Origin of the sequence: Rhodococcus sp. IEGM 1307 (assembly GCF_030056915.1) — a bacterium.
GTDB classification, from domain to species: Bacteria; Actinomycetota; Actinomycetes; order Mycobacteriales; family Mycobacteriaceae; genus Rhodococcus_F; species Rhodococcus_F opacus_D.
Genome location: NZ_JASHKW010000008.1, coordinates 1 through 230,686 on the forward strand (window position 1 = coordinate 1; position 230,686 = coordinate 230,686).

A 230,686-nucleotide genomic window follows, 5' to 3' on the forward strand; every position below is an offset into this window, starting at 1 on the left:
GAGGAGACCATCTCCCGGATGGCGGGTTCGGAGCACGGATCCGAGAAGACCGTCGAGGAACTGCGGGCCATCGCCGAGGGAATCGGCCGCCCGGCACGCGAACGCACCACCACACACGCCCGACGCGAGGGAAGGACACCGGCGGCATGAGCGAGACGGATCGGCTGGGCGACGACACGGTCGTCGGCATCCTGGATCGCGCTGCCCGGGGCATCAACCCCGTGCTCGATCTGGCCCTCACGGATCCGTTCGGTATCAAGAGCCGGACGTTCACCCCGACAGCGGAGGACCGGGGCGCCGCGGAGGCGCTGCTCGACGGGATCGCCTGGGTTCTCGACACCGTGCAGTTCCCGGGGACGGCGTCGTGGGAGAAGGCGAGCGACGACGAGCGGGCACGGTGGTGGGTGACGCGGATCGGCGCGCTGAACACGATCGCGGTCGCATTCCCGGGCATGTTCGGGGTGCTTCTCAATCGGCTCCCGATCCAGGACGTGCTCGGGTTCGCGAATCAGGCGGTCGTTCTCGTCGCCGTCGCCCGGGAGCACGGCGTGACGAATCGGTCCGACCAGGTGGACCTGCTGGCGTCCGTGCTCTGCCGGCGTGAGACGGACGCGGTGCTCGCCGACACGACGAGATCCGATTCGGCGGACGGCGCGTCCGTGTGGCGCCCGTTCGGGCTGATCGGCGCGCTGTGGCGCACTGCCCGCACGGTGCGCGCGCTCAGTGACGAACTCGACAAGCGTCCCGGGCCGGGCTCGACCTACTCGCTGCTGGGCAACATCCCGGTGGTCGGTGTGGTGGCCGGGTATCTCGGCGAACGGGGCGCGCTGGTGAGAGCGGCGAAACAGGGCGAGCAGTGGATCGCGTCCCACGCGCCGCTGCCCGCGGCGGTACGCCGGGTCAGGTAACCCTCACCGCAGAGAGGTCCGCCGGGCAGGCGATAATAGTTTCTTCCGCGGGGTACAAGCAGCCCGTACCTCGTGCCTACTCGTGTCAGAAAGGCAGGGAGAGCGGCAGTGCCCTACACGATTGCTGAACCGTGCGTGGATGTGTTGGACAAGGCGTGTATCGAGGAATGCCCTGTCGACTGCATCTACGAGGGCGGGCGGATGCTCTACATCCATCCGGACGAATGCGTGGACTGCGGCGCCTGTGAACCCGTCTGCCCCGTCGAAGCCATCTTCTACGAAGACGACGTCCCGGACCAGTGGAACGGCTACATCGCCGCGAACGTCGACTTCTTCGACGACCTCGGTTCTCCCGGCGGCGCGGCGAAGCTGGGCAAGGTCGACTACGACCCGCCGTTCGTCAAGGCTCTGCCCCCCATGGGCGAGGACTAGGTGTGCCTCGTATCCCGGTAGCCACAGCACTTCCCGACTTTCCGTGGGACTCGCTCGAGTCGGCGAAGGCGAAAGCCTTCGCCCACCCGGGTGGCATCGTCAACCTGTCGGTGGGGACCCCCGTCGATGCGGTCGCCCCGATCATCCAGGACGCGCTGACCTCGGTCGCCGCGGTTCCGGGATATCCGACGACGCACGGCACCGAGGAGCTGCGTAACGCCGCGGTGGAGGCGCTGCGCCGCCGCTACGGAATCACCGGCATCGATCCGGCTGCGGTGCTGCCCGCGATCGGCACGAAGGAGCTCATCGCCTGGCTGCCACGCCTTCTCGGGCTCGGCGCCGACGACCTGGTGGTCATCCCGGAGCTGGCGTACCCGACCTATGAGGTCGGTGCGCTCCTCGCGGGTGCGCGGGTGATCCGGGCCGACGGTCTCAACCGGCTCGGTCCGGAGGGTGCGTCGCTGATCTTCGTGAACTCGCCGTCCAACCCCACCGGCAAGGTGCTCGGTCTCGAGCATCTGCGCAAGGTGGTCGACTGGGCGCGTCGCCGCGGCGCCATCGTGGCGTCCGACGAGTGCTACCTGGGGTTGACCTGGGAAGGTGAAGCCCTCTCGATCCTCGACGAGCGGGTGAACGACGGCGATCTCACCGGGCTCCTCGCGGTGCACTCGTTGTCGAAGACGTCCAACCTCGCGAGTTACCGCGCGGGGTTCGTCACCGGTGACCCGGCGTTGGTGGCCGAACTTCTCGAGGTCCGCAAGCACGCGGGCATGATGGTGCCGTTGCCGATCCAGTCGGCGATGACCGCCGCGCTCAGCGACGACGACCACGAGAACGAGCAGCGTGAGCGGTACCGCCGTCGCCGCGAGATCCTTCTCGCAGCGGTGCGCGGCGCCGGATTCACCGTCGACAACTCCGAAGCCGGGCTGTACCTGTGGGCGACGCGCGGCGAAGCCTGCCGGGACACCGTCGAGTGGTTCGCCGAGCGGGGCATTCTCGTGGCGCCGGGGGAGTTCTACGGTCCCGGCGGCGGCACCCACGTGCGCATCGCGCTCACGGCCAGCGACGAACGAATCGCGGCCGCGGCCGAACGACTGGTCTGACCCGAGTCGGCACGAACGGAGCGGTCACGGTGCAAGTATTGGGCCGTGACCCTCGACGACGTCGCCGACGAACTGTACGGCCTCGACCCCGGTGAGTTCGTCGAGGCGCGCACCGCGCAGGTGACTGCGGCGCGGGAGAACAAGGACCGCGCGCTGGCGACCGAGATCGGGAAGCTGCGGAAGCCGACGGTCGTCGGCTGGCTCGTCAATCTGCTCGCCCGCGAGCTCCCCGACGAGGTCGACGCGCTCCTCACTCTCGGTGAAGCCCTCCGCGACGCGCAGCGACACCTGTCCGGCCCGGACCTTCGGCGGCTGAACACGCAGCGGCAGCAGGTGGTGCGGGCGTTGGCGCGCAAGGCCGGTGAACTCGCCGCCGAGCGAGGCCGGACGGTCGGGGAGGACGCCCTGCGGGATGTCGGTCAGACGCTGCACGCGGCACTCGCCGACGCCGAGACCGCCGAACAGGTGCGGCGTGGCCGGGTCGTGACGGCGGCGAGCTACAGCGGTTTCGGTCCGGCCGGACTCTCCGTCGTCCAGGGAAAGACCGCGAAGAAGACCTCGACGTCCGAACCCGCCACCGCGCCCCCGGCCGACAAGCCGGGGAAGAAGTCGAAGAAGAAGCCGGTGGAGCGGGACCGCGACGCCGAACGCGCGGCGGCCGAGGCCGAACTGGCGGAAGTCACGTCCCGGGCCGATGAGGTCCGCGGTGAACTGACCGACGCGAGAACGGAACTGGAAAAGGCGCGGTCGACGCTGACGGAGATCGACCACCGGATCGAGGAACTGCGCGCCGAACTCGAACACGCCGAGCAGGAGCGGCAGTTCACGCGGAACGCGGAGAAGGCTTCGGCGGAGGCGGTGCACCGGGGGGAACGAGACCTCGACGCGGCGGAGCGGCGCGTCGAGGAAGCGCGGCGCGCAGTCGACGATCTCGGCTGAGGAACGTCCCGGATCCTTGACCTCGAGCCCCGTTCAGGTTCTAGCGTGAGTTCATGTCCTTCACCGGCACGGCGAGCTCTCCGCAGCGAGCGTTGGCCAGCAGCGGCACCGGTTCCGGTGTCTTCGCGACTGGGCCCCTCGACAAACTGCGCCGGCGGATGGTCCACGGTGGTCGGCGGCGAGCTGGACGGCGAACTCGAACATGCCCCGCTGGCGAGAACCACAGCAAAGCCAGGACTGTGAACTGATTCAAATTTCGCATTGCGCCACCGGCTTCCCCGGGGTGGATCGGCTATTTACTGCAGGTGTCGGTAGAGCCGTCCGTGGTTGCTGAACCAGGCGACATTCCCATCGGACCCCCGAACGAAGTTGGATCGGGTGCCGGTGGGTTTGAGGTCGGGGCCAAGGTCGAGCCCATAGTCGGTCTTGTAAAGCGCAAGACCGAAATTCGGGACTGTCTGCTCATCCGGCAGGTAGGTGCCATCCGGGGTGTCGCTCATGTTGCCGACGAGCTGGCCGTCTTTGCCGCGGAAGTTGATCACGACGGTCCCCAGGGTGCCCGATTGATCGATGTCGTCAGTGGCATACGCCCCCTCGTAGGGCGCCAACTCGGCCGTGCTCAACTTCTGGGGCGTCGCGGGCAGGTTACTGATTCCGGCGAAGCGGCGAAGCGACCAGTCCTCGGCGAACAGTTCGTTGAGCAGTTTCCCTCCACCCTCGGAATTGGTGAGCACGGTCATGGCGAAGTTACGGCTGGGCACCATGAAGAACCCGGATCGTTGACCCGCCCAGGTCCCGCCATGTTGGACGATCGTCTCGTTCTCCGCGGACGGCCGCAGCATCCATGACACTCCCATGCCGGTGAGTTCGACCTGAAGCGTGCCGCCGACGCCTGGATTGGAACGCATGGCGATGAGCGAGTCTTTGCTCATCAACCGATCTCCTGTGGGTGTAGTGCCGTCGCCGAGGTGGAAGCGCGCGTAGCGCACCTGATCTCGCACGCTGGAAATCAACGATCCGGTCGGGTTGCAACTGCGCGAGAAGAACCAGAAGCCCGGGTCCACAACGGCTTTTCCGTCGTCGACGTTGTGGGAGGCGGCGATATTCCGGCCGATTATCTGGTCCGAGAAGAAGTGGGTGTGACTTAACTCGAGCGGGTCCAGCAGCATCTTCTGGACGGCGTCCTCGTAGACCGATCCGGTCACGACCTCGACAATCCGCCCCGCCACGACCAGCCCCGCATTGTTGTAGGCGAAGACCGTGCCCGGCGGGGTCTTTTGTGGGAGCCGGGTCATCGACGCCACAAACTTGGTTATCGCGTCGTCGCCTCGACCGAAGTCCTGGAGATCGTCACCGAGCCAACCCGACGTGTGGTTGAGCAGTTGTCGCACCGTCGCCGTGGCGCTGGCTTCTGGATCGGCGACCGCGAAATCGGGCAGATACTGGCGTATCGGTGCCTCCAGATCGACCTTGCCCTCGTCGACGAGGCGCATCACGGTCGTTCCGGTGAACGTCTTCGTCGTGGAGCCGATCCGGAACAGGGTGTCGCCGTCCACCGGTATCGGGTGGTCGACATTGGTGACCCCATACCCCTTGATGTACTCCTCACCGTCGGCAATGACGCCAACCGCAACCCCGGGGATCGCGTAGTCCTTCATCGCCTTGTCAATCTTGGCGTCGAGCTCGTTGAACGCTTCCTTCGCGTTCGCCGGGACGCTCGTAGCTGTGGTGGTCGACTCCTTCGACGAACATGCCGGCAATACGAACACCGCCAACCCGGCGACCGCCCCGCCAAGCACCGCCCGGCGCGACAACTCAGGGCCACCGACGGCGAACACCTCGGTCGTCATCAGCGTGGCGGGAGAATGTCGTATGCCGGCAGTTGCGTCGTGTCCGCGCAGGATGTGTCCGGCTTCTCCGGATCGTCGAAAAACGACGCGATTATCTCTGCTCCGCACGGCGGCTCTGCATACACACCGTGTGCAGCTCCGGGCACTACCGCGACTATGGATTGCGAGAGATCCTTCGCGATGTAGTCGCCCCACACCGCTCCGGTCTGCCCGTCGTAGGTTCCCGACAGCACAAGCGAAGGGATGTCACTCACGGTGATGTCTCGGATCGAGTCAGGAGCCTTCGGCACGTCCCACACTTCGCAGGCGTCGCGCAGGAACGGCAACTGCGGTGCTTGGGCCCGAACGGACTCCGGCAGTTCAGGGAATTCCTTTTCCGCCTGTTGCATTGACTGCTCGACGGTCTCAAACGGGATCCATTCACGGCACCAAATGCTCAGGGTGAGGCCCCAATGGAGGACGCCCCTCTCCGGATGCCCCCACACCTCGGCCCAACGCGACGCAATGGGCTGCGCATTCCCGTGTGCGAGCTCATCGACCGTTGATGGGAACTCTTTCGGTAGATGGGTAGCCACGGGGACAAACCAGTTCAGCAGCATTCCGCCGTCGACGACAACCTTCGTCTCTCCTACACCCGCAACGTTGACCGTCGTGGTGATGGGCTTCGCCTCGAGCTCATTGACCAGCCGGATGAACGTTGCCCCCAGGTCGGGATAGCGCTCTTTGCATGCTGGCTGGTCCTCACACGCCTTGACCATGTTGTCGAATGCTTGGCGAGCGCTGGCCCAGGTCCACCCCAGGGCACCAACCGATGGAGGCGTCACTCCGTCGAACACGATCGACTCGATAGCGTCGGCGTCTTGACGCATGTAGATCAGCGCAAGGTCGGTACCGTACGAGTGGGAGAACACATTCCACTTCTCGAGGCCGAGTGCCTTGCGTAAATCAATCAGGTCATAGGTGCTCTCGGTCGAATTGAACGCCGAGAGGTCAACGGTGGGAGCCAGGCGGTCGTGGCAATCCTTCACCGCTTCTACGTACGCATCCCGTGTGGACTCAGCGTTCCACGCCATTCCGATCCTTTGGGCGAAGAACTCGAAAATCTTCGGGCAGGGCAACGGCGAGCTGGACGTCGCGTTGCCGCGCTGTCCCATCAGGATCAGATCGCGATCACGGTTCAGCGGGACGTCCGGGTTGATCGGGGGATCCGTGACCCCATCCTGACCGGGCCCGCCCATGAGAAAGACGATCGGAGCCTTGGTCGGCGGCTGCGTTTCCGACGGAACGATCGCTACTGCCAAGCGCAAGGTTCCGCTGTCTTCTTTGGTGCGGTTCACCGGTACCACCAAGTCCCCGCAGCGAGCATTCTCCAGCAGTGGGACCGGATTCGGCGTCTTCGCGCATGGACCCTCGACAAACTCCGCCGGCGGATGAGCCACAGTCGTCGGTGGCGAACTGGACGGATCGGAATTGTTGCTACACGCTGAGCTGACGAGAATCGAGACGAACGCAATCGCCGTTATCTGGTTCACAAACCGCATGTCGACCACCCTGAATGGCGACCGCCCGAACCTTGTGTTCGGCTCGGCCCGAGTATTTACCCAGATAAATCCTGGCACACCCCATATACCGGAAGTTTGAGAACCGATGAAATCCGGCGATCCTTATGTAGCCGTTCGGTGATGAATCGAATCGTGCGGTCGGCCAGCTCGGTTGAGAAGGCATTCCATAGGCGGCGCGAGATCACCGCCGCAAAACAAGATAGTCGGTGCGATAGATTCCCCGATTGGCGTCAGGGACGGCCAGTTGCCCGCTGTGGTCATGATGAAAGGCAGCCCGTCCAGTCGATTGTCCATACGCGCGCCCAGCGTCCCGCTCGCGCTCCTCTTACAGGACACTCAAAACGCTCCCTCACTCGAACGGCCACCAACGTGGAATCTGACGCGGCTCCCCGATCGGGCCGCATCCACGGGCGATAATGGTCCCTATGACCGCAGAACTTGTCCCGTGCGAGATGGACGAGTCCCAAGACGAGGCGACGCACACTATAAGGATCCAATGAGCTGATCAGCCCGAAGAGATCTGGTAGGTGTGCCGATCACGACCGCCAACGCAAGACCGCAGCCGGCCGAAGGCGCAGCCGCCAGTCGAGCAACCCCCTTCCTTCCGATGCAGGGACTGCTATCAGGTTCTGCAGGACAGCACTCCGCCCTGCCCGGTCTGCGGCTCGCCTAATCGAGCGATCAGCCCGCGCTCCGCAGCGATCGCCTTGGCTATGTTGTGCGCCAAATATGCTTGTACACAATCTTTTTCGAAGTACGGATAACTTATATTATGTAAACTGGCAGGTTGGCTATTCGCATGGCTTGCGAATACGACTGTCAATTAGGCGCCCAATTTCTCGTCGAGGTCGCGTCGGAGGAGATCCTTCGCATGGCTCGGGCGGCGCCGACGGGGTGACCGGGCGACGGCCTGTGCGGCGAAGGCTTCGTTCAGTTCGATGGTGTCGATGTCGCCGGGGGTACGAATCGCGCTCGCGTGCCGAGACCGATGTTGTAGGACCTTCGCCCCTACACACAGGGTGCTCGTTCTGGCATCCTCCGATCGAGGACACCAGTTGTTCGGCCCTCCGGCCATCCGGGGTGCGGGGACGGTCAGGGTGTCGAGATCGGCCCTCGGTGGGAGGCGCCGTCTCGTCGGCTGCAGGGAGTGAATGACCATGGCGCAGGGCACAGTGCACTGGTTCAACGGCGAGAAGGGCTTCGGATTCATCCGCCCCGACGACGGCAGCGCCTACCTCTTTGTCCAGTTCTCCGAGATTCAGGTCAGCGGGTACAAGTCGCTCGAGGAGAATCAGCGGGTGGAGTTCGAGGTCGGCCGGGAACCGAAAGGGGTTTACGCCCAGAATGTGCGCCCCGTCTGAGCCGATCGGCGCCGTGCAGCGGGCCGGCGTCCTCGAGCGGGACGGTCCGCGCGTCGCCGGGCCCACCATTGCCTGAGGTAGTGAGGATCGCCCCAGGCGGACCACCGTCTCTGGTGCGTGCCACGGGCGGGTACCCGTCCAAGGCATCCTCGCGGCGCTCGATGCTCTCGACGGCCCGCCCGATAACCCGAGGAGCGCACCGTGCCCGGACTTCTCCGCGGAATCGCCCGCACCGCCGTGATCGAGGGAACCGCGACCACCGTCTCCAACCGGGTCTCGCGGCGGCAAGGCCAACGCTGGGCCGCCCAACAGCCGCCACCGACGCAGCAGGCTGCACCACCACCGCCGCCGCCCGCCCCGCCGGCATCGCCTCCGCCCTCAGGTGATGCCGATCGTCTCACCGCGTTGAAACAACTCGGTGAACTGCGCACACAGGGGGTTCTCACCGACGACGAGTTCAACGCCGAGAAGGCCAGGATCCTGGCCTCCTGACCGGAATCACCGAGTGGACGGAGCACCGACAATGGACGGTTTCTGGGATTTCTTCTGGATCGTCATCGTCTCTTTCCTGTTCGTGTCCTACCTGATGGTGCTGTTTCAGATCATCACCGATCTGTTCCGCGACCACCGGATGTCCGGGTGGCTCAAGGCGCTGTGGTTGTTGTTCTTGTTCCTGATTCCGTTCCTGTCGGCGCTGATCTACCTGATCGTGCGTAACGAGGGCATGACCGAGCGGTCCGCGGCGGCCTTCCGGCAGGTCAAACAGGCCCAGGACAGCCACATCCGGGACATCGCGGGCAAATCCCCGGCGCAGCAGATCGCCGACGCCAAGGCACTGCTCGATTCGGGGGCGATCACCCCGCAAGAGTTCGAGACCCTCAAGAGCAAAGCGCTGACCTAGCACCGAAAGGCGCCGAGGCACACCCTTTCTCACAACCCGCACTGCCGCCATCGAAGGAGAGGCAACGGCCATGATCGATCGCACGGACACTCCCGTCAGGTTCCGTCGGCGCGGGCGGGGGCGGGGGTCATGAGCACGGTGGACGGGCCCGTCGACCAGCCTCCCGCCGAGGCCGCGGCACGCACCAGAGCCTGGCGCTCAGGTGATGGCATCTGTTCACCTGCTGCTCTATCCGGTCGACGGCGGGGTTGCTGCGGAGCGCACGGTGACCCTGTCGGCGGCGAAAGCGGACAACCCGACGGTTCCGTTCATTTCACAACGGTGGTGGCTTCCAGGTCGACACCGCCCAGATCGCCGCGACATCAAGTGCGATGATCACCATCGACCAGGACGGGTAGTACGGCAGCCACAGGAAGTTGGCGAGGATCGAAATGGCCGCAAGGACGATCGCCGCTACCCGCGCCCAACGCGCGCCGGCGGCCAACGCGAGACCGACCACGCAGAGCAGCACCCCGAAGGCGATGTGAAACCAGCCCCAGACGATGAGGTCGAACCGGTAGGTGTACTCGTAACCCACCGAGAACCCTTCGCTCTCGGCGACACCGGCGATGCCCTGGGCGAACTGGAGGAGACCGACGGTCAGCACCAGACTGGCCGCCCCGAGCGATGTGGCGGTCACCACGCGCTGTTCGGTCGACGACTCCTCGGTCATGATGTACCCCCTTCCGGCGGGGCTGCCCGCACGCCGTATCTGCTCATTGTCCGCCTCAGTCCATCGGGTCCGCCGCGGAATGTGGGCTGGACTATGAAGGACCTCCATCGGCGGCGGACCCGCCCGCCGGTCGATGACCACGATGCGCGTGGCCACAGGTGCGGGTGCGGGGATCACCGTCGAGTGTCCGGGGCGGGTCGGGTCTCCGGGTGGGGGTGGTCCCGGGACCAGGCGGCATAGCGGTCGGCGAGGGGGCTGGCGGTGAGCCCGTGCGCCAGGACGGAGAGCGCGATCGTGATCACCGCGGTGGTCAGTAGTAGTTCTTCGTGGGGTAGCTCGCCCGGTTCTTCGACGATGAGGATGGCGAAGACGATGGTGGCCAGGCCCCGGGGCCCGAACCAGCCGAGGAAGGCCACGGTCGGGGCGCGGGGGTGCGTGCCGACCAAGGACAGCGCAACGGGCAACATCCGGACGACGGTCAGGCTCACGACGGCGTACCCCAGCACAGCCCAGGAGAGACGACCGAGTGCGGGACCGAGCAGCACGGCCCCGAAAACGATGAAGGTCACGGCGCTGAACAGGTCACCGGCCTCGTCGATCATGTGCCCGGCGTTGCCGACATCGACGTCGGCGCGGCGCCAGAGTGCACCGAAGGTCAGTCCGCCGACAAACGCGGCAATGAATCCGGACCCGCCCAGCGGCACGGCGGCGGTGTAGGCGAGCAGGGCTGCGGTCACCGGCACGGTGTGCGCCCACAGCGGATCGAGGGCGCGGCGCCGACTGGAGGTCACCAGGACCGCGGCCGCGAGTACCCCTGCGCCCACCCCCGCGACGATTCCGTATCCGATCTGCTCGGTGACCAGACGGGCAGCCGCACCGCCGCCGATCGTGCCCGCCTCGGCATGCGCGATCGCGAGCACGATCAGGAACAACGGCACACAGATCCCGTCGTTGAGCCCGCTCTCGACGTTCAAGCCCTGCCGAATCCGCATCGGCAGCACGGGGAGGGTGACCACGGCCTGACCAAGCGCGGCGTCGGTGGGGGCGAGGATCACCGCGAGCAACAACGCCTCGGGCCAGGCAAGGTCGCCGAGCACGATCGCGGCGGCACCGAATCCGGCCGCGATGGTCAGCGGCAGACCGATACCGAGAAGTCGCGCAGGCAAGGAGATCTCGGTACGGAGTTCGGCCAGGTCGACGTGTGCAGCGTCGGAGAACAACACCAATGCCAGGGTCACCTCGGCGAGCAGTTTGACGATCTCGGCGGTGGCGTGCACATCGACCACGCCGACCGCCTCCCCGCCGAGCAGGAACCCGCTGACGGTGAAGACGATCGGGGCGGTGATCGGCGTGCCCGCAACGCGCCCCGAAATCGCCACGAAGCCGAGCAGGACCACCGCGATCGCCGGCAACGCCCACGTCATGCCGGCCACGCCTCACCGCCGGTCGACATCACCGCGGCACGAGGTCGTGTCGACGGCCGCCTGTGCTCCGTGCGTGCATGTCGCACTGTTCGTTGTCCCGTGTTCGCTTGGCTGTTTATCTCGCCGGTGGATTGGGCTGTGCGACTCGGTCCTTGTCGGGGTGCCATGTCGAGACGGCGCAGATCACCACGGCGTTGAGGGCGATGATCGTGATCGCCCACATGGGGTAGTAGGGCAACCAGAGGAAGTTGACGAGGATCGAGACCGCGCAGATCACCATGGCGGTCACTCGCGCCCAGGCGGCACCAGTGAACAGGGCGATTCCGGCGGCAGTGACGATCGCGCCGAGAACCAGGTGGGTCCATCCCCATGCGGTGAGGTCGAATTGGTAGGTGTAGTCGATTCCGGTGACGATTACCTCGTCCTTGGCGATCGCGGACAGGCCCTGGAGTACTTCGAGGATACCGACGGTGACGAGCAGAACCGCCCCACCCCTCGCGGACCCTTGCACCACATCGCGTTTGACCACAGATTCCTCGGACATGACCGTTCCCTTCCCGGGCAACGCATGAAGTGTTCCGGCAGGTTTGATTGTCCTCTTGTCGGGCCGTGCTGGCGGCACTTCGCGGCAGGTGTGGGCCCGCAGACTGGTCTCCAGGACCAGGACCGCACGTCGCCCCGCCCACTCAGAAGCGGCGAACCCCGTCCCGCAGCCGTCGGCCTGATATATCTGTGATGCCCGGCTGCGACAGCCCGACCGATGGGAGCCGAATCGGCGCCGTGCGGGAGACGGGGCCCGTGCCTCCGTGCCGTCGCCGACCGAGTCGTGCAGCGCCTTCCGCCCAGCCCCCGAGCTCGTCTGATACGGATGCCGGGACGGCGAACTGCCATGGACCGAGCACTTCCCACGCACGGGCCGGATAGCGGTAGCAGGTCACCGGTTCCGCGTTTCGCCTTCGATGCGGATCCACAACCAGGCATGCCGGCAACAGCAAGATCTCGATGAACGACACAAACCGGGCGCGCGAGAAAGGAGAGGGAAAGACTCGTTGCCGCACGCCCGGCCGGGGATCGTGCGCTTCAACCAGGTCGCCCCGCACCATGGGACACTCGGTGCAGCGGAATGGATGGTGCGATCGCCCCTTTCGGCATTCGCAGTGGTTGTGGGTGCACAACGGCGCACTGCACGGGTTTCACGAGATCACGATTACCCGCCGGGCCGGACGGGCAGTCTGAATCCATGAGCAAGGCGCAGCAGGAGCGGGAAGACAAGTACGACGTCGGCGCCGACTTCGCGGTACCGGACCTGGACGACCTGGTCCCGCCGGGCGGCCGGCTCGAGGAAGACACCGTTACCCTCGACAGCGAATACTTCGACACCGCGGACCGGGACCTGCTCCGCCAGCGCGTCACGTTGCGGCGCCGGACCGGCGACACCGACGCAGGGTGGCAGCTGAAGGTCCCCGACCGCAAGGCGCGCACCGAAATCCGGGTGCCGCTCACCGCGGACGACACGGTGCCCGGCGAGCTGGCCGCCCTGGTCTCGGGGGTGGCCCTGGGAAAACCGGTGCACCCGGTGGCGTCGATCTCGACGGTCCGGCTCCGGCTCCGGATGCTCGACCCGGACGGGAACCTGCTCACCGAGGTCGCCGACGACACGGTCCGCGCCACCGCGGCCGCCGCGGCGGCCGGGGACGGCGCGGTCGCCAGCGAGTGGCGCGAGGTGGAGGTCGAACTGGGCGAGAGAGGCGACGGGAAGCTGCTCGAGGCGATCGGTGAACGGTTGACCCGTGAGGGCGCCCGCCCGTCCCGGTATCCGTCGAAACTGTCCCGGGCCCTGAACCCGAACGGTCCCGGCCTTACCGATAACGACTCCGCCGCCGACGGTTCCGGGGCGGAGGTGGTTCGGGAGCTGTTGACCGCCTACCTCGACACCCAGGTGCAGGCGATCGTCGCCGGGGATGTGTGGCTGCGCCGCGGGTTGGACTCGGTCCATGCCACCCGGGTCGGGATCCGGCGGTTCCGCAGCACCCTGCGGGTGTTCAAGAAGGTGCTGGATCCCGCCGCCCGGACGCGGCTCGACGTGGAACTGTCCTGGTATGCGGGGGTGCTCGGTGAGGTGCGGGACCGGCAGGTCCAGCGCGCCCGGTTCGCCGCCGCGGTCACCGACCTGCCCGAGGAGCTGGTGCTGGGTCCGGTCGCCGCCCGGATCGAGAATGATCTGCTCGCCGAGCAACTCCGGTACCGGGCCGAGGTGATGGCGACCGTCGACGGTGACCGGTATCGGGCTCTGCTCGCCGCGCTGGCGCTGTGGCGCACCGCACCGCCGCTGACCGGGGACGCAGCCTCCGGTGAGCGGGTGCTGAAGAAGGCCGCGCGGAAGGCGCGCCGCAAGGCCGACAGAAGGTTGGCGGCCGCCCTCGACGACGGCGGCGACGTGGCGCTGCACCGCGCCCGGAAGGCCGCGAAGCGGGCCCGCTACGCCGGCGAACTCACCCGTGGACTGGTCGGGAAGAAGAAGGGCAAGAAGCGGGTCGCCGCATACAAGAAGGTCCAGAAGGTTCTCGGGGAGCACCAGGACAGCGTGGTCGCGCTCGGGACCCTCCGCGCCCTCGGGGCCCGCGCCGGGAGCACCGGCGGCGAGAACGGGTTCACCTTCGGGTTGCTCTACGGGCTCGAGCTGCAGGCCGCCCGGCGTGCCCGCGACGATGCCGCCCGGCTCACCACCTGACCCTTCGAGCACCGCGCGCACCGCCGACGGGCTCATGACACCCCGATCCACGGGTGGACACGGCATCGACGTGCCCGGCGTCTCCCGGCGGGCGGGCTGCTCGCACGTCTGCTCACCCACGTCCCGGCGGGAACTCGAGGAGCTCGACGACTACACCGCCGCCTGGGCGGTGACCAAGTCCTGGCGACCGGCAACGGAACCGACACCGCACCCCGCTGCGCCATTTCGAGTTCATTCACCTCCTAGGGACCCGACTCCAGAACCTCTGTCTGATCGAAATGCGCGCAATCGCGGATCAAACGCCTGGTGAGCGGTGCACACTGAGAACGGGCATACAACATCGGCGTCCCGAGAGGTGAATCGTCGTGACCGACAAGTCGACCGTCCGTCAAGAGATCGCCGCCGACACGATGATCGGTGCCGCGATCTTGCTGGTCACCAGCGGTGTGCTGCATATCCTGCAGGGGATCGCCGCGATCGGCAATGACCAGGTCTTCGTCGTCATCACCGACTACACCTACGAATTCGACCTGACCGTGTGGGGGTGGGTCCATCTCGTGCTCGGAATTGTGATCGCACTGGTCGGCGCCGCCCTGTTCCGCGGTGGCCTGTGGGCGCGAACGTTGGCAGTCACCCTCGCGGCAGCATCGATCGTCGTCAACTTCCTCTGGCTGCCCCACTACCCGGCGTGGGCGATCGCGATCATCGCGATCGACACGGCGATGATCTGGGCAGTCATGACTGCGATCCCTCGCTCGGCCCGGCACTGACACACGCGATCGACGCCGGTACTCTCGACGATCTTCGGTCGTGAACGCGGTGGGGGCAGGGTGAGATGCGCGCCCAGACCGCACGCGAAGATGTGGGGTACGGCGATCGGAAACCTCTTGTCCCCTGGCTGATCCACCACCGAGGAACGGTGCGTGGTGCGATGATGAGGGTATGCGCCGCCATCGTTGGCCGGCTCTCGTGCCACCGGCAGATCGGGGCCTTCGTGTGCACCCCCCGACGCCGATCGTTGCCGAGAAGGACCTGGACCTGGAACTGTCCGCGGTCACCGCGTACACGTCGGGGCTGCTGCTGCAACTGGCGATGCGGGTCACCGGGATCCGCGCCGACTTCGCCCGCTACGAAACCCGTCCCCTGACCGACCCGAACGACTGGTCGGCGCGGTGGTCCGATCTGAGCGTGCAGGTCCGCGCCGACGATCTCGACGGGCCTGCCGACGCCCTCCACCGAAGCGAACCGCCCACCGGGGAATCCGGGCCCTACCGGGCGACGCCGTCATACTGGATCGGCGCCTACCCTCGGACCGGGAAGCTGACCGTCACCACCAGCTGGACCGAGATCGGACTCCACCGGACCTCGATCATCGTCGCTCTCGGCCCCAGCCCCTTTTCTACCGCGTCCGAATCCGGTGCGGGACGGTAACAGCCACCGACGCACACCCTCCGCCGCCTCACCCGGCGCAACGATGGCCGCGGGTGTTTAGGCCCAACACCAGCCGCATTCGAGACACTGCCGGTGTTCGACAGGCGGTACCGGAACCAGGCCGCGACGCGGTCGCCAATATCAGACTTGCATCGAGGATCCGTTTCACCACGCCGAACCCAGTGAAAAGTGATATCGAAAAGTGTCCCCGCCCGAGCGTCCGGGCAGGACAATTCTTCTCATGGACGACAACGAAAAACACGCCCTCGATGTCGTCCGCGCCCGGCTGTTCCAGCGCTACCCCGATCTCGAACCCGAGATAGTCGAGGATCTGATCGCGGCAACGCTTGACCGGTTCGACGGCTGCCGCGTCCGGGACTTCGTTCCCCTGCTGATCGAGCGGGCCACCACCCGCACACTCGACGCCACGTACAGCCGGACACCGGCGCCCCCGGAACCGATCCGAACCTCGGAACTTCCCGCCACCGCACACGCCGAACCGGCGGCACCGGCAGTGATCAGCAGCGGGAGAGTGCGCGGTGTGCGGGGTGCCTTCGCCCGTCGCGCACCCCGCCTGTCCTAATCATGTTCCATGAGGGGGCGAGGCCCAGGAGCGGGAATGCGAAGCCCCGCGCGCCATCTGGGGTCGGACGCCGAGAAGCTCACCCCAGAGCTCACCGCCACCATCACGCAGCAGCGGTGATCTGTCGCCGGCGATTTCTCGCGCTCTACTGTGAAGCCACAGTGCCGGTGACCCGCACAAACACATCCCAGTCCGCACAAACAAACAAATACAAGACCGACCAACCGACCCAGCTGGCCGGATTCCCAGTCATCCGGCGAAGATGGTCACCCGGACCCTCCAGCCGGAATCCGGGTTCTCCCGCGAACGGAGCACGCGGCGGCGGACAATCGTCGTACCGACACATCGAAGCTTCGGGGAGGACCAGACATGTCCGATCGCAGCGTGGGGGTGGGCCCAGCGTCCGAGTACCCCTCGACCAAACAGAGTTTCGCGGCCGGCACGTCGATGTTCGCGGCCATCATCATGGTCACCGTTGGCTTCATCCAGTTCTGCCAGGGCATCGCCGCGGTCGCCGACGACGAAGTGTTCGTCCGCGGGATCGACTACGTCTACAAGTTCGACCTCACCACCTGGGGCTGGATCCACCTCGTCCTCGGCGCCCTCGTCGCGATCGTGGGACTCGCCCTGTTCACCGGCGCCGGGTGGGCGAGGGTGTCGGCTGTCATCGTCGCCGCGATCTCGATTCTGGCGAACTTCCTGTGGCTGCCCTACTACCCGGCGTGGTCACTGCTGATCATCGCCCTCGACGTCGTCGTCATCTGGGCCGTGTCGACGTGGAACCCGGACCAGGATCTGCGAGACGGGAGCTTCCGCAGTACCGGCACTCCCACACGGTAATTCCGGTCGGCATCATGGTCGGACCGGACCCGTCATCGACGAGCGATCTTCCGTGCGGATCGCCCAGCAGGTCGTTAGCCGCTGCGGATACCCCAGGATGATGCCGATGCGGTTGAAGTTTCACGAACAGCTCGACGACCTGACCAACCGGCTGGCGCTGATGTGCCACCTCGCCGGTGAGGCCATCGAGTCGGCCACCGACGCCCTGGTCCGGGCCGATCTTCCGCGGGCCGAGCGGGTCCTCGACCTCACCGAGCAGATCGAGCGGTTACACGGTCCGTGTGAGGAGCAGGCGATGGCGTTGCTGGCGTTGCAGGCCCCCGTCGCCCGGGACCTGCGCCAGGTCGTCACCGGGGTGCATTTGGTGTCGGATCTGAGCCGGATGGGCGGGCTGGCGCAGCATGTGGCCGAGAGTGTGCGCCGCCGGCACCCGAACCACGTCACCTCGGGGGAGACGGAAGAAATCCTGAACCGGATGGGGCGAGCGGCGACCGCGTTGGCGGGCCTGGCCGAACAGGTCCTGCGCACCCATGATCCCGAGCTGGCCGCCGAGCTCGGCAGACGCGACGACGAACTCGACGACCTGCACCGACGACTGCTCACGCTGCTCGAGGATCCGGCCTGGTCCGGCAGCATCCCGGCCGCGGTCGATGTCACCTTGTTGGGGCGTTTCTACGAACGTTTCGGTGACCACACCGTCGTGGTCGGGCGCCGGGTGATCTTCCTCGTCACCGGCGAACCCCTGAGCCCGTAGACCGGCGCACTCGGGTCGCCACCGTGGACCGCGACGGGCCTACTGCATGCTCGCGGCGCGGCGCTGCTGGCGAGCGTATCGGCGTCGCTCGGTCTCGCTCATCCCGCCCCGGGTGCCATACGGTTCGGGAGCGGACAGGGCGTAGTCGCGGCAGAGAGTGAGCGCCGGGCAGCTCGCGCAGAGCCGCTTCGCTTCGGCTTCCCGGCGGGCGCGGTCGAGTCCGCGTTCCTTGTCGGGAGAAAAGAAGATCGCCGCGTCGACGCCCTGGCACGCTGCCCGGGCACCCCACTCGGCGACGAGCGGACCAGGGGGGTCGGTGCGCCGCGGATCGCGACCATCGGGGTGCACGGGCGGTGGAACAGGGCACGGTAGCGATGCCATGGGAAGGGGGCCTCCGGACGGACATCCCGGGGAACCGTCGCAGGGTGACGTGTGGCGATCAAACCTGGACTCGTTCCGCCGGGGCGAAGAATTACCAGGGCACTACCCGACCTCGCCGTGCCCGCACTCCGTTCTGCCGTCTCCGGCGCGCGAAGGGCCAGTGAGTCGCCAGAGAGGGACAGTCATCGATGGCACATCGCCCCTGACAGCGCCAGATGAACTGAAAGTGGGGCGCCAAACGCGTCCGGAAAACGATCCATTGTCGACACCGCCTCTGACCGGCGGATTCGGCACGTCGGAGGCGCGAAAACCTGTGTCGAGAAACTGGGTCGAAAACCCTAGCCCACTGCACTTTTCGACAAGCTGATGGCTGTGACTCACGGCGATAGGTGGCATTGATTTCGCGGCTTTATATGGCGCTGCCTGCCGGACTCGCGGAGCCTCCGTTGGTCGTGTGAATTGGGATTGGGCTTGCAGGACGAATGGAGGGAATCGGGGCCACCTCCGTTCGCTGCGGCGGCGACAGAATGTGCGAGGGGCACCTTCCTGGTCGACGGCACACTGTCGGTGAGCGCCGGCGTCGTGGAAGGAGAGATGGTTCGGGCGGTGAACCTTCTTGGTTGGCGCGCCATTGGTCGTGAAGCAGATACGCACAGCTGAGAGTTCGGCGAATTCAGTTGATGCCCTTCGCCCACCATCCGGATGGCGGGGATGCCGCAAGCTCCCAGCGTGGCGCGTAGTGCTCGAGGAATATCTGCCCCACCAGTTCCCCGCGGCTGCGCACCCCGGTCTTGTCGAAGATCGACTTCATGTGGTCTTGAATTGTGTAGACGGATAACGACATTGCGTGCGCCATCTCCCTTGTCGATCGCCCTTGGATGCACAGCGCAGTGAGATGGCATTCGCGTTGGGACAGTCCGTAGGCCATGGCAATGACGGGCGCGATCTCATGCGGCGTCGCGGGTTGGATGATGACGGCGGTGCGTCCGTCTTCGACGCCGGAAAGCCTGGTCCCGTACAGCAACAGCCACGCGCCGGATCGCGTGCGTACCCGCGAGCGCGCGGCAAGTTCCAGCGGATCGGTGCCCGGTTCGATCGCCCGCGCCCGGGCCGCGATGGCCTGCACGACCTTCGATTCGAACGGCGTCGACGGCGCCGGGACCTCGACAATGTCGTCGATCCAGCGTTCCGCGGCGGGTGAGACCGATTCCGGGTTGCCCGCGGCGTCGAAGACCACCACGCCGGGGCCGTAGTCCACGGTCGTCACGGCGGCCTCGACCTCGTGGAGCATCGAACGTCGCAGACCGGTCGCGAGCGCGGGCGCCAGCGCGGCGATTGCGCGGACGTGCTCGGCGGTGTACCACGGCGCGCCCGCATCGCGCAGGAATGCCGCTGCACCCCAATAGACCCCGTCCGACACCAGGGAGACCCGCAGCTCGTCGCCGATTCCGTACGCCTCGTGCGAACGGTGCCGTGCACTGCGGGACAAGTCTCCGTGGGTATCCAGACTAAGTGCACCCGCCAGGCGGCCACTGTGCGCAAGAAACGCCCACTTGTCGACGTCCTCGACCTCGTATTCGTAGTGCGCCAACCAGGATCCGGAGCACCCAACGTTCCGGTTGACGCTGCCGGTGAACAGGATGGTGCCCGGGTCGACGGTGTGCCAGCAGCAGCGGTCATGTGGGATCACCGTGCGCAGGGCCTCGCTCATTCGCGCGCTGTACCCCACCCAGTCCAGCTGGTCGGCGGCGGCACGCGAGATTTGATCGCGGACGCGTGGCAGCGAGCTCTGCGCCATGCCCGAAGTGTATCGCAGCAGGTCAGGGCTGCCTACCCCAGAAATCTGGGTGAATTGCCCAGGATTCAGGGATATGACGCAGAACCGACAACGACGACGCTGGTTTCATGACGATGACAGCCCGTACCTCCGCCGAAACCGACCACGACCTGCCTGACCCGGAGCCGATCATGCAGCTGGCGTCCGGGTTCATGGCCGCCAAACACCTCTTCGCCGCCAGCGAACTCGGTTTGTTCGAGGCGTTGGGCGAGGGCCCCACCGACCTGCATGGCCTGGCCGCCCGCACCGGGCTTACTGCCCGAGCCACCCGGATCAGCGCCGACGCCATGGTCGCGCTGGGTATGCTCGAACGCCGAGACGAACAGTATGTCAATACCGAGACGGCGGCCGCGTTCCTCGCCGGCGGATCGCCCGCCGACCTGCGTCCGCTGCTGCGGTTCTGGGACAAGATCAGCTTCCCGGCGTGGGAAGACCTGGCCGACGCACTCGCCCGCGGGCCGAAACGCCAGATCTTCGACCTCGACGCCGCCGTGCAACCCATCGCCTCGATCGGTATCGAGGCGTTTTCGGCCGGCCCCTCGCTCGCCCTGCCGGACACGGTCGATCTGTTCGGTAGTCATCAACTCCTCGACATCGGCGGCGGCACCGGCTCCTGGTCCATCGCGGTGGCGCGCCACTGCCCGCAACTGAGCGCGACCGTGTTCGAGCTGCCGGCGGTTGCCCAGACCGCGCAGGACCGCATCACGTCGGTCGGGCTGGCGGGGCGAATCGACGTATGCGCCGGCGACGCGATGGCCGACCCGCTGCCCGCTGGATACGACGCCTTCCTGGTCGCGAACCTGGTGCATTACTGGTCGCCGGAGCAGAATTATGCTCTGCTACAACGCATTCGCGACGTCGCCGCACCCGGCGCCACGCTGCTGATTGCCGACTTCTGGACCGACCCCACCCACACCCAGCCGGTCGCGGCGGCCCTGATGGCGGGCGAATTCGCGGTCCACCTCGAACACGGCGACGTCTACAGCGTCGGAGAAGGCATCGCCTGGCTGCAGGACACTGGCTGGCGCTACCGCGACCACCGCTCGCTCACCGGCCCGATGAGCGTCATTGTCGCTGAAACCGCATGAAACAAGACAACACCCAAGGAGCACACGATGAGTGAGCATCCAGTCGCAATCGTCGGTGCCGGCACCTCCGGGGTCTCGGCGGCGGTGGCCCTCGCCGACCGTGGCATCAACCCGTTGCTGATCGACCGAGCCGACCAAGTCGGTTCGTCGTGGCACTCTCGTTATGACCGGCTGCGACTGAACACCGGCAGGCAGTTCTCCCACCTGCCGAACCGCCCCTACCCCAAGGGCACACCGACCTTTCCCACGCGGGAACAGGTGATCGAGCATCTCGAGCGGCACGCACGTGCGGACGGGATCGAGCTGCGCCTGGGCTGCCCGGTGGAACGGCTCGACCTAACGGACGGGCACTGGCGGTTGACCACCGCTGCCGGTTCGGTCGACGCTGCCGAGGTGGTGGTCGCGACCGGCTTCGATCATGAGCCCTTCGTCCCGGACTGGCCCGGACGCGGGGACTGGCGGGGTGCACTGGTTCATTCCTCGCAGTACCGGAATCCCTCGCAGTACAACGGGAAACGGGTCCTCGTGGTGGGAGCGGGCTGCTCGGGCATGGAAATTGCCTACGACCTCGCCACCGGAGGCGCGGCAAAGGTCTGGCTTTCGGCTCGCACGCCGCCGAACATCATGCTCCGCCAGGGACCTGGTGGCATGCCGGGAGACTTCATCGCGACGCCGCTCTACCATGCCCCGGTCCCTATCGCGGACGCAATCGCTCGGTTCGGCCGGGAGAGGAGCATCGGCGACCTGCGCGAGTTCGGATTGCCGATCCCCGACGAGGGGATCTTCGCCCGCAGCGCGCGCCTCGGCGTGGCACCGGCGATCGTCGACAAGGAGCTCGTCGCCGCGATCCGAGACAGGTCCATCGAGGTCGTTCGCGGAGTCGAGTCACTCGACGCGGACAGCGTGTGGCTGGTGGACGGTGTGCGAATCGACCCGGAGGCGATGGTCTGCGCGACGGGGTTCCGCCAGGAACTCGAAAAGCTGGTCGGGCACCTCGGCGTACTGGACGAGCGAGGTTGGCCGCACGCCACCGGTGAAAAGCCGGCCGCCGAGAGGTTGCGTTTCATCGGGTTCGTGCCCAGGCCGTCGCAGATCGGGTTCGCGGCGAAGCAGGCTCGCCGCGCGGCCCGAGCGATCGCGCGGGAACTGCGGTGAGCGTCGGCGGTAGGATTCTCCCGCCCTGCCCCGGCGCTGGCTACGCACGGGTCTCCAGCGCAGACCAGAACCCTGACCACCGCACCGAATACCACCTGCGGCGGCAAACCTCGCCAGCCTCCCCGGTGCTGTGCGACGTGCGGAGCCGTGTGGCGCTGGGGGGAACCGCGCAATCCTGAACGGCACCCTGGCCGCACTCGACCGGGGGTGCGGGAACTGGCTGGGCGAGCGGCGCGGGTGCCGTCCCGTCATGGCCCGGTTCGGTGGCCGAGGGCACTGGGACGGGTGCTGTCACCGGGGCCGGTATGGGCACCGCAGGAGCCGCCGCCGCGGGATCCGCCGGAGGATCGGGATCTCAGCAGGTAGATCACCGGGTGCAGAATTTGCGGGGCCGGGGCAGGGGCCTGAGCGGCGTTCTTAGCGTCTACAGTCCTACGCGACGTCCGGTCGGTAGCCGGCTGCGAGGGCGGCGACGGTGGACGGCGGTGTCAGGACGGTGGCGGTGCCGGTCGGCCGGTTCGCCGGAGTCCCGTATCCCTCGGCCGACCAGGGGACGACCGTGTCACCCAGCACGACCGCGGGTCCGCCGTCGAACAGCGCGAAGGCCCCGTCGGGCAACGACGACCACGCGGCCTCGTGCATGCGCTGGTGGGAACCGGCCAGCCGTTCTCCGTGCAGCCGGGCGTCCATCTGGTCCGCGCCCGGCAGCCCACCCCCGTGGGCCGACTGCCACGCGAGACGAAAGTCGTTGTACCGCTCGCGTCGGCAGAGGGCGCACGGCCGGTGCCCGGCCGCGAGGGCCACCGCCTCGTCGTGGAAGAAGAGGACGGTGTAGTGGCCGTCGCTCCACTGGGCGACGGTGCGGGCCGGGTAGTCGGTGACGCAGATGATCCACCGCTTGCCCGCATGGTTGCGCACGACGGTGTGCCCCCGGTGCAGGCAGCCCCGGTTTCCCATGAACCGGCCGCGGAGTGGAATCGCGACGATCTCGGATCGGGGTGACACGCGATTCCGTTCGGCCATGTGCCGATGGTAGCCAGCCGACCCGCGCGTCAAAACCGGATGAGTACCCCCGTCCGGCGCTAACCTGGGCTCAAGGGTTCCGCTCGGACGGGTGTCCCCGTCCGCCCGCGGTCCCGGTCACAGTTCCTCACGATCTGAGGGCAGGAGGCAGGCAGCATGGACGCCATCACCCAGGTTCCGGTGCCCACCAACGAGCCGGTCCACACGTACGCGCCGGGCAATCCCGAACGTTCCCGAGTGCAATCGGCACTCACCGACATCGCCACCAATCCCGTCGACATCCCGCACGTGATCGGTGGCAAACACCGGCACGGCAACGGCGAGCGCGTCGACGTCGTGCAACCCCACCGGCACGCCGCCGTGCTCGGCACGCTGCGCAGCGCCACCCACGACGACGCGTCGGCGGCGGTCGAGGCGGCCACGGCCGCGGCACCGGACTGGCGGGCGCTCTCGTTCGACGACCGGGCCGCGGTCATCCTGCGCGCCGCCGACCTGCTGTCCGGGCCGTGGCGCGAAACGCTCGCCGCGGCGACGATGCTCGGCCAGTCGAAGTCGGTCCAGCAGGCGGAGATCGACGCGCCGTGCGAACTGATCGACTTCTGGCGCTTCAACGTTCACTTCGCACGCCAGATCCTCGCCGACCAGCCGATCTCCTCACCCGGGGTGTGGAACCGGCTCGAATACCGTCCGCTCGAGGGGTTCGTCTACGCCATCACGCCGTTCAACTTCAGCGCGATCGCGGGGAACCTGCCGACCGCGCCCGCGTTGATGGGCAACACGGTGATCTGGAAGCCGTCGTCGACGCAGACCGTCGCCGCGTACTGGACCATCAAACTGCTCGAGGCGGCGGGAATGCCGCCGGGTGTGATCAATCTGCTCACCGGCAGCGGGCAGGCGGTCTCGGAAGTGCTGCTGAGCGACCCCCGCCTCGCGGGCATCCACTTCACCGGTTCGACCCGGACGTTCCAGCATCTGTGGAGCGAGGTGGGCGCGAACATCGGGAAGTACGCCGGCTACCCCCGACTGGTGGGGGAGACCGGCGGCAAGGACTTCGTGGTCGCGCACGCCTCGGCCGACGAGGACGTGCTGCGGACGGCGCTGATCCGCGGCGCGTTCGAATACCAGGGCCAGAAGTGTTCGGCCGCCTCCCGCGCCTACGTCCCGAAGTCGCTGTGGCGGCGGATGCGGGACACGTTCACCGCGGAAGTCGACGCCCTCACCTACGGTGACGTGACGGATCTGGAGAACTTCGGCGGGGCCCTCATCGACCGCCGCGCCTACGACAAGAACGTCGCGGCCATCGAACGCGCCCGCAGCGCCACCGGTCTCGAGATCGCCGTCGGCGGCAAGTACGACGACAGCGTCGGCTACTTCGTCCGCCCCACCGTGCTCCTCGCGGACGATCCCGCCGACGAGGCGATGACCACCGAGTACTTCGGTCCGATCCTGACGGTGCACGTGTACGACGACTCGGCGCCGAACGCGTTCGCCGACGTGCTCGGCAAGGTCGACTCGGCGGCCCCGTACGCGCTGACCGGCGCGGTGATCGCCGACGACCGCCAGGCCGTCGAGCAGGCAACGTCTGCTCTCCGGTTCACCGCCGGCAACTTCTACGTCAACGACAAGCCGACCGGTGCCGTCGTCGGGCAGCAGCCGTTCGGCGGGGCCCGCGCCTCGGGCACGAACGACAAGGCCGGGTCCAAGCTCAACCTGCTGCGGTGGGTGTCGGCCCGCACCATCAAGGAGACGTTCGTCCCGGCCACCGACTACCGATATCCGCACATGGGGTCGGAATGAAAGCGCCCACCGTTCTGGCGAATCCGCTGCGCCCGGCGATCCTCGCGGCCGCCCGGTCGTCCCGCGTCAAACGGGCGGTCACCGGCGCCCCCGTCACCCGGAAACTCGTCGACCGCTTCGTCGCCGGGGAGAACCGGGAGTCGGCGCTCGCAGCCGTCCGGGAGATCCTCGATTCGGGCCGGTCGGTGTCGATCGACTTCCTCGGTGAAGACACGCGTGACGCGGCGGGAGCCCAGGCGACGGTCGACGAATATCTGGCGCTCGTAGCCGATCTCGGTGCGCTACCGGAAGCAGCGGAAGGGACTTCGGGTGTTCGCCGCCTCGAGGTGTCGATGAAACTGTCGGCGCTCGGGCTGGCACTGGCCGGCGACGGTCGCAGGATCGCCACCGACAACGCCCGCACGATCTGCGCCGCCGCGGAGGCGGCGGGGGTGTGGGTGACCGTGGACGCCGAAGACCACACGACCACCGATTCGACGCTGGCGATCGTGCGCGAACTCCGCAACGACTACCCCTGGCTCGGTGCGGTGGTGCAGTCGTATCTGCGACGCACCGAGGACGACTGCCGCGCCCTCGCCGGCCCCGGGTCGAGGGTCCGGCTCTGCAAGGGGGCGTACCGGGAACCCGAGTCCGAGGCCTTCCAGGACCGCGCTGCCGTGGACGCGTCATATCTGCGTTGCCTGGGGATCCTCATGGACGGGTCCGGGTACCCAATGGTGGCCTCGCACGATCCGGCCGTCATCGACGCGGTCGCCCCGCTGGTCGGGCGCACCGGCCGCGCCGCGGACGCCTACGAGCACCAGATGCTGTTCGGGATCCGGGACGTCGAGCAGCGTCGGCTCGCGAACGAGGACAAGCAGGTTCGGGTGTACGTGCCGTACGGAAGTCAGTGGTACGCGTACTTCATGCGGCGACTGGCCGAGCGTCCCTCGAACCTGCGGTTCTTCCTGCGCTCGGTGGTCACCCGGGACTGACCGGCGCGGTCGCGGATCGGTTCCCGTGGGGGTGCGTCGTTGTAGAGTTTCGCGGTGACGACTTCAGGCGGGGGATGGGCCAGCGCGGTCCTCTTCGCCGTCGTTCTCGTCCTCGCGACGCTGCTCGGTTCGACGCGCATCGGCGAGGTCCGACTCACCCGTCCGCCGCGCACCGCGGTGGTGCTGTGGTTGCTGATCGCCGTGCCGTCGCTGCTGCAGATCGTCGTCCCCGCCATCCTCGACGCCCTCGAGCGTGACCCCACCCAGATCCGGGACCACCAGTGGTGGCGGATCGTCACGTCGGTTGCGGTGCAGGACGGGGGACTGGCCGGAACCGCGGTAAATCTGCTCGTTCTCGCGTGGGTGGCCCCGCTCGCGGTCCGGGTCTGGGGAGGAGTGCGGGCCGTCCTGCTGTTAGTGGCGAGCCAGATCATCTTCGGCCTGTTCACCGCGTTCCTGTTCCCGTCGCCCGGGGCGGGCAACTCGGGTGCCACACTCGCGCTGGCCGCGTCCCTCGCCGGTCTGGTGGTGATGCAGTCCAAGGAGTGGCGAGCACTCGCCGCGAGCGGCGGCATCGTCGTCGCCGGTGTCCTGCTGCTGGTCGTCGACGACGCCCACGGACTGGCTGTTCTCACCGGGGCGCTGCTGGGTGCGGCACTGGCCACCGTCAGTCCGCCACCGGGAGACCCACCGGACCACGTCCGGACCCTGTGAGAAGCTGTCGATGTGCTGCTGCGATCTCTGAATCCTCTGGCCGTCGCCCAGGGCGACGACATTCCCGACGCCATCCGGATCGGCGACGCCACCCTGTCGCGCGGCGACGTGCTCGGTGCGGCGACGTCCGTGGCCGAGCGTGTGGCACGCGCGGATCGGGTCGCGATCCTCGCCACCCCCACCGTCACCACCGTCCTCGCGGTCGTGGGCTGCCTCATCGCCGGTGTGACCGCGGTGCCGGTGCCGCCCGATTCCGGCCCCGCCGAACTCGAGCACATCCTGCGCGATTCCGGTGCGCAGGCGTGGCTCGGCGAGGCGCCCGCGGACACGGTGGGGCTGCCCGTCGTCCCGGTCCGCGTCCATGCCCGGTCGTGGCACAGCTACCCGGAACCGCCCGAGTCGGGCATCGCGTTCGTGCTCTACACGTCCGGCACCACGGGACCGCCCAAGGGAGTCCTGATCAGCAGGAAGGCCATCGCCGCCGGCCTCGACGCCCTCGCCGACGCCTGGCAGTGGACCGGCAACGACACACTGGTGCAGGGACTTCCGCTGTTCCACGTCCACGGTCTCATCCTGGGTGTGCTGGGACCGTTGCGTATCGGCAGCCGTCTCGTCCACACGGTCAAGCCCACCCCTGCGGCCTACGCCGCCGCACACGGAACGATGTATTTCGGTGTCCCCACGGTGTGGGGTCGCATCGCCGACGACCCGGAGTCGGCGCGCGCGCTGTCGGGTGCGCGACTGCTGGTGTCGGGCAGCGCCCCGCTGCCCGTGCCGGTGTTCGAGAAGTTGCACGAGCTGACCGGGCTCGCACCGATCGAGCGGTACGGCATGAGCGAGACGATGCTCACGCTCAGCACCAGGGCCGACGGCGAGCGTCGCCCGGGGTGGGTCGGTGTGCCGGTCCGCGGCGTCGAGACCCGGCTGCGCGACGAGCGCGGCGGCGACGTCCCCCACGACGGCGAATCCATCGGCGGACTGCAGGTGCGCGGCCCGATGCTCTTCGACGGCTATCTCGGTAAGCCCGACGCGACGGCCGAATCCTTCACGGACGACGGCTTCTTCAAGACCGGCGACGTCGCCGTCATCGACCCGGACGGGTTCCACCGCATCGTCGGCCGCGAATCCACAGACCTCATCAAGTCGGGCGGATTCCGGGTCGGGGCGGGGGAGGTGGAGACGTCTCTCCTCGGCCACCCGAGTGTGCGGGAAGCCGCGGTGGTCGGCCTTCCCGACCCGGACCTCGGGCAGCGGCTCGTGGCCTTCGTGGTGGGGGACGACGTCTCGGAAACCGAGCTGATCGAGCACGTGGCCACCGAACTGTCGGTGCACAAGCGGCCCCGCGAGATCCGTGTCGTCGAGTCGCTTCCGCGGAACGCGATGGGCAAGGTGCAGAAGAAGCAACTGTTCTGAAATCGGTAGGCTGGCGAACGATACCGGCCCGACACGGATTGGCAGGCGCACAGTGAGTGTGGAGAGCATCGTTCAGAGCACCCGAATCGTCCTCGCGTCACGGCCGGACGGTGCGCCGACCGCCGACAACTTCCGGCTCGAGGCGGTAAACCTGCCCGAACCCGCTGACGGTCAGGTGCTGGTCCGCGTCATCTACCTGTCCCTCGACCCGTACATGCGCGGCCGGATGAGTGCGGCGGAGTCCTACGCCGACCCGGTCGAGATCGACGAGGTCATGGTCGGTGGCACCGTCGGGCAGGTGGTCGATTCCCGGCACCCGGATTTCGCAACCGGTGACTACGTTCTCGGATACGCGGGCTGGCAGTCGCACGCCGTGGTCGACGGCAACCAACTCCGCGCACTCGACCGCGACGCTGCGCCGTTGTCGACCGCCGTCGGAGTTCTCGGCATGCCCGGCTTCACCGCGTACGCCGGTCTGTTGAAGATCGGGCAACCGGAGGCAGGCGAGACGGTGGTCGTCGCGGCGGCCAGCGGTCCGGTCGGCTCGGCGGTGGGGCAGATCGCGAAACTGAAGGGCGCCCGGGCCGTCGGGATCGCGGGCGGACCGGAAAAGTGTGCCTACCTGCTGGACGAACTCGGATTCGACGCCGCCGTCGACCACCGGTCCCCGAACTTCGCCGAGGAACTGCGCGCCGCGTGCCCCGACGGCATCGACGTCTACTTCGAGAACGTCGGCGGTGCGGTGGCCGCAGCCGTGCTGCCGCTGCTCAACCTGTATGCGCGAGTTCCCGTGTGCGGCCTGATCGCGCAGTACAACGACACCGAGACGCCCGAGGGGCCGGATCGGCTGCCCGGCTTCTTCACCCGGGTTCTGGTCAAGAGCCTCACGATCCGCGGATTCATCCAGCGCGAGTTCGTCTCCGAGATGTACGCGGACTTCCAGCGAGATGTGTCCGGGTGGATCCGGGAGGGGCGATTCGCCTACCGCGAGGACATCGTCGACGGCCTCGAGAATGCGCCCGCGGCGTTCATCGGTCTGCTCCGGGGCAGCAACTTCGGCAAGCTGGTGGTCCGGGTCGCCGAGGAGAATTGACCGACCGTATTCGCCCTGGACAGGGCGCTGTCGTGATACAACGGTGACAGAAGCGAACCCTCGTTATGTTTGCGTGATGTCGATGGTGCGGGAGTTCGGTGTCATCCACATAGGGGAGTGATCAGATCTATGACGAATCATAGTTCGGGGGCCGGTTCGCAAATCCTCGTCGATGGCAGGCCCGCCTCCGCCCCGCTGCGCGACACGCTGACGGTCGCGCAGAAGCTGGTCCGGCATTTCGCCGACAACGTGACCCCCTGCGGTTCGCTGCCCGGCGAACAACTGCAGAGCGACGTCATGGATTTCACGATCGTCTGCCTCGGTCTCGGTATCCAGATGCTCGACGAGGGCATCAGCCCGACGGACGAGGACCTCGCGGAGGTGCGCAACAGTTCCGCGCGCTGGGCCCGCGAGGGGTTCCCGTTGAAGCTCGTGCTCCGGATCCTCCACGAAGGCATCCAGGAGGCCGGCGACCTCGTCGCCTCGAACGCCCGCACGGAAGACCTGCCCGAACTCCTGGTCATCCAGAAGGTGATGTTCACGCTCCTCGAATGCGTGACCGTCGCCGCGACGACCAGCTACGTGGAAGAACTCGAAGCCGTCAACAGCGAACGCGACGGTGCCGCGGTCAACCTCGTCACGGCGCTGCTCAGCGGCCGAAAGGCGGCGACCGCCGCACGGCACGCGGGTGTGGAGCTGGCCGACGAGTACGTGGTGCTGGGGCTGTCGATTCCGTCGCATCCCACGGAGGCCGTGACCCACCGGCGCAAAGCCGTCGTCGCCCGGCAGAAACTCCGCCGGTTGCAGATCGAGCTGGCGGACGCTGCGGGTGGTGCCGCCCTCTGTTCGCTGAGCCCGGACGGCGGAACACTGTTGCTGCCGGGCTCGCCCGAGCGGGCCTGGATGGTGTCGCTGCTCGACCGCATCGGAGCCGCCGCCGGCGTTCCCCTCACCGCGACAGCGACGCGGGTCCGCACCGCCGGTATCCCCGCCGCCGCGGACCAGGTCCACGAACTCCTCGACCTCGCCCACCAGCTGGCGCTGGAACCGGGCCTCTACGAGATGGACGATCTGGCGCTCGAATACCAGCTCACCAGGCCCGGGCCCGGCCGGACCCACCTGGCGCGGCTTCTCGAACCGTTGCAGGGCTCACCCGAACTGATCGAGACGCTCGAGGTGCACATCGGCCACGATCTCAATCGGCAGCGCACCGCGAAACAGATGCACCTTCACACCAATACGGTGGACTACCGTCTCAAGCGGGTGGCGCAGCTGACGGGCTGCGATCCGACCCGCCCGTCCGGGCTGCGGCAGATCCAGGCCGCGCTCGTCGCCCGCCGGCTCGAGGTCGCGCAACCCGATCGCTGACGTCACCCTGTTTCGGCCGCCCGCCACTGGCGCAGCGTCGTACGCTGCACCGTTCGCTACGATGTGGGCCGGATCATATTCGGTCCGGGTGTGTCGGTGGTCGTCTCGTGACCGAAATGTTAGGGAGGCAGGCGATGGCCGGAGGGCGTCATTCGAGCGCGGGGCAGGAACGCGGTGGTCGCTCGCCCGGGTTCTACGCGGTGTGCGCCGCTGTCGTGCTCGGGCTCGTGGCCTCCGTGGTCGTCGTCGTTCACGCGGTGCGCTCCTGGGCCGACGACTGCGATCAGGTCACCGACTACACCCTCGCCGCCGACCCGAGCATCGTGCCCGCCCTGAGCAGCATTCTCGGCGAAGCGAAGGACACCGACCTGGGCTGCGCGAACGTCGCCGTCAGCGCCGCGACGTCCGGCGACGTCGCGGGACGACTCGGCAAGGGAACCGACGCCCCGGACCTCTGGATCCCCGACACCGGCGCCTGGGTGGGCAAGGCGGCGCTCACCGCGGCCGGTCCGGTCGAGGTGATGACGGGGTCGATCGCATCCTCGCCCGTTGTCCTGGCCTCCCGCGAGGAGGACGTCCCCACGTCGCCGACGTGGCTCGCCGCCCTCCAGATCAAGGACATCCAGCTGGGCAACCCCCTCGTGACCGGGGTCGCGCAGGCTCCGATCAACGCGGCACTCGCCGAGGGTCAGGCCGACCCCGTGTCCGCGGGGACGGTGCGGGCCGCGCTGGTCCCGCTCGCGCAGGAGGAGAGTGCACGTACCGCGGACGAGCCCATCGGCGAGGAGATGCTGCAGGGAGTCGTCGACAACGGCGGAGTCGCCGTGGCCACCGAACAGTCCGTGCTCGAATTCTCCGATGGCGACGGCGACGGCGCGCGCACGCTCACCGCGACGGTGCCCCCGACGGGCAGCAATTTCATGAACTTCCCGCTCGTGGTCACCTCGCCCGCCCCCGACCGGCACTACAGGGCCACCCAGGTCGCACGTGCCGTCGCCGCTGTTCTGGGCGGTGAGGATGCCCGTGCGGTACTCGCGGAGAACGGATTCCGCGGACCCGACGGAAGCCCGCCGGCCGACGGCCGCGGCGTCGGGAGGATCACCAAGCTCGGGCTCGAGGACGAGTCGGCGCTACAGGACGCCCTCGGCGGGTGGGCGTTGATGGCGTTGCCCATCCGCACACTCGTCGCGATCGACGTGTCGGGGTCGATGGAGACACCCGCAGGCAGCCGGTCGCGCATGGACCTCACAGTCGATGCGGCGCTCGCCGGCAATGCGATGTTCCCGGACAGCGTGTCCGCCGGCCTGTGGGCGTTCTCGCAGGGGCTCGGTGGGGGACCGCAGGACTACAAGGAGATGGTCCCGATCCGCCGCTACGACACGGTGGTCGACGGCCTCACACAGCGCCAGCTGATGGCGCAGCAGGCGGGGAAGGTCGACGGGCTGATCGGCGGCGGTACCGGCCTGTACGACACGACGCTCGCCGCGTTCCGGACGGTGCAGGAGACGTACGACCCGCGCGCCGTGAACAGTGTGATCATCCTGACCGACGGTGCCAACGAGGATCCGGACTCCATCACGAAGGAACAGCTTCTGAGCATCCTGCAGCGCGAGATGGATCCCGCCCGGCCCGTCATCATCGTGACGATCGGCATCACCGGCGACGCCGATGCGGCCACACTCGCCGAGATCTCGCGGGTCTCCGGAGGGTCGAGCTACGTCGCGAAGGATCCCGCCGACATCGCCAACGTGTTCGTCAACGCGCTGGCGGCGCGCGGTCGCAGCTAGCGGAATACTGTTCCGGCGCACTAGCCATCCATCGGTCGACAGTGCTTGGGTGAAAGGGGGGAGTCGGACCCATTCGAGGAGCTCGTCATGGCCAAGCCGTTCAGAGGTGTCGTCAATCTCGATATTCGGGACTCGATCCCGGATTGGGGTCCCTACGAGCAGCCGAAGGCGCCGCCCGGTTCGCCGAACATCCTCTACATCGTGCTCGACGACGTCGGTTTCGGAGCGATGGGCTGCTACGGCGGGCCGATCGAGACCCCGAACATCGACCGGATCGCCGCAAACGGTCTGCGGTACGGGCAGTGGCACACCACCGCCCTGTGTTCCCCGACGCGATCCTGCCTGCTGACGGGGCGTAACCACACCACCAACGGGATGGCCTGCATCAGTGAGTGTGCTGTCGGATTCCCCGGTGGGAACGGGCACATCCCTCCCGAGTGCGCCACCCTCGCCGAGATCCTGGTCGAGCAGGGCTTTTCCACCGCGATGGTCGGCAAGTGGCACCTGTGCGCCGAGGACGAGATGAACCTGGCGTCGACGAAACGGAACTGGCCGGTCGGCCGCGGCTTCGAACGGTTCTACGGCTTCCTCGGCGCGGAGACGAACCAGTGGTATCCGGATCTCGTGCACGACAACCATCCCGTCGAGCAGCCCGCCACCCCGGAGCAGGGCTACCACTTCAGCGTCGACATCACCGACCACGCGCTCGACTACCTCGGCGATGTCAAGGCGATTGCCCCGGACCGGCCGGTGTTCCTGTACTACGCACCCGGCTGCGCGCATGCCCCGCACCACGTGCCCCAGGAGTGGGCCGACCGCTACCGCGGCAGGTTCGACGACGGATACGAAGCGATGCGCGAGCGGACCCTGACCCGGCAGAAGGAGATGGGCCTCGTACCTCCGGACACCGAATTGCCGCCGCTCAACCCGATCGGCACCCCCGACACCCGCACCGGACCCGACGGCAAGCCGTTCCCACCGCTGGACTTCACCCGCCCCTGGGACACCCTGTCCGACGACGAAAAACGGCTTTTCGCGCGGATGGCGGAGGTGTACGCCGGTTTCCTCTCTCATTGCGATGACCAGATCGGCCGGCTGCTGGCCTACCTCGAGGAGATGGAGCAGCTCGACAACACCATCATCGTGGTGGTCTCGGACAACGGTGCCAGCGGCGAGGGCGGCCCGAACGGGTCGGTCAACGAGAACAAGATCGCCAACAGCGTGCCGGACGATCTCGCCGAGAATCTGGCCAAGCTGGACCAGCTCGGCGGCACCGAGACCTACAACCACTACCCGAACGGGTGGGCGATGGCCTTCAACACCCCGTTCAAGATGTGGAAACGCTACTCGTTCAACGGCGGCACCAGCGATCCGTGCATTTTGTCGTGGCCGGCCGGGATCGAGGCCCGCGGCGAGACCCGCGACCAGTACCACCACGCCATCGACATCGTGCCGACTCTGCTCGACTGCCTCGGTGTCGAACTCCCCGAGACGGTGAAGGGGTACACCCAGCACCCGATCCAGGGCGTGAGTATGCGCTACAGCTTCGACGCCGCGACCATCCCCACCGCCAAGCACACCCAGTTCTATTCGATGCTCGGCGGGCGGGGCATCTGGCACGACGGCTGGAAGGCCGTCACCACCCACCCGACACTGAGCGGGTGGAGCCGTTTCCCGGAGGACACCTGGGAGCTGTACCACACCCAGGTGGACCGCGCCGAACTCCACGACCTCGCCGCCGAGGAACCCGGCCAACTCGCCGAGCTCGTCGGGCTGTGGTTCCACGAGGCCGGCGCGAACCAGGCGTTGCCGCTCGACGACCGCTCGCCCGTCGAACTCCTCACCACCCCACGCCCGCAGCTCGCGCCCCCGCGCAACCGCTACGTCTACCGGCCCGGCGGCGCGGAGGTACCGGAGGCGGTGGCGGTCAACCTCCGTAACCGCTCCTACTCGATCGGGGCACTCGTCGACCTCCCCGAACCCGGTGCCTCGGGGGTGCTGTTCTCGCACGGCGGCCGGTTCGGTGGGCACGCGCTGTACGTCAAGGATAACCGGCTGCACTACGTGTACAACTTCCTCGGCAGCGATCAGCAGAAGATCGATGCGACGGAGGATTTGCCAACCGGGGAGAACCTCATCCTGGCCGCGTCGTTCGAGAAGGACGGTGAGGACCCGCCCGGGACCGCCCACGGGGTCCTGAGCCTGTACTACGGCGACCGCAAGGTCGGCGAGGGCCGAATCCGAACGCAGCCCGGCAAATTCAGCATCGGCGGTGGTGAGGGTCTCAATGCCGGCCGGGACAGCGGCGAACCCGTCACCGACGACTACCCGGGTTCGTCGCCGTGGGCCTTCACCGGTGGGACGTTGAACCGAATCGCGATCGACGTCAGCGGCGAACCGTTCGTCGACCTCGAACGCGAAGCCGCGGCCATGCTCTCTCGCGAGTGAGCGGAAGCGCCGTGACAGAACCTCTTCCGAGCTGGCGTGAGGGTGACGGCAAGACCGCGATCCTGGGATTCGTCGGGCGGGTGACGGCGCAGGACGTCCCGGTGGAGGATCGGATCGCGGTCTTCGACAACGACGGCACACTGTGGTGTGAGAAGCCGATGCCCATTCAGCTCGACTTCATCCTGCGCCGTCTCGTCGTCATGGCCGAGCACGATGAGGATCTTCGCACCCGCCAGCCCTGGCAGGCCGCCTACACGCAGGACTACGGCTGGTTGAACGACGTCATCACGCGGCACTACAACGGCGACGACAGCGGCGTGAGAGAACTCGCCGCCGGTGTGCTGACCGGTTTCGCCGACGTGACCGTGGAGGAGTTCGAGGCCGGGGCGGACCAGTTCCTGCGCACCGCCCGGCATCCGACCCTCGACCGGAACTACCTGGCGTGCAGTTACGCACCGATGGTGGAGTTGCTCGACTACCTGGCCGTCAACGGGTTCCGCAACTACATCGTGTCCGGCGGTGGCCGCGATTTCATGCGGCCGATCAGTCACGACGTGTACGGCATTCCGCGGCAGCGGGTCATCGGCAGCGGGGTGTCATTGGCCTGGCAGCACGACGGCAGCAGCGGCGCGATCGTCCGCAGAGCCGAGGCGGACGTCCTCGACGACGGCCCCGAGAAGCCGGTGCAGATCTGGAACCGGATCGGCAGGCGACCCCTGCTGGCGGCGGGAAACAGCAACGGCGACATCCCGATGCTGCAATTCGCGGAGGCACCGGACCGGCCGTCGCTGCGGTTACTGCTGCGCCACGACGACGCCGCCCGCGAGTTCGACTACGTCGCGGGCGCCGAGGAGGCGCTCGAACTGGCCGGCACCCACGACTGGACCGTCGTCAGTATCGAAAACGACTGGGCAACGGTGTTCCCGCCGCAACTCGAATAGTCCGAGGAATCCTCGTGGGTTCGCCGCGAATCGGGGAATCGACGCCTAGCGTGTTGCATGGAACGACCGGGCCTCGACTGCGAACACCCTCCCGAAGAGGAACACTCCCATGGACACTGTCAGGTTCTTCGAACTCGCAACGGAAGTGTTCGAAGTGCTCGGTGTCCTCGCGATGGTTGTCGGGTTCCTCTTCGCCTTCTTCCTCGCGGTCCGCGCGTGGAGGCGGACCGGGGACGGTGCTCAGGCGTTCAAGACCCTGCGGGAGTCGCTGGGAGGCGCGATCCTGCTCGGCCTGGAATTGCTCGTCGCGGCAGACATCGTCAAGACGGTCACCTCGACACCGTCGCTGACCGACGCCGCCGTCCTGGGAGTGATCGTGCTGATCCGCACCGTGCTGAGCCTGTCCATCGAGATCGAAATCGACGGTGTCGCACCGTGGCGGAAGGCGTTCGTGACCGGACCGCAGGTGCTCGCCCATGCGGCGCGCTCGTCCGCGGGACAGGAGCCGAGTTCGGGCCGGTGAGTCGCCGGCCCGAACCGGTCACACCGTCTGCGACCGCTTGCGCAGCCGGGTGTTGAGCACACCGAGCGCCGCGATGACGAGGAACAGGACGCACGTCGAGATCAGCTGGGTGCGGGCATCGGAGTCGAAGAGCATGAGCACGACGAAACCGCCGAGCATTGCGAGCGTGAGGTAGCTGAGCCACGGGAACAACCACATCCGCACGGTCAGCTTGCCCTCGCGTTCGAGCCGCGGGCGCAGCCGCAGATGCGAGACGACGATGAAGATCCAGATGACCAGGAGCGCCGAGCCGACGGCGTTCAGGAGAAGTCCCAGGAGGTCGTCGGGCAGCCACCAGTTGAGCAGGACGCTGACGAAACCGAAGAACACCGATAGCAGCACCGCGTTGAGGGGCACCCCGGAATTCGAGATCCGGGCCATGAACGCGGGACCGTCGCCGCGCCGGGACAGTGAGTACGCCATCCGCGACGTGCCGTAGATGTTGGCGTTGAACGCCGACAACAACGCGACCACGACCACCAGTTCCATGAACCCGGCCACGTACGGGATGTGCGCCTGGTTGAGGACGGCCACGAACGGTCCGCTCTTGAGGTCCGAGGAATCCCAGGGAAGGACGAGGACCATGATCGAGATCGAGCCGAGGTAGAAGACGCTGATACGCCAGACGACGCTGCGCACCGCCACGGCGATGGAGCGTTCGGGGTCCTCGGATTCGGCGGCGGCGATGGTCACGATCTCGATGCCGCCGAACGCGAACGCCACGACCAGCAGTCCCGCGGCGACCCCGGCGAAGCCCTCGGGCATGAAGCCGCCGTGGCCGAAGAGGTTGGTGGTGCCCACCGGTTCGGTGTCCGGCAGCAGGCCGAACACCAGCAGCACGCCGATCACCAGGAACGCGATGATGACGGTCACCTTGATGGCCGCGAACCAGAACTCGAACTCACCGAAGTTGCTGACCTTCGCGAGGTTGACCGCCGCGAAGAAGATCACGAACACGAGGGCGACGACCCACTGCGGAACACCCGGTAGCCAGCCGCTCACGATGCCGGAGGCGCCGGTGATCTCGGCGCCGAGCACCATGATCAGCATGAACCAGTAGAGCCAGCCCATCACGAATCCGGCCCATTCGCCGATGCCGATCCGCGCGTAGTGCGAGAAGGATCCGCTGGCGGGGATCGCCGCTCCCATCTCGCCGAGCATGCGCATCACGAAGACGACGATGATGCCGGCGAGCAGGTAGGAGACGAGGACGGCGGGACCGGCGGTCGCGATACCGACACCGGTGCCGAGGAACAGTCCGGCACCGATCGCGGAACCGAGGCCCATCATCGTGAGGTGACGGACCTTCAGGCCCCGGCCCAGGGTGCTGGTCGAGTCGGTCATGGTGTCGGGTGTTCGCGTACCGCTCACCGGGTCAGTCGTTTGCGTGCAGAGCGGCGTTCAATTCCACGCCGGTGCCCTTCCACGGCACGACCTCGACGGCTCCCGAGACGGAGTTGCGACGGAACAGCAGGTTGGACTGGCCGTTGAGTTCCTTGGCCTTCACGACGGTGCCGTCCGGCCCGGTGACCTTGGTGCCCGCGGTCACGTACAGGCCGGCCTCGAGGACGCAGTCGTCGCCGAGCGAGATGCCGAGACCGGCGTTGGCGCCGAGCAGGCAGCGCTTGCCGACGGAGATGGTCTCCTTGCCGCCACCGGACAGGGTGCCCATGATCGAGGCGCCGCCGCCCACGTCGGATCCGTCATCGACGATCACGCCCGCGGAGATACGGCCTTCGACCATGGAGTTGCCGAGCGTTCCGGCGTTGAAGTTGACGAAGCCCTCGTGCATCACGGTGGTGCCGCTGGCCAGGTGGGCGCCGAGGCGCACGCGGTCGGCGTCGGCGATGCGGACGCCGGACGGGACGCCGTAGTCGACCATGCGCGGGAACTTGTCGACACCGAACACGGTGACCACACCGCGGATGCGCAGGCGCGACCGCACCTTCTCGAAGCCCTCGACCGCGCAGGGGCCGAAGTTGGTCCACACCACGTTGGACAGCAAGCCGAACAGACCGTCGAGGTTGACGCCGTGCGGGGTCACGAGGCGATGCGAGAGGAGGTGAAGGCGCAGGTAGGCGTCGTGTGCGTCGGCCGGCGGCGCGGACAGGTCGGCGATGGTGGTGCGCACCACGACCTGGTCGACCTCACGCGCTTCGTCGGGTCCGGCGAGGAGTGCCAGATCGGAGGGGATGTCGCCACCCTCGATCCGCACGGTGCCCGCGCTGTCGAAGTTTCCCAGCTCGGGCGCCGGGAACCAGGTGTCGAGGACCGTGCCGCCGACGGTCACGTTGGCGATGCCTACTGCTGATGCTCCCTGTGTGCTCACGGCAGTAGAGGTTACTGCCTCATTACTCGGGCATTCCCAGCGGTCGTTATCGGGGCGTGATCGAATCGAAACCGAGCGGGTTGCGGGCGGGTGGGGGAGTATGCACGGGGCACGTGGGACACACCGGGAAAGGTCGTGGCAATGCGCATTTCGAGGTTGGGTCGATTCGTCGGAGGCGGCCTGCGGGCGGCGGCAGCGGGCGCACTGCTCGCGGGCATCGTGTCGGTGGTGGGGCCGCAGACCGCGTCCGCCGCCCCGGTGTGCCCGGGCGCCGGTCAGGCACCGGTTCTCGTGGGGCGGGTGCCGGGTGCGGCGCTCGAGGGAGTCGCCGTGGACGGCGGGGGTCGCCTCTACACGACGGACCTCGTGAGCGGGCGCGTGTTCCGCCTCGACGCCCCGGGAGCCCCCGCGGTCCCGGTCGCGACGGTGCCGGACGGCGGGGCCGGGGCGCTGGCCTGGGCGTCGGACGGCTCGCTGCTGGTGGGATACGGCGCGGACGCCCGCGTGTTCCTCGGCGACATCCTGCGTCCGGGCGCGATCGCGAAGCTGAACACCGCGACCAACGTGCTCACCCCGTTCGTATCGGGACTGAGCGCGGCCAACGGACTCGATGTCGCCGCCGACGGAACGGCATACGCCACCAACGACTTCGGAACCCAGATCGGGCGGGTGTTCCCCGACGGGCGGGTGGAACCCAACTGGGCGACGCTGCCCAGCGCCAACGGGGCGGTGCTCGGCGCGGACGATCGGTACCTCTACGTGTCGCGGACGTTCGTGAATCCGGGTGTGAGCCGGATCCCGCTGGCGAACCCGCGAGCACCCGAGAGCATCCTCGACCTGTCCGGTCTCGACACGTTCGCCGCGCCCGATGGCCTGGCCCTGGACTCGCGAGGCCGTCCGGTGGTCCCGGCCAACGTGCGCGGCGAGATCTGGCGCCTCGACTCGCCAGGGCAGTACTGCGTGCTGGCGTCTGGTCTGCCGACGTCGAGCATGGTCGTCTACGGGCAGGGGTCCGGCGGCTTCTCGGCGGGACGGCTGTTCCGCATCGGTTTCGACGGTGCGATCTACGAGATCCCGGGCGGCGTCGAGGGGTAGCAACGCCCGAGCGGGCGGACGGGTCGGCTTAGGGTGGACGGGTGAGCCCACTCGACCTCCACGCCGATCCCATCGACCTCACCGCCGCCCTGGTGGACATCCCGAGCGTCTCGCACGACGAGTCGGCGATCGCCGCCGCCGTCGAGTCGGCGCTGCGGGAGCAGACCACCGGCTTCGAGATCATCCGCAACGGCAACGCCGTGCTCGCCCGGACCGATCGGGGACTGCCGAGCCGGGTGATGCTCGCCGGTCACCTGGACACGGTGCCGATCGCGGACAACGTGCCCTCGCGGCGTGAGGGCGATCTCCTGCACGGATGCGGAACGGTCGACATGAAGTCGGGCGACGCGGTGTTCCTGCACCTCGCTGCCACGATCGAGAATCTCGCGCACGATCTGACCCTGGTGTTCTACGACTGCGAGGAGATCGCAGCCGTGCACAACGGGCTCGGACGGATCGAACGCGAGATCCCCGACTGGCTGCGCGCGGACGTCGCGATCCTCGGCGAGCCGACCGGAGGTCTCATCGAGGCGGGGTGCCAGGGCACGTTGCGGGTGACGCTGACCACCCGCGGCACCCGCGCGCACTCCGCGAGATCGTGGCTGGGCGACAACGCGATCCACCGCTTCGCCCCGGTCCTGCAGCGGCTGTCGGACTACACCGCGCGGTCGGTGGACATCGACGGCTGCGTGTACCGGGAGGGGTTGTCCGCCGTGCGGATCGCAGGCGGCGTCGCAGGCAACGTGGTTCCCGACGCGGCGGAGATGGACGTCAACTTCCGCTTCGCCCCCGACCGCAGCGCCGAGCAGGCGATCGACCACGTGCGGGAGGTCTTCGACGGGATCGAGCTGGGTTTCGAGGTCACCGACCTGTCGCCGGGAGCCCTGCCCGGGTTGAGCGACCCGGCGGCTGCGGCCCTGATCGAGGCGGCGGGTGGCGAGTTCCGCGCCAAGTACGGGTGGACCGACGTCTCGCGGTTCTCCGCGCTCGGCATCCCGGCCGTGAACTACGGCCCCGGCGACCCGAACTTCGCCCACAAGCGGGACGAGCACGTGCCCGTGCAGCAGATCACCGACGTGACGACGGTGCTGCGCGCCTATCTGAGCGCCCCGTGACTGCCCGGTGCCCCGAACGGGCCACCCGCTAGCCTGGGGCGCATGGCACCCGAGAAGAACACTCACGGCCGGAAGTCCTCGTCCGTGAAGCACCGGGGTCCGGTGCAGTTGAGGCGCGCCCGCAAGGACGACACCACCACCACCGACGAGCGGTTGCTCGACGAGCGGGGATCGACCGACTGGGTGCACACCGACCCCTGGCGGGTACTGCGGATCCAGAGCGAGTTCATCGAGGGGTTCGGTGCCCTTGCCGAGGTGCCGCGCGCGGTCACCGTCTTCGGTTCCGCACGCACACCGGACGGCCACCCGGAGTACGAAGCGGCTCGGGCGCTGGGTGCGCGCCTGGCCGAGGCGGGTTACGCCGTCATGACCGGCGGCGGCCCCGGCGTCATGGAGGCGGCCAACCGCGGTGCCAGCGAATCGGGTGGTTACTCCATCGGCCTCGGTATCGAGCTACCGTTCGAGGAGGGCCTCAACGAGTGGGTCGACCTCGGCATCAACTTCCGCTACTTCTTCGCGCGCAAGACGATGTTCGTGAAGTACTCGCAGGCGTTCATCTGCCTGCCCGGCGGGTTCGGGACGCTCGACGAGCTGTTCGAGGCGCTGACTCTGGTGCAGACGCGCAAGGTCACGAGGTTCCCGATCGTCCTGTTCGGCACCGAGTACTGGTCCGGGCTCGTGGACTGGTTACGGGGAACTCTCCAGCGCAGCGGCAAGATCTCGGAAGGTGACGTCAATCTCTTGCACGTCACGGACAGTGTGGAGGAAGCGGTGCAGATCGTCATACGGTCGCAGCAGGGTGTCGACGAAGCCGCCCTGCTCGGAACGGAGGATCAGTGGTGATGCCGAAAACTGTTCCGACGCAACCGTTCTCGGTGTGCGTCTACTGCGCGTCGGGACCCGTCGACGACCATTTCCTGGAACTCGCCGCCCGGGTCGGCACTGAAATCGGCAAGCGCGGTTGGCAACTCGTGTCCGGCGGCGGCAACGTCTCGATGATGGGCGCGGTGGCCGAGGCCGCCCGCGCCGCCGGGGCCACGACCGTCGGTGTCATCCCGAAAGCTCTGGTGCACAGGGAAGTCGCCGACGTCGACGCCGACGAGCTGGTGGTCACCGACACCATGCGCCAGCGCAAGCAGATCATGGAGGACCGGGCCGACGCGTTCGTCACGCTGCCCGGCGGTATCGGCACGCTCGAGGAGCTGTTCGAAACGTGGACCGCGGGCTATCTCGGCATGCACGAGAAACCGGTGGTCCTGCTCGATCCGCACGGTCACTACACGGGGCTGCTCGACTGGCTCGACGGGCTGCGGGGCGGCGGTTTCGTGGCGCAGCGCGCCCTCGACAGGCTGCTCGTCCGGGCCGATGTCGGGGAGGCGCTGGACGCCTGCGTGTCCTGAGCTGCCGTCCGGTCCGCGTCGTGGCGCACGTTGTTACTGTGCAGTAAGGTGACCTGACTCATACTGCAGGCCTGAGGGGATGTCATGCGTTCTGAAGCTCGTTCGACGATCGGGGTGGTCGACCTCGCGAGGCGGCTGCCGGCCATGATTCCGGAGCTGCCGATCATGGCGAAGGGGGTCCTCGGCCTGATCCGGACCCCCGACGCGAGGGAATCGATCGGCCTCGTCTTCCAGCGTGCCGCCGCCGCGCACCCGCGCCGCACGTTCCTGCGGTTCGAGGGCGAATCGCTGAGCTACCGGAACGCCAACATCCGCGTGAACCGCTACGCCCACGTGCTCGCCGACCTCGGAGTGGCACGCGGGGACGTCGTCGGGATCCTGGGCAAGAACTCGCCCGAGACGCTGCTCATCGCACTCGCCGCGGTCAAGCTCGGCGCCGCCGCCGGGATGCTGAACCACAACCAGCGCGGAGATGTACTTGCCCACAGCATCTCGCTGCTCGACAGCCAGGTCCTGGTGGTGTCCGAGGCGTGCGGCGAGGCCATGGACTCGCTCGACGAACCGCCCGCCGTGCCCTCGGTGCTCTACTTCGACGACCTCGACCGGCTCGCCGAGAAGGCCGAAGACGACAACCCCGAGGTGTGCGAGCAGATCCAGGCCCGGGAGAAGGCCTTCTACATCTTCACCTCCGGCACCACGGGACTGCCGAAGGCCAGCCTGATGAGCCACTTCCGCTGGCTCAAGAGCATGTCCGGGCTCGGCAACATGGGCGTCCGGCTGCGCGGCAGCGACGTCCTGTACTGCTGCCTGCCGCTCTATCACAACAACGCGCTGACGGTGTCGCTGTCCTCGGTGCTCGGGTCGGGTGCGACGCTCGCACTGGGCAAGCAGTTCTCGGCGTCCAAGTTCTGGGCCGACGTCGAACTGAACCGGGCCACCGCGTTCACCTACATCGGTGAGCTGTGCCGGTACCTGCTGAACCAGCCCGAGAAGCCCGGCGACCGCGACAACTCCATCCGGCTGATGGTCGGGAACGGTCTCCGCCCGGAGATCTGGTCCGAGTTCACCACCCGGTTCGGGATCTCCCGGGTGGCCGAGTTCTACGGCGCCAGCGAGTGCAACATCGCGTTCGTCAACGCCCTCAACGTCGACCGGACGGCAGGCATCTGCCCCCTGCCGCACGCCGTCGTCGAGTACGACGAGGACAGCGGATCCCCCCGGCGGCACTCCGACGGCAGGCTGCGGAAGGTACGCACCGGCGACGTCGGACTGCTGCTGTCGAAGGTGACGGACCGGGCGCCGTTCGACGGATACACCGACGAGGAGGCCACCGACAAGAAGCTCGTCCGCGACGGCTTCGACGACGGCGACTGCTGGTTCGACACCGGCGACCTGGTGCGCCGGCAGGGCTGGTCGCACGTCGCGTTCGTCGACCGGCTCGGCGACACGTTCCGGTGGAAGGGGGAGAACGTCGCGACCACCGAGGTGGAAGGCGCGCTCCTCGCGCATCCCGCGGTCGAGCACGCCGTCGTCTACGGCGTCGAGATCCCTGGGACCGACGGTCGCGCCGGGATGGCCGCGGTGACGTTGCACGAGAACGAGAAGTTCGACGGTTCCGACGTCGCGGAGTTGCTGTTCCAGCGGCTGCCGTCGTACGCGGTGCCGCTGTTCGTCCGCGTCGTCGACTCGTTGGAACAGACGTCGACGTTCAAGAGCCGCAAGGTGGAACTCCGCAAGGAGGGCTACGACGTCGAGGACACCGACACGTTGCACGTGCTGTCCGGGCGCAGCGACGGGTACAAGCCCTCGTACGACGGGTACGTCGACGAAGTGGCGAAGGGTTCGCTCCCCAAGGGGTAATGCGGCTACGCCGCCCGTGAGTACTTCTTAACCGCCCGCCGTTAACAAGTACTCACGGGTGGTTTCGATTTCGCTGCGTGCAATATTGGTGACATGGCCGAGACAGACGTACCGCCCGCGCCCGACCACCCGTCGCCCACGCTGTGCGGGCGCCCCGTGGCGGTCGATCGTGCGCTCGTGATGGCCATCGTGAACCGGACACCCGATTCGTTCTACGACCGCGGTGCCACGTTCACCGATTCCGCCGCCATGTCGGCGGTCGACCGGGCTGTCGACGAGGGTGCCGACCTCGTCGACATCGGTGGTGTGAAGGCCGGACCGGGTGACGTCGTCGACGCGGCGGAGGAGACCCGGCGGGTGGTGCCGTTCGTGGCCGCGATCCGTGAGCGCTACCCGGAGTTGCTCATCAGCGTCGACACCTGGCGCAGCGACGTGGCCCGGCTGGCCGTCGCGGAGGGCGCCGATCTCATCAACGACACGTGGGCAGGCGCCGACCCTGCACTCGTCGAGGTGGCCGCGGAGACGGGCGCGGGCATCGTCTGTTCGCACACCGGGGGAGCGGTTCCGCGGACGCGGCCGTTCCGCGTCCGCTACGCCGACGTCGTCGCCGACGTCCTCCGGGAAGTGGTGTCGGCCGCCGAGAACGCGGCCCGGCTGGGTGTGCCCGCCGACTCGATCCTCATCGATCCGACCCACGATTTCGGGAAAAACACCTATCACGGGCTCGAGTTGTTGCGGCGAGTGGAAGATCTTGTAAATACGGGATGGCCAGTGCTCATGGCGCTGAGCAACAAGGACTTCGTCGGGGAGACTCTAGGTGTAGATCTCGTCGAGCGGTTGGAGGGAACATTGGCAGCGACAGCGATGGCCGCCGCAGGAGGCGCCCGTGTCTTCCGTGTCCACGAAGTTGCCCCCACGCGTCGAGTGGTGGACATGGTGGCCGCGATTCAAGGCCGGCGCGCACCGTCCCGCACCGTGCGGGGGCTGGCATGAGTGCCGTGGGGGCCCGGGCGGCCCGCACGATGGTGGCGGAGGAGCGAACCCCTCGCAGCTGGGCCGAGGCGAACAGCTGGGACCAGCCGTCGTGGAGCATCGCCGAACTCGAACGGGCCAAGGCTGGGCGCACCGTCTCGGTGGTCCTGCCGGCGCTCAACGAGGAGGAGACCGTCGCCGCGGTGGTGGACACGATCCACCCGCTGCTCGGTGGTCTGGTGGACGAGTTGATCGTGCTCGATTCCGGATCGACGGACCTGACGGCGGAACGTGCACGCGCGGCGGGCGCCACCGTCATCAGCCGGGAGGAGGCGGTGCCCGCGTTCCCGCCCGTGGCGGGAAAGGGCGAGGTGCTGTGGCGTTCCGTCGCCGCGAGCACCGGTGACCTCATCGCCTTCGTCGACTCGGATCTCATCAACCCGGATCCGGCCTTCGTCCCGAAGCTGCTGGGACCGCTGCTGACGGCCGACGGCATCCATCTCGTGAAGGGCTACTACCGCCGGCCGCTCCGCCTGAGCGGTACGGAGGACGCCAACGGAGGGGGCCGGGTGACCGAGCTCGTGGCGCGCCCCATGCTGGCCTCGCTCCGGCCGGAGCTGACGTGCGTGCTGCAGCCACTGGGCGGCGAGTACGCGGGCACCCGGGAGTTGCTGTCGGCGGTCCCGTTCGCCCCCGGCTACGGCGTCGAGATCGGCCTGCTGCTCGACACGTACGACCGTCTCGGACTCGGGGCGATCGGCCAGGTCAATCTGGGGGTGCGCAAGCACCGTAACCGCCCGCTGTCCGAACTCGGGGTTATGAGCAGGCAGATCATCGGCACGATGATGCGGCGCTGCGGGGTGCCCGACTCCGGGGCGGGTCTGACCCAGTTCCTGGTGGACGGCGACTCCTTCGTCCCGACGACGACGGACGTCGCGCTGGCCGATCGCCCGCCGATGAACACGGTGTGCCCCTGACCGCGCGCCCTGAGGAAGGTTGCTGTCGGACGTCCGTGACAGGATCGGGGCATGGTGACAGCCCTGCTCTATCTGCTCGTCATGGCGTTCGTCGGCGCGATGCTGTTCCTCGCCGCCAGTGCGGTGTTCGGCCGTTCCGAGGAACTCGCGCCCCTGCCGCCCGGCACCACACTCACGGCCCTGCCCGCCGAGGGTGTGACGGGTGCCGACGTGGAGGCGTTGCGTTTCCAGCAGACGCTGCGGGGGTACAAGGCCAGCGAGGTCGACTGGGCGCTGTCCCGGCTGGGCCGTGAAATCGATTCGCTGCGTGAGCAGTTGGCGGCGGTCGAAGCCGGGTCCGAACGGCCGGGTGATGCCTCGTGACAGCCCCCGACGACCGGGTGCGGTGCGCGTGGGCGGTCGACACGGACGGGTCCCGGCTGTACCGCGACTACCACGACCTCGAGTGGGGTCGTCCGCTGCACGGCCGCGACGAGTTGTACGAGAGGCTGTGCCTCGAAGCGTTCCAGTCGGGATTGTCGTGGATCACGATTCTCCGTAAACGCGAGGCCTTCCGGGCCGCGTTCGCCGGGTTCGATCCGGAGGCGGTGGCCCGCTACACCGAACGGGACGTGGCACGCCTGCTCGAGGACGCGTCGATCGTGCGGAACCGGGCCAAGATCGAGGCGTCGGTGAGCAATGCGCGGGCCCTCCTGGAGTTGTCGGACACCGACCTCGACACCCTGCTGTGGTCGTTCGCCCCGCCGCCGCGCCCGAGCCGCCTGGCCACCGTGAACGACGTCCCGGCGGTCACTCCGGAGTCCACCGCGATGGCGAAGGAATTGAAGCGCCGCGGGTTCAAATTTGTGGGCCCTACCACTGCTTATGCACTCATGCAGGCCACCGGGATGGTGGACGACCACGTCGCCGCCTGCTGGGTCCCGATCACCGCCTGAACTGCCGGTGGACCTGCCTATTCGTGACTCAGGTTCCCGGTACTCGTGTCCATAGGGAAGAATGGATGTCACAAGCCTCGCCGAGTGTTGGCGGGGTGCCAAAATTTGTCGAGGCGCAAGCAGGCAGCGCAGATCTGGAGGGAGCAGAGGATGGCGGCCATGAAGCCCCGGACCGGGGACGGTCCCCTCGAAGCAACCAAAGAGGGACGAGGAATCGTCATGCGGGTTCCGCTCGAGGGTGGTGGACGTCTGGTTGTCGAGCTCACCCCGGAGGAAGCTGCCGCACTCGGTGAAGAGCTCAAGGGCGTCACCAGTTAGTCGAGTGCGGAGAGAACCTCACAGGGCAGGCCCCGTCGCCGTTCTCGGTGCGGGGCCTGTTCCGTGTCCGGAACCGGGAGGCGAACGTTCGTGCTGGCCGATGTGACCGACCTGCTGGCGTGCCCGCAGTGCCGGTCTCGCGTGGAACTCGACGAAGGTACGATCCTGTGCGACCAGGGGCACGCCTTCGATGTGGCGCGGCAGGGCTACGTGAGCCTGATGACCGGGGCCGGCGGCAAGTTCGACGGCGACAGCCCCGAAATGATCGCCGCACGTGCCGACTTCCTCGGCGGCGGCAGCTTCGACCCGCTGATGGATGCCGTCGCCGACGCCGTGGTGGCGGGCACCGGACCCGGCGACGATCCCCGGATCCTCGAGATCGGCGCGGGCACAGGCCACTACCTGGCGCGCGTCCTCGACGCCGTCCCGACCGGCCGGGGAATCGGCCTCGACGTATCCAAGTACGCGGCCCGGCGCATCGCCAAGGCGCACCCACGCGCCGGAGCAGTGGTTGCCGACGTGTGGCAACACCTTCCGGTGCGGGACCACGTGCTCAGCCACGTCCTGTGCGTATTCGCGCCGCGCAACGCCGACGAGGCGCACCGGGTGCTCGCCGAGCGCGGGTCTCTGGTGGTCCTCACCCCCACGGAGCGGCACCTGGGGGAGCTCGTGGACCTGCTCGGCATGGTCCGGGTGGACGACCGGAAGGTCGAACGTCTCGGGGCAGCGATGTCCGGGCGATTCGAGCGCACCGACCACGTGGCCGTGGAGTACCCGATGTCTCTGTCGCACCTCGACGTGGCCCGGCTCGTCGGGATGGGGCCGTCGGCACGGCACCTCACCGCCGACCGGCTGGCGTCCTCGATCGCGGCGCTGCCGCAGGACTATCCGGTGACGGCGTCGGTGACGGTGTCCACCTACACCCGGCTCTGAGCTCGTCGCTCAGCGCCGGGACAGCGCGTCCTGGTAGACGTCGAGGGTCTGCTGCGCGATGGCAGCCCAGGAGAACTCGGCGATCGCCCGCGCCCGTCCCGCCTTGCCCATCGCCTGGGCGGTGCCGACGTCGGCCGCGATTGTGTTGACCGCCTCGGCCAGCGCCTGTTCGAACGCCTCGGGCTCGTACGAGTTGTAGTGCACCAGACGGCCGGTGACCCCGTCCTCCACCACCTCGGGGATACCGCCGACATCGGACGCGACGACCGCGGTCTCGCAGGCCATGGCCTCGAGGTTCACGATCCCCAGCGGCTCGTACACGGACGGGCACACGAAGACGGTTGCGGCCGACAGGATCTCCCGCACCTGGTCGGTGGGGAGCATTTCCCGCACCCAGAACACGTTGCCCCGGTGTGCCGCGAGCGCGGCGACGGCCTGCTCGGTCTCGGCGGCGATCTCCGGGGTGTCGGGGGCTCCCGCGCACAGCACCAACTGGATTTCGGGCGCGAAGTGGTGTGCCGCGGCGATCAGGTGACCGACGCCCTTCTGCCGGGTGATGCGGCCGACGAACGCCACCATCGGCTGGTCCGGGTCGACGCCGATCTTCGCGAGGGCGGAGTCTCTCGGACCTGCGGGCCCCGCGTGCCAGACGGACGTGTCGATCCCGTTGCGCACCACGTGGACCCGGTGCGGGTCGACGAACGGATACGCGTCGAGGACGTCGAGTCGCATCCCGGCGCTCACGGCGATCACCGCGTCGGCGTGCTCCACGGCGTTGCGCTCGGACCACGAGGAGATGCGGTAGCCGCCGCCCAGCTGCTCCGCCTTCCACGGCCTCCGCGGCTCGAGGGAATGGGCGGTGAGGATGTGGGGCACGTCGTACAACGCGGACGCCAGATGGCCCGCCAGGCCGGTGTACCAGGTGTGGGAATGCACGACGTCGGCACCGGTCGCGGCGTCCGCCATACGCAGTTCGGCGGATAGCGTCGCGAGTGCCGGATTGGCCCCGGCCAGGGCGGGATCGGGGGTATGTACGACCGCTCCGATGCGCGGAGCGCCCATACAGTGCACGTCCACCTCACACAGCTGCTTCAACTGAGCAACCAGTTCGGTGACGTGTACACCCGCACCGCCATAGATCTCCGGTGGGTATTCCTTGGTCATCATCGCCACCCGCACCGGCCTAACGTAACCGTCCGGGCCGCTTCGGGCCACCGCTCTCGGACACATTCAGGTATCGGAGAAACCGTGACTCGGCGCTTCGCTGGCGGGGGGAGTGGCCGCCCGATAGGTTGACAGGGTGAGGAGCCAGCCACATGTGCTTGGAATCGTGCTCGCCGGCGGCGAGGGCAAACGTCTCTATCCGCTCACCGCGGATCGGGCGAAGCCCGCTGTGCCTTTCGGAGGCGCCTACCGGTTGATCGATTTCGTGCTCAGCAATTTGGTCAATGCGGGATACCTCCGCCTGTGTGTTCTGACGCAGTACAAGTCGCACTCGTTGGACCGCCACATCTCTCAGACGTGGCGACTGTCCGGGTTCGCGGGTGAATACATCACTCCCGTTCCCGCGCAGCAACGTCTGGGCCCGCGCTGGTACACCGGTAGTGCGGACGCGATCTTGCAGTCGCTGAACCTCGTCTACGACGAGGATCCCGAGTACATCGTGGTGTTCGGTGCCGACCACGTGTACCGGATGGACCCGGAGCAGATGGTGCAGCACCACATCGAGTCGGGTGCGGGAGTGACGGTGGCCGGAATCCGGGTGCCGCGCAGCGAGGCGTTCGCGTTCGGCTGTATCGACAGCGACGAGTCGGGCCGCATCGTCCAGTTCCTCGAGAAGCCGGCGCATCCGCCGGGAACCCCGGACGACCCCAACATGACGTTCGCGTCGATGGGTAACTACGTGTTCACCACCAAGGTGCTCGTCGACGCCATCCGGGCCGACTCCGAGAACTCCGACTCCGACCACGACATGGGCGGCGACATCATCCCCGCGCTGGTCGAGGCGGGCGAGGCGTCCGTGTACGACTTCAAGGACAACATCGTTCCCGGCGCCACCGACCGCGACCGGGGTTACTGGCGCGACGTGGGAACGCTCGACGCGTTCTACGACGCCCACATGGATCTCGTGTCGGTCCACCCGATCTTCAACCTCTACAACCGTCGGTGGCCGATCCGCGGTGAGACGGAGAACCTGGCGCCGGCCAAGTTCGTGCAGGGCGGTCTCGCGCAGGAGTCCGTGGTCGGGGCCGGGTGCATCCTGTCCGCGGCCACCGTGCGCAACTCCGTGCTCAGCTCCAACGTGATGATCGACAGCGGCGCGACGGTCGAGGGCAGCGTCCTCATGCCCGGTGTGCGCATCGGCAAGGGGGCCGTCGTGCGCCGCGCGATCCTCGACAAGAACGTGGTCGTCGGCGACGGCGAGATCATCGGCGTCGACCTCGAGCGCGACAAGCAACGCTTCGCCGTCAGCAACGGCGGCGTCGTCGCCATCGGCAAGGGCGTCTGGATCTAGCGGGAGGGCCTCGGAACGAACCGGGCTCTCAGAGCTTGGACGCGCAGAGCAGACCGTCGCCGATCGGCAGGAACACGCGGATCAGCTGGTCGTCCTCCGCGAGCGCCTTCGCGGCCTCGCGGACGGCGACGGTCGCCGCGTCACGCTGGCTCGGGTCGACGACCCGCCCGCCGTGCAGGGCGTTGTGCAGCACGATCGCGCCGCCCGGACGCAGCAGGCGAACCCCTTCACGGACGTAATGCGGGTGATCGACCGGTGCGCTGTCGACGAACACCAGGTCATACGCCCCGTCGGCGAGCCGCGGCAGAACGTCCAGCGCCCGGCCGTTGATGAGCCGCGTCCGGGCGGGTGCGATGTCGTTGGTGCGGAACGACAGCTTGGCGGCCCGCTGGTGCTCGGGTTCACTGTCGATCGTGGTGAGGACGCCGTCCTCGCGCATGCCCCGGAGCAGCCACAAACTGCTCACACCCGCGCCGGTTCCGACCTCGACGACCGTCTTGGCGTCCAGCATGCGGGCAAACAGGGCTAGAGCAGCACCGACCGCGGGAGGTACCGGACCGGCACCGAGGTCGTCCGCCCGCTCCCTGGCCGCACCGAGGGCCTCGTCTTCACGGACAGCCCCTTCTGCGTGGGTGAGTATCCGTTCGGCGTTTGTCTGCACGCACATGAGGCTATCGGGGTCTCGTCATCGCCGCTGCGAGGCGCGCTCGACAACAATGCCGCGACCTGCCCGGCCGCGATTCTCAGGAATACCTCAGCTTGCTCACACCGCACACATATCGCGGTGGGAAAGAGTATGTCCAACGCCAGATCCGAAGACCGCCCGGCGGGGAGATCACGACGACGGAGGAAAGTCCGAGAATCGGGGAACAAATCCCGGCCCTCGGGAGTTGACGCCTATACCACGTCCAGTGATCTGCGGTCCTGAGTAGGAGGATCCACTTAACTCGATGAGCAACCACACGATGGCTCCTGACGAGAGAAACACCGACGAGCAGCTGTCGGACGCCGAGCTGACGGGCACTGCTGTGTTCGATGCCACAGGCGAGAAGTCCGCCATGCCGTCCTGGGACGAACTCGTCCGCGAGCACGGCGACCGAGTCTACCGACTGGCCTACCGGCTGTCGGGCGACGCACAGGACGCCGAGGACCTCACTCAGGACACGTTCATCCGCGTGTTCCGTTCCCTGTCCGACTACCAGCCCGGCACGTTCGAGGGCTGGCTGCACCGCATCACCACCAACCTCTTCCTCGATATGGTCCGCCGTCGTAACCGCATCCGCATGGAAGCGCTCCCGGAGGACTACGATCGTGTCCCGGCCGACGGGCCGAACCCCGAGGAGATCTACCACGACGCCCGCCTGGACGCGGATCTGCAGGCAGCGCTCGATTCGTTGGCCCCGGAGTTTCGCGCCGCGGTCGTGCTGTGTGACATCGAAGGACTGTCCTACGAGGAGATCGGTGCCACACTGGGTGTCAAGCTCGGAACCGTGCGCAGCCGCATCCACCGCGGCAGGCAGGCTCTGCGCGAGCATCTGGCTGTGAACGGAAAGGTTGACTCCGATCAGATCGGCGTCGGGTAGTTACCAGGAGGGACGAATGACGCAGGGGCGTGTACCTCGCCAGTTTGGCTCCACCGAACACCTGGCGAGTGAGGCGATCGCCGCCTTCGTCGACGGTGAACTCCGCATGTCCGCCTATCTGCGCGCCGCCCACCACCTGTCGATCTGCGCCGAGTGTGCGTTCGAGGTGGACTCCCAGCAACAGGCCAGGCGTGCCCTGCGCCGCAGCGGCGACGTCGCCATGCCGTCCGGCCTCCTCGGTCTGCTGAGCCAGATCCCCAGTTGCAACCAGGGCGATCCCGCCGACAAAACCCCGTTCGACTCCCACACCCCGGATTCGCCGCTCACGAGCGCGTACTCGATCACGAGCCGGATCTGGTCCCGGCGTCGGCGCCGTTGAGCGCATCCGGACCGACGACGGCGGTGTCCGCGCTCAGCGAGGCATCGGTGATACTGGGGCGCGTGACTGACGCACACGAGGGGGACACGACAGCGTGACGGCGGATTACAAGACTCCGGGTTCCGATACGACGGCACCCGACGGTCCCGTGGCGGACGAGTCGGGCACGCTCCGCCCGGCGGACGCCCCACGGCTCGATCCGAGGCCCGTCTACCGGCCGCAGATCGACGCCGCGTCCAGCCGCGCATTCGGCCGGCCCGGTGGCGTCACCGGTTCCTTCGCCCCGTCGGACGCCCGGGGTGAGAGCGAACCCTCGGTGAAGGTCGGTGCCCCCGACCCCGTGCTGGCGGAGGCGTTCGGCCGGCCGGACGGCGAGGTCGACACCATTCAGCGTGATCCCAACGAGAAGCCCGCGACCCCGGCAGCCGAGGCGCCGCCCGCCGACCCCTGGCGTGATCCCGACGCGGGCGTCGAGCTGGGCTCCCCGGCGTTGCACGCCGAAGAACGTTCCCGCCCGCCCGCCCCCGCGCTCAGCGCCCGCGAAGTCCTGTTCGGCGGCAAGGTGGCGCCGAAGGCGCTCGTCGCGCTCGGCGGAATCGCACTCGCAATCGGTCTGGTCGGCGGCCTCCTGGCCGCCGTGATCACCGCCGATCGCAGCTCGCTCACCAGCCAGAGCGTCACCCTCGTCCAGGGCGGCGGCGAGGACGACCTCGGCCAGTCGCCCGTCGCGCAGGTCGCGGACGCCGTGCTGCCCGCCGTCGTGTCCATCCAGGTGGCGGTCGGCGACCAGGGCAGTACCGGTTCGGGTGTCGTCATCGACGGCGCCGGCTACATCGTCACCAACAATCACGTCATCTCCGCCGCGGCCACCGCCCCCGACGGCGGCAAGATCCAGGTGATCTTCTCGGACGGAACCAAGGCCGACGCCCAGATCGTCGGTCGCGACATCAAGACCGACCTGGCCGTGCTCAAGGTGTCCGCCGACAACCTGACGGTCGCGGAACTCGGCAAGTCCGGCGACGTGCAGGTCGGTGAGGACGTCGTCGCCGTCGGATCGCCCCTCGGGCTCAGCAAGACCGTCACCCGCGGAATCGTCAGCGCCCTGCATCGTCCGATGCGACTGTCCGGCGAGGGCTCCGACACGAACGCCGTCATCGACGCCGTCCAGACCGACGCCGCCATCAACCACGGCAACTCGGGTGGCGCGCTCGTCGACGACACCGGCCGGGTCATCGGCATCAACACCGCCATGCTCAGCGAGTCCGGCGGTTCGGTGGGTCTCGGCTTCGCAATTCCCATCGACGACGTCACGACGGTCGCTCAGACCCTCATCCGGGACGGCAAGATGCACCACCCGGACATCGGCGTCAATGCCCGCACCGTCGTCAACGACAACACCAGCGGCGCCCAGGTGGCCAATGTCCGTTCGGACAGCCCGGCCGCGCGCGCAGGGGTCGTCGAGAACGATGTGATCGTCAAGGTCGGTGACCGCACGGTCACCAGCGCCGACGAACTGGTCGTGGCCGTCAACCTGCAGAAGATCGGCGAACCCGTCCGGGTTCAGCTGATTCGCGAGGGCCGACTCGTCGATGTCGACGTGACCCCGGCCTCCGACTGACTCGAGAGGTTGCTGTGAGATCGCTCCGTCACCTGGGCACACACCCTCACCGCACAGTAGGCTGACCACGTGTTCGGCAACATTGGTTGGGGCGAGTTCATGGTCCTCCTCGTCGCAGCTCTGGTCATTTTGGGACCCGAGCGGCTTCCGGGTGCGGTCAGCTGGGTAACGAAATCACTGAGGCAGGTCCGTGAGTATGCGAGCGGCGCCAGCCAGCAGCTCAAGGACGAGCTCGGTCCGGAATTCGAGGATCTGCGCAAGCCGCTGTCGGACCTCAATCAGCTGCGCGGCATGACACCGCGCGCGGTCATCACCAAGCATCTGCTCGACGGTGACGATTCGATTCTCACCGGCAACTTCGACAAGCCGAGTTCGGTGTCGTTCGACAAGTCCGGGACGAAGGCCGTGAGCGCCGATCCGTCGACGCCCACTCCGCCGCAGAACAAGCCCCTCGCGGCAGGCGAGCGCCCCCCGATCGACCTCGACGCAACATAGGCCCTCCGGGCTCGTGCGCCTTTCCGGTTGCTCCGGCAACCGGAAAGGCGCACAGGCGCGTAGCGCCTAGAGGTGGCGGGTGGTGTCGATCCCCAGCGACATTCCGGCGAGTCCCCGCTTGCGGACGGCCAGCTTGTCCGCGATGTCGCGGAGTGCCGTCGCGGCCGGCGAATCCGGGTGGCCGAGGACGATGGGAACGCCGCCGTCGCCGCCTTCACGGACCGCCTGCTCGAGCGGGATCTGTCCCAGCAGCGGCACCTTCGCGCCCACAGCCTTCGTGAGACGGTCGGCGACCGCCTGTCCGCCGCCGGACCCGAAGATGTCCATCCGGCTGCCGTCGGGCATGTCCATCCAGGACATGTTCTCGACGACTCCGACGATGCGCTGACGGGTCTGCAATGCGATGGCGCCCGCGCGCTCGGCCACCTCGGCGGCAGCCTGCTGCGGAGTGGTGACGACGAGGATCTCCGCACCGGGGATCAGCTGCGCGACGGAGATGGCGACGTCGCCGGTGCCGGGCGGCAGATCGAGCAGCAGTACGTCCAGGTCGCCCCAGAAGACGTCGGCGAGGAACTGCTGCAGCGCGCGGTGCAGCATCGGTCCACGCCAGACGACCGGGGTGTTGCCCTGGGTGAACTGGGCGATGGAGATCATCTTCACGTCGTGCGCGACGGGCGGCATGATCATGCGCTCCACCTGCGTGGGCTTGGCGTCGGTGCCGAGCATGCGGGGAACGGAGTGTCCGTAGATGTCGGCGTCGAGAACGCCCACCGACAGTCCGCGGGCGGCGAGTGCGGCGGCCAGGTTGACGGTGACACTGGACTTGCCGACGCCGCCCTTACCGGACGCGACCGCGTAGACGCGGGTCAGGGAACCCGGCTGGGCGAACGGGATGACGGGCTCGGCCGAGTCTCCGCGCAGTGACTTGCGGAGTTCGGTGCGCTGCTCGTCGCTCATCACGTCGAGTTCGACGCGGATCGCACCGACACCGGGGACGTCCGACACGGCCTTGGTGACACGGTCGCTGATCTCGGTCCGCATCGGGCAGCCCGCGGTGGTCAGGTAGATCGCGATGTCGACGCTGTCGTCGGACGCGATGTCGATGCTCTTGACCATCCCGAGTTCGGTGATCGGTTTCCGGATCTCGGGATCCTGGACGCGCGCCAGGGCGCTACGTACAGCGGACTCGCTCAGGACTGGCATGACTCAATGGTAAGGATGTGCGCTCAGTGGATGCGCGGCAGGTCCGCGGCTGCCGGGATGATTCCGCTGGAGTAGCCGGCGGACCAGGCGAGCACGTTGGCTACGTAGGCGGCGGAGTTGTTGTAACGGTGCACGGCCTTGGCGGCCTGAATCGGATCCTTGACGTTCAATCCGCCGTCGCACAGGTACTTTCCGGTGGTCAGCGCGGAGTCGAAGAGGTTCTGCGGATCGGCGACGCCGTCGCCGTTGCCGTCGCCCGCGTAGCGGTTCCACGTCTCGGGGAGGAACTGGGTGGGGCCGACTGCGCGGTCGTAGTTGGCGTCGCCGTCCAGCTTGCCGCCGTCGGTGTCGCGGATCACCGCGTTGCCGCCAAGGGTGCCGTCGAGGACGGGGCCGAGGACGGGCTTGAGCATGTTGCCCTTGTCATCCGCCTTGCCGTCGTAGGCGTGGGTGGACTCGACGCGGCCGATTCCGGCGATGAGCGTCCAGTACATGCCGCACCCCGGCTGTTCGACGGCGAGCATGCGCTCGGCGTTCTGGTACGCCGTGACGCTGATGGCCGGGATGCCGAGCGCGCCCTGGGCGATGCTCGCCGGGAGGGGCGGGGTGGCCTGGACGGGTGCGAGTGCCGGCGCAGCGGGCGCCGCTTCGGCTGCCGGTGCGGCCTCGGCGGCGGTCTCGGCCACGGGGGTGACGGCTTCCGCGGCCTCGGGTGCGGTGTCGGTCGCCTCCTGGGCGACGTCGGCGACCTCCGACGAGGAGTTAGTGGAGAGGAAAGGGACCTTGGGTGCGGCGCCGGCCGTGTTGGCTGCGGTGATCAGTCCGATGGGGACGAGTCCGGTAAGCGCGATGACCGAATTGCGGCGGATATGGGAGTCCGTCTTCTTGTTGTGCCGACCCACTCGATTGCCTCCTGCGACCCCCGTCTTGGGGTGTTCCGTTCAACTGACCGGATCGAGGCTACCTGATTCGATACGTTTCCGTTATCCAACCGTGATCAAACGGACTTGTATCGCACGATTCCGTTACTCCAAAGGCATGTGAGCGAGGGTAACGAACACGGCAAGGTCACGCCAGGACGTGGAGGTGCCGGGGGTCCGGCACGGATCGGGCCGGTCGGTGCGTCACGATCCGGACACCGGAACACTCCGCCGCGCGCCCTGCAAGCAGAGCGCGCGGCGGAGGCGGAGGTGACTACCGGGGAACGACGTCGGCCGGAGGGGCGCCCGGGGCGGGCTCGACCGGGCCGGGCGTGACGGATGCCGGGACGCCGGGGTCGGCGGGCGGGCAGAAGATCAGACAGGGCAGTTGCGGCAGCGGCGGGAGTCCGGGAATCGGCGGGGCCGGAGCGGGCGTCGCGGGAGTGGCCGCGCCGTCCGTGGACGGCTGCGGGGTGGTCGCGAGATCGCGTGGAAGGTCCGATTCGGCCGCGGCGGCGTCGGCGAGACGTCCGGGCGACGGCGACGCCGACTCCGACAACTGGCTCGGCGTCGGAGTTCCCCCGTTCCGGTAGGCGTTCGACCAGGTGATGACGTTGGCGGCGTACGCGGCAGAGTTGTTGTACCGCAGGACCGCGCGGGTCTCCTGGAGCGGATCGCGGAGGTCGAGACCACCCGAGCAGAGGTACCGGGCGGCCGCCAGCGTCGCGTCGAACACGTTGTTCGGATCGGCCACACCGTCCGCGTTGCCGTCGGAGGCGTACTTGGCCCACGTGGAGGGAATGAACTGCATCGGTCCAACGGCGCGATCGTGCCCGGGGTCGCCGTCCGTGGCGCCGCGGTCGGTGTCTCGGATGACCTCGTTGCCGGCCAGTCTGCCGTCGAGAACGGGACCCAGGATCGGGGTGATCGTGGTGCCGACCGAGTCGGTCCGGCCGCCGCCGGCGTGACCCGATTCGATGCGGCCGATACCGGCCAGCAGATGCCACGGCAGACCGCACTTCGGGGACTCCGCCATCATCTCGAGTTCCGCGGATCGGTACGCGTTGAGCACGATCTCCGGGATGCCCAGAGCGCTCAGGATCACCGGTGCGGCGATGAGCCCGGTGCCGGACGGCGACGTCGGGGATGTGGGATTTGTCACGGCGGGCAGCGGTGCGGGCGCGGGCGGCGGGGGAGCGGCCCGCTGCGACCGGGCGACCCGCGGTGTCGGCGCCACGATTCCCGACGGCGGGAAGTACGCGGCCTGGGGCGTGGTTCCCGGCGTGATCGACGCCGCCGTGAGTGTCGTCGCTCCCGTCGTGGAACCGAACGCGGAAGTGCCCACGGACGCTCCACTCACAGCAGAACCGCCGGTCGAGGACCCGAGGGTGGCAACTGCGCCCACTGTCAGGGCAGTCACCGTCAACAGTCCACGTATCCGCACTCGATCACCCCCTGCGGTGCTCTTCGCTTTCGCACACCGCATACATCCGAGAAGATGTGACTGACGTTACATATACGTGATCGACCCTGCCGGAGTTTGCGGGGATTTGCCGACCCTCATTTGCGCCGGGTGCGGGTGTCTTCGTCGTCGCCCAGCAGCGACTTGATCTCGTCGAGCTCGCGCCGCAGGTAGTCGCGGGTGGCGACCTCGCCGATCGCGATGCGCAGCGCGGCCAGTTCCCGGGCGAGGAACTCGGTGTCCGCCTTCGTCTGCTCGGCGCGCGAGCGGTCCTCCTCGAGAGAGACGCGGTCGCGGTTCTCCTGGCGGTTCTGCGCCAGCAGGATCAGCGGAGCCGCGTACGCGGCCTGGGTGGAGAACGCCAGGTTGAGCAGGATGAACGGGTACGGGTCCCACTGCAAACGGACGGCGAAGACGTTGATGATGATCCAGACGATCACCACCACCGTCTGGATCATCAGGTAGCGGCCCGTGCCGAGGAACCGGGCGAAGTTCTCGCTGGCCCGGCCGACGGCCTCCACGTCGTACGTGACCCGGAAGCGGCGGGTACCCCGCGGGGTGTCGAGGCGCTGCCGGTCGGACAGGCTCCGGGCGGCCGCGCTGGCTGACTTCTCGCTCATCCGTCGATCTCCTCTTCACGCCAGTCCTCGGGGAGGAGGTGGTCCAGGACATCGTCGACGGTGACCGCCCCGATCAGGTGGTCCTCGGCGTCGACCACCGGCCCGCACACCAGGTTGTAAGTGGCGAAGTAGCGGGTCACAGACGTCAGGGAATCCTCGGGTGCCAGCCGCGGCATGTCGGTGTCGAGCAGTCCGCCGACCAGGCTCGCGGGCGGTTCCCGCAGCAGTTTCTGCAGGTGCACGCAACCGAGGTAGCGGCCCGTCGGCGTCGCGGTCGGTGGGCGGACGACGAACACCATGCTCGCGAGAGCGGGGGTGACGTCCGAGATCCGGGCACGGGCCAGCGCCTCGGCGACCGTCGTCGAGGCGGTGAGGACCACCGGCTCCGGAGTCATCAGACCACCCGCGGTGTCGGGGGAGTGCTCGAGCAGCCGGCGGACCGGCTCGGAGTCCTGGGGGTCCATCAGCTGCAGCAGCGATTCGGCCTCGGTCTCGGGAAGTTCACCGAGGAGGTCGGCGGCGTCGTCGGGGTCCATGGCCTCGAGGACGTCCGCGGCGCGCTCGACCTCGAGGTGCATGAGCAGGTCCGTCTGGTCGTCGGAGGGCAGTTCCTGGACGACGTCGGCGAGACGTTCGTCGTCGAGTGCGAGGGCGAGTTCGTGGCGGCGTTTCTCCGGCAGGAGCCGCATCGCGTTCGCGACGTCGGCCGCGCGCATGCCCTCGAACTGCGTGAGCAGTGCCGAGACGCCCTGGCCGGGCATCGCCAGGTCGGTCTGTGTGAGGCCCTGGACGTGCTGCCACTCGACGACGTGCATGGCGGCGCGGCGACCGAGTCGGCCGCGGTGCCCGCGCACCGCGACCTTCGACACCACCCAGTCCCGGGTGCGGGTCTGCTCGATGCCCAGATCGACGACGATGATGTCGGCGTCCCGCAGCTCCTCGAGTTCCGGGTCGTCCACGCGCACGTGGGAATCCGCCACCTGGGCGAGGGCGAGCACCTCGCCGGGCCGCTGCTGGAATCGGCGCAGACTGACGTTGCCGGTGGTGAGTGTCACCGAGCTCGGTTCGATGGCGGTGACGCGGAGCATCGGGACGAAGATGCGTTTGCGCGTGAACAATTCGATGACCAGTCCGAGGACGCGCGGCTGCTGCCGGCCGACGCGCGCGGTGATCACCACGTCCCGGACGCGGCCGATCGACTCCCCGTCGGGGCCGAGCACCACCAGGCCGGCCAGCCTGGCTGCAAAAACCTTGTTCGCAGCTGCCATGATTGCCAGGCTAGATCCTTGTACAGAAATACAGGGAATCGAACACCTGCGAAAGTGGAGGATCGTCCGTCATGAGTTCCGTCTACAGGCCACGGCGATCGGTGCTCGCCGTTCCGGGCAGCAGCCGCAAGATGATCGACAAGGCGAAGGGGCTGCCCGCGGACGAGATCTTCCTCGACCTCGAGGACGCGGTGGCGCCGCTCGCCAAGCAGGAAGCGCGCGGCACCATCGCCGAGGCGCTCGCCGAGGATGGGTGGGGCGACCAGATCAAGGTGGTGCGGGTCAACGACTGGACCACCGAGTGGACGTACGCCGACGTCGTCGAGGTCGTGGGACGCGCGGGCGCCCACCTCGACGCGATCCTGCTGCCGAAAGTGCCGGACGCCAGTCATGTTCAGGCCCTCGACCTGCTGCTGACCCAGATAGAGAAGGCCAACGGGCTCGAGGTGGGCCGGATCGGTATCGAGCCGCAGATCGAGAATGCGATCGGGCTCACCAACATCGACGCCATCGCGACGGCCAGCCCCCGCGTGCAGACCCTGGTGTTCGGTCCCGCCGACTTCATGGCGAGCATCAACATGCGCACGCTGGTCGTCGGGGAGCAACCGGACGGCTACGACCGTGGCGACGCCTACCACCACATCCTGATGACCATCCTGATGGCCGCCCGCGCGCACGGGGTGCAGGCCATCGACGGTCCCTATCTCCAGATCCGCGACGTGGAGGCGTTCCGCCGGTCGGCGCAGCGCACGGCCGCACTCGGCTTCGACGGCAAGTGGGTGCTGCATCCCACCCAGATCGAGGCGGCGAACGATGTGTTCAGCCCCCGTCAGGACGATTACGACCGCGCCGAACTGATCCTGGACGCCTACGAGTTCCACACCTCCGCGGCCGGCGGCGGTCGCGGTGCCGTCATGCTCGGCGACGAGATGATCGACGAGGCGAGTCGCAAGATGGCGCTCGTGATCTCCGCCAAGGGTCGCGCCGCGGGTATGAAACGGACCACCGAGTTCGTGCGACCCGACGCGAAATAGCCTCAGCAGGCAGAATGGTTCTCACAGGACCGATCCTGAGAGAACCACACGAGGAGACCAGCTGACGATGACGAATCCACTCGGACAGTCCAATGGGGCGCGGCGTGGGGCTCTGCCGGAACCCCCCACGGGCTGGCCCATCGGTTCGTATCCCACGTACGCGGAGGCGCAGCGCGCCGTCGACTACCTCTCCGATCAGGAATTCTCGGTGGAGGACGTCACCATCGTGGGTGTCAACCTCATGCAGGTCGAGCGGGTGCTGGGCCGTCTCACCTGGGCGAAAGTGATTGGCGGGGGCATTGTTTCGGGGGCCTGGCTCGGCGTGTTCTTCGGGTTGCTGCTGGGCATCGTCACGGGCGGTTTTCTGGCGCCGCTCGTCGTCGGCATCGTCGGCGGCATCATTTTCGGGCTGATCTCCACGACGATCCCGTACGCGGCGACGCGGGGAACCCGGGACTTCGCGTCGACCATGCAGCTGGTCGCCGGGCGGTACGACGTGCTGTGCGAGCCGAAGTCGGCGGAGAAGGCCCGGGACATGCTGGCCAAACTGGCGCTCTGATCGGCGCTCCCGCCTCGACCTGCGGGTTGCGGTCGGGTCACGGATTGCGTCCCATTCGCGACGTTCGCGGCGATTTCACCCAGTTCGCCGACGATGTCGGATAGGTTTACGGCGCAATGCGTGGGCCCAGGCCCGCGCCGAAACCGTGACCTGTCGGTGGAGTGCGCGTTCCGGCAGGAACAAATGTGCGGGCCCGCGTGCCCAGCCGTACAGCGACTGGATCCGTGAGGGGCCGCTCGAGGAGGCGGCTGTGCTGCATCGCACCAAGCCCGGACGCTCGCTGAAGTGGGGACTGATCGGTGCCGCCGCCGTCCTCACCGTTCCCCTGCTGGCTGCGTGCGGGTCGTCCGAAGAGGGCATCGTCCTCAGCTTCTACACGGCTGCCGACGGCGCCGAACAGTATGCGGAGGCCGCGGCCAACTGCACGGCGGCGGCCGGCGGCCGGTACACCGTGGAGCAGCGCACGCTGCCGAAGGGCGCGGACGATCAGCGGCTCCAGCTGGCCCGCCGGCTCACCGGAAACGACACGTCACTCGACATCATGACACTCGACGTGGTGTGGACCGCCGAGTTCGCCGAGGCCGGCTGGGCGGTGCCGCTCCCGCCCGGCATCGCGGCGGAGGTCAGCGAGGGCACGCTCGAAGGCCCCCTCGAATCCGCGAAGTGGCAGGACCAGCTGTACGCCGCGCCGCTGAACACCAACACCCAGTTGCTGTGGTACCGCAAGGACCTCATGCCGGACGGGCAGCCGCCGCAGACGTGGGATCAGATGATCGACATCGCGGAGGGCCTGGCCGCGGAGGGCCGGCCCAGTTGGATCGGGGTGCAGGGCAAGCAGTACGAGGGCCTGATGGTGTGGTTCAACACCCTGCTCGCGAGCGCGGGCGGGTCCGTCGTCGCCGAGGACGGGACCACCGTGACGGTCGCGGACGGTGACGCCGCGCTGAAGGCGCTCGAGGTCATGAAGCGGGTGGCCACCGCAGAGGGTGCCGACCCGTCGGTGTCCCAGGGCGACGAGGCGTCGTCCCGGCTGGGGATGGAGAGCGGAAAGGCTGCGTTCGAGGTCAATTGGCCGTTCGTGCTGCCGGGCATGATCGAGAACGCGGAGAAGGGGGACCTGCCGTTCATCGACGAGAAGGGCAACCCGACGTCCGTGGACACAGGTAACACGGTGCTCACCGTCGACGGTCAGCAGAACTTCCTCCCGGCGCCGTACCCGTCGGTGATCCCCGGGCGACCGGCCGAGGTGACGATCGGCGGATTCAACATCGCGGTCGCGAAGACCAGCCAGCATCCGGACCTGGCGTTCGAGGCGGTGTCATGCCTGCGGAACGAGGAGAACCAGCGCAACAACGCCGTCAACGGTGGTGTGCCGCCGACGTTGGCGAGCCTGTACGACGACCCGGCGTTCCAGGAGGCGTACCCGGCGTGGCGTGAGGTGCGGGAGAGCCTCGAGACAGCATCCGTCCGCCCGGTGTCACCGGCGTACCAGAGCATTTCGACCCTGATCACCGACACGCTGAATCCGGTCGGTGACATCGACCCGCCGCGCACCGTCGACGAACTCGCCGAACAGGTACGCAAGGCGGTCAACTCGGAAGGGCTGATCCCGTGACGACCGAAACCGTGCAGGCGGACCGGGCCGAAGAGCCGAAAGTCGCGTCGAAGAAGCAGATCTCGGAAGGGAAGAAGGCCGAACGCAGACTGGGGTTGTGGTTGGTGGCTCCCGCCGCGATCCTCATGGTCGCGGTGACGGCCTACCCCGTCGTCTACGCGGTGTGGCTGAGCCTGCAGCGCTACGACCTCCGCTTCCCCGACGACCGCAAATTCGTGGGCCTCGCGAACTACGTGTCGGTGCTGTCGGACGCGTACTGGTGGCAGGCCTTCGCGGTGACGGTGGGCATCACGGTCGTGTCGGTGGTGATCGAGTTCGTCCTGGGCCTGATCCTGGCGCTCGTGATGCACCGGACGCTGGTCGGGAAGGGCATCGTGCGGACGGTGGTGCTGATCCCGTACGGCATCGTCACCGTGGCCGCCGCGTACAGCTGGTACTACGCGTGGACGCCGGGCACCGGGTATCTCGCCAACCTGTTGCCCGACGGCAGCGCCCCGCTGACGCAGCAGATTCCGTCGCTTGCGATCATCGTGCTCGCCGAGGTGTGGAAGACGACGCCGTTCATGGCGCTGCTGCTGCTCGCCGGACTGGCCCTCGTCCCCGACGACCTCCTCAAGGCCGCTCAGGTCGACGGCGCCGGGGCGTGGACGCGGCTGGTGCGGATCATCCTGCCGCTGATGAAACCGGCAATCCTGGTGGCGCTGCTGTTCCGCACGCTCGACGCGTTCCGGATCTTCGACAACATCTACGTCCTCACCAAGGGCGCCAACGACACCGGATCACTGTCGATCCTCGGCTACGACAACCTGTTCAAGGCATTCAACCTCGGAATCGGCTCCGCGATCAGCGTCCTCATCTTCCTCTGCGTCGCGCTGCTCGCGTTCGTGTTCATCAAGCTGTTCGGCGCCTCGGCTCCCGGGTCCGACACGGAAGGAAACCGATAGCCATGGCCGTCGTCGACACACCTCGCCGCAAGATCAGCTGGTCCGTGGTCAACCTGCTCGTCCTGCTCTACGCACTGGTCCCGGTGCTGTGGATCGCCAGCCTGTCGTTCAAGCCCGCGGGAACGATCAAGGACGGCAAGTTCATTCCGCAGAAGTGGACACTCGACAACTACCGCGGGATCTTCCAGACCAACGCCTTCACCAGTGCGCTGATCAACTCCATCGGCATCGGGCTCATCTCCACGGTGATCGCCGTCGTCATCGGCACCATGGCCGCCTACGCCATTGCCCGGCTGGACTTCCCAGGCAAGAAGCTGCTGGTCGGCGTGGCCCTGCTGATCGCGATGTTCCCGCAGATCTCCCTCGTGAGCCCGCTGTTCGACATCGAGCGCAGGCTCGGGCTGTTCGACACCTGGGCGGGTCTGATCCTCCCGTACATCACGTTCGCGCTGCCGCTGGCCATCTACACGTTGTCCGCCTTCTTCAAGGAGATCCCCTGGGAGCTCGAGAAGGCGGCCAAGATGGACGGCGCCACACCGGCTCAGGCGTTCCGGAAGGTCGTGGCCCCGCTGGCGGCGCCGGGCATCGTCACCGCCGCGATCCTGGTCTTCATCTTCTGCTGGAACGACCTGCTGTTCGCGATCTCGCTGACCTCGACGGAACGGTCCATCACCGCGCCGGCCGCGATCGCGAACTTCACCGGCGCCTCCCAGTTCGAGGAGCCGACGGGCTCGATCGCCGCAGCCGCGATGGTGATCACGATCCCGATCATCATCTTCGTGCTGTTCTTCCAACGACGCATCGTGGCCGGTCTGACCTCCGGCGCGGTGAAGGGCTGAGACCTGCTTGCAGGGTCGAAACTATGAAGGAGTTTCTGTGGCCGAAATCGTGCTCGACAAGGTGACGAAGCTGTACCCGGACGGCGCCAAGGCGGTGAGCGACGTCGACATCACGATCGCCGACGGCGAATTCATCATTCTGGTCGGACCGTCCGGGTGCGGAAAGTCGACCACTCTCAACATGATCGCCGGCCTGGAGGACATCTCGTCCGGTGAACTGCGCATTGCGGGGGAGCGGGTCAACGAGAAGGCGCCGAAGGACCGCGACATCGCGATGGTGTTCCAGTCGTACGCGCTGTACCCGCACATGACGGTGCGGCAGAACATCGCGTTCCCGCTGACCCTGGCGAAGATGTCGAAGTCGGACATCGCGGCGAAGGTGGACAACGCCGCCAAGATCCTCGACCTCACCCAGCACCTCGATCGCAAACCGGCCAATCTGTCGGGCGGACAGCGGCAGCGGGTCGCGATGGGCCGGGCGATCGTCCGCAGCCCCAAGGCGTTCCTGATGGACGAGCCGCTGTCGAACCTCGACGCCAAACTCCGCGTCCAGATGCGCACCGAGATCGCCCGGCTGCAACAGCGACTCGGCACCACCACGGTGTACGTCACGCACGACCAGACCGAGGCGATGACCCTCGGCGATCGGGTGGTGGTGCTGCGGGGCGGTGTGGTTCAGCAGATCGGGGCGCCGCAGGATCTGTACGACCACCCGAACAACCTGTTCGTCGCCGGGTTCATCGGCTCGCCGTCGATGAACTTCTTCCCGGGGCAGCTCACCGCCGACGGGGTGTCGACGCCGCTCGGCGAGTTCACGTTGCCCCCGGAGACACGCGACAAGATCGGGTCGTCGAACACGGCGAAGGACGTCGTCGTCGGGATCCGTCCCGAGCACTTCGAGGACGTGGGGCTCGTCGACGAGGGGCAGAGAGCGGCCGGTGGCACCTTCACGGCCAACATCGAGGTGCTCGAGTCGATGGGTTCGGACAAGTACGCCTATTTCACGGCGGAGGGGCCGCAGGTGACCTCCCGGGAACTCGAGGAGCTCGCCGCAGACTCGGGTACCGCGGTCGCGGGCGGCGGGCAGCTGGTCGCCCGGTTGTCGACCGAATCGTCCGCGGCGCACGGCAGGCCGGTGGAACTGTGGTTCGACCGGGCGAAGATCGCCCTGTTCGATCAGGATTCGGGAGCGAACCTCACCCGTTGAGCGGGGCGCTCACCCGAACCGCGGGTGTTCGCTCCGCCGAGGCCACCGACGGTGCCCCACTCGGCCGCGAGGGCGGTCGCGTGGACCTCGTCCTCCTCCTCGTCGGAGGGGGTGCGGGTGGTGCGCGTGATCCCGAAGAACGGCAGCAGCCCGGCGAGGGCGGCGGCGGTCGCGCCGACGACGAACGCGATCACGTACGCCGATTCGGTCGGGACGTCCGTTCCGTCGATGGTGATGCCGGCGAGCAGGGTCGCGAGCAGCGCGCTGGCGACGGAACTGCCCACGGACCGGGCGATGGAATTGATGCTGTTCGCGACGCCGGTCTCGTCCTGCCGGACCTCGGCCACGAGCAGTGACGGCAGCGACGCGTACGCGAGGCTGATGTACGTGTTGACCAGCAGGATGGCCGCGATGACTTCCCACGTGCGGTCGTGGGCGAAGACGAACACGACGAAACCGCTGACGCCGACGACGCTCGCGGCGATGAGGACGGCGCGGGATCCGAAGCGGTGGATCAGTTTTCCGCTGAGGATCGAGGCGAGGACGCCGCTGATCGCGCCCGGCAGCAGGTATACGGTGCTGGCCTCGAGGACGGTGGCCCCGAAGCCGTATCCGGCCACCGCGCGCGGGGTCTGGACGAAGTACGAGCTGCCCAGGAACATCACGAACATCGACATGCCGACCACGAGCGCGGACAGGTGGGTGACGAGGACGGGCGGGTTGGTCAGCAGCCGGGGCGCGACGAGTGGGTCGGTGATCCTGCGTTCGAAGAGGAACCAGCCGATCAGGACCAGGATTCCGGCGATTCCGCTGACGATGGTGACGGGGGACGTCCAGCCCCAGGTGCCGCCCTCGGCGAGCGGCAGCAGGACGAGGACCAGGCCGGCGGCCAGAGCGGCCGCGCCGATCCAGTCGATGGATCCGGTTCCGGTGCGCGGGCGGCGGGGGATGGCGATCCAGGCGAGGACGAGTCCGGCGGCGGTGATGGCCGAGGACAGCCAGAAGATGCGGTGGAAGTCGGCGCCGTCGGAGACCAGCACACCGGTGAGGACGATGCCGAAGCATCCGCCGAATCCGAGGGTGCCGGAGAAGATCCCCATCGCCCCGGTCAGCTTCTCGGCGGGAAGTTCGTCACGCAGGACCGCGATGCCGATCGGGAACAGCGCGAACGACACGCCCTGGAGCACGCGGGCGAAGATCAGCACTCCTACCGACGTCGACAACGCACCGATGAGGGAACCGAGCAGCACGACCACGAGCACCCCGAGCAGGACGGGCCGTTTGCCGCGGAGATCGGCCAGGCGGCCGAGGACGGGCGTCGCGGTGGCGGCCGCGAGGAGGTTCGCGGTGAGGAGCCAGCCGACGGCGGTGGGGCCGACGTCGAGTTGCGAGCCGATGGTCCCGACGATCGGCACCACCAACGTTTGCAGAACGGCGACAATCATCACGACGAAGCACATGACGGGCAGGAGAGCCCTGGCTGCGGTTGTCGATCCGGCGGCCATGGGGTCCTCCTGTAGGGGTCGGTGAACGGCGTAATCAAATACGGTACTGGGGCTAACTAACGAAGGGGTTCACGGTGGGGTCTCAACGCATGTCGAATCGAGCGTTGGGCCGGGCCACACTGGCCCGGCAATCGCTGCTGAGCCGTTCGGACGCGTCCGCCCTCGACATGATCGAGCACCTCTGCGGACTGCAAGCCCAGGCTCCGGCCCCGCCGTATTTCGCACTGTGGACGCGGTTGACACGATTCCGCGCCGAGTCGCTGTCGGACCTCATCGAGAACCGCGCGGTGGTGCGGATTGTCGCGATGCGCGGCACGGTCTTCGCCCTGTCGGCCACGGACGCGCTCTCGTTCCGTCCGCTCACGCAACCGCTGCTCGACCGCGACCTACACACCAACACACAGCACCGGTCCGGTCTCGACGGGATCGACCTCGGCGCCCTCGCCGCCGCGGGACGTGAATTGGTGCGCGACGAACCCCGCACGCAGTCGCAGATGCGGCCCCTGCTCGAGGAGCGGTTCCCCGGCCGTGACGGGGCCGCGCTCGCCCACGGGGTGCGGGGACTGGTCCCGATGGTCCAGGTTCCACCGCGCGGGCTCTGGGGCAGGTCCGGGCAACCGGCGCTGTCGACGCTGGAGTCGTGGGTGGGTCGTCCACTGTCCGCCGCGCCGTCCATCGACACGATGCTGTTGCGCTACCTCGCCGCGTTCGGCCCGGCGAGCGCGCGGGACGCCCAGGCCTGGTCGGGGCTGACGCGGCTCGGGGAGGTCTTCGACCGGCTGCGGCCGGAACTCCGGGTGTTCCAGGGCGAAGCGGGTCCGGAACTCTTCGACCTTCCCGACGCACCCCGGCCGGACCCGGGCACCCCCGCCCCCGTCCGCATCCTCGCGCCGTTCGACAACGTGCTGCTCTCGCACGCGGACCGCGGACGCCTCCTCGACGACGACGTGCGGAAGAAGGTCTTCACCCAGAACGGCATCATCAAACCTGCCGTCCTGGTGAACGGCAGGGTCGCGGCGTTCACCACGACGGTGGTCGAGAAGTCCCGTGCGGTACTCGACGTGGAGCCGTTGGCGACCATCGCGAAGACGCATCGCACCGCGATCGAGGCGGAGGGCAGGCGACTGTTGAAGTTCGCGCACCCCGAGGCGCCCGAGCGTGTCGTGCGGTTCACGGGCTAGCCGGTTTGTGCCTGCGCGGTGCGAGGTGGCTGAGCTCGGCGATGATCTCGTCGTTCCAGACATGCTGGCGCACAAGGCGGTACCGCTCCCGCGCCACCCACAGGTAGGCCTCGGCGTCGGTGTGGTCGGGCAGCATCTCCGCGGCCCGCAGCATCCGGACCACCGGCAGGAACTCCTCACCGAACCAGCGCCGGGCCACGGTTTCACGGCTGAGGAATTCGCCCACCTCCTGCATGAGCCGGAAACCCCAGGCCTCGACGCTCTGGCTGATCTCGGCGTACTCCCAGGGATCGGTGACGACCACGGCCGCCCGCTGGGGCCCGCTGAGCGGCACCCGGGTGAGGAACAGGCGGCGGTGGTCCTTGATGACCAGGTCGCCGCGCTGCGCGATCCCGTCGGGGGAGATCTTGGTCTGGATCTCGGTGACGTAGGCGTCGATCGTGCTCCAGTGCATCGCGTACGCGATGGAGACGCGGTGGTGGCCGTCGCTGACGAAGTGCATGGACCCGATCCGATACACCTGGATCGGCGGCACCGACTCCCCCCGGCGCTGCGCGGCCGCCAGCCGTTGCCAGCGCTCGCGCACCCGGGTGGACGTGGGCCGGAAGAACCGGTCGAAGTCGCGGGTCCGGTCGACGCTCCCGACGATGGAGTTGACCGGGATCACCTGCAGGCCGAGCGACCGTTCCCCGACCCGGCCGACGGCAGCGACCACCTCGTCGAACGGCAGGATCTCGTTGACGTCGTCCGGTTCGCGGCGCAGCCAGCTGACCAGCCGCGACAACTCGGCGCGGCGGCGCTGGCGGGTGAAGTCGTTTTCCGCGTCGGCGGCGGGGAATCCGGTGTCACGTGCCATGCCGGCGCCTGACGATGGTGGGGTCGGCGCCCGGGGCCAACTCCATCAGGGTGAATCCCACGGTGTTGATCACCGTCGTCGCGCCGAGTGTGCGGTCCTCGGCCGCCCGGCCGTACGGGTGGACGTGCCCGTGGATCATGACGCGGGCCTGCAACCTGCCCGCCAGGGTCTCGAAGCACTCGAAACCCCGGTGCGGTGGATCCTCCTGGTCGCCCACTCCGCGCGGCGGGCTGTGCGTGAGCAGCACGTCGACGCCGGACACACCCGAGCGGCGCGCGTGCCACGCACTCGTCAGCGCCAGGTTGCGCGCCCGCCGCCGCTGCTGCCGCTCGGTCCACTGGTTGGGGCCGTCGTTGTAGCGGATCGATCCACCCAGACCGGCGATGCGCAGGCCCGCGATCCGCACGATCCGGCCGTCCGCGTTGACCGCGCCGCAGGGTCCCGGCCACGCCGAGGGCAGACCCGCCCGCATCCATCCGACACGTCCCGCGGAGTAGCCGGACAGGTCGGCGTCGTGGTTGCCCGGCACGAAGACGCACGGCGCGTCGAGCGCGTCGATCAGATATTCCAGGTAGTCGAACGGGAGATCGCCCGCACCGAGGATCAGGTCGACGTCCATGGCACGCACCTGCGAACTCCACAGCGACTCGATCGTCTCGTCGGACACTGCGAGTACCGAGACCATGGTCCGACGCTACCGGCTCGCGAGGCCGGAGGACGGGTGAGCGGCTTCGGTGGTTTGATTGCGGGGTGACTGACAGCGTTGTGGCCTCCGTTCGCGCGCACCTGCTGGGGCAGATCGGGGGACCGGAGCCGACTGCGGCATCGGTGACGTTCCTGGGCGTCGAGCCGCTGGACGTGCTGCGGTTCGCACCCGACGAAGAGGGGCTGGTGCGCTACGTGACCCTGGGGTGCTCCCGGCACCCGATGGGCGACCCCGGCGAACTGGTGGCCGACCCGCTCCGTGGCCCCCGCGCCGAACTGATCCTCACCCTGCGCGGTGGGGCCGGGGTGGCATCGGGAGTTGCGCGGACCCTCGCGGTCCTGGCGGCGGCGCCGTCGGTGGAAGGGGTGGTTCTCGTCGAGGACGCGCTGCTCGACCTGGGGGAGCCGCTGTGGAAGGACGCACCGTTCACCGCCGTGCTGCTCGGTGAATCGACCGTCCCGGACCTCCCGCTGCCCGAACCCGCGGAGGCCGTGCGGTTCCTCGCTGTCGTGCCGCTCACCGGCACCGAAGCGGCGTGGGTCCGGCTGCGCGGCGCCGGGGCACTGCGCGACGCCTGGACGGAGGCGGGCATCGACGTCCGCGATCCGTACCGCGGTGCCGCGTCCCTCTAGAGCCAGTGGTTCCGGCGGAACGTGACGAACAGGGCCACCGTCACCGATGCGATCACGAATACCACGCCGTGATAGCCGTACTGCCAATGCAATTCGGGCATGTTGTCGAAGTTCATGCCGTAGATGCCCGCGATCATCGTCGGCACGGCCGCGATGGCCACCCACGCCGAGATCTTGCGCATGTCGGTGTTCTGCTGCACGGCGATCTTGGCGAGGGCGGCGTCGACGAGTGAGCTGAGGACCTCGTCGTATTCGGCGATCCGCTCGGCGACGGTGGTGTGGTGGTCGAGGACGTCGCGGAAGTAGCGGCGGATCTCCTTCGGCACCGGATTGCCCGGTGCCCGCGTCAGCCGCAGCAGCGGGTTGGACAGCGGGTTCACCGATTTGCGGAGTTCGACGATCTCGCGCTTGAGGAGGTAGATGTGTTCGACCGCGACGCTGCTGCGCGGGCTGAACACCGCCTCCTCCATGCCGTCGACGTCCTCTTCGATGGCCTGGGTGACTTCGAGGTAGGTGTCCACCACGTGGTCCGCGACCGCGTGCAGCACCGCGTACGGGCCCAGGGCGAGGCGCTCCTGGTTCGCCTCCAGCGCGTGGCGGACGTTCGCGAGCGGGGAATGGTCGCCGTGCCGGACGGTGATGACGAAGTCGGCGCCCACGAACACCATGATCTCGCCGGTCTCCACGATCTCGCTGGCCGTCGCCACCGACTCGTGAGGCACGTAGTTGACCGTCCGCAACACCAGGAACAGCACGTCGTCGTAGCGTTCCAGCTTCGGCCGCTGGTGGGCGTGGACGGCGTCCTCGACCATCAACTCGTGCAGCCCGAACGTCTCGGCCACGCTTTCCATCTGCCCCTCGTCGGGGGCGAGCAACCCGACCCACACGAACCCTCGGCCCCGCTTGCGGACCTCGGCCATCGCGGCCTGGTGCGTGTATTTTCCGGGGAGCCTCGTGCCGTCGACGTACACACCGCAGTCGACGATGGCGCGCGCGGTCGGGATGCGGATCCTGGGGCCCGGGTCCTTGTCACCGCTGCGCTGATCCTTGTCGCTGCCACGCTTGGGGAGCGAGGGCACAGACGGCACGGGGCCCTCCCTTTCACCGGCGAGTCGGAAACGCTGCTGGTGAATCGTACGTCAGCACCCGCTCCGGACCGGCGGCGTCGCACGACACGCCAGGCTTCCGGGCCGCACGCTCGGACCCCGTGCCGCGACACCTGACAGACTGGTCTGGTGCTCATCGATCTCCACACCCATTCGACGGCCTCCGACGGAACCGACAGCCCGGCGGACCTGGTGCGCGCCGCGGGGGCAGCAGGACTCGACATCGTGGCGATCACCGATCACGACACGACCGCGGGGTGGGCCGAGGCGGTCGCGGCGTTGCCTGCGGGGCTCGCGCTGGTGCGGGGCATGGAGATGTCCTGCGAGGGCCGCGGTGAGGACGGACGCCCGGTTGCGGTGCATCTCCTCGCCTACCTGTTCGATCCCGCGCACGCGGCGTTCGCACGCGAGCGGGAACGGTTGCGGAACGAGCGGATCGTGCGAATCCGCGCGATGGCGGAGTTGATGATGGAGGACGGTCTGCCCATCGACGCCGACGAGGTGCTCGCGGAAGCGGGACCCGCGGCGGGACGCCCACACCTGGCCAGGGCTCTGATGCGCGCCGGTGTGGTCGGCAGCGTCGGTGAGGCGTTCGTGGATCTGCTGGCCCCGCGCGGCCGGTACTTCGTCGACAAGTCCGATACCCCCCTCGACGACGCCGTGCAACTGGTGGCGGAGGCCGGGGGAGTGAGCGTCCTCGCCCACGGACGGGCCCGCACGAGGGGACGGCTGCTGTCGCTCGATCACGTCCGCGACCTGGCGGGAGCCGGTTTGCACGGGCTCGAGGTGCACCACCCCGACCACTCGTCGGACGACACTCGGGTTCTGCAGGAACTGGCCGACGAGCTCGGTCTGGTCGTCACCGGCTCCTCCGACTATCACGGCACGAACAAGGCCATCCGGCTCGGCGAGTTCACGACGGACGCCGACGAATTCGACACCCTCGTCTCGAAAGCATCCGGCGTACAGGTGGTCTCGGCATGAACACGCACGAGTTCGAGCGGTACGACCCCTACGGTCCCACCCTTCCGAGGACGGTGACGGCCACCGAACCGCGACGCAGCCCTCTCGTCGTCCGCGCGCTGCGCGCCCTCAGCGGGGCCGTCGCCGCCGGCGTGGTGATCCTCTGCCTCGTCGTGATCGGCTCCGCCTACGTGGGCGGCGGCCGGGGCTTTCCCGGCCCGGGGACGATCTCCATCACCGCGCACGTGGTCGCGTCCGTGTTCGTGATCGTGGCGCAGCGGATTGCGGACCGCCGCGACGGTCTCGTCGCCATGGTCGCATCCGTCGCCGTCCTCGCGGCGGCGGCGCTTCTGCTGGCTACCCAGTGGTGGGGTTGACGGACGCTCGGCCCGTTATGTGAAACCGGCTCTCACAGTGACCCATCGGTAACTTGTTCTCACAGGTAGAGGCCAGAAAACGTGAGACATCTGACTGTCGTGGCAATTTGATTGTGCATCGATATTCGTGCCAGACTTAGCACCACTCCGACGTCGGCGCCACCGCCCTTCGGCGGGGGTTTATGGCAGTGTTGCCAGGGCTCACCCGCCCGTGCCATGACGCTTCGGACGTTCTGCGGCCATCGTGATCGCGCACCCCGGAAGCTTCACCCTCAGTTGTCGTTCGTGGAGCAACTGTGAGGATCAGCGCCGATCCTCACGGTTACTTCTCAGTAACCCGGCCCCGAGTGAGCCTGGACTTAGCAGGAGTGTCATCGTGTCCATCGTGTCCGAACCCACCACACCGCAGAAGGTCGAGCTGACCGACGAGGAGATCTTCGCCGGCCACATCGGGGGGAAGCTCTCGGTTGAGACCACGACCGCCCTCGATACGCAGCGCGCCCTGTCCATCGCCTACACGCCCGGCGTCGCGCAGGTCTCCCGCGCCATCGCCGCCGACGAAACCCTCGCCGACCGGTACACCTGGACCAGCCGCCTGGTGGTCGTCGTCTCCGACGGCTCCGCGGTACTCGGCCTCGGGGACATCGGCCCGCGGGCCTCGCTTCCCGTGATGGAGGGCAAGTCCGCCCTGTTCAAGAACTTCGCGGGCCTGAACTCGATCCCGCTGGTCCTCGACACCAAGGACCCCGACGAGATCGTCGAAACCCTGATCCGGCTGCGCCCGAGCTTCGGGGCCGTCAACCTGGAGGACATCTCCGCACCGCGCTGCTTCGAAATCGAAAAGCGCGTCATCGAGGCCCTGGACTGCCCGGTCATGCACGACGACCAGCACGGCACCGCCATCGTCGTCCTGGCCGCCCTCAAGGGTGCGGTCAAGGTCCAGGACCGCGACATCCACCAGCTGCGGGTCGTCATCTCCGGTGCCGGCGCCGCCGGTGTCGCCTGCGCGAACATCCTGCTCGCCGCCGGGATCGCCGATGTCACGGTGCTCGATTCGAAGGGCATCGTCTCCGCCGACCGCAAGGACCTGAACGAGGTCAAGGTCGATCTGGCCGCGCGCACCAACCCGGCCGGCCGCCGCGGCGGCACCGCCGAAGCCCTCGACGGCGCGGATGTGTTCCTCGGGGTGTCCGCGGGCACCGTGCCGGAGGAGCTGATCGCGACCATGGCGCAGGATTCGATCGTGTTCGCGTTGTCGAACCCGGACCCGGAGATCCACCCGGACATCGCCCGTAAGCATGCGGCGATCGTGGCCACCGGGCGCAGTGACTTCCCGAACCAGATCAACAATGTGCTGGCCTTCCCGGGGGTGTTCCGGGGTGCGCTCGATGCCGGTGCCCGCCGGATCACCGAAGGTATGAAGCTCGCCGCCGCCGAGGCAATCCTCTCGGTCGTCGGTGACGAGCTGGCTGTGGACAAGATCGTTCCCAGCCCGCTCGATCCTCGCGTCGCCCCCGCTGTCGCGGAGGCAGTCGCCGCCGCTGCCCGTGCAGAAGGCGTCACCGACTAGCGAGAATCCGTCGAGCACCCCGATCCGGAACCCGCACCCACGGTTCCGGTGTCGGGGTGTTTGCCGTTGGGTGACGTGTTCGCTATTACGCGCGTTCGGCGATCTGTTGGGCGCTCGGGTTGCGGCGCAGGCGGCCGGTCCCGGGAACGGACGCCCACACCGCCAGCGCGAGCAGGCCGTCCACGACCAGAGCGAGGATCGTCACGAGCAGCGCACCGACAAGCACCCGGTCGTACTGGCGCAGGGCCAATCCGTCGAAGATGTAGCGGCCCAGGCCGCCGAGATTGACATACGCAGCAACCGTAGCAGTCGCGATGATCTGCAGGGTGGCGTTGCGCAGCCCGCCGAGCATGAGCGGCAGCGCATTCGGGGCCTCGACACGCGTGAGGACCTGCCACTCGGTCATCCCCATCGCGCGGGCGGCGTCCACGACCGTCCGGTCGACGTTCGCAACACCCGCGTACGTGCCCGCGAGCACCGGCGGGATTCCGAGGATCACCAGGGCGAGGATCGGCGGGATCAGTCCCAGTCCGAGCAGCAGCACCAGAAACGTCAGCAGACCCAGTGTCGGCAGCGACCGGAGCGCGTTGACGAGACCGACCACGACCACGTCACCCTTGCGCAGATGCCCGATGATCAGACCGATCGGCACCGCGACCACCGCGGACAGTGCGACCGCCAGGAAGCTGTACCAGAGGTGCTCGAGGATGCGGGCGCCGATTCCGGTGCTGCCCGACCAGTTTCCCGGATCGACGATGTACTCCCATGCGCCGCCGAAGATGTTCACGAAGCCTCCCCTGCGGCCGGGGCCGCCGACTGTCCCGCGACCAGCGGCGTGCGCCGGACCTTCTGCTGCCGGGTCCACGGTGTCAGTGCCCGCCCGACCAGGAACAGCAGCAGGTCGAACGCGAGGGCCAGAACGACGATCGCGATGATCCCGGCGAGGATCTGGTCCGGATAGTCTCGCTGGTAGCCCTGGGTGAACAGCGTGCCGAGACCGCCGATCCCGATCAGCGAACCCACCGACACCAGAGAGATGTTGGTCACCGCCACCACTCGCACGTTCGCGACGAGAACGGGTAGCGCGAGGGGCAATTCGACGGTCAGGGCCCGGCGGAGCCGGGTGAAACCCATCGCGGTGGCGGAGTCGACGACGTCGGCGGGAACGGAGTCGAGGGCCTCGGGCACGGCACGGATGAGCAAAGCGGTGGAGTAGATCGTCAGCGCGATCACCACATTGAGCGGGTCCAGGATCTGCAGTCCGACGACGGAGGGGATCGTCACGAACAACGCCAGCGACGGGATCGTGAACGCGATGCCCGCGACGATCAGCGTGATCTTCCGCAGCCAGGACGCACCCCGGATCGCGGTCCCGACCGGGACCGCGATGAGTAACCCGATCAGCAGTGGAACCAGTGCGAGATAGAGATGGGTCTTCGTCAGGTCGACGACGACCGAGAAGTTGTCGATGAGCCATCGCATGGGATCACGGCCCGTCCGGGGTCGCCGGTGGGGCAGTGAAGTAGTGCTCACCCCGCGCGCGATCCTCGGCTGCCCGCTGCTCGGCCAGCTTCGCGATCACCTCGGAGCCGAGGATGCCGCCGGTGACCGTGCCGTCGGCGTCGACGGCCACTCCGATGCCCGACGGCGAGGAGATGGCCGCGTCCAGGGCCTGCCGCAGGTCGGCACCGGGGGAGAAGAGGGATCCGCCCGCCGCAGTGCATTCGGAGACGGGCCGTCCGGCCCGCGCCCCCTCGACGCCGGTGACGTCGATCCAGCCCCGCGGAACGCCCGCATCCGTGACGACCAGGACCCATTCACCTTGTTCGAGCCGGAGCCCGGGCAACTCCTTCTCGGTCGCCGTCCGGATGGTGTGCAGCGGAACCTGATCTGCCGTCCGGAACGACAGCCCGCGGTACCCGCGGTCGCGTCCGACGAACGAGGCGACGAAATCGGTGGCCGGCGCGGACAGCACCGTGTCGGGCGCGTCGTACTGCTGCAACCGGCCACCCGGCCCGAAGACGGCCACCCGGTCGCCGAGCTTGACGGCCTCGTCGATGTCGTGGGTGACGAACACGATCGTCTTGCGCATCTCGGCCTGCAGGCGCTGCATCTCGGCCTGCAGGTCTTCGCGGACAACGGGATCGACGGCGCTGAACGGCTCGTCCATCAGCAGGATCGGCGGGTCGGCGGCCAGCGCCCGCGCGACCCCGACGCGTTGCTGCTGCCCGCCGGACAGCTGCCCGGGATAGCGGGATGCCAGCGCCGGATCGAGTCCGACGCGTTCGAGCACCGCCAACGCGGCCTTGCGGGCGTTGCGTCGTGAGTCGCCGCGCAGCACCGGCACGGTCGCGACGTTGTCGACCACCGTGCGGTGCGGCAGCAGTCCCGCGCTCTGGATGACGTAGCCGATGCCGAGTCGGAGCTTCACCGCGTCGGTTTGGGCGATGTCGCGGCCGTCGACCGTGATCGTTCCCGCGGTCGGGGTGATCATCCGGTTGATCATCCGCATCGACGTGGTCTTGCCGCAGCCGGAGGGCCCGACGAAGACCGTGAACGATTCGGCGTCGATCTCGAGGTCGAGGTTGTCGACCGCCGTCGTGCCGTCCGGGTACTGCTTGGTGACTCCCGAGAATGTGATCACGGCAGGCTCCTCACGAGACCGGCTTGTCGAGCCCCTGGTCCGTCACCCACTGCTTCGCGGCCGCCGCCGGCTCGGTTTTCGCGTCACCCGACACGGAATCGTTGAGCGCGACAAGCTCTTCGGTGGTCAGCTTCGCCGACAGTGCGTCGAGCGCCCGGGTCAGCTTGTCCGAGGACTTGGTGGCGCGTACCACCGGCACGACGTTCTGCGCCGCGAAGTTGTTCTGCGGATCCGCGAGCACCACGAAACCGTTCTGCGCGATCGCCGGGGACGTCGTGAAGATGTCGGCGGCCGTGATCTGTCCCGCCGCGAGGGCGTCCACCGTGGCGGGACCGCCGCCGTCGGCGATCGGGACGAAGTTGTCTGCTGTGATGTCGAGGCCGTACTTGGCCTTCAGGCCGGGCAGGCCACCGGGACGTTCCTGGAATTCGGCGGGAGCACCGAACTTCACCTCGTTCGAGTGCGCCGCGAGATCCGCGATGGAGGTGAGGTTCCAGCGCTGCGCCGTCTCCTTCGTGACGACGACGGCGTCCTTGTCCTCGGCCGGGGCCGGTGTGGTGATCGTCAGTTCCGAACCCAGCGCGGCAGGCAGCGCGGCGTCCACGTCGGCGGCGCTCGTGGCCGTCGAATCGGGGTCGAGATACTGCAGCAGGTTGCCCGTGTAGTCGGGGATGACGTCGATCGACCCGTCCTCGAGCGCAGGGATGTAGGCCTCACGGCTGCCGATGTTGAACTTCGTCGTCACGTCGAACCCGTTGGCGCGGAGGACCTCGGTGTAGATGTTCGCGACCGTCTCCGATTCGGGGAAGTTCGCGGATCCCACGATGATCGTGTTGGGGTCGTCACCCGATCCGTCGCCGCCGGCGGACAGGGGGTCGGATCCGCCGCCACCGCACGCCGCGAGCGACACGACGGCGACCGTCGCGAGAGCGATACTGCCAACGGAGCGGCGGGCGAAGCCCGACAGAATTCGTGAGGTGCGCATGAGCGTCCTTCCCGTTGTCACCGGCGCCGGACCTGCCGACGGAAGCCGGTGGACGCGTGTCCGCGCCATCGGTTGGCCAGTGTAACGATAGGGGCGGACAGAGCACGGTTTTCGACCAGCTCGAGGTAAACGAAAGGCGCGACGTGGCACACACACGGACAGACGGATCGGCCGAGCGCCCGGCGGCATGGTCCCGGGCCCTGATCGCCGGGTTCGCACTGCTGCTGGTCGCGGGGGCGGCGTCGGGATGCGCAGGCGGTGACACGACCCTCGACGGTTCCGCGGGGCAAGGGCAGGGCGAGATCGTGGTGGGTGCGGGTGACGGCGCGGAGAGTCGGATCCTGGCCGAAATCTATGCCGGTGCCCTGCGTTCGACTGGGGCGTCGGTCATCACCGACGGGGGACTCGGCGACCGGACCACGTACCTCGGACAGCTCGATGCCGGAAACGTCAACCTGGTGCCGGAGTTCACGGGCCGGTTGCTGCGCTACTACGACCCCGAATCGACGGAGACGGAACAGGACGAGGTGTTCGAGGCGTTGAGCAAGGCTCTGCCACAGGGGCTTTCGATCTCCGACTTCGCGGCCGCCGAGGACAGGTCGGCGCTGGCCGTGACCTCGCAGACGTCCGGGCAGCTGGATCTCACCACCCTGGACGAACTCGTTCCCTCGTGCACCACCAGTACAGCCGTGCTGGCCCCGGCGTTCGAGGCCGACGCGCTTCCCGACCTCACCGGCTGCACGTTCGCGCAGATCCGGACAGTGGCCGACGACGCGGCCGCCGTCGGCGAACTCGCCGCTCCGGCACCGTCGGACGGAGCCGTGCGGGTGGCCGGGGTGACCACCGCGTCACCGGACGTCTCGGACGCCGATCTGGTGCTGCTGGCGGACGACGAGCACGTGTTCACCGCACAGAACGTGGTGCCGCTGTTCCGGATCGGAACTCTCACCGAAGCCCAGCTGAAGGCACTGAACGTCGTGGCGGGTGAGCTGACGACCGCGGACCTGGCCGACATGATCGGCCAGGTCCGCGGTGGTGCCGATTCAGCCGACGTGGCGCGGGTGTGGCTCGACGCTCATCTGTGAACCCAGGAACGCCCCGAGTTCGGCGACCGCATCCGCGGCCTCGCGGACCAGGGACGCCTGTAGGTGGGCGACGTGCCACAGCCGGGCGTACTCGGTGAGCGTGACGTCCACATCCGACTCGTTCAGCTTGTCGACGAATTCCATGATCTGCGGGTAGAGCACCTCGTCCACCCCGACATGGATCAGCGTCGGCGGCAGTCCCGCCAGATTTCCGTGCAGCGGTGCGTAACCCGGATCGTGTGCGTCCCCGTTGCCCAGGTACTTCTCGGCGGCGTCGAACGACCACGCCGTGTTGACCACGAGATCCCGGTCCCGGGACGTGTCACGCCTGCCGGGATCGACCCACGGAGCGATCAGCGCCAACGCGGCCGGAGTCACACCGTGCCGGTCGATCAGGCGGCGCGCCGTGGCGACCGTGAGGCCACCGCCCGCCGAATCGCCCGCGATGGCGAGTTGCTCTGTCTCGTAACCGTGTTCGGTGTTCAGCTCCATGTACGCCGCGACCGCGTCCTCGAGCCCGGCCGGGAACGGATGCTCCGGGGCCAGCCGGTAGTCGAGGGTGTAGACGACGCTGCCGGATTCCCTGGCGATGTGAGCGGCCAGCGAACGGTGCGTGGCGAGCGAACCGATCGTGTACGCCCCGCCGTGCAGGTAGAGCACCGCGGTCCGGCGTTCGGTGGGTCCCACCGTGATTCGCTCCGCCGGCCGCCCGGCCAGCGAGGTCGGGCGGACGACGGCACCTGCGGGCACCTGCTGCAACGGAGCGCCGAGGTCGAGGAGCGCCCGCTGCACGGTGTACGGAAGCCGGGCGTTGAGGCTGAGTCGGTAGAACGGCCGGAGGGCCGTCGCGACGACCGGCAGCGGCAGGTGGAAGCTCATCGGTACCTCAGTTCGACTTCGGGAGGACTCGTCCGGCGACGAGGGCAACCACACGCTGGTAACTCGGTCCGACGAGCCGCACCCAGGCGTCGAGGAACTTGGCGTCGGCGCCGATCAGGACGCGCGGCTTGCTCTTGCGAACTCCGTTCACGATGGTCTCGGCAGCCGCCTCCGGCGTGGTGCGGGCAAGCTTCTGGTCGAAGAACTTCGCGAACGTGTCGAGGTCCTCACCCGGTCCCGCGGTGGCGTTGCGGGCAATGGCCGTCTTGATGCCACCGGGGTGCACACACGTCACCTTCACGGGGTGCTTGGCGATCAGCATCTCCTGGCGCAGCGACTCGGTGAAACCGCGCACCGCGAACTTCGCCGAGTTGTACGCGCTCTGACCCGGCATGGACAGCAGACCGAAGAGGCTGGAGACGTTCACGACGTGGCCGTCGCCCGACGCGATGAGATGCGGCAGGAAGGCCTTGGTGCCGTTGACGACTCCCCAGAAGTCCACGTCCATGATCTTCTCGATGTCCTTGAACTCGGACTTCTCGAACTCACCGTGGTAGGCGATGCCGGCGTTGTTGTACACCTGGTTGATCTTGCCGAAGTGCGCCCGCACCTCGTCGGCGTACGCGAGCACCGCTTCGCGCTGGGTGACGTCCAGGTGATCGGCCTTGACCTCGGCGCCCAGCGCCTCGGCCTGGCGTGCCGTCTCGGCGAGCCCGACCGTGTCCATGTCCGAGATCGCCAACCTGGCACCCCGGCGTGCCAGGTTGAGGGCGAGCGCCCTGCCGATACCGGAACCGGCTCCGGTGATCACGACTACCTTGCCTGCGAACTCGCTCACTGTGCTGTCACCTTGTCGTCGTCGAGGTCGATCTGTGCCGGGATGGCGGAGGGGCCGGGGGTCTTGCCGTTCACGTGCACGGGTGCAGGCAGATCGGCGGTGGCCACGCTGTCGTACGCGGTGAGGTCGAAGCGCTTCGTCTCGTTCCGGAACTGGAACGTGAAGCCCGGCCACAGCGTGGTGTTGTTGCCGTGCTTGTCGAGGTACCAGCTCGCGCACCCACCGTTGTTCCAGACGCTGTGCGACAGCTTCTCCTGGAGTTCGGCGTTGTACCGGTCCTGGGCGTCCTGACGGACCTCGATCTTGCCGATGCCGTACTTGTCGAGCGTCTGAAGGGCGTCGACGAGGTAGTTGAGCTGCGACTCGATCATGAAGACCATCGAGGTGTGGCCCAGACCCGTGTTCGGGCCCACCAGGAAGAACATGTTGGGGAAGTTCGCGATCGCCGCGCCCTTGTAGCCCTGCTGGCCGCCCTCGTCGAAGACGTCGGCGAGCGAGCGGCCGTCCTTGCCGAAGATGCCCTCGAACGTGGGGGAGTCGGTGACGTGGAAGCCGGTGGCGACGACGATGGCATCGACCTCGCGGACGGTGCCGTCCTTCGAGACCACCGAGTCGGCCGTGACCTCGGCGATGCCGTCGGTCACCAGGTCGACGTTGTCCTGCGCGAGGGTGGGGTAGTAGTTGTTCGAGATCAGCATGCGCTTGCAGCCGATCTGGAAGTTCGGCGTGACCTTCTTGCGCAGATCCTTGTCCTTGATCTGGCGGCGCAGGTGGCGCTCGGCCGCGAGCTGCAGCGGCTTCATGAAGACCGGGGCCTTCGCGAGTCCGACGACCTGGCTCTCGCGCATCCAGTAGATACCGGTGCGGCACAGCTTCTGGAAGCCGGGAAGGTACTTGAACGCGGCGTGCTCGAGCTTCGTGTACTCGCGGTCCGCGCGGGGCAGGATCCACGGCGCCGTGCGCTGGTACACGTCGAGGTGCGACACCTTCTTGCCGATGGCGGGCACGATCTGGATCGCCGAGGCGCCGGTGCCGATGACGGCGACGCGCTTGCCCGTCAGGTCGGCGTCGTGGTTCCAGCGGGCGGAGTGGAAGATCTCGCCCTGGAAGCCTTCGATGCCCTTGATGTCGGGGAGGGACGGCTCGCACAGTGCGCCGACCGCGGAGACGAGGACCTTCGCGACGAAGTTCCCCTTCGTGGTGGTGACCTCCCAGCGGGTGGTCGACTCGTTCCAGTGGGCGGACTGCACGTCACAGCCGAAGAGGTGCTTGTCGCGCACCTTGTACTTGTCGGCCACCGACTGGATGTACTTCTGGATCTCCGGCTGCGTCGAGAACGACCGGGTCCACTCCGGGTTCAGTGCGAACGAGTAGGAGTACAGATGTGAGGGAACATCGCACGCCGCACCCGGGTACGTGTTGTCTCGCCAGGTACCACCGACGTCGGTGCCGCGTTCGAGCACGAGGAAGTCGGTCTTGCCTGCCTGGGTCAGCTTGATCGCCGCGCCGAGGCCGGCGAACCCGCTGCCGATGATCAGCGTGTCGATGTGCCGGACACCTGCGGTGGCGGCGGAAGTATCTGTGACGGGGAGACTCATGTAAGAAACCATAGGGCGCTATTGAGGGGCAGTCAATAGCCTATTGACCTTCATTCAGTAGTCTTGTCTCATGGACGTCGTGAAGCGGACCCGTCTCAGCCCCGAACAACGGCGCGCGCAACTGATCGATCTCGGTGCGAAGATGCTGGCGCAGCGCCCGCTCGAGCAGATCTCCGTCGAGGACATCGCCGATCAGGCGGGTGTCTCCCGCGGCCTCCTGTTTCACTACTTCGCGTCCAAGCACGACTTCCACCTCGAGATCGTCCGGCACACCAGCAGCGAGATGCTCGCCCGCACCGCCCCCGACCCGTACGTCGGGGAAGCGCGGGATCCGATGCAGATCCTGCGCTCGGTGCTCGCGTCGTACGTCGACTACGTCAGCGAGAACCGTGGCACGTACGTGTCGCTCCTGCGGGGAACGGCGAGTGGCGACCCGGACATGCGCGCCGTCTTCGAGGAGACCCGGGCCGTGATGTCCGCACGGACCCTCGAACAACTGCCCGCGATCGGTGTCGAGCCCACCCGGGCGGTCGAACTCGCCGTCCGCGGCTGGATCGCCTACGTCGAGGAAGTCACGATCACCTGGCTGCGCGACCCACACCTGACCCGCGACGAACTGATCGAACTCAACGTCCAGGCCCTCCCCGCGCTCGCCATCGCCGCCGCACCCGAGATCGCCGCCGCGCTGGTGTCGGCCACCACCACCTGACACCCCTAGTACTCGGGGTACACCCGTAATACCCGCGGGTGACACCGGTTTCATTCCCCGGCGTGACGTGGCGACGCATGCGACGTTCCTAGCGTTCTCGTCATGACCACCCTCGATCTCCGCTCCCGCATCGTCGAGTCCCGCCAGGTGCCGCTGGCGGTGATGGTCGGTGCGATGACCGCCCTCGCACTCGTGTGCGCCGTCGGACTCCTCGTCGACGACCGGACCGTGCTCGGGGTGTCCGTGTGGCTCAAACCGCTGAAGTTCGCGGTCTCCTTCGCGCTCTACGGGGCCACCCTGGCGTGGATGCTGACCCTCCCGCACCGAGGCAGCCGATGGACGCGGGCCATGGCGACGGTGTTCGCCGTGACCGGCATCATCGACGTCGGATTCATCGCGGTGCAGGCTGCGCGCGGAACGTTCAGCCACTTCAACACGTCCGACGACGCCGTCAACACTATCGGCCAGTACGTGTTCATGACCGGTGTCCCCGGACTGTTCGTCGCGAACCTCGTGATCGCCCTGATACTGCTGTTCCAGCGCGTGGGGGATCGTCCCCTGACCCGCGCCATCCATGCGGGCCTGTTCCTGGCGGTGGCCGGGATGGCACTCGGCTACCTCATGGGATTTCAGGGCCGGCAGACCACGACCGACGCGAACGGCCGCGTCGTCGAACTCGCCGCGCGGCACAGTGTCGGCGTCACCGACGAGAATCCGGGACTGCCGGTCACCAACTGGAGCACGTCCGGCGGCGACCTCCGCATCCCGCACTTCGTCGGACTGCACGGCCTGCAGGTGATGCTGATCGGCGCGCTCGTCCTGAGCGTCCTCGCGTCGCGGATACCCTGGCTCCGCAGCGAGGGAACCCGAGCCTCCCTGATGGCCGTGCTGGCGCTCGCCTACGCCGGGCTACTCGCCCTGCTCACGTGGCAGGCGTTCCGCGGCCAGCCGCTGATCCACCCCGACGCGCTCACCCTCGCCGCCCTCGGCGGACTCCTCGCCGCCACCGCCCTCGCCGTCCGGGCCGTGAGGTCGCGGGCGGAGGAGTCCGAACAGCAGGCGGGACCGGCCTAGAGATGCCGCAGGAAGCGGTCGGGTCCGTCGAGGAACGACCGCCAGTTGCGGACGAGGTCGAGCTGATTCCACTCGGGGTAGTCGATGCCCTCGTCGGTGAGTTCCCAGATCTCGGCGCCGGGCGCGGCGGAGAGGAGGGGAGAGTGCGTCGCCATGATCACCTGCGAGCCCTCCTCGGCGAGATCCGAGATGACCCCGAGCAGCGCCAGGCAGGACTGGAACGACAGCGCGGCCTCCGGCTCGTCCAGAATCCACAGGCCCACCCCGATCGGACGGTCGGCGACGTACCGCAGGAACGACTGGCCGTGCGAGAGCTGATTGAACGACAGATCGTCCTCGCGGGGACGTGACTCGTCGGCCGCACCGAACAGCGAATGCATCGACTCGGCACGCAGGAAACACCCGCCGTACGGCTGCGGCCGGGCGCCGACACACGTGAGGTGAGTGCCGAGATCCGCGTCCTCGGGGCTGGAACCCGCCGACCACAACCGGTCCTGCGCCCCGCGGAACCCACCCTGCCAGGCCGCGGCGATCGACTCGACCAGCGTCGACTTCCCGACACCGTTCTCACCCACGATCACCGTGACCGGCCGCTCGAATGCCAGCCCGTTGTCGCACAGTTCCGTCACCGAGGGCAGGTCCAGATACCACGAAGCCGGGTCGAATCCGCTCCGTGGAGTGAACTCGACCCGGCTCAGTGGCAGATCAGTCAAACGCTCAGCTGAACGCTTCGTCGATGATCTCCTGCTGTTCCACAGCGTGCACCTTGCTCGAACCCGAGGACGGTGCCGACATCGAACGACGCGAGATGCGCTTGATCCCGGACAGCTTGTCGGGCAGCAACTCGGGCAGAGCGAGACCGAAGAACGGCCACGCACCCTGGTTGGCCGGCTCCTCCTGAACCCACCGGAACTCGGTGGCGTTCGGGTAGCGGTCCAGCGTCTCGCGGAGACGACGACTCGGAACCGGGTACAGCTGCTCGATGCGGACGATCGCGATGTCCTCGCGGTTGTCCTTCTGCTTCTTCGCCAGCAGCTCCCAGTACAGCTTGCCGCTGACGAGGAGGACACGACGCACCTTGTCGCGTTCGGCGTCGCCCGTCTCGTACGTGGGCTCCTCGAACACCGAGCGGAACTTGCCGGTGGTGAAGTCCTCGACGTCGGAGACCGCGGCCTTGTTCCGCAGCATCGACTTCGGTGTGAAGACGACCAGCGGGCGGCGGATTCCGTCGAGCGAGTGACGACGCAGCAGGTGGAAGTAGCTGGCCGGGGTGGACGGCACCGCCACGGTCATCGAACCCTCGGCGCACAACTGCAGGAAGCGCTCGATACGACCGGACGTGTGGTCGGGACCCTGACCTTCGTGGCCGTGCGGCAGCAGCAGCACGACGTCGGACAGCTGACCCCACTTGGCCTCACCGGACGAGATGAACTCGTCGATGATGGACTGCGCGCCGTTGACGAAGTCACCGAACTGCGCCTCCCACAGCACCAGCGCGTCCGGGTTGCCCACGGAGTAGCCGTACTCGAAGCCGACGGCGGCGAACTCGCTGAGTGCGGAGTCGTAGACGAGGAACTTGCCGGGGTTCTCGCTGCCCAGGTTCTGCAGCGGGGTGTACTCGGCGCCCGTCTTGCGGTCGATGAGGACCGAGTGACGCTGCGTGAACGTGCCGCGCTTGGAATCCTGGCCGGACAGGCGAACCATCTTGCCCTGGTCGACCAGCGAACCGAATGCGAGCAGCTCGGCGAACGCCCAGTCGATCTTGCCCTCGCGGGACATTTCGCGGCGCTTCTCGATGACCGGCTTGACGCGCGGGTGCACGGTGAAGCCCTCGGGCACGTTGACGAACGCGTCGCCGATCCGCTCGAGCACCGACTCGTCGACGGACGTCTTCAACTTCGTGGGCAGCACCTGGTCGAGCTCGACCGACTCACTGGGCTCCGGCGTGTACTTCTCGAGTTCGCGAACCTCGTTGAACACCCGTTCCAGCTGGCCCTGGTAGTCGCGGAGTGCGTCTTCGGCTTCCTTCAGCGAGATGTCGCCGCGGCCGATCAGGGATTCGGTGTAGCTCTTACGCACGCTGCGCTTGGTGTCGATCACGTCGTACATCGCCGGCTGCGTCATCGACGGGTCGTCGCCCTCGTTGTGACCGCGACGGCGGTAGCAGATCATGTCGATGACGACGTCCTTCTGGAACTTCTCCCGGAAGTCGACAGCGAGCTGAGCGACCCAGACGCAGGCCTCGGGGTCGTCGCCGTTCACGTGGAAGATCGGCGCGCCGATCATCTTCGCGACATCGGTGCAGTACTCGGACGAACGCGAGTACTCCGGGGCGGTGGTGAAACCGACCTGGTTGTTGACCACGATGTGCACGGTGCCGCCGGTGCGGTACCCGCGCAGCAGTGCCAGGTTCAACGTCTCGGCCACGACACCCTGACCGGCGAACGCGGCGTCGCCGTGCAACATGAGCGGCAGGACGGTGAAGCCGTCCTCACCCTTGTCGAGGATGTCCTGCTTCGCGCGGACCAGGCCCTCGAGGACCGGGTCGACCGCCTCGAGGTGCGACGGGTTGGCCGTCAGCGACACCGTGATGTCGTTGTCGCCGAACATCTGGATGTACGTGCCCTCGGCGCCGAGGTGGTACTTCACGTCGCCGGAGCCGTGCGCGGCCGCCGGGTTCATGTTGCCCTCGAACTCCGTGAAGATCTTCGAGTACGGCTTGCCGACGATGTTCGCGAGAACGTTGAGGCGACCACGGTGCGGCATGCCGATGACGACCTCGTCGAGCTGGTGCTCGGCGGCCTGGTCGATGACGGCGTCCATCATGGGGATGACGGACTCGGCGCCCTCGAGGGAGAAGCGCTTCTGCCCGACGTACTTGGTCTGCAGGAACGTCTCGAACGCCTCGGCGGCGTTGAGCTTGCTCAGGATGTACTTCTGCTGAGCGACCGTGGGCTTGACGTGGTGCGCCTCGACCCGGTCCTGCAGCCACTGCTGCTGCTCCGGCTCCAGGATGTGCGTGTACTCGACACCGACGTGGCGGCAGTACGCGTCGCGCAGCACGCTGAGCACGTCGCGCAGCTTCATCTTCTCCTGGCCGTGGAAGCCGCCGACCTTGAACTCGCGGTCGAGATCCCACAGGGTCAGGTCGTGCGTGCGGACGTCCAGGTCCGGGTGGCTGCGGAACTTGTCCTTGACGAACTGCAGCGGATCCGTATCGGCCATCAGGTGGCCACGGTTGCGGTACGCGGCGATCAGCTCGAGAACACGGGTGTTCTTGTCGACGGCGCCTTCGGGCACGTCCTTGCGCCAGCGGACCGGCTCGTACGGGATGTGCAGCGCGTGGAAGATCTCGTCGTAGAACTCGTCGCTGATCAGCAGGTTGTGGATGGTCCGGAGGAAGTCGCCGGACTCGGCACCCTGGATGATGCGGTGGTCGTACGTCGAGGTCAGCGTCATGAGCTTGCCGACGCCGATCTCGGCCAGACGCTCGTCGCTCGCGCCCTGGAACTCGGCGGGGTATTCCATCGCGCCGGCACCGATGATGGCGCCCTGGCCGTTCATCAGACGCGGCACGGAGTGCACGGTGCCGATGCCGCCGGGGTTGGTCAGCGAGATCGTGACACCCGAGAAGTCCTCGGCGGTGAGCTTGCCGTCACGCGCGCGCCGGACGATGTCCTCGTAGGCGCTGTAGAACTGCGTGAAGTTGTGGGTGTCGGTGTTCTTGATCGCGGCGACGACGAGGGACCGGCTGCCGTCCTTGCCCGGCAGGTCGATGGCCAGACCGAGGTTGGTGTGTGCGGGGGTGACCGCGTTGGGCTTGCCGTCGATCTCGGCGAAGTGCCGGTTCATGTTCGGGAACGCCTTGACCGCCTGCACGATCGCGTAACCCAGCAGGTGCGTGAACGAGATCTTGCCGCCGCGGGTACGGGCGAGGTGGTTGTTGATGACGATCCGGTTGTCGAACATCAGCTTCGCAGGGATGGCGCGAACGCTGGTGGCGGTCGGAATGGCCAGCGAGGCCGACATGTTCTTGGCGACGGCAGCAGCTGCGCCGCGGAGAACCTTCGACTCTTCTACCGCAGGAGCGGGAGCGGACGCCTTCGCGTCCTTCGCCGCGGTCTCCTTCGCGGGTGCGGCCTTCTTGGGGGCCTCGGTCTTCGGGGCAGCAGCCTTCGGAGCTGCACCGTTGGGTGCAGTCTTGGGCGCGGCGCCGTTGGCCGTCTTGGTCTGAGGCTTGGGTGCGGTCTCGGACTCGGGAACCGGGGGAGTCGACGCCTTGGCGGAGGGAGCGGCAGCAGGTGCGGCGGTGGTGGTGCCGTTCGTGCCGTGTCCGTTGGCTGCGCCTGCCTTGGCGGCGGCGTCGGGAGAGTAATCCGTCAGGAATTCGTGCCAACTCGCGTCCACGGACGACGGATCGTCCTGGAAACGCTGGTACATCTCGTCAACCAACCACTGGTTCTGTCCGAACTGGGATGTAGAGCTGCTGCTCACGGCAGGTGTTCGCCTCGTTTCTATTTCGGTACCCGATCAGAGCGCCTATATACATGAGACTAGCCCTCGCGTGTGACGTGTAAATCGCCAGGCCCGCACGTGTGAGCTGTCTCACGGCCAACCGATGGGGTCACCATCGATGACGGTTCTCGCCCCGCGATTATTCCCCGACCCGGTCTCCGCCGCATCCCACAGTCCCGAATAGTGGCCACCGGCATAGCGCAGAGTGGCGTGCGATCCGGTCTCGACCACCCGTCCCTTGTCGATGACGAGGATCACATCTGCCCGGGCCGCGGTGGCCAGTCGGTGGGCCACCACCACCGACGTCCGGGTCCGGGTCACACGGCTGCTCGCCTCGAGAACTACCTGCTCGGTGGCCGGATCGAGCGTCGCGGTCGCTTCGTCGAGCAGCAGCAGATCGGGGTCGACCAGCTCGGCCCGGGCGAGCGCGATCAGCTGGCGCTGGCCCGCCGACAGTCCCTGCCCGCGCTCGCCGATGGGGTGATGCATCCCACCCCGCAATCCGGCGATCGTGCCCAGCGCTCCGACCGCGCGGGCAGCGTCCTCGATCTCCTCGCGGCTCGCATCCGGGCGGCCGTACGCGATGTTGGTGGCAACGGTCCCGGTGAACAGGTGCGCCTCCTGGGGGACGACGCCGAGGCGCCCGCGGTACGCGCCGAGCGGGTACCGGCGGAGGTCCACGTCGTCGACGAGCACCGCGCCGGACGTCGGGTCGTAGAAGCGGGCGAGCAGTTTCACGATGGTCGACTTGCCCGCACCGGTCCGGCCGACCAGGGCGACGGTGGTGCCGGCGGGGATGTGCAGGTCGATGCCGGTCAGGGCGTCGCTGTCGGCGCCCTGGTAACGGAACCCGACGTCGCGCAGGCACAGCTCGCCGCGCAGATGCCCGTCGATCGGCTGGAGGTTCTCCCGTGACGTCGCCCGCTCGATGGAACTGGGAGTGCGGAGCAGGTCCCCGATCCGGAGCAGACCGACACTGGCCTGCTGGTACCCGTCGAACACCTGTGACAGCTGCTGGATGGGCCCGAACAGCAGCCCGAGGTACAGCACGAAGGCGACGAGTGTTCCGGTCGTCGTGTCGCCTGCCGCGACCTGCCGCGCGCCGACGAACACCACGGCGGCCAGGGCGAGATCCGAGAGGAACGCGATGAACGGGAAGTACAGCGAGATCGCCCGCTGCGACCGCATCCGGCTGCGCCGGTAACTGTCGGCCCGCTCCGCGAACCGGCGGGCGGCGAACCCCTCGCGGCGGTACGCCTGGGCCGCGCGGAGCCCGGCGATGTTCTCCTGGAAGTCGGCGTTGACGAGCGAGATCCGCTCACGCGAGACCGTGTACGCCACCGAGGAGATCCGGCGGAAGATCAGCGTCGCGACGACGAGCGGCGGGATGACGGCGAGCGCCACCAGCGCGAGCGTGACGTCGGTGGCGACGAGGGCGACGGAGATGCCGAGGACGGTCAGGACGCTCACCACGGCGGTGGACATCCCGGTCTGGATGAACGACGACAGCGCGTCGACGTCGGTGGTCATCCGGGTCATGATGCGGCCGGACAGTTCGCGCTCGTAGTAGTCGAGCCCGAGCCGCTGCAGGTGGGCGTAGCTGCGCACCCGCAACCCGAACAGCACACGTTCCCCCGCTCGGGCGGTGAGGACCGTCATCAGTGCGACGACGAGCCAGCCGGCGACCACGAGAGCGACGCCGACCCCCGCCGCGGTCCACAGCGTCGCGGAGTCCTGCGGGACGACACCGCGGTCGATCGCGAACCGGACGATCGACGGGAACGCGATCCCCGCGAGCGAGTCGAGCGCGAGGCAGACGACGACGGCGACGAGGAGGGCACGGACCGGCCGCAGGATCCGCGACAGCCGGAAGTCGGGCTCGGGCAGGCGCAGGTTCCGGGTGTCGATGCCCGGGCTCTCGACGGCGGGCGGAAGCGCATCCACGGCCTGCCGAAGCTCCGGGGTCGCGGCTACGTTGCCCAGCGCTCCCGCCATCGGTCCGCCGGCGGTGCGGCCACCGCCGGGGCCCGCACCGGACGCCGGGGTGCGGCCGGACGAGGCGGACGAGCCGGGCACGTCCCACTCCTCGACGTCCTCCGGCCACAACTCGGACTCGGACGGCATGCGCTGATACGGCATCGGCTCGCTCGGCGCGGGGAGGCTGACGTCGATGGGGCCGGCGTTGTCGGGGGAGGCGAACAGTGCGCGGAAGAGCGGGCACCGTTCGTCGAGTTCGGCCACCGTGCCGGAATCGATGATCCGTCCGCCGTCGAGCACGGCGACGCGGTCGGCGAGCGACAGGGTCGAGCGGCGATGCGCCAGGATCAGCGCCGTCCGCCCGCGATTCGCCCGCAGCGCCGCGAAGATCGACGCCTCGGTGGTGGCGTCGACGGCGGAGGTCGCGTCGTCGAGGATCAGCACCCTCGGGTCGGTGAGGAGTGCGCGTGCCAGCGCGATCCGCTGCCGCTGCCCGCCGGAGAGGGTGAGACCGCGTTCGCCGACCACGGTGTCGTACCCGTCCGGCAACGCGGAGACGAACTCGTCGGCGGCGGCCATGTCGGCGGCGGCGCGGATCTCCTCGGCGCTGGCGTCGGGCCTGCCGAGGGCGATGTTGGCCGCGATGGTGTCGGAGAAGAGGAACGGCTCGTCGAACACGAGGCCGACGGCTTCGCGCAACTGCTCGGCGCTCAGCTGCGAGACGTCGAACGACTCGCCCGCCGACGTGAGGGACACGGAACCCGCGGATGGTGCGTAGAAGCGGGGGAGCAGCAGCGACAGGGCGGTTTTGCCGGAGCCGGCCATACCGACCACCGCGACCGTCTCGCCGGGCGCGATGCGCAGGTCGAGTCCGCGGAGGATGTGCCGGTCCGGTTCGAATCCGAACGTGACCGCCCGCAGGTCCACACCCAGCGGTCCGCCGGGCAGTGCGGTGGGGTGCGGCGGGTCCGCGACCTCCGGTTCGGCGTCGATCACCTCGTACACGCGCTCGACGGCGGCCCGGGACAGCTGGGCCATGATCACGACCGACGACAGCGTGCGGGTGACGGCGGTCATCGTGGCGACGTATGTGGCGAAGGCGAGGAACGTGCCGATCGTGATGGAACCGTGCAGGGCGAGGTAGCCGCCGACCGCGATGACGCCGACGAGACCGAGCTGGGGCAGTGCCGCCATGGTCGGAGCGAAGCGCGCATTGATCCGGGCGGCTCGCAGGCGTTCGGCGTACAGCGTCCGGCTGTGGTCTTCGAGCTGGTCGACGGCCCGGCGCTCCTGGCCGAACCCCTTGACGACGCGGACACCGGTGACGGTCTCCTCGACGTGCTGCGCGAGGTCGGCTGCCCGTTGCTGCGCCGACCAGGTGGCCGCGAACAGTTTCGGGCGCATTACGTAGACGACGAGGCACACGGCGGGGACGATCACCAGCGCGACGACGGTCAGCAGCGGTGACAGCCAGGCCATGATGCCGAGCGCGAGGACGAATTGGAGCAACGCGCCCGCCGACAACGGGACCATGGCGAGCAGGCCCTGCACCAGCTGGAGGTCGGTGATGGACCGCGAGACCACCTGTCCGGTGCGGATCTGATCCTGCCCCCGCCCGTCGAGGCGTTGCAGCGCGCCCAGCAGGCCCAGCCGCAGATCGTGCTGGACGTCGAGCGACAGCTTGCCTGCGAGCATCCGGCGGCCGTACTGGCAGCCGAAGCGGACGCACGCGAGCAGTGCGATGAGCAGGGCGGCGATGCCGATCACCTGAGTGGCGCTACCCGAGCCCGCGGCATCGACCGCGTACTTGGTGAGGAGGGGGAACGAGATGTCGATCCCGGCGGCGACGACCGTCACGGACAGGGCGCCGAGTGCGACACGGCGGTGCGCCCAGCACTCACCGCTCAGCCGTCGAATCCAACCCGGCCGTGCCTGATCCTGCTCCAGCGTCTGCTCCCGTTCGATCACCGAACCGGACGCACTCTCACTTGCCACTGGATCCACGTTAGCGCCGGGTACCGACAGGGGCGGCACCCGGCGCTGCGTCAGGTGATGTCGCGCTGCCGGGTGAGCGCCCAACCGCCGCCGACGAAGACCGCCGTCCACACGAGCAGGGCGAGGGGCGCGGTGGGCCAGAGCGTCAGCCAGTCGATCTCGTTGCCGGCGGCCGCGTTCGCGACCGTCCCGAGGGTGGCCGACACGGGGAGGACACTGCCGACGGATCCGATGCCGATCCCGCTGAGGATCGACCGGAGGATCATCTCGCCGAGGGTGTACCAGACCACGAGGGCGATGCAGCTGCCGACGGACGAGCCGGTGAGCATCGACACGCCGCCGCCGATGAGCGCCCACAACGCCCCGCAGATCAGGGCCGCCCCGAGCATGGCGAACAGGGATCCGCGCAGTTCGAAGGTGTCCCCGCCGAACGTCAGCAGCAGGGCGACGCTGACCACCTCCACCACGAGGCAGTAGAAGAAGCCGAAGGCCGCGGTGACGGCGAGCTTGGTGCCGATCACCCCGTCCCGGCCGCGGGCGGTGAGGAACGTGGTGGTGAGCGTCTTGTACCGGAATTCCGTGCCCACGTTCACCGCCCCGAAGACCGCGGCGAACAGGACGACGAGGGCGACGGCGACCGCCAGGCCGAACAGGGTGGCGGCGAGGTTGGCCTCGTTCGGATCGGCCTCGAACGCGTCGGTGAACGCGCGCATCACGGGCAGGGTGATCGCGCTCGAGAACATCCCGACGATCAGTGGCGCCAGACCGAGCATCCACCAGAACCGCAGTGTGGTGACCTTGCGGAATTCCGCGGTGAGCAGCGCTGTCATCGCGGACCTCCGGACATCGGACCGTGCTGGGGGTGTGCGGGTGGCGGACCGTAGCCCGGTTGCGGGCCGTACCCGGGTGGCGGACCGTAACCCGGTTGCGGGGCGTACCCGGGAGGTGCGTACCCGGGCTGGGGCGCGTACGTCGGCGGCTGGCCGTACCCCGAGGGCGCGGCGGCACTCGCTCCGGCCACGTACTGGCCTGCGGTCATCGACAGGAAGAGTTGCTCCAGGTCGATGTGATCGCCGACGGCGCCGAAGATCGTCACCCCGGCGTCCGCGGCGACGGACTCGACGAGTTCGAGGGACGCGCCGACGACGGCGAGGCGTCCGTCGGCGAGCGAGCGGGCATCGACGATGCCCCTGGCGGCGAGGGCGGTGGCCAGGGCGGGCGGGCTCGAGGACGCGACCAGCAGCCTGCTCTGCTGCGACTTGCGCAGCTCCTCCATGCGTCCCTGATAGACGAGGGCGCCGCGGCTGACGATCACCAGATTGTCGACGGTCTGTTCCACTTCGCGGAGGATGTGGCTCGAGATCAGCACGGTCCGGCCGGATGCGGCGAAGCCCTTGAGGAACTCGCGCAGCCAGGCGATGCCCTCGGGGTCGAGTCCGTTGGCCGGTTCGTCGAGGATCAGGATTCGCGGATCACCCAGCAGCGCCGTCGCCAGCGACAGCCGCTGGCGCATGCCGAGGGAGAAGCCGCCCGCCTTGCGCCCGGCGACGTCCTCCAGTCCGACGAGCGCGAGCACCTGCAGTGCGCGTCCGTCCGGTACCCCGATCGCGGACGCGTACACCTTCAGGTGGTCGAGCGCCGTGCGGTTGGGGTGCAGGCTCTGCGAGTCCAGGACGGCGCCGACCGTGCGCGCGGGGTCGACGAGCGATTTGATCGGCACACCGGCGACCGTGGAGGCGCCCGACGTCGGCTTCACGAGACCGAGGATCATCCTCAGTGTCGTGGTCTTGCCGGACCCGTTGGGCCCGAGGAATCCGGTGATCGATCCCTGCGGCACGGTGAAGCTGAGGTCCGTGACGGCGTCGACGTTCTTGAAGCGCTTCGACAGCCCCCGCACCTCGATCGGCGCCGCGAAACTTCCCGGGATTGCTGTGGTCAACCCGTCCTCCCCTGCCACAATCGAATGGAACTGTTTCGACCCTACTGGGCTGCCGTGCCGAGATTCACCAACTGACGTACAGGGCGTCTGCGACGGCGCATGCTGAAACCAATCGATTGGGGACGTACATGAGCAAGCACCACCATCACCATCGCGACGTCATTTCTCCCGCCTACACGGGGCGCCTCTCGATCGATCCGTTTCCGGCGCTGCGGCTGCCGGACGAGGAAACCGATCCCGAGGCCGCGTACCGGTTCATCCACGACGAGTTGATGCTCGACGGCAGTTCGCGGCTGAACCTGGCCACGTTCGTCACCACGTGGATGGATCCCGAGGCCGACAAGCTGATGGCCGAGACGTTCGACAAGAACATGATCGACAAGGACGAGTACCCCGCGACCGCGGCGATCGAGTCCCGGTGCGTGTCGATGGTGGCCGATCTGTTCCACGCTCCCGACCTGTCGACCACCGACCCGGCCAGCGCCACCGGCGTCTCGACGATCGGTTCGAGCGAGGCGGTCATGCTCGGTGGTCTCGCGCTCAAGTGGCTGTGGCGGGCGAAGCGGGAGGCGGCCGGGAAGGACACTGCGCGACCGAATCTGGTGCTCGGCAGCAACGTCCAGGTGGTGTGGGAGAAGTTCTGCCGGTACTTCGACGTCGAGCCGAAGTACCTGCCGATGGAGAAGGGCCGCTACGTCATCACGCCGGAGCAGGTTCGGGACGCGGTCGACGAGAACACGATCGGAGCGGTCGTGATCGTGGGCACCACCTATACGGGGGAGCTCGAGCCGGTGGCGGCGATCGCGGACGCTCTCGACGAACTTGCTGCGTCCGGCGGCCCGGACGTCCCGATCCACGTGGACGCGGCGAGCGGTGGCTTCGTCGTTCCCTTCCTGCAGCCGGAGTTGTTGTGGGACTTCCGGGTTCCGCGCGTGGCCTCGATCAACGTGAGTGGCCACAAGTACGGTCTGACGTATCCGGGGATCGGGTTCGTGGTGTGGCGCGACAAAGAACACCTTCCCGAGGGGCTGGTGTTCCGGGTCAACTACCTGGGCGGCGACATGCCGACGTTCACCCTGAACTTCTCGCGGCCCGGCAATCAGGTGGTGGGGCAGTACTACAACTTCCTGCGACTGGGCCGGGCCGGCTACCGGTCGATCATGCAGACGTTGCGCGACACCGCAGTTCGCGTGGGCAAACGCATCGCCGAGATCGACGGCTTCACCCTGATCACGGACGGCACCGACATTCCGGTGGTGGCGTTCGAACTCGTCGGTGACCCCGGGTTCACGGTCTTCGACGTGTCACACGAGTTGCGGGCGCGGGGGTGGCAGGTGCCCGCCTACACGATGCCCGCCGACGCGGAGGACGTGGCGGTCCTGCGCATCGTCGTGCGCGAGGGCTTCAGCGCCGATCTCGGATCCCTCGTCGCCGAGGCGATCGAGGAAGTGTGCGCCGAACTCCGCGAGAAGGGTGGCGGGCGTTCGACGGAACAGCACTTCGCCCACTAGGTCAGGCCTCGATCGCGCGAAGTTCGTCCGGCCAGCGGGCCGGGGCGGGCCCGAACGCTTCACGCGCGTTCTTGACGACACCCTTGCCGATGGCCCGGTTGCCCGCGCCGCCGATGGCCGCGCCGATGCCTGCGGGCACGAGCTTGCCGAGGACCAGCGCGCTGCGGCGGGCAGCGTACTTGGTGATGAACTTGCGCACCAGCCTGCTGTTCATCCCCTTCATGGTGGGGCCGGGTATGCGGCTGGTGATGGCGCTCGCCCAGTTCTTCGCCGTCACGCCCGTCGCCTTCTGGACGATTTCCATGCCCGATTCGCCGAGCGCCACCGACAGGACGAGTGCGCGCCGCTGCTGGTGGTCGGCGGCCGAGATGCCGTGCACCGATGCGACCGCGAGAGTGAGCAGCGCCGCCGCTTCGAGGAAGAACGCCGATTCGGCGCCCACCGCCGCGATGGACGCGACGGTGCCGACCCCGGGAATCGCGGCGGTGGCGCCGACTGCACTTCCGCTGCCCGTCACGGCCAGCAGGAACATCTTCTCCATCCGCTCGACGATCTGCGCGGGCGACTCACCGGGGTGCGAGCGCCGGACCCATTCGACGTACTTCGCCACCGCGGGAGCCTGGAGACGGCTTCCGTTGTCGAGGACCGAGACCAGTACCTTCTCCACCGGTCCACCATTGCCAGCCATCGGGGCTCCCGTCTCGCCTGTGCTTCGAGTGTGCTGGCACCGACTGTAGGTGAGTTGACGCTGTGGCCGGTGTCGGCACCGTTGCCTAGGCTGGTTTCGTGAGCGTCGTCGACAGCGATACCGCGGTGTCGTCCGGGGCCTTCCGGCGCCCGGCGGAACCGTTGCGCGCGCTGGTCACGGGGTACGACGGGTATCGGCTGGCCGGTTTCGAGCCCGGCATCCACCTCGGTCTGCCGTCGCCCTGCCTCACGGTGATCGTGACGATCGACGAGCCGCTCGACATCGCCGCCCAGGCGACGCCCGAGCAGGCGCCCGGTCGTTTCGACACTCTGGCCAGCGGCATCGCCACGGCACCGGTGACGATCCGGCACGACGGCAACCAGCACGGCGTCCAGTTGGCCCTCAGTCCTCTCGGCGCCCGGGCGCTGCTGGGGGTCCCCACGGCAGCGCTCGGCCCCTGGGTCGTCGGGCTCGAGGACCTGCTCGGTCCCGACGCGGGGGAACTGACCGAACGGCTGTCGCTCGAACCCGGCTGGGACGAGCGGTTCGCGATCCTCGACGAGGTCCTGACGCGCCGCGCGGCGCCGGCGGAGATCGACCCGCACCTCACCCGCGCCTGGCAGCTGCTCGTCGCCGGCGACGGCGCCCGGGTCGGTGACGTCGCGCACGACGTCGGCTGGAGCCGAAGACATCTGGTGAACAAGTTCGTCGCGGAATACGGCGTGACACCCAAGGACGTGGTGCGGTTGTCCCGTTTCCACCGCTCGCACCGGATGCTCAAGGGTGCCGCCGGGGCGACACTCGCCGACGTGTCCGCGTCGTGCGGGTATTACGACCAGGCGCACATGGCGCGGGACTGGCGCGACCTCGCGGGCGTCGCGCCGTCGCGGTGGCGCGAGATCGACCCGTTCTCATTCGTCCAAGACCCCTACCACGACGACGGCGCAGAGTGATGACATGACTACTTCGACGCACACCACATATGTGTGGCCCACCCTCGTCTACCGCGACGCGCGGGCCGCGATCCGCTTCCTCGTCGACGCCTTCGGGTTCGCCGAGAACGCGGTGTACGGCGAGGGCGACCGGGTCGATCACGCCGAACTCGGCTGGCCCAAGGGCGGCGGGATCATGCTCGGCTCGCCCAGTGAGGACTCGGTCATCAGCGACCTGCCGCCGGGGACGGGCTCGGTGTACCTCGTCGTCGACGACCCCGACGCGCTCCACGAGCGTGCCGTGGCCGCCGGCGCCACGATCGTCCGCGGACTGCGGGACGAGGACTACGGATCGCGCGGCTTCACCTGCCGCGACCCCGAGGGCGTGTTCTGGAGTTTCGGCACCTACACCGGCTCGTAGATCCGCCCGATCATGCCCGGTGCCCGGCCGGGACCTCCTCGCCGGGCTTCGGCGGAGGTGGCGGCGTGCCGTCCCCGAACGGCCTGCCGCCGAGTTGTTCACGCCCGTGTGGCTCGAGCCAGCCGGACAGGTCTGGCCCCTTCGGCACGATCCGGGTGGGATTGATGTCGGTGTGCACGATGTAGTAGTGCTGCTTGATCTGGGTGAAGTCGATGGTGTCGCCGAACCCGGGTGTCTGGAAGAGATCGCGGGCATAACTCCACAGCACGGGCATCTCGTCGAGTTTGTTCCGATTGCACTTGAAATGGCCGTGATAGACCGCGTCGAACCGGGCCAGGGTGGTGAACAGGCGCACGTCGGCCTCGGTGATCGTGTCGCCGACGAGGAACCTGCGGTCGGTCAGACGGTCCTCGAGCCAGTCGAGGCGGGCGAACAGGCGGTCGTACGCGGATTCGTACGCCTCCTGGGAGCCGGCGAAACCGCACCGGTACACCCCGTTGTTGACGTCGCGGAACACGAGATCGGCGACCTCGTCGATCTCGTCGCGCAGCGGCTCGGGGTACAGGTCGGGCGCGCCCTCGCGGTGGTACTGCGTCCATTCCGAGGACAGAGCCAGGGTGATCTGCGGGTAATCGTTGGTGACCACCTGCCCGGTGGGGACGTCGACGATCGCGGGCACGGTGATGCCGCGGGGGTAGTCCGGGAAACGTGCGAAGTACGCGTCCTGCAGGCGCGGGATCTTCAGCACGGGGTCGAGCCCGTCCGGATCGAGATCGAAAGTCCAGCTGCGCTTGTCGTGGGTGGGGCCGCACAGTCCCATGGACAACGCGTCCTCGAGTCCGAGAAGTCGCCGGACGATGATCGCGCGGTTGGCCCACGGGCACGCCCGAGCGGCGACGAGGCGGTAGCGGCCCGGTTCGACCGGATAGCCGTCGCGGCCGTCGGCCGTGATGCGGGTGGGGATGTAGTGGGTGTCGCGCGTGAACTCGGCGCCGGATTCGACGTAGGCGCCTTCCGTGCTGTGCGGTTCTGCCGTTCGTTCTGTCATGGTTGGCTCGTCCCCGTCCTTCGATGTCTCTCAGAGCGTACTTCGGGAGATCGTGACCGCGGCATACGTTCCCAGTTCCCGGTACCCGGCGCGAGCGGCGAGCGCGCGCGAGGCCAGATTGTCGCGGGGTGAACGACATTGGGCGATCAGGCCGCTGTCGAGCGCGTCGTCGGTGGCGATCCCGGCGACCGTGGCGCCCAGTCCCTGCCGCCGGAACGCCGGCGCCGTCAGCACACCGACATCGGCGAGGAAACCCTGGAACTCGGCGTACCCGGCGGAACTGACCGGTTGCTGCGCGTCGTCGAGAATCGTGAACCATCGGTCGCGGTCACCCAGGCGGGCCTCGGTGACGTCGTCCGGGGGACACGCCTCCTCGACCTGCCGGACGTGGTCGTGTTCGTGGGAGACGAGCGGTGGCCGCCCGGTCGCCGGGTCCTGGTAGTCGGTGCCGAACGCGAGCGCCACGGGACCGGCGCACCGTCCGGACCGATCCTGGGTGAGGGCGAGCAGGGTTGCGGATTCGGTCAGTTCCTCCGACGTGTGCCCGTCGGCGCGCTCGATCGCCCACCGCGGTCCGACGAGCGCGCACGTCTCGCCCAGGCGCAGGAAGCGGATCGTGTCCGTGTCGTCGTCGACCCGGACGGCGCGGTCGTCGGCGCCCGGCCGGGTGGACAGAGCGTCATCGGGTAATCCCAGTTCGCGTGACCAGGCGAGTCGAATGATGTCGAGGTGATGGGAGTCCACCGGACCCACGGTAACCGCTTGTTCCCCATCCGCCCGGACGGTATATTCCACGTGGAGTAATTCGACGTGGAGTAGTGGAGGTGGTGACAATGGCACTCACGCCGCTCGGTGTCACCATCCTCGGTCTGCTGTGTGAGCGGACGATGCATCCGTACGAGATGTACCAACTCGCCGCCGCCCGGCGTGGACGCGTCGTGAAGATCCGGCCGGGGTCGCTGTATCACACCGTGAGCAGGCTCGAAGGCGAAGGGCTGGTGCGCACCACCGGTACCGACCGGGCGGGAAACCGGCCCGAACGCACCATGTACGAGGTCACCGAGGCGGGCCGGGAAGCGCTCGTCCACCGGGTCAGCGACATGCTCGCCACCCCGGTGCACGAGTACCCGCAGTTCCCGCTCGCACTGGCGGAGGCGCACAACGTCGCCGCCCCCACCGTGGTGGAACTGCTCCGGGAACGGCTCGATCACCTCACCCGCGAAATCGACGAACTCGAGACCGCTGCCGCGCTCGCCTGTTCCACCGAGACTCCCAGGATCTTCCTCCTCGGCAACGAATTTCTCGTCACCGTTGCCCGCGCGGAGCACGAATGGCTCAGCGCCCTGGTGGCCGACATCGACTCCGGAGCCCTCCCGTGGCTTTCGCCGGAACTTCTCGAACGACTGACACACTCACGCCGGATCCCATCCGGTTCAGTAAAGGATTGATGATGGACACCGAGCGCACCGCACCACCCACGTCGCCACCCGAGCATCGAAATCCGTGGCCGGCCCTGTGGGCCCTCGTCATCGGCTTCTTCATGATCCTCGTCGACAGCACCATCGTCGCGGTGGCCAACCCGGCGATCATGAACGACCTGCACACCGACATCAACAAGGTCGTCTGGGTCACCAGCGCGTACCTGCTGGCGTATGCGGTGCCGCTGCTGGTCACCGGTCGACTCGGTGATCGGTTCGGTCCCAAGAACATCTACCTGATCGGGCTCGTCCTGTTCACCGGTGCGTCGCTGTGGTGCGGCCTCTCCGGCACCATCACCATGCTCATCGTCGCCCGGGTCTTCCAGGGACTGGGCGCCGCACTGATGACGCCGCAGACGATGGCCGTCATCACCCGCACGTTCCCGCCGGACCGCCGCGGCACCGCGATGGGTCTGTGGGGCGCCGTCGCGGGTGTCGCCACCCTGGTGGGACCGCTGGCGGGCGGCGTCCTCGTGGACAACCTCGGCTGGGAGTGGATCTTCATCGTCAACGTGCCCGTGGGCGTGATCGCGTTCGTGCTGGCCTGGCGACTGGTGCCGTCGCTCGAGACCCACGAGCACAAGTTCGACATCCCCGGTGTCGTGCTCAGCGCGCTCGGCATGTTCTTCCTCGTGTTCGGAATCCAGGAAGGCAGCTCCTACGACTGGTCGGCGACCGTGCTGGCGTCGATCGGCGCCGGCCTCGTCCTACTCGGCGTCTTCGTCTGGTACCAGTCCTGGAACAAGAACGAGCCGCTCCTGCCCCTGGGCCTGTTCAAGGACCGCAACTTCTCGCTCGCCAACGTGGCGATCACCTCGATGGGATTCGCGATCACCGCGATGGTCCTGCCGCTGATGTTCTACACGCAGGCGGTGCGGGGTCTGTCGCCCACACGGTCGGCCCTGCTGCTCGTGCCCATGGCCGTCCTCACCGGCGTGTTTGCCCCGTTCATCGGCAAGCTCGTGGACCGCACCCACCCGCGGTACATCGCGGGCGCCGGATTCTTGCTGTTCTCGATCGCACTCGCCTGGCTGTCCATGGTCATGTCACCCGACGTGGCGATCTGGGAACTGCTGCTGCCCATCGGACTGATCGGCCTCGCCAACGCGTGTATCTGGTCGCCGCTCGCGGCCACGGCCACGCACAACCTTCCGCCCCATCAGGCGGGCGCCGGAGCAGGCGTGTACAACACGACCCGCCAGGTCGGCGCCGTCCTCGGCAGCGCCGCGATCGGCGCACTCATCACGGCCCGCCTGTCCGCTCAGGGGCTGAACGCCGACAGCCAGGAGGCCGGCGTGGGGGAGATGCCGGAATTCGTGAAGGAACCGTTCGCGACGGCGATGTCGCAGTCGATCTGGTTGCCCGCGGCCGTCCTGCTGATCGGTTTCCTCGCCTCGGTGTGCTTCGCGCGACCGTTGCGCGAGAAGAAGCCCGGCGTCAGTGCGGGCGACGCAGCCAGTCGGGAAACATCACTGCAGGGTTGAGGTAGTCCGCGGGATCGAACGCCTGCTTGATCGTCCACATCGCGGTGATGTCCTCGCGGCTGAGGGAGAGGTCCAGGTAGTTGCGCTTGTGTGCGCCGACGCCGTGCTCGGACGCGATGTTGCCGCCGTGATCGCGGATCAGTTCCGTGACCGGCAGGTACAGCACGGACTCGTCGGGGCAGCGCAGCACGTTGAGGTGGACGTTGCCGTCGGCGACGTGCCCGAAGAGCACCGGGATCGCGTCAGGTGCCCGGCTCGTCACCATTGCGACCGCGTCGGCGACGAACGCGGCGAGGGTGTCCAGTGGGAGGGCGGCGTCGAACTTGAGCGGGGGCCCGAACAGTCCGACCACGTCCGCGAACGCATCCCGCGCCGCCCACACGCGGGCGCGGCCTGCGGGATCGATCCCGACAGCGGGTTCGTCGTCGGGAGCGCACTGCTCCAGGGCCTCGGCCAGTTCGTCGGTGAGGTCGCGGTCGCCGGCCAGTTCCACGAGGAGGTACCACGGCAGACCCGTGGGGACCGCGAAACCCAGCCGCGGGGAGGCCAATTCGAGCCCACGGCCGTCGAGCATCTCCACGGCGTCCACCCCCTCGAGCCGCCGGACGACGCGAGCGGCGTCGATCAAGCTGGATAGTTGCGCGAAGCCCGCGAGGGCGGTCACACGGAACTCGGGCACGGGGTGGAGTGCGAGATCGACGGTCGTGACCACACCGAGCGTGCCCTCGCTGCCGACCCACAGCGCGGGCAGGTCGTATCCGCAGTTCTCGGCGCCCACCCGCATGCTGCGCCGCACGATCGTCCCGTCGGGCAGCACCACTTCCAGGCCCAGCACCTGGGCCGACATATGGCCGTACCGCACGGTGTGCAGCCCACCGGCATTGGTCGACACCATGCCGCCGATGGTCGCGGTATCGCGGGACGCGATGTCGACGCCGAACAGCAGTCCGGCGTCGTCGGCGGCGTGCCGGAGCGTCGAGAGGGTGACCCCGGCGCCGACGGTGACACGCAGGTTCTCGCGGTCGACGGCGCCGACCGAGGTCAGCCGTTCCGTCGACAGCAGTACGTCATCGTGCTCGGGAACCGTTCCCGCTTCGAGGCCGGTGCGGCCACCCTGCACGGTGACCTTCACCCCGGCTCGGCGGCAGATGTCCAGCACGGCCGAGACTTCCGCGGCATCTGCGGGCCGGACGAGTGCGCTCGCCCGCCCGCTGTAGCGCCCCGTGTGGTCGGTGGCGCGGGCGGCGAGCACGTCCGCGTCCACGGTCACGAACCGTTCACCGACGGCGTCGGCCAGCGCCGCGCGCAGCGAGTCCACACCCCGATCGTAGGCGGAACACGTGTGGCAGTCTGGCGGCATGACTGAGCCTGCAGCCGCGCATCCCACCCGACTCGAGCGTGTCCGTACCGACGCCGGCGCCGAGATCGCGATCCTGACGTTCGCCCACGGCGCACTGAACCTCTTCGATCAGGCGATGTTCGACGCCGTGCAGGCCGACGTCGCGGCGCTCGCCGAGGATCCGCCGCGCGCGGTGCTGCTGCGCGCCGAGGGCAAGGTGGTCTCCGCAGGGGTGGACGTCCACGTGTTCGACGGGCTCACCGCGGAACAGGGCGCGGACCTGTGGCAGGAGTTGTTCGCCGAGATCTGCCATCCGCTCGAGGCGCTGCCGTGCCCCGTCGTGTATTCGGCGCACGGACTGACGCTGACCGCGGCCTTCGAGATCGCGCTCGCCTGCGACATCATCCTCGCCGCACCGAAGGCGAAGTTCGGACTGGTCGAGACGGTGGTGGGGCTGACTCCGTCGATGGGCGGTCCGCAGCGGCTGGCCGAGCGGGCGGGGTCCGGCCGCGCCCGGGAACTGGTGATGACCGGTGACCTGTACGACGCCGCGACACTGCGCGACTGGGGTGTGGTCAACGCCGTCCACGAGGACGTCGACGCGGAGGCCCGCGCCCTCGTCGCACGCCTGGCGGACGGGCCGACGCGCGCACACGACGCCACGAAGCAGATCATCTCCGCGTGGCGGTCGGGTGGAGTCGCGCACGCCGACTCGATCACACCCGACGTGTCGGGTGCCCTGTTCGAGACCGACGACCTCGAGGGTGCGGTACGCAGCTTCCTCGACGTCGGACCGGGCAAGGCGACGTACCGCGGACGGTAGGCGTCGGCGATCCGCTCCCCGCAACTGTGACGGGCGTCATATAGTCGTGGCAACGTCCCGGTCGCGCAGCAGTGTCGTCAGCGGAGGTGCAGATGCCGTCGTCCCTCGTCGAGTACCCGAGTAGTGGTCCCTTCTTCCACGACGACCGGGTGGTCCGTGGCCGCGACGGCCTGCTCCGGTACGGCGGGCTCAACCCGTCGCTCACCGAGCTGCTCGACATCTCCGTGCACCGCTACGCGGGCCGGGTCGCCGTCGAGGAGGACGGTGGCCGGTCTCTCACGTTCTCGCAACTGTGGACGTCCGCGGCGCGGGTGGCCGGCGGGCTGAAGTCGAAGGGCGTCGAGATCGGCGACCGCGTCGCCGTCCGGCAGCCCGTGGGGGTTCGCTGGGTCGAGGCGTTCCTCGGGGTGTTGCTCGCCGGCGGCGTGCCGGTCGGGGTGAGCCCGGCACTCGACGACGCGCAGACCGGTGAGGTGCTCGCCGACAGCCAGTCGGTGCTGATCCTCGACGGCGAACTGCCGGAGGGCATCTCGTTCATCGACGACGGCGCGAGCCCCGACGAGCTGGTGCTGCTGTCGTACACGCCTGGCCCGTCGGAGTCCCCGACGGGTGTGGAGCTGAGCAACGAGAACGTCCTCTCGACCATCGAATCCGTGCTCCACGCGCGCGAGTTCAGCTCCGAGGGACTGCGGAATCTCCTCGTCGAACCCGAACTGCACACCGTCGGATCGCTCGTCGAACTTCTCTCGACGTTGGTGGTGGGCGGAACGGTCCTGCTGACCGGGAGCACCGACGCCGCGTCGTGGCGCGGCACCGGCGCCGACGTGCTCACCGCGGCGCCCGCCGTCCTCCTGCGGGCCGTGGAGAACTCGCGGGTGACGAGTTTCGGCCGCCGCGCGGTGCGCTGGATCGACTACAGCGGCTCCGGCCTGTCCCTGGAGCAGTCGCAGCTGCTCCGGCGGACGTTCCCTGCGGCCAGGCACTTCCTCGGATGGGGAATGACCGAGACGTGCGGCGCCGGGCTGGCGCTGCCCGACGAGTGCGCTCTGACACATGCGGGCAGTGTGGGTGTCGCGTTCGGCGGGATGGAGGTGGCCCTCCTCGGACCCGACGCCGGCCGCGGTGTCGGCGAATTGCTCTGCCGCGGTCCGGGAGTCAGCCGCGGCTACTGGAACCGGCCCGAGGTCACCGCGAAAACCTTCACGGGTGGCTGGTTTCACACCGGCGACACCGCGAATATCGACGGCGACGGCTTCGTCCGTATCGTCGACCGCGACACCGCTGCCTAGGTGGTGCGAAAGGCAGGTATCCACCCGTGAGCTCTCCCGTCGCCGAGCTGCACATGCACATCGAGGGTTCCCTCGAACCCGAGCTGATCTTCGCGCTGGCCGAACGGAATTCCGTGCAGCTGCCGTACACGGACCTCGACGATCTCCGGTCGCGGTACGAGTTCACCGATCTGCAGTCGTTCCTCGACCTGTACTTCGCCAACATGCAGGTGCTGCGGACGGCGCAGGACTTCGCGGACCTCACCCGCGCCTATTTCGCGCGGGCGTCGGCGGGCGGCGTCGCGCACGTGGAGTTCTTCTTCAACCCGCAGGCCCACGTCAATCGTGGTGTGCCGCTGCACGAGGTGCTCGACGGAATCATGGACGCGGTGGGCGCCAGCGAGCGGGAGTTCGGCCTCAGCAGCGCTGCGATCGCCGCGATCCTGCGGGACCGTCCCGTGCACGAGGCGGAGGAAGTGTTCTCGGAGATCATCCGGTTGCAGACACCGATCGTCGGGCTCGGGCTGGACTCGGCCGAGGTGGGAAACCCGCCGTCGCTGTTCGAGGACGTGTTCGCCCGCGCCCGGTCGGAGGGGCTGCACGTGGTCGCCCACGCAGGCGAGGAAGGCCCGCCGGAGTACATCTGGCAGGCGCTCGACCTCCTCGGCGCCGAGCGCATCGACCACGGGGTGCGGGCGCTCGAGGACCCGGCGCTCGTGGCGCGTCTGGTGGACGAGGAGGTGCCGCTGACCGTGTGCCCGCTGTCGAACGTGCGACTGTGCGTCGTCGACTCGCTGTCCGAGCACCCGTTGCGGACCATGCTGGAGGCGGGTCTGCTCGTCACCGTGAACTCCGACGACCCCGCGTACTTCGGCGGGTACGTCGACGACAACTTCGCCCAGCTGCGGGATCAGCTCGGCCTCACCGATGCCGAGCGGGAAACTTTGGCGCGCAACTCGATCAAAGCGTCGTTCGCGAGCGACGCGCGCAAGGCGCAACTGCTCCGCGGCTGACGGTCCCCGCCGTCAGTCGATCAGCCCCGAGCCGCCGAGACCGGCGACGACGGCCAGGACGTCCCGGTCGCGGCCGTGCGGGCCGACCAGGCAGAGGCCGACGGGAACTCCGTCGTCGGTGCGCAACGGCACGGTCGCGTTGGGCAGTCCGGAGATGGTCGCGAGGCACGTGAGCATGCCGGTGGCGCGCATCGTGTTCCGGAACCGGTCACCGCTGGGGTAGCTTGTCCGCTCGGGGGCCGTGGAGGAGGTCGCCGGCAGCAGGAGCAGGCTGTCGCCCACATACGCGGTGATCGTCTGCGACGCCTCGCCGAGCTTGATCAGCTTCCGGCCGTACGTGGATTCCCAGATGCGGCTCGCATCGGCGAAATTGCGGCCGGGTTCGTCGCCGAGCGACGTCATCGCCCCGCTCACCCAGTCGCCGTGCAGCCGCCACGCCTCGTAGCCCTGCACGGCGACGACGGCGTCGTACCAGTCGGGAAGCCGGCCGATGTCCGTGTCGGTCCACGTCAGCCGGGGGAGGGAACTCTTCTCCCACGCGGTGAGGGCGCACCGCACCGCACCGAGCGCCCCCGCCTCGGCGACGGCGTTGATGCCGTCCGAGGTGAGCGCGCTACGGAACGGGGACTCCGCCGTGAGCGGGAGAAGCGCGCCGGAGACCGCGACGAGGGTGTCGAGGTCGCCGCAGACCCACGCCGGGGTATCGAAGGTGGGGGACAGCGGAAACAGCCCGTCGGTGGAGACGGCGCCCCGGGACGGTGCGAAGCCGTACAGGCCCTGATACGAGGCGGGGATGCGGACGGAACCGGTGGTGTCGATACCCACTCCGATGTCGGCGGCGCCCTGCGCGACCGCACTTGCGGCGCCCGACGTGGCACCGCCGGGCAGGCGGTCCTCGGCGCGGGCGTTGGGCGGCGTGCCGAATTGCTGGTTGATGCCCGAATGCCCGTAACCGAGGTCGTCGGTCTGCGCCAGACCGACGACCCGGGCGCCCTGACCGAGGAGGCGCGCCACCACTGCGGCGGTACCCGTCTCGACAGGAGCCTCGGCGAGCCGCCGTCCGCTGCCCGCGCCGATCTGCTGTCCCGCAACGGCGTACAGGTCGGTGACCGCGAGTCGCATGCCGGCGAGGGGCCCGTCACCAGTTGGCGCGACCAGCGGATCGCCCTGCACGCGCCACGTCGCCTTGTCGACCGGTGCGAACTCGGACACCGCTCCGCCGCCCGGAACGGACAAGCCGTCGGGAAGCGGCGGAACCTCCGGGTCGTGCAGGCGTTCCCCGCACGCGCCGAGCATCACGGCACCGATCGCCGCTGCACCGGACGCACCCGCGACGCGAAGGAAGTCGCGACGGTCGAAAGCTCGACTGGGGGTCACCTAGCTCACGTTAGCGACCCAGGACCTGCTGGAGGTACGCGTTGCCGAACATTCGCTCGGGGTCGTACTTGTCGCGCACGGCGACGAACTCGTCGAAGTTCGGATACGCGGGCCGCAAGTCGTCGGCGGTGCGGCCGTGCATCTTGCCCCAGTGCGGTCGCCCGTCCACTTCCCGGGCGATGGCCTCGACCGCGGCGAAGTACGGCTCGTGATCTCGGCGATGGTACTGGTGCACCGCGATGTACGCCGTGTCCCGGCCGTTCGCCGTCGACAGCCACACGTCGTCGCCCGCGGCGAACCGGACCTCGACGGGGAACGCGACCGTGAAACCGGACTTCTCCATCCACGCATCGATCGCCGCGAGAGTGTCGGGGAGGGCCTCGGTGGGAACCGCGTATTCCATCTCCCGGAACTTGACCCGGCGCTCCGACGCGAAGACGCGGTAACTGCGGTCGGTGAACTCGCGCGCGCTCAGCATGCGCGACGACAGCCGGTTGATCTTCGGGATCGTCGTCGGGGCAAGGCCTGCGACCCTGTTGATGCCCTCGAACAGGACATTCGCGAGCAGTTCGTCGTCGACGTAGGCCCGGACCGGGTGGAGGGGAGAAACCGGGGTGTCACCGGGTAGCCGGGTGTTGCGTTTCGTCAGCACGCGGCGGGTGTGGGGAAACCAGTAGAACTCGAAGTGGTCGATCGTGGTGCGGTCGTGGTCGAGCCGGTCGAGGATGGCGTCCAACGACTCGGGCTTCTCGACGGCGTGCATCACGTAGTGCGGCACGCACTGGATCGTGACCTTCGAGATGATGCCCACGGCGCCGAGTCCCAGCCGTGCCGCCTCGAACAGTTCGGGATTGTCGGTGGGGGAGCAGTCGGCCACCGAGCCGTCCGCCAGCACCACCTGCAGGGCGCGGACCTGAGTGGCGAGACCTCCGAAACGTGCGCCGGTGCCGTGGGTTCCGGTGGACAGCGCACCCGCGACGGACTGCACGTCGATGTCGCCCAGGTTGATCATCGCCAGGCCACGGTGCCAGAGTTGCTCGCTCAGGTCGTGCAGCCGCGTGCCGGCGAGGACGGTGACGAGGGCGCCCGCCGGTTCGTCGAGGGTGACGGATTCGATCCCGGTGAGGGCGTCGAGGCTGACGAGGATCCCGTCGGTGACGGCGACCCCGGTGAAGGAGTGACCCGACCCGACGGCCTTGACCCGCTGTCCGTGCTCCGCGGCACCGGAGACGAGCGCGCTGAGTTCCTCCACCGAGCGCGGAGTCGCGAAGCGCAGCGGGTTCGCCGTCTCGGTGCCCGCCCAGTTGCGCCATGTGTCCTGTGCCATTCGCCCATCATGAACCTGGACGCTCGTCCAGGCAAATGGCGGGTTGGTCGGGCGTCCGTGTTGGTCGCGGGCGGGCCCCGCGCAGGTTCTACGATCAGAGGATGCTGAACAGGCTTCCTGCGGACGAACGTCGTGCCCAACTCGTCGAGTCGGCGCTGGCCATCGCGGAGCAGCGCGGCGTCGCGTCGGTCACGGTGCGTGCCGTGGCGGAGGAGGCGGGCGTCTCGCTCGGTGTGGTGCACTACTGCTTCGAGAGCAAGGAGGAGCTCCTCGCGGCGATGGGTGAGAGCCTGATTCTGCAGCTCAGCGCGTCGATGCGACTGGCGTTCGGTCAGGTGCGGCACGCGCCGGACCTGCGCGGGATCGACGGTCTGCGCGAACTCCTCCACATCGGGATCAGCGGAATGTGGCCGATCATCGAGGCCACCCCGGACCGTCAATTGCTGACGTACGAGATCACCGCGCAGGCCCTGCGGCACCGCGCGTCCGGGAGTGAGCGTGCCGGCGACATCGCCGGTCAGCAGTATCGGACCATGGACGAGGAGGCGATCGAGTTCCTCGCCGAGTGCGCCCGCATCGCCGAAGTCGGCTGGGCCACCCCGGTCGAGGCGATCGCGCGGTTCGGTCTGGCCATCCTGGACGGGCTCGTGCTGCGGTGGCTCGTGGACCGCGACAGCGAGGCGATGATCGCGGCGCTGGACGACATGGTGCACGTGATCGCGTCGAAGGCGGTCGAGCGGGCCTGAGCAGGTCCGATGTCAATCTGGACAATCGTCCAACTCGGTGGTTGACTGGCGTCGCAGACCGATGGACAAGATTGGACGAACTGTGACGCCCACGCTCGACCGTCTCATCGCCTCGACAACCGAGGTCGACCCGCCGCTGGCCGCGCTGGATCTGACCACGCTGCGCGCCAACGCCGCCGACCTGGTGCTGCGCGCGGGCGGCACGCCCGTCCGCGTCGCCAGCAAATCCGTTCGCTGCCGCGCGGTACTCCAGGTCGCACTGGGGGAGAAGCTCACCGGGGCCGGCGGGTTCCGCGGGATCATGGCGTATTCACTGCGCGAGGCGATCTGGCTCGCCCGCCGCGGCGCGGACGACATCCTCATGGGCTACCCGACGGCCGACCGCGGGGCCATCGCCGAACTCGCAGCCGACCCCGAACTGCTGAACCGGATCACGTTGATGGTCGACAGCGACGACCACCTCGACTTCGTTCTCGCCGCGGCCGGCACCACCTTCCTCCGCGCCCGGCTGTGCATCGACGTGGACGCCTCGCTGCGGCTCGGCCCCCTCCACATCGGGGTCCGCCGTTCCCCGCTCCGCGAACCGTCCGCCGTCGCCGCCTTCGCGAAGCGCGCCGCGGGGCGGGGGTTCGCCGTCGTCGGCGTCATGTTCTACGAAGCGCAGATCGCGGGTCTGCCCGATTCCAGTCCACCGATCGGCTGGATGAAGCGGGCGTCCGCGAATGAACTCGCGACCCGTCGCGGTGCCGTGGTGAACGCCGTGCAGTCGGAGGTCGGGGTGCTCGAAATCGTCAACAGCGGGGGCACCGGCTCGCTCGAGGTGAGCTCCGCGGACCAGGTAGTGACGGAGGTGACGGCCGGTTCCGGCCTGTACGTCCCGACGCTCTTCGACAGGTACCGCGCGTTCCGTCCGCACCCGTCGCTGTACTTCGCCCTGTCGGCGGTCCGGCGTCCGACTCCCGGCATCGCGACGCTGTTCGGCGGCGGCTACATCGCCTCCGGTCCCGCCGGGGGCAGTCGCGTGCCCAAGCCGGTGTGGCCCCCGCGGCTGAAGCTACTGCGCAACGAGGGCGCCGGCGAGGTCCAGACCCCGGTGACCGGAAAGGCGGCAGCGGATCTCGCCATCGGCGACCGGGTGTGGTTCCGGCACGCGAAGGCCGGCGAGCTGTGCGAGCGGTTCACCGAGGTGCACCTCGTCGAGTCGGACGGCTCCCGCACCGTGGTGCCCACCTACCGCGGCGAAGGTCAGTGCTTCGGCTGACCGGTGAGCCGCATGAAGGCGCCCAGCTCGGTCAGACCTTCCGGGGTGCTCGGCATGTACTGCGTCAACGATTCCGACCGGATGATGATCGCCGCCCACTTGCCGCGGGACACCGCCACGTTCATCCGGTTCCGCGACAGCAGGAACGACATGCCGCGCGGCACGTCCTCGATCGCCGACGCGGTCATCGACACGATGGCAACGGCAGCCTCCCGCCCCTGGAACTTGTCGACCGTGCCCACCTCGACCTTGTCGAGACCGACCGCGGCCAGATCACGTTCGATCAACCCGACCTGCGCGTTGTACGGCGCCACCACCAGGATGTCGGACTCGTCGAGTGGGCGGGTGCCCTCGAACTCGCTGGGGTCGGTCCACCCGGAACCGAGCAGCTTCGTGATCCGGTTGACCACCTCCCGCGATTCCTCCGGGGATTGGGTGGCGTTGCCCTGGTGGTCGACGAAGACGGTGTGCACACCCGGCTCCAAGCCGTCGAGTCGCCGTGCGACACTGGCAGATTCCTGCGAACGCAGCTTGCCATCGTAGGACAGCGTCGACACGGGTGCGCACAGTTCCGGGTGCATCCGCCACGTGCGTTCGAGGAAATAGCCCCGACTCGCGGGCAGAGCCCCGTGCCCCTCGGCGAGCCACCCCAGGGCCGACGCGTCCACCGGTTCCGGATGGGTGCCCTGGCTGACCTGCGGAAGTTGCTGGGGGTCGCCGAGAAGCAGGAGGTTGCGGGCCGCGCCGCCCACCGCAATGGTGTTGGCGAGAGCGAACTGCCCGGCCTCGTCGATGACCAGCAGATCGAGGCTGCCGGGCGGAACGCGGTCGGTGTTCGCGAAATCCCAGGCGGTCCCGCCGATCACGCAGCCCGTGTCCTCGGCCTGGTCGATGAAACCGGGGTAGTCGTTGGAGCTGATGTCGGTCCACGTCGCGGCGCGATGCCGCCCGTCCTTCTTCGCGACGAGTTCGGCGGGGAGCCCGGCCTTCACGACGCCGCCGAGCATGTTCTCGATCACCGAATGCGACTGTGCGACCACGCCGATCCGCCAGTGGTGCTGCTCGACGAGCGCCTTGATCACCCGGGCCCCGGTGTACGTCTTGCCGGTGCCGGGAGGCCCCTGCACCGCGACGTACGAGTCTTCGAGGTCGAGTAATGCCGCGGTGATCGCGCCCGCGTAGTCCGTGCCGTCGACGGGCGGGAACGGGTTCCCGCTCCGGGTGCGCGGGTCGGACCGCCGCAGAATGTCCACCGACGCGCACAGCGGAAGCTCCGGCAGCGGGGAGCACATGTCGTCCGCGGCCACCGCAATGGACGATTCGATGCGGTCGGTCGTGATCGGGGGACCGGGGGTGATCGCCGTCGGAAGTTGCACGTACTCCTCGCCGTTCAGGAGTTCCTCGACGATCACCACGTCGCGGCGCCTGCCGTCCTTCCCGACGTCGAGCACGTTGACCGTGCACGTTCCCCGCTGCTGCGGATTGTCGCCCGCGACCGCCTCGGGTGCGGGAGTGTCGTACAGCGCGTACATCGTGGTCTTGGGCCCCACCGTGCTCCCGGTCCCGAAACGGCCGGTGAGCTGCAGGCGCCGGCGCAGCTTGCGCTGCCGCGGACTGCTCTTGTGCCAGTTCTCCTCGACGACCGCGGACGACACCACCAGAACGTCCCGGATGTCCGACAGTTCGTCGTGCGGCACGACCAGCCGGTCGAAGTGCGCCCACCAGAACGGTTTCCGCTCGCGGCGGTGGTAGCCGACCGCAGCAGCCATGAGCGCGGCCGCCTGCTGGTCGTGCCCCCGATGCTCGCTCGGTCCGTGCCCGGCGAACTCGCGCAACGCCGCCTCCGCGGGGGTGCAGTCCTCGGTCACCGGGGTGGGCCCGTCGCCGGGCGGCCGGAGAGCCACGCCGTGCGTCTCCGCCTGCCCGATCAGCCAGTCGCGCAGCCGCAGCGTGGAATCGCAGTCGTACTCGTTGTAGTCGGCGATGCCCTGCAGCAGCGCGCGTGCCTCGTCCTCCCGGCCGTTGTCGCGGTGATCGCAGTAGTCGGCGTACGCGACCACCGACGCGGCGGCATTGGTGACGTCGCCGTCGCGCGGCTGCTCCGGCATGTACAGCGGTTCGAGTTTCTTGATGCTGTAGGACCGTTCACCGATGCGCAGGCACCCGCGCACCACCGGATACAGGTCGACGAGGACGTTGTCGCGCAGCAGGGTGTCGACGGTCTCCTCGCCGACGCCGTGCCGTCCCGCCAGCCGCAGCAGCGCCGACTTCTCGTACGCGGCGTAGTGGTAGATGTGCATGTTCGGGTACTGCTGACGGCGCGCGGTGACGTAGGCGAGGAAGTCGACGAGTGCCTGCCGCTCCTCGGCGCGGTCGTGTGCCCAGAACGGCCGGAACACGGCGGCGTCGGCGGGACCCTCGACCACACCGAAGAGGTATTCGAGACCCCAGTCCGTGGATCCGTTCTCGGCCCAGAGCGGGTCTCCCTCGAAGTCGAAGAAGATGTCGCCGTCGTCCGGTTCGGGTAGCCCGCCCAGAGCCTGCGGGGCGTACACCTGGAACTCGGGGGTGCCCGAGGACTCCTGCCGCAACTGCAGGGCCGCCTGCGCGCGCAGCGATTCGAGGGTGCGCTCGGGGAGGCCCTCGACGCTGCCCGCATGCGCGGCGAGGGCGTCGAGTGTGCCGATCCCGGCCGCGATCAGCCGGCTCCGCTGCGTCGTGCGCATTCCGGCCACCAGCAGGAGGTCGCGGTGCTGCTCCACCTCCGGGGTGCACGTGTCGCACCGGCCGCACGCCGTGTACCGGGGGTCGCCCCACTCCGCGAGCGACTGCTCGTCGCGGTGCTCGTCGAGAATTCGCTCGAGCGAGGAGCGTCGCGCGGAGTACACGGGAACGATGTCGCCGAGCGAGTGCGCCGAGTCGCTGTCGTCGCCGAGCAGCAGGTGGACCTCGGGAGACGTCGGGATCCCGTTGCCGGCCAGCGCTTCCGCGTACGCGGCGAGCTGCAGCAGGGCCGACACTTTCGCGTGTCGTGACAGTTTGGTGTCGTAGACGGCATACGTGTCGCCATCGCGGACGAGGAAATCGCAGAAACCCAGGAAGCGGCCGTCGAAGAACGTCCCCTGGTACACGACGTCGGCGCCGCCGCGGATCGCCTCCACGGTGGCCAGGTTCGCGTCGAACAGACCCAGCGCGGTGTATTCGGGACGGTCCATCGTGACCACCCCGTCGCCGTACTCGGCTCGGAACTGCTCGAGCCGGCGATGTTCGTGCGCATCGCCGAGGCTCGACGTCCGTCGCAGCATCGGATCGTCGTCGACGGACGGGGCGGCGGAACCGGCGCCGGCGAGCCCGAGCGTGGCGTCCAACCGGCGCAGCAACGCGAACTCGCAGGTGGCGGCCGCGGAGAGGTCGCTGGCGCTGTAGACGATGGTGTCGTCGAGGAGGAACACAGCTACGTCCCCAGTTCTGCCGGTGAGTTCACCCGGCCGATTGTGCCATCGGGGTGCGACAGGCCCAGAATGGCAGCCATGCCCTTCTTCGACGGCCACTCCGGACGAGTCCACTACCGGCACTGGAGCGCGGTGGGAGGACCCGTCGCCCAGTTGGTGTTTCTCCACGGCATGGGGCAGCACACGGGTCACTACCACCGGTTCGCGCGCGGACTGACGCCTGCCGGAATCGGGGTGTGGGGAATCGACCAGGCCGGTCACGGATTGTCCGAAGGCGACCATCCGGGATCGGTGGCGGACCTGGCGGAGGACGCCGCGCTTCTCACCGGCCTCGCCGGCAGGCACGCGCCGGATGTTCCGCTCGTGCTCATGGGGCATTCGCTCGGTGCCGCGGTCTCGATGGAACTTCTCGCGTCCGGTGACTCCGGTTTCCGGGGCGCGATTTTGTGCGGGACACCGAAGACCGCCGCCGTGCAGCAGACGGCGGACGCGCTCGGGTCACTCGGGATACCGCTGCTCGCGGTGCACGGCGTCGACGACCGCATCGCACCGATCGACCCAGTCCGGGACTGGGCGGCGGGGATCGGGTGCCTCGAATTCCGGGAGTTCGACGACGCCGGCCACGACCTGCTTCACGAGAAGGTCCACACATCCGTGACCGCGGTGGTCCGCGACTTCATCCTCGGCGCTGCGCACCCGTGAGTGCGCGAGGAGTCTCTGCACTCCTCGAGCACTCACGGGCGGCGGAGCCGCCTACGCGTAGATGGCCTCGATGGCCGCGCCGTGCTCCTTGTGGATGACGTTCCGCTTGAGCTTCAGCGTGGGCGTGAGCTCACCGGTCTCCTGCGTGAAGTCGACCTCGAGGATGCGGTACTTCTTGATCCGCTCCGGGTTGGACACCTTCTTGTTGCCCTCCGCCACGGCCTCGTCGATCTCGGCGACCAGGTCGGGGTTCTTCACCAGTTCGGACACCAGGGTGTCGGCGGCCAGCCCGTGGCGTTCCTTCCAGCCCGGGAGGGTTTCGGAATCGAGGGTGATCAGCGCGCCGATGAACGGCTTGCCGTCGCCGACGACGAGGCACTGGCTGATCAGCGGGTGCGCGCGGAGCGCGTCCTCGAGGACCGCGGGCGCGACGTTCTTGCCGCCCGCGGTGACGATGATTTCCTTCTTACGGCCGGTGATCGAGATGTAGCCCTCTTCGTCGATCGAGCCGAGGTCGCCGGTGTGGAACCAGCCGTCCCGGATCGAATCCGCGGTGGCCTGCTCGTTGTGCCAGTACCCGCCGAAGACGACGGGACCCTTCAGGAGCAGTTCGCCGTCCTCGCCGATCTTCGCGGCGTGACCGTCGATCGGCTTGCCGACGGTGCCGACCTTCTGCGCGCGGGTGGTGTTCACGGAGATGGCGGCGCTCGTCTCCGTGAGGCCGTAGCCCTCGTACACGGGGACGCCGATGCCGCGGAAGAAGTGACCGAGGCGTGCACCGAGCGCGGCGCCACCGGAGACGGCGCGGTCGCACTCGCCGCCGAGGGCGGTGCGCAGCTTCGAGTAGACGAGCTTGTCGAACAGGGCGTGCTTGAGCTTGAGACCGAGCCCGGCGCCGCCGTTGTCCTGCGCCTCGCTGTACGCGATGGCGGTGGCGGACGCCTTCTCGAAGATGCTGCCCTTGCCGCCGTCGTACGCCTTCTGCTTGGCGGAGTTGTAGACCTTCTCGAACACGCGCGGCACCGACAGGATGAAGTGCGGCTTGAACGCGGCGAACTGGTCGAGCAGCGTGGTGAGGTCGGCGGTGTGCGCGACCGTGACCTTGGCGTCGAACGCACCGAAGGAGATGGCGCGAGCGAAGACGTGCGCGAGGGGCAGGAACATCAGGGTGCGCCTGCCGGCGTACATCGCGTCGCTGAGCGCCAGCTTCACGGCCGCGGACTCCGCGTAGAAGTTGGCGTGGGTCAACTGCACGCCCTTGGGGCGGCCCGTGGTGCCCGACGTGTAGATGAGGGTCGCGGGGGAGGACGCGCGCACCTGGTGACGACGCTCGTGCAACTGCTCGTCGGTGACGCCTTCGCCGCGCTTCGACAGCTCGTCGATCGCGCCGCCCTCGATCTGCAGGACCTCACGCAGGTCCGGCGCTGCGTCGGTGACGACCTTCAGCGCGTCGGCCTGCTTGGCATTCTCGACGACCAGCAGCGATGTGCCGGAGTCTTCGAGGATCCACTTCGCCTGATCGGGTGCGGACGTTTCGTAGATGGCGACGGTGCACCCGCCTGCCGTCCAGATCGCGTAGTCGATGACGACCCACTCGTACCGGGTCGCCGACAGGATCGCGACGCGGTCGCCGAGCTCGACGCCGGAAGCGATGAGGCCCTTCGCGACGGCGGACACCTGCTCCGCGAACTCGGCGGCGGTGACGTCTACCCACCCGCCGTTGCCGGGGCGCTTGAACGGAACGAACTTCGGGTCTTCCTCGGCATGACGGAAGACCGTGTCCGCCATGGAGGCGTCCTCCGGAATTGAGAACGACTGCGGTACCGAGAATTCACGCACTATGACCCCTCCACTGAAACGACATGACGGATGTGCATTCGATCACATTTGTCCCAGTTTCGCACCAGGGTCGATGTCCGTTATGTGTATTTCTTATCTGACCAGCGGAGATAAGTGTAACTCGGCGTAAACTGATAACTCAGGCGGCCTCTTCGAGACGCCGCGAGTTCGCCGACAGCCAGCGCCGGATCGCATAGTTCAACTGGTCCGGATCGACACCGAGTTCGGTCGCCGTCGCCTCGAGGATCTCCTCGGCCAGGCCGTCGTCGGTGGCTTCCGAAATTCCGAGCGCGCCGCTGATGAACACGTCCGCCACCCGATTCGGCCGGACACCCGGGATCCCGGCGAGCATCAGGAAGTGCGCCCACGTGACGTCGCTGCTCTCCCCGCACACCTCGATCCACGCGTCGTGGATCTGCTCCAGGGCGGCTTCGTCCCGGGCGGCTTCGAGGAGGTCGTCGATGCTGTTGATCCGGAGCTGGTGTAGTCGCTCCGCCGCCAGCTGGATGTGACGCGCCTCGATCGGCACACCGGTCGCGGAGTACCGCCGTTTGTACGAGCCGACCTTGCCCGCCCACTGATCCGAGCTGCCCGCCTCCTCGAACGTGCGGAGAAGGTCGCGGGCGCCGTCGGTGAGGGGCTGATCGGGGTGCGCCCGCCGGTACGCCAGGTAGCGGTCGACGACGGCGACCTCGCTGTGCCCGGCGCTCGACTGCACCGATTCGATGATGCAGAGGGCGAGGCTGTGCCGGTAGGCATCGGAGGTGACCCAGCCGGACGGGTCGCCCAATCGGTCGCGGCAGGCGGTGACGACGGTTTCGACGGTATCGGCAGAGACGGTCACGAGATCCTCCAAAGGCAGTCTGTTCTGTGCTCTGTCCGGTGTATCGACAGGGCCTCCGGGAACGTTGCACTGGAGCTGAGGATTCCTCGAGAACCACCGTCAGTGGTGGGCCAGCAGGTCTGTGACCTCGGTGTCCGAGAGTTGATGGAAATCGTCGTACGCGTTGCCGACGCCGCCGAGATCGGCCGGAACGTACGGGCAGACCACCTCGTCGGCGGTCACGCGCAGACGTCCGACGGCCTCGGGCGCCGCCACCGGGACCGCGACGATCACGCGCGCCGCGCCCAGTTTCCTCACCGATTGGCAGGCCACCGCCGCGGTCGCGCCCGTGGCCATGCCGTCGTCGACGAGGACGGCCGTGCGGCCCTTCAGTGATGCTCGCGGCTTGCCGCCGCGCAGCACCCGCGCCCGCCGTTCGAGTTCGCGGCGCTCCTTCGCCTCGACCATGGCGAGTGCGGTCTTGCTGATCCGGGCGATGCGGAGGACGTCGTCGTTGATCACCCGGGATTCGCCCTCACCGATGGCGCCCATGGCGAGTTCCGGCTGCCATGGGACACCCAGTTTGCGGACGAGGACCACGTCGAGGGGCGCCGACAGGGCGGCAGCGATTTCGAACGCGACGGGGACGCCGCCGCGCGGCAGACCGAGCACCACCAGATCGGTCCCGCGCAGGTGCTCCAGTGCGGCGGCCAGTCTGCGGCCGGCGTCGGCGCGACTGGTGTACAACATCGAACGCTCCGTGATCGGGGAGAACTGTTCGTCTCCGACGCTACTCCCGATCCCGCCGTTCAGATCTCGCTGACGGTGAATCGGCGCAGCGCGAGGGCGGGGTTTTTCTCCCGCACCTCGGTGATCCGCTCCGCGCTGACCTCCGCGACCGCGGTGCCCACCCGCTCACCGAGTGACGCGAGGGTCACGCCCATCGGATCGACGATCATGCTGTTCCCGGCCCCGGTGCGCGCGCTCTGGTCGGCGGCGACGACGTACACGGTGTTCTCGATGGCGCGCGCCCGCACGAGGGTGGACCAGTGGTCCTCCTTCAACGGCCCGGGCACCCACTGCGCGGGCATCAGCAGCACGTCGGCTCCCGCGTCGACGATGCGGCGGGTGACCTCGGGGAACCGGAGGTCGTAGCAGGTCTGCATGCCGAACGTGAGGCCGTCGACGGCGAACGTCTCCGGGGCGCCGATCTCCCCGGCGCGGATGACGTCGGATTCCTTGTAGCCGAACGCGTCGTACAGGTGGAGTTTGCGGTAGGTGGCGACGATGTCGCCGCCCGGTCCGAGCGCGACGAGGGTGTTGGAGATGTGATCGTCCCCGGGCAACTGCTCGTTGACCCCTGCAATCAGGTGGACGTCGAGTTCCTTCGCGGTCGCGGCCAGCCCGCTGACGAACTTGCCGTCCAGGCCCTCGGCCGACTCGACGATCCGCTCGTCGGTTCTCGGCGCCGTGAACATCGCGTACTCCGGCGCCACCACCACCTTCGCGCCGCGGCCCGCGGCCTCGGCGGCGAGCGTGCGGAGGGTGCGCAGGTTCTCCTGCTTGTCCTGACTGGGAGCGAACTGAATGACAGCGACATCGACCATGCCGTCCACGCTAGGCGACGAGGTGCGGCAGGTGTCTCCCGTCCCGGTCGCCGCGTATTTCCGCGGCGTGGCGATGCACTGTGGACTCGTGCACTAAACTGCTGGTCAATGAGTGATATCGAGCGTGACCCCGAACCCCCCACTTTTGCCGACCTCGACATCGATGATCGGGTCTTGAAGGCACTGTCCGATGTGGGCTACGAGTCGCCCTCGCCGATCCAGGCAGCCACCATTCCGCCCCTCCTCGCCGGCAACGACGTCGTCGGCCTGGCGCAGACCGGCACCGGCAAGACCGCTGCGTTCGCGGTACCGATCCTCTCGAAGATCGACCTGACGCAGAAGTCGCCGCAGGCGTTGGTCCTCGCTCCGACGAGGGAACTGGCGCTGCAGGTCGCGGAGGCGTTCGGCAAGTACTCCGCCCATATTCCGGGCCTGCACGTCCTGCCCATCTACGGTGGTCAGAGTTACGGCGTCCAGTTGTCGGGGCTGCGGCGCGGCGCACACGTCGTGGTGGGCACGCCCGGTCGAGTGATCGACCACCTGGAGAAGGGCACGCTCGACCTGTCCAAGCTCTCCTACCTCGTCCTGGACGAGGCCGACGAGATGCTGAAGATGGGTTTCCAGGAGGACGTCGAGCGCATCCTCGCCGACACTCCGGAGTACAAGCAGGTGGCGCTGTTCTCGGCGACGATGCCGGGGGCCATCCGCAAGATCTCGAAGCAGTACATGCACGATCCCGTCGAGATCACGATGAAGTCGAAGACGTCGACGGCCTCCAACATCTCGCAGCGGTACGTCCAGGTGGCGCACCAGCGCAAGCTCGACGCCCTGACGCGTGTCCTCGAGGTCGAGGACTTCGAGGCGATGATCATCTTCGTGCGCACCAAGCAGGCCACCGAAGACCTCGCGGAACGACTGCGCTCGCGCGGATTCTCCGCGTCGGCGATCAACGGCGACATCGTGCAGGCGCAGCGTGAACGGACCATCGGCCAGCTCAAGAGCGGCGCCCTCGACATCCTCGTGGCCACCGATGTGGCCGCGCGTGGCCTGGACGTGGACCGCATCTCCCACGTCGTCAACTACGACATCCCGCACGACACGGAGTCGTACGTCCACCGGATCGGCCGTACCGGTCGCGCCGGGCGCGCCGGCGAGGCGTTGCTGTTCGTGGCACCGCGCGAGCGGCACCTGCTCAAGGCCATCGAGAAGGCGACCCGTCAGCCGCTGGCCGAGATGCAGCTGCCCAGCGTCGACGACGTCAACGCGCAGCGTGTGTCCAAGTTCGGCGACTCGATCACCGAGAGCCTCACGTCCGACAATCTGGCGTTGTTCCGCAAGATGATCGAGGACTACGAGCAGGAACACGACGTGCCGCTCGCCGACATCGCCGCCGCGCTCGCGGTGCAGTCGCGCGACGGTGAGGCGTTCCTCATGGCGCCCGAACCGCCGCCCGCGCCCCGCCGTGAGCGCGAGCCCCGCGAACGCCCGGCGCGCCGGTTCGACGACGGCCCCCCGACGCGGTCGCGTGGACCGGAGGGCCAGGAGCTCGCGACGTACCGCATCGCGGTCGGCAAGCGGCACCGTGTGGTGCCTGGTGCGATCGTCGGTGCCATCGCGAACGAGGGTGGGCTGCGGCGCAGCGACTTCGGGCACATCAGCATCCGCCCGGACCACAGCCTGGTGGAGTTGCCCGCCGACCTGTCCAGCGAGACCCTCGAGGCTTTGCGTCGTACCCGGATCTCCGGTGTGCTGATTCAGCTGCAACCCGATTCGGGTCCGCCGTCGGGCCGACCACGCGGTGGCCGCGACGATCGGGCAGGCGGAAAGTTCCAGCGCGACCGGGACAGCCGGAAAAGGCCGCGCGAGTAGTTCTCACGCGGCCCTCCCGAAGGGGATCCCCGGCGGTTACGCCGGGGGAGCGGGAGCCGGGGCGGGCTGTGCCGCCTCGGCGGGCAGCGGGCCCTCCTCTGGAACGAAGAACGAACCGACGGTCGGCAGCACGTAGCAGGTCGCGTTGGTGTAGCCGACGGTGCCGAAGATCGATGCCACGACGGTGCCCGGCCCCGTCGCCACGACCTTGTTCAGCGCCGGGTAGCCGCCTTCGGTGACGCCGTCGAGGGGCAGGATTCCGCTGGCGCCGGTGTTGGTGTTGATCCACGCGACGTTGAGTCCCGAGGACTTCACGACACCGGGGTACGCGGAGAGGGCCTGGAAGCTGATCTCGTTGGCCTTCACCTCGGCGGTGGGCCCGGTGGTGCCCGACGCCAGCGTCAGCGTGACCGGTGCGACGGTGCCGCAACCCACGGTCGGTGCGGTGTAGAGGAACGGGGTGTACGCGCCCGCGACGTCATGCAGCACCGTCGACGTGGCCAGCGCCTCGACCGCGGCCTTCGCCTCGGGCTTGTCGGCCTGGGTGCGCAGTTCGGCGAGGCCGGGGACGTCCGGGGTGGCCGGTTCGGCCGCTGCCGTGCCCGACAGGCCGAAAGTCGCCGCGATACCGACCGTTGCCGCCGCGATCGTGCGTCGCATCACGCTCATACCGTCCACCTGAACTCCTCGTTGTCTCGTCCGGGCGGCTCTGCAGCGCCGCCCGAGCGGAGAATTTACCCGAGAGAGCGGAAACAGTCAGGACCAGCTGCCGCCGCCGGCCAGCGTATCGGCGCGCGCGCCGTCGAGGGATTGCCGGATGATGTCGGCGTGACCGGCGTGCCGGGCGAGTTCCTCGATCTGGTGCAGCAGCATGTACCGGACCGTGAAGACGACTCCCGACGCCATCCACTGCGCCACGTCGGCGGGCAGGTCGACGTCGCGATCCAGATCGGTCTCGGCGGCGACCGCGGCCTCGGTAGCGCGCTGTGCGTCGTCGAAGCGGGCGAGGAGGGCGCCGACGGTCTCGTCCTCGGTGACGTTCCATGCGGCCATCCACGCTGCCACCGGGTCGTCGCCGACATCGCGCGGAGCCCCGGTGATGCGGGAGGTCATCGCCTCTTCGCCGTCGATCACGTGCTTGAGGAGGGACGCCAGGCTCATCTCGCTGGCGCTGGGCACACTGCGGGCCTGCTCCTCCGTCAGCCCGGACATCGCGTTGCGGAAGGCGGTGCGCTGGTTGTCCAGCATGAGGAGAAGGAGTCCGCGCTCGTCGGAGATGGGGTTCTGGGCGCTGGGTGTCTCGGTCATGAGTTCAGTGTGGCGCGAATAGCGGACACCTACTGTCCTCGATCGACACTCTGCGCGCGTCCCCAGCGGTTCGGGCAGGACCGACCTACGATCGAGGCACGTGTCCGGGGAACGCCCCTGTTCCTGTGATCGAGTCGCGAACCGAGGTGCTTATGGCCCTGGAAGATTCGTCGTCGGCCTTCGCCGACCCGTCCCGGGAGGGCGCGGCCTCACCGGAGCACGACCTCGAAGGCCACATCATCGAGGCCCGGTCCGAGGACTTCTTCCACGCCAGAGAACTGCAGGTGGACAACGAGTGGTTCAAGACCGCGGTGTTCTACGAGGTGCTGGTCCGCGCGTTCTTCGATTCCTCCGGCGACGGAACGGGCGATCTCCAGGGGCTGACGTCCAAACTCGACTACCTGTCCTGGCTCGGCGTCGACTGCCTGTGGCTGCCGCCGTTCTACGACTCACCGCTACGCGACGGCGGTTACGACATCCGCGACTTCCGCGCCGTGCTCCCGGAGTTCGGGACGGTCGAGGATTTCGTCCAGCTCTTCGATCAGGCGCACCGCCGCGGGATCAGAGTCATCACGGACCTGGTCATGAACCACACCTCCGACACGCACGCATGGTTCCAGGAGTCGCGCACCGACCCCGAGGGCCCGTACGGCGACTTCTACGTGTGGTCGGACCGCGACGAAGGGTATCCGGACGCGCGCATCATCTTCGTCGACACCGAGACGTCCAATTGGACGTGGGATCCGGTGCGCAAGCAGTACTACTGGCATCGCTTCTTCTCCCATCAGCCGGACCTGAACTACGACAATCCCGACGTCCAGGACGCGATGATCGACGTGCTGCGATTCTGGCTGGACCTCGGAATCGACGGCTTCCGGCTGGACGCCGTGCCCTATCTGTTCGAGCGGGAGGGCACCAACTGCGAGAACCTCCCCGAGACGCATGCGTTTCTCAAGAAGTGCCGGGCCGTCATGGACGCCGAGTACCCGGGGCGGGCGCTGCTCGCCGAAGCCAACCAGTGGCCGTCGGACGTCGTGGAGTACTTCGGGGAGCCGGACGTGGGCGACGAGTGCCACATGGCGTTCCACTTCCCGTTGATGCCCCGCATCTTCATGGCCGTGCGCCGGCAGAACCGGTTCCCGATCTCCGAGATCCTCGCGCAGACCCCGCCGATTCCGAGTTCGTGCCAATGGGGAATCTTCCTCCGGAACCACGACGAGCTGACCCTCGAAATGGTGTCGGACGAGGAGCGTGACTACATGTATTCCGAATACGCGCAAGATCCGCGGATGAAGGCGAACATCGGCATCCGGCGACGTCTCGCGCCGTTGCTCGAGAACGACCGCAACCAGCTCGAGCTGTTCACCGCGCTGCTGCTGAGCCTGCCGGGTTCGCCCGTCCTCTACTACGGCGACGAGATCGGCATGGGCGACAACATCTGGCTCGGCGATCGGGACTCGGTGCGGACTCCCATGCAGTGGACGCCCGACCGCAACGCCGGATTCTCCCGTGCCGACCCGGCCCGAATGTATTTGCCGGTCATCATGGATCCCACGTACGGCTACCAGTCGGTGAACGTCGAGGCGCAGATGAACTCGACCAACTCGTTGCTGCACTGGACCCGCCGCCTGATCCAGGTTCGCAAACAGCATCCGGCGTTCGGAACGGCGTCGTTCACCGAACTCGGCAGCGCGAACCCGGCCGTCCTGTCGTATGTGCGGGAGACGCCGCCGAGTCGGGACCGCCCGTACAGCGACGTCATTCTGTGCGTCAACAACCTGTCCAGGTTCCCGCAGGCGGTGATCCTGGACCTCACCCAGTTCGCCGGCCGAATCCCCGTGGAGCTCACCGGTTCCGTTCCCTTCCCCGCGATCGGGGACGACGGATACATGATCACCCTTCCCGGTCACGGATTCTTCTGGTTTGCGCTGCAACCGGATCCGAAGTCCGGCGGCGCGGTGAGCGGACACCCGGTCAGCAGCGAAGCGGAACAGGCGGTGCAGCAGTGAACGAACCCACCAGTGAACGCATTCCCGACGAGACCCTCGAGCGGCAACTCGTGCGGTGGTTGCCGGACCGGCGGTGGTTCGCCGCCAAGGGCACCACCATCGCGGCGGTGCGGATCCTGCTGCGGCACGAACTGACATCGGCGTTCGGGTTCTCCGCCGAGCATCTCCTGGTGTCGGTGGAGTTCGAGGCGGGGCCGCCGCAGGTGTACCAGATACCGCTGGGGTTCCGCAGTCATCTGCCCGAGGACCTCGAGCCGTGGGCGCTGCCGGACGGCGACGGGAACGTCATGATCGCGTACGACGGCCTGCACGATGCCGAGATCATCACCCTGTACGCCGACCTGCTGTCGGAAGCGGAGGGATCCGGGCCGGTGCAGTTGAAAACGGTGCCGGGCACGGTGATCGAACCGGGGCTCCGTGGGCGGACACTCGGCGCGGAGCAGTCGAACACGTCGGTGGTGCTGGGGGAGAAGCTCCTGATGAAGATCTTCCGTCTGGTCACGCCGGGCGTGAACCCGGACGTCGAACTCCACCTCGCGCTCGCCGAAGCGGGCAGCGAATACGTGGCGACGCTGCGAGCGTGGATGGAGACGGACGTGGCCGGGATTCTGACGACCCTCGCGATGGTCCAGGATTTCGAGGCCAACTCGGCGGACGGGTGGAGCATGGCGCTCGGCAGCGTCCGCGACCTCCTGATCGAAGCGGATCTCCACGCCGCGGAGTTGGGGACGGACTTCGCCGGTGAGTCCTACCGGATGGGCGCCGCCGTCGCCGAGGTGCACGCCACCCTGGCGCGTGCGCTCGGTGCGGAGGAACGACAGGTGGCGTCGACGACCGTGGAGGCGATGACGCGCAGGCTGGACGCCGCCACCTCGATCGTTCCCGAACTGGGGGAGGTGGCGGCGGCGGTGCGGGGCAAGTTCGCCGAGGCGGAAGCTCTGGGCGCTACCACCGTCCAGCGGATTCACGGCGACCTCCACCTCGGTCAGGTGCTGCGGACACCGGAGCGCTGGCTGCTCATCGACTTCGAGGGGGAGCCCGCCAAGACGCTCGACGAGCGCCGGGAACGGGACAGCCCGTTGCGGGATGTCGCGGGAATGCTGCGGTCCTTCGACTACGCCGCTCACCACCTGCTGGCAGATTCGGTGCCGATGGGAGCGATGGGGGCGGCGTCGCAGCGGGACTTCCGCGCGAGGGAGTGGGCGCAGCGCAACGCCGACGCCTTCTGTGAGGGCTATGCCTCTGTGTCGGGCACCGACCCGCGTGAGGCGGCGGCGTTGCTGCGGGCCTACGAACTCGACAAGGCGGTGTACGAGACCGTGTACGAGGCGAGGAACCGTCCCAATTGGATCGGCCTGCCCCTCTCCGCCATTCGTAGACTCACCTCAGCACCTCGGTGAGCGTCGGGGACGACACCGTGCCCGGGTCGAACTGAGTGCGGTACAGCTCCTCGTACCGGCCGCCCGCGGCGAGCAGCTCGGAGTGGGTGCCGCGTTCGACGATGCGCCCGGCCTCGACCACGAGGATCAGATCGGCCGCGCGGACGGTCGACAGCCGGTGCGCGATCACCACCGCGGTCCGCCCGGCGAGGGCCTCGCCCAGCGCCTCCTGGACGGCGGCCTCGGACGTGGAGTCGAGGTGCGCCGTCGCCTCGTCGAGGATGACCACCCGCGGATGCGCGAGCAGCAGGCGCGCGATGGTCAGCCGCTGGCGTTCGCCTCCCGACAGCCGGTAGCCGCGTTCGCCGACCACCGTGTCGAGGCCGTCGGGCAGGGCCGCGACGAGGTCGGTGAGCCGCGCCCGTTCGAGCACCTCCGCGAGTTCGGCCGGCGTGGCACCCGGCCGGGCGAGCAGGAGATTGGCCCGCACGCTGTCGTGGAAGAGGTGCCCGTCCTGAGTCACCATGCCGACGGTGGCCCGCACGGAGTCGGCGGTCAGGTCGCGCACGTCCACCCCGCCGAGTTTCACCGAGCCCGCGTCCGCGTCGTAGAGCCGGGGAACCAGTTGGGCGATGGTGGACTTGCCGGCTCCGGACGATCCCACCAGCGCGACCATCTGCCCGGGTTCGGCGCGGAACGAAAGCCGGTGCAGCACCTCGACGCCGCCGCGGGTGTCGAGGGTCGCGACCTCCTCGAGCGATGCCAGCGACACCTTGTCGGCCGAGGGATACGCGAATTCCACGGAGTCGAACTCCACCGACACCGGGCCGTCGGGCACCGCGACCGCGTCGGGCTTCTCCGCGATCAACGGCTTCAGGTCGAGGACCTCGAAGACGCGCTCGAAGCTCACCAGCGCGCTCATCACGTCCATGCGTGCGCTGGCCAGTGCGGTGAGGGGCGAGTACAACCGGGTCAGCAGCATCGCCATCGCGACAACGGCTCCCGCGTCGAGTTGTCCGCGCAGCGCGTAGAACCCGCCCAGTCCGTAGACGAGCGCCAGCGCGAGAGCGGACACGAGCGTGAGCGCGGTGACGAACACCGACTGCAGCATCGCCGTGCGGACACCGATGTTCCGTACCCGCCGGGCACGGACCGCGAACTCGGCGGACTCCTCCGACGGACGACCGAACAGCTTCACGAGGGTGGCACCCGGCGCCGAGAACCGCTCCGTCATCTGAGTGCTCATCACCGAATTGTGGTTGGCTGCCTCACGATTGAGTTGAGCCAGCCGCGCGCCCATCCTGCGGGCGGGCAGGACGAAGATCGGCAACAGCAGCAGTGCGCACAGCGTGATCTGCCAGGAGATCCCGATCATCACGATGAGCGTGATGCCGAGCGTGACGAGGTTGGACACCACGCCCGACAGCGTGTCGCTGAACGCGCGCTGCGCACCGATCACGTCGTTGTTGAGGCGGCTGACCAGCGCGCCGGTGCGAGTGCGGGTGAAGAAGGCGATCGGCATCCGCTGCACGTGGTCGAACACGGCGGTCCGCAGGTCGAGGATCAGGTTCTCGCCGATGCTCGCGGACAGCCACCGCGTCCACAGGGCGAGTGCGGATTCGAGTACGGCGATGACCGCGATGAGCGCCGCGAGGCGCACGATCACGGACACCGCGTCGCCGCCGACGATGGCGTTGACGACCCGGCCCGCCAGCACCGGGGTGGCCACCGCCAGCGCGGCCGTGACGACGCTGAGCAGTAGATACCACCCGAGGCTGCGACGGTGCGGCAGAGCGAACCGGGCTATCCGCCGCAGCGTCGTGCGGGAGAAGGGTCGACGATCCTCTTGGGCGTGCATCGCGTTGTACATCGCGTTCCACGCCGTGACTTCCATGCTCATGCCAGCGGCCTCCTGTCGCTATCCCCCCACGGTAGAGCCGGGGTATGACACGACGGTAGAACCTCAACGTTACTCGAGGTCAAGCGGCGAGCGCGGAAGCGCTACTTCGCGACGTCCACGACCACCCGCGTCGGGTCGGACAGAGTCGACACCGTGAAGGGCCGGCCCGGTTGCGTCACGCCGATGAACGACTGCGTGACGCCTTCGAACACGAGCGCGCCGTTGACCTCCGTCACCGTGCCGCCGGGAACACCGGGCACCGGGTTGGGGCCCGAGTATCCCTCCACATCACTGTCGAACGGGTACGCCGAGCCGTCGATCTGCACCTGCAGGATGCCGTTGCCCGACACCGGAATCGTCTTGCCGCTTCCGTCCTGCACCGCCTCGTCCACATACGCGACCCGCCAGCCCGGTGTGCCCTTGCCGCCGAGTTCGTACACCACACGGTCGAATCCCTCGTGCTCGCCGACGCGGACGTCGGTGACCGTGAGCTTCGCTGACCCGGACGCCGCGGACGATTTCGGCGACGCATCGGTCGGGATCGGCGCCGACTCGGATTCGAGGGCGCTGCTGGTGGTGGCGGCCGCGGCCGGTGACGTCGCCGCCACACTGCTGGGGGAGTTCGACTCCGAGCATCCGGTGAGCGTCAGGGCCAGGGCGCAGGCGGCGAACGCGGCGAAGGGACCGATCCGGTGGTTGATCATGATCCGATCGTAAGCCGGGGCCGATCAGAGAAGGGGAAGCCCCTGGCGTGGCGTCGCGATCGCGTCCAGATACAGCCAATTGCCGTTCTCACGGACGAATCGGCTGTTCTCGTGCAGCGATTCGCGGCGGCCGTCCAGCACGTAGTGCGCGCGGAACTCTACGGTGCCGGTGGTGTCGAGCAGTCCACCGCCGCTCGTGCCCAGGATGTCGAGGCGGGTCCAGCGTTGCTCCGGATCGAGGTCCAGGGTCCCGGGCCGGGTGCTCGGATGCCACGTCACGAGGAGGTAGTCGGCATCCAGGACGGCGAACGCGCTGAACCGCGATCGCATGAGGCGCTCGGCCGTGGGCGCCGTGGTCTCGCCGCGGTGATACCTCCCGCAGCACTCGTCGTACGGTTCACCGAGCAGGCAGGGGCATCGAACGGTCACCGTCCCAGTATGAACGGCGGTCACACGAGCTTGTGGGTGCGGTCCTTCCAGTACGGCGCGCGTAGTTCCCGCTTGAGGATCTTGCCGGTGGGGTTGCGGGGGAGCAGGTCGACGACGTCGACCGTCGTCGGGCACTTGAACTTCGCCAGACGCTGGCGGGTGTAATGGATCAGCTCGTCCGGTTCGATACTCGTTCCGGTCACCGGCACGACGACGGCCTTGACCGTCTCACCCCAGTGGTCGTCGGGCACGCCGATCACCGCCACCTCCGCCACCGCCGGGTGTTCGACGAGCACCCGTTCGATCTCGGGGGAGTACACGTTCTCACCACCGGTGATGATCATGTCCTTCAGCCGGTCCTCGATGAACACGAAACCGTCGGCGTCCGCCCGCCCCATGTCGCCGCTGCGCAACCACCCGTCGGCGGTGATCGCCTCCGCGGTCGCCTCGGGCTTGCCGAGATAGCCCGGCGTGCGTTGTTCCGAACGCCACCACAGTTCCCCGGTTTCGCCGGAGGCGACGTCCTCGGCGGTGGCCGGGTCCACGATGCGCATCTCCACACCGGGAATGGGCTGTCCTGCCGACGCCATCCTCGCCTCCTGTGCCGCATCGCGATGCACCTCGGGCAGCAGAGCGGTGACGACACCCGCGCACTCGGTCATTCCGTAGACCTGGACGAACTCCGCCTCCGGCCAGGCGGCGAGCGCGCTGCGCAGCAACGGCAGCGGCATCGGCGCCGCGCCGTACGTGATGCGATGCAGCGCACCGAACGCGGCCACGGCCTGCTCGCCTGCGGCGAGCACTCCGGCGATCACGGGCGGCACCAGGAACGCGATGTTTGCACCCGCAGCGAGCGCGCCGAACAGGGACGGGGCGTCGGCCTCCCGGGTGAAGTGGCACCGGGCGCCGGCGTGCACGCCCATGATCGCGTAACAACTTCCGCCGACGTGGAACAGCGGCATGGCGACGAGCAGGCAGTCGTCGTGCCGCGCGGGCAGGATCTCGAGCACCGCGGCGCTGTGGGCGATCAGATTGCGGTGGGTCAGCTGAACGCCCTTCGGCCTGCCGGTGGTTCCCGAGCTGTACAGGATCAGCGCGGTGGCATCCGCTCCCACCTCCGGCCTCGACGACAGCACCGACGCCTCGGCCAGCCACGGCTCGAACTCGTCGTGCTCCCCGCCGACGGTGATGATCTGCTCGATGCCGGTCAACCGGTCGCGCAGTGCCATGACCTGTTGGAGGAACTCGTTGCCCACGAACAGGATCCGCGCCCCGGAATCGTTGATCACGTAGTCGAGTTCCTCGCCGGCCAGCCGCCAGTTCGGAACCGCGGCGGCCGCGCCGAGGAGCGACGCGGCGTAGGTGACCTCGAGGCAGGACAGATGGTTCTTGTCGACGAACGCGACCGTGTCACCGGCCCGGATTCCGCCCTCCGCCAAGGCTCCCGCGATGTGCAGGATCCGGTCGTGCCAACCGGACCACGTGTATTCGGTGCCCTGGAACTGCACGGCGACGTCGTCCGGTCGGACCTGCGCCCAGTGCGCGAGGCGGTCGAAGATGATCTCGTTGTCGGCGTCCGACATGCGCCCACCTCTCGTCTGTGACGTCAGTCACATCAGGCTAGTAGCCGGTGATCCGATCAGTGACGTTTTGCCTCACGCGGCCGAACTGCTTCGGCTCTGTGCGTCCGCGCGTCGCAGCGCGGCGGTGCCGAGGGCGCCGACCACGATCAGGGTGATGCCCAGCCAGTCGGGGTCGTTGTCGGTGACGAGCATCGCGATCCCCACGCCGATCACGAACGGCGGCAGGAAGTCGAACAGTTTGACGAGGGGTGGTGCCACCTCTTCCTGTTCCCCGGGCTCCCGCGGCGCCTGCGCGCTCGCCACGTCCGGATACCACTCGGTGAAGGACAGTGCGAACAGCAACGCCCCGATCGGGATGATCCAGCCCGTCCAGAAATTGTCCGGTTGGTCGAGGACGAGGTCGCCATACAGTCCGGCCGCCGCCGACACCGTGAAGGACACCCCCCACACCAGCGTGATGAGCTGGTTGACCTTGAGGAACAGCGGCGAGTTCCAATACTCCTCGGGTGTGGTCTCTTTCGCGTACGGCAGGGTGAACGGATTGCGCAGTAGCAGCGAGCCGAACGCGAACGCGACCAGCGCCAGGCTCGACATCTCGCCCGACCACTTCTCCAGCCAGGTGATCAGGTCGTCGGACGCGAACAGTCCGATCGCGGCGAGGCACCCGAAGTAGAGGATGTCGAACACTTCGAGGGGTTTGAGGGTTCCGCCGCGGCGGTGGCTGAGGAACAGGAACAGGATCGACAACCCGAGTGCGGTGGCGACCGATTCCTCGAACCGCCCGGGGCCGGACAGCAGCGACATCACGATCCACGGCGCCAGGCCGGCGAACGGTGATTGCAGGAACGCGTCGAGGAACCGCGATCCGGCCCGAGGTTTGGGGGATTCGATGGCCATGAGGCTCTCCTTCGCACCGGCGATACCGGAATTCTCCCAGGTCGGTACTTCCGTTGTGGGCGTTTCCGCGGGGGTCTCCGTGTCCGAGATCACGGCCGCGGCGACCGAAGATCAGGGTGGTCCCTGATGGCGGGCCGCAGCGGGTGTCGACAAGATGGAGGAGTGCGCCGCGCGTGCACCGTCCCGGCCCGTCACCACGGGGCCGGACCGCCACAAGAGGAATACGAAAGGCGATCATGAGCACGCATGCCCCCGCTGTCGCTGCCCGTGCTGTCGAGCTGTCCAAGACGTACGGCACCGGCGACACCCAGGTCCACGCGCTCAGCGCGGTATCCGCGGAGTTCGCCCGTGGTGAGTTCACCGCGATCATGGGACCGTCCGGTTCCGGTAAGTCGACGCTGATGCACTGCCTGGCCGGTCTCGACGCGGCCAGTTCGGGTTCGGTCCTCATCGGCGACACCGAGTTGACGACGCTGACGGACAAGCAGATGACGCAGCTGCGACGCGACCGGATCGGCTTCGTGTTCCAGGCATTCAACCTGGTGCCGACGCTGACGGCACTGGAGAACATCACCCTTCCGCTGGACATCGCGGGCCGCAAGCCGGACGCCGCATGGCTCGAGAACGTGCTCACCAAGCTCGGACTGCAGGACCGTCTCGAGCACCGCCCGGGCGAGTTGTCCGGTGGTCAGCAGCAGCGCGTCGCGTGCGCGCGCGCGTTGGCCGGGCAGCCGGAGATCATCTTCGGCGACGAGCCCACCGGCAACCTCGACTCCAAGTCCTCCGGCGAGGTGCTGTCCATCCTGCGGGCCGCGGTGGACGAGTTCCACCAGACCGTCGTCATCGTCACGCACGATCCCCGGGCGGCGGCCTACGCCGACCGGGTGGTCTTCCTCGCCGACGGCAAGATCGTCGACGAACTGCGTGACCCGACGGCCGATTCGGTCCTCGACACCATGAAGCGACTCGACGAGCCCGCTCACGCCCTCGCGTCCGACGCGGCGGTCTGACCGCATGGCGTCCACATCCAGCGCCCCGATGCGCAAGGTGTCGCTGCGCAACCTGGCGGCACACAAGGTCCGGCTGGCGCTGACGGTGCTGTCCGTGGTGCTCGGAACCGCGTTCGTCGCCGGCTCCTTCGTCTTCACCGACACACTCCAGAAGACGTTCGACTCGATCTTCGAGAACACCGCGCAAGGGGTCGACGTCCGGGTGTCGAGCGAGGAGCGCAACTCCAGCGGAGTGCCCCTCGCCGACCTCGACACCCTCACCGCGCTGGACGGAGTGCGCGCGGTGGCACCTGCCGTCAGCGGGCAGATCGTCCTCATCGACTCCGACGGCGCCGCCGTCCAGACGGGTGGTGCGCCGAGCATCGGCGAGTCGTACCTGCCGCCGGGCCAGGCGCTCGGTGAACCCGACGAGTACGTGCAGGGCGGCCCGCCGGCTCAGGTGGGCCAGATGGCCGTCAACGCCAGCGCCGCCGAACGCGCGCAACTGGCGGTCGGCGACACCACCAAGGTTCTCGTGCCCGCTCGCGGCATGGTCGACGCCACCGTCTCCGGCATCTACGACACCGGCAACGAGACCGGTGGATTCATCGGCGCGACGTTCGTCGACTCGCAGGCCCGCGAACTGTTCACCGACGGCAAGCACGTCGAGTACATCGACGTCGCCGGGACGGGTGTGTCCCAGACCGAACTGCGCGACGAGATCGCCGCGGCCCTTCCCGACGCGAAGGTCCAGACCGGCGACGAGGTGCGCGAGGAGACCAAGGCGCAGGTGACCGAGGCGCTGAGCTTCATCAACTACTTCCTCCTCGCATTCGGTGCGATCGCCCTGCTCGTCGGCACGTTCATCATCTACAACACGTTCTCGATGATCGTGGCCCAGCGTCTGCGCGAACTGGCGCTGCTCCGCGCGATCGGCGCCAGCCGCAAGCAGGTGGGTCGTTCCGTGGTCTTCGAGGCCCTCGTGGTCGGCGCGATCGGCAGCGCGATCGGGATCGCCGCCGGCGTCGGCCTGGCCTACGGTCTGCGGGCACTGCTGAACGCGTTCGACGTCGGTCTGCCCGAAGGTCCCCTGCAGGTGGGGCCGCGCACGATTCTCATCGCCCTCGTGGTCGGGGTGCTCGTGACGACCGTCAGCGCGTACGCACCCGCCCGGCGCGCGTCCAAGGTGCCGCCGGTCGCGGCGATGCGGGAGGAATTCGCGTCCACCGGTGACTCACTGCACGCGCGCACCATCGCCGGTGCCGTCCTCGGTGTCCTCGGTGTCGTGGGACTCGTGATCGGTTCGCGGGGCACGGGTGGTGGCGCGGCCGCCGTCGTCGGTGCCGGAGCGCTCGGTCTGATCCTCGCCGTGCTGTTCGCCGCCCCGGCGTTGTCCCGCCCGATCGTCGGGGCCCTCGGAGCGGTGCTGGCCAAGCCGTTCGGCCCGGTCGGGCGCCTGGCCCGCACCAACGCCGTGCGGAATCCGCGCCGCACGGCCGCCACCGCGTTCGCGTTGACACTGGGTCTGATGCTCGTGTCCGTCATCGGCGTGTTCGGCGCGTCCGCGAAGGCCAGCGTCAACCAGCTCGTCGACTCGGGGGTGTCCGCCGACTACGTACTCACCGGACCCAACCAGATCGGTGTGCCCAGCGGCGCGGCGAGGGCCGTGCGCAACCTCGACGACGTCCAGAGTGCCGCCGCCCTGCATCCGGTGTCCGTGAAGGTCGACGACGAGCAGGAGCAGGGCGCGTCGCTGGACGGCCCGCTCGAGGGCGTCCTCGACTACAAGCTCGTCGAGGGCGGCGCCGATCTGACGGGCAACCACCTCGTCGTGTCCCAGACGACGGCCGCGCAGAAGGGCTGGACGCTGGGGACGACCGTCCCGATGACGAGCGCCGACGGGAAGGTCGTCGACGCCGAGGTGACAGGCGTCTTCGAGGACAACCAGCTGGTCGGCGACTGGCTCGTCTCGGACGACGTGTACCGCCAGGTGATGCCCGCCGCGACCATTCCCGATCTGGCTGTCCTCATCGACGCGAAACCGGGTGCGGATCTGACGCAGCTGCGCGCCGACCTCGAATCCGCGACCAAGCAGTTCGTCGTGGTTCAGGTGCAGGACCGGGAACAGTTCAAGGGAACCCAGGGGCAGCAGATCGACACTCTTCTCGCGATCCTCTACGGACTCCTCGCACTCGCCGTCGTGATCGCGATCCTCGGCATCATCAACACGCTCGCGCTGTCGGTGGTCGAGCGCAGGCGGGAGATCGGCATGCTCCGCGCGGTCGGAATGCAGCGGTCGCAGATGCGTCGCACGATCTACCTGGAGTCGATGCTCATCGCGGTGTTCGGTGCGGCCGTCGGCGTGCTGCTCGGCATCGCATTCGGGTGGGGCTTCGTGAGCACCCTGAAGGACCAGGGTCTCGACCAGGTGACGGTGCCGTGGGGACAGGTGATCGCGATGCTCCTCGGATCCGGTGTGGTCGGTGTGCTCGCAGCGCTGTGGCCGGCGAGCCGCGCCGCCCGCACCCGGCCCCTCGAGGCCATCGCCGACCTCTGACCCGTGAGTACTTGTCAACCGCCCGCGGTTGACAAGTACTCACGGGCGCGGAGCGCGTTTGATATGACTTGTGCCAGAGATGTGATGGCGGTCATGTTCGTCGCAGGGGCAGATTGGGCGGGTACGGGAACAGTGCAGAGAATTGTGATCGTGGGAGCGGGCCTGGCAGGTCTGCGCACCGCCGAGGAGCTCCGGCGGGCCGGATACGTGGGTGACCTGGTTCTTCTCGGCGGTGAACCGCACCTTCCCTACGACCGTCCACCGCTGTCGAAGGAAGTGATGCGCGGGGAGACGAGCGACACCACGCTCAAGCCGCGTGAGTTCTTCGACGAGAAGAACATCCAGTTGCGTCTGGGTGTCGAGGCGGTCGCGGTGGACACCGGATCCCGCATCCTGAGACTCGCCGACGGCAGCGAACTCGGCTACGACGAACTGGTGATCGCCACCGGCCTCGTGCCGCGGCGGATACCGGGTCTCCCGGACCTCGCGGGCGTCCACGTTCTCCGATCCATCGACGAGAGCCTGGCGTTGCGCGCGGACCTCGCCGAGGGCAAGCGCGCACTGATCGTCGGGGCGGGGTTCATCGGCTGCGAGCTGGCGGCGAGCATGCGGGCCGGTGGTCTCGACGTGGTGCTGGTGGAGCCGCAGCCGACGCCGCTCGCGTCCGTGCTCGGCGAGAAGATCGGCGGACTCGTCGCCCGGCTGCACACCGGCGAGGGGGTCGACCTGCGGGCCGGTGTCGGGCTCACGTCGCTGGTGGGCACCGACCGAGTCACCGGAGCCGTCCTCGGCGACGGAACCGAGGTGGAGGTCGACGTCGTGGCGATCGGTGTCGGCTCGGTGCCGGTCACCGCGTGGCTCGACGGCTCCGGCGTCGAACTGGACAACGGTGTGGTGTGCGACGGCGTCGGACGCACGGCGGTCCCGCACGTGTGGGCGGTCGGCGACGTGGCCGCGTGGCAGCTGCGGGTGGGCGGTCGCAAACGCGTCGAGCACTGGAGCAATGCCGGTGAGCAGGCCAAGATCCTCGCCGGGGCGTTGACCGGGACCGGCGACGAGAACGCCGCCGCTCAGGTGCCGTACTTCTGGAGCGACCAGTACGACATCAAGATCCAGGCACTGGGCACGGTGGCGGCCACCGACGAGGTGCACGTGATCAAGGACGACGGCCGCAAGTTCCTCGCCTACTACGAGCGGGACGGCATCCTGGCCGGTGTCGTCGGCGGTGGAATGGCGGGGGGCGTCATGAAGATGCGGGGCAAGATCGCGGCGGGAACTCCGATCGGCGAGGTCCTCGAGGCCGCGTCGGCGTAGGCGGCCGGGCGGGGGCGCGATAGATTCTCCGGGTGATTGTTGCGCTCATCGACTCGGGTCTCGGCATGCTGCCGACGTCGGCGTGGCTGCGTAAGTTGCGACCCGACCTGGATCTGATCCTCGCTCTGGATCCGGACGGGGCTCCATGGGGTCCCAAGCCGGAGCAGTGGGTGATCGACCGCGTTCTCGCGACCGCGCAGCGCTGCCTCGACCGCGGAGCCGAGGTGATCGTGCTGCCGTGCAACACGGCGAGCGTCACCGCGCTCGACCACGTCCGGGAGTTCGTCGGACCGGCAGTTCCTGTCGTCGGCACGGTTCCGGCGATCAAACCGGCGGCTGCCGCGTGTGAGTCGGTGGCCGTCTGGGCGACCGCGGCAACGACGGCGAGCCGGTATCAGGCGGATCTGATCGCGAAGTTCGGAAACGGCAGTTCCGTCGTGGGTGTCGCGTGCCACGGCCTCGCCGAGGCGATCGACCGCGGCGAGCGGGACGCGGCCTTCGCTGCCATCGCCTCGGCCGTGGAGCGCACACCCGACGATGTGGGCGGGGTGGTGCTGGGCTGCACCCACTATCCGTTGATGGCCGACGAGATCGCGGCGCAGCTCCCCGCCGGGGTGCGGTTGTTCGACAGCGCAGAGGCGGTGGCGACGCAGACTCTCCGTCGCATCGATGCGTTGAACCGCCCGAGCGCGGGGGAGGGCACCGTCGAGGTCTTCCTCAGCGGCAGGCCCGGGCGGCTGCCCGCGAGCGCCGAGGCGTTCCCCGCCGGTCAGCTGTTGGCGGCGGGGCGTTCTCAGCCGAGCTGAACCATCCCGGCCGCCACGACGCGTGCGACGTTGCCGAGTTCCTCGCCGTGCCGTCGCGGCAGGTCGTCGAGGTCGTGGAGGCGGTCGTTGCCGGCCACGGAGAACATCGCGGCCACCCACGCCGTCGCGCAGGCCCGGAGAGTTCCGGGTTGCACGGGGTAGGGCGAACTGGCCTGAAGGAGACGCTCGGTGATGTCGCTGAGGTAGTCGCGGAACCGCCGCAGGTGCGCACGGACGTCCGGGTGGGTCTCGGCCTCGCGCCAGATGATCACGCGCATCACCGATGAGTGGTGGTCGCGCAGATTCAGCGCGTTGTCGAGGTTGACGAGGCTGGCGGCGGGGTCACCCGGGGTCACCAGGGGGCCCACGTCGCCGAAGGGTTCAGTCGGCAGCCTTTCGGACAGCAGCGCCAGAAGGATGTCGGTCTTGGAGGGGAAGTAGTAGAACACCAATCCTTTCGGGACGTGCGCGGCAGCGGCGATCGATGCGGTGGACGTGGCATCGAATCCGTGTACGGCGATGAGGGATTCGGCAGCGTCGAGAATCAGTTCCCGGGCGTCGCCGTCGATCTTCGCGCTGCGCCGCCGCCGGCCTTTCCGCGGTTGGGGGCCACCGGGCTTACCGAGATGGGGTGTTGGCATGGGCCTTTCCGGACGTGAACGGCGGGGCACAGGCCGTAAGCCTGTGCCCCGCCCCAATCGATGTTCTCGGTGCTGTGGTCGACGGATCAGTGATGTGTCGCCAGCCCTCCGTGTCCGTGCATCCGGGAACTCATCATCGGCAACCCGGTGACAGCCACGACGACTGCCAGGACACCGACGACCCATGCGGTCCACGACGCGCCCGTGAATGCGTCGAAGTTCATCACCCACGGGGAGAGGAACAACAGCACTCCGAAGACGGCCATCGCGTACTCGGCCACAGTCATCTCCGGGCGGCTCATATGGACGAGACCGGAGAGGGCCACGAGTACACCGAGCACGATGAGTGACCACATCGCGGCGTTGTTGGTGTCGAGCCACAACGGCGAGAGCGCCGCGAAGGCTCCGATCACGATCGCCACCACATCTTGCATACGACTCCACGATCTCATGTCCAGCCTCCTCGAAAATGGATTGTGTCCACCTCGAGTACACGCCTGATTGACCGACCGATCAATACCTGGATCATTGCAGTCGGATAACGCAAACTGCAGGTCAGAGTATGTTTCGTGATCTTCGCCCGCACTGTCGCGGCGACTGTCGGTCACCTGTGGGACAGTGCCTTCGTGACTTCCACCGCGGACGACGTGAAGCGCGCACTCGACGAGTTGTCGGACGAGGCCGACGCCGTCAATCTGGCACGGTTCTTCAAGACCGGTCCGGGGGAATACGGGGAGGGCGACGTCTTCATCGGTGTGCGGGTTCCCGGGACGCGCAGCGTGGTTCGTGCTCACGCCGATCTGGACCTTCCGGAGGTGACGGTGCTCCTCGACAGTCCGGTGCACGAGCATCGACTGGCGGGGCTGCTGGTGCTCGCGACGCAGTTCGACCGGGCGGCGAAGGCAGGCGACGACGCCCTGCGCGAGAAGATCGCGTCCTTCTACCTCGACCTGGTGCTGCGGGGGCGGGTGAACAACTGGGATCTGGTGGATTCGTCCGCCGACCGGATCCTGGGCGCGTGGCTGTACGACCGGCCGCGGGACCCGGTGTTCGCGCTGGCCGCGGACGACGACCTCTGGCGGCGCCGCGTGGCGCTGCTCACTACGTTCGGTTTCATCCGCCGGGGTGACGCCTCCACGACGCTGGAGGTCGCAGAGCGTGTTCTCGGTGATCGCCGCGACCTCACGCAGAAGGCGACGGGCTGGATGCTGCGCGAGGTCGGTAAGCGGGTCGACCGCGACCTGCTCACCGGTTTCCTCGACCGACACGTTGCGGCGATGGGCCGCACCGCGCTGACGTACGCGTGCGAGCATCTGACCGCCGAGGAGCGCGCGGGCTACCGCGCGATGCGGTGACGGGATACCCGCTACATTCGGTGGCATGACTGCTCCCGCGCCCACTCGCCGCCGCCGACGTGCCGGGGTGATTCTCGGCGCCGTCGTCGCTGCGATGGTCGTCGTGGCGGGAGGCGTGTTGTGGCTGGCGCCGGACCGCTACCTGCCCTGGGACACCGCGGAATTCCCGGCCGTCGACACGACCGCGTTGTCGCCGCAGCAGGCACGGATCGTCGGGTTGCTCGAGGCCGAACACGACAGGCAGCGGCCGGGCACGTTCTACTCCGAAGGGGTCGAAGAGCCCTGGTGCGCGGACTTCGTCAGCTGGATCATGCGGGAAGCCGGCCGGCCACTGTCGAATCCGAATTCCGGGCACTGGCGGATTCCCGGGGTCTACACGTTGCAGGAGTACTACGAATCGCAGTCGCGGTTCGAGGAGGTCGGTGGCGGATATCGCCCGACCGTCGGGGACGTGGTGCTCTACGACAACAGCAGCTGGGTCGGCCAGCACACCAACGTCGTCGTCGCCGTCGACGGGGACACCGCTACGACGGTCGGCGGCAACGAGTTCGGCCGTATCCGCGTCCACACAGTGGACTGGTCGAGCGACTCCGCCGTCGTCGGCTTCGGCCGGCTCGGGTGAGCGGAGTCAGAATTCGATCTTGAGGTGATCGGTGACCGGACGGGCCTGGCAGCCCAGGATGTAACCGCTCTCGATGTCCTCGGGGTCGAGGATTTCGCTGTTCTCCATCTCGACCTTGCCTTCGAGCACGGTGCACGCACAGGACCCGCACTCGCCCTCCTGGCAGGAGTAGGGGACGTCGATTCCCTTGGCCAGCATGATGTCGACGAGGGTCTGTTTGCGGGGCCAGCTGAGGTTGTGGATCTCGCCGTCGAGCTCGACTTCCACGGTGGCGGCGTCGGCGGCCTCGTCCTCGGTGACCTCCACGACGTCGGCGTCACGGAACGGGTCGCCGGCCAGCGAGTTGAACACTTCGGCGTGCACCTGGCTGCGCGGCATCCCGGCGTCGGCGAGGGCCTTGTGGATGGTGTCCATGAACGGCGCCGGTCCGCACATGAACGCTTCGTGCCCGAGGTAGGGCGCGACGGCGGAGGCGAGCTGATCGACGCTCGGCAGTCCCTGGACCGTCTCGAGCCAGTGGATGGACACGAGCCGTGACGGGTACCGGCTCGCGAGTGTGCGGAGTTCCTCGGCGAAGATGACCGACTTCTCGTCGCGGTTGGCGTAGAAGAGCACGACCTTGCCGGAACCCTCGGTGAGCGCGGACTTGAGGATCGAGATCACCGGGGTGATGCCGCTGCCTGCCGCGAACAGCAGGAAGTCGTGGTCCAGTGACTTGGGGGTGAACACACCCGACGGGGGGAGGACCTCGAGGGTGTCGCCGACGGCGACGTTGTCGCAGAGCCAGTTGGACCCGTAGCCCTCGGCGGTCCGCTTGACGGTCACCTTGGGGGCGTCGTCGGTGAACGGTGAGCTGGCCAGCGAGTAGCACCGGGCGACCGATCCCGTGCGGTCGCTGGGGATGCGCAGGGTGAGGAACTGGCCCGGCTTGTAGGCGAACTTGTCGGCGAGGTCTGCCGGAACGTCGAAGACCAGTGACAGGGAGTCGGGGGTTTCCTCGACCACGCCCGACACGGTGAGCACCACCGATCGTGAGCTGTGCGGCACCTCGACAGTCGTCATCGTGTGTGCAGTCCTTCCGTACTCCGCAGCGCCGGAACGCTCGCTTGCCTGCTCCAAATATAGAACAGGTTCTAGTTTTTGCCTAGCGGGTGGACTCCGCATGAAGGGGACAGCCTATCGAGTGCCGCCCACTCCGGCTCGGCCCGGCCGTACCTGCCCGTTCGGGCAGTTTGTGCGCCGCGGTCGGACGGTTCGGCCCCGCAGGCCTGTAACCGGGGCCCGAACTAGGTCACAGTGGGTTCCAGGTGAGACGCCGATCACAGCAATTGCGTCCCCTTCCGCAACGCTTCAGATCCGACATCGACTAATCGAGGAGACGGCCATGGCCATCGAGCTCAACCAGATCTGGGACTTCCCCATCAAGGAATTCCACCCGTTCCCGCGGGCACTGATGGGAGTGGGCGCCCACGACATCATCGGCGTCGAGGCGAAGAACCTCGGATTCAAGCGGACCCTGCTCATGACCACGGGCCTGCGCGGCTCGGGCATCATCGAGGAACTGGTCGGCAAGATCGAGTACCAGGGCGTCGAGGTCGTGCTCTACGACAAGGTCGAGTCCAACCCCAAGGACTACAACGTCATGGAGGCAGCCGCGCTCTACCAGAAGGAGAAGTGCGACTCGATCATCTCCGTCGGCGGCGGCTCGAGCCACGACGCAGCCAAGGGCGCCCGTGTGGTGGTCGCGCACGACGGCCGCAACATCAACGAGTTCGAGGGATTCGCGAAGTCCACCAACAAGGAGAACCCGCCCCACATCGCCGTATCCACCACGGCCGGTACGGGTTCGGAGACGTCGTGGGCGTACGTCATCACCGACACGTCGGACATGAACAACCCGCACAAGTGGGTGGGATTCGACGAGGCGACCATCGTGACCCTCGCCATCGACGACCCGCTGCTGTACTACACCTGCCCCCAGCACTTCACGGCGTACTGCGGATTCGACGTCCTCGCGCACGGCAGTGAGCCGTACGTGTCGCGTCTCGACTTCGCGCCGTCGCTCGGCAACGCGCTGTACTCGGTGGAACTGGTCGCGAAGAACCTGCGGGAGGCCGTGTTCGAGCCGCGCAACCTGAAGGCCCGCGAGGGAATGATGAACGCGCAGTACATCGCCGGCCAGGCATTCAACTCCGGCGGCCTCGGCATCGTGCACTCCATCTCGCACGCGGTCAGCGCATTCTTCGACAGCCACCACGGCCTGAACAACGCCATCGCCCTGCCCCGCGTCTGGGAGTACAACCTGCCGTCGCGGTACGAGCGCTACGCCCAGCTGGCCGGAGCGCTGGGGGTCGACACCCGCAACCTCACCACGGTGCAGGCCGCGGACGCGGCGGTCGAGGCGGCCATCCGCCTGGCGAAGGACGTCGGCATTCCGGACAACTTCGGTCAGGTGCGCACCGACTCGTACGACAAGAACCAGATGAACACCAAGAAGTACGAGGGTCGCGGTGACACCATCCGGGGCGACGAGAAGACCGTGCGGGCCATCTCCGAGCACATCCAGGGCGACTGGTGCACACCGGGCAACCCGCGCGAGGTGACGGTCGAATCGATGCTCCCCGTGGTCGATCACGCGATCAACAGCGCGTACTGACCGACCCACCGAAACTCGCGTCCGGGGCGGGAGCCACACCCCAGCCCGGCCCCGCCCCGGATGCGTTCCCACCACCACACCGCTGACGAAGGACGGACGCCCCGATCATGACTGCACCGCACACAGCCCCCGAACCGGTGGACATCCGCTTCGCCGACGGCGCGGAACTGAAGGAAGCGTTGCGCGAGGTCGACTACATCGCCGACGACGAGTTCGCGGTGGTCGTCCACCTGGCGACCGCCCTCGAACGTCCGCTGTTGCTGGAGGGGCCTGCCGGTGTCGGCAAGACGGAGCTGGCGAAGTCGCTGGCCGAGGCGTCGGGGCGGAAGCTCGTTCGGCTGCAGTGCTACGAAGGTCTCGACGACAACCGGGCCCTGTACGAGTGGGACTACGCGAAACAGCTTCTGCACGTGCAGATGTTGCGCGACCGCATCGGCGAGAAGATGGCCGCGTTCGACGACGTCGCCGAGGCGTCGCAGTTCCTGGCTGCGCAGGATTTCGGGTTGTACTCCGAGAAGTTCCTGTCGGTCCGTCCGCTGCTCGAGGCGATCCTGTCGCCGGAACCGGTGGTGCTGCTCGTCGACGAGGTGGACCGCACCGAGGAGTCGATGGAGGCGTTGCTCCTCGAAGTTCTCGCGGAGGGGCAGGTCACCATCCCCGAAGTGGGGACGTTCACCGCGCGGTCGGCGCCGTGGGTGATCCTGACGTCCAACGACACTCGCGAACTGTCACCCGCACTCAAGCGTCGGTGCCTGCACTACCACCTCGGCTATCCGACACCACAGCGTGAGCGCGACATCGTGACGGCCAAGGCCCCCGAGGTCGAGGAGGCCGTCGCGGCGGACGTGGTGGATCTGGCTCGCACGTTGCGGCAGTTGCCGCTCCGCAAGAGTCCGTCCATCGCGGAGGTCATCGACGCGGCCCGTGCGGCGGTGGTTCTGAAATCGACGGGAGTGGCCGTGAGTTCGCAGGCCGCGGTCCGTGACATCCTGCTCACCGCCCTGCTCAAATACACCAGCGACGTCGAACTGGTCCGCACCCGGCTCTCCGGCGAACAGCCGTTCCCGGCGGACGACGGCGAAACCGCTCCGGCCGGGCCTGTGGAGCGGGTGACGGTCGCATCGCGGCCGGCCAACACCACCACCGCGGTGTTCCGCGGGCACGGTGGTCGCGACCGCGGCGGCATCGGCGCGGGTCGGCAGGGCAGGCGCTGACGATGCTCCGCCCGCAGCCCGGCCCCTCCCCGTCCCTGTCCGCGCAACTCCTCGACGTGCTCGCGGCGTCCTTCGGAAAGCTGTTGCGCCGCTACGGCGTCGCCGCGTCCCCGGCCGAGGTCATCGAGGTCCGCCGGGTGTTCGGCTTGATCGGCGGCCGCGACCTGCCCACGCTGAGGGCGTCGCTGCGTGCGGTGTGCGCGAAGTACACGTACGAGCAGGCGGGTTTCGACCGCGCCTTCGACGTGTTCTTCGAATCGGTCGCCGTCGCGGCACCCGACGACGCGCGTGCACCGTCCCGGACCGAGTTCGCGGAGGGCCTGCCCACCGCGCTGGAGGTCGCGGACAACGCGGAGACGGCGCGGTACGCCGAATACAACGAGCGTGCCGCCGAAGTGGGCGACCACTTCGACACCCCCGAGGCGCAGAAGGGTTTCAACCCCCACAAGGACGACGACGATGTCAGCATGACGTCGAGCGACGCGGATCTGTCCGTCGATTCGGAAGCCGAATCCGGACGACGCGGTGTCACCTACACGGTGGAGGTCGAGCGGGCGGCGAGCACCGCCGTCGGTGACCTGGCGTCGTCGACGAGCGGTGCCGTCGTCGGATCGTTGTCCTGGGACGACCCGGAATCGATCCTCGCGTGGCTCGACGCCTACGACCCGAGCAGGGTCTACGCCGATTCCGATGGGGCCGAACCACTCACCGCGGCCCAGTTGAACCGGCTGGCGGAGGCGGTCGAGGCCTTCGTCGGCGCGCTGGCGGACGCCCGGGACCTGACCGCCGGACCCGAAAAGGGACCGGAGACCACGAGCGGCACGGTGGCGGCCACGACCCGCGCCGAAGTGAATCAGGCGTGCTACGAGGTGCTTCGGCGGATGCGCGGGCCTTCGCGCCCCCGGCCGCGCGAACTCGCGCGGGGCCGGCTGGACATGCGACGGACCGTGCGCGCGAGCCTGCGGACCGAGGGCATACCCTTCCACCTCATGGTGAAGGCGCCCCGCCCGGACCGGGTGCGGGTGCTGATCCTCGCGGACGTGTCGCTGTCGGTACGACCCGTCACCGCCTTCACCCTCCGGCTGGCGCAGGCCATGCACCGTCGAGCGAGCCGCTGCCAGGTCCTGGCGTTCGTGGACCGGCCCGTCGACGTCACGGACACCCTCCTCGCCGGGACCGACGACGACGCGCTCGCGTCGGTGCTCGCCGACCCGCGCATCGACCTGGAGGCGAGCAGCGACTACGGCCGGGTGTTCGCCGACGTGCTGACCGAGTTCGGCACCGATGTGAACTCCCGAACCTCGGTGGTCGTCGTCGGCGACGGGCGGTGCAACGGCTTGCCCCCGGGTGTCGACGAGTTCGCCGAACTGCGTCGCAAGGTGCACCGGCTGGCGTGGATCACCCCGGAACCCGAGCGGTACTGGAACCAGGCGTCCTGCGCGATGCCGGAGTACGCGGACATCTGCGACCGTGTCGTCGTCGCGCGGGACGCCGCGCAGCTGATGTCCCGCGCCGCCGAACTGGGGCACGCGTTGCGGTGAGATCCCTGCTACCTACCCGATCGGGTAGGTACCGCACCTGTCCTTCGGCGGGTGTGGGGGCTCGTCCCGGACCGTAGGGTCTAGATCAGAGTCTTGTAATCTGGATCACATGCACGCAGGTGTCGGGAGGAGTGTCGACTTGTCCGTGTCCTATCCGCCCACCCGCACCACCGCCCCGGGCAGGCTGGTGAAATTCCATGCACCCGAGATCGTGTTCGGTATCGGGTCCATGGTCGAGGCCGCGCACGCGGTACTCCGCCTCGGCGGATCGAGGCCGATGCTCGTCACCGATCCGGGTCTGATCGACGCCGGCTGGGCGGCCGAACTTCAGGAACAGCTGCGCGAGCAGGGCCTCACCCCCGTCGTGTGGAGCGCGTTGACGCCCAACCCCAAGGACCACGAGATCGCGGCCGGGCACGACGCGTACCGCGAGGGCGAGTGCGATGTCCTCGTCGCCCTGGGCGGAGGCTCCGTCATCGACGCGACGAAGGGCATCGCGGTGCTCGCCGCGAACGGGGGCAACATCCTCGACTACGAGGGAGTCGACCAGGCGACCAGTCCGATCCCGCCACTGGTGATGGTGCCGTCCACGTCGGGGACGGGCGCCGACGTGTCGCAGTTCTGCATCGTCACGGACACGCGGCGGGGCACCAAGATCACCATCATCGGCCGCGCGCTCGTGCCGGACGTGACCGTGATCGATCCCCGGCTGCTGACCACCATGCCGGACTGGCTCAATGCCGCCACCGGCCTGGACGCCCTCACTCACGGCATCGAGGCGTTCGTGTCGCTGGCGCACAACCCGCTCACCGACCACCATGCGCTCCGCGCGGTCGGGCTGGTCACCGACACCCTGGTCCGCACCATCGAGGAGCCGATGGAGATGGAGTCGCGCGCCGTCATGGCGCAGGCGAGTCTCGAAGCCGGCCTCGCGTTCACCAACGCGATCCTCGGTGCCGCGCATGCGATGAGCCATCAGGTCGGGGGACTGCTCGACCTGCCGCACGGTGTCATCAACGGCATCCTTCTCCCGCACGTCATCCGATTCAACGCCACCGACGACGCCACCCCGTTCGTCGCCATCGCCGCGGCGCTCGGTCTCGAGGAGCGTCGCGGAACACCCGAGGAGGCCGCTCTCGCGGTCGCGGACCGGGTGGAACGCCTCGCCCGCGAGGTCGGAGTGCCGAAAGGTCTGGGGCAGCTGGGAGTTCGCGAAGTCGACCTGACACGCCTGGCCGAGTTCGCGCTCCGCGACGCCTGCATGTCCACCAACCCGCGCACGGCCACCCAGGAGCAGATGGTGGCGCTGTTCCGGACTGCGCTGTGAGCGCATGAACGCCCCGGACCTGTCGACGCTCACCGGACTGCGGTCCGGCAAGCCGACGTTCTACCCCCAATATCGCGGCGCCGCAGAACGTCTCGAACGTGTCGTCCACGCGTTGGAACTCATTTCGCGGGCCCTCGTCCGCACCGTGGAGGGCCCCGAAACCCTCATCTGCGCGGTCGCCGAGGCGGCCCGGGCGCATCTGGACGCGCGATGGATCGCGTTCGCCCTCGCCGACGGCATGCTGCCCGACGCCGGCCCGCGCCGCCTGGTCCTGGGGCCGGACGCGACGCCGTTCCTCGTCGACAACGTCGAGGGCCCGCCGCTGCCGGACGAGGTCGTGACGTGTCTGGCCGACATTCGGTCCGCGCGCACCGGAGGCGCCCCCGTCATCGACGCGCACCACGCTTTCGTGCCGATCGTCCTCGAGGGTGGCGTCGTTGGAGCGTTCGCGGCCTGGACGGCCGAGCACCGCACACTCGACACCACCGACGGCGCGGTCCTCAGCATCCTCGCGAGTCAGACCGCCGTGGCCCTGCAGAATTCGGCGCTCTACCAGCGAGGCCAGCTGCTGCTCGAGCGGGCCGAGCACGCGTACTCGGAGGCGCGTCGTAACGCCTCCGATCTCGCGGTGCGCAACGCCGAACTCGAATCCACCCAGCGTCAACTCGGGGCGGCGCACCGGCACCAGGTGCTCGACGAGGAACGGCACCGGATTGCCCGCGAACTCCACGACAGTGTCACGCAGGCGGTGCTGTCGGCGGGCATGCAGATCGAGGTGTGCCGGAGCGGCGTCCCGGATGACGAGCGCAGCGAGAGGCTCGACCTTGCCAAGGAGTTGACGCGCCGCGCCGTGGAGCAGTTGCGCTCGGCCATCTACGCGCTCAACCACTCCGGGGGTTCCGACCGGACGTCCCTGCCCGAGATGCTCGAGCAACTCGGGGTCGTGCACATGCCCGACGAGCTCGCGGTCACCGTCCGCGTCGGCGGCACCCCCGCCGAGCTGTCCAGCGACCGGGAACACGCGCTGCTGAGGATCGCCGGCGAGGCGCTGTTCAACGCGGCCGTCCACGCCCACGCGACGCGCGCCGTCCTCCGACTCACGTATTCGGCCGATTCGGTGCTGCTCTCCGTCGCCGACGACGGAGACGGAGACCCCAAGCGGATGCGGCTGATGCTGCGGATGGCGGCGAACAACGACCTCGACGGGCACCACCGCGGGTTGGCGAACATGCAAGCCCGGGCAGCCGAATTGGGCGGCACCCTCGAAGTGGCGCGGGCCAGGATCGGCGGAGTCCGGGTTGCTGCCCGGATCCCGTTACATTCCGACAGTGAGGTGGACCGATGACCATACGAACCGCGGTGCGTGACCAGACCGGGTCCGCTCGCCCCACCTCGGTGGTGAAGCTCGTGCTCGTCGACGACCACGCGATTCTCCGTCAGGGACTGCGATCGGTCCTCGAACGTGAGCCGGATCTCGAGGTCGTCGGGGAGGCGTCCTCCATGCAGGAGGCGCTGGCCGTCGTCGGAGACGTCGCGCCGGACGTCGTGCTGATGGACCTGAAGCTGTCGGCGGCCTCCGATTACGAGGGTCTGGCACTGTGCGCCCAGCTGTCCGCCGCGGACGGCACGATGGGGCTGCTCGTGCTCACGACGTTCCTCGACGAGCAACTCGTCGTCCGCGCCATCCACGCCGGCGCCCGCGGATACGTGGTCAAGGACGTCGACACCACCGAACTGGTACGCGCCATCCGCGCGGTGTCCCGCGGTGAGAGCGCATTCGATTCACGCAGCGCGTCGGCGGTGATCCGCTCGCTCAACGGGCAGACGACGCCGCGGGACGGGCTCACCGAGCGTGAACTCGAGGTCCTGCAGCTCCTCGCCAAGGGTCTGTCGAATGCGAAAATCGGCGAGCGGCTGTTCATCTCGGCTACGACGGTGAAATTTCACGTCAGCAACATCATGCGCAAACTGGACGTCGGCCGCCGTGCGGAGGCCGTGTACGAGGCGGGCAAACTCGGTCTGATCTGATCCGGCCCCGTCGCGGCGGTGGCAGCGGAACCCGTCGTGACCACCCGCGAACCGGCGTAGCGTCCCCATCATGGCCGCGATCTCGGTGGAGAATCTCGTCAAGACGTTCGGGCCGACCCGCGCACTGGACGGCCTCGACCTCGAGGTGGGGACGGGGGAGGTGCACGGATTCCTCGGCCCCAACGGGTCCGGCAAGTCGACAACCATCCGGGTGCTGCTCGGCCTGCTGCGCGCGGACTCGGGCAATGCCACTCTCCTGGGCGGCGACCCGTGGCGCGACTCCGTGTCGTTGCACCGGCGGCTCGCCTACGTTCCCGGTGACGTGAACCTGTGGCCCAACCTCACCGGCGGAGAGGCGATCGACCTCCTCGCGGGGTTGCGCGGCGGGCTGGACGAGCCGCGGCGCGCGGAACTCCTCGAGCGATTCGAACTCGATCCGACGAAGAAGGCGCGCACGTACTCGAAGGGCAACCGGCAGAAGGTCGCGCTGGTGGCCGCGTTCGCATCGGACGTCGAACTGTACGTGCTCGACGAACCCACGTCGGGGCTGGATCCGTTGATGGAGTCGGTGTTCCAGGACTGCGTCGAGGAAATGTCCGACGCGGGGAAGACGGTCCTGCTGTCGAGTCACATCCTCGCGGAGGTCGAGGCGCTGTGCGATCGGGTGAGCATCATCCGCGAGGGCCGAACCGTGGAGACCGGCACCCTCGCGGAACTGCGTCACCTCACGCGCACGTCGATCACCGCCGACACGCAGCGGCCGGTGACCGGGCTCGAGGCCGTCGACGGGGTGTACGACGTGCGAGTCGACGGCCTGCACACCCGGTGCGAGGTGGACACCAGCGCGATCGACGGGGTGCTGCGCCACCTGCTGACGTTCGGGATCACGTCGCTGACGTCGACACCACCGACGCTGGAAGAGTTGTTCCTCCGGCACTACGGGGACGAACTGGCCAGAGAGGGCGAGAACCATCGGCGGGCCGAGTCGGGGACGCGGACGCCGTGAGCACGGTGACGGCGCCGGCGCCGGCGGGCCGCGGCCAGTTTGCAGGAACCGCCCGGCTCGTGCGGCTCGCCCTGCGCCGCGACCGCATCCAGTTGCCGGTGTGGCTGCTCGCTCTCGCAGCGCTGCAGGCGTTCTCGGCGTCGAGCGTGCTCGGCCTGTATCCCACGGAGCCCGACCTGCGCAGTTTCGCGATGGCCACTGCGGCGTCGCCGGTCGCGCTGGCCACCAACGGTCTCGTGTCGGGGTACAGCGCCGGCGCCGTGCTCGCCTGTCAGATCGTCATGCCTCTGTCGCTGGCCGCCGGCCTGATGACCACCCTGCTGGTCGTGCGGCACACCCGCCAGAACGAGGAGACCGGCCGCGCCGAACTCGTCGAGGCCGCCGTGGTGGGCCGGAAGGCACTGCTCACCGCTGCCCTGGCGGTGGCGGTCGGTGCGAACCTCGCTCTCGGACTGCTCAACGTCGTCGTGCTGGTGGCGGCGGGTCTGCCACTGGACGGGTCGGTGGCGCTCGGCGCGGCCGTCGCCGGTGCCGGTATCGCGTTCGCGGCGATCGCCGCGGTGACGGCGCAGGTGACGGACAGTGCCCGCACCGCCAACGGACTGGCCGGGGCCGCCCTGGGCGTGGCATTCCTGTTGCGTGCGGTGGGAGACATGACGGGCACGGTGACGAACAACGGCACGCGGGTGGTGAGCGGCTGGCCGACGTGGGTGTCGCCGATCGGCTGGGCCGAGCAGGTCCGTCCGTACGACGACAACGCCTGGTGGGTTCTGGCTCTGCCCGCCGTGTTCGCACTCGCGGTCGGCTCGGTCGCCTTCGCCCTCACCGAGCACCGCGATATCGGCTCGGGGCTCGTGCCGACCCGACCGGGCCCCGCCCGCGCCTCCCGGTCGCTGCCGACGGCGGTCGGATCCGCGTGGCGGATACAACGGACGATCCTGTTCTGGTGGGCATTCGGAATCGCCGTCCTCGCCGTGGTGTACGGCGCGATCGCAGACCAGATCGACGACTTCCTCGGCGAGGGCGAGCAGGTGGCCGACATGATGGAACAGCTCGGCGGCGGCACGACGAACATGGTCGACGCCTACTTCGCCGCCATCTTCGGCATGATGGCGATCGCGGTCGCAGGCTACGCCGTCCAGGCATTGCTGCGGATGCGCGGTGAGGAGTCGGCCGGGCGACTCGAACCCGTTCTCGCGACAGCGGTCTCGCGTCCGCGGTGGATGCTGGCGCACGTCGGCCTGGTCACCGTCGGCATCGTGGTCCTGCAGACGCTGACCGGGGCGGCGACCGGGCTCGCGTACGGTCTGGTGACCGAGGACGCGCCGGGGAAGGTCGTGCACCTCACGGGGGCCGCCCTCGTCTTCGTACCCGCGATCGGGGTGGTCGCGGCATTGGCGGTGTTGGCGTTCGGCGGCATCCCCGCCTGGTCGGCCGGGCTCTCCTGGGGTGCGCTCGCGGTCTGCCTGATCTTCGGTTTCCTCGGATCACTGCTCGGGCTGCCTCAGGCGGTCCGCGATCTGTCGCCGTTCACACACGTCCCGCCTGTTCCCGCCGTGGACGTGACGGCCACTCCGCTGGCCTGGCTCGCGGTGATCGCCGTCGTCGTCGGTGCCATCGGAGTGGTGCTGTTCCGTCGGCGCGACCTCACGAATTCGTAGCGGCAGAGGGCGGCTGGGTCGGCGGTCGGCGCCGCAGGTCGGTGTCCAGCATGCGGATCAACTCACCGACCCGTCCACCGCCTCCCGGTGCCGCGGGGAAGCGCTCGAGCACATCGACGACGACCGGTGTCGCGCGAAGCACCGCTTGCTCGACGTGCCCGGCACCGACGGTCCGATCGTCACCGGCGACGAGTTCGGTGGCTCTGGCCGCGTGGGCGCCTGCTCCGAGAATATGTTTGACCTGGGTGGCCTTGGCCAACGGATGCAGATAGGCGGCGCCTGCCGCAGACATCGCTGCCCACGCTGCCTCGCGCGCAGCCGCAGTGTTCGTTCCCTTGGCTGCCGCGAGCGCGGCCCACGCTGTGTCGCGCAGAGACTTCCCGCGTTCTCCACCCCGCGCGAATTCCCACGCAGCTGTGATCGCGTCTCGGGGCCGCGAGTCGTGCGGCTGATCGTCCTCGAATATCTCGAGGACCACCTCCGCACACCGCGCAGCAAACGCGGAGACCTCACGAAGTTCCTGCTTGCTCAGAACGATCTCGTTCGCTTCCCCCGCCATGGCTACATTTTCGACCATCGGGGCCGGGGCCGGGGCCGGGGCCGTGCCGCGCGTTCACGCTGTGTCTTCCCCGAACAGGGCCCGCACGCCGGCGACGTCGTACTCGGCTACCGACGCCGACAGCATGTCCGCGCCTTGCTCGTCGCTCGGGCCGCTGCCGCGGAAAGTGTCGACCGCCGCTTGCGACTCCCAGCGCTCGAAGACGTTGATGCGACCGGGGTCGACCAGGTCGGCGGAGATGGCGAAGTCGAGGCAGCCTGCTGCGCCGCGTGCCTGTTCGACGACCCTCACGCAGCCTGCGAGATAGGACTCGCGCTGCTGCGGTGCGACGGTGATGTGTCCTGCGACGATGACCATGGGTTCGCTCCTCTTCCAGGCATCTTCCTGTCGAGCCGGGCGGGTGAAATTCGAGCCGGGGCGTGTCTTCGCCACAGCACCTCTCCTCCAGTACAGACAGCATGCGCGCGCGAAACTCATCGCGGTCGTCGTCTCCCCACCACAGCAGATGTGACATGTCGGCCGCGTGGGGGCGATTACCATGCCGGGCATGGGGTGGACTGACGATCTCCGTGGCCGGTTGGACGAACTACCCGACGAGTACCGGGCCGCTCTGCGCGGCAGTCTGGACGACGTGCAGGCGCGCCTGCGTCTGGTGCGCTCGAAGACGACGCTGCTCGGATTGGTCAAAGACCGAACGCTGTGACGCATCCCGGCGGACAATGGCCGGTCTGGCGCTCGACGACACAGTCGACGGCCGGGGCGAGCGCACCGTATGGGCCCTGTACCTGCAGGTACTGCGTGAACTCGCTCAGCACGCCGGTCACGCCGACATACTGCGCGAGCAGATCCTCGCCGACCGCATTCCGTGATCGCTGGCGGTCCGTGTGCCCTACTGGGGGCGGATCGGATTGCAGCCGACGCTGACGTAGGTGACGATCCCCTCCTGCAGGCCGCACGTAGTGAAGGCGCCCGTCGAGACGCCGACCTCCCACCACGGGGCGCCGATTCCGCCGACGCACGATCCGGTCGACGGTGTCCCCGTCGGCACCCACAGGCCATCGCGGCGATAGCCCTGAATCCACGGAATGTGCGAGACACCCCCGGGTCCCGGAATCGCTCGCGGCGTCAGGCCGAAGCACTCGACGGTCCCGATGTGGACCGCAGTCATACCATCGGGCACGCCCTGCGCCGTGCAGTGCGAGGTGCCCGATGTAGGCGTGGTGCCGGTGTGACAGTCGGCCGAAGGTTCGGCCTGCGCGGGAGCGGCGGCAACCGCGACCACCGCGGCGGCAAGAGCGGACGACGCGGCCGCTCCGGCGAGGAACCTGCGGATCCTGTGGGTCATCGGATACTCCTTCGGGTGCGGCGGCCCCGCCTGACGATCGGGTCCGCATGGTGCTTCTGTCGCTGCATCGTCGGATTTCGTTAGCTGAACCGTCGTGGCGCCGACCGTGAGCGCCGGACCGAGGCGAGAGGGACCGAGGTTTTGGAGGACCCACCGGAGGACGCGTATGGGCGGGTGACGAATCCGGAGCGGTTCGCCTCGCTGATCCCGGCCGCCGAGGCCCTGATCGTTCGATGTCGTTGTTGACGTCCTTCCCGGGCCCGGCGCTGCCGCGTGACCCGCGCGCGGTTTCGGTACCGGGAGGTGGTCGAACGCCCATTTGTTCGACGGCCCTGTCGGAAACCTTCTATTGCTGTGGTCGCGTTCGGTTGATAGAATCGAACAAAGTTTCGAACGACCTTGGGGGAGGTTGGTTGTGGGGGCTCCGATTGCAGCGGATCTGGATGAGTTGCGTGCGTTCACGGCGCGGCTGCGGTGTGTCGAGGCGGGTGGGGACGCGGGGTTGGGGATCGAGTGGCTCGATGCGATCGAGACGTTGAAGTCGGTCGGATGTGCGGTGCAGGCGGTGATCGCCGACGGCGTCGCCACGAGTATTCGTGCGGACCGCAGGGCTCGGGGGTTGCCGCGGGCGGAGTGGGACCGCGGCATCGCCTCGCAGATTGCGTTGGCGCGCAGGGAATCCCCGAACCGTGGCGGTCGGCATCTCGGGTTCGCTCAGGCGTTGGTGCACGAGATGCCGCACACCCTGGCGATGTTGCGGTGGGGCCGGTTGAACGAATGGCGCGCCACGTTGTTGGTGCGGGAAACAGCGTGCCTGTCAGCCAAGGATCGGGCGATCGCGGACCGCCGGTTGTGTTCGGACCCGGCCACTCTCGACGGCGTCGGCGACCGCGGGCTGATCGCACGGGCGAAGGTGTTGGCGGTGGAACTCGACGCCGCGGCGGTTGTGGCCCGGCATCGCAAGGCGGTGTCCGAGCGTCGGGTCACGACACGGCCTGCGCCGGACTCGATGGCCTATTTGAGCGTGTTGATGCCCGTCGAGCAGGCGGTGTGTGTGCAGACCACACTGGGTCGGGATGCGGACAGTCTGATCGCCACCGGCAACAGCGGCGGCCGGACTCGCAATCAGCTGATGGTGGACCTGTTGTTCGACCGCGGCACCGGGGCATCGGTGGCGGCGGGTGTGCCGGTGGCGGTGAATCTGGTGCTCTCGGACGAGACCTTGCTGGCCGGTGGGCAGGAGGCCGCGCACTTGCAGGGGTTCGGGCCGGTGCCGTCGGGGATTGCCCGGCAGTTGGTGGCCGACGCCGTCGACGGTGGCACCGAGACGTCGTTGCGGCGGGTGTATTCGTGCCCGCAGTCGGGGTCGTTGACCGCGATGGAGTCGCAGTCCCGCACGTTCCCGAAGGGTCTGCGACAGCTGATCGACCTGCGGGATCGGACGTGCCGCACGCCGTGGTGCGATGCGCCGATCCGGCACCGCGACCACATCCGCTCACACCGAGAATCCGGTGCCACGACGGCGGACAACGGGTCCGGCCTCTGCGAGGCCTGCAACTATGTGAAGGAAGGCGACGGATGGTCCGCCCGCCCCGTACACAACCCCGGCGGCACCCACCTCATCGACCTGGGCACTCCGACAGGCCACCACTACCGATCAACCGCGCCGCCGCTCCCGACCCCGGCACACCTGTGGGCGTCATGAGGTGGTCAGCCGTCGATCACGAGCCAGCCGCCGTGGTGTTCGAACACCTCGAACGGGCGTCCCGTCGATTCACCGAGCTTCGTGAGCGACGGGGTGTCGAAGGTGCGGATGTGTCCATGGCAGGCCGTTGCCTCGTCCTCGTAGGGGACGGCGACGACAACCCTGTCGCGGGCAACGCGGAGGGCCTCGGATATCACTGCGGCCCCGATGCTTTCGTCCACGTGTTCGAGGAGGTGGATGGCGGTGACGGTGTCGGCGCTGTTGTCGGGAACCGGTACGTGCGCGGCGTCGCACACGAGGGTGCGCAGATCGAGTCCGAGTTCCGGTGCCACGGCGTCGAGGAGGGTCATGGTGCCGGGCAGGATGTCGGTTGCCGTGACGGACCGACCGGCGCGGGCGAGTCGGAGCGGAAGGAATCCGAAGCACGACCCGAGGTCGAGAACCGAACCGCGGACCAGTTGTTCCGCCTTCTCGTGGATCGGTGCGAAGTCGGCGGTGCCGTCCAGCAGTTCGTTCAGGGAGTTGCGGTAGTAGACGGTCCACGCTTCGAGCGCACCGTCGACGGTGGAGCGGACCAGTCCGACCATGGTCGATTCGAATTCGTCCTGACCGAAGTCGGCGTCCTCGATGGACGCGGTGACGGAGGCGACGAGTCGTTCGCTCAGATCTTCGGGTGTCAGGGCGTGCGTCACCCGTAACTGGTCGCCGTCACGGGTGAGTGTGAGTGGCCCGGCCGCGACCCGCTCGACCGTGACGTGACCATGTGACCACAGCCCGGATTCGCACGGTGCGAGGGAGTCGAAAGGGGGCGTGTCGAGAGTGGAAGTCATTCGAGGCAACCTTGCCGAGAGGTGATGGCGGGAGTGGGTCAGGTTCGGGTGTCGGGCTCGCCGAGGGAACTGAGCCCATCGTAGAGCGATTGCATTCCGCTGGCGAGTAGTTCGTTCAGTTCGAGCGAATCGTCGTCGAGCCACTGCTCGTACGCCGACATCGCAACGCCGAGTAGGAGATAGCCGACGGTCCGGGGTACGTGGTCGGTCGGTGAGGTTCCGAGCCGGCTCGCGACGTACTCGGCTATGACGTTGCGCCACCCTTCGTACATCACCACCGAGTACGCCTGCAGGGCGGGGACTCGCAGGATCAGCCCCATGCGTTTGCGGTGGTTGATTTCCTCGCTCGCGGGAAACGCGTTGAATTGCAGGAGTGCTGCGGTGAGCCCGTCGACGATCGGGATGTCGTCGGGTTGCGCTGCGAGTTGGGCGCGCATTTCGGCGAGGTGTGCGTCGAAGTCTCCCCACGGGATCGCGTTCTTGGACGGGAAGTAGCGGAAGAGGGTGCGCCGGGCGATTCCGGATGCTTCGGCGACTTCGTCGACGCTGGTGGCGTCGAACCCCTGTTCCGTGAACAGTTCGATCCCGACGGTGCTGATCCGATCCTGCGTTGTGGACGGGCGTCGCCCTATCCGACTGGATGGTTTTCGACGACTTCTCAATTTTCGTCCCCTCCCGATCTGTCATTCTGCACTCGATGCCATTACAGTGGTGAGGCGAGTCACAGGGACGGTCTCCTATGACGGGGAACATCCCTCCGGCTCGCGCCGTATCACCGAACAGTAGGAGGAAATCATGTCGGATCGCGACAACAACGTGCTGGAAAACGACTTGGTCGAGGAATCCCTGGTGGAAGAGGTCTCGATCGACGGCATGTGCGGCGTGTACTGATCATGTCCGCTCCAGCTTCTGCTTCAGTGGCCGGCAACGCCGGTATCGATCTCGATGTGGGCTGGAAGCTTCATCCGCAGGTGGCGCTGCGTCCCGAACCTTTCGGGGCGCTGCTCTACCACTTCGGGACGCGCAAGCTGTCGTTCCTGAAGAACCGCACGATCGTCGCGGTGGTCGAAGCCCTTCCCTCACACGCCGACGCCCGGTCCGCACTGCGGGCGCAGGGTATCGGGGACGACACTGCCGCGCAGTATGCGCGAGCGCTCGGCACGTTGGCCGAGTCGCACATGATCGTCCCCGCCTGACCAGCTCTCTCCACCCGTACCAGAGGACACAGCCCATGACCTCCATGCTCGAAAGGCCTTCCGCTCCGGTCGGCCGCCTCGTCGACCAGTTCGAACTCGGTCTCGACGCCCCGATCTGCCTCACCTGGGAGTTGACCTACGCGTGCAACCTGTCGTGTGTGCACTGTCTGTCCTCCTCCGGCCGGCGTGACCCGCGGGAGTTGAGCACCGAGCAGTGCAAGTCGATCATCGACGAACTGCAGCGTATGCAGGTCTTCTACGTGAACATCGGCGGCGGTGAGCCGACGGTTCGCTCGGACTTCTGGGAGCTGGTCGACTATGCGACGGCCCACCAGGTGGGGGTGAAGTTCTCCACGAACGGGGTGAAGATCGACAAGAAGGTCGCCGCCCGGCTCGCGGCCAGCGACTACGTCGACGTGCAGATCTCCCTCGACGGTGCGACGGCCGAGGTCAACGACGCCGTTCGTGGTCCGGGTTCGTTCGCGATGGCGGTGCGGGCACTCGAGAATCTGTCCGAGGCGGGTTTCACGGACGCCAAGATCTCCGTGGTGGTCACCCGGCACAACGTGTCCCAGCTCGACGACTTCAAGGCCCTCGCCGACAAGTACGGCGCCACCCTGCGCATCACCCGGCTGCGACCGTCGGGGCGCGGCGCGGACGTGTGGGACGAACTGCATCCCACGCAGGCGCAGCAGCGCGAGCTGTACAACTGGCTGGTCGCCAACGGTGAGGGCGTGCTCACCGGCGACTCCTTCTTCCACCTGTCCGCGTACGGCGATGCGTTGCCCGGTCTGAACCTGTGCGGCGCCGGACGGGTGGTGTGCCTGATCGACCCGATCGGCGACGTCTACGCCTGCCCGTTCGCGATCCACGAGCAGTTCCTCGCGGGAAACATCGTGGCGGACGGCGGTTTCCAGCAGGTGTGGCAGACGTCGGAGCTGTTTAAGGAGCTGCGGTCCCCGCAGACCGGCGGCGCGTGCAGCAAGTGCAACCACTACGACTCCTGCCGCGGCGGATGCATGGCCGCGAAGTTCTTCACCGGGCTGCCGATGGACGGCCCGGACCCCGAATGTGTGATCGGCAACGGCGAATTGGCGTTGGCTGCCGCGGGGGAGATCCCGAAATCCAGTGTCGACCATTCCCGCACCGGCCAGCGCCGGACTCCGCGGGCGCCGGTTCCGTTGACGCTGATGGTGCGTCCGCCGGCCAAGATTTGTGACGAGAACCCGCTTGCGGGCATGGACCAGACGTAAGTCGTCTGCCAGGTACGAGAGGTATTGCCATGGGTAAGAATCCGTTCTTCGAGACGGTGGCCGAGGCTCAGCGTCGCGCGAAGAAGCGCCTGCCGAAGTCGGTGTATGCAGCGTTGATCGCCGGTTCCGAGCGGGGCGTGACGGTCGACGACAACATCGCGGCCTTCGCCGAGTTGGGGTTCGCCCCCCACGTCGTCGGTTTGTCCGACAAGCGTGAGCTGTCGACGACCGTGATGGGTCAGCCGATTTCGCTGCCCGTCGTGATCTCCCCGACCGGTGTGCAGGCGGTGCACCCCGACGGCGAGGTCGCGGTCGCGCGTGCGGCGGCGGCACGGGGAACGGCGATCGGTCTGAGTTCGTTCGCGAGCAAGTCGATCGAGGAGGTCACGGCGGCCAATCCTCAGACGTTCTTCCAGATGTACTGGGTCGGCACCCGGGACGTGTTGATCCAGCGGATGGAACGCGCCCGCGCCGCGGGGGCGACCGGCCTGATCATCACCACCGACTGGTCGTTCTCGTACGGACGCGACTGGGGTAGCCCGGCCATCCCCGAGAAGATGGACCTCAAGGCGATGCTCCAGTTCGCCCCCGAGGGCATTACTCGTCCGAAGTGGTTGTACGAGTTCGCGAAGACTCGCAAGATCCCGGATCTGACCACCCCGAACCTGGCGCAGCCCGGTCAGGAACCGCCCACGTTCTTCGGCGCCTACGGCGAGTGGATGCAGACGCCGTTGCCGACGTGGGACGACATCGCGTGGCTGCGCGAGCAGTGGGGCGGGCCGTTCATGCTCAAGGGCGTCATGCGGGTCGACGACGCGAAGCGCGCCGTCGACGCCGGCGTCACCGCGATCTCCGTGTCGAATCACGGCGGCAACAACCTCGACGGCACCCCGGCGCCGATCCGCGCGCTGCCCGCCATCGCGGAGGCCGTCGGCGACCAGGTCGAGGTGCTTCTCGACGGTGGTATCCGCCGCGGTAGCGACGTCGTGAAGGCCGTCGCGCTCGGTGCGAGGGCGGTCATGATCGGCCGCGCGTACCTGTGGGGCCTCTCGGCGAACGGTCAGGCCGGCGTCGAGAACGTTCTCGACGTCCTCCGCGGAGGTATCGACTCGGCGTTGCTCGGGCTGGGTCATTCGTCCATCCACGACCTGACGCCGTCCGACGTCGTGATCCCGCCCGGATTCGCCCGTGTGCTCGGCGCCGAATCCTGACCGACGAACGGCGTAGATGTCTGCGCAACTGACGGACCCGATCACCCTGGCCGGACGCCACGCCCCGGCCAGGGTGCTTCTGGGTCCGCACCCCACCAATCTCGGTGCGGGAAGAACGCTTTCCCCGCGGCACGTCGCGTACTACGAACGTCGGGCGCGTGGTGGCGCCGGGATCGTCGTCACCGAGGTTGCGTCGGTTCATGCCTCCGACTGGCCGTACGAGCGGGCTCCGCTGGCGTCCGACTGCGTCGGCGGCTGGCGGGACGTCGTCGCGGCGTGCCGTCCGCACGGCACGCTGGTGCTGGCCGGGCTGGGGCACACCGGACTGCAGGGGTCGAGTGCGTACTCGCAGGCGGTGCTGTGGGGACCGTCGGGCATTGCCGACGTGATCTCCCGTGAGATGCCGATGCAGATGGAGCAGGCGGAGATCGACGGCCTCGTCGAGGGTTTCCGTGCCGCGGCCGCCGCGGCCGTGTCCGCGGACGTGGACGGTGTCGAGCTCGACGCCGGACCGAGAGGGCTACTGCGGCAGTTCCATTCGAACCTCACCAATGTTCGCGCAGACGAGTACGGCGCCGACCCGCTGCGCCTCACCCGGGAGGTCCTCGCCGCCGTCCGCGACGAGCTGGGCCCCGACCGGGTCCTGTCCCTGCGCCTGAGCTGCGACGAGGCGACGTCCTGGGCGGGGATCACGCCGTCGATCGCCGCCGGACACGCACGGGAACTTGCCGAGGCACTCGACCTGCTCGTGGTGGTCCGGGGCGGGCCGATGACACCGAACGCGTACCGCCCCGACTTCCACCAGTTACCCGCGTTCAACACCGAACTCTGCCGGAACATCCGCTCGGCCGTCGCAGGCATGGTCCCGGTCGTTCTCCAGGGCAGCGTCGTCGATCCGGCCGATGCCCGGCGGGCGCTCGACGAGGGTGTCGCCGACGTCGTCGAGATGACGCGCGCCCAGATCGCCGACCCCGACCTCGTCGTCAAGATCCGGCGCCGTGCGGCGCCGCGGCCCTGCGTCCTGTGCAATCAGACGTGCCAGGTGCTCGACCCCCGTAATCCGGTCGTGACCTGCGTCGGTAATCCGACGGCGGGACACGAGACCGTCGATCCCGTCGAGGGCATCGCCGAGGTGGCCACCGGCGCGGTGCTGGTGGTCGGGGGCGGCCCGGCCGGTCTCGAGGCGGCGCGAGTGCTGGCCCTGCGCGGTCACCGCGTCACCGTGGCGGACGCGTCGGCCCGGGTCGGCGGGATGGTGCGGGCAGCCGTAGGTGCGCCGCACCTCAGAGCGCTCACCGACTGGCTCGAGAACGAATGCCGCAGCCTCGGGGTCGAATTCCGTCTCGGCGCCACTGTCTCGGACGCCGACATCGACGCCGCGGAACGGGAGGGCGCGACGGTGGTCCTCGCAACCGGCAGCAGGCCCCGCCCGCTGCCGTTCGCCGTCGAGGGGAGCGTCCGGTGCGTCGGCGCCGCGGATCTGCTCGACGGCGGCGCGCCGGCGGAAGGGCCCCACGTCGTCTTCGACCCGGTCGGCGGACCGGTCGGCGTGGCGGTCGCCGAATGGCTCGCGGCGCAGGGACGCGACGTGAGCATGGTGACCCAGGATTCCGTGGCCGGTTCGCGACTGGGCATGACCGGGGATCTCGCCGATGCCAACTCCCGGTTGCAACGAGCCGGGGTGACGCGCCACCTCGACAGTCGCATCGTGTCGATCGGCGACGACGGCATGCGGATCCGCAACCGGTACACCGCCGAAGAGCCGGTGGTGCCGTGCACCGTGCTGATCGACTGCTCGCATCGCCTCCCCGAGGACACCCTCGGCTCGTCGCGTCCGGATGCGGTGCGGGTCGGCGACTGCGTGGCTCCCCGGACACTGCTCGAGGCGTTCCGTGAGGGTCGCACCGCGGCGCTGACCGTGTCCGCACACAGGCAGAACGAGTTCGACCACCATCCGTTCACCCTCGTCAACGAGAGATAGGACATTTCATGGGACAGTTCGACGACAAGGTCGCGTTCATCACCGGGGCTGCCCGTGGGCAGGGGCGGACGCACGCGGTGCGATTGGCGCGCGAAGGTGCGGCGATCATCGCCTTGGACATCTGCGGGCCGGTGTCGGAGTACAACAGCTACGAGCCGGCGACGCCGGACGACCTGGCCGAGACGGTGCGGCTCGTGGAATCCGAGGGCGGAAAGATTCTCGCCGAGCAGGCGGACGTGCGTGACAGTGCGCAACTGAAGTCTGTGGTGGACCGGGGAGTCGAACAGTTCGGCCGGCTCGACATCGTGATCGCGAACGCCGGGATCTGCAATTGGAATCGCTTCTGGGAGATGCCCGACGAGCAGTGGGAGACGCTGATCGACGTGAACCTCACCGGGGCGTGGAAGACGCTGAAGGCTGCGGTGCCTGCGCTGATCGAGGGAGGTCGCGGGGGTTCGATCATCGTGATCAGCTCCGTTGCGGGCATCAAGCCGTTGCCGGGGCAGGCGAATTACGCCGCCTCCAAGTTCGGGCTCGTCGGACTGACCCAGACCGCGGCAAAGGAACTGGGTGAATACGGGATTCGGGTCAACTCCGTTCACCCGTACGGGGTGAAGACTCCGATGGGCACCGATCCGGGCAGCCTCGTGATACTCGAGAAGCACCCGCACTACCTGTCGAGCTTCGGCACCATCCTCACCGAGCATCCGCTGGCCGACACCGACGACATCACCGATGCGGTGCTGTGGCTGGCCGGTGACGGTTCGCGGAGGGTCACGGGCAGTCAGGTCGCCGTCGACATGGGCAACACCAAGGTGTGAGCACCTCCGCGTACCGCCACCTGTTCACCCGATTGCGCGTGGGGCCGCTGACTCTGCGCAATCGGGTGGTCTTCTCCGCGCACCTCACGGGGTACGCCGTCGACGGCCTGCCCACCGCGCAGCACGCCGCCTACTATGCGGCGCGCGCGAAGGGCGGTGCGGGCCTGATCATCTCCGAGGAGCACGCGACCCATCCGGGGGACTGGCCGTACGAGAAGGTGATCGCCGGCTACCGGCCGGAGGTCGTCCCTGGGTACCGGCGGATCACCGACGCGGTCCACCAGCACGGTGTCCCGATCCTGGCTCAGGTCAACCACAACGGCGGCCAGGGGTCGAGCATGTACTCGCGGCGGCCGCTGTGGGCGCCGAGCGCCGTCCCCGATCCACTGTTCCGCGAAGTTCCCAAGGAGGTCGATCAGCGGGAGATCCGGACCCTCGTCGACGGGTACGCGCGCGTGGCCGAGCACTGTGTCCGAGGCGGATTCGACGGGATCGAACTGCAGTGTTCCCATTCGTCGCTGGTGCGGAGCTTCCTCGCCCCTGCTACGAATCAGCGCACGGACCGTTACGGGGGATCGTTGGAGAATCGGGCCCGGTTCCTCCTCGAGGTCGTCGAGGCCGTGCGTGCCGCGATCGGTCCGGATCGCGCACTCGGGGTGAGACTCGCGGGGGAGGATCTGTTCGATGGTGGAGTCCGCCTCGACGAGGCGGTGGCGGTGGCCGCTCTGGTGGAGGCGGACGGCCGTGTCGACTACATCAACACGTCCATCGGGATGGCCACCGAGACGCTCCACATGATCGAGGCCTCCATGGCCGTCCCTCGCGGGTACGCGCTGTTCGTCCCGAACGCCATCCGGCAACGGGTCGGTCTTCCCGTGGTCGGCGTCGGCCGATTCTCCGATCCGCACCAGGCCGACCAGGCTTTGGACGAGGGGCACTGCGACCTGATCGGGGTGGTGCGCGGCCAGATCGCGGACCCGGACTTCGCGGCGAAGGCCCTGGCAGGCGAAGAAGAAAACATCCGAACGTGCCTGGCGTGCAATCAGGAATGCATCGGACGTATGGGGCTGGGCCGGTGGCTCGGGTGCGTCGTCAACCCGCGCGCGGGCAGGGAATCGGTCCTGCTGCCCGCACCGACCGTTCCCGGCAGACGGGTCTTCGTGGTCGGCGGTGGCCCGGCCGGGCTCAAGGCCGCGGCGACCGCGGCGCAGCGGGGGCACGACGTGACGCTGTTCGAACGCGCGACGGTTCTCGGCGGCCAGGTCCGGACGGCTGCCGTCGTCCCGGGCCGCCGCGAGTTCCTCGACCTCGTCGTCGATCTGGAATCGGAATGCGTTCGGCGCGGTGTGGACGTGCGGAGCGGCACCGACGCGACCGCCGGGGCACTGGTGCAGGGACGTCCCGACGTGGTGGTGCTCGCGACCGGGGCGCGTCCGCGCCGACCGCGCTGGGCGGGCGCGTCGGACCGGGTGGTGGACGTGCGGGACGTGCTGGAGGACCGCGCGCGTCCGGCCGGGACGGTGCTGGTGGTCGACGAATTGGGATTCCATCAGGGCACGTCCGTCGCGGAGTTCGTCGCCGACGCCGGGTGTGCCGTCACGATCTGCACACCGGGGATGATCGTCGGCCAGGATCTCGGCATCACGCTGGACCTCGAGGGATGGAACCGGCGGGCGCACGGCAAGGGCATCACGCAGGTGACGGACGTGGTGCCGACCGGGTGCGAAGCCGCAGACGGTGGGCGGCTCGCGGTCACGCTCCTGCACCACCCGACCGGTGAGTTGCGACAGCTCACCGTCGACTGGGTGGTGTCCTCGGCGCATCAGCAGCCGGACGACGATCTGTGGAAAGAGCTGGCCGACAGCGGTATCGAGGTTCATCGCGTCGGCGACGCCCTGGCTCCGCGGCGCGCGCATTCCGCCGTCATCGAGGGGGAGCGGGTCGCGCTCGCGCTCTAGCGCGCGCAGCGGCCGGTTCCGCATCGCCTAGCATCGGTGGATGCCCCATTCCGGACACCTCGACGACGCGGTGTGGCCCGAACTCGTGTCCCGCGTGTCGACGGTCGTGGTCCCGGTCGGCTCTCTCGAGCAGCACGGACCGCATCTGCCGCTCGACACCGACACCGCCATCGCCGACGCCGTGTCCCGCGCGCTGCCGCACGTGCTGGTGGCGCCCCCGATCGCCTACGGTGCCAGTGGCGAGCACGAGGGGTTTCCCGGGACGGTCTCGCTCGGGGCGGAGGCGCTGGAGACCGTGTTGGTCGAGTACGGCAGGTCCGCGTGCCGGTGGGCGGACCGTGTGCTGTTCGTCAATGGGCACGGCGGAAACGGGCCCGCGCTGGTCAAGGCTGTCGCCTTGCTTCGGTACGAGGCCCGCGATGTGGCGTGGGTGCCGTGTGCGGTACCCGGGGCGGACGCCCATGCCGGGCGTACGGAAACGTCCTTGTTGCTACACCTTTCACCCGGTCGGGTGAGGTTGTCCAGGGCTGAAGCCGGTAATGCGGAACCTATTGCGAGGTTGATGCCAAGACTGCGCGAAGGCGGTATGGTCGCCGTGTCGGCCAACGGCGTGCTCGGTGACCCGACGGGCGCTACGGCCGCGGAGGGGGCGCAGATCTTCGGCGTACTCGTCCACGCAGTCACCAAGGCACTGGCCCGGTGGGAACCGGGCCCCGATGGAAGGCTCCGGTCGGAACCGGGCGCCGATGGGAGGCTCCAATGACCCGCACGGGCGTCCTCGAGTTGCCGAGGGCGGATTTCCGGCATGCCGACGCGACTAATTTCCGGCATGCCCTGCCAGCGCTCTCCGATCCGCCTACGATCGACTGATGCGCCAAGCTCGACTTCCCGACGGATTCGGGATCCGAATCGACCCCAAGGTACGCGCATATTCCGGAGGTCGAGTGCTCATCGGCGGTTCGCCGACTCGGATGTTGAAGCTGGCACCCACCGCGGCGGCCATGATCGGAGACGGCTACCTCGAGGTCGTCGATCCGCAGTCCGCGGTCGTTGCACGCCGCCTCCTCGATTCGGGGGTCGCCAACCCGCGCCCCATGAGTACTCCGTCGCCCCGGGATGTCACCGTTGTCATTCCGGTGAAGAACAACGCGTCGGGGCTGCACCGGGTGCTGGCCTCGCTCCGCGGACTCGAGGTGGTCGTCGTCGACGACGGATCCGACGTCCCGATCGTCGCCCCCGTGCTGCAGAACGGGTGCGGTGGCCGCGTCACCGTTCTGCGCCACGAGACGGCCAAGGGACCGGCCGCGGCACGGAACACCGGTCTGCGTTACGCCGCAACTCCGTTCGTGGCGTTCCTCGACTCCGACGTCCTGCCGCGCACCGGCTGGATCGAGGTCATGCTCGGCCACTTCAGCGATCCCGCGGTCGCACTCGTCGCCCCGAGAATCGTGGCGCTCGAACCCGAGGCGAGCACACTCGCGCGGTACGAGCACGCCCGCTCCTCCCTCGACCTCGGACGTAAGGAGTCCGCGGTCCAGTCCGGCGGCCCGGTGTCGTACGTCCCGAGCGCCGCGATGATCGCCCGCCGCGAGGTGCTCGACGAATTCGGCGGCTTCGACGAGTCCATGCACGTGGCGGAGGACGTCGACCTGTGCTGGCGACTCCAGGAGTCCGGCTGGCGACTGCGGTACGAGCCGGTGGCTCACGTTGCGCACGATCACCGCGTGACGTTCGGAAAGTGGTTCGACCGCAAGCTGTTCTACGGAACCGGTGCGGCGCCGCTGGCGGCAAGGCATTCGGGGATGGTTCCCCCGCTGTCGATGTCGCCGTGGACGTTCTTCGCGTGCCTCGCCGCCGCCACCTGCACCCGGCTCGGCCTGCTCGGCGCCGTCGCCACACTCGCGATGATGCTGCTGCGCCTGCGCCGCATGTTCACCGGCCTCGACCAGCCGACCCGCATCGCCGCGATACTCGCGGCCCAGGGCTTCGCCGGCGGTGCCTGGCAACTGGCGTCCGCGATGTGTCGCCACTATTGGCCGATCACTCTGCTGGCGGTGCTGCTGTCGAAACGGATTCGCCGTATCGCGCTCGCGATCGCCGTCGCCGAGGGCGTCGCCGACTGGGTGACCCACCGGGAGCCCGGAGGGCTGGGACCGGTGCGGCACACGGTGTTCAAGCGGATCGACGACGTCGCGTACGGCGCTGGGCTCTGGAAGGGCGCCATCACGGCCCGCGACCTCGACGCATTGAAGCCCCGGTTGAAGTCGTAGTGGCCGATCCGATTCGCGCCGCCGACGTCGTGGTCGTCGGCGGCGGTTCGAGTGGATGTGTGGTGGCCGCCAGGCTCAGCGAGAATCCCGGACGATCGGTCCTCCTCCTCGAGTCCGGACCCGGCTACCGAACGGTCTCCGACTGTCCCGTGCTCGACTACCGGACGCTGCCGGTCGGTCCGGGCAGCGCGTTCGCCGAGACGTACGGCGTGGAGTTGGCACGAAGCGTTCCCTCGGCCATGGTGCGGGGGCACGTCCTCGGCGGTTCCGGCGCCGTCAACGGCGCCTACTTCGTCCGTGGGACGGAAGCGGATTTCCGGCACTGGCCCGCGTCGTGGTCGTACGAGAACGTGCTGCCGGCCTTCCGGGCACTCGAGCGTGACGCCGACTTCGACGACTCCCGGCACGGCACGACCGGACCGATGCCCGTTCGCAGGCAGCCCGCGGAGCGGCTGAGCGAGATCAGCGCGGCGTTCCGAGCCGCGGCGCTCGGTGCAGGACATCCCGAGGAACCCGACAAGAACGGCGCGGGCGCAGGCGGGATCGGTCCGGTGCCCCTGAACGTCGACGGCGGCCACCGTGTCAGTACGGCAGTGGCGTACCTGCTGCCGGCATGGGAGCGGCCCAATCTGGCGGTCGAAGCGAATTCCGATGTCGTCCGAATTCTGTTCTCCGGTAACGAGACCATCGGGGTGGAGGTGGAGTCGGACGGTGTGCGGCGCACGGTCCGCACCGGTCGGGTCGTGCTGGCGGCAGGTCCGGTCGAAACCCCTGTGCTGCTGATGCTTTCGGGAATCGGACCGGCAGAACACCTGACGGACAACGACATTCCCGTCGTACTCGACGCGCCCGGTGTCGGCAGCGATTTCAGTGATCACCCCGAAGTGGCTCTGCCGTACCGTATCCGGGACACGCTCCGCCGCAGCGACACCAGTCCGGTGGTCGAAACGGTGCTGAATGTCGGCGACCTCGAGATCCGTCCGTACACGGCGCCGTTCGACGTGCTCGTCCCCGGATCCGGGCAGCCCGACCCGGTCCTCGGGATCGGGCTCATGGTGACGGACAGCCGGGGCGACATCCGGCTCACGTCGCGACACCGCCGGGACCGTCCCCGAATCGAATACCGCTACGCGCAATCGGCCGCCGACCGCCGGGCGCTGCGCGAGGGGCAGGCCATCGGACTGGAACTGCTCCGTTCGCGGGAGCTCGGTCCGTTGGTCGTGCCGCTGTCCCGGGAGGTGTCCGACCGCGCGGTGCTCGCGCATCTGGGGACGTCGCTGCACCTGTGCGGCAGTTGCCGGATGGGCGGACGCGACGACGCGGGCGCGGTGGTGGACGAGTGGTGCAACGTCCGCGGAATGGAAGGGCTGACCATCGCCGACACCTCGGTGTTCCCGGTGGTCCCGAGCCGTGGGCCGCACGCCACGGCGGTGATGGTCGCCGAGCGCGTCAGTACCTTCCTGGGGGAGTGACCGAGGGGGCGACACGGGCCCGTGTGATGCGGGTTACAGTAGGCAGAGACGCCGTGGAGGAGTTCGATGCAAAGTCAACCGCCCACAGGGGGCAATCCGTGGGTCGCTGTGCGCCCGGGAGACGACGTCGCGATGCTGGCGCGCAGGGTGTCGTCGGCGCATCAGTTGTTCGTCGAGCGTCACGCACCCGCCGGTCGTGCCCCGGACGGTGACGGGAATTCCGTCCGTTCCGTCATCCTCGACTCGTGGATGCGCAGCACCAGCAAGGGAGTGAACCCGGACGGGTCGGCCCGCGCGGTCGATCTGGCGTCCGCGGATCTCGCCACGTACCGGGCGTCGCACCCGATGTCGATCATCCGCCCGGTGGTCCGCAAGCTTCTCGTCGAGGATGCCGCCGACACCGGGCTGCTCGTGGCCATCACGGACGAGAAGGGTCAGCTGCTGTGGGTGGAGGGCGATTCGTCCGCCAAGGACCGCGCACTGGAGATGAACTTCGTCGAGGGCGCCGACTGGAGTGAGGACACCGTCGGCACCAATGCCCCGGGTACCGCGCTGGCCCTCGACCATTGCGTGCAGATCTTCGGTGCCGAGCATTTCAGCCGCTCGGTGCACGACTGGAGTTGTTCGGCGGCGCCCGTCCACGACCCCGCGACCGGACTGATCGTCGGGGCCATCGACATCACCGGTGGTCCGCGGGTGGCGGTGCCCGAGGTGCTCTCGCTGATCAGGGCGACCGTCGCGGCCGCCGAGGCGGAGCTGCGACTGCACCAGCTGCGTTCACCGCACCCGCTCGTCGAGACGGTACTGCGGTTGGAGGTGCTGGGATCGGGTCGGCCGACACTGGTCCGTGGGCCCGAACGCATCCCGCTGTCGCAGCGGCACGCGGAGATCCTCCTGCTCCTGGCGGAGCACCCCGAAGGCCTGAGTTCCGACCGCCTCGCGGTCCTGCTCGACGAGAACGAACTCGACGCCGTCACCATTCGTGCCGAGATGTCGCGCCTGCGTAAGGTTTTCGGTCCGGCAAACCTCGGTTCGCGGCCCTATCGGCTGCTCGCCGAATTGACCTCGGACGTCCGGCAGGTCCGCGGAGCCCTGGACCGTGGCGAGCTCACCGCCGCCCTCGACGTCTACTCAGGCCCGGTCCTTCCCGGGTCGGAGGCGCCCGGGGTCGAGGATCTTCGCGACGAGTTGCGGGCACGCGTCCAGGCGGCGCTGCTGCGGGAAGGTGATCAACGGTTGCTCGCCAAATGGACCACGTCCGTCCACGGCCGTGAGGACGTCGCCGCATGGGAGGCGTATCTGGCGGGCCTCGACCCGCGTTCACCCCTGTATTCCCAGGTCAAGTCCAGGATCGATCTGTTCGATCAGCAGTACGCAACGTAGTTGCAACGGTACGGTCCCTAGTGTTGTGAGTCACACCCAGTTCCACCCGAGTTTCACGACACCAGGGAGTTATCGATGACCGTGTATGCCCGCCCGGGTTCGCCGGACGCCGTCATGTCCTTCCAATCGCGTTACGACAACTGGATCGGCGGCCAGTGGGTTGCGCCCGTCAAGGGCCAGTACTTCGAGAATCCGACACCCGTCACCGGACAGCCGTTCTGCGAGGTCGCGCGTTCGACGTCCGAGGACATCGAACTTGCGCTCGACGCCGCACACGCTGCGGCTCCGGCCTGGGGCAAGACGTCGGTGGCGGAGCGCGCCATCATCCTGAACAAGATCGCGGACCGCATCGAGGAGAACCTCGAGTCCATCGCGCTCGCCGAGTCCTGGGACAACGGCAAGCCGATCCGCGAGACCCTGAACGCCGACATTCCGCTGGCCGTCGACCACTTCCGCTACTTCGCCGGTGCGATCCGGGCGCAGGAAGGCGCACTGTCGGAGATCGACTCCGACACCGTCGCCTACCACTTCCACGAGCCGCTCGGCGTCGTCGGCCAGATCATCCCCTGGAACTTCCCGATCCTCATGGCCGTGTGGAAGCTCGCTCCCGCACTCGCCGCGGGTAATGCAGTCGTTCTCAAGCCGGCCGAGCAGACCCCGGCGTCGATCCTGCACCTGATCTCCGTCATCGGCGACCTGCTGCCCGCCGGTGTGGTGAACATCGTCAACGGCTTCGGTGTGGAGGCGGGCAAGCCGCTCGCCTCGAGCCCGCGGATCCGGAAGATCGCGTTCACCGGTGAGACCACCACGGGTCGGCTCATCATGCAGTACGCGTCGCAGAACCTGATCCCGGTCACCCTCGAACTCGGTGGCAAGAGCCCCAACATCTTCTTCTCCGACGTTCTGTCCTCCAACGACGACTACCAGGACAAGGCGCTCGAGGGCTTCACGATGTTCGCCCTCAACCAGGGCGAGGTGTGCACCTGCCCGTCGCGTTCGCTGATCCAGGAGGACATCTTCGACGAGTTCCTCGCGATGGCGGCCATCCGCACCAAGGCCGTCCGCCAGGGCGACCCGCTCGACACCGACACGATGATCGGCGCGCAGGCCTCGAACGATCAGCTCGAGAAGATCCTGTCGTACATCGAGATCGGCAAGGGCGAAGGCGCCAAGGTCGTCACCGGCGGTGAGCGCGCCGAACTCGGCGGCGACCTGTCCGGCGGCTACTACGTGCAGCCGACGATCTTCACCGGTCAGAACAAGATGCGGATCTTCCAGGAGGAGATCTTCGGTCCCGTCGTCTCCGTCACGTCGTTCAAGGACTACGACCAGGCCATCGAGATCGCCAACGACACGCTGTACGGCCTCGGCGCCGGCGTGTGGTCGCGGGACGGTGGCGTCGCCTACCGGGCCGGACGCGACATCCAGGCCGGGCGCGTGTGGACCAACACGTACCACCAGTATCCCGCGCATGCCGCGTTCGGTGGCTACAAGCAGTCCGGTATCGGCCGCGAGAACCACCTGATGATGCTCGAGCACTACCAGCAGACGAAGAACCTGCTGGTCAGCTACGCCCAGAAGGCTCAGGGCTTCTTCTGATGGACGCAGCCCGGGCGCCTGCGCGCCTGAAGGCAACCGCCGGGGCGGTGGAGCTTCTCCGCCGCCTCGGCGGTACCCACGGGGCGCTGATGATGCATCAGTCCGGCGGGTGCTGCGACGGCTCCGCGCCGATGTGTTACCCCGACGGTGAATTCATCGTCGGCGACCGCGACGTGCTGCTCGGCGTCCTCGACCTGCGTCTCGGTGTCGGGGAGATCCCGTCCACCCGGGCCGAGGGTGCCGATGCCGTGCCCGTGTGGATCTCCGGTTCGCAGTTCGAGGCGTGGAAGCACACTCAGCTGGTGCTCGACGTGGTGCCCGGCCGCGGATCGGGATTCAGCCTGGAAAGTCCCGAAGGCATGCGCTTTCTCAGTCGTGCACGGGCCTTCACCCCGGAGGAGAACACCAGCCTCGCCGCGGAGGAGGTCATCGTGGGCCAGCGGTGGGAGCAGGGCTGGAGGCCCGCCCCGTCCCTCGAACCGCAAGTGGTCGCCGAAGCCGTCGACGCATGTCCCGTGCCCGCCCGCCGCCCGGTCCCATAGCACCCGAAGCGCGCTACGACCCAGGTTTTTACGTCGCGGTCACGTTCTGCTGACACGACGTGTACACAACTCGTTCACCATTGGCCTCGGCCGTTCGATTCCGCTCCCCGAGCGGGGCGGGCGAGGCACCATTCGGATCGACGTAGGGGACGGAATGTCACTCGTAGAACCATCCAAGAATTCCGGAACCGGTCAACATCACGATGCTGCCGATTTCCACTCGGAAGACAGCAGCTACCTGGAAAAACGCACGCTCCGTAAGGGTTCGGCGGGCTGGGTGCTGCTCGCCGGCCTCGGTGTCAGCTACGTGATCTCCGGCGACTACGCCGGATGGAACAACGGACTGGCCGAGGGTGGATTCGGCGGCCTGCTGATCGCCGGTGTCGTCATCGCGGGCATGTACCTGGCCATGGTGCTGGGCATGGCCGAGATGTCGTCCGCCCTGCCCGCCGCCGGCGGCGGTTACACGTTCGCGCGGCGCGCACTCGGGCCGTGGGGTGGATTCGCCACCGGCACGGCCATTCTCATCGAATACGCGATCGCGCCCGCCGCCATCGCCACCTTCATCGGCAGCTACGTCGAGTCGCTGAACCTGTTCGGTATCACCGACGGGTGGTGGGTGTACCTGGCGGTCTACGCCATCTTCATCGGAATCCATCTGACCGGCGCCGGCGAGGCGCTCAAAGCCATGTTCGTCATCACGGCGATCGCACTGGTCGGTCTCGTGATCTTCGCGGTCTCCGCGATCGGCCTGTTCGACGCGGGCAACCTCACCGACATCGCCGCGACCGATGCGGTGGGAGCGTCGAGTTTCCTGCCCTTCGGCGCATTCGGAATCTGGGCCGCCGTCCCATTCGCCATCTGGTTCTTCCTCGCCGTCGAAGGCGTGCCACTGGCCGCGGAGGAAGCCCGCGAGCCGGAGAAGAACGTGCCGCGCGGAATCATCATCAGCATGCTCATCCTCATCGTCACGGGGGCAACTGTCCTGTTCCTCGCCACCGGAGCGCTGGGTGCCGAGAGCCTGTCCACGTCCGGCAATCCGCTGGTCGAGGCGCTCGGTGACGGAACCGCGGCCAAGGTCGTCAACTACATCGGACTGGCCGGCCTCGTCGCCAGCTTCTTCTCGATCATGTACGCCTACTCGCGGCAGACGTTCGCGCTGTCCCGCGCCGGCTACCTGCCGACGAGTCTGTCGATCACCAACTCACGGAAGGCGCCCACGCTCGCCCTCATCGTGCCGGGTGTCATCGGGTTCGTGCTGTCGCTCACCGGTGAAGGCGCGATGCTGCTGAACATGGCGGTGTTCGGCGCGGCCGTCAGCTACGTGCTGATGATGGTCAGCCACATCGTCCTCCGCAGGCGTGAGCCGGAGATGAAGCGGCCGTACCGCACCCCGGGCGGCATCGTCACCACGTCGTTCGCGCTCGTCATCGCCGCCGCCGCGGTGATCGCCACCTTCCTCGTCGATCCGGTCGCCGCACTCTGGACGCTGATCGCATTCGCGGCCTTCATGGCGTACTTCGGCCTGTACAGCCGCCATCACCTCGTTGCCAATTCGCCCGACGAGGAGTTTGCTGTTCTTGCGAAGGCAGAGGAAGAATTGGAATGACCACCTACAGTCACGGAGTCGCGGGAACCGGGTACACGTTCGACGGTCTCGTCGACCTCATGGCCAAGGCGACTCCGCTCCGCAGCGGAGACGAACTGGCCGGGTGCGCGGCGTCCTCCGACGCCGAACGCGCCGCCGCGCAGTGGGCGCTGGCCGACGTCCCGCTCGGCACGTTCCTGAACGAACTCGTCGTTCCCTACGAGGACGACGAGGTCACGAGGCTCATCATCGACTCGCACGACCGGGTCGCGTTCGGCGAGATCTCCCATCTCACCGTCGGCGGCCTGCGCGACTGGCTGCTGGACGTCGCGGCGCGAGACGGTGCGGCCGAGACGTTCCGTCGCGTCGCCCCGGGGCTGACACCGGAGATGGTCGCGGCGGTCAGCAAGATCATGCGCAACCAGGACCTCATCGCGGTCGCGCGGGCCGTCACCGTCACCGCGGGGTTCCGGACGACGCTCGGCGTACCGGGACGCCTGGCAACCCGGCTGCAGCCCAACCATCCCACCGACGACCCGCGCGGAATCGCGGCCGCCACGCTCGACGGCCTGCTGCTCGGCTGCGGTGACGCCGTGATCGGAATCAACCCGGCCACCGATTCGCCGCACGCCACCGCGGAACTGCTCCACCTGCTCGACGACATCCGTCAGCGCTTCGACATTCCGGCGCAGTCGTGCGTGCTGTCGCACGTGACCACCACGATGGGCCTGATCGAGGAAGGCGTTCCCGTCGACCTCGTGTTCCAGTCCATCGCCGGAACACAGGGCGCCAATTCCAGTTTCGGTGTGGACATTTCGCTGCTCCGTGAGGCCAACGCGGCCGGCCGGTCCCTGAAACGCGGCACCGTCGGCGACAACGTCATGTATCTCGAAACCGGTCAGGGCTCGGCGCTCAGTGCGGGCGCCCACCTCGGCACGGGTGGCAGGCCCGTCGACCAGCAGACCCTCGAGACCAGGGCGTACGCGGTGGCCCGTGATCTCGAACCACTGCTGATCAACACGGTGGTCGGGTTCATCGGTCCGGAGTACCTGTACGACGGCAAGCAGATCATCAGGGCCGGGCTCGAGGATCACTTCTGCGGAAAGCTCCTGGGCCTGCCGATGGGTGTCGACGTCTGCTACACCAATCACGCCGAGGCCGACCAGGACGACATGGACACGCTGCTCACCCTGCTCGGGGTGGCAGGCGCGGCCTTCGTCATCGCGGTACCCGGCGCGGACGACGTCATGCTCGGGTACCAGAGTCTGTCGTTCCACGACGCGTTATACGCACGTCAGGTGCTCGGACTCAGACCGGCACCGGAATTCGAGGATTGGATGCGCCGTCTCGGCATGGTCGACGACGCGGGACGGGTCCTGCCGGTCGACGCTGCGGCGTCGCCGCTGCGGGCGCTGACGGTGGCACGATGAGCGATCCTGTGGTGCAAGACTTCTGGGCGGAACTGCGGGCCACGACGCAGGCGCGTATCGGTCTCGGCCGCACCGGTGACGCCCTGCCCACGCAGCGCGTCCTCGAGTTCCGGTCGGCGCACGCCGCCGCACGTGACGCCGTCCACCAGCCGCTCGACGCGGAGGCGCTGGCCGAGCAGGTCGAGGCCGTGGGCCTGGGCAGGCCGGTGGTCGTCACGAGTCAGGCGTCGGACCGCAGCGAGTACCTGCGGCGGCCCGACCTGGGCCGCACGCCGGCCGACCTGTCCGCGGTTCCCGTGGGAACGGCCGAGGTGGGATTCGTCCTCGCCGACGGGTTGTCGCCCCGGGCGCTCACCGATCACGGGGTGTCCCTGCTGTCCGCTCTGGTCGACGAGTTCGGCGGGACGTACTCGCTGGCGCCGCCGGTGATCGCGACCCAGGCCCGGGTGGCGCTCGGAGACCACATCGCGCAGGCGCTGGGCGTGCAGACGCTCGTCCTGCTGATCGGGGAGCGGCCCGGATTGTCGGTGGCCGACAGTGTCGGTGTCTACCTCACGCACCTCGCGCGTCCCGGACGCACCGACGCGGACCGGAACTGCGTGTCCAACATCCACCCACCCGAAGGGCTCGGCTACGAACTCGCGGCCCGCGTCGTGGCGGGTCTCGTGTCCGGCGCCAGGAAACTGGGCCGGTCCGGAGTGGAGTTGAAGGACACGTCCCGCGCGGATGCGCTCGCAGCCCCCTCGGAGATCCTCGAACTGTAGTCGTGTTATCTAAAGGGCGGCAGGTCCGGCCGGGCCTGCGGAGAACCGCCCTGGACGGGGTGTGACGAGGAGAGATCTATGGCCTTCGCTGGCAATGTGGACGAGTTGGCCCTGCTGCAGGCGGTCCGGTTGAAAGAGCAGGTCAGCGCGGCTGTTCTGGCCGAGCATCTCGGCGTGAGCGCCGCGTCCGCGCAGGCCGCCTACGACGCGCTGCTGACCCAGGGCAAGGCGCAGGAAGTGTCGGACGGCCGGATCGGGCTCACCGAGGCCGGGCTGTCGGAGCTCGAGGATCAGCTCGACGCCGAGCGGGTGTCCATCGACGAGGACTCCATCGCGGAGGTGTACGAGAGCTTCGTGCCGTTCCATGAGGAGTTCGTCGGACTGATCGATTCGGCCGACGCCGATCAGCTGGCCGACCTGGACCGCCGGGCGTCGGTCGTGTTCGACGACCTGTCGGCGTTCGTGCCCCGGTTGTCCCGCTACCAGGACCTGTTCGCCGACGCCCTCGCGAAAGTCGCTGCGGGGGAGACGAAGTGGATCTCGGAACCCGTGATCGACTCGTACGCCACCGTGTGGACCGAACTCCGCAAGGAGCTGCTCGGCGCGTCCGGCACCGCCGAGTGACGTGACACGCGTCACCACCCCCCCTATTCGGGGGTGGTGACGCAGTGAGCCGGATCACTACTTTTCCTCTCATCCGGGATACGCCCACCAGGGTGTTCCCCACGGACCACGGAGGAATCGAGTGACCACAGTCTCCAACTCGGGTGCGGGCGCCCCCCACGCCCCCACACCGGTGCGCCAGGGCGGTACCAGCGTCCGCAAGGTGGCCATCGCCAGCGGCATCGGCACGACCATCGAGTTCTACGACTTCTTCATCTACGGCACCGCCGCAGCCCTGGTGTTCCCCACGGTGTTCTTTCCCGCCCTCGGCTCCACCGCCGGCACCGTCGCCTCCTTCGCGACCTTCGCCGTCGCGTTCGTCGCCAGGCCCGTGGGTGCGATGCTGTTCGGCCACTACGGTGACCGGATCGGACGTAAGAAGACGCTGATCTCCACGCTCATCCTGATGGGTGTCTCGACGTTCCTGATCGGCCTGCTGCCCGGTGCCGCGACGATCGGGGTCGCGGCACCGATCCTGCTGGTGCTGCTGCGTTTCGGTCAGGGATTCGCCGTCGGCGGCGAGTGGGCGGGCGCCACACTGCTGACGGCGGAGTACGCACCCCCGGGCAAGCGCGGCCTCTACGCGATGTTCCCGCAACTCGGCCCCGCGGTGGCCTTCATCCTCTCCAGCGCCACGTTCCTCGTCACCGGCACCCTGCTCGGCGACACCAACGAGGTCTTCCTCGAGTACGGGTGGCGGATTCCCTTCCTGTTCAGCGCCGTCCTGGTCGGCATCGGCCTCTACATGCGGCTGGCGATCGAGGAGACACCGGTGTTCCGCGCGGCCCAGCTGGCCGACCGTGCCGACGCGACCCCGCGGAGCCTCCCGCTGATGGACGCCTGGCGGTACCAGACCAAGGAGATCCTCCTCTCGGCCGGCGCGCTCGCCACACTGTTCGCGTTCTTCTACATGGGCACAGCGTTTCTCACCAGCTACGGCACCAAGACCCTCGGGTTCAGCCGCCCGTTCGTACTGACGGTCGGGATCGCCTCGGCCGTGGTCTTCGGATTCACGATCGTCGTCTCCGCTCTGTACTCGGACCGGATCGGGCGTCGACGGGTCATCATGATCTCCTGCGGACTGGCCGTCGTGTGGGCGCTCGCACTGTTCCCGCTGCTCGACACCGGTTCACCCCTCGCGTTCACGATCGGCGTGATGGTCACGCTCGCCATCTTCGGAATCGCGTACGGCCCCTGCGGCGCCCTGCTTCCGGAAATGTTCCAGACGCGCTACCGCTACACCGGCGCCGGACTCGGCTACAACCTCGCCGGCGTGCTCGGCGGCGCCGTGCCGCCGCTGATCGCCGCACCGCTGGCGTCCGCGTACGGCAGCGCCGCGATCGGCGTGATGCTCGCCGTCCTCGGCGTGGTGAGCCTGCTGTGCACGAAGGCCCTGGTGGAAACGAAAGACGACGCGCTCTGACAGGGCCGGCGAGGGGTGTCCGGACTTCGCACAGATACCGTCGCCCCTCGCCGTGCAGTATGCCCTGGATCACATCAACCAAGAGTAAGTTCGACCGCGGAAGGGCCTTCGGGTCTGCCCGTCCCGTAGGCGCCCGAACGGGCTCCTGGAGAGGAAGAGTGATGACAACCCCGCTTCCCAGCTACACCAACGGCGTGTGGGACGCCCCGATGCTCGGCGACACCATCGGAGACAACTTCGACCGGACCGTGGCGGCCCACGGTGATCGTGACGCCCTGGTCGACCGGCCCTCGGGGCGGCGGTGGACGTACGCGGAGCTGAGGCGGGACGTCGACGCCGTGGCGGCGGGGTTGCTGAAGCGGGGTATCGGGAAGGGCGACCGGGTGGGGATCTGGGCGCCGAACTGCCCGGAGTGGACGCTGATCCAGTTCGCGACGGCCAAGATCGGTGCCGTGCTCGTCAACATCAACCCCGCCTACCGGGCGCACGAGTTGAAGTATGTGCTCGATCAGGCCGGTATCCGTCTGCTGGTGTCGGCGCCCGAGTTCAAGTCCTCCGACTACGCGGCCATGATCGAGGAGGTCCGGCCCCAGTGCCCCGACCTCGAGATGGTGGTGCTCCTCGGCAGTGCCGAGTGGAGCCGGCTGGCGTCGGACGGCATGGCTGCGCACGCCGCCGACCCGTCCCTGCTGCCTGCCGCGCAGGCGGCCCTATCCTCGGACGACCCGATCAATATCCAATACACCTCGGGGACAACCGGATTCCCCAAGGGCGCGACGCTCAGCCACCACAACATCCTGAACAACGGGTACTTCGTCGGCGAGCTGTGCCACTACACGGAGAACGACCGCGTCTGCATCCCGGTGCCGTTCTACCACTGCTTCGGCATGGTGATGGGCAACCTGGCCTGCACGAGTCACGGCGCGACCATGGTCATCCCCGGGCCGTCCTTCGACCCGAAAGCCACGCTGCAGGCCGTCGAAGCGGAGAAGTGCACGTCGCTGTACGGGGTGCCGACGATGTTCATCGCCGAACTCGCCGAACCGGACTTCGCATCGTTCGACCTGTCGAGCCTGCGGACCGGAATCATGGCCGGATCACCCTGCCCGGTGGAGGTGATGAAGCAGGTCATCGAACAGATGGGGATGGCCGAGGTCTCCATCTGTTACGGCATGACCGAGACGTCGCCGGTGTCGTTGCAGACCCGGTCGGACGACACGATCGATCAGCGCGTGTCGACGGTCGGCCGGGTCGGCCCGCATCTCGAGGTCAAGATCGTTGATCCGGCAACGGGGTTGACCGTTCCGCGGGGCACGCCGGGCGAGCTCTGCACCCGGGGTTACTCGGTCATGCTCGGGTACTGGAACAACCCGGAGAAGACCGCCGAAGCGATCGACGCCGGACGATGGATGCACACCGGCGACATCGGTGTGATGGATTCCGACGGCTACGTCGCGATCACCGGGCGGATCAAGGACATGGTCATCCGCGGCGGCGAGAACGTCTATCCCCGCGAGATCGAGGAGTTCCTGTACACGCATCCGGACATCCTCGACGCCCAGGTCATCGGGGTGCCGGACGCGAAGTACGGCGAGGAACTGATGGTGTGGGTGCGGATGAAGGACGGTACCGAACCCCTGGACGCGGCGAAGGTGCGCGAATTCTGCACCGGCAAGCTCGCCCACTACAAGATCCCGAAATACGTGCACGTCGTCGACGAGTTCCCGATGACGGTGACGGGCAAGGTGCGCAAGGTCGAGATGCGCGAGCAGTCCCTCGACCTGATCGGGCGCACCTGACCCGCCTCGTCACCTGGTCCGCAGCAACGTCGCGACGGCGTCGAACAGCGTGTTCCAGTTCGGGCGTCGACACGGGGGCAGCTCTTCACCCCAGCGTCCCGGCGATCGCGTCGAGCCCGGCGGCCGCACACGCCTGATCCCGCATTCCGTCGGGAGCGCCGCCGACGCCGATTCCCGCGATCGACCCGCCGGCCGACTTCACGCTCACCCCGCCGGCGAGGAACAACGTGCCGGGAAGGTCGGCGACCGTCGCGCCGTCGCCCTTGGCCCGTTCGCTCAGATCACTGGTGTTCGCGCCGAACGCGGCAGCGGTGTACGCCTTCTGACGCGCCGCCTCCACGGTGTGCTGAGCGGCATTGTCCCCGCGCAACATCGCCTGCACGTTGCCGGCGCGATCGACCACCGAGACGGTGACGAACCCGAGCCCGTCGGCCTGGCACTTCGCGAGCGCCGCCTGCGCTGCGGCCTGCGCAGTGCCGATACCGAGACGGTTCTGGCTCACCACGCCGTCCGCACCGTCGATCGGGGCCGGCGCGGCGGCGGTCGCGACCGGAGTGGACGTCGGACTGGTCTCGTCGGACGCGGACGTGCCGCACGCCGAGGTGGCGACGATCGCGGCGAGCGGGACGGTGATCGCCAGAATGCGGGGCAGGCGGTGGACGGTGCGCATCGGAGGGCCTTTCGGGAAGTGACGAGCTGACGTGACCAGCCTGGCCCGGCGGTGCCGGTGACCGCATCGGGCCGACGGCGCTCCCGAACTCATCCGTCCGGCCCCGGCAGATCATCCGAACGGTGGATCCGCGACCCACGGCACATCCGTAGGATCAGTCGACGTGACGACACCGGTGGACGGAGTGGACAGGCCGGACGGCGCGGGTCTGCGCGGCCCGCTCGCTACCGCCATCCATGTGTCGTTCTACGTCCTACTCGCGACGTCGACGGCGCGGTACCTTACGTACCACGGCGTGAGCGGACGGTTCGTCGTGGTGGTCGCGTTGATCGCCGTGCTTGCCGCGTTGTACACGGTCACCGCCGTGGTCGCGCGGCGGGGAGGCGTGTGGGAACCGTGGGTATGGCCGGTCCTGACGACGTGGGCGGTGCTCGTCTGGCTCGCGCCGAGTTTCGCCTGGTGTGCATTTCCCATGTTCTTCCTGTGCACGCGGGCGTACCCGAGCCGGATCGCGTACCCGGTCGTCGGGGTTCTCGCCGTCCTCACCTCGGTGGCGTTCTTCACCTTCTCCGGCCGCACCGAGTGGGCCGTGCTGGTGGGACCGCTGTGCACCGGGGCGCTGATCGTCATGGCGTACAGCCAGATCGAGCGGGACGGCCGGGAACGGGTGCGACTGCTCCGCCAGGTGGCGGAGACCCGGTCCCGGCTCGCGGAGACCGAGCGGGAGGCGGGGGTGCTCGCCGAACGTGAACGACTGGCCCGCGAGATCCACGACACCGTGACGCAGGGGCTGACCAGCAGCCTGCTCCGCCTCGAGGCGGCCGAGCAGATCTGGGCGCAGGCAGATCCGCGGACGGAGGAACGGGCACGTGAGGACGTCCGCGTGGCGACCGGAACGTTGCGCGAGAACCTGGCGGAAACCCGCAGTCTCGTGCACCATCTCGCGGCGCCCAAACTGGAATCCCAGCCACTCGACGCGGCACTGCTCGCCGCCGCGCGCACGCACCACCCGCGGGCGGAGCTCCGGATCGTGGGCACTCCGATCGCGATTCCGGCGGAGGTGACGCACGCGCTGCTGCGGATCACCCAGAGCGCGGTGTCCAACATCGCCCGGCACGCCCACGCCGAGACCGTGGGCGTCACGTTGACATACCTTCCGGAGGCCGTCGCCCTGGACATCTTCGACGACGGCACCGGTTTCGACCCCGCGCCCACCGGATCTCCCTCGGCGCGCGGCGGATACGGTTTGCGCGCGATGCGCAGCCGCGTCGAGCAACTGGGCGGCACGTTCACCGTCGAGAGCGCGCCGGGCGAGGGCACCGTGGTGGCCGCCCAGATACCGTGTGCGAGAGGAACCGCGGCATGACGCCAGTGACCGTGCTGTTGGTCGACGATCACGTGGTCGTTCGTGCCGGGCTGCGAGCGCTTCTCGACTCGCAGCCGGACATCGAGGTGATCGCCGAGGCGGGCACGGGGGAGGAGGCGGTCGACGCCGTGAGCACCTGCCGGCCGCAACTCGTGACGATGGACCTCGCCCTGGGCGCCGGTATCGACGGGGTCGAGGCCATTCGCCGCATCCGGCAGGTCGATCGGGCCCTGCCGGTGCTGGTGTTCACGACCTACGACACGGATGCCGACGTGGTGCGCGCCATCGACGCCGGTGCCATCGGATACCTCCTGAAGGATTCGACACCCCAGGAGATCTTCGCCGCCGTGCGCGGCGCGGCCGCAGGTCAGAGTGTGCTGTCGCCGCCCGTCGCATCGCGACTCCTGCAGCAGATACAGCGCCCCGAGGAAGCTCTCACGCCGCGGGAGGCCGAACTGCTGACCCTGCTGGCCAAGGGCATGACCAACAAGGAACTCGGAAAAGCCCTCTTCATCAGCGAGGCGACGGTCAAGACCCATCTCGCCCACATCTACGCGAAACTCGGTGTCGACACCCGCGCCGCGGCGGTGTCCGTTGCCCTGCGACGGCAGGGCATTCGCTGAACCGAGGGGGTTCACAGCGGTACGCCGCGTGAACCTTTTGGCAACGATTTGCCGAAGCCCTGTCGAACGGGTGTCCAGGTGGCTATGTTCGAAATGAGCGGTGACCTTCCGCTCGCACCATGAATTGCGTGTTGAGAGGACAAGGGCCATGGTCATGGACATCATCGGCACCATCATCTTCGGTGCGGTCATCGGCGTTCTGGCGCGTCTCGTGATTCCGGGGAAGCAGGCGATGGGGTGGGTCATCACCGTCGTGCTCGGCATCATCGGTGCGCTGATCGGGTACTGGGTGTGGGAGGGGCTCCTCGACAAGGGGGACACCGGCGGAATCGACTGGATCCGGTGGATCATCAGCATCGCCGTAGCGGCCGTGCTGACCCTCGGATACACCTCGATGACGAGCAAGAACAGGGTGTAGGCGCGCCACATCGCACCGTCACGAGAAGGGCCCCGTCCGGTCAGGGCGGGGCCTTTCTGCGGCTTCGCCGCCCGTGCGTACTTGTCAACCGCCGGACGTTAACGAGTACTCACGGGCGCAGGCAGAGAAGCGTCATGTCGCGCAGTACTTTCCGGGTGCGCGAGGGGGTCGTGGGATCGGCGCTGTGCGGGGTCGAGTTGATGAGCCCGAACGTGGCGTGTGCCTTGGTGCGGGCATCCGTCTCGTCCAGTGACGTGTCCACCTGCAGCAGCACCTTCACCCAGATCTCCACGTAGCGCCGCTGCGTCTGCCGGACCTCCCGGCGGGCCTCGGCGGGCAGGCTCTCCAGGTCCCGGTCCTGGATGCGAATGAGGTCGGGTTCGCCGAGCGCGAAGTCCAGATGGAAGTCGATCAGACCCTCCAGGGCCGCTTCCGGGGAGGCGGCCTCCGCCACGACGAGCGACCCGCCCTCGAGCAGGCGCGTGCTGATCCCGACGAGCAGTTCGACGAGGACGGCGTCCTTGTTGGGGAAGTGCCGGTACACGGCGGGGCCGCTGATTCCCGCCGCGGAACCGAGGTCCTCGAGGCGGACACCGAGGAAGCCCCGTTCGGCGATGAGGCGGGCGGCGGCGTCGAGCAGTTGGCGGCGACGATCCGCCTTCATCTGTTCCCGGCGCGTGATCGGCGCTTCGGTGCCGTCGACGTCTGTGGTCATCGCCTTAGCTCTTTCTCGGATGTGGTCTGGACAACTCAGTTAATCACAGTTATCTTAGATTCAGTTATCGAGTATTAACTCACTCGGCACGGGCGTCAAGACGAGAAGGCGGCAGGATGGCACTGAGCGGAACCACTGCACGGGAGGGCTACCGGGCAGGGCACACGAAATTGGTGGACGAGCTGAAGTCGAGGCTGGCCGTGGCCGCGCTCGGCGGCAGCGAGAAGTCGCGCGAGCGGCACGTCAGCCGAGGCAAGCTCCTGCCCCGCGAGCGAGTGGACACCCTGCTCGACCCCGGAAGCCCGTTCCTCGAGATCTCCCCGCTCGCCGCGAACGGCCTGTACGACGACGAATGCCCCGGAGCGGGCGTCATCGCCGGCATCGGCCGGGTGTCCGGGCGGGAATGCGTGATCGTCGCCAACGACGCGACCGTCAAGGGCGGCACCTACTACCCGATGACGGTGAAGAAGCACCTGCGGGCGCAGGAGATCGCGCTGCAGAACCAGCTGCCGTGCATCTACCTCGTCGACTCCGGCGGCGCGTTCCTGCCCAGGCAGGACGAGGTGTTTCCGGACCGCGAGCATTTCGGCCGCATCTTCTACAACCAGGCCACGATGAGCGCGCAGGGCATCCCGCAGATCGCGGCGGTCCTCGGCTCGTGCACCGCGGGCGGCGCCTACGTGCCCGCGATGAGCGACGAGGCCGTCATCGTCCGCAACCAGGGCACCATCTTCCTCGGCGGTCCGCCGCTGGTGAAGGCCGCCACCGGTGAGGTCGTGACAGCGGAGGAGCTCGGCGGCGGCGACCTGCACTCGAAGGTCTCCGGCGTCACCGACCACCTCGCGGAAGACGACCAGGACGCGCTGCGGATCGTGCGGAACATCGTCGCGACCCTCGGCCCGCGCGCCGAGCGGCCGTGGGACGTGATCAGCGCCGTCCCCGCGTCGGCATCGCAGACCGACCTCTACGACGTGGTCCCCACCGACCCGCGCACCCCGTACGACGTCCACGAGGTCATCGACCGCATCGTGGACGGCAGCGAATTCCAGGAGTTCAAGGCGGAGTACGGCAAGACCCTGGTCACCGGTTTCGCGCACATCGAGGGCCACCCGGTCGGCATCGTCGCCAACAACGGCGTGCTGTTCGCCGAGTCCGCGATGAAGGGCGCTCATTTCATCGAGCTGTGCGACAAGCGCAAGATTCCACTTCTGTTCCTGCAGAACATCGCGGGCTTCATGGTCGGTCGCGACTACGAAGCGGGCGGCATCGCCAAGCACGGCGCCAAGATGGTGACCGCGGTGGCGTGCGCCCGGGTTCCCAAGCTGACCGTCGTGATCGGCGGCTCCTACGGGGCGGGCAACTACTCGATGTGCGGGCGGGCCTACTCGCCGCGGTTCCTGTGGATGTGGCCGAACGCCCGGATCTCCGTGATGGGCGGCGAGCAGGCGGCGTCGGTGCTCTCGACGGTGCGCAGCGAGCAACTCGACAGCGCGGGCAACCCGTGGTCGGCCGAGGACGAAGAGGCGTTCAAGGCGCCGATCCGTGATCAGTACGAGGCGCAGGGCAATCCGTACTACTCGACGGCCAGGCTGTGGGACGACGGCATCATCGACCCCGCCGACACCAGAACTGTTCTCGGACTGGCGCTCTCGGTGTGTGCGAACGCACCGATCGAACCGGTCTCCTACGGCGTTTTCCGGATGTGAGTGGAATGACTGAAATGACTCGGATAGATACCGTCCTGGTAGCCAACCGCGGCGAGATCGCGGTGCGCGTGATCCGCACGTTGCGGGCCATGGGAATCCGTTCCGTCGCCGTGTTCAGCGAGGCGGACCGGGACGCGCGGCACGTCCGTGAGGCCGACACGGCGGTGCTGCTCGGTCCGGCCGCGGCCCGGGAGAGTTACCTCGTCATCGAGAAGGTGATCGCGGCGGCCCGCGCCACCGGCGCGCAGGCCATCCATCCCGGTTACGGGTTCCTGTCGGAGAACTCCAAGTTCGCCGGGGCCTGCGCGGACGCGGGAATCGCGTTCCTCGGCCCGTCCGCGCACGCCATCGAGGTGATGGGCGACAAGATCACCGCCAAGAACGCGGTGGCGAAGTTCGACGTGCCCGTCGTCCCCGGCATCGCCCGTCCCGGCCTGTCCGACGACGAACTGATCGCGGCCGCAGGCGACATCGGATACCCCGTCCTCGTCAAGCCGTCGGCAGGCGGCGGCGGCAAGGGCATGCGACTGGTGGAGGAGCCGGGCGCACTCGCCGAGGCACTACGCAGCGCGCGGCGGGAGGCGGCGTCGGCGTTCGGCGACGACACCCTCTTCCTCGAACGATTCGTGCTGCGGCCCCGGCACATCGAGGTGCAGATCCTCGCGGACGGGCACGGGAACGTCGTCCATCTCGGTGAGCGCGAATGCAGTCTGCAGCGTCGCCACCAGAAGGTCATCGAGGAGGCGCCGTCGCCGCTGCTGGACGAGGCGACGCGCGCCCGGATCGGCGAGGCCGCCTGCAATACGGCGCGCAGCGTCGACTACTCCGGAGCGGGAACGGTCGAGTTCATCGTCTCCGCCGACAAGCCCGACGAGTTCTTCTTCATGGAGATGAACACCCGGCTGCAGGTCGAGCACCCGGTCACCGAACTCGTCACGGGCCTGGACCTCGTCGAGTGGCAGGTGCGAGTGGCCGCCGGTGAGCCGCTCGGCTTCACCCAGGACGACATCACCCTCACCGGTCATGCCATCGAAGCCCGCGTCTACGCCGAGGATCCGAGTCGCGGATTCCTCCCCACCGGCGGACTCGTGGCCGACGTCGTCGAACCCGCCGGTCCCGGTGTCCGGGTCGACTCCGGGCTGCAGCCCGGCACGGTGGTCGGCAGCGATTACGACCCGATGCTGGCGAAGGTCATCGCCCACGCCGACGACCGCGCCGGTGCGCTGCGCAAGCTGGACCGGGCGCTGGCCGGCACCGGTGTGCTGGGAGTGGTCACCAACATCGAGTTCGCGCGCTTCCTGCTCGCCGATCCCGACGTGGTGGCCGGCAACCTCGACACCGGTCTGCTCGACCGACGGCTCGAGGACTTCGTCGCCGCGGAGGCCACCGACGCCGCCCTGATCGCCGCCGCGGCTTTCCGCTGGTTGCAGCGCTGGCCCGAGCGGGCACAGGCCGATCCGTGGGACGTTCCCAGCGGCTGGCGGGTCGGCGTTCCCGCGCCCACCAGCATCCGGTTGTCGTCTGCCACCCGCACCGACCACGTGCGCATCAAGGGCAGTCCGTCCGAGGCCACCGCGCAGGTCGAGGACGGCGACACCCTCTCCCTGACGGCGGCGCTCGACGGGGCCACGCTCTCCGTGGTGATCGACGGCAGGCGCGAAACCTACCGGGTCGCCCAGACCGACGGGCACATCTGGCTCGCCGGTTCCGACGGCACGACGATGCTGCGTGAGGTTCGCGAACTCAGTGTCCGCACCGGCGACGTCCACGCCGGCGAGGCCGAGATCACCAGCCCCATGCCCGGATCCGTCATCGCCGTCGGTGCCGAAGCGGGCGCCCACGTCACCGCAGGCCAGACACTCGTCGTGGTCGAGGCGATGAAGATGGAGCACTCGCTCACCGCCCCCGTCGACGGCGTCGTCGACATCCTCGTCGCACCCGGTGACCAGGTGATGGTCGACCAGCTGCTCGCGCGAGTCATCCCGCACACCGACACCACCGACACGAAAGAAGACGCGTCATGACCGAATTCCTTGCCACCGGCCAGCTTCCCGACGAGTACCAGCAGTTGGCGAAGACCGTCGCCGATTTCGCCAAGAACGTGGTGGCACCGGTCGCGGCGGAACACGACGCCAACCACACGTTCCCCTACGAGGTGGTGGCGGGAATGGCCGACATGGGCCTGTTCGGCCTGCCGTTCCCCGAGGAGTACGGCGGAATGGGCGGCGACTACTTCGCACTCTGCCTGGCACTCGAAGAACTGGGCAAGGTCGACCAGAGTGTCGCGATCACCCTGGAAGCCGGCGTGTCGCTGGGCGCGATGCCGATCTACCGGTTCGGCAACGAGGAGCAGAAGCAGGAGTGGCTGCCGCAGCTGACGAGCGGCAAGAGCCTGGCCGCGTTCGGGCTCACCGAGCCGGGTGCCGGAAGCGACGCCGGCGGGACGAAGACCACCGCGAAGTTCGACAGCGGTGAGTGGATCATCAACGGCAACAAGCAGTTCATCACCAACTCCGGCACCGACATCACCAAGCTCGTCACCGTCACCGCGGTGACCGGAACGAAGGAAGGCAAGAAGGAGATCTCCACCATCCTCGTGCCGACGTCGACGCCGGGCTTCACCGCCGAGCCGGCGTACAACAAGGTCGGCTGGAACGCCTCCGACACCCACCCGCTCACGTTCTCGGACGTGCGCGTTCCCGAGGAGAATCTGCTCGGCGAGCGTGGCCGCGGGTACGCGAACTTCCTGCGGATCCTCGACGAGGGCCGCATCGCCATCGCCGCGCTGAGCGTCGGCGCCGCCCAGGGATGCGTCGACGAGTCGGTCAAGTACGCCAAGGAACGCGAGGCGTTCGGACGGCCCATCGGCCACAACCAGGCCATCGCCTTCAAGATCGCCCGCATGGAGGCGCGCGCCCACACCGCGCGCACCGCGTACTACGACGCCGCTGCCCGGATGTTGTCCGGCAAGCCGTTCAAGAAGCAGGCCGCCATCGCCAAGCTCGTCGCCTCCGAGGCCGCGATGGACAACGCCCGGGACGCCACCCAGATCCACGGCGGCTACGGATTCATGAACGAGTACACCGTGGCCCGGCACTACCGTGACAGCAAGATCCTGGAGATCGGCGAGGGCACCACCGAGGTGCAGCTGATGCTGATCGCGCGGGAGGCCGGCCTGTGACCGCGACGACCGAACCGAAGCGAATCGTTCAGCGGGGCCTGTGGTTCGAGGAGTTCGAGCTGGGAGCGGTGTACGAGCACCGTCCCGGCCGGACCGTCACGGAGGCCGACAACGTCCTCTTCACGACGCAGACGATGAACACCCAGGCACTGCACCTGGACGCCGCGTACAGCGAGAACACCCAGTTCGGTGAGCGCCTCGTCAACTCGATGTTCACCCTCTCGACCGTGGTCGGATTGTCGGTGGCACAACTGACGCAGGGGACGATCGTCGCGAATCTGGGGTTCTCGGAGATCAGTTTCCCGAAACCGCTGTTCCACGGCGACACGCTCTACGCGGAGACGAAGATCGTGGACAAGCGCGAGTCGAAGAGCAGGCCCGGCGAGGGCATCGTCACGCTCGAGCACACCGGCCGCAACCAGAACGGCGACGTGGTGGCGATCGCGGTCCGCAAGACCCTCGTCCAGAAGAAGCCGTCATGAGCTGGGAACTGCCCGGGCCCGCCTGGTTGTTCTGCCCGGCCGACCGGCCCGAACGGTATGCGAAAGCGGCTGCGGCAGCCGACGTCGTGATCCTCGACCTCGAGGACGGGGTGGCGCCCGCGGACAAGGAAGCGGCGCGGGTCGCCCTGATCGACACCCCGTTGGATCCGGATCGCACGGTGGTGCGAGTCAATCCGGTCGGAACCGAGGATCACGAGCGAGACCTTCTGGCACTCGACGGCACCCGCTACACGAGGCTGATGCTGGCGAAGTGCGAGTCCGCCGACCAGGTGCTGTCGTTGGCGCCGCGTGAGGTGATCGCCCTCGTCGAGTCGCCTCTCGGTGCGCTCGCGGTGAGCGAGATCGCGCTGGCGGCGAGCACGATCGGCGTGATGTGGGGCGCCGAAGATCTCGTGGCGGCGATGGGCGGCAACTCCAGTCGCCGCGAGGGCGGCAGCTATCGTGACGTCGCCAATCACGTGCGGTCGTCGACACTGCTGGCGGCCAAGGCGTATCACCGGCTCGCCCTGGATTCCGTATATCTCGACATCAAAGACCTCGACGGGTTGCGCGCGGAGGCGGTCGACGCCGTCGCCGTCGGATTCGACATCAAGGTCGGCATCCATCCCAGCCAGATCGCGGTGATCCGGGAGGCGTACGCGCCGTCCGACAAGGACGTCGACTGGGCGACGCGGGTTCTCGCCGCCGTCGCCGACGAACGGGGAGTCTTCGCGTTCGAGGGAAAGATGGTGGACGCGCCGGTCCTGCGTCACGCCGAGGCGATCCTGCGCCGCTCCCAGGTCGGTTCGAAGGGGAAGAGCACGTCCGAGTCCCCGCAGTAGGCGGCGAAAGAGCGCGGAACGGTCGCGCTCTCGGGGAAGATGGTGCCCATGACTGCCGATCCGCAATGGGTGCCCACCGAATCCGACGTGTGCGACGCGGTCGTCACCGATTTCGCCCGTTTCGTCGCACGGCGTCACAGCGTCCGAGTCGACGACTACCGGGCGCTGTGGCGCTGGTCGGTCGCCGACCCGGCGGCGTTCTGGCAGGACGTGTGGGACTACTTCGATATCCGGTCCGCCACCGACCCCGGACCGGCCCTCGCGGACGACGCGATGCCGGGGGCCGTCTGGTTCCCCGGGGCGACCCTCAACTACGTCGACCACGTCTTCCGGAACGCCCGCCCCGGCACACCGGCGATCCTGTACGCGGGTGAGGGCGCCACCGACATCTCCGTCGGGTGGGACGAGTTGCGGTCCGCGGTGGCGGGCCTCGCCGCGACTCTCCGCGAGCACGGAGTCGGGGTCGGTGACCGGGTCGTCGGTTACCTCCCGAACATTCCCGAGGCCGTCGTCGCGTTCCTCGCCACGGCGTCGCTCGGTGCCGTGTGGGCCGCGTGCGGACAGGACTACTCCGCGCCGGCCGCGCTCGATCGACTGGGTCAACTGGAACCGAAAGCGCTGATCACCGCGGACGGCTACCGGTTCGGGGGCAAGGAACACGATCGACTCGCCGCGTCGGCCGACCTGCGCGGCGGATTGCCGTCGCTGGCCCTCACAGTGGTCGTGCCGCGTCTCGATCCGGACGCCGCCGTCGACGGCACCCTCACCTGGGCGGAGGCCACCGGCCGGGACGCCGCACTCGAGTCCGTCGCCGTCCCGTTCGACCACCCGCTGTGGGTGGTGTTCTCCTCGGGGACCACGGGCCTGCCGAAGGGCATCGTGCACGGTCACGGCGGCGTTCTCCTCGAGCACGTGAAGTCGCTCGCGCTCCAACTCGACATCGGCCGCGACGACACCCTCTTCTGGTACACCAGTCCCAGTTGGATGATGTGGAACTTCCAGACGGCGGGCCTGCTGGTGGGGGCCACCATCGTCTGCTACGACGGAAGTCCGTCCTATCCGACGCCGGATGCGTTGTGGTCCTTGGTGTCACGGCTGGGTGTGACCGTGGTCGGCACCAGTCCCGGCTATGTTCTCGCGTGCGACAAGGCGGGTGTGGTCCCCGTGCGCGAGCACGATCTGAGCGCACTCCGGGCGGTGGGGGTGACCGGGTCCACGCTGCCGGCGGCGTCGTCACTGTGGTTGTCCGAGAACGTCGGTCGCCGCGTTCCCGTCGTGTCGATCACCGGTGGGACCGACGTGGTGTCGGCGTTCGTCGGGGGAGCGCGGAACGTCCCGGTCTGGCCGGGGGAGCTGTCCGCCCCGTGCCTGGGTGTCGCCGTCGACGCGTTCGACGAGTCTGGGCAACCGGTGCGAGGTGAGGTCGGTGAACTGGTCGTGACGGCGCCGATGCCGTCCATGCCGGTGTCGTTCTGGAACGATCCGGACGGAAAGCGGTACCGCGAAGCATATTTCGATGTGTTTCCGGGAGTGTGGCGGCACGGCGACTGGATCACGATCACCGATCGCGGGACCGTCTTGATGCACGGAAGGTCCGATTCCACCTTGAATCGCAACGGGATTCGGATGGGTAGCGCCGACATCTACCAGGTGGTGGAGAAGCTCCCCGAGGTCGCCGAGGCGCTTGTCGTCGGTGTCGATCTGGCGGACGGCGGATACTGGATGCCGCTGTTCGTGGTCCTGTCGGAGGGGGCGGAACTCGACGACGCGCTGAGGCAGCGTATCCGCGCAGCGATTCGTGAGCAGGCCTCTCCGCGGCATGTGCCCGACGACATCATCGAGGCGCCCGGCATCCCGCACACCCGGACCGGCAAGAAACTCGAGGTGCCCCTCAAGCGCATTTTTCAGGGTGCGGATGCTGGGCGCACGGTGGACCGCAGCGCCGTGGACGACCCCGATCTGCTCGACTGGTTCGCGAGCCACGGACGGTGAGCGGCGAGTCGGTCGATGTCAGATCGTTGGGCGACAACGGTTAGGTTAGACTTACTTTAGTTACTCGTTGGTAGAAGCGTTCTTCCTGATGTCGGCGCGTCCCTGAATGTGAGAAATCTCCCGTCTGCCCGCGATCGGTCGCGCGGCGGCGATCGCGACTAATCGGACATCGACAGTGCCGAGCGTCGGGAGGGTGTTCCAGATGCTGGGATACAACCGGGGTGTCGCCGGTTCACATCCCTTCGCCGGGGACGCGTGTCTGCGTCCTCGTGGCAGGTCAGCGGGCGATCTGCCGGCACCCGAGCGCTCACGTGAACGTCCAAGTTTTCGTTCGATGCGACTACGCGACGAACCTGCTCGGTTATTCCCGGTATGCAACTTCGGGTGCTCTGCGTTTTGAGACCTGCGCGGGGCTTTGGTAGACACGGTGGTTGGCAAAACTGCGGTCACGGGGGGCAGTGAGTGTTCAACGCCGCGGCCGGTCATCAGATCGGCTGCACCGTGCACGGATAACAGTCGGGAGGCGGAACATGAAACTGGATACGACAGTTGTACACCTAGTGAAATTCCGACTCTCGGTACGGTATCCGTGTTCTGGTTGTACACAGTGCCCGGAATGCGGTCCGGCCTGTTGAATATGTGCGCGTCGAAGATCGAATCTAGGCCTGGTTCTGGAAGTATCGAGGGTTGGGTACGTCACACCGGCGCCGGTAACGGCAGTGGATCCGACACCGATGTAATTCCCGGCGCTACCGCAGAACCGTACGAACCGAGATTGTCACCACCGAGCGAGAGGAGGCCGAAGCAATGATCGCGACGATGTTTCGCTCCTCCACCAGCGCCGTAGACTCGGCTCTCGACTCGGAGGATGACGAGCACCGATTGGGTGGCCGCTTGTTGGATCGATGAGAGAACGGAGCCACGTATGAACCCGCTCACCGCAAGTAGTTCGGGATGTAAGGGCCTTGGAGTGTTCAGCGTCGCAGGCAATCGGGTTTCGGACGATCGTCTGACATCGACTCCGAGTGTGGTGGAACTCTTCGATCAGCGCAGGGCGTCCCATGCCCGGCCCGTCCCCGCTCCGCGAGATGCTTCGAACCGGCAGGGCCTGTTCGTGTGATGGCGTTCATCGGAAGACCGGCTCACGACGCAGTCCGTGGGACCGAGAGCTACGAATCACCAAAGACACAGGCGGCAGTCGCCACGCGTTCGAGAACGGAGTAACCCTTGGGGTCGGGACAAGCAGCGGGTAGTAGCGGTGCTCCGGAAGGGGCGTTTCCGCTGTCGGCTGCGCAGCGAGGCATCTGGTTCGCGCAACACGCGATGGGCGAGGTTCCTCTCACCATCGCCCAGTACATCGAGCTTCGCGGTGACATCGACCTCGACCTGCTGACCGAGGCCACGGTCCGTACCGGCCGGGAGTTCGGCTCCGGTTTCCTCCGCCTCGTCGAGATCGAGGGGATGCCCTACCAGTACGTCGACAAGTCCCTCGACGACGCCATCACCTACGTCGACCTCCGCGGCGAGGGCGATTCCGTCGACGCCGCCGAGAAGTGGATGCGGGCCAACTACAGCGCCCCCGTCGACCTCCTCGAAGACCGCCTCGTCGTGGTCTACCTGCTCCACGTCGGGGAGAATCACTACTTCTGGTTCTGCCGCATCCATCACATCGCGCTCGACGGATTCGGCGCGATGGCGCTGATCGCACGCATCGCCGAGATCTACACGGCGCTGGTCGAGGGCACCGAGCCGCCGGCCTGCCGCGCCGAGGACCTGGTCCGGATCGTCGAGGACGAGCAGCGGTACCGCAACTCCGAGCGGTTCGCGAAGGATCGCGAATACTGGGCCGAACGCACCGCGCACCTGCCCGAGGCCCCGAGCCTCGCCGGTCGTGCGGCCATGGTGGGCAAGTTCGCGCGGCTCTCCTCCGAGGCACTGCCCGAGTCCACCGCCACCCTGCTCGACGAGGCCCTCGGCGGCAGCAACGCCAGCTCCGCGCCCATCGTGGTGGCCGCATTCGCCGCGTACCTGGCCCACATGACCGACCGGACGGACGTCGTCCTCAGCCTCCCGGTCTCGGCGCGCACCACCGCCACGCTGCGCCGTTCCGGCGGAATGGTGTCGAACATCGTTCCGCTCCGGCTCCAGATCACCCCGGAGATGACCGTCCCCGAGCTGGTCAAGAGCGTTCAGATCGAGCTGACCGGCGCCCTGCGCCGCCAGCGGTACCGCCACGAGGACATCCGCCGGGACGCGGGAGCGCCCCAGGGGCAGCGTGGCTTCTTCGGTCCCTCGATCAACATCATGATGTTCCACAGCGAGATCAAGCTGGGGACGGTCACCGGACACCAGAACGTCCTCACCACCGGACCGGTCGAAGATCTCTCCCTGAACATCTACCAGGGTGTGGCAGGCAGCAAGATCCACATCGACTTCGAGGCCAACCCCAACCTGTACTCCGCGGACGAGCTGGACCGTCACCACAGCCGCTTCTTCGACTTCTTCGAGCGCTTCCTCGGCGCCGGCGACGACGCCTCGGTGTCGGACCTGGCCGCGATGAGCGACGAGGAACGCGCACAGGTCGTGACCGGGTGGAACGGCGACGTCGTGTCGCCGCCGGCGGGGACCGTCGTCGACCTGTTCGACGCCCAGGTCGGGCGCACCCCCGACGCGACGGCACTCGTCTTCGACGGCGAGGAGCTCACGTACGCCGAGTTCGACGCGCGGGTGAACCGTCTCGCCCGGACGCTGATCGGCAGGGGAGTGGGTCCGGAGACGAAGGTCGCCCTCGCGATCCGCCGCTCGCTCGACTCCATGGTCGCGATGTACGCCGTCGTCAAGGCGGGCGGCGCGTACGTGCCACTCGACCCCGACCACCCCGCCGAGCGCACGGCGTACGTACTCGAGAGTGCCCGCCCGCTGTGCATCCTCACGGTCGCGCGCGACGGCCTCGTCTTTCCCGCCGATCAGGACGTCCTGGAGATCGACGCCCTGGATCTGAGCGGCGTCCCGGCCGGCCCGATCCGCGACGACGAACGGGCAGCCGATCTGCGGCCGGCGAACCCGGCCTACGTCATCTACACGTCCGGGTCCACCGGACGTCCGAAGGGCGTGGCGGTGAGCCACGCTTCGGTCCTGAACCAGGTCACGTGGATCGCGTCGCGCTACGAGCTCGATGCGAACGATGTCGTGCTGCAGAAGACCCCGACGACGTTCGACGTGTCGGTGTGGGAACTGTTCGCCGCACTCGCCTCCGGGTCGCGCCTGGTGATCGCCGCACCCGAGGGGCATCGCGATCCCGCCTACCTCGCCGACGTGATCGCGCGCGAGAAGGTCACGGCGACATCGTTCGTCCCGTCGATGCTGTCGGTGTTCGTCGCCGAAGCGGACCGCGAACAACTCGTCAGCCTGCGCGTCGTTCTCGTTGCGGGAGAGGCGTTTCCGCCTGCCGTCGCCGCGGCGTTCCGCGCGAAGTCCGACGCCGGGTTGCACAACCTGTACGGCCCCACCGAGTTCACCGTGCACGCCACCGCAGGCGAGGTGGATCGGGAGACCCTCCACACGATTCCCATCGGCACCCCGGTGTGGAACACCGAGGCGTACGTGCTCGACGGCCACCTCCGGCCCGCTCCCATCGGATCCGCGGGAGAGCTCTATCTCGCGGGCGCCCAGGTCGCGCGCGGCTACGAGGGCAGGCCGGAGCTCACGGCAGAACGCTTCGTGGCCAATCCTTTCGGCGCCGCGGGAACCCGTCTGTACCGCACCGGCGACCTCGTCAAGTGGCGTGTCGACGGCAGCATCGAGTACCTCGGCCGCACCGACTTCCAGGTGAAGGTGCGCGGCCTGCGCATCGAACTGGGCGAGATCGAGGCCGCGATGTCCTCGTATCCGCATGTGGCGCAATCGGTTGCGGTCGTGCACGACAGCTCCCTGGGACAGCGGCTCGTCGGGTACGTCGTCCCCGAACCCGGTTCGGCGGTGGACGTCGAGGATTTGACGGTCCACGTCGGCCGCGCGGTGCCCTCGTACATGGTTCCCGACGCCGTCGTGGTGATCGCCGAGATGCCGGTCGGCGCGAGCGGCAAACTCGACCGGAAGGCCTTGCCCGAACCCACGTTCGCGGCGGAGTCCAGTGAGTACGTGGCCCCTCGCAGCACCATGGAGGAGTCGATCGCCGGACTGTTCGCCGAAGTTCTCGGTCTGCCGCGGGTCAGTGTCGGCGACTCGTTCTTCGCGCTCGGTGGCGACAGCATCGTCTCGATCCAGCTGGTGTCCCGCGCGAAGGAAGCCGGTGTCCTGTTCACGGCCCGCGACGTCTTCGAGCGCAAGACCGTGGCCTCGCTCGCCGAGGTCGCGAAGTCGGCATCCGAGTCGGCGACGGTGCACGTCCTCGAGGAACTTCCCGGCGCCGGTATCGGCACGATGCCGCTGACACCGGTCGTGCACTGGATGACGGAGCTGGGCGGCGACTTCCACCGCTTCTCCCAGTCCATTCTCCTGGCCCTGCCGCCGAAGGTGGAGCGGGACCGCCTGGTGCGCACGCTGGCGGCCGTCGTCGATCGCCACGACGCTCTGCGTTCGTCGTTGCGCCGCACCGACTCTCCGGCCGGATGGTCGCTGGAGGTCGCACCGATCGGCTCCGTCGACGTCGACCGGCTCGTCGATCGCGTCGAGTTCAGCGAGGGACCCGGCACCGACTCGTTCGAGGCGCTCGCCGCGCACGCCCTCGACCGCACGGTGGACAAGCTGGACCCGGCGACCGGCAGCGTGGTGCGTTTCGTCTGGTTCGCGCCCGCAGAGGACTCCGGCGATCTTGCACCGCGGGACGGCGAGGACGGCGTCAGCGGGGAGGACGAGAGCACCCCGCAGACGGGACGACTGCTCGTCGTGATCCATCACCTCGCCGTGGACGGGGTGTCCTGGCGAGTGCTGGTGCCCGACTTCGCATCCGCGTGGGCGCAGATTGCCGCCGGTGCCGACCCGCTGCTCCCGGCGGTCGGCACGTCGGTGCGCCGCTGGGCGCACGGCCTCGCCGACAACGCCCGGAGCGCCCGCCGCGTGGCCGAACTCGACCACTGGCGCACCACTCTCGACGGTGCGGACCCGCTGATCGGTTCGCGCGCCCTCGACGGCCGCGACACGGTCTCGACCACCGGCCGGGTCCGCCTGGAGGTCCCGGCCGACGTCACCGACGGTCTGCTGACCGACGTGCCGCGCGCGTTCCACGGCGGCGTCAACGACGGCCTCCTCACCGCCCTCGCCCTCGCCGTCGCGGCGTGGCGCGCGGAACGCGGCGTCACCGAGTCCTCGACCCTCGTGCACCTCGAAGGCCACGGCCGCGAGGAGACGGTGCTGCCCGGCGCCGATCTCTCCCGCACGGTCGGCTGGTTCACCAGCATGTTCCCGGTCCGGTTGTCGGCGCCCGGCGTCGACGTGCGCGACGCCCTCGCCGGCGGCGCGGCCGCAGGTCGGGCCGTCAAGTCGGTGAAGGAACAACTCGCCCGGGTACCCGAGCACGGCATCGGCTACGGAATGCTGCGATTCCTCAACGCCGAGACCCGCGCGGTTCTCGCGGCGTTGCCGAGCCCGCAGATCAGTTTCAACTACCTCGGCCGCGTATCGGTGGGCGAGATCCCCGACGCGTTCCGGGCGGCGGGCTGGGTGCCCGACACCGACACGATGGAGCTGACCGGTACCCGCAACAGCGAGATGCCGGTGCACTTCGCCCTCGACATCAACGCGATGATCGTGGATGTCGAAGGAGAACAGCGACTTTCGGCCACCGTCGACTTCCCCCAGGGCGTCCTCACCGACGCCGAGGTGGGCGAGCTCACCGGCCTGTGGACGCGCGCGCTCGAAGGGCTCGTCGAACACACGAAGCGGCCCGGAGCCGGTGGCCGGACGCCGTCGGACCTCGACCTCGTCTCCCTGAGTCAGAGCCGGATCGACACCCTCGAGAGCGACTACCCCGCACTCGCCGACGTCTGGTCGCTGGCCCCGCTGCAGGTGGGCTTGCTGTTCCACGCGTCGCTGGCAGGTACCGCCACCGACGTGTACACCACCCAGCTGGTGATGGACCTGGGCGGGTCCGTCGACACCGACCGCCTCCGCCGCGCCGCGGAATCACTCGTCGCGAGGCACCCCAACCTGCGCACCGCGTTCGTCGCGGGCGACGACGGCACCGGTATGCAGGTGGTCGTCGACCGGGTGGACGTGCCGTGGACGCACGTCGACCTCTCGGCCGCGTCCGAGTCCGACCGTGCTGCGGAACTCGAGGCGCTGATGCTCGCGAACCGGACCGACCGGTTCGACATGACCGCGCCGCCTCTCGTGCGATTCCTGCTGGTCGAGACGGGCGAGGACCGCTACCGGTTCGCCGTCACCAACCACCACATCCTCCTCGACGGCTGGTCGCTGCCGATCCTCATCCAGGATCTGCTGACCCTGTACGCGGTGGACGGCGACGCGCTGGCACTGCCGCAGCCGCGTCCGTACCGCAGCTACCTCGAGTGGCTGTCCGCGCAGGACCCGCAGGTGCCCGTGGCCGCGTGGACGAAGGCCCTGAGCGGCATCGAGGAGCCCACCCTCCTCGCACCCGCGCACGCGGAGACCGCCCCGACGCTCACCCCCGGTGAGCTGGTGATCGACCTGCCGGACGACCTGCTCGCCGACATGACCGCGCGCTCGCGCGAACTCGGCGTCACCATGAACACCCTCGTTCAGGCCGCGTGGGGAATCGTGCTGGGCAGGCTGACCGGACGGGACGACGTGGTGTTCGGCACCACCGTCTCGGGTCGTCCGCCCCAGGTGCCCGGCATCGAGTCCATGCTCGGGCTCTTCATCAACACCCTGCCGGTGCGGGTGCGCGTCCGGGCCGGCGACGCCGTCCGCACCCTGCTCGACCGCATCCAGCACGAGCAGACCGAGTTGCTCGATCACCATCACGTCGGGCTCACCGACATCCAGCAGGGACTCGGCCTCGGCGCGCTGTTCGACACGCTGATGGTCTACGAGTCCTACCCGCTCGACCGCGAGGCGCTCACGAAGAGCAGCGACATCGAGGGTCTCCGCGTTCTCGACGTGACGTCCAACGACGCCACCCACTACCCGCTGGCGATCGTCGCGATGACCGACCCGCGGCTGCACTTGACGGCCAAGTTCCTTCCCGAGATCTTCGAGGCCGCCGAGGTCGAGGAGATCATGGAGCGGGTCGTCCGTGTGCTCGGTGCGCTGTCCGGGGACGTCGACACGCTCGTCGCGGACATCGACATCCTCGCTCCCGGCGAGCGTGCGTCCCTGCTGGCGGCGCACGGCACCGACGCCGCCGCACCGCTGTCGCTGCCGCAGATCCTCGCCGTGACCGCAGCCGAGAACGGTGAGCGCATCGCGCTGGTCGCGGATGGCGAATCGCTGACCTACGCGGAACTCGACGCGCGCTCGAACCGGCTCGCCCGGGTTCTCGTCGATCGCGGTGTGGGACCGGAAACGTCTGTGGCGCTCGGGATGACGCGCTCGCTGCACTCGGTGATCGGAACGTGGGCCGTCGCCAAGGCCGGCGGCACCTTCGTGCCCGTCGACCCCCGCTACCCGTCCGAGCGCATCGCACACATGGTCGTCGACTCCGGTGCGATTCTCGGCCTGACCGTGGCCGCTCAGCGCGACACCCTTCCCTCGGACGTCGAATGGCTCGCCCTCGACTCGTCCGAGTGCGACGCGCTGTGCGCCGCGAAGTCGGCGGAGCCGGTCACGGATTCCGAGCGGACCGCGTCGGTTCAGCTCGAGCATCCGGCGTACATGATCTACACGTCCGGTACCACCGGTCTGCCCAAGGGCGTCGTCGTCACCCACACCGGTCTGGCCAACTTCTCCGCCGAGCAGCGCACCCACTACGGGGTGAGCCCGTCGGCGCGGACTCTGCACTTCGCGTCCCCGAGCTTCGACGCGTCCGTCCTCGAACTGCTGCTCGCCTTCGGCTGCGGCGCGACGATGATCGTCGCGCCCGCCGACCTGTACGGCGGTGAGGAACTGCGAAACTTCCTCGCGGACAACGAAGTCACCCACGCCTTCGTCACGCCGGCCGCGCTCGCGTCGGTGGAGCCGGCCGGACTCGACCGGCTCGAGGTCGTCGTGGTCGGCGGCGAGGCGTGTCCGCCGGAACTGGTGGAACGCTGGGCGACGGGTCGTCGGATGTACAACGGCTACGGACCCACCGAGGCCACCATCATGAGCAACGTCAGCAACCTGCTGGTGCCCGGGAGCCGGATCGAGATCGGCGGTCCCGTCTGCGGTGTCACCGTCTACGTTCTCGACGAATTGCTACGCCCGGTACCTGTCGGCGTGGCGGGGGAGTTGTACATCGCAGGCCCAGGCCTCGCCCGCGGCTACCACGACCGTCTCGGCCTCACCGCCGAACGATTCGTCGCGAACCCGTTCGGCGACAGCGGGAGCCGGATGTACCGCACGGGCGACATCGTCCGGTTCGTCGTCGACCACGGGCACCGCGCCGGCTACGGCGTGGAGTACGTCGGCCGCAGTGACTTCCAGGTGAAGGTCCGTGGTTTCCGGATCGAGCTCGGCGAGATCGACGCCGCTCTGGTCAAGCACCCGGACCTCGAATTCGCGGCCACCCTCGGCACGTCGATGCCGTCGGGTTCGACCGCCCTCGTGTCGTACGTGCTGCCCACCGCGGGCGCCGCGGTGGACGTGGCCGAGGTGACGCATTTCGTCGGCGACATGCTTCCGGCGCACATGGTGCCGAGCGCCGTCCTCGTCATCGACGAGATCCCGCTCACCACCGCAGGCAAACTCGACCGGAGGGCTCTGCCCGAGCCCGACTTCGACGCCCTGCAGGGCGAGATGATCGAGCCGCGCACGCCCACCGAGGAACTGGTCGCCGGTGTGCTCGCCGACGTGCTCGGCCTCGCGAAGATCAGTGTCGCCGAGTCGTTCTTCGACCTCGGCGGCAACTCGCTCGTGGCGACGAAGGCTGTCGCCCGGCTCAACGCTGCCGCGGGTACCCGTCTGGGTGTGCGCGAGTTGTTCGAGGCGCCGACCGTGGAACGGCTCGCCGTGAAGGTAGCCGAGCAGGCCGGCACCGGCTCCGACCGGCCGGTTCTCGTCGCGCGGCCGCGCCCCGAGCGGGTTCCGCTGTCGATGGCGCAGCAGAGCATGTGGCTGATGAACCGGTTCGACACGGCGTCCTCGGCGTACAACATTCCGCTCGCCGTGCGTCTGTCCGGTTCGCTCGACATCGACGCGATGTCGTCGGCCGTGTCGGATGTACTCGCGCGGCACGAGTCGCTGCGGACCGTGTTCCCCGACTCCGGTGACGGCCCGTACCAGCAGGTCGTCGACACCGCGCAGGTTCCGTTCGACCTGACGCCCGTCCCGGTGACCGAGGCCGAACTCCACACGGCGCTCACCGAATTCGCCACCGAAGGATTCGACGTCACGGTCGCGCCCCCGCTGCGTATCCGGCTGTTCGCCACCAGTGAGAGCGAGTTCCTGCTCGTCCTCGTCGTACACCACATCTGCGCCGACGGCGCGTCGATGTCGCCGCTCGCGCGCGACGTCATGGTCGCGTACAGCGCGCGCACCGCCGGTGCGGCTCCGCTGTGGCAGCCGCTGCCGGTGCAGTACCCCGACTTCGCGCTGTGGCAGCGCGAGGTCCTCGGCGACCCCGCCGACACCCGGTCGCTCGCGGGCAAGCAGATCGCGCACTGGGCCGACACCCTCTCCGGGGCACCCGAGCTGATCGACCTCCCGCTGGACCACGCACGCCCGGCCAGGCAGTCGATGCGAGGCGATTCGATCGACTTCGCGATCACCCCCGAACTGCGGCGCGGCCTCGAAGCGGTCGGCAGGGAACGCGGCGCCTCGCTCTTCATGGTGACGCACGCGGCGTTGACGACGCTGCTGTCGCGGCTGAGCACGAGCGACGACATCACCGTCGGCACCCCGCTCGCCGCACGCAGCGATCAGGCGCTCGACGACCTGGTGGGCATGTTCGTCAACACCCTCGTCCTGCGCACCCGCGTGCGGCCGGGGGATTCGTTCGCCGATCTCGTCGAACGGGTCCGCGAAGGCGACCTGGGTGCGTTCGGCAATTCCGACGTGCCGTTCGAGAAGATCGTGGAGGCACTGCGGATCCGGCGCTCGGCGGCGTACTCGCCGCTGTTCCAGGTGATGTTGTCGTTCCAGAACAACCGGATGGACGCGCTCGAACTGCCCGGGCTGACCGTGCGCGTGATCGAGGACATGGCGCAGGGCGCCAAGTACGACCTCACGTTGACGATCACCGAGAAGGCCGACGAGTCGGGTGAACCGGCAGGCCTCGGCGGCAGGTTCACGTTCGCCACCGACCTGTTCGAGCGGAGCACCGCGGAACGGATCTCCGAGCGGTTCGTCCGGATCCTCGAGGCCGTCGTCACCGATCCCGGTGTCGCTGTAGGCGACATCGACATTCTCACCGAACACGAGAGAGCAAAGTTGAGCCCTGTCAGGCCCGCACGCACGATGACCGTTCGCGAGCTGCCGCAGCTTCTGGCCGCTGCGGTCGAGGTCGCTCCCGACGCCGTCGCCGTCGCTCACGACGGCATGCAGGTGACGTACCGCGAGTTCGACGAGCGGCTCCGCTTGATGTCCGCGCCGCTGTCGGAGCGGGGGATGGGTCCGGACGCGATCGTCTCCGTGGTGCTGTCCGGTCTGGTTCCCACGATCATGATGGCTCCGCCGTCCGAGGACGGGAAGGACGGCTTCGGCACGATCCTCGACCAGGTCATCGCGGACGCGCACGCCCTCGTCGGTGACATCGAGATCGCCGCGCCCGCACCGGAGATCGTTGCGACGCCGGAGGCGGAGGTCACCGAAACGTCGGGATGGCCCCTCGAACTCTTCGTCACGCGCTGGCAGGAGTGGGTCGAGCGCGACCCGGAGGCTCGCGCCGTCGTGGCGGGCGGCGTCGAGACCAGCCGCGGCGAATTGAACCGCCGGGCCAACCAGCTCGCACGCGAACTGCTGTCCCGTGGTGTCCGCCCCGACGACGTCGTCGCACTGCTCACCCCCCGTTCGGTCGAATGGGTGATCGGGATGCTCGCCACCTGGAAGGTCGGCGCGGCGTACTCCCCGTTCGACCAGAAGTGGGGAATGGAGCGGATCACGGGCCTCGTCGAGGACAGCGGCACGCGGACCGTGGTGGCCACCCGGTCCTGGAGCGGGCTCACCGAGGCACCCACGGGGAACGCGGCGCTCGACGACCCGATCGTGCTCGACGACCCCGAGACGGCGCGCCACCTCGAATCGCTCGACGACACCGACTTCCCGCACGACCCGTGGTCGGACGAGCACGCAGGCACGCGCCTCGGGCACGTCATCTCGACGTCGGGCTCGACCGGGCGGCCCAAGCCCACGATGGTGCCGATGCTGGGCCTGTCCAACAACTATCAGTCGTACCAGTGCGACCTCCGGGTGAAGGACGGCACCGGACTGCTGATCGCGAACTCCCCGCTGTTCGACCAGACCCAGAAGAACATCTGGGTGGGTCTCGCGTACGGCGGTGTGCTCCACCTCGCCGACGACGGCTTCGATCCGGGACCGATTCTCCGCATGATCGGCACGGGCGAGGTCCAGATCACGAACCTCGCACCCAGTGCGTTCGAAGTCCTCACCGAACTGGACACCGAGGGCGTCCTGCCCAATCTGAAGGTCGTCCTCCTCGGCGGTGAGATGCTGCGGCCTGCAGCCTGCACGGCGTTGATCGGCACGGACTCGCGCCTGCTCAACAACTACGGCCCGACCGAGGCATCGGTCACCTGCTCCTCGTACGAACTGGACCTGTCCACCGGGGATGCCGAGTCGTGGCCGGTCCCGTTCGGCGCCGCGTTCCGCGGTGTCCGGTACCACGTGCTCGACGGCCGGATGCGCCCCGTGCCGCCGGGAGTGACCGGTGACCTCTACATCGGCGGCCAGGTCCTGGCCCGCGGGTACGGCAACATGTTCGGCACCACCGCGTCACGATTCGTGGCGAATCCGTTCGAGGGGCCCGGCGCCCGCATGTACCGGACCGGTGACCTCGTCCGCGAGCGTGCCGACGGCGGGCTCGTGTTCGTGGGCCGCAGCGACTTCCAGGTGAAGATCCGCGGTCTCCGAATCGAACTCGGCGAAATCGAATCCGCACTCAACGCGACCGACGCGGTGCAGAAGTCGGTGGTGGTCGTCCACGACAGCGAGCAGGGTCCCCGGCTCGTCGCATACGTCACCGCGACCGCAGGCGCCGAACTCGACGTCGATGCGACGCTCGACGCACTGCGGCACGTGCTGCCGTCGCACATGATCCCGGACACGGTGATGGTGCTCGACGAGATGCCGCTCAACGCGAATCTCAAAGTCGACCGCAAGGCCCTCCCGGAGCCGGTCTTCGCCACGAGCACGGTCGAATTCGTCGCGCCGCGCACCCCGCTCGAGGAGGTCGTCGCCGGCATCTTCGGTGACATCCTCTCCGCGACGCGAGTGAGTGTCGACGAGTCGTTCTTCGACCTGGGCGGCAACTCGCTCAGCGCCACCCGCGTCGCTGCCCGCGTCACGTCCGCGACCGGCACCGAGGTCGGGATCCGTGATCTGTTCGAGGCCCCCACGATCGCGACCCTCGCGAAGCTCGTCGAGGACCGGGCTCACCACGGCTCCACCCGGCCGGCACTCGTCGCGGGCGAGCGCCCCCGGGAGTTGCCGCTGTCGCTCGCGCAGCAGCGGATGTGGTTCCTCAACCGTTTCGACCCGTCGTCGCCGGCGTACAACGTTCCGCTCACCGTGCGACTGCGCGGCGAGCTGGACGTCGCCGCGCTGGCCGCGGCGCTGTCCGACGTCGTCGCGCGGCACGAGGTGCTGCGGACCGTGTTCCCGGACTCCGATTCCGGCGCGCACCAGGTGATCCTGCCCGCCGCCGGCATCGACCTCGCTCTCGAGCCGGTCGACGTCCGCGAGGAGGACCTGCGGGACCGGATGTTCGAGTTCGGTTCCACCGGCTTCGACGTCACCGACACGATCCCGGTCCGGGCCCGCCTGTTCCGGCTCGGCGCGACCGACCACGTCCTGGTGCTGGTCATGCACCACATCGCGTCCGACGGCGCGTCCACGTTGCCGCTGGCCCGCGACGTCATGACGGCCTACGCGGCCCGTCAGGACGGGACGCAGCCCGCCTGGCCGGCGCTGCCCGTCCAGTACGCCGACTACGCGCTGTGGCAGCGGGACGTGCTCGGTTCCGAGGACGACCCCGACTCCCTGGCCGCGGCGCAGATCGACTTCTGGTCGAAGACCCTCGCGGGTGTGCCCGACGTCCTGGCACTCCCCACCGACCGGCCCCGCCCGACGGTGCGGTCGATGGCAGGCGCCTCCGTGGGCTTCTCCGTCGACGAGGACATCCACCGTCGTCTCGGTGAGGTCGCGCGCGCACACAACGTGTCGCTGTTCATGGTGCTGCACGCGTCGCTGTCCGTTCTGCTGGCACGGCTCAGTTCGAGCACCGACATCGCCATCGGCACCGCCGTGGCCGGTCGCGGTGACGAGGCGCTCGAGAACCTCGTCGGCATGTTCGTCAACACACTGGTGCTGCGGACCGAGGTCGAGCCCGGAACGTCCTTCGCCGAACTGCTCGAGCAGGTCCGCACCCAGGACCTCGCCGCGTTCAGCCATCAGGATGTCCCGTTCGAGCAGTTGGTGGACGCCCTGAAGCCGACCCGGTCCACGGCGTACTCGCCGCTGTTCCAGGTCGTGCTGACTCATCAGGTGAACGGCATTCCGTCGCTCGAATTCGCCGGACTGGAGGCGACACCCGGCGCCGTGGACGTCGAGTTCAGCAAGTTCGACCTCACCGTCGACCTGCGCGAACTGTGGTCGGACGAGGGTGCGCCCACCGGGATCACCGGCGTTCTCGGGTTCGCCACCGAGATCTTCGACGCGGAGACCGTGCAGGGCTTCGCGGACCGTTTCGTGCGGATCCTCGCCGCCGTCGCAGACGGCGGAACCGACATCGCGGTAGGGGACATCCCCATCCTCGACGCCGAGGAGACAGCGGAACTGACACCGGTCCGCGGTATCGAGGGCACCCCGCCCACGACTCTCGTCGAACTGCTGTCCGCGGCGGTCGCCGCGAACCCCGACGGGGTCGCGATCGTCTCGGGCGGCGACAGCATCACCTACCGCGAGCTGGACGAGCGCTCGAACCGTGTGGCGCGCATCCTGATCGAGCGCGGAGTCGGCGCGGAGACGTTCGTCGGACTCGGCATCACCCGCTCGATCGCGTCGATCGCCGGCATCTGGGCGGTCGCCAAGAGCGGCGGCGCGTACGTGCCGATCGACCCCGGGTACCCGGACGAGCGCATCGCGCACATGGTCACCGATTCCGGTGTGGCGCTCGGGCTTTCCGTGAGCTCCGAGGTCGGCCGGCTTCCGGCGGGCGTGGACTGGCTGGTCCTCGACAGCGAAGACTTCGAGAATGCCGCCGCGCGGTACTCCACCGCTCCCGTCGCGGAGGCGGAGCGTCGCACGGCGGTGACACCGGCCAACAGCGCCTACGTGATCTACACGTCCGGCACCACCGGGCAACCCAAGGGCGTCGTCGTGACGCACCGGGGTCTCGCCAACTTCGCGGCCGAACAGCGTGCGCGTTACCAGGTGACGACGGACTCGCGGACGCTGCACTTCGCGTCGCCGAGCTTCGACGCGTCCGTTCTCGAACTGCTGCTCGCGGTCGGCGCCGGTGCCACCATGGTGATCGCTCCCACCGATGTGTACGGCGGACCCGAGTTCGCGAAGTTCCTGCGCGAGCACCGCGTCACGCACGGCTTCGTCACGCCTTCGGCGCTGGCGTCCGTGGATCCGTCCGGGCTCGACGACTTCCAGTTCGTCGTCGCCGGCGGCGAGGCCGTCCCGGCGGAACTCGCGGCGCGCTGGGCACCCGGACGTTCGCTGTTCAACGGATACGGTCCCACCGAGACCACGATCATGACCAACATCAGCGACCCGATGGCCGCCGACGGCCCGGTCACGATCGGTGGTCCGATCCGCGGCACCAGCGCGCTGGTCCTCGACGATCGGCTCCGCCCCGTTCCGGTCGGTGTCGCAGGTGACCTCTATCTGTCGGGTCTCGGACTCGCCCGTGGCTACCACCGGCGCACGCCGCTGACCGCGGGACGCTTCGTCGCGAACCCGTTCGGTGAGCCGGGCGACCGGATGTACCGCACCGGCGACGTCGTGCGCTGGACGAAGGACGCGGACGGTGCGCTGACCGTCGACTACGTCGGCCGCTCGGACCAGCAGGTGAAGGTCCGCGGGTTCCGCATCGAACTCGGCGAGATCGACGCGGTGCTCGCCAAGCACCCCGCCGTCGACTTCGCCACGACGTCCGTGCTGCCGGGACCGTCCGGGGATTCGGTCCTCGTGTCGTACGTGCTTCCGGTGCCGGGCGCCGAGGTGGACGTCACCCGGATGCTGGACTTCGTGGGCGAGTTCGTGCCCACGTACATGGTGCCGTCGACGATCGTGACCCTCGACGCCATCCCGCTCACCCCGGTGGGCAAGCTCGACCGCCGCGCCCTGCCCGAGCCCGAGTTCCTGGCGGAGGACCGTGAGTTCCGTGCCGCGGGAACCGCTCTCGAGCAGCGGGTGGCCGCAGTGTTCGCGGAGGTGCTCGGTGTCGACGTGGTCGGTGCCGACGACTCCTTCTTCACGCTCGGCGGAAACTCGCTCGCCGCTACCCGCGTGATGGCGCGGATCAACGAGGCCGTCGGCATCGACGCTCCGGTGCGCGAGATCTTCGAGGCTCCCACGGTGGCGCAGCTGGCGCGCAGGCTGGAAGAGCTCGGTGTGGACGGCGGCGCCCGACCGCCCGTCACCGCCGGACCGCGTCCGGACCGGCTGCCGCTGTCGCTGGCCCAGCAGCGGATGTGGTACGCCAACCGGTTCGATCCCGAATCGGCCGAGTACAACATCCCGTTGGCGTTGCGGCTCACCGGCGCACTGGACGCCGACGCGCTGCGTTCGGCGATCGCCGACGTCGTCGCCCGGCACGAATCGCTGCGCACGGTGTACCCGGATTCCGTCGACGGCCCCTACCAGGTCGTCCTGTCCGCATCCGACACGAAGTCCGGGCTCGACGTCGTCCGCGTGGCCGACGAGCAGGAACTGCGGGAGCGGGTCGTCGCGCTGGCATCGGCCGGCTTCGACGTCACCGCCGACGTCCCGGTGCGCGCCGCCCTGTTCGAACTCGGGGAACGCGACCACGTCCTCGTCGTCGTCGTCCACCACATCTCGGCGGACGGCTCGTCGATGGCCCCGCTCGCACGGGACCTGTTCGGCGCCTACGGCGCTCGCGTGCAGGGGGAGGAGCCCAGCTTCTCGCCGCTGCCCGTGCAGTACCCGGACTTCGCCCTGTGGCAGCGGAATCTCCTCGGCTCCGAGGACGACCCGGAGTCGCTCGCGGGCAAGCAGATCGCGTACTGGACGCACGCGCTTGGCGATGCACCGGAGGTTCTCGACCTCCCCGCCGACCGGCCGCGCCCGGCCGTCCGCAACCCGCAGGGCGGTCTGATCGAGTTCGAGATCGGGCAGGACGTGCACCGGTCGCTGAACGAACTCGCACAGACCCACCAGGCGTCGCTGTTCATGGTGGTGCACACCGCACTCGCCGTGCTGTTGGGGCGACTGAGCAACACCAGCGACATCTCCGTCAGCACCCCTGTCGCGGGCCGCGGTGACCGCGCGCTCGACGATCTCGTCGGTATGTTCGTCAACACGCTCGTGCTGCGCACCGATGTGGACCAGAACGCCCGTTTCAGCACGCTGCTCACGCAGGCACGCGAGGTCGATCTGAATGCATTCGGCAACGCCGACGTGCCGTTCGAGCAGATCGTCGAGGTGCTCCGTCCGTCGCGCACCGCCGCGTACGCGCCTCTCGCGCAGGTGATGCTGAGCTTCCAGAACCTGGAACGGCCGAAGCTCGAGCTCGCCGGGCTGACCGTCGAGGTCCTCGAGAGCGGACTCACCACGAGCAAGACCGATCTCGGCGTCGCCGTCGAGGAGCGGTTCGACGCGGGATCCGTCGCGAACGGCATGCGAGGCTGGTTCTCCTATGCCACCGATCTGTTCGACGAGTCGACGGTCCGCGGTTTCGCCGATCGCTTCGTTCGCGTGCTCGAGGCCGTCACGGCCGACGCGGACGCCGTCGTCGGTGACATCGACATCCTAACCGAGGACGAGAAGGCCGGTCTGGCCGTGCCGGACGAGGGGGCGCAGTCCCTGATGTCGCACTCGATCTCGGAGGAGTTGACGGCCACCAAGTCGCTGCCCGAACTCCTCGACGGCGCGGCGTCGATCAACCCGGACGGAATCGCGCTGTCGCACAACGGCACCGATGTCACGTACGCGCAGTTGCGGGACAAGTCCGCGGAACTCGCGCGCACGCTCGCCGGTGTGGGCGTGGGCCCGGAGGCCGCGGTGACGGTGGCCCTGTCCACCCTGCTGCCCGGACTGCTCGACGGCTCGTCGGGCGAAGGATTCGCGGACACGTTCGCCGGTGTCCTCGCCGGCGTGATCGCGGACGCCACCGCAGCCGGTACCGCGGCAGGCACGGACGAAAGCCGCACCCTCGTCGACCTGTTCGACGAGCAGGTGGCGCGGACGCCGGACGCGGTGGCCCTGGTGTCCGGCGACGAGACGCTGACCTATGCCGAGTTCGACGATCGCGTCAATCGACTCGCGCGAAGCCTGATCGAGATGGGTGTCGTGCCGGAGGTGAGGGTCGCTCTCGCGATTCGGCGATCGATCGACTCGATGGTCGCGATGTACGCCATCGTGAAGGCGGGTGGCGCCTATGTTCCGCTCGACCCCGACCATCCGGCCGACCGCACGTCCTACGTTCTGGACAGCGCCTCGCCGCTCTGTGTCCTGACGGTTGCGCGAGATGCTCTCACCCTGCCCGACGGATACCGCGTGGTGGAGATCGACCAGCTTCCTGTCGACGCTTCGGCCGCGCCGGTGCGCGACGAGGAGCGCCGGGGGGCCCTTCGGCCGTCGAACCCTGCCTACGTCATCTACACGTCCGGTTCGACGGGACGGCCGAAGGGCGTCGCGGTCAGCCACGCGGCGGTCCTGAACCAGATCTCGTGGATCGTCGACGAGTACGGGCTCGGCGCACACGATGTCGTGCTGCAGAAGACTCCGGCGACATTCGATGTGTCGATCTGGGAGTTGTTCGCGACGCTCGTCTCGGGTGCTCGTCTGGTGATTGCGTCACCCGACGGTCACGGTGATCCCGAGTATCTCGCGGCGTTGATTGCGCGTGAGGGCGTCACCGCAACGTCGTTCGTGCCGTCGATGCTGTCGGTGTTCGTCGGCGAAGCCGATCGACACGACCTGCTCAGCCTTCGAGTGGTGCTCGTCGCGGGCGAGGCATTTCCGCCGGCGACCGCCGAGGCGTTCCGCGGATTGTCGGATGCCGAATTGCACAACCTCTACGGTCCGACGGAATTCACCGTGCACGCGACCGCCGGGCACGTCGACCCGGACGTTCGCGGCACCGTGCCCATCGGAAGTGCGGTGTGGAACACCGATCTCCACGTCTTGGATTCGCGTCTTCGTCCGGTGCCGGTCGGGGTCCCCGGCGAGCTGTATCTCGCGGGCACCCAGTTGGCGCGCGGCTACGTCGGACGTAGCGATCTGACCTCCGACCGGTTCGTCGCCAACCCGTTCGGCGGCGCCGGGCAGAGAATGTACCGAACGGGCGACGTCGTTCGACGTCGCGCCGACGGGAACCTCGAGTACCTCGGACGCAGCGACTTCCAGGTCAAGTTGCGTGGCCTGCGGATCGAGCTCGGCGAGGTCGAGGCTGCGTTGTTGTCGCATCCGTCGTTGGCGCAGGCCGCGGTCACGATCCATCGAAGCGACGCGACCGGCGAAAATCTCGTGGGTTACGTGGTTCCGCGGTCCGGCGCCCAGATCGACACGAAGTCGGTGCAGGACGCAGCGGCGCAGCTCCTGCCCGCGTACATGGTGCCCGCCCGCATCGTCGTCCTGGACAGCTTCCCTCTCGGTGCCAGCGGGAAGCTGGATCGAAAGGCATTGCCCGAGCCCGAGTTCACCACCGTCGCGGTGGAGTACGTACCCCCTCGTACGCCGGTCGAGACGATCGTGGCGAGGGTCTTCGAAGAGGTGCTCGGCGCCGATCGAGTCGGGTCCACCGACTCGTTCTTCGACCTCGGTGGCAACTCCATCAGCGCGACGAGGCTCACGGCCCGGCTCAGGGTCGCGCTCGGTGCGCACCTGTCGGTACGGGAGTGTTTCGAAAATCCGACGGTCGCGGAACTCGCGGAGCTGCTCGAGGCGACCGCGAGTACCGGCGAACAGCGTCCCGCGCTCGTCGCCCGTCCGCGGCCCGACCGCATCCCGCTGTCGCTGGCTCAGCAGCGGATGTGGTTCGTCAACCAGTTCGATCCGTCCTCCCCGGCGTACAACCTGCCGCTGGCGGTGCGGTTGACCGGCTCGATCGACCCGGCGGCGCTGAATGCGGCGTGGGCGGACGTCGTCGAGCGGCACGAGTCGCTGCGGACGGTCTTCCCGGTCGGCGACGAGGACGCGCACCAGCTCGTGCTGCCCGCAGCCGACGTGGTGTCCGATCTGACCCCGACCCCGGTCGCCGACGAGCAGGACCTGTACGCGCGGTTGCGTGAACTCGGCGCCACCGGATTCGACGTCACCGAGACGGTGCCGGTGCGGGTCGCCTGCTTCGAGGTGAACCCCACCGACCACATCCTGATGATGGTCGTGCACCACATCTCGGCCGACGGTGCGTCGCTGGCGCCCCTCTTCACCGACATCATGACCGCCTATGCGGCGCGTTCCGCCGGCAGCGCTCCCGGGTGGGAACCGCTGCCCGTCCAGTACGCCGATTACGCGTTGTGGCAGCGTGAGTCGCTCGGTGACGAGTCCGACCCCGAATCGCTGGTCTCCCGCCAGCTCGGCTACTGGCAGCAGGCGCTCGGCGGGCTCCCCGAGGTGCTCGAGTTGCCGACCGACCGGCCCCGGCCGCCGGTGCAGTCGCTGCGCGGCGCGTCGGCACGGTTCACGATCGACGCGCAGACCCACCGTGGGCTGCTCGCGATCGCCCAGGAAACGAACTCGACCCTCTTCATGGTCGTGCACGCCGCGCTCGCGGTCCTGCTCGAGCGGCTGTCTTCGCAGACGGACGTCGCGATCGGCACGCCGGTCGCCGGCCGCGGCGAGCAGGAACTGGACAGGCTCGTGGGCATGTTCGTCAACACCCTCGTGCTCCGCGCGTCGGTGCGTCCCGACGACACCTTCGCCGACCTGCTGGCACAGGTGCGCGCCACCGATCTGAATGCGTTCAGCCACAGCGACGTTCCGTTCGAGCGTCTCGTCGAGGTACTCGACGTCCCACGGTCGACGGCGCACCAGCCGCTGTTCCAGGTGGCGTTGTCGTTCGACAACAACGAATCGGTTCGGATGGAGTTCCCGGGTCTCGAGATCTCGGCGCTCGACGCCCCGCTCGAGGTCGCCAAATTCGACCTCCAGCTCAGCGTCGGCGAGCGCTACGTCGACGGGGCCGCCGCGGGTATCGCCGCGACGTTCAACTACTCGACCGACATCTTCGACGAGCAGACCGTTCTGAGCTTCGCGGACCGGTTCGGCCGGATTCTCCATGCCGTGTCGGCCGACCGTGACGTGGTCCTCGGCGACATCGAGATCCTCGACGCCGCGGAGAAGGCCGCGATCGCCCCGGTCCGCGGACCGCAGTCGATCGAGCCGCGCACACTGCCCGAACTGCTGCGTTCGGGTGTCGAGATCGGCCCGGAGTCGGTCGCGGTGACCTTCGAGGGACGCGAGGTCACGTACCGGGAACTCGACGAGCGGTCGAATCAGCTGGCGCGCGTCCTGATCGATCGGGGCGTGGGGCCGGAGACCTATGTCGCACTGGCGATCACGCGTTCCGTCGAATCCATCCTCGGGATCTGGTCGATCGCCAAGGCCGGCGGCGCATACCTGCCCGTCGACCCGAAGCTGCCGTTCGAGCGGATCGGCGAGATGCTGTCCGATTCGGAGGCGGTCCTCGGACTGACGGTCGCCCGCCATCACGACGACCTTCCCGGCACGGTGCCGTGGATCGTCCTCGACGAGACCGCGGCTGCCGAGGAGATCGGTGCCCGCAGTGCGGACGCGGTGGAGGACGCGGATCTGCGCTGCGCGCTGACGGTCGACCACCCGGCGTATCTCATCTACACCTCGGGTTCGACGGGTAAGCCGAAGGGCGTCGTGGTCACCCACCGCGGTCTGGCGAACCTCACCCGCGAGGTGCGCGAGCACTACGTCGTGTCACCGGACTCCCGTTTCCTGCACGTGGCGTCACCGAGCTTCGACACGTCGGTCGGGGAGATGCTCGCCGCGTTCAGCGCGGGCGCCACCCTGGTGATCTCGCCCGCGGACGTCTACGGCGGCGACGAACTCGCCGACCTGATCCGCCGCGAACGGGTCAACAACGTAGTCATGACACCGACGGCGCTGATGACCGTCGACCCCGACGGCCTCGACTCCGTCACGTCCGTCGTGGTCGGCGGCGACACCTGCACACCGGAACTCGTGGCGCGGTGGGCTCCCGGCCGCGAGATGCGCAACGCGTACGGACCCACCGAGACCACGGTCATCGTCACCATCACCGAACCGATGGTGGCGGGCGAGCGCGTGACGATCGGTTCGCCGCTGCGTGGCGTCGAATCCCTCATCCTCGACTCGCGGTTGCGTCCGGTGCCGGAGGGCGTTCCCGGCGAGCTCTACATCTGCGGTCCGTCGGTGACCCGCGGCTACCACAATCGTCCGTCGGTCACGGCGGAGCGGTTCGTGGCCAACCCGTTCGGTGAACCCGGCGCGCGCATGTACCGCACCGGCGATGTCGTGCGCTGGGCGGACGGACACCGGGTGGAGTACGTCGGCCGGTCCGACTTCCAGGTGAAGGTCCGCGGATTCCGCGTCGAACTCGGTGAGATCGACGCCGCACTGGCCGCGCAGCCGAACGTCGAGTTCGCGGTGACCGTGGGTCGCGAGAACCCGGCCGGGCTGACGACCCTCGTGTCGTACGTCCTGCCCGTCGACGGTGCGACGGTCGATCCGGAATTGCTGAAGTCGGTTGTCGGCGAGACGCTTCCGCCGTACATGGTGCCGTCCGTCGTGATCCTCCTCGACGAGATCCCGCTGACCGGCATCGGCAAGCTGGATCGCGCGCGGCTGCCCGAGCCGGAGTTCGTCACCGCGGGCGCGGAGTTCCGTGCCCCGACGACGCCGGCGGAAGAGACGATCGCAGGCATCTTCGCCGATGTGCTCGGACTCGCGCAGGTCAGCGTCGACGACAGCTTCTTCGACCTCGGCGGAAACTCGCTGAGCGCCACCCGTGTCGTGTCCCGGGCCGGGCAGGTCTTCGGTCGTCGCATCGGAGTGCGGGAACTGTTCGAGGCGCCGACGGTCGCGGGCCTCGCCGCCCGCATCGGCACCCCCGACGAGAACGTCCGACCGCGGCCCGTCCTCGCGCCGCGGGAGAGGTCTGCCTTCGTCCCGTTGTCGCTGGCGCAGTCCCGGATGTGGTTCATCAACCGCTTCGACCCGGACTCGCCCGCCTACAACATTCCGCTCGCGGTCCGATTGACCGGTGCGCTGGACGTGGACGCGCTGCAGTCCGCGGTGCTCGACGTGCTCGACCGGCACGAGTCGCTGCGCACGATCTACCCGGACTCGCCGGAGGGCCCGCGTCAGGTGATCCTCCCCGCCGACCAGGTCCGGCTGGACCTGACGCCCGCTGCGGTGTCGGACGACGAACTGCGCGAGCAGTTGGTGGAGATGGTCACCGCCGGATTCGACGTCACCGCCGACGTTCCGCCGATCCGGACGCGACTGTTCGAGGTCGGCCCGCAGGACTACGTGCTGGCACTCGTCGTGCACCACGTGTCCACCGACGGCGAATCCACTGCGCCGTTCGTGCGCGACGTCATGGTGGCGTACGCGTCGCGGGCGGCAGGCCGGGAACCCGGCTTCGCGCCGCTCCCGGTGCAGTACGCGGATTACGCGATCTGGCAGCGTGAACTCCTCGGCAGTGAGGACGACCCCGACAGCCTGATCGCCGCCCAGCTGGCCTTCTGGAAGAAGACGCTGGCCGGCGTGCCCGACCTCCTCGAGCTGCCGGTGGACCGGCCGCGACCGCCCGTGCAGTCCCTGCGCGGGTCGCGGATCGACTTCACCATCGACGCCGAGGTGCACCGCGGTCTGGCAGCGCTGGCCCGCAGGCACAACGCCAGCGTGTTCATGGCCGTGCACGCCGCGTTCGCGGTGCTGCTCAGCCGGTTGTCCGGCGCCGAGGACATCTCGGTGGGCACCCCGATCGCAGGCCGCGGCGAGCGCGAACTCGACGACGTCGTCGGCATGTTCGTCAACACCCTCGCACTGCGGGTGCAGGTCGACGGGCAGCAGACGTTCGACGAGATCCTCGATCGTGCCCGGGAGGCCGACCTCGAGGCGTTCTCGCACGCCGACGTCCCGTTCGAGCGCCTGGTCGAGGTCCTGAACCCGGCACGCTCGATGGCCCACCATCCGATCTTCCAGGTGGGCTACTCGTTCCAGAACACGACGAAGGCCGAGCTGGAACTGCCCGACCTCACCGTCACACCGCTCGAGGTCGAGGGCGACACCGCCCAGTTCGACCTCCATCTGATCCTGGGCGACAGCCCCGAGGGTGAGCAGATGTCGGGCGTGTTCACGTTCGCCACCGACCTGTTCGACGCCGCCACCGTCAAGCGTTTCGCGGACATGTTCCGCCGCGTCCTGGCCGCCGCGGTGGATTCGCCGCGGACCGCGGTCGGCGACCTGGCGCTCGCGAGCAGCGACGAGCGCGCGCTCGTGGTGTCCGGATGGAACGACACCGAGCGGGCCCTGCCGGAGACGACGCTCGCGGACATGTTCGCGAGCGTCGCCGCGGAGAACCCGGACGTCACTGCTCTCGTGTTCGAGGGCGAGTCGCTGACGTACGCCGACTTCTCGGCGAGGGTCAACCGGTTGGCCCGGCATCTCGTCGGCCGCGGGGTCGGCCCGGAAACCGTGGTCGGCCTGGCGATTCCGCGTTCGGTGGAACTGCTGGTCGGCATGTACGCGATCGCCGCGGCCGGCGGTGCGTACCTGCCGATCGACCCGGACCATCCGGCCGAGCGCACCGCGTACGTGCTCGAGAGTGCGCAACCCGTCTGCGTCCTGGCGACCCGCGCCGTCGTCGGGGGACTGCCGGGCGAGGTCGACTACCTCCTTCTCGACGAACTGGATCTGGGCGGAATCGACCCGTCCCCGCTCACCGACTCGGAGCGGATCGCGCCGCTGCGGCCGGAGAACGCCGCGTACGTGATCTACACGTCCGGCTCGACCGGCCGCCCGAAGGGTGTGGCGATCGCGCACCGAGCGATCGCCAACCAGTTGCGGTGGAAGCAGTCGGAATACCCGCTCACCGCCGAGGATTCGGTGCTGCTCAAGACGGCGGCGACGTTCGACCTGTCGGTGTGGGAGTTCTGGTGGGCGCTGACCGCGGGCGCACGTCTGGTCGTCGCCACACCGGACGGCCACCGCGACCCGTCGTACCTGGCCGCACTCGTTGCGGAGCAGCAGGTCTCGACCGTCCACTTCGTGCCTTCGCTGCTGTCGGCGTTCGTCGCGGTGGCAGAACCGGCCCAGCTGGTGTCGTTGACACGTGTGCTCTGCATCGGTGAGGCACTGCCTGCCGACACGATGCTCCGCTTCCGCGACGTCTCCGACGCGGAGATCTTCAACCTGTACGGCCCCACCGAGGCCGCCGTCAGCGTCACCCACTACCGGTGCGGCGACGAGCGCGACGGTTCGGTGCCGATCGGCAGGCCTGAATGGAACACGCAGACGTACGTTCTCGATTCGCGTCTGCACCCCGTTCCCGCCGGCGTCACGGGTGAGCTCTATCTCGCGGGCGAGCAGTTGGCGCGCGGCTACTTCGGCCGCCACGACCTCACTGCGGAACGGTTCGTCGCCAATCCGTTCGGCGACGCCGGACAGCGCATGTACCGCACCGGTGACCTGGTGCGGTGGAACCGCGACGGTAATCTCGACTACGTCGGCCGGAGCGACTTCCAGGTCAAGGTCCGCGGTTTCCGGATCGAACTCGGCGAGATCGAGCGGGCGCTCGTGGCGCACCCGTCGGTGGCGCAGGCCGTCGTCGTGGTCCACCACGACCGTCACACCGGGGACCGGCTCGTCGGCTACGTGGTGCCGGAGCAGGGCGTCTCCGTCGACGACGCGGACGTTCTCACGTTCGCCGGCCGGTCGGTGCCGGGATACATGGTGCCGTCCGCGCTGATCGCCCTCGACGCGCTGCCGCTGAACATCAACGGCAAGCTCGATCGCAAGGCGCTCCCCGAACCCGAGTTCGGTGGCGCCGTGGACCACTACAAGGCTCCGCGTACGCCCGTCGAGGAGATCGTCGCGGGAGTCTTCGCGGACGTGCTCGGTCACGAGCGGGTCAGCGTGGACACGAGCTTCTTCGACCTCGGCGGCAACTCGCTGGTCGCGACACGCGTGGTCGCCCGCGTCAACGCCGCGCTCGACACGTCGATCGGTGTGCGCGAACTGTTCGAGGCTCCGACGGTGATCGCGCTGTCGGCTCGCGCCGAGCAGTCCGATTCGGCGGGCGCGAGCCGCCCGGCCCTGGTGCCGCAACCGCGTCCGGCCCGGATTCCGCTGTCCCCGGCGCAGTCCCGCATGTGGTTCATCAACCAGTTCGACACGGCGTCGGCGGCTTACAACATTCCGCTGGCGATCAGGCTGACCGGCCACCTCGACGTCTCGGCGCTCGAGCAGGCACTCGGCGACGTCGTCGAACGGCACGAGACGCTGCGCACGACGTATCCCGACACCGGAGACGGTCCGGGCCAGGTCGTGTTGTCGCGGACCCGGAGCTTCACCTCGCTGGACGTGGAGAATGTCGCCGACGAGAACACCCTGCGTGAGCGCGTGATCTCCCTCGTCACCGCTGGTTTCGACGTCGCGAAGGCCGTCCCGGTCCGCGCGCGTCTCCTGCGGATCGACGCCGAGCAGCATGTGCTGGTCATCGTGGTCCACCACATCTCCTCCGACGGTGCCTCGACGGCACCGCTGGCGCGCGACGTGGTGATCGCCTACAGCGCGCGCGCCGCCGGGTCCGAACCTGCCTGGGCTCCTCTCGACGTCCAGTACGCGGACTTCTCGCTCTGGCAGCACGAGTTGCTCGGCGACGAGAACGCGTCGGATTCACTGGCCACCAAGCAGATCGACTACTGGCGGACCACGCTCAGCGGTCTGCCGGACGTGCTGCCGTTGCCGACGGACCGGCCGCGGCCGCCCGCGCAGTCGATGCGCGGCGCGAACTTCGACTTCGAGATCGACGCGGAACTACGCGACCGGCTCGGGGCGCTGGCGCGTGAGCACAACGCGTCGCTGTTCATGGTCGCGCACGCGGCACTGTCGGTGCTGCTCGCTCGGTTGAGCGCCACGGACGACATCGCGGTGGGTACGGCGATCGAGGGTCGTGGCGAGGCCGCGCTCGACGACCTCGTGGGCATGTTCGTCAACACGCTGGTGTTGCGGGCCCAGGTCGACGTCGACGCGACGTTCGCCGACCTCCTCGCGCAGGTGCGTCAGCACGACCTCGGTGCGTTCACGCACACCGATGTGCCGTTCGAGCGGCTGGTCGAGATCCTCCAGCCGGAACGCTCCACGGCGTTCTCGCCGCTCTTCCAGGTAGCACTCGCTTTCCAGAACATCGAGCAGGCGCACCTGGAGCTGCCCGGTCTGACGGTCGAGGGACTCGACGGTGGGATCAGCGCCGCGAAGTTCGATCTGCAGCTCACGCTCGCGGACGCAGCCGGCGCGGACGGGGCCGCGCCGATGCGGGGCGTCTTCACCTACGCGACGGATCTGTTCGACGAACGCACGATCGCGTCGTTCGCGTTCCGTTTCCAGCGCATCCTCGAGGCGATTACTGCCGACGCCTCCGTGCTGATCGGGGACATCGACGTCCTGAGCGAGAACGAGCACGCGGTGCTGGCACCCGTGCGCGGCGCCGACAGCGCCGCACCCGAGCTCCTGTCGAGCATCCTGGCCACCGCCGCAGCGGTCGACCCCGATGCCGTCGCCGTCGTGTGCGGCGACGAACAGGTCACCTACCGTGATCTGGACCAGCGCTCGAACCGTCTCGCCCGCGTCCTGATCGGCAGGGGCATCGGGGCCGACGACTTCGTCGCACTGGCGCTGACGCGTTCCGTCGAATCGATCCTCTCCATCTGGGCGGTCGCGAAGACCGGCGCCGCATTCGTGCCCGTCGATCCGAGCTACCCGTTCGACCGGATCCTGCACATGGTCACGGACTCCCGCGTGGAGGTCGGTCTCACCACCGGCGCCCACGTCGGCGAGCTGCCCGACACCGTGCGCTGGCTGGTGCTCGGTGAGGACGAGATGGACGGCGACTGTGCGTCCGTGTCGTCCGAGGCCGTCACCGACGCCGACCGCATCCGTCCGACCCGGGTCGACGACGCGGCGTACGTCATCTACACGTCGGGGTCGACGGGTCTGCCCAAGGGCGTCGTCGTCACCCACACCGGGCTGGCGAACGTCACGACCGAGCAGGTCGAGCGACTCCGCCTCACTCCGCAGTCGCGGGTGCTGCACTTCGCCTCGCCGAGCTTCGACGCGTCCGTGTTCGAACTGCTGCACGCCGTGGCCGCCGCGTCGACGATGGTCATCGCGTCCGGCGTCGTCTACGGCGGCGACGAACTCGCCCGGTTGCTGAAGAAGCAGAAGGTCACGCACGCATTCATCACGCCCGCGGCTCTGACCACGGTCGACCCGGCCGGGTTGGACGGCATCGAGGTGCTGTCGGTTGCCGGCGAGGCCTGCCCGCCGGAACTCATGCAGAAGTGGGCGCCGGGCCGGCGCATGTTCAACCTGTACGGGCCGTCCGAGGCGACGATCTGGAGCACGTCGAGCAACCCGATGAAGGCGGATCTGCCCGTCACCATCGGTGGTCCCACCCGGGGCGTCGACGTGGTCGTGCTCGACTCCCGGCTCACGCCCGTCCCGGTGGGGGTCGCGGGTGAGCTGTACGTGGCGGGTCCGAGCGTGGCACGCGGCTATCACAACCGGTTCGCCCTGACGGCGGAGCGTTTCGTCGCGAACCCGTTCGGCGGTCCCGGTGAGCGGCTCTACCGCACCGGCGACGTCGTCCGCTGGGTGCACGACGGGGAGACCGGCGACCTCGTCCTCGACTACGTCGGCAGGTCCGACTTCCAGGTGAAGGTCCGTGGGTTCCGCATCGAACTCGGTGAGATCGACGCCGAACTCGGCAGCCACCCGAGCGTGGACTTCGCGGTCACGCTGGGCCATCACCGCGAGCAGACCGGTCAGACCGTGCTGGTGTCGTACGTGATGCCCGCTGCCGGCGCGTCGATCGACGTCGCGGAACTGTCGGCGTTCGTGTCCGAGACCCTGCCCGGGTACATGGTGCCGTCGTCGATCATGGCGATCGACTCGGTGCCGCTGACGCCCGCCGGAAAGCTCGACCGCAAGGCGCTTCCCGAGCCGCAGTTCGTGTCGGCTGCCAGTGAGTACTGCGCGCCGTCGACGGCGATGGAGAAGGCCATCGCCGACGTCTTCGCGCAGGTGCTCGGTGTGGACCGCGTCAGCGTCGACGACTCGTTCTTCGCCCTCGGCGGCGACAGCATCGTGTCCATTCAGCTGACGACCCGCGCGAAGAACGCGGGGGTGCTGTTCACGGCTCGGGACGTCTTCGAGCGCAAGACCGTCTCGGCGCTGGCCGACGTGGCCGCGTGGGCCACCGACGTCGAGTCGGTGAAGCTCGAGGAGCTGCCGGGCGGCGGCGTCGGATCGATTCCGCTCACGCCCATCGCGCACTGGTTGGTGGAGACGGCAGGGACCTTCGAGAAGTTCTCGCAGGCGGTTCTGCTGACCACCCCGCCTGCGGTCACGCGGGATCAGCTGGTGGCCACGGTGGATGCTGTCCTGGAACGCCACGACATTCTCCGATCCCGGCTCACCCGGACCGGGGACGACTGGGCGTTCGAGGCTCTCCCCACCGAAGAGGCGTTCGGTGCGGACGACCTGATCGAGCAGATCGAGTTCACCGACAAGCCGGGAACGGACGGATTCGAGAGACTGGCACGCGCGGCTCTCGACCGTGCGGCGGAGCGGCTGGATCCGGCGTCGGGCCGGATGACGCAGTTCGTGTGGTTCGCTCCCGCGGCGTCGTTGCCGGGGCAGAGCGGCCGCCTGCTGGTGCTCGCGCATCACCTCGTCGTCGACGGTGTGTCCTGGCGAGTGCTGTTGCCGGACTTCGCGACCGCGGGTTCGCAGATCACGGCGGGACAGCCGGCGCAGCTCGAACCGGTCGGCTCCTCGGTCCGTGCGTGGGCGCACGGTCTGGTCGAGGAGGCGAAGTCGCCGCACCGCGTGGCGGAACTCGACTTCTGGCGCGGGATGCTCGCGGGCACGGATCCGCTGATCGGAAAGCGTGCATTCGATCCCGCACGCGACGTGATCGCCCGGACCGACCGCCTGAGCATGACGTTCTCGACGCAGGTGACGCAGGCGCTGCTCACCACGATCCCGCAGTCCGTGAACGGCGGTGTCAACGACGGCCTCCTCGCGGCTCTCGCTCTCGCGGTCGCGCGCTGGCGTGGACTCCGCAACGGGACCGAGGATCGCTCGGTGCTGATCAACCTCGAGGGACACGGCCGGGAAGAGGCGACCGTGCCCGGTTCCGACCTCTCCCGCACGGTGGGCTGGTTCACGAGCCTGTACCCGGTGCGGCTGGACGTCTCCCGGGCCGATCTCGACGACGCATTCGACGGCGGGACGTCGACAGGCGCGGCACTGAAGGCGGTCAAGGAACAGTTGCTTGCCGTGCCCGACAAGGGCATCGGCTACGGCCTGCTTCGCTACCTGAACGAGGAGACCGCTGCGGCGCTGGCATCGTTGCCGACTCCGCAGATCGGGTTCAACTACCTCGGTCGCGCGGGCTCGGTGGATCTGCCCGCCGAGATCCGGGATCTCGGCTGGATCCCCGACAGCGATTCGGGTGAGTTCGGCGGTGCCATGGACGACGACATGGTGGCGCCCGCGGTGCTCAGCATCAACGCGGTGACGTCGGAGACGGCGTCCGGTCCCCAGATCGAAGCCAAGATCTCGTTCGCCACCGAGATTCTCGACGAGGCGGACGTGTGGGAGCTCGCCGAACTGTGGCACGCCGCGGCGACCGCGCTGGCCGAGCACGCCTCCGGGCCGAACGGCGGCGGTCTGACACCGTCCGACGTTCCGCTGGTGTCCGTGACGCAGGACGACCTCGAGGCGCTCGAGCGGCGCTACCCCGACGCCACCGACGTGTGGCCGCTCGCCCCGCTGCAGTCCGGAATGTTCTTCCATTCCGTTCTCGCCGAGGACGCGGTCGACGTCTACACCGCTCAGGTGGTGCTGGACTTCCAGGGCATCGTCGACACCGGCCGGCTCCGCGGCGCGGCGGAGGCGTTGATCGCACGTCACGCGAACCTGCGCACGGCGTTCGTCCCCGACGATTCGGGGACCGCGGTCCAGGTGGTCGTCGACCGCGTCGCACTGCCCTGGGAAGAGCTCGACCTCTCCGGTCTGTCCGGGACCGAACGCGAGGAGCAGATGAGTTCCGTTCTGAGCGAACATCGTTCGGCACGGTTCGACATGAGTCGTCCGCCCCTGATGCGGTTCCTGCTGATCCGCACGGGTGAGAACAGCTACCGGTTCTCCATCAGCAACCACCACATCCTGCTCGACGGATGGTCGATGCCGTTGCTGATGAAGGACCTGCTGGTGCTGTACGCGACCCGCGGAGACGGTTCGGTGCTGCCGCGTGTGCGCAGCTACCGCGACTTCCTCGGCTGGCTGTCCGAACGCGACACCGACGCATCGCGCAGCGCGTGGGCGCACGCACTGGCGGGACTGGACGGTCCGACCGTGCTGGCCCCGGCGCCGAGCAGCGAGGACCGACCCGAGCCGGCCGAGTTCGCGCTGCACCTCGGTGAGGTGGTCAGCGAGAACCTGGCGCGCATCGCCCGGGACCGCGGCCTGACGATGAACACGATCGTCCAGGCGGCATGGGGTCTGCTGCTGGCCCGCATGACGGCCTCGGACGACGTCGTCTTCGGCGCCACCGTCTCGGGTCGCCCGCCGGAGGTCGCCGGCATCGAGTCGATGGTGGGCCTGTTCATCAACACCATCCCGATTCGCGTGCGCATCGATCCCCGTGAGTCGCTCCTCGGACTGCTCGAGCGACTGCAGGCGGAACAGTCGACGCTGTTCGACCACCATCACATCGGTCTTCCCGAGATCCAGCAGATCGCCGGAATCGGTGGGCTGTTCGACACGTTGACGGTGTTCGAGTCGTACCCGGTGGACCGCGCAGGTCTCACCGAGGACAGCGACATCGACGGGCTCCGGGTCGCCGGAGTGCAGATCAGCGACGCCTCGCACTACCCGCTGAGCCTGCTGGCCCAGTCGGACAGCGAGGTGCAACTGGTCCTGAAGTACCTCCCGGACGTGTTCGGCGCCGACACCGTCGAGCGGCTCGGGTCCCGGCTGAACCGGATCCTGCAGACCATCGCGGCAGGCAGTTCCACGCTGGTGGGCGATCTCGATCTGCTGACCGGCGACGAACGCGAACTCGTCCTGTCCGGGTGGAACGACTCGGGGCACGACGTCACCGACGAATCCGTGGTGTCGATGTTCGGCGCCCAGGTCGCCCGCACACCGAATCGAACGGCGGTGGTGGCGGACCATGTGCGCCTCACCTACGCGGAGTTCGACGCGCGGGTGAATCGTCTGGCGCGGCACCTGATGTCGATCGGGGTGGGGCCGGACTCGGTGGTGGGCATCGCGATGCGACGCTCGCTCGACATGGTGATCAGCCTCTACGCCGTCCACGCGGCGGGCGGCGCGTACGTGCCGATCGACCCGGAGCACCCGGCGGACCGCACCTCGTACGTGGTGGACAGTGCCATGCCGACGTGTGTGCTGAGCCTGGCCGACGACATCGCGAATCTCGACGTGGACGTGCCGGTGTACCTGGTCGAGGACTTCGACCTGTCCGAGTACGCGGACGGCCCGGTCGACGATTCCGAGCGGCTCGCCGAGTTGCGCCCGGACAACCTGGCCTACGCGCTGTACACGTCGGGTTCGACGGGACGTCCGAAGGGCGTGGCGATTCCGCATTCGGCGCTCGCCAACCAGCTGGCGTGGATGCGGGACGTCTACGGCATCGGCGCGCAGGACGTGGTGCTGCAGAAGACACCGTTCACGTTCGATGCCTCGGTGTGGGAGCTGTTCCTGCCGTTGGTGGTCGGTGGCACTCTCGTGATCGCGTCGCCGGACGGTCACCGCGACCCCGACTACATGGCAGCGACCGTGGGCACGGAAGCGGTGACGGTGATCCAGTTCGTCCCGTCGGTGCTGACCATGTTCCTGGATGCCGCGACGGCCGACCGGTGCGGTTCGCTGCGCCTGGTCTTCGCGGGCGGTGAGCCGCTGCCGCAGTCGGCGGCCGAGCGGGTCGCCGGTCTCGGTTCCGCGGAATTGGTGAACCTGTACGGCCCGACCGAGGTGACCATCAACTCGACGGCCCACGTGGTGGAGCCGTCGGGAACGACGACGATCGCACCGATCGGTTCGCCGGCTTGGAACACGCGGGCCTACGTGCTCGACGCTCATCTGAACCCGGCGCCGGTCGGTGTTCCCGGTGAGCTGTACCTCGACGGCGCGCAACTCGCTCGCGGCTACGTCAACAGTTCCGCGATGAGCGCGGAACGGTTCGTCGCGAACCCGTTCGGCGATTCGGGTGCGCGAATGTACCGCACCGGCGACCTCGTCCGGTGGAACGAGAACGGCGTCCTCGAGTTCGTGGGCCGCACCGACTTCCAGGTGAAGGTGCGCGGGTTGCGTATCGAGCTCGGCGAGGTCGAGGAGGCGTTCGTCCGGTATCGCGACGTGGCGCAGGCCGCCGTGATCGTCCACAACAGCGAGGTGGGTGCGCGGCTCGTCGCCTACGTCGTGCCGAAGCCGGACGCGGTTCTCGACCCGGCGGCACTGAACGGGTTCGTCGCGGAATCGCTGCCCGAGTACATGATTCCGGATTCCGTGATGATTCTCGCCGAACTTCCGCTGGGAACCAGCGGCAAGCTCGACCGGCGCGCGCTGCCGGTGCCGGACTTCGCGTCGGCGGCCGACTTCCGGGCGCCGCGCACCGACACCGAGCGTGCACTCGCGACCGTGTTCGGCGAACTGCTCGGCCGGGAGGGCGTCGGAATCGACGATTCCTTCTTCGAGCTCGGCGGCGACAGCATCGTGTCCATCCAGCTGGTGGCGCGGGCACGTTCGGCCGGTATCCACTTCACCGCGCGAGATGTGTTCGAGCGGCGCACCGTTGCCGAGCTGGCCGCGGTGGCCGATTCGGGCGAGTCCGCGGCGGCCGCACTGCAGGAGTACGAGGGTGGTGGCGTCGGAACTGTGCCGCTCACCCCGGTCGCCCGCAAGATGGTCGAGCGCGGCGGCGACTTCGACCGGTTCGTCATGCCGTTGATGCTGACGTTGCCCGCCGGGATCGAACGCGAGCAGGTGACCGCGACGATCGCCGCCGTGGTCGACAAGCACGACGTGCTGCGGTCGACTCTGGTCACGTCCGGTGTAGAGGACGCGCTCGAGATCGCACCCGCGGGCAGCGTCGACATCGACGCCACCGTGCAGCGGGTGGAAATCGCGGCCGGCGACGAGCCCGGTTCGCCGGAGTTCGATGCGGTGGCGAGTGCGGCCTTCGACGCGGCGCTCGATCGCCTCGATCCGCGCACCGGGTCGATGCTCCAGTTCGTCTGGCTCGACCCCGCCGAGTCGGATCGGCGCGGACGGCTCCTCGTGGTGCCGCACCACCTCGTCATCGACTCCGTGTCGTGGCGGATCCTGGTACCGGACTTCGCGACCGCGGGCGCGCAGATCGCCGCCGGCACGTCGCCGTCACTCGAGCCGGTCGGAACGTCGCTGCGGCGCTGGACCGACGGTCTGCTCGAGGCGGCGGTCAAGCCGGAGCGGGTGGCCGAACTCGAGGTGTGGGAACACATGCTGACCGGCCCGGATCCGCTGCTCGGATCGCGTGAGCTGGACCTGGGAACCGATCTGGTCAGCACGCTGGAACGAACCCGGGTGGATGTTCCGGCACCGGTCACCGAGGCATTGCTGGGTGGCACGCCGGGTGCGCTCGACGGTGAGATCGGCGACGTCCTCGCGGCAGCCCTCGCGTTGGCGGTGGCCGCATGGCGGCGCGACCGCGGAGTCGAGGCTTCGTCGACGGTCGTCACCCTCGAGGGCCACGGACGTGAAGAGTCCACGGTGCCGGGTGCGGATCTGTCGCGGACGGTCGGCTGGTTCACCACGATGTACCCGGCACGTCTCGACCTCGCCGGGGTCGACATCGCCGATGCCCTTCAGGGTGGCGCGAGCGCGGCGGACGCCGTACACGCGGTGCGGGATCAGCTGAGCGCGATCCCGGACCGGGGAATCGGGTACGGGCTGCTCCGGTACCTGAACCCCGACACGTCGGCGGTCATGAGGAACTGGTCGGAACCGCAGATCGTGTTCAACTACATCGGACGCGTCAGCGCGGCCGAGGTTCCCGAGGCGGTACGCGGACTCGACTGGCTGCCCGATTTCGAATCGCCCGTCACGGGTGGATTCGAGAAGAGCGCGATGCCCGCCCAGGCCGTTCTCGACATCCAGTCGGTGATCTCGGAAACCGCGGAGGGCCTGCAGTTGTCGGCGTTCATGTCCTTCCCGCCCGGCGTCCTCTCGACGCCGGAGGTGGACCGTTTCGGGGAGTTCTGGGTGGCCGCGCTCGCCGCGCTCGTGGCTCAGGCCGAGGAGCGATCCGGGCGCTGATCTCCGCGACCCGTGGTGGGAAGGCTCCGAGCCTTCCCACCACGTGGCCCCGTCGGTTCCCGTCGCCGCGGAGTCAGGCCCACTCGAAGGACATCTCGCCCGCGACGCCGAGGTGCTTGCACAGCTTGTGGATGCCACCGAAATCCTGGACCAGTGCGGATCGGCGGGTGTCGTGTTCGGCGTCGTCGATCATCGCCTGTCCGCCGCCCAGCTCCAGGATGTCGACGATGGTGTGCCACGTCGAGTAGTCGTTGCTGCTGAATGCCGTCATCGCGTCGACGAGCCCGTCCAGGAAGTGGTGGCGGTCGTCGGGGCTCAGCGTGTCGTAGACGACGACCGCGATGTCGTCGGCGATCGAGGCGTGACAGTACTCGTCGCGGTTGTGGAGGCGGACCGTCGCCCGGTTGACCGGCTGGATGACGTCGTTCTCGGAGATCAGGTCGAGGTAGGAGCTGATCGAGATCTCCGCCACCGTCATGAAGGCGAACGTGGTGATCGCCCGCTTCCTCGGGTCGGCGGCATCGGCAGTCGCCGCGCGTTGACGGCGCAACGTCAGGACGTCGGGAAGGGCGTTGTTCGGCATCGCCCAACCGCGTTGCCTGCGCGTGACCGCGCTCGCGTTCAGGTGCATGAGGGTGTGGTACTGCTCGTCGACCATCGCCTGGTGGACGGCCACGGCGAACGTGTCCCCGAGCCCGGTGTCCAGGGCATCGTGCGCGACGAGGTCGAACCCAGGATTGACCACGTACTGCTCGATGTCCATGACGTTCTTGTTGAAAGCGATCCAGGCCCAGGCCCGAAGCTGGTTCCGTTGCTCCTCGCGCATGCCGAGGAACCGATCGTGATCGGCGAAGGGCAGCAACTCGTTCGGGTAGTCCTGCTTGTCGAGATCGAACAGCGCGTCGAGGTCCGGTTCCGGCTTCTTCACGGTCGCCCGCTGTCCCCAGTTCCGGGCGAGCCGGGACACGACGGCGCTCTCCACCGGATCCGCCGGGTCGTACTCCGGGAGCGAGGGAGTCTTCTGGGGCGTCATGGCGAATCTCCGTTCCTGTCCCACGACTGCGGCTGCCTGCGAACGAGATCGGTGAAGAGGTCGGCGCACAGCCGGGCGAGGGGTTCGCTCCGGTCGCCGAGCGCCGACGTCGAGCGGGACATGAGTGAAGCGAAATCGTCCTCCGAGCCCCGCTCGACGGTTTCCGTGAGAGTGGTCAGCGCCGCGGCGAGCGCGCGGCGGGCCTCGCCCGCAAACGGATTGCCCGCCTGGATGTCCCGGTAGACCTCCGGGACACCTCCGCCGACCCGCGCGAGGAGTGCGAGCGACACGAGATGGGGAGGGGTCCCCACCGCGGTGAGTTCGGCGCCGTCGACACCGAGGTCCGCGAGCGCGAGGCCGAACGCGAGGACGCCGGCGTGGGTCAGTGCCTGGGTCGCTGCCGTGAGCCGGTCGTGGTGTTCGGCGTCCAGGCGGACCACCGACGACCCCCAGCCGGACAGCACCGACAGGAACCATTCGACCTCATCGCTGTCCCGGTAGGTCACCGCCGCGACGGGGCGGCCCTCCGGTCCGAGGGAAGGCGCGAACATCGGGTTGATGCCCACCGCGCCGTTGCGCAACGCGCTGTCACGCAGGGCGGCGTCGAATCGGGACTTCACGGACAGTGTGTCGACCAGCAGGGCGTGTTCGGGTAGCTCCGCGACGACGAACGGAATCGCCTCCATCGCGACGCTTTCGGGGATCGCGAGGATCACCGCATCGGCGGCGTGCACCACCGCCCGCAGCTCCGGCGACGGGTCGGTGACGTCCCCCTTCACCTGATCCGGGTCGGACCGGTCGGTGAAGCGGATGTCGATGGTGCGCACCGTGTTTCCGTCGGCACGCAGCCGAGCCGCCATCATCCGGCCGACATCGCCGGAGCCGCCGATCAGCGCGACGGTCCGGGTGGATGCGGCCGGGACGTTCACGGCCCGATCTCGTTCGGCCGGTCTGCCGTCACGGTCAGTGCTCGCAACATGGTGGCGGCCTTGACCATCGCCTCGTCGAATTCCTCCTCCGGGTCGGAGAGGGCGGTGATCGCGCCGCCGATGCCGAACGTCACCTCGGTGTCCGTGGCGACGATCGTGCGGATGACGATCGACAGGTCGGCCGTCCCCGTCAGTGAGAAGTAGCCGATCGACCCGGAATACACACCGCGCGGCCCGGACTCGAGCCGGTCGATGATCTCCATGGTCCGGATCTTCGGGGCGCCCGTCATCGATCCGCCCGGGAAGGCGGCGCGAACGCACTCGACGACGGAGGCATCCGCGCTGAGGGTCCCGCGCACGGTCGACACGAGTTGATGCACGGCCGCGTACGTCTCGACGTCGAAGAGCTTGGGAACGTGCACCGATCCGGGAACGCACACCCGGGCCAGATCGTTGCGGGTCAGATCGACGATCATCAGGTTCTCGGCGCGGTCCTTCTCGCTGTCGAGCAGGTCCTGCCGCAGCGCCGCGTCCTTGGCGGGGGTCGCGCCGCGCGGCCGCGTCCCCTTGATGGGTTTGGACTCCACCACCCGGTCCGCGCCGATCCTGAGGAACCGTTCGGGGGAGGCGCTGAGAACGGACAGTCCGGCGAACTGGAGGTACGCGCTGTACGGGGTGGGGCTGATGGAGCGCAGCAACTCGAACGTGTGCAGGGGATCGATCGACTGGTCCACCGTCGCCATGTTGGTCAGGCACACCTCGTAGGACTCGCCGGTCCGGATCTCGCCGAGCGAGGTCGCGATGTGTTCGAGGTACTTGTCGTGCTCGTGGCGCAGGGCGAGCTCGGCGGACTCCGGCTTCCGGATCGGCGACACTGCGGTCGGCGGGTTGTCCGGCTCGGCCAGCCGATGCAGCGCCACCTCCATCTCGTCGAGCCAGCGGCGCAACTCCGGATCGTCCTGGTGATCGCTCAGGCACAGCGCGTAGGTGCGCTCGCCGGAATGGTCGATGACGACGGCGCGGTCCGCGAACACCAGCGCGGCGTCCGGGGTGGGCGACTTGTGGGCCGCCGTGCCGCCGGTCTCGGCCTTCAGTTCGTAGCCGAGGTACCCCACGTAGCCGAGGCCGAACGGCACACCCGGGAGGCCGGGCACCGACCGGGCCTGCAGTTGCCGCTCGAGGTAGTCGAAGAACGGTGCATGTACCTGTTCGACCGGCAACCCCTCGCGAGTGATCCGGACGATCGCTTCGCTGACGTCGTACGTGATGTATTCGGCGCGTGGGCCGGAGCAATTGCCCATGATGGTGAACCGCGAATTCGGTTCCGATGCCGACGTCCCGTCCAGCCAGAACGCGTTGGGCCCGGACGCGAAGAGATCCTCGAATGTGGTGCGGGGATCGACTTCGTGGTCGACGCGCACCTGCTGGACCACGTACGGCGCGTGGGGAATCGGGATTCTGAGCATGGAACCGTGCGTGGGTGTCCCGGAATGCGTCTGCGTGAGATCGC

Annotated in this window: 180 protein-coding genes (1 of these 180 cut by a window edge); 116 read left to right on the forward strand and 64 right to left on the reverse strand. The window is 68.3% G+C overall.

Translation table 11 applies throughout. The features are described 5' to 3' along the window. The first annotated feature begins 146 nt into the window (after positions 1-146). The 4 genes from QM841_RS16855 to QM841_RS16870 all read left to right on the forward strand — a co-directional run bounded on the left by QM841_RS16855 (position 147) and on the right by QM841_RS16870 (position 3,382). Positions 147-908: a hypothetical protein gene (locus QM841_RS16855; RefSeq protein ID WP_280785102.1), complete on the forward strand. Its 762-nt coding sequence runs from the start codon at positions 147-149 to the stop codon at positions 906-908. Positions 909-1,016: 108 nt separating this feature from the next. Further along, entirely contained in the window at positions 1,017-1,340 is a 324-nt protein-coding gene (gene fdxA, locus QM841_RS16860; RefSeq protein ID WP_005263360.1) for a ferredoxin, read from the forward strand. A gap of 2 nt (positions 1,341-1,342) precedes the next feature. Then, on the forward strand, positions 1,343-2,443 hold the full coding sequence (gene dapC / locus QM841_RS16865; protein WP_280785103.1) for a succinyldiaminopimelate transaminase: 1,101 nt from the start codon (positions 1,343-1,345) through the stop codon (positions 2,441-2,443). 45 nt (positions 2,444-2,488) lie between these two features. After that, positions 2,489-3,382, forward strand: a complete 894-nt coding sequence (locus QM841_RS16870; protein ID WP_283332857.1) for a hypothetical protein — start codon at positions 2,489-2,491, stop codon at positions 3,380-3,382. 296 nt (positions 3,383-3,678) lie between these two features. Here the strand turns inward: QM841_RS16870 and QM841_RS16875 are convergent, their stop codons facing one another. Together QM841_RS16875 and QM841_RS16880 are read right to left on the reverse strand one after the other, a co-directional pair. Beyond that, entirely contained in the window at positions 3,679-5,232 is a 1,554-nt protein-coding gene (locus QM841_RS16875) for a serine hydrolase domain-containing protein (RefSeq protein ID WP_283332858.1), read from the reverse strand. Next, positions 5,232-6,773 (reverse strand): alpha/beta hydrolase, encoded by a 1,542-nt coding sequence (locus QM841_RS16880; RefSeq protein WP_283332859.1) that lies wholly within the window; start codon positions 6,771-6,773, stop codon positions 5,232-5,234. Before QM841_RS16880 ends, QM841_RS16875 begins: the two co-directional genes overlap by 1 nt. A 1,178-nt stretch (positions 6,774-7,951) precedes the next feature. Between QM841_RS16880 and QM841_RS16885 the strand changes: the two genes are divergently transcribed. The 3 genes from QM841_RS16885 (at position 7,952) to QM841_RS16895 (ending at position 9,056) form a co-directional block, all read left to right on the forward strand. Beyond that, positions 7,952-8,155 carry a cold-shock protein gene (locus QM841_RS16885; RefSeq protein WP_283332860.1) on the forward strand — a complete coding sequence of 68 codons (204 nt, stop codon included), beginning with the start codon at positions 7,952-7,954 and terminating at the stop codon, positions 8,153-8,155. A 201-nt stretch (positions 8,156-8,356) separates the two neighbouring features. Beyond that, on the forward strand, positions 8,357-8,647 hold the full coding sequence (locus QM841_RS16890; protein ID WP_283332861.1) for an SHOCT domain-containing protein: 291 nt from the start codon (positions 8,357-8,359) through the stop codon (positions 8,645-8,647). Between the two features lie 31 nt (positions 8,648-8,678). Then, on the forward strand, positions 8,679-9,056 hold the full coding sequence (locus QM841_RS16895) for an SHOCT domain-containing protein (RefSeq protein ID WP_283332862.1): 378 nt from the start codon (positions 8,679-8,681) through the stop codon (positions 9,054-9,056). A gap of 313 nt (positions 9,057-9,369) precedes the next feature. On the opposite strand, the gene QM841_RS16900 is transcribed toward QM841_RS16895, so the two are convergent. From QM841_RS16900 to QM841_RS16910, 3 genes are all read right to left on the reverse strand, one after another. Further along, positions 9,370-9,768 (reverse strand): DUF7144 family membrane protein, encoded by a 399-nt coding sequence (locus QM841_RS16900; protein ID WP_283332863.1) that lies wholly within the window; start codon positions 9,766-9,768, stop codon positions 9,370-9,372. Between the two features lie 173 nt (positions 9,769-9,941). Next, positions 9,942-11,192 carry a cation:proton antiporter gene (locus QM841_RS16905; RefSeq protein ID WP_283332864.1) on the reverse strand — a complete coding sequence of 417 codons (1,251 nt, stop codon included), beginning with the start codon at positions 11,190-11,192 and terminating at the stop codon, positions 9,942-9,944. Between the two features lie 115 nt (positions 11,193-11,307). Further along, positions 11,308-11,736 (reverse strand): DUF7144 family membrane protein, encoded by a 429-nt coding sequence (locus tag QM841_RS16910; protein WP_283332865.1) that lies wholly within the window; start codon positions 11,734-11,736, stop codon positions 11,308-11,310. Positions 11,737-12,432: 696 nt separating this feature from the next. On the opposite strand from QM841_RS16910, the gene QM841_RS16915 reads away from it, so the two are divergent. The 6 genes from QM841_RS16915 (at position 12,433) to phoU (ending at position 17,531) form a co-directional block, all read left to right on the forward strand. Next, positions 12,433-13,923, forward strand: a complete 1,491-nt coding sequence (locus tag QM841_RS16915; protein WP_283332866.1) for a CYTH and CHAD domain-containing protein — start codon at positions 12,433-12,435, stop codon at positions 13,921-13,923. 365 nt (positions 13,924-14,288) lie between these two features. Further along, positions 14,289-14,693, forward strand: a complete 405-nt coding sequence (locus QM841_RS16920) for a DUF7144 family membrane protein (RefSeq protein WP_283332867.1) — start codon at positions 14,289-14,291, stop codon at positions 14,691-14,693. 172 nt (positions 14,694-14,865) lie between these two features. Continuing rightward, positions 14,866-15,354 (forward strand): hypothetical protein, encoded by a 489-nt coding sequence (locus QM841_RS16925; protein WP_283332868.1) that lies wholly within the window; start codon positions 14,866-14,868, stop codon positions 15,352-15,354. Between the two features lie 241 nt (positions 15,355-15,595). Further along, entirely contained in the window at positions 15,596-15,937 is a 342-nt protein-coding gene (locus QM841_RS16930) for a three-helix bundle dimerization domain-containing protein (protein WP_283332869.1), read from the forward strand. A 369-nt stretch (positions 15,938-16,306) separates the two neighbouring features. Beyond that, positions 16,307-16,777 carry a DUF7144 family membrane protein gene (locus QM841_RS16935; RefSeq protein WP_491932492.1) on the forward strand — a complete coding sequence of 157 codons (471 nt, stop codon included), beginning with the start codon at positions 16,307-16,309 and terminating at the stop codon, positions 16,775-16,777. A gap of 106 nt (positions 16,778-16,883) precedes the next feature. Beyond that, complete coding sequence (phoU, locus tag QM841_RS16940) at positions 16,884-17,531, forward strand: phosphate signaling complex protein PhoU (protein WP_283332870.1); 648 nt, start codon at positions 16,884-16,886, stop codon at positions 17,529-17,531. 39 nt (positions 17,532-17,570) lie between these two features. Here the strand turns inward: phoU and QM841_RS16945 are convergent, their stop codons facing one another. Together QM841_RS16945 and QM841_RS16950 are read right to left on the reverse strand one after the other, a co-directional pair. Continuing rightward, positions 17,571-17,912: a WhiB family transcriptional regulator gene (locus QM841_RS16945; RefSeq protein WP_283332871.1), complete on the reverse strand. Its 342-nt coding sequence runs from the start codon at positions 17,910-17,912 to the stop codon at positions 17,571-17,573. A gap of 673 nt (positions 17,913-18,585) precedes the next feature. Beyond that, positions 18,586-19,710: a helix-turn-helix transcriptional regulator gene (locus tag QM841_RS16950; protein WP_283332872.1), complete on the reverse strand. Its 1,125-nt coding sequence runs from the start codon at positions 19,708-19,710 to the stop codon at positions 18,586-18,588. Between the two features lie 107 nt (positions 19,711-19,817). Between QM841_RS16950 and QM841_RS16955 the strand changes: the two genes are divergently transcribed. Beyond that, positions 19,818-20,837, forward strand: coding sequence for a methyltransferase (locus tag QM841_RS16955; protein ID WP_283332873.1), 1,020 nt, complete (start codon positions 19,818-19,820; stop codon positions 20,835-20,837). A gap of 27 nt (positions 20,838-20,864) precedes the next feature. Further along, on the forward strand, positions 20,865-21,992 hold the full coding sequence (locus tag QM841_RS16960) for a flavin-containing monooxygenase (RefSeq protein WP_283332874.1): 1,128 nt from the start codon (positions 20,865-20,867) through the stop codon (positions 21,990-21,992). A 432-nt stretch (positions 21,993-22,424) separates the two neighbouring features. Here the strand turns inward: QM841_RS16960 and QM841_RS16965 are convergent, their stop codons facing one another. Next, on the reverse strand, positions 22,425-23,015 hold the full coding sequence (locus QM841_RS16965; RefSeq protein ID WP_283332875.1) for a hypothetical protein: 591 nt from the start codon (positions 23,013-23,015) through the stop codon (positions 22,425-22,427). Positions 23,016-23,171: 156 nt separating this feature from the next. Here QM841_RS16965 and pruA point away from each other — a divergent pair, with 156 nt between their 5' ends. The 10 genes from pruA to QM841_RS17015 all read left to right on the forward strand — a co-directional run bounded on the left by pruA (position 23,172) and on the right by QM841_RS17015 (position 36,073). Then, positions 23,172-24,812: an L-glutamate gamma-semialdehyde dehydrogenase gene (gene pruA, locus QM841_RS16970; protein ID WP_283332876.1), complete on the forward strand. Its 1,641-nt coding sequence runs from the start codon at positions 23,172-23,174 to the stop codon at positions 24,810-24,812. Continuing rightward, positions 24,809-25,786 (forward strand): proline dehydrogenase family protein, encoded by a 978-nt coding sequence (locus QM841_RS16975; protein ID WP_283332877.1) that lies wholly within the window; start codon positions 24,809-24,811, stop codon positions 25,784-25,786. Before pruA ends, QM841_RS16975 begins: the two co-directional genes overlap by 4 nt. Before the next feature lie 54 nt (positions 25,787-25,840). Beyond that, on the forward strand, positions 25,841-26,500 hold the full coding sequence (locus QM841_RS16980; RefSeq protein WP_280785112.1) for a rhomboid family intramembrane serine protease: 660 nt from the start codon (positions 25,841-25,843) through the stop codon (positions 26,498-26,500). A 12-nt stretch (positions 26,501-26,512) separates the two neighbouring features. Continuing rightward, positions 26,513-27,913, forward strand: coding sequence for an acyl-CoA synthetase (locus QM841_RS16985; protein ID WP_283332878.1), 1,401 nt, complete (start codon positions 26,513-26,515; stop codon positions 27,911-27,913). A 52-nt stretch (positions 27,914-27,965) separates the two neighbouring features. Next, complete coding sequence (gene curA, locus QM841_RS16990) at positions 27,966-29,006, forward strand: NADPH-dependent curcumin/dihydrocurcumin reductase (RefSeq protein WP_280785114.1); 1,041 nt, start codon at positions 27,966-27,968, stop codon at positions 29,004-29,006. A 129-nt stretch (positions 29,007-29,135) separates the two neighbouring features. After that, the gene (locus QM841_RS16995; RefSeq protein WP_280785115.1) at positions 29,136-30,374 is read left to right on the forward strand and encodes a PucR family transcriptional regulator; all 1,239 of its coding nucleotides are present in this window, start codon (positions 29,136-29,138) and stop codon (positions 30,372-30,374) included. A 134-nt stretch (positions 30,375-30,508) separates the two neighbouring features. Further along, complete coding sequence (locus QM841_RS17000; protein WP_280785116.1) at positions 30,509-32,161, forward strand: substrate-binding and VWA domain-containing protein; 1,653 nt, start codon at positions 30,509-30,511, stop codon at positions 32,159-32,161. A gap of 87 nt (positions 32,162-32,248) precedes the next feature. Continuing rightward, positions 32,249-34,609, forward strand: coding sequence for an arylsulfatase (locus QM841_RS17005; protein WP_283332879.1), 2,361 nt, complete (start codon positions 32,249-32,251; stop codon positions 34,607-34,609). Positions 34,610-34,620: 11 nt separating this feature from the next. Beyond that, positions 34,621-35,550: an HAD family hydrolase gene (locus tag QM841_RS17010; protein WP_280785118.1), complete on the forward strand. Its 930-nt coding sequence runs from the start codon at positions 34,621-34,623 to the stop codon at positions 35,548-35,550. A gap of 109 nt (positions 35,551-35,659) precedes the next feature. Next, the gene (locus QM841_RS17015; protein WP_011598031.1) at positions 35,660-36,073 is read left to right on the forward strand and encodes a DUF1622 domain-containing protein; all 414 of its coding nucleotides are present in this window, start codon (positions 35,660-35,662) and stop codon (positions 36,071-36,073) included. 18 nt (positions 36,074-36,091) lie between these two features. Here the strand turns inward: QM841_RS17015 and QM841_RS17020 are convergent, their stop codons facing one another. Both QM841_RS17020 and dapD read right to left on the reverse strand, forming a co-directional pair. Beyond that, a complete protein-coding gene (locus QM841_RS17020) occupies positions 36,092-37,456 on the reverse strand; it encodes an amino acid permease (protein ID WP_280785119.1) in 1,365 nt (454 codons plus the stop codon). 31 nt (positions 37,457-37,487) lie between these two features. Then, positions 37,488-38,441, reverse strand: coding sequence for a 2,3,4,5-tetrahydropyridine-2,6-dicarboxylate N-succinyltransferase (dapD, locus tag QM841_RS17025; RefSeq protein ID WP_283332880.1), 954 nt, complete (start codon positions 38,439-38,441; stop codon positions 37,488-37,490). Positions 38,442-38,582: 141 nt separating this feature from the next. Here dapD and QM841_RS17030 point away from each other — a divergent pair, with 141 nt between their 5' ends. The 11 genes from QM841_RS17030 to QM841_RS17080 all read left to right on the forward strand — a co-directional run bounded on the left by QM841_RS17030 (position 38,583) and on the right by QM841_RS17080 (position 48,046). Beyond that, positions 38,583-39,536 (forward strand): SMP-30/gluconolactonase/LRE family protein, encoded by a 954-nt coding sequence (locus tag QM841_RS17030; RefSeq protein WP_283332881.1) that lies wholly within the window; start codon positions 38,583-38,585, stop codon positions 39,534-39,536. Between the two features lie 41 nt (positions 39,537-39,577). Then, the gene (dapE, locus tag QM841_RS17035; protein WP_280783495.1) at positions 39,578-40,651 is read left to right on the forward strand and encodes a succinyl-diaminopimelate desuccinylase; all 1,074 of its coding nucleotides are present in this window, start codon (positions 39,578-39,580) and stop codon (positions 40,649-40,651) included. A gap of 42 nt (positions 40,652-40,693) precedes the next feature. Further along, a complete protein-coding gene (locus QM841_RS17040) occupies positions 40,694-41,494 on the forward strand; it encodes an LOG family protein (RefSeq protein ID WP_095867262.1) in 801 nt (266 codons plus the stop codon). Then, positions 41,494-42,051, forward strand: a complete 558-nt coding sequence (gene log, locus QM841_RS17045; RefSeq protein WP_005239232.1) for a cytokinin riboside 5'-monophosphate phosphoribohydrolase — start codon at positions 41,494-41,496, stop codon at positions 42,049-42,051. The genes QM841_RS17040 and log overlap by 1 nt, the downstream gene beginning before the upstream one ends. A gap of 84 nt (positions 42,052-42,135) precedes the next feature. Beyond that, positions 42,136-43,911 carry a long-chain-acyl-CoA synthetase gene (locus QM841_RS17050; RefSeq protein WP_283332882.1) on the forward strand — a complete coding sequence of 592 codons (1,776 nt, stop codon included), beginning with the start codon at positions 42,136-42,138 and terminating at the stop codon, positions 43,909-43,911. A gap of 93 nt (positions 43,912-44,004) precedes the next feature. After that, entirely contained in the window at positions 44,005-44,904 is a 900-nt protein-coding gene (gene folP / locus QM841_RS17055) for a dihydropteroate synthase (protein WP_280783497.1), read from the forward strand. Beyond that, entirely contained in the window at positions 44,901-45,860 is a 960-nt protein-coding gene (locus QM841_RS17060) for a glucosyl-3-phosphoglycerate synthase (RefSeq protein WP_011598038.1), read from the forward strand. Before folP ends, QM841_RS17060 begins: the two co-directional genes overlap by 4 nt. 51 nt (positions 45,861-45,911) lie before the next feature. Beyond that, a complete protein-coding gene (locus QM841_RS17065; RefSeq protein ID WP_283332883.1) occupies positions 45,912-46,223 on the forward strand; it encodes a DivIVA domain-containing protein in 312 nt (103 codons plus the stop codon). Further along, positions 46,220-46,795: a DNA-3-methyladenine glycosylase I gene (locus QM841_RS17070; protein ID WP_283332884.1), complete on the forward strand. Its 576-nt coding sequence runs from the start codon at positions 46,220-46,222 to the stop codon at positions 46,793-46,795. The genes QM841_RS17065 and QM841_RS17070 overlap by 4 nt, the downstream gene beginning before the upstream one ends. A 150-nt stretch (positions 46,796-46,945) precedes the next feature. Beyond that, entirely contained in the window at positions 46,946-47,113 is a 168-nt protein-coding gene (locus QM841_RS17075) for a DUF3117 domain-containing protein (RefSeq protein ID WP_003936084.1), read from the forward strand. Positions 47,114-47,203: 90 nt separating this feature from the next. After that, complete coding sequence (locus tag QM841_RS17080; RefSeq protein WP_283332885.1) at positions 47,204-48,046, forward strand: putative RNA methyltransferase; 843 nt, start codon at positions 47,204-47,206, stop codon at positions 48,044-48,046. A gap of 9 nt (positions 48,047-48,055) precedes the next feature. On the opposite strand, the gene glgA is transcribed toward QM841_RS17080, so the two are convergent. After that, entirely contained in the window at positions 48,056-49,225 is a 1,170-nt protein-coding gene (glgA, locus tag QM841_RS17085) for a glycogen synthase (RefSeq protein WP_283332886.1), read from the reverse strand. Positions 49,226-49,346: 121 nt separating this feature from the next. On the opposite strand from glgA, the gene glgC reads away from it, so the two are divergent. Beyond that, the gene (glgC, locus tag QM841_RS17090) at positions 49,347-50,561 is read left to right on the forward strand and encodes a glucose-1-phosphate adenylyltransferase (protein WP_283332887.1); all 1,215 of its coding nucleotides are present in this window, start codon (positions 49,347-49,349) and stop codon (positions 50,559-50,561) included. Between the two features lie 28 nt (positions 50,562-50,589). Here the strand turns inward: glgC and QM841_RS17095 are convergent, their stop codons facing one another. Then, on the reverse strand, positions 50,590-51,228 hold the full coding sequence (locus tag QM841_RS17095; protein WP_005239255.1) for an O-methyltransferase: 639 nt from the start codon (positions 51,226-51,228) through the stop codon (positions 50,590-50,592). Positions 51,229-51,511: 283 nt separating this feature from the next. Here QM841_RS17095 and sigE point away from each other — a divergent pair, with 283 nt between their 5' ends. The 4 genes from sigE to tatB all read left to right on the forward strand — a co-directional run bounded on the left by sigE (position 51,512) and on the right by tatB (position 54,636). Further along, positions 51,512-52,144, forward strand: coding sequence for an RNA polymerase sigma factor SigE (gene sigE, locus QM841_RS17100; RefSeq protein ID WP_005239257.1), 633 nt, complete (start codon positions 51,512-51,514; stop codon positions 52,142-52,144). A gap of 16 nt (positions 52,145-52,160) precedes the next feature. After that, positions 52,161-52,523, forward strand: coding sequence for an RNA polymerase subunit sigma-70 (locus tag QM841_RS17105; RefSeq protein WP_283332888.1), 363 nt, complete (start codon positions 52,161-52,163; stop codon positions 52,521-52,523). 94 nt (positions 52,524-52,617) lie between these two features. Beyond that, positions 52,618-54,141, forward strand: a complete 1,524-nt coding sequence (locus tag QM841_RS17110) for a S1C family serine protease (protein WP_105412773.1) — start codon at positions 52,618-52,620, stop codon at positions 54,139-54,141. 69 nt (positions 54,142-54,210) lie between these two features. After that, on the forward strand, positions 54,211-54,636 hold the full coding sequence (gene tatB, locus QM841_RS17115) for a Sec-independent protein translocase protein TatB (RefSeq protein WP_009479222.1): 426 nt from the start codon (positions 54,211-54,213) through the stop codon (positions 54,634-54,636). Positions 54,637-54,702: 66 nt separating this feature from the next. Here the strand turns inward: tatB and QM841_RS17120 are convergent, their stop codons facing one another. The 5 genes from QM841_RS17120 to QM841_RS17140 form a co-directional block, all read right to left on the reverse strand. After that, a complete protein-coding gene (locus QM841_RS17120) occupies positions 54,703-55,839 on the reverse strand; it encodes an Mrp/NBP35 family ATP-binding protein (protein ID WP_283332889.1) in 1,137 nt (378 codons plus the stop codon). Positions 55,840-55,862: 23 nt separating this feature from the next. Next, positions 55,863-56,741, reverse strand: a complete 879-nt coding sequence (locus tag QM841_RS17125; protein WP_283332890.1) for a lytic transglycosylase domain-containing protein — start codon at positions 56,739-56,741, stop codon at positions 55,863-55,865. A 292-nt stretch (positions 56,742-57,033) separates the two neighbouring features. Beyond that, on the reverse strand, positions 57,034-58,203 hold the full coding sequence (locus tag QM841_RS17130; RefSeq protein WP_283332891.1) for a lytic transglycosylase domain-containing protein: 1,170 nt from the start codon (positions 58,201-58,203) through the stop codon (positions 57,034-57,036). A gap of 116 nt (positions 58,204-58,319) precedes the next feature. Beyond that, positions 58,320-58,841 carry a DUF1003 domain-containing protein gene (locus tag QM841_RS17135; RefSeq protein ID WP_280783506.1) on the reverse strand — a complete coding sequence of 174 codons (522 nt, stop codon included), beginning with the start codon at positions 58,839-58,841 and terminating at the stop codon, positions 58,320-58,322. After that, positions 58,838-60,109 carry a magnesium transporter MgtE N-terminal domain-containing protein gene (locus QM841_RS17140; RefSeq protein WP_105412769.1) on the reverse strand — a complete coding sequence of 424 codons (1,272 nt, stop codon included), beginning with the start codon at positions 60,107-60,109 and terminating at the stop codon, positions 58,838-58,840. The genes QM841_RS17135 and QM841_RS17140 overlap by 4 nt, the downstream gene beginning before the upstream one ends. A gap of 71 nt (positions 60,110-60,180) precedes the next feature. On the opposite strand from QM841_RS17140, the gene QM841_RS17145 reads away from it, so the two are divergent. The 6 genes from QM841_RS17145 (at position 60,181) to QM841_RS17170 (ending at position 66,307) form a co-directional block, all read left to right on the forward strand. Next, on the forward strand, positions 60,181-61,143 hold the full coding sequence (locus QM841_RS17145) for an HpcH/HpaI aldolase/citrate lyase family protein (RefSeq protein ID WP_283332892.1): 963 nt from the start codon (positions 60,181-60,183) through the stop codon (positions 61,141-61,143). A 67-nt stretch (positions 61,144-61,210) separates the two neighbouring features. Next, a complete protein-coding gene (locus QM841_RS17150) occupies positions 61,211-61,702 on the forward strand; it encodes a general stress protein (RefSeq protein ID WP_005239275.1) in 492 nt (163 codons plus the stop codon). A 250-nt stretch (positions 61,703-61,952) separates the two neighbouring features. Then, entirely contained in the window at positions 61,953-63,317 is a 1,365-nt protein-coding gene (locus tag QM841_RS17155; RefSeq protein WP_186301275.1) for an ABC transporter substrate-binding protein, read from the forward strand. Continuing rightward, the gene (locus QM841_RS17160) at positions 63,314-64,261 is read left to right on the forward strand and encodes a carbohydrate ABC transporter permease (protein WP_005573473.1); all 948 of its coding nucleotides are present in this window, start codon (positions 63,314-63,316) and stop codon (positions 64,259-64,261) included. Before QM841_RS17155 ends, QM841_RS17160 begins: the two co-directional genes overlap by 4 nt. 2 nt (positions 64,262-64,263) lie before the next feature. Continuing rightward, complete coding sequence (locus QM841_RS17165; RefSeq protein ID WP_005239292.1) at positions 64,264-65,100, forward strand: carbohydrate ABC transporter permease; 837 nt, start codon at positions 64,264-64,266, stop codon at positions 65,098-65,100. A gap of 37 nt (positions 65,101-65,137) precedes the next feature. Then, a complete protein-coding gene (locus tag QM841_RS17170) occupies positions 65,138-66,307 on the forward strand; it encodes an ABC transporter ATP-binding protein (RefSeq protein ID WP_280783508.1) in 1,170 nt (389 codons plus the stop codon). Here the strand turns inward: QM841_RS17170 and QM841_RS17175 are convergent. Further along, complete coding sequence (locus tag QM841_RS17175) at positions 66,277-67,812, reverse strand: MFS transporter (RefSeq protein ID WP_283332893.1); 1,536 nt, start codon at positions 67,810-67,812, stop codon at positions 66,277-66,279. The genes QM841_RS17170 and QM841_RS17175 overlap by 31 nt on opposite strands. A 74-nt stretch (positions 67,813-67,886) precedes the next feature. Here QM841_RS17175 and QM841_RS17180 point away from each other — a divergent pair, with 74 nt between their 5' ends. Next, the gene (locus tag QM841_RS17180; protein ID WP_280783510.1) at positions 67,887-68,993 is read left to right on the forward strand and encodes a winged helix DNA-binding domain-containing protein; all 1,107 of its coding nucleotides are present in this window, start codon (positions 67,887-67,889) and stop codon (positions 68,991-68,993) included. Here QM841_RS17180 and QM841_RS17185 read toward each other — a convergent pair. Both QM841_RS17185 and QM841_RS17190 read right to left on the reverse strand, forming a co-directional pair. Beyond that, positions 68,983-69,849, reverse strand: a complete 867-nt coding sequence (locus tag QM841_RS17185) for a hypothetical protein (protein ID WP_005264657.1) — start codon at positions 69,847-69,849, stop codon at positions 68,983-68,985. The genes QM841_RS17180 and QM841_RS17185 overlap by 11 nt on opposite strands. Continuing rightward, positions 69,839-70,534 carry a metallophosphoesterase family protein gene (locus QM841_RS17190; RefSeq protein WP_005264659.1) on the reverse strand — a complete coding sequence of 232 codons (696 nt, stop codon included), beginning with the start codon at positions 70,532-70,534 and terminating at the stop codon, positions 69,839-69,841. Before QM841_RS17190 ends, QM841_RS17185 begins: the two co-directional genes overlap by 11 nt. A 65-nt stretch (positions 70,535-70,599) precedes the next feature. Between QM841_RS17190 and QM841_RS17195 the strand changes: the two genes are divergently transcribed. Further along, entirely contained in the window at positions 70,600-71,187 is a 588-nt protein-coding gene (locus tag QM841_RS17195) for a suppressor of fused domain protein (protein WP_283332894.1), read from the forward strand. Here the strand turns inward: QM841_RS17195 and corA are convergent. Next, positions 71,184-72,275, reverse strand: coding sequence for a magnesium/cobalt transporter CorA (gene corA / locus QM841_RS17200; RefSeq protein WP_280783512.1), 1,092 nt, complete (start codon positions 72,273-72,275; stop codon positions 71,184-71,186). The two genes, QM841_RS17195 and corA, sit on opposite strands and share 4 nt — an antisense overlap. 147 nt (positions 72,276-72,422) lie before the next feature. Here corA and QM841_RS17205 point away from each other — a divergent pair, with 147 nt between their 5' ends. From QM841_RS17205 to QM841_RS17215, 3 genes are all read left to right on the forward strand, one after another. Beyond that, on the forward strand, positions 72,423-73,277 hold the full coding sequence (locus QM841_RS17205) for a PHP domain-containing protein (protein WP_105412761.1): 855 nt from the start codon (positions 72,423-72,425) through the stop codon (positions 73,275-73,277). After that, positions 73,274-73,633 (forward strand): hypothetical protein, encoded by a 360-nt coding sequence (locus QM841_RS17210; protein ID WP_283332895.1) that lies wholly within the window; start codon positions 73,274-73,276, stop codon positions 73,631-73,633. Before QM841_RS17205 ends, QM841_RS17210 begins: the two co-directional genes overlap by 4 nt. A gap of 376 nt (positions 73,634-74,009) precedes the next feature. Then, positions 74,010-75,203 carry an NAD(P)-dependent malic enzyme gene (locus tag QM841_RS17215; protein ID WP_283332896.1) on the forward strand — a complete coding sequence of 398 codons (1,194 nt, stop codon included), beginning with the start codon at positions 74,010-74,012 and terminating at the stop codon, positions 75,201-75,203. Between the two features lie 85 nt (positions 75,204-75,288). Here the strand turns inward: QM841_RS17215 and QM841_RS17220 are convergent, their stop codons facing one another. The 4 genes from QM841_RS17220 to QM841_RS17235 are packed head-to-tail and all read right to left on the reverse strand — an operon-like array spanning position 75,289 to position 78,832. Continuing rightward, a complete protein-coding gene (locus tag QM841_RS17220; RefSeq protein ID WP_283332897.1) occupies positions 75,289-75,990 on the reverse strand; it encodes an ABC transporter permease in 702 nt (233 codons plus the stop codon). Next, entirely contained in the window at positions 75,987-76,685 is a 699-nt protein-coding gene (locus QM841_RS17225) for an ABC transporter permease (RefSeq protein WP_005239327.1), read from the reverse strand. The genes QM841_RS17220 and QM841_RS17225 overlap by 4 nt, the downstream gene beginning before the upstream one ends. Positions 76,686-76,689: 4 nt before the next feature. Then, positions 76,690-77,847 carry an ABC transporter ATP-binding protein gene (locus tag QM841_RS17230; protein ID WP_283332898.1) on the reverse strand — a complete coding sequence of 386 codons (1,158 nt, stop codon included), beginning with the start codon at positions 77,845-77,847 and terminating at the stop codon, positions 76,690-76,692. Positions 77,848-77,857: 10 nt separating this feature from the next. Next, entirely contained in the window at positions 77,858-78,832 is a 975-nt protein-coding gene (locus QM841_RS17235; RefSeq protein WP_283332899.1) for an ABC transporter substrate-binding protein, read from the reverse strand. A 143-nt stretch (positions 78,833-78,975) separates the two neighbouring features. Between QM841_RS17235 and QM841_RS17240 the strand changes: the two genes are divergently transcribed. Then, on the forward strand, positions 78,976-79,917 hold the full coding sequence (locus QM841_RS17240) for an ABC transporter substrate-binding protein (protein ID WP_283332900.1): 942 nt from the start codon (positions 78,976-78,978) through the stop codon (positions 79,915-79,917). On the opposite strand, the gene QM841_RS17245 is transcribed toward QM841_RS17240, so the two are convergent. Genes QM841_RS17245 through QM841_RS17255 form a run of 3 tightly spaced genes read right to left on the reverse strand, consistent with a single transcriptional unit; the run spans position 79,876 to position 83,232 of the window. Next, positions 79,876-80,796 (reverse strand): alpha/beta hydrolase, encoded by a 921-nt coding sequence (locus QM841_RS17245; RefSeq protein WP_283332901.1) that lies wholly within the window; start codon positions 80,794-80,796, stop codon positions 79,876-79,878. The two genes, QM841_RS17240 and QM841_RS17245, sit on opposite strands and share 42 nt — an antisense overlap. Before the next feature lie 7 nt (positions 80,797-80,803). Continuing rightward, positions 80,804-81,634 (reverse strand): SDR family NAD(P)-dependent oxidoreductase, encoded by an 831-nt coding sequence (locus QM841_RS17250; RefSeq protein ID WP_283332902.1) that lies wholly within the window; start codon positions 81,632-81,634, stop codon positions 80,804-80,806. Continuing rightward, on the reverse strand, positions 81,631-83,232 hold the full coding sequence (locus QM841_RS17255; protein WP_283332903.1) for a flavin-containing monooxygenase: 1,602 nt from the start codon (positions 83,230-83,232) through the stop codon (positions 81,631-81,633). Before QM841_RS17255 ends, QM841_RS17250 begins: the two co-directional genes overlap by 4 nt. A gap of 70 nt (positions 83,233-83,302) precedes the next feature. Between QM841_RS17255 and QM841_RS17260 the strand changes: the two genes are divergently transcribed. Together QM841_RS17260 and QM841_RS17265 are read left to right on the forward strand one after the other, a co-directional pair. Then, entirely contained in the window at positions 83,303-83,941 is a 639-nt protein-coding gene (locus tag QM841_RS17260) for a TetR/AcrR family transcriptional regulator (protein ID WP_283332904.1), read from the forward strand. Between the two features lie 102 nt (positions 83,942-84,043). Beyond that, positions 84,044-85,015, forward strand: a complete 972-nt coding sequence (locus tag QM841_RS17265) for a hypothetical protein (protein ID WP_283332905.1) — start codon at positions 84,044-84,046, stop codon at positions 85,013-85,015. Here the strand turns inward: QM841_RS17265 and QM841_RS17270 are convergent. The 5 genes from QM841_RS17270 to QM841_RS17290 form a co-directional block, all read right to left on the reverse strand. Then, positions 85,012-85,728, reverse strand: coding sequence for an AAA family ATPase (locus tag QM841_RS17270; RefSeq protein WP_283332906.1), 717 nt, complete (start codon positions 85,726-85,728; stop codon positions 85,012-85,014). The genes QM841_RS17265 and QM841_RS17270 overlap by 4 nt on opposite strands. Positions 85,729-85,732: 4 nt before the next feature. Then, positions 85,733-89,509 carry a multifunctional oxoglutarate decarboxylase/oxoglutarate dehydrogenase thiamine pyrophosphate-binding subunit/dihydrolipoyllysine-residue succinyltransferase subunit gene (locus QM841_RS17275; RefSeq protein ID WP_280783523.1) on the reverse strand — a complete coding sequence of 1,259 codons (3,777 nt, stop codon included), beginning with the start codon at positions 89,507-89,509 and terminating at the stop codon, positions 85,733-85,735. Positions 89,510-89,620: 111 nt separating this feature from the next. Continuing rightward, a complete protein-coding gene (locus QM841_RS17280) occupies positions 89,621-93,502 on the reverse strand; it encodes an ABC transporter ATP-binding protein (RefSeq protein ID WP_283332907.1) in 3,882 nt (1,293 codons plus the stop codon). A gap of 50 nt (positions 93,503-93,552) precedes the next feature. After that, complete coding sequence (locus QM841_RS17285) at positions 93,553-94,332, reverse strand: ABC transporter permease (protein ID WP_283332908.1); 780 nt, start codon at positions 94,330-94,332, stop codon at positions 93,553-93,555. After that, positions 94,329-95,441 (reverse strand): ABC transporter ATP-binding protein, encoded by a 1,113-nt coding sequence (locus tag QM841_RS17290; protein ID WP_283332909.1) that lies wholly within the window; start codon positions 95,439-95,441, stop codon positions 94,329-94,331. The genes QM841_RS17285 and QM841_RS17290 overlap by 4 nt, the downstream gene beginning before the upstream one ends. A 128-nt stretch (positions 95,442-95,569) precedes the next feature. On the opposite strand from QM841_RS17290, the gene gad reads away from it, so the two are divergent. After that, positions 95,570-96,952, forward strand: coding sequence for a glutamate decarboxylase (gene gad / locus QM841_RS17295; RefSeq protein ID WP_280783527.1), 1,383 nt, complete (start codon positions 95,570-95,572; stop codon positions 96,950-96,952). A gap of 1 nt (position 96,953) precedes the next feature. On the opposite strand, the gene QM841_RS17300 is transcribed toward gad, so the two are convergent. Then, positions 96,954-97,640, reverse strand: coding sequence for a hypothetical protein (locus tag QM841_RS17300; protein WP_283332910.1), 687 nt, complete (start codon positions 97,638-97,640; stop codon positions 96,954-96,956). A gap of 98 nt (positions 97,641-97,738) precedes the next feature. Between QM841_RS17300 and QM841_RS17305 the strand changes: the two genes are divergently transcribed. Further along, positions 97,739-98,593: a helix-turn-helix domain-containing protein gene (locus QM841_RS17305; protein WP_283332911.1), complete on the forward strand. Its 855-nt coding sequence runs from the start codon at positions 97,739-97,741 to the stop codon at positions 98,591-98,593. Positions 98,594-98,597: 4 nt separating this feature from the next. Next, positions 98,598-98,993, forward strand: coding sequence for a VOC family protein (locus QM841_RS17310; protein WP_280783531.1), 396 nt, complete (start codon positions 98,598-98,600; stop codon positions 98,991-98,993). Between the two features lie 10 nt (positions 98,994-99,003). Here QM841_RS17310 and QM841_RS17315 read toward each other — a convergent pair whose 3' ends face one another. Then, positions 99,004-100,041, reverse strand: a complete 1,038-nt coding sequence (locus tag QM841_RS17315; RefSeq protein WP_283332912.1) for a glutathione S-transferase family protein — start codon at positions 100,039-100,041, stop codon at positions 99,004-99,006. Positions 100,042-100,071: 30 nt separating this feature from the next. After that, on the reverse strand, positions 100,072-100,794 hold the full coding sequence (locus tag QM841_RS17320) for a GNAT family N-acetyltransferase (protein ID WP_283333054.1): 723 nt from the start codon (positions 100,792-100,794) through the stop codon (positions 100,072-100,074). 80 nt (positions 100,795-100,874) lie between these two features. On the opposite strand from QM841_RS17320, the gene QM841_RS17325 reads away from it, so the two are divergent. After that, positions 100,875-101,489, forward strand: coding sequence for a PadR family transcriptional regulator (locus QM841_RS17325; RefSeq protein ID WP_280783535.1), 615 nt, complete (start codon positions 100,875-100,877; stop codon positions 101,487-101,489). A gap of 2 nt (positions 101,490-101,491) precedes the next feature. Next, entirely contained in the window at positions 101,492-103,003 is a 1,512-nt protein-coding gene (locus tag QM841_RS17330) for an MFS transporter (RefSeq protein WP_280783537.1), read from the forward strand. On the opposite strand, the gene QM841_RS17335 is transcribed toward QM841_RS17330, so the two are convergent. Next, positions 102,957-104,321 (reverse strand): FAD-binding oxidoreductase, encoded by a 1,365-nt coding sequence (locus tag QM841_RS17335; protein ID WP_283332913.1) that lies wholly within the window; start codon positions 104,319-104,321, stop codon positions 102,957-102,959. The genes QM841_RS17330 and QM841_RS17335 overlap by 47 nt on opposite strands. 40 nt (positions 104,322-104,361) lie before the next feature. On the opposite strand from QM841_RS17335, the gene QM841_RS17340 reads away from it, so the two are divergent. From QM841_RS17340 to QM841_RS17350, 3 genes are all read left to right on the forward strand, one after another. Next, positions 104,362-105,165 carry an enoyl-CoA hydratase/isomerase family protein gene (locus tag QM841_RS17340; RefSeq protein WP_280783539.1) on the forward strand — a complete coding sequence of 268 codons (804 nt, stop codon included), beginning with the start codon at positions 104,362-104,364 and terminating at the stop codon, positions 105,163-105,165. Between the two features lie 92 nt (positions 105,166-105,257). Beyond that, complete coding sequence (locus tag QM841_RS17345) at positions 105,258-106,454, forward strand: class I adenylate-forming enzyme family protein (RefSeq protein WP_283332914.1); 1,197 nt, start codon at positions 105,258-105,260, stop codon at positions 106,452-106,454. A 26-nt stretch (positions 106,455-106,480) separates the two neighbouring features. Further along, on the forward strand, positions 106,481-107,446 hold the full coding sequence (locus QM841_RS17350; RefSeq protein WP_280783542.1) for an adenosine deaminase: 966 nt from the start codon (positions 106,481-106,483) through the stop codon (positions 107,444-107,446). 12 nt (positions 107,447-107,458) lie between these two features. Here QM841_RS17350 and QM841_RS17355 read toward each other — a convergent pair whose 3' ends face one another. Next, the gene (locus QM841_RS17355; RefSeq protein ID WP_283332915.1) at positions 107,459-108,823 is read right to left on the reverse strand and encodes an amidase family protein; all 1,365 of its coding nucleotides are present in this window, start codon (positions 108,821-108,823) and stop codon (positions 107,459-107,461) included. A gap of 10 nt (positions 108,824-108,833) precedes the next feature. Continuing rightward, the gene (locus QM841_RS17360) at positions 108,834-110,150 is read right to left on the reverse strand and encodes a D-arabinono-1,4-lactone oxidase (RefSeq protein WP_280783544.1); all 1,317 of its coding nucleotides are present in this window, start codon (positions 110,148-110,150) and stop codon (positions 108,834-108,836) included. A 101-nt stretch (positions 110,151-110,251) separates the two neighbouring features. On the opposite strand from QM841_RS17360, the gene QM841_RS17365 reads away from it, so the two are divergent. Both QM841_RS17365 and QM841_RS17370 read left to right on the forward strand, forming a co-directional pair. Continuing rightward, positions 110,252-110,896 carry a TetR/AcrR family transcriptional regulator gene (locus tag QM841_RS17365; RefSeq protein ID WP_105412733.1) on the forward strand — a complete coding sequence of 215 codons (645 nt, stop codon included), beginning with the start codon at positions 110,252-110,254 and terminating at the stop codon, positions 110,894-110,896. A 61-nt stretch (positions 110,897-110,957) separates the two neighbouring features. Next, positions 110,958-112,157, forward strand: coding sequence for an amino acid deaminase/aldolase (locus QM841_RS17370; protein WP_283332916.1), 1,200 nt, complete (start codon positions 110,958-110,960; stop codon positions 112,155-112,157). On the opposite strand, the gene QM841_RS17375 is transcribed toward QM841_RS17370, so the two are convergent. Then, positions 112,142-115,609 carry a TM0106 family RecB-like putative nuclease gene (locus tag QM841_RS17375; RefSeq protein WP_283332917.1) on the reverse strand — a complete coding sequence of 1,156 codons (3,468 nt, stop codon included), beginning with the start codon at positions 115,607-115,609 and terminating at the stop codon, positions 112,142-112,144. The two genes, QM841_RS17370 and QM841_RS17375, sit on opposite strands and share 16 nt — an antisense overlap. A gap of 78 nt (positions 115,610-115,687) precedes the next feature. Between QM841_RS17375 and QM841_RS17380 the strand changes: the two genes are divergently transcribed. After that, a complete protein-coding gene (locus QM841_RS17380) occupies positions 115,688-116,311 on the forward strand; it encodes an alpha/beta hydrolase (protein WP_283332918.1) in 624 nt (207 codons plus the stop codon). A gap of 51 nt (positions 116,312-116,362) precedes the next feature. Here the strand turns inward: QM841_RS17380 and QM841_RS17385 are convergent, their stop codons facing one another. The 4 genes from QM841_RS17385 to QM841_RS17400 all read right to left on the reverse strand — a co-directional run bounded on the left by QM841_RS17385 (position 116,363) and on the right by QM841_RS17400 (position 120,580). Then, entirely contained in the window at positions 116,363-118,150 is a 1,788-nt protein-coding gene (locus tag QM841_RS17385) for an AMP-dependent synthetase/ligase (protein ID WP_283332919.1), read from the reverse strand. A 139-nt stretch (positions 118,151-118,289) separates the two neighbouring features. Then, on the reverse strand, positions 118,290-118,994 hold the full coding sequence (locus tag QM841_RS17390) for a DUF8548 family protein (RefSeq protein WP_007295739.1): 705 nt from the start codon (positions 118,992-118,994) through the stop codon (positions 118,290-118,292). Positions 118,995-119,093: 99 nt separating this feature from the next. Further along, entirely contained in the window at positions 119,094-119,723 is a 630-nt protein-coding gene (locus QM841_RS17395; RefSeq protein WP_105412728.1) for a phosphoribosyltransferase, read from the reverse strand. A 59-nt stretch (positions 119,724-119,782) separates the two neighbouring features. Next, a complete protein-coding gene (locus tag QM841_RS17400; protein WP_283332920.1) occupies positions 119,783-120,580 on the reverse strand; it encodes a carbon-nitrogen hydrolase family protein in 798 nt (265 codons plus the stop codon). A 108-nt stretch (positions 120,581-120,688) separates the two neighbouring features. Between QM841_RS17400 and QM841_RS17405 the strand changes: the two genes are divergently transcribed. Then, positions 120,689-122,449, forward strand: a complete 1,761-nt coding sequence (locus tag QM841_RS17405; protein WP_025432210.1) for a DEAD/DEAH box helicase — start codon at positions 120,689-120,691, stop codon at positions 122,447-122,449. A 36-nt stretch (positions 122,450-122,485) separates the two neighbouring features. Here QM841_RS17405 and QM841_RS17410 read toward each other — a convergent pair whose 3' ends face one another. Beyond that, complete coding sequence (locus QM841_RS17410; RefSeq protein ID WP_283332921.1) at positions 122,486-123,118, reverse strand: hypothetical protein; 633 nt, start codon at positions 123,116-123,118, stop codon at positions 122,486-122,488. Positions 123,119-123,205: 87 nt separating this feature from the next. Further along, positions 123,206-123,757: a mycothiol transferase gene (locus QM841_RS17415; RefSeq protein WP_283332922.1), complete on the reverse strand. Its 552-nt coding sequence runs from the start codon at positions 123,755-123,757 to the stop codon at positions 123,206-123,208. A 152-nt stretch (positions 123,758-123,909) separates the two neighbouring features. On the opposite strand from QM841_RS17415, the gene treS reads away from it, so the two are divergent. Together treS and QM841_RS17425 are read left to right on the forward strand one after the other, a co-directional pair. Next, positions 123,910-125,766, forward strand: coding sequence for a maltose alpha-D-glucosyltransferase (gene treS, locus QM841_RS17420; RefSeq protein ID WP_283332923.1), 1,857 nt, complete (start codon positions 123,910-123,912; stop codon positions 125,764-125,766). Further along, on the forward strand, positions 125,763-127,166 hold the full coding sequence (locus QM841_RS17425; RefSeq protein ID WP_283332924.1) for a maltokinase N-terminal cap-like domain-containing protein: 1,404 nt from the start codon (positions 125,763-125,765) through the stop codon (positions 127,164-127,166). The genes treS and QM841_RS17425 overlap by 4 nt, the downstream gene beginning before the upstream one ends. Here QM841_RS17425 and QM841_RS17430 read toward each other — a convergent pair. The 5 genes from QM841_RS17430 to QM841_RS17450 form a co-directional block, all read right to left on the reverse strand. After that, on the reverse strand, positions 127,147-129,045 hold the full coding sequence (locus QM841_RS17430; RefSeq protein ID WP_283332925.1) for an ABC transporter ATP-binding protein: 1,899 nt from the start codon (positions 129,043-129,045) through the stop codon (positions 127,147-127,149). The two genes, QM841_RS17425 and QM841_RS17430, sit on opposite strands and share 20 nt — an antisense overlap. Before the next feature lie 101 nt (positions 129,046-129,146). Next, the gene (locus QM841_RS17435) at positions 129,147-129,749 is read right to left on the reverse strand and encodes an AMIN-like domain-containing (lipo)protein (RefSeq protein ID WP_280783560.1); all 603 of its coding nucleotides are present in this window, start codon (positions 129,747-129,749) and stop codon (positions 129,147-129,149) included. Positions 129,750-129,773: 24 nt separating this feature from the next. Next, positions 129,774-130,202, reverse strand: a complete 429-nt coding sequence (locus QM841_RS17440) for a YchJ family protein (protein WP_283332926.1) — start codon at positions 130,200-130,202, stop codon at positions 129,774-129,776. Further along, a complete protein-coding gene (locus QM841_RS17445; RefSeq protein WP_283332927.1) occupies positions 130,199-131,761 on the reverse strand; it encodes a long-chain-fatty-acid--CoA ligase in 1,563 nt (520 codons plus the stop codon). The genes QM841_RS17440 and QM841_RS17445 overlap by 4 nt, the downstream gene beginning before the upstream one ends. A 72-nt stretch (positions 131,762-131,833) precedes the next feature. Beyond that, positions 131,834-132,751, reverse strand: a complete 918-nt coding sequence (locus tag QM841_RS17450) for a DUF3159 domain-containing protein (protein WP_349307407.1) — start codon at positions 132,749-132,751, stop codon at positions 131,834-131,836. 143 nt (positions 132,752-132,894) lie between these two features. Between QM841_RS17450 and QM841_RS17455 the strand changes: the two genes are divergently transcribed. The 4 genes from QM841_RS17455 to QM841_RS17470 all read left to right on the forward strand — a co-directional run bounded on the left by QM841_RS17455 (position 132,895) and on the right by QM841_RS17470 (position 138,324). Beyond that, positions 132,895-133,668, forward strand: a complete 774-nt coding sequence (locus tag QM841_RS17455; RefSeq protein ID WP_005239421.1) for an ABC transporter ATP-binding protein — start codon at positions 132,895-132,897, stop codon at positions 133,666-133,668. Positions 133,669-133,672: 4 nt separating this feature from the next. Continuing rightward, a complete protein-coding gene (locus QM841_RS17460; protein ID WP_283332929.1) occupies positions 133,673-136,204 on the forward strand; it encodes an ABC transporter permease in 2,532 nt (843 codons plus the stop codon). A gap of 84 nt (positions 136,205-136,288) precedes the next feature. After that, the gene (locus QM841_RS17465; RefSeq protein ID WP_283333055.1) at positions 136,289-137,518 is read left to right on the forward strand and encodes an NAD(P)/FAD-dependent oxidoreductase; all 1,230 of its coding nucleotides are present in this window, start codon (positions 136,289-136,291) and stop codon (positions 137,516-137,518) included. Between the two features lie 32 nt (positions 137,519-137,550). Further along, on the forward strand, positions 137,551-138,324 hold the full coding sequence (locus tag QM841_RS17470) for a glutamate racemase (protein WP_283332930.1): 774 nt from the start codon (positions 137,551-137,553) through the stop codon (positions 138,322-138,324). On the opposite strand, the gene QM841_RS17475 is transcribed toward QM841_RS17470, so the two are convergent. Both QM841_RS17475 and QM841_RS17480 read right to left on the reverse strand, forming a co-directional pair. Further along, complete coding sequence (locus tag QM841_RS17475; protein ID WP_283332931.1) at positions 138,312-138,965, reverse strand: TetR/AcrR family transcriptional regulator; 654 nt, start codon at positions 138,963-138,965, stop codon at positions 138,312-138,314. The two genes, QM841_RS17470 and QM841_RS17475, sit on opposite strands and share 13 nt — an antisense overlap. Before the next feature lie 86 nt (positions 138,966-139,051). After that, on the reverse strand, positions 139,052-139,417 hold the full coding sequence (locus QM841_RS17480) for an SPW repeat domain-containing protein (RefSeq protein WP_025432213.1): 366 nt from the start codon (positions 139,415-139,417) through the stop codon (positions 139,052-139,054). A gap of 174 nt (positions 139,418-139,591) precedes the next feature. Here QM841_RS17480 and QM841_RS17485 point away from each other — a divergent pair, with 174 nt between their 5' ends. Both QM841_RS17485 and QM841_RS17490 read left to right on the forward strand, forming a co-directional pair. After that, positions 139,592-140,320: a DNA alkylation repair protein gene (locus QM841_RS17485; RefSeq protein WP_283332932.1), complete on the forward strand. Its 729-nt coding sequence runs from the start codon at positions 139,592-139,594 to the stop codon at positions 140,318-140,320. 25 nt (positions 140,321-140,345) lie between these two features. After that, entirely contained in the window at positions 140,346-140,942 is a 597-nt protein-coding gene (locus QM841_RS17490; RefSeq protein ID WP_280783570.1) for a CHAP domain-containing protein, read from the forward strand. 6 nt (positions 140,943-140,948) lie between these two features. On the opposite strand, the gene QM841_RS17495 is transcribed toward QM841_RS17490, so the two are convergent. After that, entirely contained in the window at positions 140,949-142,004 is a 1,056-nt protein-coding gene (locus tag QM841_RS17495; RefSeq protein WP_283332933.1) for a ferredoxin--NADP reductase, read from the reverse strand. 322 nt (positions 142,005-142,326) lie between these two features. Between QM841_RS17495 and mdo the strand changes: the two genes are divergently transcribed. From mdo to QM841_RS17535, 8 genes are all read left to right on the forward strand, one after another. Next, complete coding sequence (gene mdo / locus QM841_RS17500) at positions 142,327-143,598, forward strand: NDMA-dependent methanol dehydrogenase (protein WP_005239439.1); 1,272 nt, start codon at positions 142,327-142,329, stop codon at positions 143,596-143,598. 107 nt (positions 143,599-143,705) lie between these two features. Continuing rightward, a complete protein-coding gene (locus QM841_RS17505; RefSeq protein ID WP_280783572.1) occupies positions 143,706-144,812 on the forward strand; it encodes a MadB family AAA-type ATPase in 1,107 nt (368 codons plus the stop codon). Positions 144,813-144,814: 2 nt separating this feature from the next. Further along, entirely contained in the window at positions 144,815-146,353 is a 1,539-nt protein-coding gene (madC, locus tag QM841_RS17510; RefSeq protein WP_283332934.1) for a MadC family VWA domain-containing protein, read from the forward strand. A 139-nt stretch (positions 146,354-146,492) separates the two neighbouring features. Further along, entirely contained in the window at positions 146,493-147,680 is a 1,188-nt protein-coding gene (locus QM841_RS17515) for an iron-containing alcohol dehydrogenase (RefSeq protein WP_349307408.1), read from the forward strand. 4 nt (positions 147,681-147,684) lie between these two features. After that, entirely contained in the window at positions 147,685-149,025 is a 1,341-nt protein-coding gene (locus QM841_RS17520) for a MadS family sensor histidine kinase (protein WP_280783575.1), read from the forward strand. Continuing rightward, positions 149,022-149,708 carry a MadR family response regulator transcription factor gene (locus QM841_RS17525; protein WP_105412707.1) on the forward strand — a complete coding sequence of 229 codons (687 nt, stop codon included), beginning with the start codon at positions 149,022-149,024 and terminating at the stop codon, positions 149,706-149,708. The genes QM841_RS17520 and QM841_RS17525 overlap by 4 nt, the downstream gene beginning before the upstream one ends. 70 nt (positions 149,709-149,778) lie before the next feature. Further along, positions 149,779-150,714: an ABC transporter ATP-binding protein gene (locus tag QM841_RS17530; RefSeq protein WP_280783576.1), complete on the forward strand. Its 936-nt coding sequence runs from the start codon at positions 149,779-149,781 to the stop codon at positions 150,712-150,714. Continuing rightward, positions 150,711-152,375, forward strand: coding sequence for an ABC transporter permease (locus tag QM841_RS17535; protein ID WP_283332936.1), 1,665 nt, complete (start codon positions 150,711-150,713; stop codon positions 152,373-152,375). Before QM841_RS17530 ends, QM841_RS17535 begins: the two co-directional genes overlap by 4 nt. Here the strand turns inward: QM841_RS17535 and QM841_RS17540 are convergent. Both QM841_RS17540 and QM841_RS17545 read right to left on the reverse strand, forming a co-directional pair. Continuing rightward, a complete protein-coding gene (locus QM841_RS17540) occupies positions 152,362-152,934 on the reverse strand; it encodes a putative immunity protein (RefSeq protein ID WP_283332937.1) in 573 nt (190 codons plus the stop codon). The two genes, QM841_RS17535 and QM841_RS17540, sit on opposite strands and share 14 nt — an antisense overlap. A gap of 54 nt (positions 152,935-152,988) precedes the next feature. After that, on the reverse strand, positions 152,989-153,291 hold the full coding sequence (locus QM841_RS17545; RefSeq protein ID WP_283332938.1) for a putative quinol monooxygenase: 303 nt from the start codon (positions 153,289-153,291) through the stop codon (positions 152,989-152,991). A gap of 190 nt (positions 153,292-153,481) precedes the next feature. Here QM841_RS17545 and QM841_RS17550 point away from each other — a divergent pair, with 190 nt between their 5' ends. Together QM841_RS17550 and QM841_RS17555 are read left to right on the forward strand one after the other, a co-directional pair. Further along, positions 153,482-153,637 (forward strand): DinB family protein, encoded by a 156-nt coding sequence (locus QM841_RS17550; RefSeq protein WP_283332939.1) that lies wholly within the window; start codon positions 153,482-153,484, stop codon positions 153,635-153,637. A 16-nt stretch (positions 153,638-153,653) separates the two neighbouring features. Continuing rightward, complete coding sequence (locus QM841_RS17555) at positions 153,654-153,803, forward strand: mycothiol transferase (protein WP_283332940.1); 150 nt, start codon at positions 153,654-153,656, stop codon at positions 153,801-153,803. Between the two features lie 20 nt (positions 153,804-153,823). Here the strand turns inward: QM841_RS17555 and QM841_RS17560 are convergent, their stop codons facing one another. Continuing rightward, positions 153,824-154,279, reverse strand: coding sequence for a hypothetical protein (locus tag QM841_RS17560; RefSeq protein ID WP_283332941.1), 456 nt, complete (start codon positions 154,277-154,279; stop codon positions 153,824-153,826). Between the two features lie 141 nt (positions 154,280-154,420). Between QM841_RS17560 and QM841_RS43405 the strand changes: the two genes are divergently transcribed. Next, complete coding sequence (locus QM841_RS43405; RefSeq protein WP_477954066.1) at positions 154,421-154,525, forward strand: DUF6226 family protein; 105 nt, start codon at positions 154,421-154,423, stop codon at positions 154,523-154,525. 169 nt (positions 154,526-154,694) lie between these two features. After that, on the forward strand, positions 154,695-155,984 hold the full coding sequence (locus QM841_RS17565; RefSeq protein ID WP_283332942.1) for an HNH endonuclease: 1,290 nt from the start codon (positions 154,695-154,697) through the stop codon (positions 155,982-155,984). A 5-nt stretch (positions 155,985-155,989) separates the two neighbouring features. On the opposite strand, the gene mftM is transcribed toward QM841_RS17565, so the two are convergent. Together mftM and mftR are read right to left on the reverse strand one after the other, a co-directional pair. Further along, positions 155,990-156,814, reverse strand: coding sequence for a mycofactocin oligosaccharide methyltransferase MftM (mftM, locus tag QM841_RS17570; protein ID WP_283332943.1), 825 nt, complete (start codon positions 156,812-156,814; stop codon positions 155,990-155,992). Between the two features lie 38 nt (positions 156,815-156,852). Next, positions 156,853-157,476 carry a mycofactocin system transcriptional regulator MftR gene (gene mftR / locus QM841_RS17575; RefSeq protein WP_005239471.1) on the reverse strand — a complete coding sequence of 208 codons (624 nt, stop codon included), beginning with the start codon at positions 157,474-157,476 and terminating at the stop codon, positions 156,853-156,855. Positions 157,477-157,609: 133 nt separating this feature from the next. On the opposite strand from mftR, the gene mftA reads away from it, so the two are divergent. The 19 genes from mftA (at position 157,610) to QM841_RS17670 (ending at position 180,167) form a co-directional block, all read left to right on the forward strand. Next, positions 157,610-157,705 (forward strand): mycofactocin precursor MftA, encoded by a 96-nt coding sequence (gene mftA, locus QM841_RS17580; protein ID WP_005573048.1) that lies wholly within the window; start codon positions 157,610-157,612, stop codon positions 157,703-157,705. 2 nt (positions 157,706-157,707) lie between these two features. Then, complete coding sequence (gene mftB, locus QM841_RS17585; RefSeq protein ID WP_080578158.1) at positions 157,708-158,010, forward strand: mycofactocin biosynthesis chaperone MftB; 303 nt, start codon at positions 157,708-157,710, stop codon at positions 158,008-158,010. Positions 158,011-158,045: 35 nt separating this feature from the next. Further along, complete coding sequence (mftC, locus tag QM841_RS17590; RefSeq protein ID WP_283332944.1) at positions 158,046-159,263, forward strand: mycofactocin radical SAM maturase; 1,218 nt, start codon at positions 158,046-158,048, stop codon at positions 159,261-159,263. 29 nt (positions 159,264-159,292) lie between these two features. Then, a complete protein-coding gene (mftD, locus tag QM841_RS17595) occupies positions 159,293-160,474 on the forward strand; it encodes a pre-mycofactocin synthase MftD (RefSeq protein WP_280783586.1) in 1,182 nt (393 codons plus the stop codon). Positions 160,475-160,490: 16 nt separating this feature from the next. Then, the gene (locus QM841_RS17600) at positions 160,491-162,455 is read left to right on the forward strand and encodes a mycofactocin system FadH/OYE family oxidoreductase 1 (RefSeq protein ID WP_283332945.1); all 1,965 of its coding nucleotides are present in this window, start codon (positions 160,491-160,493) and stop codon (positions 162,453-162,455) included. 8 nt (positions 162,456-162,463) lie between these two features. Then, positions 162,464-163,276, forward strand: a complete 813-nt coding sequence (locus QM841_RS17605) for a mycofactocin-coupled SDR family oxidoreductase (protein WP_283332946.1) — start codon at positions 162,464-162,466, stop codon at positions 163,274-163,276. After that, a complete protein-coding gene (locus QM841_RS17610) occupies positions 163,273-165,234 on the forward strand; it encodes a mycofactocin system FadH/OYE family oxidoreductase 2 (protein ID WP_283332947.1) in 1,962 nt (653 codons plus the stop codon). Before QM841_RS17605 ends, QM841_RS17610 begins: the two co-directional genes overlap by 4 nt. Positions 165,235-165,274: 40 nt before the next feature. Beyond that, entirely contained in the window at positions 165,275-165,997 is a 723-nt protein-coding gene (mftE, locus tag QM841_RS17615; RefSeq protein ID WP_283332948.1) for a mycofactocin biosynthesis peptidyl-dipeptidase MftE, read from the forward strand. 106 nt (positions 165,998-166,103) lie between these two features. Next, complete coding sequence (mftF, locus tag QM841_RS17620; protein WP_283332949.1) at positions 166,104-167,504, forward strand: mycofactocin biosynthesis glycosyltransferase MftF; 1,401 nt, start codon at positions 166,104-166,106, stop codon at positions 167,502-167,504. Then, positions 167,504-168,976 (forward strand): mycofactocin dehydrogenase MftG, encoded by a 1,473-nt coding sequence (gene mftG / locus QM841_RS17625; protein WP_283332950.1) that lies wholly within the window; start codon positions 167,504-167,506, stop codon positions 168,974-168,976. The genes mftF and mftG overlap by 1 nt, the downstream gene beginning before the upstream one ends. Before the next feature lie 66 nt (positions 168,977-169,042). After that, positions 169,043-170,359 (forward strand): helix-turn-helix domain-containing protein, encoded by a 1,317-nt coding sequence (locus tag QM841_RS17630; RefSeq protein WP_280783593.1) that lies wholly within the window; start codon positions 169,043-169,045, stop codon positions 170,357-170,359. 75 nt (positions 170,360-170,434) lie between these two features. Then, entirely contained in the window at positions 170,435-171,958 is a 1,524-nt protein-coding gene (adh, locus tag QM841_RS17635) for an aldehyde dehydrogenase (RefSeq protein ID WP_009479319.1), read from the forward strand. Further along, positions 171,958-172,500, forward strand: a complete 543-nt coding sequence (locus QM841_RS17640; RefSeq protein ID WP_280783594.1) for a DUF779 domain-containing protein — start codon at positions 171,958-171,960, stop codon at positions 172,498-172,500. Before adh ends, QM841_RS17640 begins: the two co-directional genes overlap by 1 nt. 154 nt (positions 172,501-172,654) lie before the next feature. Further along, positions 172,655-174,109, forward strand: a complete 1,455-nt coding sequence (eat, locus tag QM841_RS17645) for an ethanolamine permease (protein WP_005572051.1) — start codon at positions 172,655-172,657, stop codon at positions 174,107-174,109. Then, positions 174,106-175,518 carry an ethanolamine ammonia-lyase subunit EutB gene (locus tag QM841_RS17650; protein ID WP_283332951.1) on the forward strand — a complete coding sequence of 471 codons (1,413 nt, stop codon included), beginning with the start codon at positions 174,106-174,108 and terminating at the stop codon, positions 175,516-175,518. Before eat ends, QM841_RS17650 begins: the two co-directional genes overlap by 4 nt. Beyond that, the gene (gene eutC, locus QM841_RS17655) at positions 175,515-176,282 is read left to right on the forward strand and encodes an ethanolamine ammonia-lyase subunit EutC (RefSeq protein WP_283332952.1); all 768 of its coding nucleotides are present in this window, start codon (positions 175,515-175,517) and stop codon (positions 176,280-176,282) included. The genes QM841_RS17650 and eutC overlap by 4 nt, the downstream gene beginning before the upstream one ends. A 78-nt stretch (positions 176,283-176,360) precedes the next feature. Further along, positions 176,361-176,906 (forward strand): hypothetical protein, encoded by a 546-nt coding sequence (locus tag QM841_RS17660; RefSeq protein WP_105412686.1) that lies wholly within the window; start codon positions 176,361-176,363, stop codon positions 176,904-176,906. A gap of 121 nt (positions 176,907-177,027) precedes the next feature. Further along, on the forward strand, positions 177,028-178,368 hold the full coding sequence (locus QM841_RS17665) for an MFS transporter (RefSeq protein ID WP_411194600.1): 1,341 nt from the start codon (positions 177,028-177,030) through the stop codon (positions 178,366-178,368). Between the two features lie 161 nt (positions 178,369-178,529). Further along, the gene (locus QM841_RS17670; protein WP_283332953.1) at positions 178,530-180,167 is read left to right on the forward strand and encodes an AMP-binding protein; all 1,638 of its coding nucleotides are present in this window, start codon (positions 178,530-178,532) and stop codon (positions 180,165-180,167) included. 85 nt (positions 180,168-180,252) lie between these two features. On the opposite strand, the gene QM841_RS17675 is transcribed toward QM841_RS17670, so the two are convergent. After that, positions 180,253-180,837: a GlcG/HbpS family heme-binding protein gene (locus tag QM841_RS17675; protein ID WP_283332954.1), complete on the reverse strand. Its 585-nt coding sequence runs from the start codon at positions 180,835-180,837 to the stop codon at positions 180,253-180,255. Positions 180,838-181,000: 163 nt separating this feature from the next. Here QM841_RS17675 and QM841_RS17680 point away from each other — a divergent pair, with 163 nt between their 5' ends. The 3 genes from QM841_RS17680 (at position 181,001) to QM841_RS17690 (ending at position 183,244) form a co-directional block, all read left to right on the forward strand. Further along, a complete protein-coding gene (locus QM841_RS17680) occupies positions 181,001-182,203 on the forward strand; it encodes a sensor histidine kinase (protein ID WP_283332955.1) in 1,203 nt (400 codons plus the stop codon). After that, complete coding sequence (locus QM841_RS17685) at positions 182,200-182,826, forward strand: response regulator (RefSeq protein ID WP_283332956.1); 627 nt, start codon at positions 182,200-182,202, stop codon at positions 182,824-182,826. Before QM841_RS17680 ends, QM841_RS17685 begins: the two co-directional genes overlap by 4 nt. 148 nt (positions 182,827-182,974) lie before the next feature. Continuing rightward, entirely contained in the window at positions 182,975-183,244 is a 270-nt protein-coding gene (locus QM841_RS17690) for a GlsB/YeaQ/YmgE family stress response membrane protein (RefSeq protein ID WP_105412681.1), read from the forward strand. A 109-nt stretch (positions 183,245-183,353) separates the two neighbouring features. Here the strand turns inward: QM841_RS17690 and QM841_RS17695 are convergent, their stop codons facing one another. Beyond that, positions 183,354-183,959 carry an SACE_7040 family transcriptional regulator gene (locus QM841_RS17695; RefSeq protein ID WP_029539478.1) on the reverse strand — a complete coding sequence of 202 codons (606 nt, stop codon included), beginning with the start codon at positions 183,957-183,959 and terminating at the stop codon, positions 183,354-183,356. A 116-nt stretch (positions 183,960-184,075) separates the two neighbouring features. Between QM841_RS17695 and QM841_RS17700 the strand changes: the two genes are divergently transcribed. From QM841_RS17700 to QM841_RS17730, 7 genes are all read left to right on the forward strand, one after another. Next, entirely contained in the window at positions 184,076-185,665 is a 1,590-nt protein-coding gene (locus QM841_RS17700) for a carboxyl transferase domain-containing protein (RefSeq protein WP_283332957.1), read from the forward strand. A 14-nt stretch (positions 185,666-185,679) separates the two neighbouring features. Then, entirely contained in the window at positions 185,680-187,689 is a 2,010-nt protein-coding gene (locus QM841_RS17705) for an acetyl/propionyl/methylcrotonyl-CoA carboxylase subunit alpha (RefSeq protein WP_283333057.1), read from the forward strand. Beyond that, positions 187,686-188,846 carry an acyl-CoA dehydrogenase family protein gene (locus QM841_RS17710; RefSeq protein WP_105412678.1) on the forward strand — a complete coding sequence of 387 codons (1,161 nt, stop codon included), beginning with the start codon at positions 187,686-187,688 and terminating at the stop codon, positions 188,844-188,846. Before QM841_RS17705 ends, QM841_RS17710 begins: the two co-directional genes overlap by 4 nt. Then, complete coding sequence (locus tag QM841_RS17715) at positions 188,843-189,328, forward strand: MaoC family dehydratase (protein ID WP_105412677.1); 486 nt, start codon at positions 188,843-188,845, stop codon at positions 189,326-189,328. The genes QM841_RS17710 and QM841_RS17715 overlap by 4 nt, the downstream gene beginning before the upstream one ends. Beyond that, positions 189,325-190,170: an HpcH/HpaI aldolase/citrate lyase family protein gene (locus QM841_RS17720; RefSeq protein WP_283332958.1), complete on the forward strand. Its 846-nt coding sequence runs from the start codon at positions 189,325-189,327 to the stop codon at positions 190,168-190,170. The genes QM841_RS17715 and QM841_RS17720 overlap by 4 nt, the downstream gene beginning before the upstream one ends. Before the next feature lie 48 nt (positions 190,171-190,218). Continuing rightward, positions 190,219-192,162: an acetoacetate--CoA ligase gene (locus QM841_RS17725; protein WP_283332959.1), complete on the forward strand. Its 1,944-nt coding sequence runs from the start codon at positions 190,219-190,221 to the stop codon at positions 192,160-192,162. A 1,323-nt stretch (positions 192,163-193,485) separates the two neighbouring features. Beyond that, complete coding sequence (locus QM841_RS17730) at positions 193,486-227,214, forward strand: non-ribosomal peptide synthase/polyketide synthase (protein WP_502943274.1); 33,729 nt, start codon at positions 193,486-193,488, stop codon at positions 227,212-227,214. A 73-nt stretch (positions 227,215-227,287) separates the two neighbouring features. On the opposite strand, the gene QM841_RS17735 is transcribed toward QM841_RS17730, so the two are convergent. The 3 genes in view from QM841_RS17735 to pabB are tightly spaced (each overlapping or abutting the next) and all read right to left on the reverse strand, a layout consistent with a single transcriptional unit that may run on beyond the window. Further along, positions 227,288-228,247: an AurF N-oxygenase family protein gene (locus QM841_RS17735; protein WP_283332961.1), complete on the reverse strand. Its 960-nt coding sequence runs from the start codon at positions 228,245-228,247 to the stop codon at positions 227,288-227,290. After that, entirely contained in the window at positions 228,244-229,176 is a 933-nt protein-coding gene (locus tag QM841_RS17740; RefSeq protein WP_283332962.1) for a prephenate dehydrogenase/arogenate dehydrogenase family protein, read from the reverse strand. The genes QM841_RS17735 and QM841_RS17740 overlap by 4 nt, the downstream gene beginning before the upstream one ends. Beyond that, positions 229,173-230,686, reverse strand: partial view of an aminodeoxychorismate synthase component I gene (gene pabB, locus QM841_RS17745; protein ID WP_283332963.1) — the 3' portion only. It continues 559 nt past the right edge of the window; only the last 1,514 of its 2,073 coding nucleotides appear in the window; the start codon falls outside the window, past its right edge — the gene reads right to left on this strand; it ends in the stop codon at positions 229,173-229,175. The genes QM841_RS17740 and pabB overlap by 4 nt, the downstream gene beginning before the upstream one ends.

Excerpts from the sequence above, each read along its gene's own strand:
- QM841_RS17000 (WP_280785116.1), top strand. The coding sequence starts at position 30,509 with ATGGCCGGAGGGCGTCATTCGAGCGCGGGGCAGGAACGCGGTGGTCGC.
- QM841_RS17455 (WP_005239421.1), top strand. The coding sequence starts at position 132,895 with ATGAGCACGCATGCCCCCGCTGTCGCTGCCCGTGCTGTCGAGCTGTCC.
- QM841_RS17175 (WP_283332893.1), bottom strand. The coding sequence starts at position 67,812 with ATGGCCGCCGGATCGACAACCGCAGCCAGGGCTCTCCTGCCCGTCATG.
- QM841_RS17395 (WP_105412728.1), bottom strand. The coding sequence starts at position 119,723 with ATGTTGTACACCAGTCGCGCCGACGCCGGCCGCAGACTGGCCGCCGCA.
- folP (WP_280783497.1), top strand. The coding sequence starts at position 44,005 with ATGGCCGAGACAGACGTACCGCCCGCGCCCGACCACCCGTCGCCCACG.
- mftB (WP_080578158.1), top strand. The coding sequence starts at position 157,708 with ATGTCCGCTCCAGCTTCTGCTTCAGTGGCCGGCAACGCCGGTATCGAT.
- QM841_RS16995 (WP_280785115.1), top strand. The coding sequence starts at position 29,136 with ATGACGAATCATAGTTCGGGGGCCGGTTCGCAAATCCTCGTCGATGGC.
- QM841_RS17505 (WP_280783572.1), top strand. The coding sequence starts at position 143,706 with ATGACTGCACCGCACACAGCCCCCGAACCGGTGGACATCCGCTTCGCC.
- QM841_RS17060 (WP_011598038.1), top strand. The coding sequence starts at position 44,901 with ATGAGTGCCGTGGGGGCCCGGGCGGCCCGCACGATGGTGGCGGAGGAG.
- QM841_RS17410 (WP_283332921.1), bottom strand. The coding sequence starts at position 123,118 with ATGAGCGTGATGCGACGCACGATCGCGGCGGCAACGGTCGGTATCGCG.
- QM841_RS17165 (WP_005239292.1), top strand. The coding sequence starts at position 64,264 with ATGGCCGTCGTCGACACACCTCGCCGCAAGATCAGCTGGTCCGTGGTC.
- QM841_RS17660 (WP_105412686.1), top strand. The coding sequence starts at position 176,361 with ATGGCCTTCGCTGGCAATGTGGACGAGTTGGCCCTGCTGCAGGCGGTC.
- QM841_RS17705 (WP_283333057.1), top strand. The coding sequence starts at position 185,680 with ATGACTCGGATAGATACCGTCCTGGTAGCCAACCGCGGCGAGATCGCG.
- QM841_RS17540 (WP_283332937.1), bottom strand. The coding sequence starts at position 152,934 with ATGGCGGGGGAAGCGAACGAGATCGTTCTGAGCAAGCAGGAACTTCGT.
- gad (WP_280783527.1), top strand. The coding sequence starts at position 95,570 with ATGAGCAAGCACCACCATCACCATCGCGACGTCATTTCTCCCGCCTAC.
- QM841_RS16905 (WP_283332864.1), bottom strand. The coding sequence starts at position 11,192 with ATGACGTGGGCGTTGCCGGCGATCGCGGTGGTCCTGCTCGGCTTCGTG.
- QM841_RS17710 (WP_105412678.1), top strand. The coding sequence starts at position 187,686 with ATGACCGAATTCCTTGCCACCGGCCAGCTTCCCGACGAGTACCAGCAG.
- QM841_RS17265 (WP_283332905.1), top strand. The coding sequence starts at position 84,044 with ATGACCACCCTCGATCTCCGCTCCCGCATCGTCGAGTCCCGCCAGGTG.
- QM841_RS16950 (WP_283332872.1), bottom strand. The coding sequence starts at position 19,710 with ATGGCGCAGAGCTCGCTGCCACGCGTCCGCGATCAAATCTCGCGTGCC.
- QM841_RS17530 (WP_280783576.1), top strand. The coding sequence starts at position 149,779 with ATGGCCGCGATCTCGGTGGAGAATCTCGTCAAGACGTTCGGGCCGACC.
- QM841_RS17600 (WP_283332945.1), top strand. The coding sequence starts at position 160,491 with ATGTCTGCGCAACTGACGGACCCGATCACCCTGGCCGGACGCCACGCC.
- QM841_RS16885 (WP_283332860.1), top strand. The coding sequence starts at position 7,952 with ATGGCGCAGGGCACAGTGCACTGGTTCAACGGCGAGAAGGGCTTCGGA.
- QM841_RS17235 (WP_283332899.1), bottom strand. The coding sequence starts at position 78,832 with ATGCGCACCTCACGAATTCTGTCGGGCTTCGCCCGCCGCTCCGTTGGC.
- QM841_RS17490 (WP_280783570.1), top strand. The coding sequence starts at position 140,346 with ATGACTGCTCCCGCGCCCACTCGCCGCCGCCGACGTGCCGGGGTGATT.
- QM841_RS17020 (WP_280785119.1), bottom strand. The coding sequence starts at position 37,456 with ATGACCGACTCGACCAGCACCCTGGGCCGGGGCCTGAAGGTCCGTCAC.
- QM841_RS17285 (WP_283332908.1), bottom strand. The coding sequence starts at position 94,332 with ATGACAGCGCTGCTCACCGCGGAATTCCGCAAGGTCACCACACTGCGG.
- QM841_RS17550 (WP_283332939.1), top strand. The coding sequence starts at position 153,482 with ATGGGGTGGACTGACGATCTCCGTGGCCGGTTGGACGAACTACCCGAC.
- QM841_RS17695 (WP_029539478.1), bottom strand. The coding sequence starts at position 183,959 with ATGACCACAGACGTCGACGGCACCGAAGCGCCGATCACGCGCCGGGAA.
- QM841_RS17120 (WP_283332889.1), bottom strand. The coding sequence starts at position 55,839 with ATGCCAGTCCTGAGCGAGTCCGCTGTACGTAGCGCCCTGGCGCGCGTC.
- mftF (WP_283332949.1), top strand. The coding sequence starts at position 166,104 with ATGCGCCAAGCTCGACTTCCCGACGGATTCGGGATCCGAATCGACCCC.
- mftD (WP_280783586.1), top strand. The coding sequence starts at position 159,293 with ATGGGTAAGAATCCGTTCTTCGAGACGGTGGCCGAGGCTCAGCGTCGC.
- QM841_RS16930 (WP_283332869.1), top strand. The coding sequence starts at position 15,596 with ATGGACGACAACGAAAAACACGCCCTCGATGTCGTCCGCGCCCGGCTG.
- log (WP_005239232.1), top strand. The coding sequence starts at position 41,494 with ATGCCGAAAACTGTTCCGACGCAACCGTTCTCGGTGTGCGTCTACTGC.
- QM841_RS16915 (WP_283332866.1), top strand. The coding sequence starts at position 12,433 with ATGAGCAAGGCGCAGCAGGAGCGGGAAGACAAGTACGACGTCGGCGCC.
- QM841_RS17360 (WP_280783544.1), bottom strand. The coding sequence starts at position 110,150 with ATGGCACAGGACACATGGCGCAACTGGGCGGGCACCGAGACGGCGAAC.
- QM841_RS17260 (WP_283332904.1), top strand. The coding sequence starts at position 83,303 with ATGGACGTCGTGAAGCGGACCCGTCTCAGCCCCGAACAACGGCGCGCG.
- QM841_RS17150 (WP_005239275.1), top strand. The coding sequence starts at position 61,211 with ATGACGAATCCACTCGGACAGTCCAATGGGGCGCGGCGTGGGGCTCTG.
- QM841_RS17225 (WP_005239327.1), bottom strand. The coding sequence starts at position 76,685 with ATGCGATGGCTCATCGACAACTTCTCGGTCGTCGTCGACCTGACGAAG.
- QM841_RS17700 (WP_283332957.1), top strand. The coding sequence starts at position 184,076 with ATGGCACTGAGCGGAACCACTGCACGGGAGGGCTACCGGGCAGGGCAC.
- madC (WP_283332934.1), top strand. The coding sequence starts at position 144,815 with ATGCTCCGCCCGCAGCCCGGCCCCTCCCCGTCCCTGTCCGCGCAACTC.
- mftC (WP_283332944.1), top strand. The coding sequence starts at position 158,046 with ATGACCTCCATGCTCGAAAGGCCTTCCGCTCCGGTCGGCCGCCTCGTC.
- QM841_RS17400 (WP_283332920.1), bottom strand. The coding sequence starts at position 120,580 with ATGGTCGATGTCGCTGTCATTCAGTTCGCTCCCAGTCAGGACAAGCAG.
- QM841_RS17690 (WP_105412681.1), top strand. The coding sequence starts at position 182,975 with ATGGTCATGGACATCATCGGCACCATCATCTTCGGTGCGGTCATCGGC.
- mftM (WP_283332943.1), bottom strand. The coding sequence starts at position 156,814 with ATGACTTCCACTCTCGACACGCCCCCTTTCGACTCCCTCGCACCGTGC.
- QM841_RS17685 (WP_283332956.1), top strand. The coding sequence starts at position 182,200 with ATGACGCCAGTGACCGTGCTGTTGGTCGACGATCACGTGGTCGTTCGT.
- QM841_RS17105 (WP_283332888.1), top strand. The coding sequence starts at position 52,161 with ATGACGCAGGGGCGTGTACCTCGCCAGTTTGGCTCCACCGAACACCTG.
- QM841_RS17095 (WP_005239255.1), bottom strand. The coding sequence starts at position 51,228 with ATGTGCGTGCAGACAAACGCCGAACGGATACTCACCCACGCAGAAGGG.
- mdo (WP_005239439.1), top strand. The coding sequence starts at position 142,327 with ATGGCCATCGAGCTCAACCAGATCTGGGACTTCCCCATCAAGGAATTC.
- QM841_RS17365 (WP_105412733.1), top strand. The coding sequence starts at position 110,252 with ATGCTGAACAGGCTTCCTGCGGACGAACGTCGTGCCCAACTCGTCGAG.
- QM841_RS17135 (WP_280783506.1), bottom strand. The coding sequence starts at position 58,841 with ATGAGCGAGAAGTCAGCCAGCGCGGCCGCCCGGAGCCTGTCCGACCGG.
- QM841_RS16975 (WP_283332877.1), top strand. The coding sequence starts at position 24,809 with ATGAAAGCGCCCACCGTTCTGGCGAATCCGCTGCGCCCGGCGATCCTC.
- QM841_RS17310 (WP_280783531.1), top strand. The coding sequence starts at position 98,598 with ATGACTACTTCGACGCACACCACATATGTGTGGCCCACCCTCGTCTAC.
- QM841_RS17650 (WP_283332951.1), top strand. The coding sequence starts at position 174,106 with ATGACCACCTACAGTCACGGAGTCGCGGGAACCGGGTACACGTTCGAC.
- QM841_RS17465 (WP_283333055.1), top strand. The coding sequence starts at position 136,289 with ATGGCGGTCATGTTCGTCGCAGGGGCAGATTGGGCGGGTACGGGAACA.
- QM841_RS17720 (WP_283332958.1), top strand. The coding sequence starts at position 189,325 with ATGAGCTGGGAACTGCCCGGGCCCGCCTGGTTGTTCTGCCCGGCCGAC.
- QM841_RS16965 (WP_283332875.1), bottom strand. The coding sequence starts at position 23,015 with ATGGCCGAACGGAATCGCGTGTCACCCCGATCCGAGATCGTCGCGATT.
- QM841_RS17185 (WP_005264657.1), bottom strand. The coding sequence starts at position 69,849 with ATGGCACGTGACACCGGATTCCCCGCCGCCGACGCGGAAAACGACTTC.
- QM841_RS17430 (WP_283332925.1), bottom strand. The coding sequence starts at position 129,045 with ATGAGCATGGAAGTCACGGCGTGGAACGCGATGTACAACGCGATGCAC.
- QM841_RS17435 (WP_280783560.1), bottom strand. The coding sequence starts at position 129,749 with ATGATCAACCACCGGATCGGTCCCTTCGCCGCGTTCGCCGCCTGCGCC.
- QM841_RS17345 (WP_283332914.1), top strand. The coding sequence starts at position 105,258 with ATGCCGTCGTCCCTCGTCGAGTACCCGAGTAGTGGTCCCTTCTTCCAC.
- QM841_RS16960 (WP_283332874.1), top strand. The coding sequence starts at position 20,865 with ATGAGTGAGCATCCAGTCGCAATCGTCGGTGCCGGCACCTCCGGGGTC.
- QM841_RS17040 (WP_095867262.1), top strand. The coding sequence starts at position 40,694 with ATGGCACCCGAGAAGAACACTCACGGCCGGAAGTCCTCGTCCGTGAAG.
- QM841_RS17675 (WP_283332954.1), bottom strand. The coding sequence starts at position 180,837 with ATGCGCACCGTCCACCGCCTGCCCCGCATTCTGGCGATCACCGTCCCG.
- QM841_RS17545 (WP_283332938.1), bottom strand. The coding sequence starts at position 153,291 with ATGGTCATCGTCGCAGGACACATCACCGTCGCACCGCAGCAGCGCGAG.
- QM841_RS16935 (WP_491932492.1), top strand. The coding sequence starts at position 16,307 with ATGTCCGATCGCAGCGTGGGGGTGGGCCCAGCGTCCGAGTACCCCTCG.
- treS (WP_283332923.1), top strand. The coding sequence starts at position 123,910 with ATGGCCCTGGAAGATTCGTCGTCGGCCTTCGCCGACCCGTCCCGGGAG.
- QM841_RS16910 (WP_283332865.1), bottom strand. The coding sequence starts at position 11,736 with ATGTCCGAGGAATCTGTGGTCAAACGCGATGTGGTGCAAGGGTCCGCG.
- QM841_RS16875 (WP_283332858.1), bottom strand. The coding sequence starts at position 5,232 with ATGACGACCGAGGTGTTCGCCGTCGGTGGCCCTGAGTTGTCGCGCCGG.
- QM841_RS17480 (WP_025432213.1), bottom strand. The coding sequence starts at position 139,417 with ATGAGATCGTGGAGTCGTATGCAAGATGTGGTGGCGATCGTGATCGGA.
- QM841_RS16925 (WP_283332868.1), top strand. The coding sequence starts at position 14,866 with ATGCGCCGCCATCGTTGGCCGGCTCTCGTGCCACCGGCAGATCGGGGC.
- QM841_RS17460 (WP_283332929.1), top strand. The coding sequence starts at position 133,673 with ATGGCGTCCACATCCAGCGCCCCGATGCGCAAGGTGTCGCTGCGCAAC.
- QM841_RS17735 (WP_283332961.1), bottom strand. The coding sequence starts at position 228,247 with ATGACGCCCCAGAAGACTCCCTCGCTCCCGGAGTACGACCCGGCGGAT.
- QM841_RS17730 (WP_502943274.1), top strand. The coding sequence starts at position 193,486 with ATGGGCGAGGTTCCTCTCACCATCGCCCAGTACATCGAGCTTCGCGGT.
- QM841_RS17415 (WP_283332922.1), bottom strand. The coding sequence starts at position 123,757 with ATGACCGAGACACCCAGCGCCCAGAACCCCATCTCCGACGAGCGCGGA.
- QM841_RS17145 (WP_283332892.1), top strand. The coding sequence starts at position 60,181 with ATGAGTTCCGTCTACAGGCCACGGCGATCGGTGCTCGCCGTTCCGGGC.
- QM841_RS17560 (WP_283332941.1), bottom strand. The coding sequence starts at position 154,279 with ATGACCCACAGGATCCGCAGGTTCCTCGCCGGAGCGGCCGCGTCGTCC.
- QM841_RS17605 (WP_283332946.1), top strand. The coding sequence starts at position 162,464 with ATGGGACAGTTCGACGACAAGGTCGCGTTCATCACCGGGGCTGCCCGT.
- QM841_RS16895 (WP_283332862.1), top strand. The coding sequence starts at position 8,679 with ATGGACGGTTTCTGGGATTTCTTCTGGATCGTCATCGTCTCTTTCCTG.
- QM841_RS17340 (WP_280783539.1), top strand. The coding sequence starts at position 104,362 with ATGACTGAGCCTGCAGCCGCGCATCCCACCCGACTCGAGCGTGTCCGT.
- QM841_RS17210 (WP_283332895.1), top strand. The coding sequence starts at position 73,274 with ATGAACACGCACGAGTTCGAGCGGTACGACCCCTACGGTCCCACCCTT.
- eat (WP_005572051.1), top strand. The coding sequence starts at position 172,655 with ATGTCACTCGTAGAACCATCCAAGAATTCCGGAACCGGTCAACATCAC.
- QM841_RS17255 (WP_283332903.1), bottom strand. The coding sequence starts at position 83,232 with ATGAGTCTCCCCGTCACAGATACTTCCGCCGCCACCGCAGGTGTCCGG.
- phoU (WP_283332870.1), top strand. The coding sequence starts at position 16,884 with ATGCGGTTGAAGTTTCACGAACAGCTCGACGACCTGACCAACCGGCTG.
- QM841_RS17075 (WP_003936084.1), top strand. The coding sequence starts at position 46,946 with ATGGCGGCCATGAAGCCCCGGACCGGGGACGGTCCCCTCGAAGCAACC.
- QM841_RS17630 (WP_280783593.1), top strand. The coding sequence starts at position 169,043 with ATGCAAAGTCAACCGCCCACAGGGGGCAATCCGTGGGTCGCTGTGCGC.
- QM841_RS17190 (WP_005264659.1), bottom strand. The coding sequence starts at position 70,534 with ATGGTCTCGGTACTCGCAGTGTCCGACGAGACGATCGAGTCGCTGTGG.
- QM841_RS17330 (WP_280783537.1), top strand. The coding sequence starts at position 101,492 with ATGGACACCGAGCGCACCGCACCACCCACGTCGCCACCCGAGCATCGA.
- eutC (WP_283332952.1), top strand. The coding sequence starts at position 175,515 with ATGAGCGATCCTGTGGTGCAAGACTTCTGGGCGGAACTGCGGGCCACG.
- sigE (WP_005239257.1), top strand. The coding sequence starts at position 51,512 with ATGAGCAACCACACGATGGCTCCTGACGAGAGAAACACCGACGAGCAG.
- QM841_RS17065 (WP_283332883.1), top strand. The coding sequence starts at position 45,912 with ATGGTGACAGCCCTGCTCTATCTGCTCGTCATGGCGTTCGTCGGCGCG.
- QM841_RS17005 (WP_283332879.1), top strand. The coding sequence starts at position 32,249 with ATGGCCAAGCCGTTCAGAGGTGTCGTCAATCTCGATATTCGGGACTCG.
- QM841_RS17405 (WP_025432210.1), top strand. The coding sequence starts at position 120,689 with ATGAGTGATATCGAGCGTGACCCCGAACCCCCCACTTTTGCCGACCTC.
- QM841_RS17725 (WP_283332959.1), top strand. The coding sequence starts at position 190,219 with ATGACTGCCGATCCGCAATGGGTGCCCACCGAATCCGACGTGTGCGAC.
- QM841_RS17495 (WP_283332933.1), bottom strand. The coding sequence starts at position 142,004 with ATGACGACTGTCGAGGTGCCGCACAGCTCACGATCGGTGGTGCTCACC.
- QM841_RS16855 (WP_280785102.1), top strand. The coding sequence starts at position 147 with ATGAGCGAGACGGATCGGCTGGGCGACGACACGGTCGTCGGCATCCTG.
- QM841_RS17140 (WP_105412769.1), bottom strand. The coding sequence starts at position 60,109 with ATGGCAGCTGCGAACAAGGTTTTTGCAGCCAGGCTGGCCGGCCTGGTG.
- QM841_RS17520 (WP_280783575.1), top strand. The coding sequence starts at position 147,685 with ATGAACGCCCCGGACCTGTCGACGCTCACCGGACTGCGGTCCGGCAAG.
- QM841_RS17245 (WP_283332901.1), bottom strand. The coding sequence starts at position 80,796 with ATGAGCTTCCACCTGCCGCTGCCGGTCGTCGCGACGGCCCTCCGGCCG.
- QM841_RS17325 (WP_280783535.1), top strand. The coding sequence starts at position 100,875 with ATGGCACTCACGCCGCTCGGTGTCACCATCCTCGGTCTGCTGTGTGAG.
- QM841_RS17315 (WP_283332912.1), bottom strand. The coding sequence starts at position 100,041 with ATGACAGAACGAACGGCAGAACCGCACAGCACGGAAGGCGCCTACGTC.
- QM841_RS17475 (WP_283332931.1), bottom strand. The coding sequence starts at position 138,965 with ATGCCAACACCCCATCTCGGTAAGCCCGGTGGCCCCCAACCGCGGAAA.
- QM841_RS17030 (WP_283332881.1), top strand. The coding sequence starts at position 38,583 with ATGCGCATTTCGAGGTTGGGTCGATTCGTCGGAGGCGGCCTGCGGGCG.
- QM841_RS16900 (WP_283332863.1), bottom strand. The coding sequence starts at position 9,768 with ATGACCGAGGAGTCGTCGACCGAACAGCGCGTGGTGACCGCCACATCG.
- QM841_RS17050 (WP_283332882.1), top strand. The coding sequence starts at position 42,136 with ATGCGTTCTGAAGCTCGTTCGACGATCGGGGTGGTCGACCTCGCGAGG.
- QM841_RS16955 (WP_283332873.1), top strand. The coding sequence starts at position 19,818 with ATGACGATGACAGCCCGTACCTCCGCCGAAACCGACCACGACCTGCCT.
- QM841_RS17670 (WP_283332953.1), top strand. The coding sequence starts at position 178,530 with ATGACAACCCCGCTTCCCAGCTACACCAACGGCGTGTGGGACGCCCCG.
- adh (WP_009479319.1), top strand. The coding sequence starts at position 170,435 with ATGACCGTGTATGCCCGCCCGGGTTCGCCGGACGCCGTCATGTCCTTC.
- mftA (WP_005573048.1), top strand. The coding sequence starts at position 157,610 with ATGTCGGATCGCGACAACAACGTGCTGGAAAACGACTTGGTCGAGGAA.
- QM841_RS17640 (WP_280783594.1), top strand. The coding sequence starts at position 171,958 with ATGGACGCAGCCCGGGCGCCTGCGCGCCTGAAGGCAACCGCCGGGGCG.
- QM841_RS17015 (WP_011598031.1), top strand. The coding sequence starts at position 35,660 with ATGGACACTGTCAGGTTCTTCGAACTCGCAACGGAAGTGTTCGAAGTG.
- QM841_RS17300 (WP_283332910.1), bottom strand. The coding sequence starts at position 97,640 with ATGGCTGGCAATGGTGGACCGGTGGAGAAGGTACTGGTCTCGGTCCTC.
- QM841_RS17555 (WP_283332940.1), top strand. The coding sequence starts at position 153,654 with ATGGCCGGTCTGGCGCTCGACGACACAGTCGACGGCCGGGGCGAGCGC.
- mftE (WP_283332948.1), top strand. The coding sequence starts at position 165,275 with ATGCCCCATTCCGGACACCTCGACGACGCGGTGTGGCCCGAACTCGTG.
- QM841_RS16945 (WP_283332871.1), bottom strand. The coding sequence starts at position 17,912 with ATGGCATCGCTACCGTGCCCTGTTCCACCGCCCGTGCACCCCGATGGT.
- pruA (WP_283332876.1), top strand. The coding sequence starts at position 23,172 with ATGGACGCCATCACCCAGGTTCCGGTGCCCACCAACGAGCCGGTCCAC.
- QM841_RS17525 (WP_105412707.1), top strand. The coding sequence starts at position 149,022 with ATGACCATACGAACCGCGGTGCGTGACCAGACCGGGTCCGCTCGCCCC.
- QM841_RS17370 (WP_283332916.1), top strand. The coding sequence starts at position 110,958 with ATGGACAAGATTGGACGAACTGTGACGCCCACGCTCGACCGTCTCATC.
- QM841_RS16880 (WP_283332859.1), bottom strand. The coding sequence starts at position 6,773 with ATGCGGTTTGTGAACCAGATAACGGCGATTGCGTTCGTCTCGATTCTC.
- QM841_RS17380 (WP_283332918.1), top strand. The coding sequence starts at position 115,688 with ATGCCCTTCTTCGACGGCCACTCCGGACGAGTCCACTACCGGCACTGG.
- QM841_RS17445 (WP_283332927.1), bottom strand. The coding sequence starts at position 131,761 with ATGTCGGACGCCGACAACGAGATCATCTTCGACCGCCTCGCGCACTGG.